We start from the raw sequence: 230,686 nt of genomic DNA on the forward strand, positions 1-230,686 counted from the left end.
CGCCCTTGCCGCGCTCGAACAACTCCGCGAGCTCCTCGCACCGCTTGAAGTCGCGGCTGACGGCGCACGCACGGTAGGTGAACTCCGCCACGGCTTCCGGTCCTTGCGGTTCAAAGCCGTCTTCATCGACACAGCCCATCGCGAGCGAGCAGGCTCCCCGGCCGGCGCGGCACTCGGCCTGGGAGAACCTGCAGAGTTTGCGGCCGAGCTCCTTCGTGTAGCTCTTCCGCTCGGCCGGCGTCCTGTCCGACCAGGGGTAGCGAAGCACGGGCCAGCACGCGCCCATCTCGCCCGCGCCGCACATCGTGCGGAGCGTCATCGCCAAGGTCTCCGCGCGGGCTTTGTCTCCGCTCCGCTGGGCCACTTCCATCAGCGTCGAGCACGCGGCGATGTGGGACGCCGCGCAGGCGTCCTCCGCGGTCTTCTGTGCAGTCTTGCCCACGGTGCCCTGAAAAATGCTCAGCTCCTCCGGATGACGGAGCACATCCAGGGCGAGGGCCAGGCAGCCCTGCTGTTCGCCGTGATCACAGGCCATCTTGTGGTGAACAGCCTCCACCAGCTTTGCCGTCGCTTTGATCGGCCAGTCGTGAACATGGTAGTACTCCACGGCGAACTGCATGCACGCATTGGTGTTCTTGCCTTTGCATGCTTTCGTATAGAGATCATCCGCGCGCGACGCATCCTCCGCCACGCCGAAGCCGTGGAGGAATAGCCAGCCCGCAGCGCGGCAACCCTCCATGTCCCCCCGCTCGCAGCGCAGAAGGTCCGCCGAGGGATCCTCCGCCGGCGGCAAGGAGAAGAGCACGATGTCCGGACCCTTCGCCGGCTCGAGCGGCGCAGCGCTCTGGGCCGGCGGCGGCAGCGCGACGACCTGCCGCGCCCCGGGGTCCCTCGACGGCGCGCTCGATGCGCCGCATCCGGTCAGCAGCACCGAGAGAGCCGCCGCGACGAAGGCCGAACCGTCAGGCAGACGCTTGAGCATCGCCGTCTCCTGTGAGCGAGGGCGCCCCGTCCAGGAACATCGAGGGCGTGAGCGCGTCGATTCGCTCCCTGGCCGCTGCCCCGGTGCCGAACCTTGGATGCCAATAGATGCCATTCCAGGCGGTCTCCTTGAGCTTGTTCTCGATCGCCTTGGGCCAGGCGGCGCTCTGTTCTGGCCCGCCTGAGCCACCTGACATGTACTTCCATCGGCATTGGAAGTGCGCCTTGCCCGCGTAGTCCGCTTGCTGCCGCCCGCTGTTCGTGAGCACCACGGCGGGGAAGTAGTGCTTGTACAATATCAGGTTTGCAGGATCGCCGAGCTGATTCTTGTACTTGGGTGCGACTTCAGACATGAACATGCTCAGCGTCATCTCGCGCCCGCCGTGTGCCCACATCGACCGGGCGAGGACCCCGTGCGGCATGAAGAAGATGACCCACGGCTGCAGGTTCGTGAAGCCGGGGGTGTTCCTGATCCCCCAGAGCATCTGCGCGATGGTGTAGTTCTGCTCCAGGGAGCCGCCGTACATGCGTGCGAGCCGGCTCACGTAGAGCACGTCGTCCGGTATCATCACCGCCTTGCTGGGCCGCAGCGTCAGGACAAGGCGGAACAGGCCGATCGGACGCGCCTTCTTGATGAAGGCGGCCATCTCGCCGAGATCTTCGGGAGGAGGCGGCGTGACGCCCATGCCGCAGAAGCCGAGCATCTGCCCTGGGCCGACCTTGTTCTGTGCGCCTCCGTCGACGATGCCGACCTGCATGAACTCGACGAGCGCTCCCCGCCCCGGGCTCTCCCGGCTCTCCCCCTTGATCTTCGCCCAGAAATTGGAGCCGTTGCCGGTGTCCATGAGCTGCACGAGCGGTTTGTCCTTGTGCACCCGGAGCACGTAGTGGATATGCGAACCGTCGAGCTGCTTCTTGAGATCGATGACGATGGCCTTCGTTCTGGTGTCGAGCGCCAGCGCCTTCTGATGCTCCCATTCGGCGAGGCCTTTGTTCAGCTTCTCTTGCATCTGAGCGCGCTTTTGCTCCGCAAGCACCGTCTGTCCAGCTTTCTCGAGGATCCGGATGTCCCTGAGAAGCCCGGGATCTTCCTTCGGCCTGGCGAGATCCAGCTCTTGCTGGTAGTCGGGGGCGACCCTGTCTTTCTGCGAATATGCGCTCTCGACCTGCTGTGCTCCGGGCGTCTTGCGTGCTGCGAAGTGCTTCAGGAGGATCTTTTCACGAATGCATTCATCCTCGTACCTGCTCAGATAGAGCGTGACCTTCTGAGCTCCGGCGTCGGGATCGAACACGAAGATGGTCCCTGGAGCGAGCGGCGGCGAGAGCTGCCTGGCGCGCTCGACCGTGAGCAGGTCCTCGTATGCGACGGGCGGAGACGATGCTCCTGCATCCGGCCCCGCGCTCGCCTTGTCCGTAGCAGCGGAATGGAGGGTGTACCAGCGCCCGCCCTGCGGGGGCGGCTCATCGGCGGGGCCCGCAGGCTTTCCTGAGAAGATGGCGAAGCTTCCGGTCGCGAACTGGGCTGCGTAGCCGATGCTGTCCAGGTGCTCGATGCGAAAGCCACGCGTCAGCGCTCCGTAGGTCGCAAGGTGCTGGCAGGCGACGACGATCGGCACGGCCGGATCATCGTTCTTCTGCTCTTTCCAACGAGGCGCCATCGGGTCCTCGAGCAGCCTGCCGTCCTTCATCGGGCCCACGACCGGCGCCTCCTCGTCTTTGACCCGCAGCGAGTCGTCGGGGGGCGCTGAGCCGTCGGGGGGGCTCGATGCTTCTCCCTGCGGCTGAGCGGTCTCCAGGTCGTCGCGAATCGGTTCTGGTGTCAACCAGGACTCGATGTTGTAATGCCCATACGTGACCTTGTACCTCTTCGACTCCCGCGTGAGCGTGCTCCGGTACCGCCGCTGGATCCGGCTGAAGATGTACGTCTCCCAGTTCTCCGAAACGGGGAACCCCGCCACGCCCTTCCTCGTCCCCATGTCGTAGGAGCCTCCGAGGTTGCCATACGTGGCGCCGAAGAGGATCTCCGTGACCGCCTGGGCCCACTGCTCCTCCTTCGGGTCAGCGCACCAGTTCATCAGCGGCCCTGCCTGCGTGAGCCACACCTGATCCATCGGAAAGACGCGGATCCGCTGGTCGATCCACGCGAGGACATCGCCGATCGTCTCCGGCCGGGAGAGCGCGCCCTCCGGCACCTCGTGGCTCACCGGTCGTACCCCGTCGTCGCCGAACACGGTGCCGTCCGGCGCCCCCGCGGCCATGTCGTTGATCGCGACCGTCAGCCGCGGCGGCTCGTCCCCGTAGGGGTACGCCTCGGAGAGCTTCGTCAGGAAATCCCCAGCCGGCGCTTGCGCCGGCCCACCACCGCCCTGGTTCCCGTCGGCCATCTCGATCTCCTCAGCTGCCGTGTACGCGCGCGAGCTCGCCCGCCGTCTGCGCGTCGAGCTCCCCTGATTCTCCGAGCTCGTGGTCCTTCTGGAACCACGCGAGCGCCGCCCGGAACCCCTTGTCCGCCGGAGGATCCTCCTTGATCGCCCCCTCATAGTAGCCGAGGTTCTTCAGCCGTCGCAGCGCCCCTTCCACCGTCGTCGCCTCGGGCAGCGCGGCGACGCGCACGGTCCACTTCTTCCGTGGGCCCGTCGGGTACTTCCCTGGCCACATCGTGATCTCGACGAGCTCCGCCGTCTCCGGGATCTCCACCGCGATCGCCCCGTCCACGTCCGTCTCGCCCTCGAACAGCCGGCCCTCGGCGACGAGCTGGTAGCGCTTGCCCGCATACGGCTCGAGCTCCTCGTCCGTGAGCTGCACCTTGAACGGCTTCGTCTTCTCCTCGTCCTCGTCGCCGCCGAGCGGCGGTTCGTCGCGCGAGCAGTTCAGCTTCACCAGCTTGCCCCACAGCGCGGCGTCCTCGTCGAGCTCCAGGGCCGCGTCGGTGGAGAGCATGCGGATCTTCTTGGCGGCGAGCTCCGCCTCTTCCCCGAGCGACAGGGTCGGTCCCTTGCCCGCCAGCGAAAGCGCCTGCGTGCCGGCGATCTCCACCCGGCCGGCCATGATCCGGATCCCCTCCGGGCTGATCTCGAGGGAGCTCTCGCCCGCGGAGAGGGTGAGGCTCCCCTGCGTCATGAGGCGCAGCGACTTCGAGCCGCCGAGCACCAGCGAGCCCGAGACGTTGATCTGCGCCGCGCCCGCTTCGTCGCCCGTGCCGACATCGATGCTGTACTCGCCCGTGACGCGGAGGATGGACGGACCCTCGACGGTGAGCACCGAGCCGCCGAGGAGGCTCGTCTTGTCGATCCCCTCGACGCGCAGCGCGCGGCTCCCGAGCACGTGCTCCTCGCTCTCGCCGAAGACGCGGACGCTCCTCCGGCCCTCGACCTCGAGGTCGTCGTCGCGACGAACCTTCGTGAGCCGATCGCCCGTGTCGAGCGCGTCGCGGCTGGCCACCATGACGGAGCGGTCGCCGCCGACACCGACCCGCTGATCGGTCCCGACGCGGACGTCGAGCTCGCGCTCGGCGCGCAGGTGGACGAGCTCGCCGCCCTTCCGGTCCTCGAAGCTGAGCTCGTTGTGGCCGCCGCCGTTGGGGCTGCTCCGCGTCTTCACGCCGCTCCGGGTCCTGGCCTCCGGGAGCTGGAATGGCGCGCGGTTCACCGCGTTGGCGACACAGCCGGTGACGATCGGGCGATCGACATCGCCCCCGAGGAACGAGACGACCACCTCCATGCCGACGCGCGGGACGAACTGGGTGCCGAAGCCGCGCCCGGCCCAGAGCTCGGCGTGGCGGATCCAGCACGAGCTCCGGTCGTCCCCCTGACCCTCGCGATCCCAGTGAAACTGGACCTTGATGCGCCCGATGGCGTCAGTGTGCACCTCCTCGCCCGGCGGGCCCACGACGGTCGCGGTCTCGACGACCTGCTGGATGCGCCGCGGCGCGGGGCGCGGCCTTACGCAAACCGTGTCCGGCGCGCAGGCGAAGCGCGCGCGGTAGGTGGGCGAAGCGCCCGAGACCTGCGGCGCCTCGCCCTCGTGGTCGACGCGCGTCACGACCCAGCCCCGGTCGTACGCCGCCACGTCGTGCTCTTCCAGGAAGAAGCGGTGGCCGGGCACGAGCCGCCGGCAAGCGCTCTCCCCGCGGGCGACAACGGCCTTCCGGCGCAGCTGTTCCAGCCGGATTGCGGCGTCCTCGCGAGCGACCTCCACCTTCTCGTAGTCGCCATGGTGCTCGTAGTGCTCGTACCGGCCATCCTCCGCGCCGCCGTCGAGCTGCGCCGTCCTCGCCGACGAGGAGGGGTGGAACAGCGGACGTTCGAAGTCGTAGTCGCGGACGACGGCTGACGTCGGCCGGACGGAGCGCGCCGCGACGAACCGCTGGACGTGGTCCTCGCCGGGCGTGAGGGCGCCGGTCCCTGCCGGCGCGCTCCTGTGAAGGAGCCGCGGGGCGCCGGGGATCGGCGGATAGATGCTCGCGTCGTCGCCGATCACCATCCGCTCGGCGCCTTCGCCGGGGTCGTGCTCGAAGTAGTAGAAGAGCCCTTCCTCCGCGAGCAGGCGCGTCACGAAGTCGCGGTCGGTCTCGCGGTACTGCACGCAATAGGCGCGCTTCGGAGCGGCGCGGACCCGCGCGAAGCGGCGGGGGATGCGCCATTCCTCCAGGACGAGGTCGACGATCTCGTCGACGGTCCTGTCCTGGAAGATGCGGCTCGCGCGGCGCCTGCCGAGCAGCGACAGGCGCGAGGCGAGGCGGAGCCGGTACGCGCTCCGGCCGTCGTCGAGCGCGGCGCTCCACGCCACGTGGGTGCAGACGCCATGAAAGACGCGGAGCGGAGCGCCCTCGCCCTGCAGCGCGAGATGCATCGGCTGCTCGAGGATCTGCGGCTCGAAGGCCGCCGGATCGGCGAACGGCACGGCAACGTCGATGTCGACCCGGTAGCCGCGCGAGATGGACTCGCGACCGCGAAACGCGAGCACTGTGAGGTCTCGCGCTGCGAGAGAGCCAGCGCGAAGCTCGAAGGTGGATGGATGAGGCGCCCCGTTCGACATGGAGCGATCCCTATATCACGGCCGAGAGTCGTTCTCCCGGCTCTCAGCATCTTTCTCACGCGCCTGCCTCCGACGGCAGACCGCATCGGCGAAGGTGAGGGAAGAAACAAGTTCTCATTACGAGCGATTTGTTCTGGTCTCGACTGCAAAAAATCGCGGAGGATTCATCCCGTGCGGGGCCTTGCCCCTGCGCGGCGGCCCGCATCGCTTGCCCTGTAGGCAAAGAAGAATGACTCGCCGGCAAGCAACAGTTCCGGTGTGACGTCATCGGTGGGTTTCGGCTTGCACCTTATCGTGAACTCAAGAGGTGCTACGGTGAGACGAGAGTGGACCTCCGCAATGAGTAATAGAGGCTAAAAGGAGAACGGCGGAAGCCTCCGCCCGGCCTCCTCTCCCCCTCTCCTTGCACTTGGCGAGCGTGTCGCTGTACCTGACTCCTCCAGCCGAAGCACGCTCTCGAACGCGTCGTCCTCAACCGAGATCGGCTTCCAACACACGCGCTGATCGCCGGCCCCCGCCGTCGCCACAGCCACGATGACCGCACGGACGTATTGTCTTGGCAGCGTCGACCTTGCTCGACGGACACGCCGCCCTGCGATAGCAATTGAACTACCCCGGGGGATCACGTCGCCCGGGCGGCGCGACATGAGCGTGAGGGCGCGCACGCAGGGCACGGCTCTCGGGCACGAGGCCGCGCTCCGCGCGTGCGGGGGAGGTGAGAGCCTATGTTGAGCGGAGCCGATGTTTCGGTCCACCAGGGAAGTATCCAGTGGGACGCGTTCGCCTCACGGCTCGATTTCGTCTTCATCCGGGCGACGTTCGGGACGGAGGGGGTCGACAGGAAGTTCGCGACCAACCGGGCCGAGGCCGCGCGCTGCGGGCTCCTCCGGGGGTACTATCATTACGCGTTGCCGCGCCTCGACGCGGCCGAGCAGGCGGAGAAGCTCTGCAGCGTGGTCGGCGATCTTGAGCCCGGGGAGCTCGACATCGTGCTCGACCTCGAGGAGACGCAGCACGCGGGCAACAACGGCCATGTCTGGACGTCGCAGGACACCCTGGCTCTTCAGGTGTGGACCCGCCGCTTCGTCCAGGAGGTGAAGTCGCGCTACCCGGGCCGCTCGGTCATCCTCTATACCCGCCACGACTTCTGGCGCGATCACCTCGGCGGCAGCTCCGAGTTCGTCGACTGCCCGCTCTGGATCGCGAACTATACCTATGGCCTCGACTCGGTGCGGGCGAGGCCGCCGGCCAACCCGAAGGAATGGGCGGACTGGGCGCACAGGAAGCCGCTCAGGGCCTGGGACCCCTGGTCTGCGTGGTCGTTCTGGCAGATCACCGCCAAGGCCGTGATGCCGGGCGTCCGGACCAACACCGTGGACGCCAACCTGTTCAATGGAACGGTGAGCGATCTGCGGCGCCTCGCCCGGCTCGAGGCCGGGTCCGTGACGTCCGAGCCGCTGCCCACGGCCGACGCGCTCTGTCAGAAGCTGCTCTCGCAGGCGGATGACAGATACATCTTCGGGCACGAGGTGCGCCTGACCGATCCCAACCCCTCCGCGTTCGATTGCTCCGAGCTCATCGAGTGGGGCTGCGCCCAGCTCGCCGTCGAGCCTGCGATGCCTGACGGCTCCTGGATGCAGGCGCGCCACGTGAAGGCGGCGCGGCTGCTCATGCCGGTGGACACGGCGATCGCGACCCGCGGCGCCCTCCTGTTCCGCTTCTCGACAGACCCGTTCACGGGCGGGCGCCCCGAGCACGCCCACGTGGCCATGAGCCTGGGCGACGGCCGCACCATCGAGGCGCGCGACACCGCGCATGGCGTCGGCGTGTTCCCGGCGCTGGACCGCGGCTGGACGCACGCGGGCCGGATCCCGGGCCTCGACTACAGCGCCGCGCCGCCCGGCGGCGGGCTCGCGCGCGGCGCCAAGGGGCCCGAGGTGAAGGCCTGGCAACAGCACCTGTTGATGTGGCGCGCCGGGCTCCTGCCGCAGTCCGGCGCGGACGGCGACTTCGGCGAGGAGACCGAGGCGGCCACGCGGATCTTCCAGCAGGAGATGGGGTTGCCCGTGACCGGCGCGGTCGGGCCCGAGACGCGCGACGCCATGCAGCGCGCGCTGCCGCGCCCGCCCTGCGCGCTCGAGCTGCCGCGCGCGCTGGGCCGCGCGCTCCTGGGCATCGTCGGCCAGGGGGCGGCCGCGGGAGGCGCGGCGCGCGCAGCAGGGCCGCAGGCAGAGCTCCAGGGAGCGGCGAGCGGGTCGACGGCGATGGCGACCCCGGGCCACGACGCGGCCGGCGTTCGCAGCTACACGTTCGCGCAGAGCGGCTTCCGGTTCACGGTGACCGCCACCCCCGAGCCGGTCGCGGCGGCTCGGGCGAACGACGCCGGGGGCGCCGTGGCGTTCTTCGCGTCGAGCCAGGCGCAGCCCGGGTCCGCGCGTCTGGCGCCCGTGTTCGACGGGACGGGCCTCGACGGGCTGCCGCCGCGCGATCCGGGCGCGCTCACGGGCACGAGGTTCTACGAGCAGGTCCGGGGCCTGTCGCTCGCGGCGCGGGAGGAGCTCTTCCTCCAGGAGGTGCTGCGGGGGAACGTGCCCAGCTTCCTGCGCCGCTTCCATCGCGTCACTGTCGAGGCGCCCGACGGAAAGCGGGGCGTCGCGTACGTGTGCGCCGACTACCTGGCGATCGGCCCGGACACCGATTTCCTGCGCATGCCGCTCACCGGCGTCACCGCCCAGCGCGTCGCGGATGCGTGCGGCTGCGTGCTGCCGACGAAGAAGCTCGTGAAGGACATCTATGCCGCCTCGCGGAAGCAGACGGCCATCCCGTTCGATCCCGAGGACGGCACCAAGGTGGAGCGCTTTCGTGACCACCAGCTGGCCATCGAGCAGCACCGGGCCGGCGAGCTCGGCGAGCTGCTCGCTGGACACAAGAAGGACGTCGTGGTGACCAACCGGCTGCACCACCACGCGCGCCGGCTGGCGATCTTCGGCTTCTACAAGGCGGACGGCAAGCCGTGGCAGCCGCTGGACACGTCGCTCCGGCGGCGGCTGCCGCACGAGGACACCTACGCCGACTACAGCCACGGGGTGCGGCTGGTCGGCGGCCTGATGGCCCTCGGGTCGGATCAGCGCTGCGTGGCCGACGTCCTGCTCGACCCGGCGCTGTGCGGCCTCGTGAGCGACGAGGGGATCATCAGCGTTCCGAGGTACGAAGTGCACCCGCTCGGGTGACCGATGAGGTCGTTTTGCCGCGGCCGAGCCTCGGGGTGAGGGGAGGGATGAGGGGAGGGGTAGGGCTCGGCTACACTCCGCCGGTAGCAGGAGGAGACCCCGCGATGGAGCTGAGACGCACGAAGGCCATGGGCGATCACGGCAGCCTCATCGATGCGCTCGCGTCGGTCAGCGAGGCGGAGCTGCTCGACGCGATCGTCGCGCTCGCGAGGCCGCGGCACATGTTCCGCCAGCGCGCGGAGAACCGCCGCGCGGCGCAGTACGTCGCCGCCGCGCTGGAGGAGCGGGGCTACGCCGTCGAGATCGAGGGCGAGCTCGGGAACGTGGTCGCGACGCCCCGGGCCGCGGTCGATCGCCCGATGATCCTCGTCGGGGCGCACTACGACAGCGTGCCCGACACGCCCGGCGCCGACGACAACGCGAGCGGGATCGCCGCGATGCTCGCCTGCGCCAGGGCGCTCTCGCGCTTCGAGCCGGCCCAGCCGGTCGGCTTCGTGGCCTGGAACGGCGAGGAGGACGGGCTGCTCGGCAGCGTCGAGTTCGTGGCGCGCCATCGATCGCAGGGCGGGGCGCCGATCGCCGCCGTGCACGTGCTGGAGATGGTCGGCTACGCGAGCCACGAGCCGGGATCCCAGCGGATGCCGGTCCCAGTCGCCGGGGCGCCGGACGTCGGCGACTTCATCGGGCTGCTCACGAACCACCGGTCGAACCACCTCGTGGAGCTCGCCGCGAAGCAGGCAGAGGCGCTGGTGCCCGAGCTGCCGGTCGTGGGCCTCAAGGTCTACCTCGGCCTCGAGGAGTGGCTCCCGGTGCTCCACCGGAGCGATCACTCGCCGTTCTGGAAGGCGAAGATCCCTGCCATGCTCTGGACCGACACGGCGGAGTTCCGCAACCCGAACTACCACCGCCCGACGGACACCCCCGAGACGCTCGACTATGGCTTCATGCGCCGCGTGACGCAGCTCGTCCTCGCGACGGTGACGCGGCAGGTCCGGACCGGATAGAAGGAGAACCCGATGGTCATCGAACTGACCCCGAGCTTCGAGGTGATCGACGCGCGCTTCCGCAAGCTCGCGTTCCCGCACGTGCACGTCGAGGAGCTGTACACGGGCTGCCGCTGGGCGGAGGGGCCGGCGTGGTTCCCGGCGGGGCGCTACCTCGTCTGGTCGGACATCCCGAACGACCGCGTGATGCGCTGGGACGAGACCGACGGCTCGGTCTCGGTGTTCCGCCAGCCCGCGATGAACGCCAACGGCCACACGGTCGACCTGCAGGGCCGCCTCGTGTCCTGCGAGCACCGCGGCCGCTGCGTCTCGCGCACCGAGCACGACGGCTCGCGCACGGTGCTCGCGTCGCACTTCGAGGGCAAGCGGCTGAACTCGCCGAACGACGTGATCGTGAAGTCCGACGGCAGCGTCTGGTTCAGCGACCCGAGCTACGGCATCGACAGCGACTACGAAGGCGACGCGTCGCCGAGCGAGCAGGGCGCGCAGCGCGTCTACCGCCTCGACCCGGCCTCCGGTGCGCTGACGGTCGTCGCGGACGACTTCGTGCAGCCCAACGGCCTCGCCTTCTCGCCGGACGAGTCGCTGCTGTACATCGCCGACACCGGCGCGACCCACGTGAAGGACGGCCCGCACCACGTGCGCAAGTTCCGCGTCGACGCGAAGGGCACGCTGACCGGCGGCGAGGTGTTCGCGACCTGCCCCGTCGGCGTATACGACGGCTTCCGCGTCGACGTGCACGGCAACCTGTGGCTGTCGGCCGGCGACGGCGTGCACTGCCACGCGAGCGACGGCGCGCTCCTAGGAAAGGTGCTGATCCCGGAGGCGGTGTCCAACGTCTGCTTCGGCGGCGCCAAGCGCAACCGCCTGTTCATCTGCGGCACGACCTCGCTGTACGCGGTCTACCTGAACACCCGCGGCGCCGGGCGCTAGTCAGCGTCCCTCCTGATGCTGTCGGCCGTAGACCAGCAGCATGGCGATGATCACGGCGCCGTAGATGATCTGGCGGCCGGCCTCGGGCATCTGCAGCACGCTGAGCATGCTCTGGAGCAGCACGATCAGGATGGTGCCGAGGACGGTGCCGAGGTACGTCCCGCGCCCGCCCATGATGTTGGTCCCGCCGATCACCACCGCGGCGATGGCCGGCATGAGGTAATCGTTCCCCATGGCCTGGTAGGCCTTGTGCGAGAAACCGGCCAGCAGCATCCCGGTCATGGCGGAGCACACACCGCACATCACGAACGCGCCGATCAGCACCAGGTGGGTTCTGACGCCCGAGAGGTAGACGGCCTGCTCTTGGTTGCCCACGGCATAGATGTAGCGGCCGAGCGCGGTCCTCTTCAGCACGAAGGTGGCGACGCCGCCGACCAGGATCCAGACGAACAGCGAGTTCGGGATGGAGAGCGTCTTGCCCACGGCCAGGACCTCCATCCACGCCGGTGCCTCGCTGCGCGGAGCGAAGCCGCCCGTGTAGAGCACCATCAGCCCCTGAAGCACGGTGTTCGTGCCCAGCGTGAAGATCATCGAGGGCACGCGCAGGTAGGCGACGCCGAGACCGTTCAAGAGACCCGCGGCGGCGCCGACGGCCAGGCCGCAGGGCAACGCGGCCCAGCCGCCCATCCCCGCGGCCAGCATGGCGCTCGAGGTGAGCACCCACGGCAGCGAGAGATCGATGTGACCGAGCAGGATCACGATCATCATGCCCGTGGCGGCCACGCCCAGGAAGGCCGCGATCTGCAGCTGTTGCAGGATGTAGTACGGGCTCAGGAAGCTCAGCGTGCCCTGGGTGACCAGCGTGCCGATCGAGCCGCACACGAGCACGACGCCGATCGACAGCAGCGCGTACCAGGTCGGCTTGTCGATCTCGCCGAGTCGGCTCTTGAGGGAGAGGGGCTGTTGCATCGAGCTCACCTGAAGACGTGCAGCCGGTTCTTGACGCGGATGACCCAGAGCGCGCCGAGGCAGACGGCCGCGAGCAGGATGAGACCCTCGAACAACGGCTGGTAGAGCGGGTTGGCGAGGAGGCCGAGCGCCGAGCCCTCGTCGAAGACGCGGAAGTTGAAGGCGACGGAGCGGAGCACCAGCGCGCCGAAGAGCGATCCGATGGCGCCGCCGATCCCCCCGTACAGCGAGGTGCCCCCGATCACGACGCTGGCGATGGAGTTCAGCGTGTAGGAGCCGGCTTGTGGGATGTCGGCGTTGCCCGACGTCGTTTGCAGCGCGAGGTAGAGGCCGCCGACGCTGGCGAAGAACCCCGACAGCGTGTACGCGGCCAGCTTGACGCGCTTGATGCGGACGCCCGACATGTACGCCGCCTCCTGCGACGAGCCGACGGCGTAAGCGCCGAGGCCGTAGCGGGTGCGGCGGTAGTAGGTCCAGAGCAGCGCGAGCAGCGCCATCCAGATCGCGGGCGACGGGATCTGGCCGACGAAGCCCAGCGCGCCGTCGAGGGGGGCGGCGCCCGCGACCTGCAGCATCTCGTTGAGATCGAAGGTGGCCGCGAACGCCAGATCACCGTCGACCTGGCCGCCGGGCGTCGGTCTCAGGAACAGCGCGACGCCGAGGAAGATCGTGCCCGAGGCCAGCGTGGCGATGATCGGTTGCAGGCGGCCATAGACGACGAGGCAGCCGTTGAGCAGGCCCGCCGCCATGCCCACGGCCAGGCACAGCAGGATGCCCAGGAACATCGTGAGCGCGCTGCCCGCAAGGACGTGCGAGGCCACGCAGTTGACGAGCGTGATCACCGCGCCCACCGACAGATCCAGGCCGCCGGTCAGCACGGGGATCGTCTGGGCCATGGCCGCCGCCACCAGCACGAACGACTCGTTGGCGTTCTGCCCGACCAGCGGCGCGCTGAAGCCCTTGGGATGCGACAGCGAGTAGAGCCCGTAGAACAAGATGCACAGACCGACGGCCACGAGCAGGCCCTGGTTCTGGCGCAGGCGGAGCTTCCAGTCCTTCATCGTGCCTCCGATGGCGCGCGTTCGTCTCCGCGCTTCGCGGGCTCAGGCCCGCCGCGCAGACCGAGGGCCAGGTCCAGGATGTTCTTTTCGGTGATGTCGGGCCCCACGAGCTCGCCCTGCACGCGGTTCCGGTAAAGGATGAGCACGCGATCACAGCAGCCGATCAGCTCGTCGTAGTCCGTGCTGTAGAAGAGGATGGACGTGCCGGCGTCCGCCAGCTCGCGGAGCAGCTGGTAGATCTCCTGCTTCGTGCCGACGTCGATGCCGCGGGTGGGATCGTTGAGCATCAGCAGCCGCGGCTCCGTCATGAGCCACTTGGCCAGCACGACCTTCTGCTGGTTGCCCCCGGACAGCGACGACACCGGGTGGTCGGGCGAGCCGATCTTGATCTGGATGCGGCGCACCATCTCGTCGACGCGCGCGGCCTCGCGCCGGCGGTCGAGCACCACGCCGCTCGTGAACCTGTCGAGCGACGCCAGCGACAGGTTCGTGGCGATGGACATCGGCAACATCAGGCCTTCGGTCTTCCTGTCCTCGGGCACGAGGGCGATGCCGTGCGCGCGGTCCTTGGCCTGGCGCGGGCTCGTCAGCTTGACCGGCTTGCCGTCGATCTTGATCTCGCCGCGCACATCCCTGAGCACGCCGAACAAGCCGAGCAAGAGCTCGCGCTGGCCCTGGCCGTCGAGCCCGCCGATGCCGAGGATCTCGCCCTTGCCGAGCTTGAACGACACATCCTCGAGCTGCCGCTCCCAGCTCAGGCCGCTCACCTCGAGCAGCGTCGCCGGGAAGCTTCGGGCCGCCGGCTTCTGCGGGAAGACGTGGCCCATGTCACGGCCGATCATGAGCTCCACGATCTGGTCGTCGCTGCGCTGGCCCTTCGCGAAGGTCTCGATGTGCCGACCGTTGCGGAAGACCGACATCACGTCCGCGAGCTCCTTGATCTCGTGCATGCGGTGCGAGATGTAGAGCATGCCGACGCCTTGAGCCTTGAGCTCGGCCAGGAGCTCGTAGACCTTCTTGACGTCGGTGTTGGTCAGCGCGGAGGTGGCCTCGTCCAGGATCAGCAGCCGCGGGTCCTTGCCGAGCGCCTTCGCGATCTCGACCATCTGGCGGCGCGAGAGCGGCAGGTCGCTCACCCAGGCGTTCGGGTTCACGCCCTCGCAGCCGACGCGCGCCAGGAGCTCCTCCGCCCTGCGGACCTGCGCCTTGCGATCGAAGAGCCCCAGGCGGCTCGTCGGCATGGTGATGCCGATGTTCTCGGCCACGGTCAGCGTCGGCATCAGGGACAGCTCCTGAAAGACGCAGACGATGCCGGCGGCGTTCGCCTCGATCGGGTGGTCGAACCGGACCGGCTTGCCCTGGAGCAAGAGCTCCCCGGCGCTCGGCTTGACCACGCCGCCGATGATCTTGATGAGGGTGCTCTTGCCCGCGCCGTTCTCGCCGAGGATGGCGTGCACCTTCCCCGGCTCGCAGGCGAAGTCGACGCCGCTCAGGGCGGTGACCCCGCCATAGTGCTTGGAGACGGCCCGGAGCTCGAGAAGCGGAGGGCTCACCGGTTCGATCATGATGCTGGGGCGCTACTTCACGTCTACACGTCTAGTTGACGTCTACTTCACGTCGGATTCCGACTCGTTCATGATCTTCACGCCCGAGATGTTGACCCCGCAGGGCGGGAACTCGTTGGGCGTGAAGAAGTTGTCGGAGAGCTGGGAGAAGAAGCTCTCGCCGTCCTTCAGCGTCGTGTGATCGGCGGCGGGGATCGGCACGGAGATCATCTGCGGCATCACCTTGCCTTGCAGGCCCTCGAGCGCCGCCTTCATCGCGATGGCCGCGAGCCCCGGCGACTGGCCGAGCGACAGCCCCTTCATGCCCTTTTCGTGGTGCTTCGCGATCAGCTTGCGCACGCCGTTCTCGGCCTCCGTGGCGACCGGGATCGGCTTGTGTCCGGCGTCGAGCAGCGCGCGGACGGCGCCCGTCGAGCCGCCCTGCGCGAAGAGCGCGTCGAACTGGCGGTGCACGGCCAGCGCGTCGGCCACCGCCTTCTGCGCCTTGCCGTCGTCCCAGCTGCCCACCACCTCGACGATGGTGTAGCTCTTCCCCGGCGCTTCCATGACCTGGCGGAAGCCGAGGTGGCGGTCGCGATCGACGGAGTTGCCCTGCAGGCCGCGGACCTCGAGCACCTTGCCCTTCCCGCCGAGCTGCTTGTCGAGGAACTCGCCCCACTGGCGCCCCATCGCCAGCTGGTCCTCGTTGACCTGCATCACCTTGTCCGTGTCGAGCACGTTGTCGAACGGAACCAGGATGACGTCCTTCTTGTCAGCGAGCCGGATCACGCGATCGAAGCCGTCGGGGCTGACGGCGAGCGTGACGATGCCGTCGAAGCCCTGGTTGATGAAGTCCTCGATCGCGCCGAGCTGGGCCGCGACGTCGGTGCCTGTCGACACCACCTTGAACTCCTTGATCAGCGGCGCGATGGCCGGATCCTTGGCGAAGGCCTTGGCCGTCTTGACCATCTGGATGCGCCAGGCGTTCCCGACGTAGCCGTTGACGAGCGCGAGGCGGAACGGCGGCTTTCGCGCCGTCCACTGCAGATACTTGGTGTCCTGCTTCCACGGCGCGAAGCACTCGGGGTTATAGCCGGGCCCCGGCACGACCTTGGGCCCTTGCCCGCTCGGCGTCTGCGCGGCCGCGGCCGCGGCGCTCGGCGCCTGCGCGGCCGCGGCGCTGGCGGAGCCCCCTGCGGCCGGAGCGCTGTCGGGCTTGTCTTTGCAAGCAGACAGACCAGAGAGACCCCAGAGCCCGAGCGCACAGCTCAACACCGCCGCTGCGCGCCGCGCCGATCCACGTGACTTCAACTGGCCAATCGACATCGTGCCGCTACCTTTCGAGCAAAGAGACGTGGTCGGATGGAGACCTCTGCGGCCCATCCCACGTCGTCACGTTCTCGCCCTCACGAAAGACGAGGGCAATGTCTGCGTGCCGCCGTATCGCTCACGGCAAAAACACTGGGGTACAACGATTCGCATCTGGCGAGCGACGGTGTCGCGCGTCATCCCCGGGACACCACGCGGGTTTCGCGGGCGCCCTCACAATTCAATGACGTGATCGTCGACGCTCGTGGGGCCCACCACGAGAGATCTTCTGGTTTCGGGGCTTAGGAAATCCAAACGCGATCCGGAAGTCAAGCTTCTCGTTGTGATCGTTCACATCGTACAGCCACGCTGCACGCGCTGGCTGAATGATGGAACCTCACGTGATCCGCCTTTCCTCTGGAAAAATAACGCTACATCAAAAGCTCATGTGCCAGAGGAGCTCCGCTCCGCGGCGACGGCGCGACCGAGGAGCCCGATGATGCGCTCCGCATCATAGACGCAACCACCCCAGCTGCCGCCGCTGGCATCCTGAAGCGCAGCCCACAACCGCGTATCCGGGTTCACTCGGCCGTCCGGTTGAAGGGCTGGATTGGGCGAACGGGCGGCGAGACCGCCGTCCTCCACGCCCACGACGTCCACCGTCCCCTCCAGCCTGCGCGTGTCGATCCGCAGCCTGACGCGATCGCCGTCGCGCACGCGGCCGATCGGTCCACCCGCCCACGCCTCCGGGCTGACGTGGCCGATGCACGCCCCGGTGGAGACGCCGGAGAAACGACCGTCCGTGACCAGGGCGATACGGTGCCCGTCCTTCACGTGCTTGAGGGCAGAGGTGATCTGGTACGTCTCCGGCATCCCGATACCGGGACCGATGCCGATCAGCACCATCACGTCACCCGGTTGCACGGCGCCCGTCTTGATCGCCTCGATCGCCGCGTCCTCGCTGCCGAACACGCGCGCGGGCCCTTCGTGAAGATAAACGCCGTCCGGTCCGATCACCTGGGGAGCGATCGCGGTGCTCTTCACGAGCGCTCCCTCGGGCGTGAGGTTGCCGCGCAGGAAGGTCACCGTGCTGGTGAGGCCGCGCTCGCGTGCCTTTCCGGCGGACATGATCACGTCGTCCGGGTCGATGCCGTCCAGCTGCCGTAGCTTGTCGCGCAGGCGCCGGCGCCGTTCGCTGCGCTCCCACCACTCGAGGTTCTCGCCCAGGGTCAGGCCGCTGACGGTGCGCGCCCCGAGCCGCAGCAGGCCGAGCTCGCGCAGGTGGAGCATGACCTCCGGGACGCCTCCCGCGAGGAAGACCTGAACCGTGGCGTGGTGTTTCGGCCCGTTGGGCAGCACGTCCACGAGCCGCGGAACGAGGGCGTTGACGCGCGCCCAGTCGTCCACCGTGGGGCGCCGGAGCCCGGCCGCGTGGGCGATCGCCGGCACATGGAGCACCAGGTTGGTCGACCCGCCGACGGCGGCATGCAGCACCATGGCGTTGTGGACCGAGTCGTCGGTGACGATGTCCCGCGTTGTCACGCCGCGTCGCTCGAGGGCCATGAGCGCGTGCGCGGAGCGGCGGGCGAGGTCGCGCCAGATCTCGGCGCCCGACGGGCTGAGCGCGCCGTGCGGGAGGGCGAGGCCGAGCGCCTCCGCCACCACCTGGCTCGTCGCGGCCGTGCCCATGAACTGGCAGCCGCCGCCGGGGGAACCGCAGGCGCGGCAGCCCATCTCGGCGGCGTAATCGAGGCTCACCTCCCCGCGCGCATAACGCGCCGCGAGCGTCTGGACCTTGGCGGTGTCCTCGGCCTCCTCCGCGAGGAGCGTGACGCCTCCCGGCACGAGCACCGTGGGGAGGTCGGGGGTGCCGGCGAGCGCCATCAACATGGCCGGCAGGCCCTTGTCGCAGGTGGCGACGCCGAGCACGCCTCGGCGGGTGGGCAGCGAGCGTATCAGCCGTCGAAAGACGATGGCGGCGTCGTTGCGGTAAGCGAGGCTGTCGAGCATGCCGACGGTGCCATTGGTCCGCCCGTCGCACGGATCGCTGACATAGCCGGCGAACGGGATGGCCCCGCCGGCCGTGAAGGTGCGGGCTGCCTCCTCCATGAGCAGCCCCACCTCCCAGTGCCCCGTGTGGTACCCGAGCGCGATCGGCGTGCCGTCGGGCGCGCGGATCCCCCCCTGCGTGCTGAGCACGAGGAACTGCTTCCCGTTCAGGCGCGCAGGATCCCACCCCATCCCGGCATTCTGGGTCCAGCCGAACAGCTCGCCGCTCGACATGGCGCGCAGCTGCTCGGCCCCGAGCGGGAGGCGCCCCGACGGTCCGGGCGCGGTCGTGCGCAGGGTGTAGATCGCCTCGCTGCCGGACTCGAATACCGGGTCGTGGCTCATGTGCGGGGGGCGATGGGGTCGCGGGTGGCCCGGCCGTCGACGAGGCGCGATATTCCGAGCGGATTCTCGTCGCGCAGCTCCGCCGGGAGCAGCGCGGGTGGACACGACTGGTAGCAAACGGGGCGCGCGAAGCGGAGGATGGCCGCGGTGCCAACCGACGTGAAGCGCACGTCGCTGCTCGCTGGATACGGTCCACCGTGGTGCATGGCGGGCGACACCTCCACGCCGGTGGGGTAGCCGTCGAAGACGAGGCGGCCCGCGACCCGGCCGAGGACATCGACGAGGTCCTGGGCGGCGGCGAGGTCGTCGGCGGTCCCGTGAAGCGTGGCGGTGAGCTGGCCGTCGAGCGCGCCGAGGAGCTGGAGCAGCTCGCCCCGGCTCGAAGCGGTGACGAGCAGCGTGTACGGCCCGAAGATCTCGTGCGCGAGGTGCGGCTCCCGCGCGAAGTCGGCGGCGGAGACGCGAGCGACGCGCGCGCCGGCGTCGGTCAGCCACTCCACGCCTCTCAGCTCCCGCACGGAGCGGTCGAACGACGCCTGGATACCGGCGTGCAGCATCACACCGGGCGTGACGGCGCGGGCCCGGTCGGCGACCGACCGCGCGAACGCATCCCACTCGGGGGAGGCCAGCCCCAGGACGAGGCCGGGCTTGGTGCAGAACTGGCCGACGCCGAGCGTGCACGAGTTGATGAGCCCCTCGGCGATCGCGTCGCGGCGCTCGCGCAGCGCCCCGGGCAGCACGACAAGCGGGTTGATGCTGCTCATCTCGGCGAAGACGGGGATGGGCCGCGGGCGGGCCGCGGCGGCATCACAGAGGGCGCGGCCCGCGCGGGTGGACCCGGTGAAGCCCACCGCCTGGATGGCCTCGTGGCGTACCAGCGCGAGCGAGACCTCGGGCGAGGCGCCGTGCACCATGCCGAACACGCCCGCGGGCAGGCTCGCCTTCTGCACGGCGGAGCGCAGGGCCGAGGCCGCGAGCTCGGAGGTACCCGGGTGCGCCGGGTGGGCCTTGACCACGACCGGGTTGCCCGCGGCGATGGCAGAGGCGGTGTCGCCGCCGGCGACAGAGAACGCGAGGGGGAAATTGCTCGCGCCGAAGACGGCGACCGGACCGAGCGGCCGCAGCATGCGGCGCACATCGGGGCGCGGGAGCGGCTTGCGGTCCGGCAGCGCGGGATCGATCCGGGCATCGACCCAGGAGCCCTCGCGCGCGACGGCGGCGAAGAGGCGCAGCTGGCCGGTGGTGCGGGCGCGTTCACCTTCGAGGCGGGCGACGGGCAGCCCGGTCTCCCGGTGCGCGGTCTGGATCAGGGGGTCGCCGAGCGCCATGAGCTCGTCGGCGGCGGTCTCCAGGAGCCGGGCGCGCAGCTCCGGCGCGAGGCCGGCGAAGGCCGGCGCCGCAGCCGCGGCGGCGCGGGCGGCGGCGTCGATCTCGACGGCGGTGGCGTCACGGTAGGCGCCGAGTTTTTCCCCGGTCGCGGCGTTGTAGGCGAGAAATTCCATGGGGCGCCTCGTCAACCTCGAGATACCGGGTTCGTCAGCGTGCCGACGCCGTGGATCGTGATCTCCACGAGGTCGTCGGGCTCCAGGGTGAACGAGTCCGGCGGGACGATGCCGGTCCCGGTCATGAGGATGACGCCCGCGGGGAAGCTCAGCTCGCGCGTGAGGTAGGCGACGAGCTCCTCGGGCGAGCGCCGCATGCTCGCGGTCGAGGTCTTCCCCGTGAACACCGCCTCGCCCCGGCGCCGGATCGCGAGATCGATGGAGAGCGCGCGCAGGTTCAGCCCGGGCTCGTCCGCGAGCACGATGGCGGGGCCGAGCGCGCAGCAGCCGTCGTAGACCTTCGCCTGCGGCAGGTAGAGGGGGTTGTCGCCCTCGATGGAGCGCGACGAGACGTCGTTGCCGGCCGTGTAACCGACGATGTGGCCCGCCGCGGAAACCACGAGCGAGAGCTCCGGCTCGGGCACGTTCCAGCTCGAGTCGCGGCGGATGCGCACCGGCGCGCCCGGGCCGACGACCAGGCGGGGCGTCGCCTTGAAGAACAGCTCGGGGCGCTCGGCCTCGTACACGAGGTCGTAGAAGTCGCCGCCGCCGGCGCTCTCCTCTTTGCGCGCGGCGCGCGAGCGCTCGTAGGTGACGCCCGCCGCCCAGACCTCCTGCCCGTCGATCGGGGCGAGCAGCGGGACGTCGGGCGGGAGGGGGTGGGCCGCGGCGCGCGCGCGCGCGTCGCGCACCGCGCCGAGGGGATCCGGCAAGGCGAGCCACGAGGCGACGGACGCGAACGCCTCCGGGGACGCCGCCGTGAGGTCGTGGCGCGCGCCACGCTCGTCCTCGAGCCCGAGCCGAGGACCACCACCGCTCGCAAACCGAAACAGCTTCATGTTCGCACCTCCCTGCAGGGCCGCCCTGTCCATCGCGATGCCAGGAGCGCGCCGCCCTGCGCGTCCACCCACGCACTCTCGATGCAATCCTGGAATCGCGTCAACACTTCTCTCGTCGCTGCCTCGGCGGGAACGCCCCGGGGCACCGCGGGTGCCGTGTTGAAGGCCATCCCGCAGTCGCGCAGCGTCGACCGCATGATTCACCATTCGCCCGCTCTGTAAAGCCACTATCCGCTCCATGATGCGCCGCGTGGCGCAGCGCGTCCTAGCGACGGTGATGCGGCAGGCTCGCGCCGGCTGAGCCCGGGCCGTACGATCGGGCCGCTCGATGCGCTACGGCTCCTTGTTCATCGCGCTGAGCGCGTCGCTCCTGTGGCTCGCCGTCGTGGCCGGCGGCGCCGGGCTCGCCCTGCTCTGGCCGGCGCTGAGCTTCGCCCTCGTCGGCGCTGCCTACCTGGCGCGCCAGCCCGCCCTGCTAGGAAAGCGGGTCGACGGCACGCTGGCGTGGTGGGCCTGCCCGCTGTTCGCGCCGTACTTCTTGCTCACGTGGTCGATATGGCACGGCGAGCGCCTGCTCGGGCGTGAGGACTGCGCGAACGAGGTCGTGCCGGGGCTCTGGGTCGGTCGGCGCCCGTGCGGCCAGGAGCTACCGGAGGGCGTGCGGATGATCGTGGACCTCACGGCGGAGTTTCCCGCCGCCGCCGCGATGCGCCGCCATCCAGGTTACCTGTGCGTGCCGGTGCTCGACGGCACAGCTCCCGAAGCGGGCGCGCTGCGTGAGCTCATCCATCGACTGCACGGCAAGGAAGCGATCTACCTGCATTGCGCGTCCGGCCATGGTCGCTCGGCGACGATCGCGGCAGCCCTGCTGTTGAACCGGGGGCTCGCCGCGAACGTGAGCGAGGCGGAGGCCCAGCTCCGGCTCCGGCGGCCGGGGATCCGGCTGAACGCCGCGCAGCGGCGATCTCTGGACGGAATGCTGGCTCGACGTGAGGGCGGGTAACCCTGTTCGCAGGGTCGCCTCGCTCGGGGGAGCCCGGTGCACGCGAAGCGCTGCCGCGACGAAGACTCATGGAACGAGATGCCACGAGTCTTCGTCGTTGATGCAATCTGTTTGCATCAGCGGTGAGGCCGAAGTAATGGTGTTGCATCCAGCAGGTCAGGCGATCCGCCGCCGCTGCCGCGGAGCGCGACCTGACGCCGAACGGCGACAAGGAGGGCACCTCATGCGCGATGTCATCAAGCTCGTCTCGTCTGCGGGGACGGGTCACTGCTACTACACGACGAAGAACAAAAGGACGATGACGGAAAAGATGCAGATGAAGAAGTACGATCCGATCGCCCGCAAACATGTGATCTTCACGGAAGGGAAGATCTCGAAGGGAGGAGGCAAGTAATCGCGACTCCAGCGTTCGCGGTCGTGCAGCCAGCGTGGATGCGCTGCGCTGCATGACCGCGCCGCCGAGGCCGCGTCAGCCGGCCTGCAGGAGCGCCTCAGGCCCGCAGCTGCTCCGGCCCGGCCTCGCGCTCCTGTTCATCCGGCTCACTCGCGTCCTCCCACGCCGGGAAGGGATCCTCGAACCGGCTCCAGGTGGAAGGCCCCGCAGCCATCTCGTCCGGCGTGAGCAAGCAGGCGTCGAGCCCGTGCGTGAGCTCCTCTCGGACCATGTCGACGCCGATGAAGACGATCTCCTGTCGCCGGTCGCCCCAGACCGGATGCCACGCGGCGCACGGCCGGTCGTCCTCCGTTCGCTCCTCCTCCGGCAAGGCGGCGTACCAGAGCCCAGCCGCCTCGAACGAAGCGGCGCCGCCCGCCTGCGACCAGGCGCCTGTGATGTCCATGCGCGTCGCCAGCCAGAAGAACCCCTTGGAGCGGAGCACTCCATCCCAGGCGGCCGCCCCGTGGAGGAAGGCCCAGAGCCGCTCCGGGTGCATCGGGCGCTCCGCGGAGTAGACGAAGCTCTCGATCCCGTACTCCTCGGTCTCGGGGACGTGCTCCCCGCGCAGCTCCCGCATCCAGCCGGGCGAGCGCGCCGCCTCCTCGAAATCGAAGCGCCCGGTGCCGAGGATCTCGCGAGGATCGACCCGGCCGCGGCAAGCCCTGACGATCCGGGCGCCGGGGTTCAGATGCAGCAGCATCGCCGTGAGGCGCTCGACCTCGTCATCGCTCACGAGATCCGTCTTGTTGAGGACGAGCACGTTCGCGAACTCGATCTGCTCGACCAGCAGGTCCGCGACCGTGCGCTCGTCGTCGCCGTCCAGCGCGGCCTCGCGCGCGCGCAGGTCGTCGGCGCTCGTCCAGTCGGCGAGGAACCGCTGCGCGTCGACGACGGTGACCAGCGTGTCGAGCCGGGCGACCTCCGAGAGGCTCTTGCCCGTCGCCGGATCGTCGAAGGTGAACGTCTCGGCGACCGGGAGCGGCTCCGAGATGCCCGTCGACTCGATCAGCAGGTAGTCGAAGCGCCCCTCGGCCGCCAGGCGGGCCACCTCGACCAGAAGATCCTCCCGGAGCGTGCAGCAGATGCAGCCGTTCGACATCTCGACGAGCCGCTCCTCCACGCGGCGCAGCGCCGCGCGCCCGCCTCGTACGAGCGCGGCGTCGACGTTGACCTCGCTCATGTCGTTGACGATCACCGCGACGCGCAGCGAATCGCGGCTCGCGAGGACATGGTTCAGCAGCGTGGTCTTGCCGGCGCCCAGGAAGCCGGACAGCACGGTCACAGGAAGCTTTTGCGTCACGTCGAGATCCTCTCTCGCCAGCGCCGGCGCGCTCCAGCGCGGGCGGGTGCGCCTGCCGCACGCGCGGCGTGCGGTGAACGAGGTGCATCCGCGGCCGCGGCACGATCCGCAGGGCCCCGGTCTGGCGTGGGCTCGATGTAATGCAATCAAGATACATTTGCAATTAAATAGCTTCTGTTGCGCGGACCTACGCCGGACACCTCGCGCGCGCCGGCGCGCCACGGACCCGCGCGCCGAGGCCTCGGCGATCGCCGCGCCTGGCGTCGGTCGCCGCGCCCCCGCGGCTCAGGCCCGCTTACGGCTGTCGGGGCGCAGCACGCCCTGGAGGATCACGTCGACGACGTGAGCGAGCTGGGCCTCGTCCACGATCGTGCGATCCGCGAGCATCCGGTGCCGGAGGTAGGCCGCGAGCAGCTCGCACGGCAGCAGCGGATCCGCGCTCGGCGCGAGCTCGCCGCGCGCGACCGCGGCCTCGATGATGGCCCGCAGCCCCGCCTCCTGGACCGCGCGCAGCGAGCGGGCGATGGTCATGAGCTCCGAGTCGAGCCCCTCGGACAGGCACACGTGAAAGAGGCTCTGCCCCACCGGTGACGTCTGGATCTCGATGATCGCGCGCCCGAGCGCGACGAGGTCCCCGCGGAGCGAGCCCGTGTTCGGCGGGATGATCTTCTCGTCCGTGACCGACAGGAGCGCGGCCCGCACGAGATCCTCCTTCGTCGGCCAGCGCCGGTAGACGGTGGTCTTGTTGACCCCCGCGCGCGTGGCCACGTCCTCGATCCGGAGCGCGCGGTACCCCGCGCTGGCGAGCTCCTCCAGCGTGGCGGCGAGGATGCCCCGCACGACAGGCTCGCCGCGCACGAGCGCGCGCGCCTTCGCGGAGCCTCGCTTCGCCGTGCGCTTCGCCGTCGTCGCCTGCATCAACCGCCATTGAAGTTCCGCCGCGCCGCACACGCCAGCCCAATTTCACGGCGTGGCCGGCTATCGCACCCTTTCGTTGCGATCATCGCAACCAGCGGTTGCGGTCGGCTTCGGCCGTGTTATACCCATCGCAACTGTCGGTTGCGATCGCCTGGGCGCCAGCGCGCCCGAGCGGTGGGGCCGGAGGCTGGGCGACGGGGAACGAGAACGAGCGGACGGCGCAGCGCACCGGCGCGTGCGCCGCCGCGCGTGGCGCCGTGCTCCGCCGAGGGCCGTGCTCCGCCCGCATCAGGCCGCTCCGCGACCGACGCTGCCCCGAGGGACCCTTGAGCCACACAACGACGAAAGGCCGCGCCCGAAGCCTCCTCCTGCTCCTCGCGCTCGCCGCCGCAGCGGCGGGCTGCGGGACCAGGGCCAGCGCCTCCACCGCCGCCGAGACGAACGGGCCCAGGGTCCGCGTCGAGACCGCGGAGGTGCGCGAGCAGCCCATGCCGCGCAGCATCGCGCTCACCGGCACGCTGCGCGGGGATCGGGAGACCGATCTCGCCGCCAACGCGGCCGGCCGCGTGGTGGAGACGTTCGTCGAGCGCGGCGCCGAGGTGAAGAAGGGCGAATTGCTCGCGCGCCTCGACGTCCGCGCCGCCGCGCTCTCCGCCGCGGAGGCGCAGGCGAACGCCGCGCTGACCCGCGCCCAGGAAGAGACGGCGAAGCGCGAGTGCGAGCGCTACGGGGCGCTGCTCGAGAGCGGCGCGATCTCCCGGGTCGAGCACGACCGGATCGCCGACCAGTGCCGGAGCGCCCCGCTCTCGGTCGCGGCCGCCTCCGCCCGCGCCCGCGCCGCCGCGCAGGGCGTCGGCGACGGCCAGATCCGCGCGCCGTTCGACGGGGTGGTCGCCGAGCGCTTCGTCGACGTCGGCGAGTACGTCCGCCAGGACTCCCGGGTCGTCGCGCTCGTCTCGAAGGGCGCGCCGCGCCTCCGGTTCACCGTGCCCGAGGCGAGCCTCGCGGCCGTAAAGACAGGCGGCGCGCTGACGTTCACCGTGCCGGCGTACCCGGGGCGGTCGTTCGCGGGCACGGTGCGCTGGGTAGGCGCCGCGGTCCGCGAGACAACGCGCGATCTCGTCGCCGAGGCCGAGGTGCAGGACCCCGACGGCGCGCTGCGGCCGGGCATGTTCGCGTCCGTCGCGCTCGCCACGGCCGATACGCCGAGCCCGGTGGTGCCGAGATCCGCCCTCGTCCCGCGGGACGGGCGCGCGCACCTGTTCGCCGTCGTCGACCACCGGCTCGAGGAGCGCGTCGTGCAGACCGGCGTGGAGAAGGGCGACGCCGTGGCCGTCCTCCGCGGCGTCCGAGCAGGGGAAGCGATCGTCATCAACCCGTCCGAGGCGCTCCAGAACGGCCAAGCCGTGGAGTGAGGTCGTCATGCAGTGGCTCGCTCGCGTCTGCGTCAAGAGGCCCGTCTTCGCGTCGGTCCTCATGCTCGTCATCGTGGTCCTCGGCGTCGCCGGCTACACCCGGCTCGGCCTCGACCAGTTCCCCGACATCGACGTCCCGTACGTCGTCGTCACGACGCGCCTCGACGGCGCCGCGCCCGAGGAGGTCGAGGCCGAGATCTCCGACCGGATCGAGGGCGCGGTGAACACCATCAGCGGCATCGAGGAGCTGCGCTCGACGTCGACCCAGGGCGTGAGCCAGGTCGTGGTCGGCTTCGTGCTGGAGAAGGACGCCGACGTCGCGGCCCAGGAGGTGCGCGACAAGATAAGCGTCGTCCTGCCCAGCCTGCCGAAGGGCATCGATCCGCCGATCGTGAGCAGGATCGACCTTGGCGCGGCCCCGGTGCTGCTCGTCTCCGTGGCGTCGGATCAGCCGATCCGCGAGCTCAGCGAGATCGTCGACAAGCGGGTGCGCCGGCAGATCGAGAGCATCTCCGGCGTCGGCCAGGTCAGCCTGATCGGCGCGCAGAGCCGGCAGATCAACGTCTGGCTCGACCCGATCGCCCTGCGGGCGCAGGGGATCACCGCGGCCGAGGTGCAGCGGGCGATCGCGGCGCAGAACCTGATGACGCCGGGCGGCAGCGTCGAGACCGGCCCCGAGGACCTCACGCTCCGCGTGATGGGGCGCGTCGAGTCGCCCGAGGCCCTCGGCCGCATCGTCCTCCGGGAGCAGGACGGCCACGCCGTGCGCCTCTCGGACGTCGCCCGCGTCGAGGACGGCCGCGCGGAGGAGAAGACGTGGGCCCAGCTCGACGAGCGGCGCACCGTCCTCCTGTCGGTGGTCAAGCAGTCGGGCCAGAACACCGTGGCCGTCGTCGACGCCGTGAAGGCGCGCCTCGACGAGGTGCAGCGCTCGCTGCCCGAGGGGACGAAGATCGAGGTCGTGCGCGACGGCTCGCGCGTGATCCGCACGGGCATCGCCGCCGTGAAGGAGCACCTCGTCCTCGGCGCCCTCCTCGCCGCGGCGGTGGTGCTCCTCTTCCTCGGCAACGCCCGCAGCACGCTCATCGCGGCGCTCGCGATCCCGATCTCGGTCGTCGGCACGTTCGCGGTGATGTGGATCGCCGGGTTCACGCTGAATTTCCTCACGCTGCTCGCGCTGGCGCTCGCCGTGGGCATCGTCATCGACGACGCCATCGTCGTGCTCGAGAACATCGTCCGCTACATCGACGAGAAGGGCATGAAGCCGTTCCCGGCCGCCGTGCTCGCGACGAAGGAGATCGGCCTCGCGGTGCTCGCGACCACGCTGTCGCTCATGGCGGTCTTCATCCCTGTCGCGTTCATGCCCGGGATCGTGGGGCGCTTCCTCAAGAGCTTCGGCCTCACGATGGCGTTCGCGATCGGGGTCTCGCTGATCGTCAGCTTCTCCCTCACGCCGTCGCTCGCCGCGCGGTGGCTCTCGGGGCACGCGCGGCACGGCGCCCCCGCGAAGCCGTCGGTCCTCGAGCGCGCTGTCGACGTCTTCTACCGGCCGATCGAGCGCGCCTACATGGCCGCGCTCTCGTGGGTGATGAAGCGCCGCTGGGTGATCGTCGTCGCCTCGGCGGTCGCGCTCGGCTCGTGCGCGCCCATCGCGAAGACGCTGCCCGCCGGCTTCCTCCCGGAGGACGATCAGGCGCAGTTCGAGATCAACATGCGCGCGCCCGAGGGGACGAGCCTCACCTCGACCCGCCTCATCGCCGAGCGGATCGCCGGCGACGTGCGCCGGCTCCCGGGCGTCACCCGGACGCTCCTGACCGTGGGGGAGGGCGAGCAGCAGGCCGCGAACGTCGCCAAGGTCTACGTGATGCTCGTCGACCCGGAGCAGCGCGCGCTCGGGCAGCTCGCGATCATGCAGCGGGTGCGCGAGGAGATCCTCGCGAAGCTGCCGAACGAGCTGCGCGTCACGGCCGGCGAGGTGCAGGCGGTCTCGTCCGGCGGCCAGTCGTCGGCGAGGATCCAGGTGGCGATCCAGGGGCCGGATCTCGACAGGCTGGGCGAGTACGCGGCGCGCATCACCGAGGAGCTGCGGAAGGTCCCCGGCGCCGTGGACGTCGACAACAGCCTGGTCGTGGGCAAGCCCGAGCTCCGCGCGACCATCGATCGCGATCGCGCCGCGGATCTCGGCGTCCAGGTGGCCGACGTGGCCGGCGCGCTCCAGCTCTTCGTCGGCGGGCTCAAGGTGTCGACGTACTCGGAGGCGGGCGAGCAGTACGACGTCCGCGTGCGCGCGGACGCGAAGCACCGCGCCGACGCCGAGAGCCTCGCGTTCCTCACGGTGCCCTCGTCCAAGCACGGCGCCGTCCCGCTCCACAGCGTGGTCACGATGGAGCCCGACAGCGGCCCCTCGTCGATCGGCCGCCTCGGCCGGCGCCGGCAGATCACGATCAGCGCGAACGCCGCTCCCGGCGTCGGGGACTCGGCGGTGCAGGCGGCGCTCGACAGGATCGTCGCCGAGCAGCGGATGCCGGCGGGCTACTCCGCGCAGCCGGTGGGCAGCTCGAAGAACACGGCGAGCACGGCGGCGAGCTTCGTCGTCGTCATCGGGCTCGCGTTCGTGTTCATGTACCTCATCCTCGCGGCGCAGTTCGAGTCGTGGCTCCACCCGATCACGATCCTGCTCTCGCTGCCGCTCACGGTGCCGTTCGCGCTGCTGTCGCTCAAGCTCTTTGGCCAGTCGCTGAACCTCTTCTCGGGGCTCGGGCTGCTCGTCCTCTTCGGCGTGGTGAAGAAGAACGCGATCCTCCAGATCGATCACACGAACCACCTGCGCGCGGAGGGGATGCCGCGGCTCCAGGCGATCCTGCAGGCGAACAAGGACCGGCTCCGCCCGATCCTCATGACGACGATCGCCTTCGTGGCCGGCATGATCCCGCTCGTGCTCTCGCACGGGGTCGGCTCGGGCCAGAACCGGACGACGGGGGCCATCGTGCTCGGCGGCCAGTCGCTCTCCCTCGTCCTCACGCTGCTCGCGGTGCCGGTGGCGTACTCGCTCTTCGACGACGCGGCCGAGTGGATCCGCCGCCGCCGGCGCAGGGCGGCGGAGGACAAGGGCGAGGCCGAGCTGGACGCGCTGCTCGGCGGGCCGGAAGCGAGCGCGCCGGCGGGGGGAGAGTAATTGAGCAGGGGCGTAGGAGCGTAGGAGCGCAGGGGCGCAGGGGCGCAGGGGGCCGCGCGGCCGAGGCCCTCACGGCCGCGCGCGCGGCGCGTGACTGGCCGCCTCAGAGGATCGGATCGATGCGGTAGACCCGGCTCGTCAGCATGTCGACGAGGTAGATCTTGCCGTCCGGCCCGAAGGTGATCCCCGCGAGCGAGCCCGCGGGCAGGCCCGTGTCCAGGGTGCGGACCACCTGCCCCGCCGTGTCGAAGGCGTAGATCCGGCTGGTCGCGTGATCCGTGACGTAGACGAGGCCCTCGTGGACCTCGAGGCCGCTCGGGGCCTCGAGCGTCCCCGGGGGGACGAACTCGGTGAGCGTGGCGCCGTCCATGTACCTGCGCACCTTGACCGGCTCTTGCCCGTCGAAGCTCGCGCCGGGCACGCCGCTCGTCGGATCCAGCTTGAGCAGCCGCTTGTGGCCCGTGTCGGCGACGTAGAGGCGCTCTTCCTTGGCGCTGTAGAAGATATGGCTCGACGTGGCCTCGACCCCGAGCACCTCCCCGGCGGCATAGCGGTAGATCTCGCCGTCGGCGTGGTCGTCGTGGCCGGGGCCGTGATCGTGCGCGAAGTCGTACCGGTCGAGCGCCTTGTCGTTGCCGTTGAAGACCCAGTAGACGTTGGCCTGCTCGTGCGCGATGCCCTTGCAGAAGGAGCTCGAGTGGAGCATGTCGAGGTGCGACCCGAGGCCGTCGGGCGTCTCCGTGGCGAAGATCGAGAGATCCGAGGAGAAGAGCGACGGGCCCATGAAGTAGTTGCCGCCGTTGTCGTTGTCGCCGCAGACCCCGAACGTGCCTGCGTGGCCGAAGGCGATCGCGGGCGGCTGGTCCATGAAGTGCGCCGCGGCGGGGTCGCGGAGGCGGACCCACGAGCCGTCGGGCGCGCCGGGCTTCGTGATGATGATCACGCTGTCGTCCTTGCGGTTGACGACCCAGAGCTCCTCGGGCCGCTCCGGGTTGAAGGCGAGGTCGGTCGGCTCGCGCTGCCGGTTCGGCTCGAAGACGGACACGAGCGCGACCGAGGACGGACTGCCATCCTTCACGCCGATCGCAGATCCCGGCGGCAGCTCGACGCACGCGCCGAGCGCCTGGTCGCACAGCGGCGTGTCGGGCGTGGCGGCGCACTCCGGCGATGCACTGCAGCGCGGCGTGGACGACAGCGGGGCATCGGCGTCTGCCCCTGAGCAGGCCGGCAGGAGCCCCACGCTGGCCAGGACGAGCACCCTCTGAAGCGTCATTCAAGCCTCCCGGTGAAGAGGAGGACATTCTGACCCGACCGGTCACGCCGGCCATCGCTTTGTGCCGTGGCGCGGTGGCGGAGGGCGGCCCTCGTGGGTAGCCTGGTGCGTCATGAGCGAGAGCGAGCCAGAGCGACGCCCGGAGGGCGCGGAGCAGGCGAGGGGAGGCGCCGAGGACGCGCGGGCGGCGGGGGCGGTCGCGGCTCTCGTCGAGAGTCACCGCGAGTTTCTGCGCTTCCTGGAACGGAAGGTGGGCAATCGCGCCATCGCCGAGGACATCCTGCAGGACGCCTTCGTGCGGGGCATAGGGCGCATCGACAGCCTGCGCGACGAGGAGTCGGCCACGGCGTGGTTCTATCGGACGCTCCGGAACGCCGTGGTCGACCATTTCCGGCGAAAGGGCGCGTCGGAGCGGGCGATGGCCGCGCTGGCCGCCGAGCTCGACGAGGCGGCCCAGCCCGAGGTGGAGCACCGCGCGGTCTGCCAGTGCGTCCGGGCGCTGGCCGGCACGCTGAAGCCCGAGTACGCCGCCGCGATCCAGCGTGTGGAGGTCGACGGCCTCTCGGTGCAGGCCTTCGCCGAGGAGGCGTCGATCACCGCGAACAACGCGGCGGTGCGCCTCTTCCGCGCCCGCGAGGCCCTCCGCAAGCAGGTGGTCGCGTCGTGCGGGAGCTGCGCGGAGCACGGGTGCCTCGACTGCACGTGCGGCCCGGTGCCCGCGCCGCAGGCGAAGGGCGAGCCCGAGCCGAAGCGAGGCTGCGGGCACGGGAACGGCGGAGCGGGCTGACGGGTTACGGGTTACGGGTTACGGGGCGGGGGAGGGGAGCGGCCCGCATGGCGATCGTCGTCCACGTGTTCTCATCCGCGAGGTGTTCCCCATGATCGAGGTGCTGGCGCCGCGGCCGTTCGACGGATTGGCGGGTCCGAAGCTGTTCCTCGCCGGCTCCATCGACAACGGCCAGGCCGAGCTGTGGCAGGCGCGCGTCGCGGAAGAGCTCGCGGATCTCGAGGTGGTGATCCTCAACCCGAGGCGGGAGCGGTGGGAGCCGGGCTGGGCGCAGAGCCTCGAGAACCCGAGCTTCGTGGAGCAGGTGCAATGGGAGCTCCGCGGGCTCGAGGAGGCGGACGTCATCTTGATGTACTTCGCGCCGGGCTCGAAGGCGCCGATCAGCTTGCTGGAGCTCGGCCTGTTCGGCCGCTCCGGCAAGATGCATGTCGTCTGTCCGGAGGGGTTCTGGCGCAAGGGCAACGTCGATGTCGTGTGCGAGCGGTACGCGATCCCGCGCCATGCGAGCTTGACTGAGGGGCTGCGCGCGGTGCGAGGGGCGCTCGTGCGCAGCAGCGGTGGCTAGGTTCGCGTCGCCCAGCGATGGGCCGCTTCCGGAGCAAGCGCATCAGGCTTCTTCTCCCGGCATCCGGCTTCTTTCCGAGCTCGGCGATTCGCTGACGTCGTCGAGAATCTCGGATTTTAACGCCAAGGCGCAAAGGCGCCAAGGCGCAAAAAGGCGGAGAGAATGACCGAGAATGAGATAGCCAAGGTCGTCGTCGAGTGCAAGGCGGCGGCCGCCTACAACAGAGTGTTCGAGGCGCAGGCTCTCACCTGCCTGCGGCTCTCCAATCTCAAGCTCGCGATTGTCGTCAACTTCGGCGAAGCGAAGGTGAGGTAGGGCATCCATCGCGTCGTCAATGGATTGCAAGAATGACCTCCCTCTCTCTTGCTTTGTCGCGCCTTGGCGCCTTTGCGCCTTGGGTGCGCCGGTAAAACCGGCATCAGGAAGTAGGTGAGCATGCAGCAGTACAGAAGCAAGTCCTACCCCGGGAGGTGCCCACCCCCGGGAAGTCAACCTTGCGGCGGCGTGGGCGACCACGACGGCGAAGCGTAGGAAGACGAGCGGACGGGCCGGGCGATGGAGCCTCGAAAACAAATCAGTCAGTGGGAGCCGACGCGTTCCAAGACCGCGGAAGGCCACGGTGCAGCGGCCGCAAAGACAGCGGTGGGCGATGGCACTGCACTCCCCTCGGGGTCGGAGAGTTCGGCACGTCAGCACTTGCCTGATGAACGGGAACCGGGAGGCCTCGGAGGCGCCTCTTCGCCAGTGGTGGGCGGGAGGCAGGCGCGGGAAGGCGACAAGCCGCAAGCCGCAGGGGCGAAAGCCCCGGAGCCGCATGCCCCGATGGAGTCGGACGAGCCCATAGTACCGAAGAAGTCGGCGAACTCGCGGGTAACGCCCGAGGAGTCGATGGAGGGAAGGGGCGAGGCCAACGGGAATCTCGACCAGCGAAACGCGTCCCGGGCTCAGGATCGGCAAGACGCGCTCACGCACCTGGATCGAGTCGGAAAGCGAGCGACGAAGGAGAAAGGGACGCGGTTCGATAACCTGCTGAGCTACATCAAGGCGCCGCTGCTGAAGGAGGCGTACGAGCGCCTGCGGAAAGACGCGGCACCTGGCGTCGACGGTGAGACGTGGAGCAGCTACGGCGAGAGGCTGGACGCACGGCTGCTCGACCTTCAGGACCGCGTACAACGCGGAAGCTACCATCCGCAACCGGTACGGCGCGTGCACATCCCGAAAGGCGATGGCCGCACGAGGCCGCTCGGGATCCCCGCGCTGGAAGACAAGATCGTCCAGCTGGCGGCGCGGATGCTCCTGGAACCGATCTACGAGCGAAGCGAGTTCCTGGGGTTCTCGTACGGCTATCGGCCAGGCCGGTCGGCGCACGGGGCTCTGGACGCGCTGAGCGTAGCGATCGTCAGCAGAAAGACGAACTGGGTGCTCGACGCAGACATCCGGGCGTTCTTCGACACCATCGATCACGGGTGGATGCAGAAATTCGTCGAGCACCGGATCGTGGATCGACGCATGGTGCGGCTGCTGATGAAGTGGCTGCACGCGGGCGTCATGGAGGACGGCCAGCTCCACGACGTGGAGGAGGGAACGCCGCAGGGGGGGATCATCAGCCCCCTGCTGGCAAACATCTACCTCCACTTCGTGCTCGATCTGTGGGCGCATCGATGGCGGAAGCGGCACGCGCGCGGGGAGATGTACATCGTGCGCTACGCCGACGATGTCGTGATGACCTTCCAGTACGAGCGGGACGCACGGGCGATGCAGGAAGCGCTTGCGGAGCGCCTCGCTCAGTTCGGACTGGAGTTGCATTCTGAGAAGACGCGGGTGCTCCGGTTTGGGCGGTACGCATCGGAGCACTGCGGCAAGGAAGGACACGAGCGGCCAGAGACGTTTGATTTCCTCGGCTTTACGCACATCAGCGCGAAGCGCGTGGATGGACGTTTCGCGCTCGTGCGCCGGACCTCCCGGAAGAAGAGGGCAGCAAAGCTGCGGGATCTCCGTAGGAAAATGAGGCGCAAGGCGCACGACCCAGCCAGGGAGCAACACCGATGGCTGAGCGCCGTGCTCCGAGGGCACTACAACTACTACGGGGTACCTGGAAACGCGCGAGCCCTGGGCTCGTTTCGCCACCAAGTGCGCGAGGCGTGGCACAGGGGCATGCAACGTCGCAGCCAGCGGGCTCGTTGGACGAACGACCAACGGACCCGTTTCGACGAGCGTTTCCCGCTTCCTCCGCCGCGCATCACACACCCCTATCCCACCGTGCGCTTCTCATCCGTAGACCGGAGGTGGGAGCCCGGTGCGGGAAAACCGCACGCCGGGTTCTGTACGGGGGGCGGCCCGAAAGGGCCGTCCCTACCGTGACCGTTAAATTCTCCGGTCTCTCGCTGCGAGTAGACACGCCCATGCTCCGCCTCTGTGACCACGGTCCGGGAGCGGGCGACGCATCCCACGGATGCCCTCGATGCATCGTCCAGCCGTGCGATCCGGCAGGGCTCCCCGCGGATGCCCGCAAGTCGTTCTGCCCTTGCTCGCCCCATGCGCCCACAGATCCTGCGGAGGAGCCATGTAAACGAGTCGACTATCTCGTCCCATTGCGCCGCCCCTGCCCTGCGAACCGTGCCCTCGAGATCTCTCCCCCGAGCGACAGCTACAGGCAGGCCGCCGCCAGCGCCTGACCGAAGATCCTCGCCGCCTCGTCGATCTGCGCCGCCGTGATGACGAGCGGCGGCAGGAAGCGCACCACGCTGCCGTGGCGGCCGCCGAGCTCCACGATCATCCCCCGCCGCAGGCACTCGCGCTGCACGCGCCCGGCGAGGTCGCGGTGGGCAGGGCGCGCCCCGAGCGCGTCGGGCGCGGCCGACGCGTCCACGAGCTCCACGCCGACCATCAGGCCGCGCCCGCGCACGTCGCCGATGCACGCGTGCTCCTTGGCGAGCGCGGCGAGCTGCGCCGTGAGTCGCGCGCCGAGCTCCGCGGCCGCCGCGTCCAGGCGCTCCGCGCGCAGCACCGACATCGTGACCGAGCCCGCCGCCATCGCGAGCTGGTTGCCGCGGAACGTGCCGGCGTGGGCGCCCGGACGCCAGGTGTCGAAGCGCTCGTGATACACCACCACCGAGAGCGGCAGTCCGCCGCCGAGCGCCTTCGAGAGGACCAGCACGTCCGGCTCGATGCCGGCGTGCTCGAACGCGAACATGCGCCCGGTGCGGCCAAAGCCCGTCTGCACCTCGTCGAGGATCAGCGGGATATCATGGCGCGTCGCCAGCTCCCGCAGCCCCTTCAGCCAGGCGACCGGCGCCGGGATCATGCCCCCCTCGCCCTGCACCGCCTCGATGATGATGGCAGCGGGCTTGGGCACGCCGCCCTCCGGATCGGACAGCAGGTTGTCGATGTACGCGAGCGAGGCCGCGATGCCGGCGGCGCCGCCGAGCCCGAACGGGCAGCGGTACTCGTACGGATACGGCAGGAACTGCACACCGTTCAGGCTGGTGCCGAGCGCCGCCTTGGGCCCGAGATTGCCCATCAGGGTGAGCGCGCCCTGCGTCATGCCGTGGTACGCGCCCTGAAAGGCCAGCACCGTGCCGCGCCCGGTCGCGAGCTTGACCAGCTTCAGCGCGGCTTCCACGGCGTCCGCCCCCGTGGGGCCGCAGAACTGGATGCGCGCATGGCGGGCAAAGGCCGCAGGCAACACGCCGAGCACGTCCTGCGTGAAGCGATCTTTGACAGGTGTGGTGAGGTCCAGCGTGTGGAGCGGTAGACCGGAGTGCAGCGTCCGCACCAGGACGTCGGTGACCGCGGGGTGGTTGTGCCCGAGCGCCAGGGTGCCGGCCCCGGCCAGACAATCGAGGAACACGCGCCCCTCGACGTCTTCCACGTACACGCCCTGCGCGCGCGAGAGCGCCAGCGGCAGCCGCCGTGGGTACGAGCGGGCGTTCGACTCGCGCTGCCGCTGCCGCTCGAGCAAGGGGTGATCCCCGAGCTCGTACAGCGCGCGCCGCCGGTGGCGCTCGCCGAGCTCCGCGGCGAGGCCCGCGTGAAGGGGGGATCTGGAGGCCGCCGGCACCTGGTCCGACAAAGGCAAACTGGAAGCTGCGGATAGAGTCATGGTGTACTCCCTAGTGAGAGGGGTTGTTCCGCTCCGGGCGCTCCAGGGCGCGCTCATCGAGGTCCAGGACCTCCAGGGCCGCGCGCACGTGCACATGCACGTCGGGCCCCTGCACGGCGGCGATGTGATCGCCGGGAAGAATTGCCGAGCGCGCTGCTCCCGCCGTGTACTGCTGCCAGTCCATGGGCGGGCCGCCGTGGAGCTCGATCGTCTCGGTGCTCCACCACGCGTGGATCGGCGCGGCGACGGATCGCGACGGCAGATCCCTCGCGAGCAGGGCCGCGCCTCGGAGCAGCGCGTACCGGTGGTGATAGGCGGCGGGCGGGATGTCGCTCGACGCAAAGCCGCGGGTCTGCGCCCAGCGCACGGCCTCCGCCACGCGCTCGCCGTCGCTCAGCCCCTCGAGCCGCTCCCGCAGCGCGTCGAGCTCCGCCGGCGCGAGCGCGAGCAGCTCCGCGCTCCGGCCCTGATCGATGTACGCCGCCAGCTCCTCGACGACATCCGGCTCGCCCGCCGCGTAGAGCTGCGTGCGCGGCTGCGCGTCCAGCATGCCGAGGAAGGCGACCCGCTCGCCCTGCTCCTCCAGCGCCCGGGCGACGGCGAGCGCCAGCACGCCGCCCACGGACCACCCGAGGAGGCGGTACGGGCCGCGCGGCTGCCGCTCCCGGATCTCGCGCGACAGCCGCTCGACGATCCGAGGGAGCGAGAGCGCGGCGGCCTCACCCGCGAGCGACGGGCCCAGATCGAGCCCGAGCACCGGCTGCTCCTCGCTCATGGCCGCGGCGAGGCCGCGGTACGCCATGACGTGCAGGCCCGAGGGATCCACGCAGAAGAGCGGCGGGCGCGACCCGCCGGCGCGGAGCTCGACGACGCTCGACGCCGGACCCCCGGCGTCGAGGAGCCGGGCCAGCCCCGCCACGGTCGGCGCCTCGAAGATCGCCATCAACGACAGCGCGCCGCCGAGCGCCTGCTGGATCCGGTGCATCAGCGGGATCGCCATCAGCGAGTGCCCGCCGAGGTCGAAGAAGTTGTCCTCGACGCCGACCTGCGGGCGCCCCAGGACGTCGGCCCAGATCGCCGCGAGCGCCTCCTCGACCGGCGTCCGCGGCGCGACGTACTCGCGCCGCCGGCGCGCGGCAGGGCTGGGCAGCGCCTTGCGATCCACCTTCCCGTTCGCGGTGAGCGGCAGCGCGTGCAGCACCACGACGTCGCTCGGGTGCATGTACTCGGGTAGCCGGTCCTTGAGGAACCCGCGCAGCGCCGCCTCGTCGACCGCGCCTTCCCGGGGGACGACGTAGGCGACGATGCTCGGCCCGACCGCGCCGTCCTGGCGCGCGGCGACGACGACGGCCTGCCCGACCGCGGGGTGCTCGCGGACACGCGCCTCGATCTCCCCGAGCTCCACGCGGAAGCCGCGGATCTTCACCTGGTGATCGCGCCGGCCCATGAACTCGATGGCGCCGTCGGGCCGGTACCGCGCCCGATCGCCCGTCCGGTAGAGCCGCGCGCCCACGCCGAAGGGGTGCGGCACGAACCGCTCCGCGGTCAGATCCGGCTGGCCGAGGTAGCCGCGCGCGAGGCCGGCCCCGCCCAGGTACAGCTCGCCCACCGTGCCCGCGGGCGCCGGCTCCAGGCGCTCGTCGAGGACGTACGCCTCCGCGCTGGCGAGCGGACGGCCGATCGGCACCGACGCGCACCCGCGCCGGTCGCGCAGCGCGCGCAGCGGCAAGACCAGCGCGCCCACCGTCGTCTCGGTCGGCCCGTAGTGGTTCGCCACGGCGCAGCCGCTCGAGAGCGCCGCGATCCGCTCGACGAGCGCGAGCGGCAGCGCCTCTCCGCCGAGCACCAGGAGCCGCCGCGGCAGCACCGCCGCGCCCTCGCCCGTGTCGAGCAGCGCGCTCAGGTGCGACGGCACGATCTTCAGCACGTCGATCGGCCAGCGCCTGTAGTACTCCGAGAAGAGCCGGCCGTCGGTCGCCGTCTCGTAGCCGATCACGTGGAGGCACCCGCCCGAGGCGAGCGCGCCGAAGATGCTCGTGTTGCCGAGATCGGCGCTCAGCGTCGAGACGGTCGCGAAGTGCAGGCCGGCCTCGATGATCCCGAGCGCATCGCACACCGAGCGGGTGTAACTGGCGATGCCGCGGTGGGTGACGCCGACGCCCTTGGGCTCACCGGTCGAGCCCGACGTGAAGACGACGGACGCGAGATCGTCGGGCAGCACCGGCACGGCCGGGTCGCCTTCGGGCTCGCCGTCGAGCAGCGCCGCGTCGTCCAGGGAGAGGACGGCGCAATCGGTGTCCGACAGGTCCGGTAGCCGGGCGCGGACGGGCGCGTTCGTGAGCAGGACGGAGAAGCCCGGGCGCTGGATCTGCTGGGTGAGACGCTGCACCGGGGCGTGCGGGTCGAGCGGCACGTAGGCGCCGCCGGCCTTCAGGATGCCGAGGAGGCCCGCGATCATGTCCACGGATCGCTCGCCGCAGAGGCCGACAGGGCTGCCGCCGCCGACGCCGCGGCGGCGGAGGTGGTGGGCGAGCCGGTTGGCCTGCTGGTTGAGCTCGCGGTAGGTCAGCCGCCGGTCGCCCGCGACCACCGCCAGCGCGTCCGGCTGCCGCGCCGCGTGCTCCTCGAACGCCTCGTGCAGGCACCGCGGGGGCGCGGCGTCGTGCGCCGCCCCCCGGCCCTCGGAGAGCCGCCGCGCCCGCTCCGCGGGGCCGAGCAGGCCGAGGCGCGAGGTCGGCTCCGACCAGGCCTCGGCCGCGCTGCCGAGCAGCGCCCGGTACTGCTCGGCCATCGCGAGGACGCCCTCCGCCCCGCAGCGGCGCGCGTCGTGCCAGAGCGAGAGGCGCACGCGGCCCCGCCCGCGCTGGGCCGAGAGCGCGAGCTTGAGCCCGCCCGCGCCCGTGCACTGGCGCTCGACGTGCCACGCGACGCCGCCCGCCACCCTGGGCTCGGGGAGCGACGAGAACTCGAAGCCGACGGTGCTCCCGGGCCCCCCGCCGTCCGCCGGCAGGTCGGGGTTCCAGTGCTCCTCCTCCTCGGTCGCCTCCTCGACGCCGGCCTGCGCCCGGCGCACCAGCTCGGCGAACCGCTGCGCCTCGTCCACGCGGCACGGGACCGGGAGCCACTTGGCCACCGGGCCCATGACCTCCTGGACGTCCTCGAGCCGCCGCATGGCCGAGGCCACCGCGACGACGAGCTCCCGCGAGCCGGTGAGGCGCGCGAGGTGGAGCTGGAAGGCCGCGAGCAGGACCGACGAGAGCGAGGCCCCCTCGCCGCGGGCCAGCGACTCGAGCCGGCCGAGCAGCGCCGCGTCGACCTCGATCTCGACCACCTCGCCGGAGGCGCCGCCCTCCCCGGCGGCGCCCTCGAACGGGAGGACGACGGGCACCCCCGAGGGGGCCGGCGCGCTCTCCGCCGAGTCGACGAGCTCGTTCTGCCACTCGGCGAACTGGGCGTACTGCACGGGCTCCGCCCCGGCCTCCCGCCGATCGTCGGCGCCGGCGTAGGCCTCGGCCAGCTCGCGGAACAGGAGGTCCAGCGTCCACGCGTCGGCAGAGAGCGCGGGCGCCGCGACGAGCAGGTCGTGCAGCCGCTCGGCGCGGCGCACCAGCCACACGTGGAGCAGCGGCCCGCGCTCGAGGTCGACCTCGATCCGCGCGGCCTCGCGCCAGAGCGCCTCGACGTGCGCCTCCTGCTCGCCGGCCGCGCGGCCGCCCAGATCCACCCGGCGCCACGCGGGCGCCGCCCCGCTGACGGCCTGCAGCGGGAACTTGAGGCGCGGATCCCGGCGGAACGTCGTCCTCGGCATCTCGTGGCGCGCGACGACCTGGCCGAGGGCGCTGGCCAGCCGCGCGGCGTCGAGGTCTCCCTCCAGGCGGATCAACCCGCGCGCGAACACCGTGGTTCCGCTCCGGTGGAGCGCCCACAGGCGCCGCTGCTGCGGCGACAGGCGCACGCCCTGCACGCTCGGCCCGAGCTCGCTGACCTGCGTCGTCATGACGCCACCGCGCCATCCGACGTTCGCGACGCCCGCGACGCCTGCATCGCCCGCTCGGCCGTGATCATCTCGCCCATGGCCACCACGATCTTCCGCGGGCCCGAGAACGGATCGCGGCCGTGGGCCACGAGCATGTTGTCGAGCAGGATGATGTCGCCCTCCTGCCACGGGAACCGCACGGCGCAGCGCTCGTACGCCTCGCCGAGCGCGCGCGTCGTCTCGACCTCGATCGGCGCGCCGTCGCCGTAGGTCACGTTGCGCGGCAGCCACTGCTCGCCGACCATGGCCAGGAGCGACTCGCGCACCGGCGCCTCCAGGTACGCCGGGTGGTGCAGCTGGATCTGGTTGAAGAACACCTGCTCTCCCGTCTTCGGGTGCGAGAGCACAGCCGGCCCGCGCTGGCTGATCCGCAGCCGGCCGCCCGCGAGCCACTCGCACCGCATGCCGCCGGCGCGGCAGCGCTCCTCCACGACCGCGGGATCCGTGGTGTGGAAGAAGTCCTGCCAGCCCACGTCGAAGCCCGGCGTGAAATTCCGCACGTAGAGCAGCCCCGACCGCCGGAAGCGCTCGCGGACGTCGGGCGCGAGGGCCTCGTAGAGCCTCCGGCAGTCCACGATCGGCGTCGCGCCGCCCTCCGGCGCGGCCTGCACGCAGAAGAACCACTGCTTGAGCGGCCAGCGCGGCAGGTGCGAGCTCTCGTTGTGGAACAGGATGGCCTTGTCGGCCGGGTAGGGCGTCGAGCTGTAGATGTGCTGTCCGGTCTTCTCCCGGGGAAGATCGCCGTACTCGCCGAACAGCTCGCCGCAGATGGCCTGCGCGACCTGCTCGAACTCGGGGGCCGACTTGATCGGGAAGCCGCGGAACAGCACGGCCCCGTGCCGGAGCAGCTGCGCCTCGACGAACGCCCGCTCCTCGCGGGCCCAGGCCGCGAGATCCACGTCGGCCACCGCCGGCCTCACGACGAGCGGCAGCGGCCCGTCGCCCAGCGTGCTGGTCGCGACCAGCGCGCTCGGGCCCACGTCCACCTTGCGGGGGGTGATGCGCTTGAGGCTCCGGAGCCGGCCCTCGTCGCGCGCGCGTCCTTCCACGGTGCGTTCCTTCCTCTCCGCTGCCGCGAGCGCCGTCACGCGGCGGTCGGGGTCGTCCACGATGGCCCGCAGCACGGCCATGAAGTGGGCCGCCATCACCTCGATGGTGGGCGGCTCGAACAGATCGGCGCGGTACTTCCACGTGCACGCGAGCCCCTCGTCCGTCTCCTCGACGAACACGCCGAGGTCGAACCGCGACACCTCGCGGTCGAGATCCATGGCGCTGAAGCGCACGCCGGGCAGCGAGATCTCCGACGCCGGCACGTTCTGCAGGACGAACAGCGTCTGCACGAGGGGGTGGCGGCCGGGCTCGCGGGCCGGCCGCACGGCGTCGACCACCTGCTCGAACGGCAGATCCTGGTGCGCGTACGCGTCGAGCGTGACCTCCCGGACCCGCTGAAGGAGCTCCCGGAACGTGGGCAGGCCGCCGAGATCCGTGCGCAGGACGAGCAGGTTGACGAAGAACCCGATGAGCCCCTCGGTCTCCGCGCGGTTGCGGCCCGCGACGTCGGTCCCGACGAGGACGTCGCTCTGGCCCGTGCGCCCGAGGAGCACGACCTTGAACGCCGCGAGCAGCGTCATGAAGAGCGTGGCGCCCTCGCGCCGGCCGAGCGCGCGCAGCGCCTCGGAGAGCGCGCGGTCCACCGCGATCGTGCGGCGCCCGCCGCGGTAGGTCGACGCGGCGGACCGGGGATGATCCGGGCGCAGATCGAGCGCCGGCGGAGGCCCGGCGAGCCGCTCGCGCCAGGCGCCGAGCAGCGCCTCGCGGACCGGCCCTTGGATCCACTGCCGCTGCCAGACGGCGAAGTCCGCGTACTGGACCGGCAGCGGCCGGAGCGCCGGCGGCCGCCCGGCCCTCGCCGCGGCGTACAGCTCGGCCAGGTCCGCGACCAGCACGTTCATGGTCCAGCCGTCCGCCACGATGTGGTGGACGACGACGACCAGCACGAGCTCGTCGTGGCGCAGCTGGATCGCGGTCAGCCGCAGGAGCGGCCCGCGACCGAGATCGAAGGGCCGCTCCGCGCGGTCCGTCGCCAGGCGCTGGACCGCCGCGCCGCGCTCCGCCTCGGGCGTCGCCGACAGGTCCACCACCTCGAACCCCGGCGCGCCCTCGGGGGCGATCACCTGCACCGGCTCGCCCGAGACCACGCCGAACGTGGTCCTCAGCGACTCGTGGCGCCGGACGAGCGCCGCGAGGCTCTCCTGGAGCACCGCGAGGTCGAGCTCCCCCTCGACGCGCACGGCCGCGGTCATGTTGTACCCGGCGCTGTCGGGCTCGAGCTGGGCCAGGAACCACAGGCGCTGCTGCGCGAACGAGAGCGGCAGCGGCCCCTGCCGCGGCGCCGCGACGAGCGGCGGCGGCGCCCCGGCCGCGGGCGCGCCGCCGCCCGCATCGCGCCGTCGATCGACGTCGCGGGCGAGCTCGGCCACCGTGGGGTGGTCGAACACGCTCCGGAGCGGCAGCTCGACGCCGAGCGCCTTGCGCACGCGCGACACCACCTGCGTGGCCAGCAGCGAGTGCCCGCCGAGCTCGAAGAAGCCCGCGTGGACAGGCGCCCGCTCGATCCCCAGCACCTCCGCCCAGATGCCCGCGAGGGCCTCCTCGGTCGGCGTCGTCGGGGCGCCGGCCGTCGCGCCGTCCGGATCGGCCGCGGGCGCGTCCGGCGCCGGCAGCGCCTTGCGGTCCACCTTGCCGTTCGGGGTGAGCGGCAGCGCGGGCAGGGCGACGAAGACGGGCGGCACCATGTAGTCGGGCAGCGCCTCCTTCAGGAACTCGCGCAGGCGCTCGGGCGCAGGGGTCGCGCCGCCCTCGCCGACGACATAGGCCACGAGCCGCTTGCCCGAGGTGCGCTCCTCCCGGACCGTGACCACGGCCTCCCGGACCTCCGGGTGCCGCGCGAGGCGCGCCTCGATCTCCCCGAGCTCGATGCGGAAGCCGCGGATCTTCACCTGGTGATCCCGCCGCCCCGAGAACTCGAGGGTGCCGTCCGCGAGGCGCCGGCCGAGATCGCCGGTGCGGTACATGCGCGCGCCGGGCGCGCCGCCGAACGGGTCGGGCACGAAGACCTCCGCGGTCCGCGCGGGGTCGTTCAGGTAGCCGCGCCCCACGCCGATGCCAGCGACGCAGATCTCGCCGGTCACGCCGACGGGCGCGAGGTCGCCGCCCGTCACGACGTGGAGCCTCACGTTGGGCACGGGCCGGCCGATGGGCATGTGGACGACCTCGGGCCCCGGGGCCGCCGTGATCGTGTGCAGCGCCACGTCGTCGGCGCACTCGGCCGGGCCGTAGGCGTTCATCAGGGGGACGCCGGGGTACCGCGCGAACCACCGGCGGGAGAGGTCGGGCGTCAGCGCCTCACCGGTGGGCAGCATCCACCGGAGGCGCGGGAGGCGCGGCGCGTCGGCGTCCGCCGAGACGAGCTCCGCGAGCAGCGACGGGACCAGCTCGAGGACCGTGATCCCCTGCGCCTCGGCCTCCTCCAGCAGGCGCCGCGGATCGCCCACGATCTCCTCGGGGACGATGTGGACGCGGCCGCCGCAGAGCAGCGCCGAGAGGAGCTGCCAGACCGAGATGTCGAAGCACTGGGACGCGGTCTGGCCGATCACGTCCGAGGGGCCGAGCTCCAGCGCGGGGATCTTCCCCCGCACGTTGTTGAGCATCCCCGCGTGCTCGACCATCGCGCCCTTCGGCACGCCGGTCGATCCGCTCGTATAGATCACGTACGCGAGGTGGCCCGGGCCGGCGAGCCGCGGCGGGTCGCCTTCGGGCGCGGGCCCGTGCTGCGCGGCGAGGCGCTCGCGCGTCACGAACCGCGGCCGCGCCGGCTCCGGCAGGTGCGCGAGCGCCTTCCCGAGCCGCGGGACCCACGCCTCCGAGGTCACGACCACCGGCGCGCGGCTGGCCTCGACGACGCTGGCGATGCGCTGCTCCGGCTGGTGAGGATCGAGCGGGAGGTACGCGCCGCCGGCCTTGAGCACGCCGAGCACCGCGACGACCAGCTCGATGTCGCGCGACTCCAGCACGGCGACGATCGTGTCCGGGCCGACCCCCTGCGCCCGCAGCGCGTGGGCGACGTGGTTCGCGGCGCGGTTCAGGGCTGCATAGGTGATCCGGCGACCGCGGCACGTGACGGCGTCCGCGTCCGGCGTTTTGCGCGCCTGGGCCTCGAAGAGCGCCACATAGCCCGGCGCGGCGGGCTCCGCGCTCCCGGTGTCGTTCCACTCCAGGAGCAGCTGCCGGCGCTCGCGCTCGCTCAGGGGCGAGAGGTCGCCCAGCCGGGCCTCCGGACGACGGGCCATCTCCGAGAGCAGCTGGACCAGGTGGCCCAGCATCCGCTCGACCGCGTCGTGATCGAACAGGCGCCGGTCGTACGAGAGCCGGATCCCGAGCCCCGCGCTCGGGTAGGCCACGACCGTCATCGGGTAGTTCGTGTGGACGCGGTCCTGCTCGTAGGAGAGGTGGACGTCGCCCACCTGCTCCCCGAGGCGGGGGTCCTTCGGCGCGTTCTCGAAGACGACGAGGCTGCCGAACAGCGCCTGTCCCTTGGGGAGCTCGCTCCACCGCTGGATCTCGACGAGCGGCGGATGCTCGACCTCGCGGATACGGTAGTTGTGGGCCAGGAGCCCCTTGAGCCACGGCACGAGCGGCTGCTCGGGCGACACGCGGACCCGCAGCGGCAGGCTGTTGATGAAGAGGCCGACGATCGTCTCCACGCCGGGCAGATCGGTCGGGCGGCCCGCCACGGTCACGCCCAACACGACGTCGCGCCGGCCGCTGTAGCGGCTCAGGAGGAGCGCCCAGGCCCCTTGCACGAAGGTGTTGGGTGTCAGCCCGTGCTGGTGCGCGAGGCCGAGGAGCGTCTCGGTCAACGCCGGGGGCAGCTCGACGAACGCATCGCTGACCCCGGCCCCCGCGGGCGGCGCCGCTCCTTCGGAGAGGATCCGGTCCACGCCGAGGGGCGTCGGCTCCGTGAAGCCGCGGAGCTCCTCGCGCCAGAACCGTTCGGCCGCCGGGAGATCCTGCTGCGCGAGCCACGCGATGTAGTCGCGGTACGGGCGCGGCTCGGGCAGCTCCAGCGAGCGGCCCTCGCGGAGCGCCGCGTAGTACGAGAGGCACTCCATCATCAGCACGGAGAAGCACCAGTCGTCCGTGAGGATGTGGTGGAAGCTCCGGACGATGCGGTAGGCGTCGTCCCGCACGCGGATCAGCCGGATCCGCATGAGCGGCGCCCGGGTCATGTCGAGCCCCTCGGCGAGCTCGGCCTCGAGCGTCTCGGCGAGGCGCCTCTCCTGCTCGGCCTCGGTCTGGTCGCGCCAGTCGAGGAACCGGATGACGTCGGAGAGGTCGACCTCCCGGTGGACGATCTGGAGCGGTCGCTCGAGATCCTTCCAGACGAAGGACGTCCTCAGGATCGGGTGCCGCGCCGCCACCCGCCGCCAGGCCTCGACGACGAGGTCGGCATCGAGCGCGCCGTGCCACACGTAGTGCTGCTGCATCAGGTAGATGCCCGAGCCAGGGTTCAGCAGGGTGTGGAAGAGCATCCCCTCCTGCATCGGCGAGAGCGGGTAGACGTCATCGAGCCCCGACGGATCCGGCAGGTGGCGCGCGATCTCGTCGTCGGTGAGGCCGCTCAGCGAGAACCGGGACGGCGTCGCCTCGGGCCGATCTCCTTGCGGCGCTCCGGCCTGGTCTGGGGCTGCACCCGGGGCGACGGGGGCAGAGCCCGCGGCCGAGGCCGCCGCGGAGGAGACCGCGACCGCCGCGGCGGCGGCCACCGTCGGGTGGTCGAACAGGTCCTTCGGGCTCAGCTTGACGCCGCGCTGGTTGGCGCGCGCGATGACCTGGAGGCTCCGGATGGAGTCGCCGCCGAGGGCGAAGAAGTTGTCGTGGATGCCGACCCGCTCCACGCGCAGGATGTCGGCCCAGATCTGGGCGAGCGTGGCCTCGACCTCGTTCCGGGGCGCGACGAAGCCTCCGGCGTCCGGCGCGCCCGCCCGCTCGGGCTCCGGCAGCGCCGCGCGGTCGATCTTGCCGTTCGGGGTGAGCGGCAGCGCCGGCAGCGGCACGATCACGGCGGGCACCATGTAGTCGGGCAGCTGCTGGGCGAGCCGCGCGCGGAGCGCCGCCGCGTCGAGCGCCGCCTCGCGGGCCACCACGTAGGCCACGAGGCGCACGGCCCCGCCGCTGTCCCGCGCCGCCACGACCGCCTCGCGCACCTCGGGCTGCTCGCGCAGCCGCGCCTCGATCTCGCCCAGCTCCACGCGGTGGCCGCGCAGCTTGATCTGGTGATCGGTGCGCCCGAGGAACTCGATCGCCCCGTTCGCAAGGAGGCGCACCCGATCCCCGGTGCGGTACAGCCGACCCCCCGGGACGCCCCCGAACGGATCCGGGACGAAGCGCTCCGCCGTCAGCTCAGGGCGAGCGTGGTAGCCGCGCGTCACGCCAGCCCCGCCCAGGTAGAGCTCCCCGGGTACGCCCACCGGCACGGGCTCAAAATTTACACCAAGGACATACGCATGGGTGTTCGGTAGCGGCCGGCCGATGGGCACCGTCGCTCCGGAGCGGCCACGCGCTGGGTCGACCTGCCATGTGAGCGAGCCAACGGTCGTCTCGGTGGGGCCGTAGTGGTTCACCACGGTGCAGCCCGGCGCGAGCGTCCGGATCCGCTCGATGAGCTCCCAGCTCGAGGCCTCTCCGCCGACCACGAGGCAGCGCGTCGGCAGGACGCGCTCGGGGTGCGCCGCTTCGAGGAGCGCGGCGAGGTGGCTGGGGACGATCTTGAGGGCGTCGACCCCGTGGCGGCTCATGTACTCGGCGGTCGCGTCGGGATCGAAGATCCGCGCCTCGGACAGGACGTGCAGCGCGCGGCCCGAGCAGAGCGCGCCGAAGAGCGACGTGTGCCCGAGATCCGCGGCCACGGTCGAGACGAGCGCCATGCCGCCGCCCTCGGCGAGCGGCAGCCGCGCGAGCGCGCCGCGCACGTAGTTCACGAGGTGGCGGTGCTCGACGGCCACGCCCTTCGGGCGCCCCGTCGAGCCCGAGGTGTAGATGAGGTAGGCGATGTTCTCGGGCCGGGCCGTCGCGCCGAGCGGCGCGTCGGACTCGGCCGCGAGGGCGCCCGCGTCGCGGTCCAGGAAGAGCAGCGCGGGCCCCGGCTCGTCGAACGCGCCGGCCCATCGCTCCTGCGTGAGCACGACGCGCGCGCCGCTGTCCTCGACCACCGCGCGGAGCCGCTCGCGCGGGAACTTCGGATCGACGGGCACGTACGCGGCGCCGGCCTTGAGCACGCCGAGCAGCGCGAGGACCATCTCCGCCGAGCGCTCGATGCACAGGACGACCCGGTCCTCGGGCCCCACGCCGAGCGCCTGCAGCCTCCGCGCGAGCTGGTTCGTCCTCCGGTCGAGCTCCCCGTAGGTCAGCGCCGTCTCCTCGCAGACGACCGCGAGCGCGTCGGGCCGCGCGGCGGCGTGCGCCTCGAAGAGCTCGTGGACGCAGGCCGCCGGCGGGGAGGCCGTGGCCGTCGCGTTCAGGTCGGTGAGCAGGCGCCGCCGCTCGGCCGCGCCCACGAGGGGCAGCTCGGCCAGGCGGGCTTGCGGCCGCGCCGCCATCGCCTCGAGCAGCGCGCGGCACTGGCCGAGCAGGCTGGCCGCGGCCTCGTGCGTGAGGCGGCGGCGCTCGTACGAGAGGATGAGTCCGAGCTCGCTCGATGGCTCGACGATGAGCGACACCGGGTAGTTGTTGCGCCCGCCGGTGAGCAGGGCGTCGCCGACGCGCCCGCCGCCGGGCCGGGGCAGGGCGCGGACGCGCACGTCGCGCGCGTCGGATTGAGCATCGGGCACCTCCTCCTCGGGGTAGCTGTCGAACACCACCAGGCTGTCGAAGAGCGACCTCCCGCCCGGCACGTCGCTCCAGCGCTGGACGAGCGAGAGGGGAGCCCACTCGTGCTGGCGCAGCTCGCTGTTGCGGTCTTGCAGCCGTGAGAGCCAGGCGGCGAGCGGCTCGTGCTCGTCCACGCGGACCCGCACCGGCAGGGTGTTGATCAGCACGCCGACGATCGCCTCGGAGCCGGGGAGCTCCGGGGGACGGCCCGAGACCGTGGCGCCGAAGACCACGTCGGGCTCTCCGCTGTGCCGGGAGAGCAGGAGGGCCCACGCGCCCTGCACGAGGGTGTTCAGCGTGATGCGCATGCGGCGCGCGCAGGCCGCGAGCGCCTCCGTCTCGGCCCGCGAGAAGCGCAGCGCCTGCTCGGCGCAGGGGAACGCGTCGTCGCCCGCCGTGGCCTCCGCCGGGCCGGCCTCCATCGGGAGCGGCGTCGGCGTCCGGAAGCCGGCCAGCGCGCCGCGAAAGAACCGCTCGGCCGTGCCTTCGTCCTGGGCCTGCACCCAGCTCAGGTACTCCCGGTACGGGCGCGCCCGCGGCAGCTCGGGCACCGTGCTCCGCGCGAGCGCCTGGTAAACGAACAGCGCCTCTCTCAGCAAGAGGGCGAAGCTCCACCCGTCCAGCAAGAGGTGGTGATGGCTGTTGATGAAATAAAAGGCATTGTCCGCGGCCTGGACCACCGTGAGCCGCATGAGTGGGGCTTTCAGCAGGTCGAAGCCGGCGCGCCGGTCCGCGTCCATGAGCGCGGAGAGGGCCTCGTCGCGCTCGCCGGCCGCGAGCCCGCGGAGGTCGTGGCGCGCCACCGGGATCGTCACCCGCGGTCGGACGACCTGCACGGGCTTCGCGACGCCCTCCCAGACGAAGGCGGTGCGCAGGATGGGGTGCCGCTCCGCGAGCGCCTGCCAGGCGCGCTCGAAGGCGTCCAGATCGAGGCGCCCCTCCAGCAGGAAGGCCGTTTGGACGAAGTACGGGTCGGCGGACCGGTCCGAGACCGCGTGAAAGAGCAATCCCTGCTGGAGCGGGGAGAGGTAGTGAATCGACTCGATGTCTTTCTTCTTGTTCGTCATGGCGTCAGTCCAAGGCTTCCAGGATGGAGTCCAGCTCGTCCGACGCGAGCGTGACGTCGGTGAAGTCCGATGGCGTGTAGCCGCCGGCCTCGGGGGACAGGCAGTGCGCGATCAGCTCTCTCAGCGCGTCGCGCCACAGCGCGCTGACCGCCGCGACCGTCTCCTGCCGGTACCGCGCGGCGCTGTAACGGAAGGTCGCCTCGAGCCGGCCGTCGTACACGGCCGCGTCGATCTCGATCTCGTACGGGAGCGGGCTGCGCGGGTCGTGCTCGGCGCCGGGCGACTCCGCGGCCAGGGAGAACCGCGCGCCGGCGCCGACCACCTGATCCCACTGGCCCAGGTAGTTGAACGCGATGCCCGGCGTCGGCAGGCGGCGCAGCCGGTCGGCGATCGCCCCCGTGCCCAGCTCCCGCACCGCGCCGTAGGGGAGGCCGCGCCGCGGGACGCGGCGGAGCTGCTCCTTCACCGCCTTGAGCACGTCGCCCGGCGCCGCGTCCTTCGCGACCTCGAGCAGCACCGGGTAGGCGCTCGTGAACCAGCCGACGGTGCGCGACAGGTCCAGCTCTTCGCCGTCGAGCGCCTCGCGCCCGTGGCCTTCGACCTCGATCGCCGCCACGCCCTGCCCGGTCCACCGCGCGAGCGCGAGGGCCAGCCCGGCCAGCAAGACCTCGTCGACGCGCGTCCGGTACGCGTCCGACACGGCCTCCAGCAGCGACCGCGTCTCGGCCGCGCTCAGACCCGCCTTGACCGTGGCCATGGCCGTCTCCGCGCGATCTCCGGCCGGCGTGTCGACAGGCAGCGGCGCCGCCCGGTCCCAGGGAAGCCCGAGCCAGAAGGCCGCTTCTTCCTGGAGGGCGTCGCCCTGCGCCGCGGCCTCGAGGCGCTCCGCCCACCGCTTGAACGAGGTGGTCCGGTCGGGCAGCTGCGTCGGTGCCCCGCGGCGGGCCTGGTCGTAGGCGGTCTGGAGATCGTCGAGGAGGATCCGCCACGACACGCCGTCGACGACGAGGTGGTGCGCGGCCAGCAAGAGCCGCCCCGGCCGGCCGGCGCCGAGATCGAAGCCGACAACGCGGAGCACCGGCCCCGCCGTCAGGTCGAGGCTCGCCTGCCACCGGGACGCGTGCGCCTCGATCGCCCGCGGCAGGTCGGCCTCGGGCACCCTGGAGAGGTCTGCCCGGTGCGCGACCGCCTCGGGCTCGCCGGGCGCGTGCGTCTGGCGAAAGCCGCCTCCCTCCGGCACGTAGCGCAGCCGCAGGGCGTCGTGGTGGCGCAGGAGCGCCTGCACCGCCGCCTGCAGGGCCGGCCAGTCGAGGGGCTCGGCGACCGTGAGCAAGAGCGCCTGGTTCCAGTGATGGGGGTTCGGCAGATCGCGCGCGAAGAACCGCCGCTGGATCGGGATCAAGGGGACATCGCCCGTCGCCGGCTCCTCCCCGGCCGACACCGCGGCCGAGGCGACGCCCGCGGCGGCCGCGAGCTCCGCGAGGGTCTGGTGCTGGAACATCTGGCGCGCCGTCAGGCGGAGGCCCGCCTGCTTCGCGCGGGAGACGACCTGGAGGCTCAGGATCGAGTCGCCGCCCAGCTCGAAGAAGTTGTCGTCGCGGCCGACGCGCCCGCGGCCCAGCACCGCGGCCCAGATCTGCGCGAGCTCTGCCTCGATGTCGGTGGCCGGGGCGGCGTCCTGCGCCGCGCCCCGGGGCGCTCCTCCGGCGCCGAGCGACGGCGCCGCCGCGAGGGCCGCGTCCGCAGCCGTCGCCGCGAGGGCCGCGTCCGCAGGCAGCGCTGCCTCGGGCGGCTCGGGCAGCGCCGGGGCCGGCGCCTCGGGCAGCGGCAGCTCGCCGAGCCGCGCGGTCGGCCGCGCCACGATCGCCTCCAGCAGCGCGCGGAGGTCGCCTGCCATGCGGCGGATCGTGCGCTCCTCGAAGAGCTCCGTGCTGTACTCGAACGAGCCGCTCAGCCCCTCCGGCCCGGTCGCCATGTGGAGCGAGAGGTCGAACTGGGCGCTGCCCGGATCCACCTCGACGGGCCGGAGCTCGAGGTCGGCGAGCGGGAGCGCGCGCCGCGAGGCCTCCTGGAGCGAGAACATCACCTGGAACAGCGGGGTGCTCCCGAGATCTCGCGCCGGCCGGAGCGCCTTCACGAGCTGCTCGAACGGCAGGTCCTGGTGCGCCTGCGCGGCCAGCACCTCTTCCCGCGTCCGCGAGAGCAGATCCGTGAAGCGCGGGTCCCCCGCGAGGTCGGCCCGCAGCACGAGCGTGTTGACGAAGAGCCCGATGAGCCCCTCGACCTCGACGCGCGTGCGGCCCGCGATCGGCGTCCCGATGCACAGGTCCGTCTGTCCGCTCCGCTGCGCGACCAGCGCTTGGAACGCGGTAAGGAGCAGCATGTACGTGGTGACGCCCTGGCCGCGGGCGAGCGCGCCGAGCTCGGCGGAGAGCTCGCGCGGGAGCTCGAAGTTGTGGCGGGCGCCCCGGTACGACCGCGCGGCGGGGCGCGGCTTGTCGGTGGGCAGCCGCAGGACGGGCGGCTCTGCGGAGAGCCGCTGCCGGAAGTGCGCGAGCTGCTGGTCGAGCGCCGCCCCCGCGAGCCACGCGCGCTGCCAGCTGGCGTAGTCGCCGTACTGGATCGGGAGCGCCGGGAGCGCCGGGGCGCGCCCCTCCGCGTCGGCGGCGTAGAGCTCCGCCACCTCGCGGACGAGGACGTTCATCGACCACCCGTCCGACACGATGTGGTGGAGGACGACGAGCAGGAGGTGCTCGCGCTCGCCGAGCCGCAAGAGTGAGACCCGGAGCAGCGGCCCGCGGCGGAGGTCGAAGGGCCGGCTGGCCTGCTCCTCGAGCAGCCGCAGCGCCTCGGCCTCGCGCGTGTCCTCGGGCGCGGCGCGGAGGTCCCCGGTGGAGAGCGCCGCCGGCTGCTCGGCGTGGATGATCGCGACCGCGCGGCCGTCGCGCTCCTCGAACGTGGCGCGCAGGGACTCGTGGCGGCGGATCAGCGCGGCGAAGCTGCGCTCGAGGCGGGCGACGTCGAGCGGCCCGAGCAGGCGCACGGCCGCGGGGACGTTGTACGACGCTGCGGTCTCCTCGAGCTGCGAGAGGAACCACAGCCGCTCCTGCGCGAAAGAGAGCGGCGGCGGGCCGCTCCGCGGCTCGGCGAGGAGCGGCGGCGCCGGTGGGGCCAGCGGGCCGCGCCGCGCCGCCAGGGCGGCGCGCGCCTGGGCGGCTACCGTCGGCGTCTCGAACAGCGCGCGGAGCGGGAGCTCGACGTCGAGCACGCGGCGCACGCGCGAGAGGACCTGCGTCAGCAGCAGCGAGTGGCCGCCGAGGTCGAAGAACGAGTCCTCGACGGAGACCCGCTCCACGCCCAGCACCTCGGCCCAGATCCCGGCGAGCAGCTCCTCGGTCGCGGTGCGCGGCGCGATGTGGCTCCGCGCGTCGCCGGCCTCGGGGGCGGGTAGCTCGCGCCGGTCCACCTTGCCGTTCGGCGTGCGGGGGAGCGCCGGCAGGAACACGAAGGCCGGCGGCACCATGTACTCCGGCACGCGCTCCGCGAGCCATGCGCGCAGCGCCTCCGCGGCCGGCACCGGCTCCGAGGCGGCCGCGTAGGCGACGAGCCGCCGCACCCCCGGCCGGTCCTCGCGGACGAGCACCGCGGCCTCCTGCACGGCGGGGTGCTCGGCGAGCCGCGCCTCGATCTCGCCGAGCTCGATGCGGTAGCCGCGCAGCTTGACCTGGTGGTCCCGCCGGCCGACGAACTCGATCGTGCCGTCGTCGCGGTAGCGACCGAGATCTCCGGTCCGGTAGAGCCGACGCCCCGGCGCCGAGCTGAAGGGGTCGGGGAGGAACGCGGCGGCGGTCCGGTCCGGCTCACCCAGGTAGCCGCGCCCGACGCCGATGCCGCCCACGTAGAGCTCGCCGGTCACGCCGACCGGCGACGGGACGAGCAGGTGATCCAGCACGTAGAGCCTGAAGCCGTCCACCGGCCGCCCGATCGGGACCTGCGCCTCGTGTGCCGCGGGCGGCGCGGTGATCGCGTGCAGCGCCACGTCGTCCGAGCACTCCGCGGGCCCGTAGGCGTTCATGAGGGGCACCGCCGGGTAGCGGTCGAGCCATGCCCGGGCGAGCGCTGCAGGGAGCGCCTCGCCGGTCGGCAGGATCCAGCGCAGCCGCGCGAGGGCCGGCGGCGCGGCGTGCTCCAGGGCCGCGTCCAGCATGCCCTGGAGCACGGCGGGGACGAGCTCGGCGACGGCGATCCCCCGGCGCTCGACGTGCTCGATCAGGCGGGCCGGATCGCGCGTGATCTCGTCGGGCACGATGTCGACCGTGCCGCCGAAGAGCAGGGCGGTGAGGAACTGCCAGACCGAGATGTCGAAGCACGGCGAGGCCGTCTGCGCGATGACGTCGCCCGCTGCGAGGCCGAGCCGCGGGATCTTGCTCAGCATGTTGTTGAGCATCCCGCGCCGCTCGACCATCGCGCCCTTGGGCACCCCGGTGGAGCCGCTCGTGTAGATGACGTAGGCGAGGTGCCCCGGCCCGCCGCGCTCCTCCGGGTTCTCATCGGACGAGGCCTCGTCGAGGGCGCCCTCGATGGTCGCGATCGCCGGCCGGCGCGCCTCGGGCAGCAAAGCAATGGCTCTTTCCAAAGCCGCGCGGTGCCGATCGCGCGTCAGCACGACGCGGGGCTCGCTCGACGCGAGGATCTGCGCCGCGCGCTCGGCCGGGTAGGCGGGATCGATCGGCACGTACGCCCCGCCGGCCTTGAACACGGCGAGGATCATGGTGAGCAGCGGGATGCCCCGGTCGTCGAGCAGCGCGACCCGCTCTTCGGGGCCGACGCCGCGCGCGAGCAGCGCGTGTGCCGCGCGGTTGGCGTCGCGGTTCAGCGCGGCATAGGTCAGCCGCCGATCCGCGCAGGACACGGCGACGGCGTCGGGCGTCCGCGCGACCTGGGCGTGGAAGCGCGCGGCGTAGGACGAGAGATCTTCCTCGACCGCGGGCGTCGTGTTCCATGCGACGAGCGCCTGTTGCCGCTCGGCTGGCGTGAGGAGCGGCAGCTCGCCGAGGCGCGCATCGGGGCGCGCGGCCATGCCCTCGAGGAGGGCGCGCAGGTGCCCGAGCAGCCGCGCGGCGAGCTCGGGCCTGACGCGCGACCGGTCGTAGGAGAGCTTGAGGGGCTGCTCGGTCTCGGGCCACGACATGAGCGTGAGCGGGTAGTTCGTGTGGACGCGGTCGCGGACGTCCCCGACCCGGAAGACGATCCGCCCTTCGCGGAGCGCGGGGTCGACCGGCGCGTTCTCGAACACGAAGAGGCTCTGGAACAGCGGCTGTCCGCGCTCGATCTCGCTCCAGCGCTGGATGTCCACGAGCGGCGTGTGCTCGTGCTGCCGCAGCCCGAGGTTCTGATCGAGGAGCGCGGCGAGCCACGGCAAGAGCGGCTTGTCCGCGGGGACCGGGACGCGCAGCGGCAGCGTGTTGATGAAGAGGCCCAGGATGGACTCGACCCCTGGCAGCTCCGGGGGACGCCCGGCGACGGTGACGCCGAAGAGCACCTCGGGCTCGCCGCTGTAATGGCTGAGGAGCAGGGCCCAGGCGCCCTGCACGATCGTGTTGAGCGTGAGGCGATGGCGCTGGGCGAGCACGCGCAGCGCGGCCGTGGGCTCCGCGCCGAGCCGGACCGTGACCTCGTCGATCTCGGCATGATCCGCGGCCGCCGCGCCTTCGTAGCGCTCCTCGAACCCGAGCGGCGTCGGGGCCCCGAAGCCCTTGAGGGCGCCCCGCCAGAACGCCTCTGCGGCCTGGACGTCTCGCCGCCCGATCCAGTCGATATAATCGCGGTAGGGGCGCGGGGGCGGAGGGCGGGAAGCGTCGCCCCGGACCAGCGCCTCGTAGTGAGCGAGGAAGTCCATCATCAGGAGCGACGTGCACCACTCGTCGAGGAGGATGTGATGGAAGCTGTGAATGAGCTCGTGAGTCCGGTCGCCCAGCCGGACGAGGCGGAGGCGCATCACAGGCGCCTTGCCGAAGTCGAGCCCTCGGTCGAGCTCGTCGCGGAGCTCCTTGGAGATGCGCGCCTCCTGGGCTTCTCCGGAGAGGCCCCGGTAGTCGAGCACCTCGAACGGCAGCTCCACCGTCTTGTGGACGACCTGGAGCGGGCGCTTCTGGCTCCTCCAGACGAAGGAGGTGCGCAGGATCGCGTGCCGCGCCACCACCTCTCGCCAGCCCCGCTCGAACGCGTCGATCTGTAGATCGCCCTCGATGCGATAGCGGTTCTGCATGAGGTAGACGCCCGAGGACGGACGCAGGAGCGTGTGGAACAGCATCCCCTCCTGCATGGGCGAGAGGGGATAGACGCTTTCGATGTTGGCAGAGGGATCAGGCTTGGTAGACACGGTTCACCTTTGAAGCTCGTCCAGGAGAGCGCTCCACTCTTCCGCGGAGAGGCCGGCATCAGGGGCCTCGGGGGCGGGCGGCGGCGCGGGCGGCGCCTCGATCGGCTCGGGCGCCACGGTCAGCTGCGCCGCGGCCTCGGCCACGGTCGGGTGCTCGAAGAGCAGCTTGGGCGAGAGCCGCAGCCCCCGCTGGGCGGCGCGCGCGATGACCTGCAAGGTGACGATCGAGTCGCCGCCCAGCTCGAAGAAGTTGTCCTCGACGCCGACCTGCGGGCGGTGCAGCACCTCCGCCCAGACCTCCGCGAGGATCCGCTCCGCCTCGGTCCGGGGCGCGACGTAGGGACGATGGCCGAGCGCCGCCGCCTCGGGCGCTGGCAGGGCGCGGCGGTCGACCTTGCCATTCGGGGAGAGCGGCAGTCGCTCCAGGACGACGATCGGCGCAGGCACCATGTAGGCCGGGAGCGTCTCGCCGACCCACGCGCGCAGCGCCTCCGGCTCGGGCGCCGACCCGTCGCGTCCTGCCACATAAGCGACGAGGCGCTTTCCGCCGTGGGCCTCGTCGCGCGCGACGACGACGGCCTCCTGGACCTCCGGGTGCTGGAGCAGGCGCGCCTCGATCTCGCCGAGCTCGACGCGCAGGCCGCGGATCTTCACCTGGTGATCGAGGCGGCCGAGGAACTCGATGGCTCCGTCGGGCCTGTGGCGGGCCAGATCGCCAGTCCTGTAGAGCCGCCCGCCGGGCGCGGAGCCGAACGGATCGGGTACGAAGCGCTCCGCGGTGAGGGCGGGCCGCCGGTGATAGCCGCGGGCGAGGCCGACGCCGCCGATGTGGAGCTCTCCGGCGACGCCGACCGGCACGGGCTGTCCGTGGCGGTCGAGCAGGTAGATCTGGGTGTTGGCGATGGGATGTCCGATGGGCACCGAAGTCGAGGCGTCGCCTCGCGAGCAGGCCCAGGAGGTGACATCGATGGCTGCCTCGGTCGGCCCGTAGAGGTTGTGGAGCTCGGCGTGCTCGAGCCGCTCGAAGAGCCGGCGCGCGAGCTCGGCGGGCAGCGCCTCGCCGCTGCAGACGACGCGCCGTAGCGATCGGCACGACGACGCGCCGGGGGTCTCCAGGAAGGCCTGGAGCATGGGCGGGACGAAGTGGAGCGTGGTGACGCCGTGGCGGGTGATCAGCTCCACGAGCCGCTCGCCGTCGCGGTGGTCGCCGGGCCTGGCGACGACGAGGCCTGCGCCGGTCATCAAGGGCCAGAAGAACTCCCAGACGGAGACATCGAAGCTGAACGGGGTCTTCTGGAGCACGCGGTCTTCCGCGGTGAGCCCGTAGCGCTCCTGCATCCACTGAAGCCGGTTGAGCAGGCCACGGTGGCTGTTGCCGGCGCCCTTGGGCCGCCCTGTCGAGCCCGAGGTGTAGATGGTGTAAGCGAGGCTGTCCGGCGACACCGGCGTGGCGAGATTGCCAGTCGGCTCCCTGTCGATCTCGGCGCGATCGGCGTCCAGGCAGAGCACCTCGGCGCCGTGCGCGGGCAGGCGGGAGGCGACGGGCCACTGGCTCAGGAGCACCGGCGCTCCCGCGTCCTCGAGCATGAACGCGATGCGGTCCGCGGGGTACTCCGGGTCGATCGGCACGTACGCCCCGCCCGCCTTCAGGATGCCGAACAGCCCGACGACCATCTCGATCGAGCGCTCGGCCGCGATGGCCACGAGCACGTCCGGCCCCACCCCGCGCCGCCTGAGCGCGTGCGCGACCTGGTTGGCGCGGGCGTTGAGCTCTCGATAGCTCAGCCGCTTCTCGTCGAAGATCACCGCCACGGCGTCCGGCGTCCGCTCCGCCTGCGCCTCGAAGAGCTCGTGGACGCGCCGCCCGTCCGGATACACGCGCTCGGTCGCGTTCCACTCCGTCACGACACGCCGGGACTCCAGCTCGCCAGGGAGCGACAGCTCGCCGACGGGCGCCTCGGGGCGGCCGGTGAGCTGCCGGAGCGCCCCCTCCACGAGGCCGAGCAGGCGGGAAGCGGCCTCCTCGTCGAAGCGCCGCCGGTCATAGGACAGGCGGAGCTGGAGCTCGGCTCCCGGCAGCACGGCCAGCGTGAGCGGGTAGTTGGTCTGGTCCGCGAACGCGACCTCGCGGACGTCGAGCCCGGGCAATCCCTGCTGGGTCCGAGGATCGGTGGGATAGTTCTCGAAGACGAGCAAGCTCTCGAACAGCGGCTGTCCCGCCGGGATCGCGCTGTACGTCCGCGTCTGCGCGAGCGGCGTGTGCTCGTGGGCGCCGAGCTCGGTGATCGTCTCCTGGAGATCGCGCAGCCAGCTCGCGACCGTGGCGGCCCGTGGCACGGCCACGCGCAGGGGCAGCGTGTTGATGAAGAGCCCCGCCATGGCCTCGATCCCGGCCAGCGGGGCCGACCGCCCGGCCACCGTGATCCCGAAGAGCACGTCGTCGCTCCGGGCAGCCCGGCTGAGCAAGAGCGCCCAGGCGGCCTGGACGAGCGTGCTCGCCGTCACGCGGTGCTGCTGCGCGAAGCGCTGGAGCCGCGCCGTCGCCGACTCCGACAGCGCGACGATCTTCGCCCCGTACCCGCGCGCCCCGTCGGCCGACGCCTCGCGCGTCACGTTGTCGAGGGGCAGCGGCGTCGCCGCGCTGAAGCCCGAGAGCGCGCCTCGCCAGAACGGCTCCTCCGCGCTCGCGTCCCGCTCGCGCAGCCAGGCGATGTACTCGCGGTAGCGTCGGCGAGTCGACAGCGCGACCGGGCGGCCGCTGCGCAGGGCGTCGTACGCGACGAAGGCGTCCTGCAGCACGAGGGACGCCGCCCACCCGTCGAGGAGCAGGTGATGGTGGCTCCAGAGCACGTGGTACGCTTCGTCGCCGAGGCGCAGGAGCGAGACGCGCATCAGCGGGCCCCGCGCCAGATCGAAGCCCCTCGCGCGATCCGCGTCGATGCGGGCGGAAAGCCGCGCCCGCTGCTCCTCGGCACCGGCGCCGCGGAGGTCCTCGAGCTCGATCTCCACCGCCTCGACAGCGCCCCCGCGACGCACGACCTGGAGCGGCTCGTCGGCGCCTTCCCACACGAAGGTCGTGCGCAGGACGCCGTGGTGCTGGATCACGGCCTCCCAGGCCCTGCGGAACGCGTCGACGTCGAGCGCCCCCTCCAGCCTGCACGTCACCTGTTCGACGTAGACGCCGGAGCCGGGCTCCCACAGGCTGTGGAAGAGCAGCCCCTGCTGGAGCGGGCTCAGGGGATAGACGTCCTCGACGTCGCGGCCGGCTCCCAGCAGGCGGTCCAGCCGGGCCTGGTCGAGCCGCGCGAGGGGGAAGTCCGAGGGCGTAGTTCCGCCGCTGTCCGGAGCGAGGCAGTGCGCGACGAGGGCGCGCAGACGCGCCGTGAAGTCCTCGCTGAGCCGCGCCATCGTCTCGGGCCGGTACCGGGCGCCGCTGTAATTCCACATCACCCGGAGACGCCCGCCGACGATGGCCGCGTCGACCTCCAGCTCGTAGCCCCGCGGCGTGCGTGGATCTTGGCTGCGTCCAACGTCGCCTTCGGCGTGCGCGAACAGCGGGCTCGACGCGAAGAGGTCGTCCCACTGCCCGAGGTAGTTGAAGCTCAGCTGCGCCGCGGCCCGCTCCCGGAGCTGCGCCGCCCGCTCGTCCTCGCTCAGGTACCGGAGCATCCCGTACGAGGCGCCGCCTCGCGGGACCGCGCGGAGCTGCTCCTTCAGCGCCTTGAGCACGCCGTCAGGCGCCTCGCCGGCCGGGATCTTCAGCCGGACGGGGTTGATGCTCGTGAACCATCCGACGGTCCGGGAGACATCCACGTCGTCGAGCGCGTCGCGCCCGTGCCCCTCCAGGTCGATGAGCACGGCCGGATCGCCCGTCCACCGCGCCAGCGCCCCGGCGAACGCCGCGAGCAGGAGCTCGTCCACGCGCATCCGGTACGCAGGCGTCGCCTGCAGCAGCGCGCGTGTGTCCTCGGCGCCGAGGAACTGGGTCAGATAGAGGGTCTCCGCTTCGAGGGACGCGCCGGCCGGATCGTCCGCGGGCAGCGCCGCCGTGGGGCGGCTCGCGGCGAGCCACGCCTCTGCCTGTCGCGTCACGTCCTCGGACCGGGCGTGCGCGCACAGGCGTCGGGCCCACGCGCCGAAGGAGAGCGTCTCGTCCTGCAGCCGGATCGCCTCGCCCCCGTCGTGCTGCCGGTAGGCGGTCTGGAGATCCTCGATCAGGATCCGCCAGGAGACCGCGTCGACCACGAGGTGATGCGCGATGAGCAGGAGCCGGCCGGGGCGGTCCGGGCCCAGATCGAACAGGACCGCGCGAAGGAGCGGCCCCTCGGCCAGGTGGAGCCGCGCCTGGTGCTCGCCTGCGGCGCGGGCCAGCGCCGCGGGTTGCGCCTCGGCGGCGAGGTCCGACAGGTCGACCCGCGTGACCGCCGCGGCGGCCGTGGCGGTCGCGCGCTGGTGCCATCCGTCCGCCTCGCGTGTGAACCGCAGCCGCAGCGCGCTGTGATGGTCGGCCGTCGCCTGGACCGCGGCTGTGAGCGCCTCGACGGAGAGCCGCTGCCGCAGCTCGAGCAGCACCGTCTGGTTCCAGTGGTGCGGGCTCGGCCCGCCCAGATCGAAGAACCAGCGCTGGATCGGCGTGAGCGGCGCGTCGCCGGTGAGCTCCACCTCCGCGACCGGCGCTGACGCCGGCGCCGCCACCGCGGCCAGATCGGCGATCGTCTGGTGCTGGAAGATCTGCCGGGGCGTGAGCGAGAGGCCCGCGGCCCGCGCGCGGGAGACGACCTGCAGCGCGAGGATCGAGTCGCCGCCCAGCTCGAAGAAGTTCTCCTGGACCCCGACCGCTGGCCGCCCGAGGAGCTCCGCCCAGATCCCCGCGAGCGCCGCCTCGGCCTCCGTGCGCGGCGACAGGGCCTCGCTGCTCGGCTCGTCCGGCGCCGGCAGCGCGCGTCGATCGATCTTCCCGTAGGGCGTGTGCGGCAGCTCCTCCAGCACCACGAACGCCGAGGGCACCATGTAGTCCGGCACCTGCTCCTTGAGCGCGCGCCGCAGCGCCTCCGGCGCCACGTCCGTGCCGGCCGCGACATACGCCACGAGCCGCCGCTCCTCCGGCCGGTCCTGCCGCACGATCACGACCGCCTCGCGCACCCCGGGCTGCTCGCCGAGCCGCGCCTCGATCTCGCCGGGCTCGATCCGGAAGCCGCGAAGCTTCACCTGATGATCCACGCGGCCGGCGAACTCGAGCTGCCCGTCCGCCCGCCACCGCGCCCGATCGCCCGTCCGGTAGAGCCGCTCTCCCGGCTGCTCCGCGAACGGATCGGGGACGAAGCGCTCCGCCGTCAGATCCGGGCGCGCCCAGTACCCGCGCGCGAGCCCCTGGCCGCCGAGGTACAGCTCTCCGACGACGCCGGCCGGCACCGGCCGACCCGCGGGGTCGAGCACGTAGGCCCGCGTGTTCGCGATCGGCCGGCCGATGGGGACGGCCCACGCATCGCGCGGGTCCGCGGCGGCCGTCAGGTTGCTGACCGTCGCGGTCACGGTGGTCTCGGTCGGACCGTAGGCGTTCAAGAGGCGCACGCGCCCGGCCGCGGGCGACGCCCGCCACGCGCTCACGCGCTCGGGCAAGGCCGCCTCGCCGGTGATGACGATCTGCCGGAGGCACGCCGGCAGGGTCACGCCCTCGGCGAGCCCCGCGACGATGCGGTGCCAGTACATGGTCGGCAGCACCGCCGCGGTCACGCCCCACGCGCTGCACGCCGCGAGGAACCCGGCGACGGACTCGAGCATGGCGTCGGTGCGCAGCACGAGCGTCGCGCCTCGCGCGAGGCACGGGAAGATCTCCTCGGCGCTCGCGTCGAAGCTCAGCGACGCGAACTGCAGCACCCGGTCTCTCGAGGAGATCTCGTAGACCCCCGCCGCGACGTCGACGAAGCTCGCGATCGCCCGGTGCGGGACCACGACGCCCTTGGGCGCCCCCGTCGAGCCGGACGTGTAGAGGATGTAGGCCGCCTGCTCGGGCGCCGGCTCGGCCTCGACGTCGCGCGGTGCCGAGGGCTCGCTGCGCACGCACGTGAAGGAGGCGTCGAGATCGATCACGTCCACGCCGGCGGGCTGGCCGGCCGCCGCGTCGCCGTGGGCGATCACCACGCGGATCCCGGCGCCGGCGATCAGCGCGGCGAGCCGTTCCCGCGGCAGGTTGGGATCGAGCGGGACGTAGGCGCCGCCCGCCTTCAGCACGCCGAGCACGGCGGCGATCATCCCGATCGAGCGCGGAAGGCAGATGCCCACGCGGACCTCCGGCCCCACGCCTCGCCGCCGGAGGAGCCGCGCCAGCTGGTTGGCCCTCCGATCGAGCTCGCCGTACGTGATCTGCCGCTCCTCGTGGACGACGGCCGTCGCCTCGGGCGCGCTCGCTGCGTGCTCCTCGAACATCCGGTGCACGTCGCGCGGGGTCCGGCGGAGCGCCCCGGTCGTCCTCCACCCGAGCACCTGTCGTTGCTCCTCGGCCTGGAGCATCGGCAGCTCCGACAGGCGCGTCCCCGGGCTCGCCGCCGCGCCGGCGAACAAGCGCAGCAGGTGGTCCGCCATCCGCGCGATCGTGGCCTCGTCGAACAGGTCGGTGTCGTATTCGAGCGCGCCGGCCAGCCCGTCCTCGTCGGGCGCGATGTCGAGCGAGAGATCGAACTGGGCGCCGCCCACGTCCAGATCGAGGAGGCGCACCCCGAGTCCCGGGACCTGGAGCGGCTGCCGGAGCACCGGCTGGAGCGCGAACATCACCTGGCAGAGCGGCGCGTGGCTCAGGTCCCGGACCGGGCTCACGGCCTCCACGACCTGATCGAACGGCGCGTCCTGGTGCGCCTGCGCCTCGCGCACGGTCTCCGTGACCCGCGCGAGCAGCTGCGTGAACGGCGGATCCCCTTCGAGCGCGGTGCGGAGCACGACGGTGTTGGCGAAGCACCCGACGACCCCTTCGAGCTCGGCTCGGCTCCGGTTCGTCACCGGCGTGCCTACGCTGATATCGAACGTCCCCGCGTGGCGGGCGAGGAGGGCCTGAAACGCCGCCGTCAGCACCGAGAACAGGGTCGTCCCCTCGCGCCGCGCGAGGGCGCCGAGCGCCTCGGCGAGCGCGCTGGGCACGCGGAAGAAGTGCCGCGCGCCCCGGTACCGCTGGGTCGCCGGCCGCGGGCGATCCGTGGGCAGCTCCAGCACCCCCGGCTGTCCCGAGAGCCTCTTTGTCCAGTAGGCGAGCTGCGCCTCGAGCAATCCGCCCTCGACGCGCTGGCGCTGCCAGTGCGCGAAGTCCGCGTACTGGAGCGTCGGCTCGGCGAGCGGGGTGGGCCGGCCCGCGGCGAACGCCGTGTACAGCGCGGCGAACTCCCCGAGGACCAGGCTCGTGGACCACCCGTCGAAGACGATGTGGTGAACCACCCAGAGGAGGACGTGTTCTTCCGATCCGAGCCGCAGGAGCGTGAGCCGGAGCAGCGGGCCGTTCACCAGATCGAACGGCCGCCGCGTCTCGCGCTCGATCAGGCGCCGGACCTCGGCGTCGCGCTGCCCGGGCGGCAGGGCGCCGAGGTCCCGCCGCTCGATCTGCAGCGCTGCTTCCGGCTGGACGACCTGGGAGGGCTGGCCGTCGACGACGGCGAACGTCGTGCGCAGGATCTCGTGCCGGCGCACGATCTCGGAGAGGCACCGCTCCACCACGGCGACGTCGAGCGATCCGGTGAGTCGCACGGCCGTTGCCAGGTTGTACGAAGCGCTCTCCGGCTCGAGCTGGGCGAGAAACCACAGCCGCTCCTGGGCGGAGCTCATCGGAAAAACGAAGACATCCTCACGCATGAAAGAACCTCAGGAGGCTTTGGCCCGGTACGGCTCGGCCATGGCTACAAGCACCTTGCGCGGGCCGCGGAAGGGCGCGCGCCCGTGGGCGACCAGCATGTTGTCCGCGAGGAGCACGTCGCCCTCTTGCCAGGGGAACTCCACGGCGAGCTGCCTGTACACCTCGCGGATCTCGTCGAGCGCGGCGCTCTCGATGGGTGATCCGTCGCCGTAGAGGGCGTTGCGGGGCAGGTCTTCCTCGGCGAAGATCGAGAGGAGCGCCTCTCGCGCGGCCGGCTCCAGGTTGGAGACGTGGAACAGGTGAGCCTGGTTGAACCACACGTGCTCGCCGGTGCTCGGGTGGGTGGCCACGGCCTGGCACACCTGCCGTGTGCGCAGCTCGCCGTCGGGCTTCCACACGTACTCGATGCCTGCCGCCCGGCAGAAGCGCTCGACCTCGGCCCGGTCGCTCGTGCCGAAGACCTGCTGCCACGGCAGGTCCAGGCCGTTTCCGTAGTTGCGCACGTACATCACCCGCTTTGCCGCGAAGCGCTCCCGCAGCCGGGCAGGGATGCGCCGGAAGACCTCGCGGCTGTCCGCGAGCGGGGTGCTGCCCCCCTCGGGCGCGGCCTGCGCGCAGTGAAACCAGATCTTGAGAGGCCAATCGAGCGTGTACGACTGCTCGTTGTGAAGCGGGATGTGCTGGTGAGCGGGGTACTCCGTCGACGTGTAGATGCGGTCCTGCACGTGGGAGCGCGGCGTCGACCCGAACGTGTAGTCGAGGAGCTCCGGCGTCACGAGCCGGACGAAGGCGTGGAAGTCGGCGAGCGATCGGACCGGAAAGCCGCGGAACAGCACCGCTCCGTGCCGGGAGAGCTCCTCTTCCGCGCACGCCCGGATCTCCGCGGCGAGCGGCGAGACGTCGACGACATCGTCGACGTCGCCGCGCTCGACCGGGCTCGCGATGAGCGGCAGCGCGCCGCCGGGGAAGCAGGTCCGCGAGAGGCCCGCCGCCCTCCGGAGCGCGGCGCCCTCGGGCGCCTCTCGCGACGCCGCTGACGTAGCTGACGTAACTGACGTTGACGAAGCGCTCGAGTCGGTCACGACGACCGGCCCTCCTCCATCCGCTTGCGGAGGCTGAGCGGCCGCATGTCGGTCCAGACCTCCTTGATGTGCTCGAGGCACTCCGCCTTGGTGCCGGCCTTGCCCGCGTCGCGCCAGCCGACGGGGTTCTCCCGGTACTCGGGCCATATCGAGTACTGCTCCTCGTGGTTCACGACGACTTTGTAAACGGTGTTGTCTTCGTGCTCTTCGTTCGCCATTGGGCTCCTCCGTTCGAGATGCGTTGCGAGATGGGGTGGGGTGAAAGGCGTTATGGGCGCTCGGGGACGAGCGTGAGCGTGTGCGCGGCCGGGCCTGCCAGGAGCGGCAGCGGGCGCCCGTCGACCCAGGCGCGCTGCTGATCGCGGTAGTGGGGCGACAGCGGGTCGCCCGATTGCCCGGCCGGCATATGCAGGATTCCTTCCTGCTCGTGTCCCGGCGAGACCACGAGCCGCTCGCTCGCGGCGAGCGTGTCGCTCACCAGGCGCACGCAGACGTCGCACCCCGGCAGCGGCTCGTCGGGCATGTTGAGGCGCGCGGCGAGCTCCGGCGTCACGCCGAGCGGGTGCGCGATCTGCACCCGGCTCACCGCGCCCCATGCGATCTGGTCGACGGGCTGTCCGCCGTGTTCCTGCTTGACCGCGGTCATGGCCTTCTCCAGCGCCGCGAGGACGAAGGCGTCCCAGCCGCCCTCCGGCGCCGGCACGAGATCGGCTGAGCGCTCGTCGAGCGCGCGCTGCAAGGGCGTGTCGATGTCGGGCAGCTCGAGCTCCAGCGTCGGCTCCGCGGCGCGGCTCGCGCCGAGCCACGCGGCGAACACCTCGCGGGCCAGGACGCTGCGGAACCGATCGAGGAGCGGCAGGCCGACGCTCGACGCGTCCGCCCGGCCGTCCCATGCCGCCACCGCGCGCTGCGCCTCGGCGAGCGAAGGCCGCCTCGACACCGCCTCTCCGGTGAGCGCGCGCAGCGCGAGGTCGCGGTAGAAGCCGTAGAACTCGGCCCGCGTATCGAGCTGCAGCGAGAGCAGGTCCGCCTCGGTGACCTTCCGCGCCTCGCGCAGGCGCTCGGTGATGCGGTAGGCGCGGTAGCCGTTCGCGTAGTCCCGCCCGAGCGCCGGCGCGCCCCCGACGAGCGGCATGCGGTGGTTGGCGTTGACGACGAACCCCGACGGAGGATCCACGACGCGCGGCAGCGCGGCGGGGGGCAGGTAACCTTCCCAGCCCGCGCGTCCGTCCGCCCACGAGACGCTGACCGCGCCGTCGAAGCCTCGGCGCCGGGGCATGCGCCCGGTCACCGTCCACGCGACGCGGCCGCTCCGGTCGGCGAGCAGCACGTTGCACCCGGGCCCGCCGGCGGCGTTCATCACGAGGGTTGCCTCATCGACGCTCCGGGCCCGATCCATCTCGAGGAGACCGAGGTCGACCCCCTCGGGATCGAGCGCCGTCCAGCGGATCGCGACCTTCGCTCCCAGGAGCGGCCGCGGCGCGACGGGTCCCCAGATCGTCCTTTGGGCCGTGACGGTGACGTCGGGCTCGCCGCGGACCTTGATCGTCTCCTCTGCGACCTCGAACCGCTTCCACCCCGAGGGCGTCCGGTACTCGTCGGGGCGCGCGGGGTGGACCTCGAGCTGGACGAGATCCATCACGTCGCCGTCGAGGCTGGTCATCCCCCAGGCGACATGGCGGTTCGTCCCCACGATGACCAAGGGCACGCCGGGCAGCACGACGCCCGCGACCTCGCTGTCGCCATAACGGAGCTCCGCGCGATACCAGATGTTGGGAACGCCGAGCTCCAGGTGCATGTCGTTCGCGAGCAGGGCGCGGCCGTCGCTCGTCCTCTGGCCGGCCACCGCCCAGCCGTTCGAGCCGACCGGCGCCTCGCCGGAGGCCGCGCTGAGCACCCCGCCGTTCCACGCGTGCGCCCTCCGGCCCTGGGCCACCAGCGCCCGCAGCTCCTCGGCGGGCAGTGGCGGCGTCGCGGGCGCCGCCGCGCCGAGCAGCACCCTCGTGTAAGGATCGATGTCTTCGAGCAGGAAGGACGTCACGCCCTTCGGGAGGCTGCGCGAAAGGACGGTGCGCGTCCGCTCCAGATCCTCGCTGACGCTGAGCGCGTTGAACATCCCCAGCACGACGAGGACGCTGTCCTCCGGGCGCCACGGCTCGGGCCGATAGCCCAGCTTCTGGAACTCGACAGGCAGCGTCTCCGCGCTCCGGAGAACCGCATTGACGCCCTCGGTGTACGCGTCGAGCGCGGCGCGCTGGCGCTCCGGAAGGCGCGCAAGGATCGCCGACGCGGCATGCGGCACGCCGTACAGCCGCTGCCGGGTATCGGCCGCCAGCAGATCGCGCCCGAGGACTTCCGCGAGCCGCCCTCCGCTGCTCCGGCGGAGCAGGTCGAGCTGGAACAGCCGGTCGCGCGCCGTGACGACGCCGAGGGCCCGGAGGGCGTCCTGCCGCGAGGCGGCGCGGATCGTGGGGATCCCCAGGCGATCGGTCGTGACCGTCACCGCGCTCTCCAGGCCCGGCAGGGCCATCGCGCTGCCGGCGCGCGGCGCCGGGGCGCGGGCGCCGCCCTGGGGCCCGTCCGCGCAGCCGGCGATTGCCAGCGAGGCGAGCGCCGAGAGGAGGAGCGGGTGGACTCTGCGGCTCATATCTCCTGCTCCGCCGCCTTGAAGGCCTCGTGGCCGCGGACGCCGGCGTGCTCGTCCCGCGTCGATCGCCGATCCACGCCGCTCGCGGGCAGTTGCGTCAGCCGGCCGAAATCGAGCCGCAGGCAGCGATCCGCGAGCGCGAAGTACTGGTCGTCATGGGTGATGACGAGGGCGGTCTTGCCCCTCGCCCGGAGCTCCGGGAGGAGCTCCGTGTAGAAGATCTTCCGGAACTGCGGGTCCTGGTCGGACGCCCACTCGTCGAAGACGTAGAACGGCCGGTCTTCGAGGTAGGCGGTGACCAGGGCGAGGCGCTTGCGCTGCCCCTGCGACAGCCCGCTCACGCGGAGGGCGCCCTCCTCGACGTGCACCCGGCGATCGAGCTGCAGCCGCTCGATATAGCGCCGCGCGCGCTCGTCGAGATCGGGGCCGTTCAGGCCGAGCAGGTGCTCGAAGAGGTGGTATTCCCCGAAGATGACCGAGAAGAGCTGTCGATACTGGTCGCGGTTCGAGTCGTCGACGGGCACGCCATCGAGCCGTATCTCGCCGGACTCCGGCGCGTAGAGCCCGAGGAGCAGGAGGGACAGCGTCGTCTTGCCGCTGCCGTTGCCGCCCACGAGGAACACGAGCTCGCCGGGCTTGAAGGTCAGATCGATGGGCCCGAGCTGGAAGCTCCCTTCTTCCTTCTCGCGGTAATAACGGTGCGTGACGCCGGAGAGCGTGATGCGCTGCCATGCGCGCGCGCCCTCCGTGCCGCCTCCGCGCGGCGGCGCCTCGTGTGGCTCGGTCGCCGCCTCCGGCGTCAGCGCGAGCCCGAGCTCGCTCGCCTTTGCGAGCGCGACGCTGGCGCGCCCGACCGCCGGCAGGAACTCGACCGTCTGCGCGAACGGCGTCAGCAGGAAGAGCATCGCCAGCACCACGCCGGACACCGCCGGCGGCGTCAGCCCTGCCCAGCCCGGCAGGACGAACAGGGCGAGCCCGAGGACGGCGTAGAAGAGCAGCGTGCCCCAGCCCATCGCGATGGAGTACTCGGTGGTGCCCGCCACGAACTCCCGCCCGTAGGTCGTGACGCTGCCGCGGAGGACGTCGGACAGGAACGCGCGGCTGCGCCCGCGGTGCATCTTGAGCTCCTTGATCCCGCTCGTCAGCCCGCGGAAGTGCTGGAACAGGGCGTCGCTCGTCTCGCGGGCGCGCCTGAAGGCGCCGATCGCGCGCGTCTCGTGCGCCCGGAAGAGCACCGCGCCGACCGCCATGGCGCCCAGCACGGTCGCGAGCGCCCACCACGAGATCCGCCCGATATACGCCAGGCAGCCGAGGACGGTGGCCACGTTGACGCACAGCAGGGGCAGGTTGACGTACGCCTGCGTGATGACGGCCGGATCGTCGTTGAGCGCCGCCAGGAGCCGGTGGGGGCCGAGCTGCTCGATGTGGCGCAGCGGCGCCTCGAGGATGCGCTGGCTGAGCTGCATCCGGAGCTCCGCGATCATGGCCTGTCCCAGGTGGGTCAGGAGCACCTGGGACACGGCCCTGCTCAGCACGGCGAGGGCGGCGAGCCCCGCGAAGGCCCATGCGAGCCGCGCCGCGGGGCGGCCGTCCGCGGAGAGCGCCTCCTGGACGAGCGCGATGAGGCCGGCGCTCGAGAGCCCGCTGACCACGCCGGCGGCGATGGCGAGGACCAGGGGCCGGAGCGAGCGGCGCACGAGGAAGGCGAGCACCCTCATCGTCCCTTCTCCTTCGAGGGGGCCGGCTCGCCCTTCGGGGGGGCCGGCTCGCCGTCCTCTCGCGCCGGCGCGCGCGAGCTTCCGGCGCCGGGGAGTCGCCTCGCGGTCCGTGGCAGCGCGACCAGGGCCGGCTCGGGGCTCGCGGGCGCGTGTTGCCCTCGCGCCTTGTGGATGCGCTCCGCGAGCGCGGCCACGGTCGGCCGCTCGAAGAACTCACGGAGCGGCACCTCCACCTGGAACGTCTCCCGGACGCGGTTGAGGATCTGCAGGGCGAGGAGCGACTCGCCGCCGAGGGAGAAGAAGTCCTTCTTTGGGTCGATGGGATCGAGGCCGAATGCCCGCGCCCAGATTGCGGTCACCTGCGCTGTGATCGCCTCGGGTGAAAGGCTCTCTGCGCCGGCGGCCGCTGTCTCGTCGCGCCTGCGCGGCGCATCGCTGCCGGCGGTCGCCGCGGCGTCGCCGGCGCCGAGCCGCCGCGCCAGGGCGGCGCCCTCATCGTCCCTGGGCAGGCCGTGGAGCGGGCGGACCGAGACGATCACCTGCGGCAGGGCCGCCTGGCTCAGGACGCGGTGGAAGACCTGCTGGCCTTCTTCCGGGCTCATCCCGTCGAGGATCACGTCGTCGAGCCCGAGGGCCAGGAGGCGCGCCTCGGCGCGGGCCGCCATGCCGACGTTGCGCCAGCGATCGAGGTTGACGGCGACCGTGTACGGACCTCCCCTGCGCGCGCAGGCCTGCGCGTACGCGTCGAGGAACGCGTTGGCGGCCGCGTAGCCTGCGCGGGCGAGGCCGCCGCTCAGCGCGGTGATCGAGGAGCAGAGCAGGACGAAATCCGGCTCGTGGGCGCGGGCGATCTCGTCGATCGACAGCGCGCCGAGCGCCTTGGGGCCGAGCTCCGCGTCCAGCGCGTCCGCGGTCAGCCGGTCGATGAGCCCGCCAGCGGCGACCCCGGCCGCGTGGATCACGCCGTGCAGGGCGCCGAACCGGTCGAGCGCCTCCCGCGCGGCGGCGCGCATCTGCGAGGCGTCGGCGACGTCGGCGCGCAGCGCGACCACCTCGGCGCCGGCCTGCTCGAGCGAGAGGAGCCGTGCGCGTTGCTCGTCGGTCGGCGCGGAGCGACCCGTGAGGATGAGCCGCGCGCGCACCGTGCGGGCGAGGTGGTCCGCGAGCCGGAGGCCGATGCCTCCCAGCCCGCCGGTGATGAGGTAGACGCCGCGCTCTCGCAGCAAGGGGTGCGCCCCCTGGGCTGGCCTCAGCGCGACCGGTTCGACGGCGGGTGCCCAGCGGTGGTGGCCGCGGTAGGCGACGACGGTGTCGGCGGCGTCGGAGCGCGCCTCCGCGAGGATCCGCTCGACGACGCGATCGGCCTCGGAGGCGTCCGGGACGGGGGCCTCGAGGTCGATCACGCGGCAGCGCACGTGGGGGTACTCCAGCGGGACGCTCCTGCAGATGCCGAGTAGCGGGGCGTGCTCGGGGCGCAGGGATTCCCGGCCGGTCAGGTCGTGCAGGCCGCTGGCGAGGGCGACGAGGTGGGCGGCTCCGGGCTGCTGGCCCAGCGCCCGTGCCAGCCAGAGAAGGCTGGCGGAGCCGCGGCGCTGCGCTTCGCGGAACGCGCCCGGGTCGAGCTGCGTCTCTCGTGCGGCGTCGTGGTGGCCGCGCGGGTCGCCGAGGCTGAAGGCGTGCACGACGCGCGTGGGCGGCCCCGCGCTTGCGCCGAGGTCGCGGATGAGCGCGGCGTAGTCCTCGGGTTGGTCCAGGCGGAGCGTGAAGGAGCGCTCCGCGACGCGCTCGAAGCGCTCGCCGCTCCGGACACGGGTGACCTGCCGGCCGGCGCGCTCGAGCCGCTCCACGAGCCGGTGGCCAATCGCCTCCTCGTCCGTGAAGACGAGCCAGCGCGCCTCGTCGGCGTCCGCCGCGGGTGCGAGCGGTTCCAGGGGGGAGCGCTTCCACGACGGGACGTAGAAAAATCCATCCAGATCGGACGACGACGCTCGCACCGAGGTTGAGGTCGAGCAGCCGACCGAGGTTGAGGTCGCCTCCCTCGCGTCGGGCCGCTCCAGCCAGTACCGCTTTCGCTCGAACGGGGTCGCCGGCAGCGCGACGCGCCGCCGGTGTCGCCCCGCCTGCAGGCCTGCCCAGTCCACCGCAGCGCCGGCCGTCCAGACCTGCCCGACCGCGTCGAGCAGCGCCGCCCCCGCCGCGCCCTGGTTTCCAGGCTCGCGCCCCATGGGCATCGACGCGAGCGCCAGCGACTCCCCCGCGAGCTGCCGGCTCAGCGCCGTGAGCGTCTGCCCCGGCCCGACCTCCAGAAAGATCCGCTCCGACTGCTCCCGCAGCGTCTTCACGCCCTCAGCGAAGCGCACCGTGCTGCGGAGGTGCCGGACCCAGTACGCGGGGTCCTGCGCCTCGGCCGCGGTGATCCAGTTCCCGCTGACGTTCGAGATCCACGGGATGCGCGGCGTCCGCAGCGTGACCCTGCCCACCGCCTCACGGAACGCCGCGAGGGCGCCCTCCATCAGGTGCGAGTGGAACGCGCGCGCCGTGCGCAGCCGGCGCGCCTCGATCCCCCGGCCCGCGAGCTCCTGCTCGACCCGCTGGATCGCCGCCGCCCTTCCGGACAGCACGCACTGCCGCGGCCCGTTGACGGCGGCCAGCGCGACCTCGTCGCCGAGCCAGCCCGCGACGTCCGCCTCGGCCGCGGACACCGCGAGCATCGCCCCGTCCGGCGTCGCCTCCATCAGCCGCCCCCGCGCCGCCACCAGCGCCACGGCGTCCTCGAGCGACAGGCACCCCGCGAGGCAGGCGGCCACGTACTCGCCCACGCTGTGCCCGAGCATCGCGTCGGGCGTCACGCCCCAGGCCATCCACAGCCGGGCGAGCGCGTACTCCACGACGAACAGCGCCGGCTGCGTCATCGACGTCCGATCGAGCCGCCTCGCCGCGTCCTCGACGTCCGCGGGCGCCGGGAACAGCAGCGCCCGGAGGTCCGTGCCCAGGTGGCGCTGGAGCAGCGCAGCGCAGGCGTCGACCTCGGCCCGGAACACGGGCTCGGTCTCGTAGAGATCGCGGCCCATGTTGGGCCGCTGGGTGCCCTGCCCGGGGAACAGGAACGCGACCGGCCGCGGCCCGGCCGCGGGCCCGCCGGTGCGCACCGCGTCGCTGCGATCGCGCAGCGCGCGCGCCGCCTCCTCCCGCGAGCGGCACACCACGGCGCGGCGGTGGCCGAACGCCCGGCGCCCGAGCTGCTGCGTGAACGCCACGTCGCCGACCTCGAGATCGCCGTGGGTCTCCAGGTGCTCCGCGAGCGCGTCGCTCAGGCGCTCGAGCGACGCGCTCGACCGGGCCGACAGCACGAGCAGCTCGCACGGCCTGGGCGGGTCCGCCTCCGGCGCGGGCGGCGCCTCTTCGAGGACGACGTGCGCGTTCGTGCCGCCGATGCCGAAGGAGCTCACGCCGGCGCGGCGCGGCGCGCCGGGGGTCGACCAGGCCGCGAGCTCGGCGGCCACGCGGAAGGGGCTGTTCTCGAGGTCGAGCGCCGGGTTCGGCGCGCGGAAGTGCAGGCTCGGCGGGATGTTCCCGTGGGCCACGGCGAGCGCCGCCTTGATCAGCCCGGCGACCCCCGCGGCCGCGTCCAGGTGCCCGACGTTGGTCTTCACCGAGCCGATCGCGCAGAAGCCCTTCCGTTCGGTCGTCGCGCGGAACACCTGGGTCAGCGCGGCGATCTCGATCGGATCGCCGAGCGGCGTCCCGGTGCCGTGCGCCTCCACGTACGTGATGGAGTCCGCGTCCACGCCCGCGGCCGCGTGGGCCGCGCGGATCGCGCGCGCCTGGCCGTCGACGCGCGGCGCGGTGTACCCGACCTTGGCCCGGCCGTCGTTGTTGATGGCCGATCCCTTGATGACCGCGATGATCGCGTCCCGATCCGCGATGGCGTCGTCGAGCCGCTTCAGGAGGACCACGCCGACGCCGCTGCCGCCGACGGTGCCGCGGGCGCCTGCGTCGAACGCGCGGCAGTGCCCGTCGGGCGACGCGATCGCGCCTTCCTGGTAGAGGTACCCGCTCTTCTGCGGGACGCTCACGGAGGCGCCGCCTGCAAGCGCCAGATCGCACTCGCCGGTGAGCAGCCCCTGGCAGGCCAGGTGCACGGCGACGAGCGACGTGGAGCACGCCGTCTGCACGGCGATGCTCGGCCCTTCCAGGTTCAGCTTGTACGACACGCGGGTCGTGAGGAAGTCCTTGTCGAGCGCGAGGAGCGCCGCGACGTCCGCCGCCGATTGCAGGCGCGGCCCGTCCGGGAAGAGGTGGGCCAGGTACCCGCTCAGGCTCGATCCGGCGTACACGCCGACCGGGCCGCCCGCGCGCTCGGGATCGATCCCGGCGCTCTCGAACGCCTCCCACGCGCACTCCAGGAACAGCCGGTGCTGCGGATCCAGCGCCGCGGCCTCGCGCGGCGTGAACCCGAAGAGCTCCGCGTCGAACATCTCGATGTCGTCGAGCACCGCGCGCGCCCGCACGTACTCGGGCCGCGCGATCAGCGCGGGGTCCACGCCCGCGCCGCGGAGCTCCTCGTCGGTGAGGATCGCGACGGACTCGACGCCCGCGCAGAGGTTTCGCCAGAACGCCGTCACGTCCGGCGCGCCCGGGAAGCGCCCGGCCATGCCGATGATCGCGATGTCCAGGCCCGGGCGGGGCTCGCCGCTTGTCGGTGTGGTCATTTCTTGGTCTCCAGTCCGCCGCGCCGGCGCGCGAAGATCTCTCCGCGCCGCTGCTGCGCGGCCCTCGCCCGCTCGCCCTCCGGCGCTCCGCCCTGCGGCGCCGTCTCGGCGCCGGGATCCCGGCTCAACGCCGCCGCGAGCGAGGCGATGGTGGGGTGCTGGAACAGGACAAGCAGCCGCAGATCACGGTCCACCGTGTCGCGCAGCCGGCTGTGGACCTTGGCCAGCGAGAGCGAGTGTCCGCCCAGATCGAAGAAGTTGTCGTGAATGCCGACCTGCGGGACCGACAGCACCTCTCGCCAGAGCGCCGCGATGGTGCGCTCCAGGTCGGTTCGCGGCGGCGTCACGGCCCTGGCGGGCGCGTCGAGCTGCTCGGGCGCGGGCAGGGCGCGGCGGTCGACCTTGCCGTTGGGCGACAGCGGCAGCCCCTCGAGCACGACGATGGGCGCTGGCACCATGTAGGCCGGCAGGGCCTCGGCGAGCCAGGCGCGCAGCGCTCCGGGCTCCAGCTCCGCGCCGTCGCGGCCGGCGACGTAGGCGACGAGGCGCTTTCCGTCGTGGGCCTCGTCGCGGGCGAGGACGACGGCCTCGCCGACGCCGGGGTGCTGGAGCAGGCGCGCCTCGATCTCGCCGAGCTCGACGCGCAGGCCGCGGATCTTGACCTGGAAGTCGAGGCGGCCGAGGAACTCGATGGCTCCATCGGGCCTGCGGCGCGCCAGATCGCCAGTCCTGTACAGCCGCCCTCCCGGAGCGGAGCCGAACGGATCGGGCACGAAGCGCTCCGCGGTCAGGTCGGGCCGCCGGTGATAGCCGCGGGCGAGGCCGACGCCGCCGATGTGGAGCTCGCCGGCGACGCCGGCGGGCACGGGCTGGCCGTGGCGATCGAGCAGGTAGATCTGCGTGTTGGCGATGGGGTACCCGATGGGCACCGAGGCGGAGGTGTCCCCTCGCTGGCAGGCCCAGGACGTCACATCGATGGATGCCTCGGTCGGACCATAGAGGTTGTGCAGCTCTGCCTGCTCGAGCCGCTCGAAGCACCGCCGCGCGAGCTCCGCCGGCAGCGCCTCGCCGCTGCAGATGATCCGGCGCAGCGACCGGCACGAGGCCGCGCCCGGCGTCTCCAGGAAGGCCTGGAGCATGGGCGGGACGAAGTGCAGCGTGGTGACGCCGTGCCGCGTGATCAGCTCGACGAGCCGCTCGCCGTCGCGGTGGTCGCCGGGCCTGGCGACGACGAGGCCGGCGCCGATCATCAAGGGCCAGAAGAACTCCCAGACCGAGACATCGAAGCTGAAGGGTGTCTTCTGCAACACCCGGTCATCCGGGGTGAGGCCGTAACGCTCCTGCATCCATTGCAGGCGGTTGAGCAGGCCATGGTGGCTGTTGCCGGCGCCCTTGGGACGCCCGGTCGAGCCGGAGGTGTAGATCGTATAAGCGAGGTTGTCCGGCGACAGCGGGGTCGCGAGGTTGCCAGTCGGCTCCCTGTCGATCTCGGCGCGATCCGCGTCCAGGCACAGCACCTCAGCGCCGCGCGCCGGCAGGCGCGACGCCACGGGCCGCTGGCTCAGCAGGACCGGCGCTCCCGCGTCCTCGAGCATGAACGCGATGCGGTCCGCGGGATACTCCGGGTCGATGGGCACGTAGGCGCCGCCGGCCTTGAGGATGCCGAGCAGCCCGACGACGAGCTCGACGGAGCGCTCTGCCGCGATGGCCACGAGCACGTCCGGCCTCACGCCGCGCTTCCTGAGCGCGTGAGCCACCTGGTTGGCGCGCTCGTTGAGCTCTCGATAGCTCAGCCGCTCCTCATCGAAGATCACCGCCGCGGCGTCCGGCGCCCGCTCCGCCTGCGCCTCGAAGAGCTCGTGGACGCGCCGCTCGTCCGGAGTCGCGCGCTCGGTCGCGTTCCAGCCGGCGAGGACCTGCCTTCGCTCGGCCGCATCCATCATCGGCAGATCGGCCAGCCGGATCTCTGGAGCGGCGACGAAGCCCTCGAGGAGGGCGAGGAGGTGCCGTGTCATCCGCGCGACCGTCGCGCCGTCGAAGAGATCGGTGTTGTATTCCCAGGCGCCGCGCGCTCCCTGCCCGTTGGGGACCAGGTTGAGCGCCAGATCGAACTGGGCCGTCCCCGTGTCCACCCGCTGCACGCCGATCGAGAGGCCGGGGATCTCCGGCGCCTGCTCGGGCGCGGGATCCATGGTGATCATCACGTTGAACAGGGGTGTGTGGCTGAGGTTCCGCTCGAGGGACAGCGCCTCGAGGACGCGCTCGAACGGCACCTCCTGGTGCGCCTGCCCCTCGAGGATCGCCGCGCGGACGCGGGCGAGGAGCTCGGTGACGCTGGGATTCCCCGAGAGGTCGACGCGCAGCGCCAGGGTGTTGAGCAGGCACCCGACGACGCCCTCCAGCGCCGCCCGCGGCCGCGCGGTCACCGGCGTCCCGATGCAGACATCGCCCTGGCCCGTGTACCGGTGCAGCAGCGAGAAGAGCCCCGCCGCCACGATCGTGAACAGCGTGGCGCCCGTCCGCCGCCCGAGCGCGCTCAGCCGCGCCACGAGCTCCGGCGGCAGCGCGAGCTCCTCGCGCGCCCCTGCGTAGGTCTGGACCGCGGGCCGCGGCCGATCCGTCGGGAGCTCGAGGGGAGGCACAGGCCCCTTCAGCCGGTCGCGCCAGTACGAGAGCTCCCGTTCGCGCGCCGCCGCCTGCTCGTTCTGGCGCTGCCACAGCGCGTGATCCGCCTGCTGCAGCGCGAGCGGCGCGAGCGCCGGGGGCCGCCCCGCGGCGAAGGCGCCGTAGAGCAGCGAGAGCTCCCGCAGGAGCACGTTCATCGACCAGCCGTCCGCGATGAGGTGATGGCAAGTGACCGAGAGCACGTGCTCTCGCTCGCTCGCGCGGAGGAGCGTCCAGCGCACGGGCGGCGCCTCGGCGAGGTCGAACGCGCGCCGCGCCTCCTCGCGCAGGCGCGCTTGCAGCGCCGGCTCCCGGTCCTCCTCGGCGAGGGCGCTCAGGTCCTTGATTGGCAGCGCGACCGGCGCAGCCTGCGCGATCCTCTGGAGCGGCTGCCCCTCGACGGAGGGAAAGCTGGTGCGCAGCGCCTCGTGGCGGGCCGCGAGCGCCGTCACCGCCTGCTCCAGGGCGCTTGTATCGAGGGCTCCGGAGAGCCGCACCGCCGCCGCGATGTGGTAGACGGGCGCGCCTGCGACCAGCTGTTCGAGGAACCACAGGCGCTCTTGCACGAAGGACAGCGGCAGTCGCTCCGGCCGCTCCACCGGCGTCATCGGCGCGGCCCCACCCGCCGCGCCGCCCGCGGGCGCGCCGGCCTGCCTCGCCTCGATCCAGGCCGCGAGCGCCGCGACCGTCGTCGACTCGAAGAGCTGCGCCGCCCCCACGTCGATGCCGAGGGCCTCGCTCACCCGGCCGCTCACCTGCATGGCCCGCAGCGAATCGCCGCCCAGGCTCAGGAACTCCTCGCTGCGGCCGACCCGCCCGCGCCCCAGCACCTCGGCCCAGATGCCTGCCAGCGTGCTCTCCAGCGCCGTCTGCGGCGGCTCCGCGCTCTCGGCCTCGGCGCCCGCGCGCGGCGAGTGGTCGGCGCTCGCCGACTGCCACACCGCGTCCAGCTTCCCGTCCAGGAACCGGGCGCGGCACGCCCTCCGCTGCACCTTGCCGCTCGTGGTCCGCGGCAGGTTCCCCGGCTTGATGAGCACGACCGCGTGGACCGCGACCTCGTGCCGGTCGGCCACGGCGCGCTCGATCGCCGCCCCGAGCTCCGCCGGCTCCGACGCGGGCGCGCGCCGCCCGAGCTCCTGGACGATGACGATCCGCTCCTCGCCGTCGACGTCCACCGAGAACGCCGCGCCGCCGCCGGCGCGGAGGCCCGGGTGGCTCTCCTCCGAGGTGAGCTCGATGTCCTGCGGGTAAATGTTGCGCCCGCGGACGATGATCAGGTCCTTGAGCCGGCCCGTCACATACAGCTCGCCGCGCGAGGAGAACCCCAGATCGCCGGTCCGCAGGAACGGCCCTTCTCCCGTGGACAGCCGGGCCTCGAACGTCAGCGCCGTCTCCTCCGGCCGCTCCCAGTAGCCCTGGGCCACGCTCGCTCCGGCGACCCAGATCTCCCCGACGCGCTCGTCCTTGCAGGGCCTGAGCGTCTCTGGATCGACGATCCGCACCTCGTCGCCTGCGGGTGATCCCCCGCAGCCCACGAGGGAGACACCGTCCTCTGGCCTGCGCGGCTCGAACACCGCATCTCCCTGGGCCAGCCCCACGCGGTCGACGGCGCGCACGACGGGCGGCGCGTCGGCCGCTCCGCCGGTCACGAGCAGCGTCGCCTCGGCCAGCCCGTAGCAGGGATAGAACGCGTCGCGCCGGAACCCCGCAGGCGCGAACGCCTCGGCGAAGCGGTCGAGCGTCGCCGCCCGGATCGGCTCGGCCCCGTTGAAGGCCACCTTCCATGAGCCGAGATCGAGCCCTTCCCGCTGCTCCGGGGGGATCTTGCGGATGCACAGCTCGTAGGCGAAGTTCGGCCCGCCGCTCGTCGTGGCCCGGTAGCGAGAGATCGCCTCCAGCCAGCGCCGCGGCCTCATCAGGAAGTGCTCGGGCGCGAGCTGGATGCACGGCACGCCCACGTAGAGCGGCTGGAGGATGTTGCCGATGAGCCCCATGTCGTGGTGCGGCGGCAGCCACCCGACGATCACGCTCTCCGCGGTGTGCGCGAACGCGCGCTGGATCATGAGCTCGTTGCGCAGCAGGTTGCCGTGCGTGAGCACCACGCCCTTGGGCGTCCCGGTCGAGCCCGACGTGTACTGGAGGAACGCCACGGTCTCGGCGGTCACGCGCGGCGCTCGCCACGCGTCTTCCTGGCCGTCCCGGATCGTGTCGACGGCCATGCAGCGCAGGTGGCTCAGCTCGGCGAAGCTCGGGTCGTCGCGGAGCATCGTCACCGCGCCCAGGAACGCCTCGGTGGTGAGCACGACGCTCGGCCGGCAGTCGCGCACGATGGCCAGCACGCGCATCAGCCCGCTCTTGCGCTGCGGCAGAGGGACGGGCACCGCGACGAGCCCCGCGTAGAGGCAGCCGAAGAAAGCGGCGATGAAGTCGAGCCCCGGCGGCACCAGCAGGAGCGCGCGGTCACCCGCCTGCGCGCCGGCCTGGAGCTCCGCCGCGAGCGCGCGCGCCCGCCGATCGAGCTCGCCGTACGTCATCGCGCGGGCGTCCGCCTCCCCGTCGAGCAGGAAGGTGTAGGCGTGCCCGGCCGGGCGCTGCTCCGCGCTGCGCCTCAGCAGCGCGACCAGCGTCGCGGGCTCGGCCGCGCCGCGATCGCTGATCGCATGCCCATGGGATCGGTTCGACGTCATCGCCACCTCAGCTCCGATCGAAAAAGAAAGCCCGACGACGAGGCCGGTTCGCACCCCAAGGCTCTCGGGCTCCGCACCTCGCGATGCACTGCGCCGTGATCGATCGCGAGGCGCCAAGAAGCAGTTTACCTACATGTCGCAGATCCTGCGCCATGCGTGAAAATGAACATTACTTTCAATATCGTCTTGGTCGTCATGTGAATCACTTACCCGAGTCAGTCAAGGGAAATGAGCGGCATCGCTCAAAAGAGCTCCTGTCACGAACGAATGGCGCGGCGATGGCGGCGCGTCCGGGACCGGTGCGCAGCGCACGACGGAGACCTCGAATCCGTCCGCCGCCTGGGCCGCGGACGCTCATGACTCACGCCTTGGTCCAGGCAGCAGGAATGTCATTCAGGGCGCGATGCCCATCCATCCGACGGATGAGAGCATCGCAAAAATCCGCATCGGAGCTCGACGCCTCGACGGATCCGCGATCGACGCCGATCTGAAGTCGTGTGGGGCGATCCGATAGGCTTCATCCCTCGGTGTCGTACCCAAGACGCTGAAGGGTGGGATTCGCCTTGCGGCCGAGCGTGCTCAACAATGCCTTGGGCCACTTGCGCCATGGCTCTTCTGCGGCGAGGACCTTGCCCCCTGTGGCGAAGATCTTGTTGTCTCCCATGCCATGAAGCTGTTGCTTGCCCAATTTCTTGTTGACGAGCTCGTCTGTCCATGGCTCGTGCAAAAACTCGAACAGCTTCTTGCCCGTCGACAGCGGATCCCTCGTGAACTCCTCGTATCGGACGAGGAAACATCGATCCGTGTTCCTCTCGTAGAAGTCCATCGTCGACTCATTGTTCGAGACCCATTCGTTGAGGTATGTTTCGACGTCCAGGCTCGTGCCGCCGTTCAGCGGCAATCCGTCGCGCATCGGGAATCTCGATGCGCACGAGTGCGCCACGCTGAACCCGTGTCGTACCGCGTAGATGAACTGAGCGCGGTAGTCGAATATCGCGTCCAGGAGATCCAGCTTGTGAGGGATGAACAGCTCCTTCGAGGCCCATCGCCGCTTGCCCTTGCTCGCCGCATACTCGCTGTAGATGGCGTCGACGAGGCGGCCCATTCTCAGAAGGAAATGCGTGAACGGCTCGTTGAGCAATTTCATCGCGCGATGGCCGGTGGTGAACAACCGGTCCATCGCGACGATCTCGCCCGCGACGAAGGCCTCCGGGACGGCTGACAGACCGTCCGCCGCGTTGAGCAGGTACGACAGCAGCGTCGTCCCAGACCTCCTATTTCCAACGATGAAGATTGGAGTGCAAGAGAACTCCTTGTCCGAATGGATGGGTTTTCGCACGATCTCCGCGTCCGGAGATCGGGCAAGACAGCTGTCTTTCTCCTCGTCGATAAAGAAGTACCTCAAGACGCCGGGTAATTGGCCTAAGACGTCGAGTTGACCTTGGGCCTCTTGACGAAGCGTCGCATCCCCGGATTTCTCCTTGACCCGAGAGGTGAACTCCGTGAGGCGCTCGATGACTTGTTGGAGCTCATTGATGTGCCGAAGATCCATGCGTTGCCCTGTGTTGTGGTCTTGTTTGCGGTTCGTTGCCTGCGTGAGCGCGTGCGTGTTGCCCCGCGTGCGATTCGCAGATTCGCTACCCGGCACCGCCGTCGGCGAACTGCGCGACGACGGCTTGCTCGCCGGGAGCTAGACGGCCCGCGTCGTGGAGTCCCCCGCGCCGCTGACGCCGTGGGCCGTCACGGTGCTGTATCACACATCGAAAATGAATATCGTTTTCAATTTCATGAAGGCCAATTACTTGCCGGCGCCGGTCCTGTCAAGGGGAACGTGCGTCCTGGGCGGGCGCCGAGCCCGCGGGCGTGTGCGGTGGGATTTCCCAGTCCCGAGCCGCGACGAACCTGCGGTGGTCGCGGTGGCGTCGGCGTCGCCGGGCGATCGCACGCAGCCGCCAGCATCGCCGCAGAGGTCCGATATTCCAGTAATGATGAAATGTTGCCTGTGGCAGCAAAAATTGGAAGCGGAATGAAATTGATTTCTGTTTTCATCTTGACTACTGGCAAACTCGTCCATGGACGTCAGCTCGGTTTCCCGGCCCCCGCGTCCCGAACCGCGGGCCAGGTCAAAGGTCGATGGGGTGGCGCGAGCTCCTTTTGCGCTTCGAGGCCCGCTCGTAGGGGTGTTGACCTTCCTGCTGCCCAGCGTGCAGGCGCCCGCGTACGCTCAGCCCGAGCGCGCCGCGGCTGATCGGGAGCCGACCGTGAGCGCGCCTGCCGCTGGCTCGCCGGGCGCCGATCGCTCACCGCCCGGCGCCGAAGGCCCCCGGCTCGAGCCGCCGCAGCTGCTCGAGCTCGCCGAGGCCGAGTACCCCCAGGAGGCCCGAGCGGCGCGACGGGAGGGCACGGTCGTGCTGAAGCTCCTGGTCGACGCGGCGGGGCGCGTGACCGAGGCCGAGGTCACGAGTCCAATCGGTGACGGGTTCGACGAGGCCGCCCGCGCCGCGCTGCTCCGGTCCCGCTTCACGCCGGCGCGTCGGGACGGCTCCCCGGTCGCTGCGCGGATCCTCTACAGCTACGAGTTCCGGCTCCCCGAGGAGCCGAAAGCCGAGCCCTCCCCGTCGGCTGGGGGAAGCGGGGTCGCGGCCACGGGCGCGGCAGCGACCACTCCCCCGCCGGCGAAGGGGTCCGACCCGGCGAACAACGCAGCGCCAGCCGAGGTGACCGTGCGCGGCGCCGCGATGGCCGAGCGCCTCCGGCAATCCGCGCAGGCGATCACGGTCATCGAGACCGAGGAGGCGCAGCGGAGGACCGCCGACCTGGGCGAGGTGCTCGCCCGCACCCAGGGCGTCGGCGTGAGGAAGAGCGCGGGGCTCGGCTCCTGGTCGCGCTTCTCGCTGAACGGCCTCACGGACGAACAGCTCCGCTTCTTCGTCGACGGCGTGCCGCTCGATCTCGCGGGGTACCCGTTCGGCGTCTCGAACGTGCCTGTGAACCTGGTCGAGCGCGTCGAGATCTACCGCGGCGTGGTCCCGGTGCGCTTCGGCGCCGACGCGCTGGGCGGGGCCGTCAACCTGGTCACGGATCGGGACGTCCGCGGCACCCATGGCGCAGCGTCGTACGAGATCGGCTCCTACGACACCCACCGGCTCACGCTCTCGGCGCGGCACCTGCACGAGCCGAGCGGCTTCTTCACCCGCGTGAGCGGCTTCTTCGATTACGCAAAGAACGACTATCCGGTGGATGTCCTGGCGGTGGACTTCAAGACCGGGCGCAAGGACACAGAGCCCACCCGCGTCCGCCGCTTTCACGACGCCTACCGGGCGGCGGGCGGGAGCGCCGAGGTCGGCTTCGTGAATCGGCCCTGGGCGCGGCGCCTGCTCCTGCGCGCCTTCGTCACCGATTACGACAAGGAACATCAGCACAAATTCGGCGTCATGGAGTTGCCCTATGGCGAGGTCACGAACGGCGAGACCGCGCCGGGCGCGACGCTCCAGTACGAGCAAGGGCTCGGCCGAGGCGTCGCCCTCGAAGCGCTCGTCGGGTACACGTACGGGCGCGCCACCTTCCTCGATGTCAGCGAGTGCAACTACGACTGGTTCGGTCGCTGCCGCAGCAAGCGCCCCAAGCCAGGCGAGGACGAGACGCCCCCCCGGGATCGGGTGTTCCGGGAGCACAGCGGCCTCGGCCGCCTGAACCTCCGTTACCGGCCCCACCCGGAGCACGCGCTGCAGCTCTCCGTGTCTCCGACGTTCATCACCCGCACGGCAGAAGAGCGCAGGCAGGACAACCCCCAGGCCCGCGAGCAGCTCAGGGGCACACACAGCCTGTTCACCTGGGTGCACGGCCTCGAGTATCAGCTCAACCTGCTCGACGATCGCCTGGAGAACAGCTGCTTCGTGAAAGACTACGTGCAGCTGCTCCGCATGAAGGGGCGCCTCCCGGGGCTCCACGGGTTCTTCGACCAGCGGGAGCGCGACACCCATCAACTCGGCTTCGGCGATGGCCTCCGCTATCGCTTCTTCGAGTGGCTCTACGCCAAGGCGTCGTACGAGTGGACGACGCGGCTCCCGCGGCCCGTCGAGGTGTTCGGCGACGGGGCGATGATCGTCGCCAACCTCGCGCTCAAGCCCGAGACGAGCCACAACGGGAACCTCGGCTTCACGATCGACGCGCGCGACACCGCGCCGGGCGCGTGGCGGCTCGACGCGAACGGCTTCGTCCGCGCGGTCGAGCGGCTCATCGTGCTGAACAACCGCACGGACTCGATCCAGTACATCCACGTCTCGGGGGCACGGTCGCTGGGCATCGAGGCCGCCGCCGGCTGGACGTCGCCGGGGGAGCACCTCGCCCTCGACGGCAACATCACCTATGAGGATTTTCGCAAGACGTCCGACGAAGGGAACTTTGCTCGCTCCCAGGGCGAACGGATGCCGAACCGGCCGTGGCTCTTCGCGAACGGCTCGGCGCGCGTGCAGCTCCAGGAGGTCGTCGCGCCGCGCGACGCGCTCTCGCTCACCTGGGATACGCGCTACGTGCACGAGTTCTACCTCGGCTTCGAGAACTGGGGGCAGGTCGAGTCCAAGGCCAAGGTGGACTCGCAGCTCCTGCACTCGCTCGCGCTCACCTACGTCGCGCGCGACGAGCCGCGCACGGTGAGCTTCACCATCGAGGCTCACAACATCACCAACGAGCGGGCCTCCGATTTCTACGGTGTCCAGCGACCCGGGCGGACGTTGTTCTCCAAGGCGACGCTGGAGATGTGATGACGACGATGTCGAGGTGAGCCGTCTCGCTCGCACGACAGAAGGAGGCACAGATGAGTGTGAATCAGCGGAAGCAGCGGTCATCGACCCGAACGAGCGCGACGGCCTTTGCTCTCGTGCTCCTGGCCGGCGTGCTCGGTAGCGGGTGCGGCGACGACGAGACGTCGAACCCCGCCGGCCCGAGCGGCAGCGGCGGGCAGGGCGGCGGCGGGCAGGGCGGCGGTGGCGGCGGGCAGGGCGGCGGCGGGCAGAACGGCGGCGACGCGTTCATCGTCGCCACGCGCGTCTGGGACGACACCGCGACCAACTCTTACTTTCACGTGCTGCCGTCGATCGATCCAGGAACGGAGGTCGACCCGTCCCAGGCGCTCGAGATCCCCGGATCGGCACGGCTGTTCGCGTTCGAGGGGCTGGGCTGGTTCGGCATCGGTGAGGCCCAGGCGCCGACGATCTCGCGTTACACGCTCGACGGCGGCACGCTCGTCAAGGGAGATTCGATCAGCTTCCAGCCCTTCGGCGTGAAGAGCCTCTGGCCCACGAATTACATCATTTCTTCGACGAAGGTCTATCATCCCGATCGCGCGGGCGAGCAGATCGTCGTGTGGAACCCCACGACGATGGAGGTCGAAGGGACGATTCCGCTGCCGGACACGCACCGCGAGGGCTATCTGGCGCTGTACGGATACGGGTCTGTCCTGCGCGGCAAGACGCTGCTCGTCTCGGTGGGGTGGGTCGACTGGACGACGACCGACACCATCCTCCCGGAGACCGGGCTCATCGCGATCGACACCGAGACGGACACCGTCGTGCGGTTCGACGTCGACGACCGGTGCGGCGGGATCACGCAGCCCATCGAGACGGCCTCTGGCGACGCCTACTTCGTGAGCTCGGCGCTCGCTGCGGCGACCTATCACCTCGATCGCCTGGAGACCGAGCCTTGCGCGCTGCGCATCCTGAAGGACGCGGACGCCTTCGATCCGGACTTCGCCTTGCACCTGAGCGAGCTGACGGACGGCGCGATCGCGGGCGATCCCATCCCTGCGGGCAGGGACGGCATCTTCCTCCGGGTGTTCGACGAGGAGCTCGCCACGATCGACGAGGAGACCAAGATGTCCGGGCTCACGGGCCAGCCGGCGTGGCACTGGTGGCGGTGGGACACCGCGGCGAACGAGGTCGAGGCGATCGCGGACCTGGCTCCCTCGCCCGCGAACGTCTCCTTCTTCGAGATCGACGGCAAGGTCTTCACGATCGATGAGGGGAGCGACTCCACGGAGAGCACGCTGATCGAGCTCACGGCCGAGGGCGGCCCGAAGCTCGGCCTGAAGACGCCGGGGTACCTGCACGGGTTGGCGAAGGTGAGATAAGCTCGCGCGGCGCGCGGCGCTCCGCGCGAGGGACAGGTTGACTCGCGATGGCCAAGAAGCTCTCCCGCCATGCCTTCACGACCTTCTGGGACGTGCACGCCTGGACAGGTGTGATCGGTGGGCTCTTGCTCTACGTGATGTTCCTGTCGGGGGGGATCACGCTCTTCCGGCGACAGCTCGCGGTGTGGGAGGAGCCCCTGACCCAACAGCGCTCCTCCGTCGAGCAGGTAGGGCTGCAGGCCACGCTCGATCAGGGGCTCGCCGCTGCGGGGACGACACCGGAGCAGCTCTGGTTCGACGTGCCGGAAGGCGGGCTGGGCGCCGCGCGGCTACTCTACTTCTCGCAGGGCAAGGCGGTCACGTCGTGGGTCCACGGGGGGCTCGTGCCCGAGCGAGAGCGGCTGTCCGATTTCCTCTACGACCTGCACTACCTCTGGCACCGAGCGACCGGCGAGTGGCTGTTCTATGTGGCCGGTCTCCTGTGCGTCGCGCTCCTGCTCGCGCTGGGGACCGGCGTTCTCATCCACCTGAAGGACATCGTCCGGCAGTTTCATCAGTTCCGGCCGGACAAGACGCGCCGTGTCCTGTGGTCGGACATGCACAAGGTGCTCGGCGTGATAGGCCTGCCGTTTCAGCTCCTGTACGCGTACACCGGCGCGTTCATCGTGTTCCTGGGGGTGCTCGTCGGGGTGTTCACGGGCCCCGTGTTCGGCGGCGACGCCGCGCGGGCGGACCTCTCCGCCTGGGGGGCGTCCTTCGCGGACGAGCCGGCGCAGGGGACGCCCGCTCGCGGCCTGACGCTGGACGAGCTCATGGCCCGCGCGCGCGCCGCGGAGCCCCGGCTCGTGCCCGAGAGATTGCGTATCTGGCACCTCGGCCTCGACAGCGGGACCGTCGATATCCGCGGCTCGCTCGAGGGCGTCCCGTTCACGCGTGGCAGCGTGCGCATGCGGCTGCGGGCGATCGACGGAGCGGTCCTATCGCTCGACGCGCCGGGCGCCGAGGGCGCGCGCAGCGACGTGTTTCGCTGGATCTATGGCCTCCACTACGCCGATTTCGGCGGCATTACGCTTCGCATCCTGTTCTTCGTGCTCGCCCTGGCGACGTGCGCGACGATCCTCACCGGCAACTGGATCTGGCTCGCTCGACGGGAGGCGCGGCAAGAGCGCCTCGGCAACCGCCTCCTCGCGCGGCTCACCGTGGGCTTCGGCGCGGGGACCGTCGTCGCGACCGCGGCGCTGTTCCTGGTGAGCCGGGCGTTCCCCTTCGACTGGGGCGCGCGCGCGGCGGCCGAGGAAATGACGTTCCTGGGGGTGCTCGTGCTCTGCATCGCCTGGGCGCTCGCCGCGCGTGACGGCGGGCGCCTCTGGTCGCGGCAACTCGGGCTCGCGGGGCTCTTGCTGCTGCCGGTCCCCGCGCTCGCGGCGCGCTGGTCGGGGGCGGGGCTCTTCGGCGCGGGGCCGAAGCTCGGAGCCGTCGTCGCCGTCGACGTCGCGCTCCTGCTGGCGGCCGCGGCGCTCTGCGCCTCTGCGTGGGCGCTTCGCCGGGCGACCTCGCGACCTGCGGCGCGGCTGCTGGTGACGCGCCACGCGCCGCAGCCTTCGTTGGCCCACGGCGGGGCAGGGCTCGTGGCCAGGCGGCAGACGGCGTCCCATGGTTGAGGCCGCATCGGTCCTCTCGGCGTATCTCGCGTTCGCGTTGCTCCACGGGGCGCGGCCGGAGCGCCTGCCGTTCGGCGTCGCGGCGCGGCTGCGCGCGAGGCGCGAATGGCGCGCCTCGGCCCGGGTCCTGGCCGCCGCCTTCTTCTCGCTGTCGGTGTGGCTGTGGAGCCGGGCCGAGGCCGGCGCGGCGGCGTTCCTCGTCCCCTTCGCGACGCTCCTCTGCGCCGCGAGCGCGTTCGTCCTGCTCGCGCCCGTCTGGCCGCGCGCCGTCTGGGGCCTCGCCCTCCTGTGTCCGCCGGCCATCGCCGCGCTCTCGCTCCTCGGAGCGCGCCATGGCTAGCCGACGCCTCGCCCACCTCGACTCCGCGCTGCGTGTGCTCGCGGCGCTGGTCGGGACTCTCCCGCTCGCCGTCCTGGCGAGCGTGTGTCTCGCGCGATTCGCGCCGCTCGCCGAGGAAACGCGGTCCGCGCTCGGCTTTTCGCTCGTGGTACCGCTCTGGCTCGCGGCGATGTGCTTCGCCTTCCTGGCCCGCAGCGCGGCCCGCGCGTGGGGGGTCTGCGCGGCGCTCGGCGCCGTGTTGCTCGCCCTCGCCTACGTGGTGCCGTGATGACGGGCGCGCGCCCCTGGCGACCGGAGCTGGCCCGGCGCCTCCGGCGCTCCTCGTCCGTTCGACGGTGATCGGCCGATCCGAGCGCCAAAGGACGAGCCTGGCGGGCCGCTTTCCGCGCCGTCCGTCCCGCCCACTCGGAATCCGTCGCCGCCGGCATCCCCCTGCACGATCTTTTGTGCACGGCGACAACCTCTTTGGTATGTTGCCGCTCCCTCGCCGCCGCGATGAGCGTCGGACGAGCCAGCGTTCTTTCTATCGTCATGCATCGAGGTCCGCGCTGCTCCTGCGCTGAGCACGGGGCGGGTGGACCATCCTGGGTACCAGGAGAGGTGGCCGAGTGGCTGAAGGCACACGCTTGCTAAGCGTGCGATCGGGAAACTGATCCGCGGGTTCGAATCCCGCCCTCTCCGCCGCGAGAACGCTCAGCGCTACGCCCATCGTGCGGCGGCCTGAGCTCCGCGAACACGCGAACACGCGAACAGACGAGCCCCGTGCGATACGGGCCGCGATCGAGCGCGCCGCTGCGCGCGAGCAACGCGTGGGTGGTCATCGCGCCGTCGCGGTCTCACGCGGCCTCATGCGGGACCGCGTGGCCCTCGCGGCCGCGGCGCTCAGGCCGCCCTGGTCCTCAGCACCCGCGACTGGAGGAACTGGTAGATCGTCTTGATCGCGTCGAACGAGCCGACCGCGCTCTCCTTGATCACCTCGTTCACCGTGCGCGAGCCGTTGACCGCGCCGAGCACGAGCTGCTCCATGCGCGTCAGCTTGCCGGAGCCCACGCTGTCGAGCGCGACCTGGTCGACGACCACCACCTGGTCGAAGTTGATCGTCCCCTCCATGAGCCGCCACTCGTCGACGCGCCGGAACCCCTCGAGGACCAGCGCGGACACCGGGAGGCCGAGGTGCGCCTGCTCGACCTCGGGGCGGAACGGCTCGCGCGTGAACGAGAAGCGCCCGTAGGGCCAGCGCAGCACCTCGTAGATGAGCTCGCTCGACTGCCGCTCCAGCACGGCGATGAGGTCGTCGTTCGTCGCGACGCCGGCCTCCACGAGCACCTGCCCGAGCAGGGCGTGCGGCCGCTTCGCGCGGAGCAGCGCCTCGAGCCGCTCCCGCGTCAGGAGCCCGCGCTCGATGAAGTAGCGCCCCAGCTTGAACTCGTCCGACGAGTTGCGCGCCTGCACCAGATCGATGAGCCCCTGGCGGAGCGAGATGGTGACCGACGCGCGGTTCGTGGTCACCCGCATCACGCCCGTCTGCCGCTGCATCTGGAGCAGCTGGAGGATCTCGGCGAGCGGGATCGCGGAGACGTCGCCGCTCATCACCTCCTTCGCGTCCGCGGGCGTATCGTCGAGGTCGCGGAGCGTCAGGGTCAGCTTGGAGACGACCTCGCTCGTCATCACGCGGGCGACCGCCTGCATCACCGCGGCCTCGTTGGTCCGCGCCTCGGGCGAGAGGCCCATGATCGCCGGCGTCATCACCGTCGACAGCTGCTGCGCGAACTCCGCGCCGGCGCGCTGGCGCATGTTCCTGGCGAGGAGGCTCGGCCGCACGCTCTCGGCGATCGTGTCCTCGTCGGGCATCTTCGCGCCCTCGGGCACGGGCCGCGCGCGCCCCTCCGCCGCCTTCGAGAGCGCGCCCTCGATCACGGCGACGAGCGCGCGCGCGTCGAACGGCTTGGTGATCGCGTCGACGGCGCCGGTCTGCTGGACGAACTGCCCCCTGAGCTTGTCGCCCTTGGCGCTCATCAGGACCACGGGCACGTTGCGGTGCGACGGGTTCGAGCGGAGCTCCCGGCAGAAGGCGTAGCCGTTCATCCTCGGCATCACGAAATCGAGGAGGACGAGATCGTACTTCGGCCCCTTCTTGACCAGCTCGATCCCCGCGAGCCCGTCGCGCGCCACGGTCGGGTCGAACCCATTGCGAGCGAGGATGGCGCTGACGACCTTCAGGATGGTCGGGCTGTCATCGACAACGAGGACTCGCGCCGGGGAGGCCATGGCGAAGGATACAGGCCCTACCCTACCAGAAGTGCGCGGCCTGCAAACATAAAGGCCAACGCGGACGGCCGCGCGCGGCGAGGCAGAGCACAGCGAGCGCGGTCGCGGCGGCGCGCGCGACCGGCGAGAGGCCCGCCGCGCCGCCGCCGCCGGAGGTGCATCATGCCATCCCGCGCGCGCCCCCCGACTGGCATCAGGCGCCGGCGCTGCCGGTGCCCGTCGCGCCTTGCCGGGTGTCCGCCCGGGGGTCCCCGGCCGCGACCGCCGTCTTCACGTGAAGCTCGGCGAGCTGCGCGGCGTCGACGATCACGGGCGCGCCCGTCATCTGATCCGTGCCCTGGTTGGTCTTCGGGAACGGGATGACGTCCCTGAGCGTCGGCGCGCCGCTGAGCAGCATCGCGAGCCGGTCCATGCCGAGCGCGATGCCGCCGTGCGGGGGCGCCCCGCTGCGGAGCGCGTCCAGGAGGAACCCGAACTTGTCGCGCGCGTCGTTCTCGTCGATGCCCAGCGTCTTGAAGACGCGCGCCTGCACCTCGGGATCGTGCAGCCGGATCGAGCCGCCGCCGATCTCGAACCCGTTCAGCACGAGATCGTAGCGGTAACACTCCACGCGCGCCGGATCGCTCTCGAGGAGCGGGACGTGCTCGTCGATCGGCCGCGTGAACGCGTGGTGCGCGGCGGCCCAGCGCCCCGTGTCCTCGTCGAACTCGAACAGAGGTGGGTTCGTCACCCAGAGGAACCTCCACTGGTCCCCATGCCCGTACTCCGGGATGAGCCCCATCTTCTTGGCGACGTCGATGCGGAGCTTCGCCATCACGGTGTGCACGACGGCTTCCTTGCCGAACTGGAAGCAGAGGACGTCGCCCGGCTTGGCGCCGAGCACCTCGTTCAGCTTCTGCCGGAGCTCCGGCGTGATCGACTTCGTGAGGGGCGATTGCGTCCACGAGCCGTCCTCGGCGAGCTTGGCGCGCGCGAGGCCGCGGAAGCCCTTCACGTCGCGGAGCCCGCGCTCGAGGTCCTCGGTCTGCTGGCGGGACAGGTTGGCGCTCGCCGGGATCACGAGCCCCTTCACGATCTCGGCGGGCAGGTCGCGCCGCAGCTTGCCCGACTTGAACTTCTCGGCGAGCTCGACCCAGAACGGCACCCCGCCGCCGTTGTGCTCGATGATGAGCTCCGTGAGATCGGTGTGCTCGATCCCGAAGCGGAGGTCGGGCTTGTCGTTGCCGAAGCGGCGCATCGACTCGGCGTACGGCATGCGCGGGAAGCGGCCCGTCGGGTAGAGCTCGGTGAGGTCCTTGCCGAGGGCGGCCTTGAACACCGCGAAGACGAGCCCCTCCATCAGCCCGAAGACGTCGTCCTGGTTCACGAACGACAGCTCGACGTCGATCTGGGTGAACTCCGGCTGCCGGTCGATGCGCAGGTCCTCGTCCCGGAAGCACTTCACGATCTGGAAGTAGCGGTCGAAGCCGGCGACCATGAAGAGCTGCTTGTAGAGCTGCGGGCTCTCGGCGAGCGCGTAGAACTTGCCGGCCGAGATCCTCGACGGGACGAGGAAGTTGCGCGCCCCGCCCGGCGTGTACTTCACGAGGAAGGGCGTCTCGAGCTCGAGGCAGCCCTTGTCCGACAGGTAATTCCGCGTCGTCCGGTTGATCTCGTGGCGCATCCGCAGCGCCCGCTGGAGCGGGGCGCGGCGCAGGTCGAGGTACCGGTGCTGCAGGCGGATCTCCTCGCGCGTCTCGATCTCGTCCGCGATCTCGAACGGCGGCGTCTCCGCCCTGTTGAAGATCGTCGCCTCGGCGACCCAGACCTCGATGGCCCCCGTGTCGATCTTGTCGTTCACGTTGCCTTCGCGGCTGACCACGACGCCCCGGACGCCGATGACCCACTCGGACCGGGCCTTCTCGGCGGCGGCGTGCGCGTCGACGAGGTCCTTCTCCTCCGCCTTCAGGCCGTGCTTCCTGATCGCCGCGAGGTAGCTGCGATCGAAGACGATCTGCGTCACGCCGGTGCGGTCGCGGAGGTCGATGAAGATGCAGCCGCCGTGATCGCGGCGCCGCGCGATCCAGCCGAACAGCACGACCTCCTTGCCAATGTCTGCCTGGCGCAGATCGCCGCAGCGGTGCGTCCTCTTGAGCTCATCGATGAAACGGGACACGAGCCGACCTCCGATTTTCCGTGGGAGGGGCGACTCTAGCCCAGGTCGCCGCTCACCGCCTCTCCGTATCCTCCGCGCCCCGCGCGCGGTTCGGCGGCGGATCGGCGCCGCGCGCGCCGCGCCGCCGCCGCCGAACCGCGCGCGGCGCCGGGGTGCGCCGGAACTTGGCCCGGCCGCGGCCGATCTGGCATGGCCGCTCGGTGGGCTCCGGAGAGAAACGCTGCTGGCTCGATCGGTCGCTCGCCTTGCTGTCGGCCGCGCTGCCCTTCGGGCTGTCGCTGGCCCGCGCCGCCTCTTCCGGGCAATGGCGGGAAGATCTCACGGCCGTCCGGGATCTCGGCCTCGTCGCGGTCGGCGTTGGCGGCGGCCTGTCGACGGCGCTCTCGCAGGCGCTGAGCCTGATCCCGCTGGGCTCCCGCACCTTCCGCACCGCCCTCGGATCGGCGCTCGCGCTCGCGCTCGCGTCGCGCCTGCTCTACGGGATGGTCCGCCGCCTCCTCCTGGAGTCCGCGCGGCCGGCGCCCCTCCCGGGGCTCTCGCTCTGGCGCAAGCTCCGTGGCGGCGCGGCCGAGCCGACCCCCGCCGGCGCGCGATCCACGCCCGCCGCGCCCGCCGCGCCGGACGCGCCCGGCGGCGCCGTGAGCCCGCGGCTCGCCTCGGTGCTCTCCGCGATCGCCGTCCTCACGGCGGCCCTGTCGCCGACCTGGCAGCGCGAGGCGACGGTCGGCGGCGGCGCCATGATCGCCACCTGCTGCGCGCTCGTGACGCTCGCGCTCGCGTCGACCTGCGCCGAGCAGGCGCGGCACGCCGGGCGCGCGTGGATCGCGCTCGGCGCGCTCCTCGGGGCCACGTTCGCCGAGAGCCCCCCCGCCGGCCTCGCCGCTCTTGCGGCGTCGTACGCGATGTTCCTCGCGCGCGGCGGCGCCCAGCGCGCGGGCGGGCGCCCCGAGGAGGCCTCGGCCGGCGGCCCGCCCCGGCGCATGCTGGGCGCCGCCGCCGGCGCGGGGGCGCTCACGGCCGCGCTCCTGCTCGCGCCGCTCGTCCTCAGGCCGCTCGCGCCGCGCGCCTGGGCCGACATCGGCCGCGCGCTCACGGCCGGCAGCCTCGCCGCCCTCGACGTCGCGAGCGCCCGCACCACGGCGCTCGCCGCGTGGAGCCGCGAGATCGGCGTCGTCTCCCTGCTCGTCGCCGCGGCCGGGCTCTCGCTCTCGCTCCTGCGCCCGCGCGCGCGGTGGCTCGTCGCGCCCTTCCTCGTCCTGCTCGCGCTCGACACCCTCCTGCCCGCGCGGGCCGCCGGCGTGCTCTCCGCGGATCCGCTCACCCCCCTGCGCTCGCTCGCGGTCGCCGCGATCGCCGTCGGCTCGGCGCTCGGGGCGCACGCCGCGGTGCGGGCGCTGCTCCACACGCGCGTGCCGTTCTCGCGGAGCGGCGCGGCGCTGCTCGTCGTCTTCCAGCTGACGCTCGTCGCGCTGACGAGCGAGGAGGCAGGCTTCGCCGCCGATCGGAGCGAGCAGACGGCCGCCGAGGTCTGGACGGACGAGGCGTACGGCAGCCTCGATCCCGGGTCCGCGATCCTCGTGCGATCCCCGGCGATCACGTGGCGGGTGTGGGCGGCGCGGATCACGCGCGGCGAGCGGCCGGATGTCCTCGTGGTCCCGATCCCGCTGCTCGATCGCGGCCACGTCGCCGGGAGCCTGCTCGCCGACGAGCGCAAGCTCGCGCCGCTCCTGCGCGATTTCGCGCTCGCGGGCGAGCCCGGCGAGTTCGCCCTCTCCACGCTGGCCGACGTCCGGCCGCTCCACGTGGAGCTCGATCCGCGCTGGTCGAAGAAGCTGCTCGGCCACCTGAACGTCGCCGGCATCTGGCTCGAGTACGCCCCGCAGCCGCTCGGCGCCTCGGATCGCAAGCTGGCGACGGCGCAGTCGATCGTGCCGCTCCGGCGCGTGCTGGAGTCGCTCTCGATCGCCGCGGTGCCGGACACGTCGACCGCGGCCGTCCTCGCGTCCACGATGCGAAGCCAGTCGGACGTCGTGAGCCTGCTCGGCGAGCGCGTCGTGGCGCAGTCGTTCGTCGACCGGCTGGGCGAGCTCGCGCCCCAGGATCCGTTCATCTCCGGCGGCCCGAGCCGCCGCGCCGTCGCCGGCATCCGGCAGGCGTTCATCGCGAAGCGACCCTTGCGCCGCCGTTGATGCGGTCCGCGCGTCTTCCGCGCGCCTTCCCGGTTCCCGGCCGCGATCAGGACGACGCGGCCAGCGCGCTCTCGCCCGCGGCGCGCGCCCGCCGCTCCGCCCCGCGCAGCGCCTTGACCCGCCGCTCGAAGTCGCGGCTGTCGTCCTCCGAGAGCGTCGCCCCGCCGAAGCGGGCGCGCAGGTAGACCTGCGTGAGCGTCAGGATCTCGCGCGCCAGCGGGTGCTCCGCGACCTCCAGCGCCTCGGCGTGGCGCAGCGGCGGCAGGCTGGGTGGGCGCGGCACGCCCTGGACGAGCATGGCGGCCTCCAGGCTCTCGTAGAGCGCCGTCGCCAGGATCGCGCTCGGGGTGCGCCCGGCGTCCGCGCGGCGCTCCTCGCGCCCGCGGCGCGTGCGGCGGAGGCGCCAGTAGAGCACGCCGCCGCCCAGCGCGAGCGCGACGGCGGCGACGGCGAGGATCCGCGGCCGCGACAGCGAAAGATCGCTGCTCGATCCGGACCTCCGGTAGCGCGACGTCAGCGTCTGGAGCAGGCCCACCTGCTGGTTCAGGTCGTAGCCGACGACGTGCCTGTCCCAGCGCTGGCTCGTCGCCTCGATGAAATCGCGGAGGTACGCCCAGGCCCCGACCAGCTCGCTCTTCGGCGCCGCGTCGGCCGGCGGCGTCGGGTCGAACGTCATCCACCCCTCGCCGTCGAGGTACACCTCGACCCACGAGTGGGCGTCGCCCTGGCGCACCGCATAGAACCGGCCGAAGCGGTTGTAGGTGCCGCCGACGAAGCCGGTCACGTTGCGCGTCGGGACGTCCACCGCGCGCAGCAGGATGGCCATCGCGGTCGAGTAGAACTCGCAGTGCCCGCGCTTCGACTCGAACAGGAAGTGATCGAGCGGCTGCGGGTCCGCGCCCGACGGCGACGCAAGGTCGTACCGGTACTCCGTGCGCAGGTGCTCCTGGATCGCCCGCGCCCGATCGGCCGGACGATCCACGCCTTGCGTCCACTGTTGCGCGAGATCGACGACGCGCGACGGCAGATCCCTCGGGACCTCCAGGTAGCGCCTCCGCTCGGCGCCCGGGAGGCGCTGGAAGGTCGGCGCCCGCTTCCGCGACAGGAAGACGTCGTAGACCAGCCCGCGATCGTCCGTGGGCTGGTACCTGAGCTCCCCCTCCGGCCCGCGGTAGGCCATCGTGCTCGCGTCGATCCCGAGCTGCCCGCGGTGCTTGAGCCGGAGCCCCGTCGCGTTCGGCGGGAGGAAGATCACGGGCGGATCGATGGGCTCGAGATCGATGCGCATCACCGGGTCGAGCGCCGGGTCCGGGTACCGCTCGATCGGCACGAGCCCCCCGTCGCTCTCCGTGGGGCGCTTGAACGTCTCGCTCTGGGTCCAGGTGCGGCCGTCGTACGCGTCGAGCGCGGTGCCGCGCAGGTGCATGGTCAGGCGCGGGGGCGGCGGCTCCGGGAGCTCGGGGATCTCGACCCGCATCGCCAGCTTGGGGTCGCTGCGCAGCACGCCGACCGCGCCGAGGTCGACCTTGCCCGAGAAGCCGATCATCCGCCCGGTGTGGCCGCGGTTGAGCAGGAGCAGCGAGAGGCCGACGCGCGGGAAGATCACGAACAGCAGCGCGGTGAAGGCGAAGATCGGGACCGAGAGCAGGCAGGTGACGGCCAGGAACGAGCGCCCCACGACCCGCCTCGATCGCAGGATGCGCGGCACGTCCACGGGCAGCCCCGTCCGGTCGCGCGCCCCCTGCCGGTAGTTGCCCTCGACCTCGCGCCGCAGGTGGCTGAGCACGAGCGCGCCTGGCGCGACGACGAGCACCCCCAGGAAGCACAGCCCGTAGCCGATGCCGCCGCCGAGGACGGTCCCGGCGATGAGGTGCAGCAGCGCGAGCACGATGACCTGCTGGTCGTGCGCCGCCCCTTTGCGCGTCGCGAGCCGGATGATCTGCAGCGCGGCGGCGAACTCCACGAGCACGTCGAGCACGCTCGCGTCGGTGGCGACGATGCGGACCACCTGGACGGCGATGACGGCCAGCAGGATGCCCGTGTCGAGGTGGCGGAGCGCCGGGTGCCGCTGCCACGACTCGCGCACGACGAGCGCGAGCCCGAGGCAGATGAGGAGCGCCCAGCTCACGTAGCGGTTGAACTGCCCGCTCGCGACGAGGGCGATGACGCCGAGCGCCGCGAGCGCGTCGGTCATCACCCGGTGCACCATCCCGAACCTCATGACGCGCCCCTCGGCGCGCCGGCGCGGCGCTCACCGCTGCTCGGGCTCGGGCTCGGGCTCGATCCCTGGCGCAGCGGCGCGCGGGCGTTGCGCTCGGGCGCCCGGCCGTCGTCGACCGCGTCGAGCAGCGCCAGGAAGCGGAGGATCGCGTCGGAGCCGATGTTGCGATCGCCGCGCACCCGCTCGCCCAGCGTCGTCGCGACGACCACGGCGTCGCCGCGCTTGATGTGGGCGACGGCGCGCGACGCCGCCTCGCGGATCCTGCGCTCGAAGGTCGGCGCGAACGCGTCGCCCTCCCCGGCGGGGCGCACCGTGTCGACGACGATCTGCACGTCCGGCCGCGTCTCGCGGGTGCGCTCGCGCAGCACCAGCTGATCGCGCATCGTGCTCTTCTTCCAGTAGATGTCGCGCGGATCGTCCCCCTCGCGCATCGGCCGGAGGCCGAAGGTCTCGTCGCCGCCCCCGCGCCCGCTGAGGCTCGCGCCGCCCTCGCGCCGGCCCGCGTCCTCGACGGGGAGCCGGACCGGATCGACCGCGGGGTAGATGATGAGGTCGCCCTCGGCCTCGACCTCCCTCGATTTCTCGAACAGCCCGAAGGGAAAGCGGGTCGCGATGCGGAACCCTGTGTGCCTGTCGCGGCCGCGCCTCGCCGGCGTCCGCCGGTACGCGGCCACCTGCGCGCTGGAGGGGCTGATCTTCAGGAAGAAGCAGCGCTTGTCGGCCGGCTGGCCGGCGCGCAGATCCTCGACCTCGATCGCGTACGACGGCACGCGCTTCTTGTGGTTGTAGACCTCGATCTCGACGAGGTGAGCCCGGCCCACCTGGGCGCGGGCCGGGAGCCGCCGGGTCACCGTGAGGTGCTGCAGCGACAGGTCGCTCATCACGCCGGAGACGACGATCAGCGACAGCAGCATCCCGAGCAGCAGGTAGAGGAGATTGTTGCCCGTGTTGATCGCCGCGAAGCCGACGCCCAGCGTGATACCGAGGTAGTACTTTCCTTCCCGGGTGAACTTGAGCTTCCGGGGCGGCCTCAGGAAGAGCAGGACCCACGTCCACAACGACGCCTTGTCCCCGCGCGGGGGCAGCAGCGGGCGCTGCTCGACGAGCGGCCTGTCACGCCTCGGCTTGCTCGGCCGGACGGCGCTCCGCCCCGCTGCGCCGGCGCGCTCGGCGCCGCGGGAGCTGCCGCTGAGAGATCCCCGCTCCCTGTCCTCTGCGCCCATCGCCCACCCCTCAGAGGGGGACCGGCACCCGCGCCACGAGGTCGCGCACCGCCGCCTCGCACTCGTCGCGGGTCGGCATGTAGCCCTCCGCGTGGGCCGAGAGCCGGACCCGGTGCGCCAGCACGGCCACCGCAAGGTTGTGGATGTCGTCCGCGATACAGTACGAGCGTCCGTAGAGGACCGCGCGCCCCCGGGCCGCGCGCGCCAGGTTCATGCCGGCGCGCGGCGATGCGCCCAGCGAGAGGGTCGGGCTCGACCGCGTGGCCGTGAGCACCGCCTGCAGGTAGGTCGCGAGCGACGAGTCGAGCTCGACGCGATCGACCTCGCGCTGCAGGGCGACGAGCTGGGCCGGATCGATGATCTGCGGCACGTTCCGCGCCCGGTCGGGCTCGCCGCCCTGGAGGAGCAGCCGCATCTCGACCTGCGGCGGCGGGTACCCGATCCGGATCCGCACCATGAACCGGTCGAGCTGCGACTCCGGCAGCGGGAACGTGCCCGCGAAATCCTGCGGGTTCTGGGTCGCGAGCACGAAGAAGGGGTACGGCAGCGGCGTCGCCGTCCCCTCGATGGACACCTGCCCCTCGTTCATCGCCTCGAGCAGCGCCGACTGGGTCCGGGGGCTCGCCCGGTTGATCTCGTCGGCGAGCAGCACATTCGCGAAGATCGGCCCCTGCCGGAAGACGAATTGCCCGAGCCGCTGGTCGAAGACGCTGACCCCGAGCACGTCGCTCGGCAGCAGATCGCTTGTGAACTGAACGCGACGGAGCTCGCCCCCCACGGCCTTGGCCAGCGCTCGGGCCAGCGTCGTCTTGCCGACGCCGGGGACGTCCTCGATGAGGACATGGCCCCGGGCGAGCAGCGCGATGAGCGCCAGCTCGACCGCCTCTGGCTTCCCTTCGAGGGCCTGCTCGACGGCAGAGCGAAGCTTCAGGAGAATAGGCGAAGCTTCACGCGCGACCGAGAGCGCTGATGTCATCGGGGGCGATGGTAGCACGAGGTCACGGCGCGCCTGCGGGGATGCGCATTTTGCGTTCCACGAGCCGGGCTGGCGGGTGCGAACCCGGATTCGCGACCTCACCGCGAGGCCGCCGGACCGGGTGCGCTGCGCCACGTTCTTCCCGGTTCGTGGCCTGGAGGGGCATCGGCGCTGCCGCTGGCGCTCGGTTTCGTCGGTTTCGTCGGTCTCGGGCGCCGCGCCCCCTGTGCTTTTAACTTGCCGCGGAATGGCCGGGGCCAGGGCGCCCGAGTATGCTCCGCGCGCCGTGACCGCCTCGGGGCCCCTTTTTCGCAACAGTGCCGCAGGCTTCCCTGATCAGGAGGCGCCCGGCGCCGAGGCTCGCCCGGATGCGGGCGCGCCGGACGCGCCGGCGCCTGCCGAGCAGGGCGGCTCGCCCGCTCCGGTGAGCTCCGTCCCCGCCGGCAAGCCTCCGTCGTCGCCTCCGCGGAGCGCCGGCGCGCCGAGCTCCGGTCCGCCGGAGAGCGGGCCCCCCTCGGGCGGCTTGATAGCGCAGCCGCCCCTGTTGCCCGACTCGCCGAGGGGGACGCTGCTCTGGCGTGTGCGCGGGATGATCCGCGCGATGCGGCCCCACCAGTGGGTGAAGAACCTCTTCGTCCTCGCCCCCGTGGTGTTCGCCAAGCACCTGACCCACCCCTCGATCATCATGAGCGCGATCGGGGCCTTCGCGATCTTCTGCCTGCTCGCCGGCGCCGTCTACATCCTGAACGACATCGTCGACGTCGAGGCCGATCGGGTCCACCCGGTCAAGCGCTTCCGGCCGATCGCCTCGGGCCGCGTGCCCATCCCGGTCGCCAAGGCGATGGCGGTCGGCCTCGCGGTCATCGCGCTCGGCGCGAGCCTGCTCGGCCCGCCGCTCTTCGCGGTCGTCGCCGCCAGCTACTACGTCCTCAACGTCGCCTACTCGTTCCGGCTCAAGAAGATCGCCTACCTCGACGTCGGCTGCATCGCGATCTTCTTCGTGCTGCGCGTGCTCGCAGGCGGCTTCGCGACGAGGACGCCGCTCTCCGGCTTCATGATCGCCTGCACCGCGCTGCTCGCGCTCTTCCTCGGCTTCGGCAAGCGTCGCCACGAGCTCGCCTCCGTCAACGCCTCGAAGCAGCGCGCGGCGCTCGACGGCTACTCGCCTGCCGCCCTGACGGCGGCGCTCGCCGTGACGGGCCTCGCCACCTTCGCCACCTACCTGGCGTACACGCTCGACCACGACACGCAGCGGTTCTTCCAGAACCCGTACCTCTGGCTCACGGCGATCCACCCGCTCTTCGGCGGGATCCGGTTTCTCCAGCTCGTGGCCGGCAGCGCGAGGTCGGAGAGCCCCACCCAGGAGATCCTCCGGGACACGCCCTTCGTGCTGAACGTCGTCATGTGGTCGGCCGAGGTGCTGGTGATCGTGTACCGCCTGAGGCCGTCCTGATGCTCGGCGCCGGACCGGAGCTCGCCCGGCCGGGGGCGGCCCCTGCCGGCGACAAGCCCACTGCGAAGAGCGATGCGCTGACCGATCTCGCGCTGACGATGCCGATCTTCGTCCTCTATCACCTCGGCGTCGCCTTCCTCCCCATCCGCAACGCGGCGGATCCGGTCACCGCCGAGCTCCGCGCGCTGGCCAAGCACAGCCTCCCGCTCTACGCGGGCCTCACCGTCGCCGTCGGGGCCGCGTTCGTCCTCGTCCTTTCCATCCTCGGCCGAGGCCACGCCCTCCAGACGAGGCGCTTCGCGCTGCTCGCCGTCGAGGGCGCGCTCTACGCCATCCTGATGCGCTTCGCCGGCGCCTATGTGGTCGGCTCCCTCCGGCTCGGGCCGCCCGCCGCGTCGAACGACATCTTCACCGGGGTCGTGATGTCGCTCGGCGCGGGCTTCTACGAGGAGATCGCCTTCCGCGCCGGCCTCTACGGGCTGGGCGCGCTCGGGATCAAGTTCTTCTTCGGCAAGGGGGTCCAGGGGGTGGTCCTGATGGTCGGCTGGGCGGTCGTGGCCGCCGCCGTCTTCTCCGGCTGGCACTATGTCGGGTCGCTGGGCGATCCCTGGAACCTCCCCTCCTTCGTGTTCCGCATGGTGTGCGGGCTCGTTCTGACGGCGATCTACGTCTTCCGCGGCTTCGCGCCGGCCGTCTGGACCCACGCGCTCTACGACGTCTGGGTCCTCGTGCTCCGCTGAGCCCGAGGCCGCCCCGAGCGCGGGGGCGAGGCGCGCGCCGGGCGCGGGAACGAGGCTCATCGCGATCCGCTGCCATTTGGCGCTATGCTTCGCGCCTCGACGCATGCGGCTACCTCCCTTCCCGAAGCTCGCGCTCAAGCTGGTCCGGACGATCCCCTCGCTCGACGGCCCTGGTTTCCTCAACGTGCGACGCCAGGTGTTCCGCGTCGAGTTCCCGGACGGCTCGCTGAGCGACCCGTTCACCTACGACAGCGTCGATCGCGGGCGCCTCGACGCGGTGGTGATCGCCCCGCACTACCGCGGCGCGGACGGGCGCCGTCGCGTCTTCCTCCGCTCGGCGTTCCGGCCTCCGGCCGCGACCCGCCCGCCCGAGGCGTGGCCCATCCCCGAGGCGCCGACGCTCGGCGCGATCTGGGAGCTGCCCGCCGGGCTCGTCGAGCTCGACGAGCGGAGCCCGGAGGGCCTGAAGCGCTCCGCCGCGCGCGAGCTGCTCGAGGAGGTCGGCTTCGACGTGCCTCCGTCGGACCTCCACCCGCTCGGCCCGTCGACGTTCCCGGCGCCGGGCATGGTGGGCGAGCGGCACTTCTTCTTTCATGTCGAGGTCGACCCGGCTCGCCAGGGGACGCCGCTCGAGGACGGCTCTCCCCTCGAGCGGTTCGCGGCCATCGCGGCGGTCCCGCTCGACGAGGCGATCGAGCTCACCCGGCGCGGCGTGATCGAGGACGCGAAGACCGAGGTGGCGCTCCGGCGCCTCGCGGAGCTCTGATGGCGGAACGATCCCCCGCGCCCGCGCCGCGGCGTCCGCCCCGCGTCGCGCTCGTCGTGAAGCGCTCCGCCTGGAAGATCTACCGCGAGGAGCGGAAGGACCCGCGCATCACGCGGCTCATCGAGGCCGGCGACTCCGCGGTCGCGCGCCTCAAGGCGTCGCACGACGCGCACGAGCAGACCGTGCGCGAGGTCAAGGCGGCGCTCGACGACCTCGGGGTCCAGATCGATGTCGTCGCCAGCGCGGCGCAGTCCTTCGACGCGGGCGAGCTCGACCTCGTGATCACGGTCGGCGGCGACGGGACGCTCCTCAGCGCGTCCCACAACGTCGGCGACGTGCCGATCCTCGGCATCAACAGCGCGCCGGGCCACTCCGTCGGCTTCTTCTGCGGTGCGACGAGCCGCGACGCGGCCGACGCGATCGCGGGGGCGCTGAGCGGCTCGCTCCGCAGCACCGTGCTCACCCGCATGCAGGTCACGGTGAACGACAAGCTCGCCACGGGGCGCGTCCTGAACGACGCGCTCTTCTGCCACGTCTCCCCCGCGGCCACGTCGCGCTACGTGCTCCGGCTCGGCCGGGCCGAGGAGGAGCAGAAGTCGAGCGGCTTCTGGATCGGTCCCGCGGCCGGGTCCACGGCCGCGCAGCGCTCCGCGGGCGGGCGCGTCCTGCCGCTCACGTCGAAGCGGCTCCAGCTCGTCGTCCGCGAGCCCTACACCCCCCACGGCGAGGAGTACCGCCTCCGTCACGCCCTGATCCAGCCGGGCGCCTCGCTCGTCGTGCGCAGCAAGACGCACGACGCGAAGCTCTTCTTCGACGGGCCGATCCACTCGGTCAGCGTCGGCTTCGGCGACGTCATCGAGTTCACGCAGGCGCCCCAGTCGCTGACGATCCTCGGCCTCTCCGCCAAGAGGAAGTGGGGCGCGGGCTCGGCGGTGAGCCGCCGCTAGGCCGCCCGGGCGACCAGGATCGCCTTCAACGGAAGGGGTTCGGGCGATCTCCTACGTCGAGCGCCCGGCATGCGACCTCCCTCGCGGCGGGCGCGTGAGGCCTGAAGAAGGGTCGATTTGGGCTGCTTTCCTGCGGTTTTGACGGCCCGCGCCAGGGCCCCCCGGCCGCCCTCCCGGCGGAGCGGCGCGCCCCCCGGGGCATGAAACCCCTTCTTTTGTAGCTCCGATCGACGATTCGACACTGGATCTGCGGCGGCCGTTGTGGTTCCTTTGGCCCGCAAGAGGGCACAAACCTCAGGAGGAATGAACATGGCGGCCAAGAAGGCGGATGGGAAGAAGAGCACGTCGCTCAGCAAGAGCGCGCTGATCAACGCGGTGGTCGAGGCCAACGAGAACGAGATCTCGCGCAAGCAGGTCAAGGCGATCCTCGAGTCGCTGACCGACATCGCGTACAAGGAGCTCAAGAAGAACGGCATCTTCACGATGCCCGGCTTCGCGAAGTTCCGCGTCGTCAAGAAGCCCGCGACCAAGGCGCGCGAGGGGGTCAACCCCTTCACGAAGCAGCCGATGACGTTCGCGGCCAAGCCGGCCAGCAAGTCGGTCCGCGCCCGCCCCATCAAGGCGATCAAGGACTCGCTCTCCTGAGCCTGCTCGGCTCGCGGGAGGGCTCCGCCGCGCGGCGGAGGCCCGCGGCGGCCCCCTCGCCGGGATTCACCGATCGCCGGAGGGCGAGGGCGAGCACCGCTGGCCCCGCGCGGCCCCTGCGGTAGCATGGTGCGGCTGCTTTGCCGCACATGACGCTCGCCGTCCGACTCTTCCGCGCGCTGCTCGCGTTCTCGGTCATCCTGACGAGCTACCTCATTCAGCTGGGGCTCGTGCGGGTGTTCGCGAGGCGCCTCGGGCGCGGCTCGCCCGCGGGTGAGCCGCCTCGCTGGCTCGTCGCGCGCCGCGACCGCGTCGATCAGAACAACGCCCGGCGCCTGCTGCGCGCCATGCTCCAGCTGCGGGGCGTCTTCATCAAGCTCGGCCAGGTGCTGTCCATCATGGGCGGCTTCTTGCCTCGTGCTTACGGCAAGGAGCTCGAGCAGCTCCAGGACCAGGTGCCGCCGCACCCGTTCAGCGATCTCGAGGCCGCGCTGCGCGCGAGCTTCGGCCGCTCCGCGGGCGAGCTGTTCGCGTCGATCGAGCGCGCGCCGCTCGCGGCCGCGTCGCTGGGGCAGGTCCACGTCGCGCGCCTCCGCGACGGCCGCAAGGTCGCGGTCAAGTTCCTCTACCCCGGCATCCGCGGGATCATCGCCGTCGACCTGCGCGTCCTGCGCCTCGCGATCCTCGTCTACAAGCGGTTCGTCCCGGTGGGGCACATCGAGCGAGTGCACGAGTCGCTGGTCGATCTGCTCCGCCGGGAGACCGACTACCTGCACGAGGCCGCGTGCATGGAGCGGATGGCGCAGAACTTCGAGGGGGACGCGGGCATCGCGTTCCCGGAGGTCATCCACGAGCTCACGACGCGCGACGTGCTCACGATGACCTTCATGGAAGGAATCAAGATCACCCGCCTCGACGCGCTCCGGAGCGCGGGCGTCGATCCCTCCGACGTGGCGCTCCGGCTCGTGCAGGCCTTCTACAAGATGCTCTTCGCGGATCGCTTCTTCCACGCCGATCCGCACCCGGGGAACTTCCTTGTCGCCGCGCGGCCCACGGAGGAGGGCGGCGGCTTTCGCCTCGTCGTCCTCGACTTCGGCGCCAGCTGCGAGGCCCAGGACGAGCTCATCGACGGGCTGCTCGACATCCTGAAGGGCATCTTCGCGCAGGACGACGCGGCTGTCGTGCGCGGCTTCCGGAGGATGGGCTTCGTCGCGCCCGGGGGCAACGACGCGCTCCTCGAGAGGACCGTGAAGACCTACTTCGCGAAGCTGCTCAAGATCCGGGATCGCACGCCGGCGGCGCTGATGCGCGCCCGCCCCGAGCAGCTGGAGCGGCTCGCGGACCCCGAGCTGGAGCGCGGTGAGCTCCAGGAGCTGATGCGGTCGTTCGAGTACCCGGAGGACTGGTTCTATGTCGAGCGCGCTTGCGTGCTCCTCTTCTGGCTGGCCGCCCAGATCGATCCCCACCTCGATACGATGGCGGCCGGCTTCCCGTACCTGATGCCGTTGATGGCGCAGCGCGAGGCCAAGGCCGGCTCCGGCTCCGGCGGCTCGGACCCGGCGCCGCGTCGCTCGCCTGCGGAGTGAGCCGAGGGCCATCACCGCGCTCAACACGCGTTTCGCGCGCGTTTCGCGGGTGTTTCGTTTGCGCTCTTCGCCCGTGCGCTACCGTGTTGGGAGCGGGCTGAAGCGCGGGCCGGGGCGGGTGAGCCCGAGCTGCGCGAGGAAGGGCGCATAACTCGAGTCCCGATCAGCCATGATCTCCGCGAGCCTCATCTTGACTGCGGCGATCCCTGCCCCTTCAAGGCGTCGGTAATTGTCCTCGGCGGGGTCGACCGCAGGCTCGACGCCTGCCCCCGCGAGGACGGTCCCAGTATGGTTCAGCCCCTCTGGAATCGTTTGTACAAACGGATCTGGCGCGTGTCGGAGGAGACCGACGAGCCGGTGCGAGTTCGTCTCGTCCCCCGCCATCTCGGGGTGGAACGCGGCCAGCACCGGCGCGGGGCTCAAGCGCCGCCGCAGCTGTTCACCCAGGCGCGACGCGAAGCGCTCGAACTGGGGCGACGGAGCATGGATGCACGGGAAAACCAGGTGCACCACGGCGGAGTCGGCCTCCTCCATGACCGCCAGCGCCGTCTCCAGGACGGGCTCGCGATCGAGCAGGACGTAAAAGCGTCCGAATCCGGTTGCGGCGTCGCGCATGAACGGGCAGAGCCGGTAGCGAGCGACAACCTCGTCGGCGTAACGCCCGTGGACTCGCCGCACCTCGGCCGCAAACCGAGGCGCCTCCGGGTGGTGGGCCAGCTCCCCCCGCACGACCGGCTCGCTCAAGTGCATCACCTCATTTTCTCGGGGAAGCATTCTTCCCTCGGCCCGTGATAGCTTACGCCGCGCTGCGGCGGAAGGAGGAGGCGTGCAGGAGACCGCGAAGTTAACGCTGAAGAAGAACGGTGGGGAGCAGACGATCGAGTTGCCTGTCATCACGGGCACCGAGGGGGAGAAGGCGATCGACGTCGCGTCCCTTCGTTCGAAGACCGGGTACGTGTGCATCGACCCGGCCTTCGTCAATACGGCCTCGACCACGAGCTCCATCACGTTCCTCGATGGGGAGAAGGGCATCCTCCGCTACCGCGGCATCCCGATCGAGCAGCTCGGCGAGAAGTCGACCTTCGTGGAGACCTCGTACCTCCTGATCTACGGCAAGCTGCCGAGCAAGAGCGAGCTGTCCCGGTTCTCCACGCTGCTCACCCGGCACTCGCTGATCCACGAGGACATGAAGCGCTTCTTCGACGGCTACCCGTCGACGGCGCACCCCATGGCGATCCTGTCCGCGATGGTGCTCTCCCTGTCGAGCTACTACCCGGAAGCGATCGACGTGAAGAACACCGAGCACCTCGACATCACCATCGCGAGGCTGCTCTCCAAGGTGCGCACCATCGCGGCGTTCTCGTACAAGAAGTCGATCGGCCAGCCGTTCGTCTACCCGCACAACTCGCTCTCGTACTGTGCGAACTTCCTCAACATGATGTTCTCGGTCCCGGCGGAGCCGTACGAGATCGACGAGGACATCGTGAAGGTGCTGAACCTGCTCCTGATCCTGCACGCCGATCACGAGCAGAACTGCTCGACGTCGACGGTGCGCCTCGTCGGGAGCTCGAAGGCGAACCTCTTCGCCTCGGTCGCCGCCGGCATCTGCGCGCTCTGGGGCCCGCTCCACGGCGGCGCGAACCAGGAGGTCGTGACGATGCTCGAGGCCATCCGCGCGGACGGCGGCGACGTCTCGAAGTTCGTCAAGCTCGCGAAGGACAAGACCTCGAACTTCCGCCTGATGGGCTTCGGCCACCGCGTGTACAAGAACTACGATCCGCGCGCCGTCCTCATCAAGGCGGCCGCCGACAAGATCCTGGCGAAGCTCGGCATCAAGGATCCGCTGCTCGACATCGCGCAGCGCCTCGAGGAGACCGCGCTGAAGGATCCGTACTTCGTCGAGCGGAAGCTCTACCCGAACGTCGACTTCTACAGCGGCATCATCTACCGAGCGCTCGGCTTCCCCACGAACATGTTCACCGTCATGTTCGCGCTCGGGCGCCTCCCCGGCTGGATCGCCCACTGGAAGGAGATGAACGACGACCCGACCGGCAAGATCGGCCGTCCGCGGCAGATCTACACCGGCGAGAACGCCGTCGACTACACGCCGCTCGACGAGCGCGAGTGACCGCGGCGGGGCCCAGCGGCCCCGCCGGCACCTTCCACCGACGATCCCTTCCACCTGACGAGCGCGCCCCTGGCGGCGCGCTCGCGGCCCCTCAGCGGCTGAACACCAGCAGGACGACGATCATCGCCACGATGACGCCCGTGATGAGCGAGGCGCCGCCGACGAGCAGGAGCAGCTTGCCCGTCGACAGCTGCGAGAGCGACGCGCCGGCGCGGGAGCGCGCTGACGGGTCGTCGTCGAGCGTTCGCTCCGGTCGGCTCATCGAGTGCGAATGGCGAGGGGCCGCGGCCGGCTCCACCACGGTCGGCTGCGGGCGCGCGCTCGGCGATCCGCCGCCGTGCAGCGGAGGCGCCGGCTGAGAGATCGGCTGGCCCGCGCGGATCCGCCCCTCGATGACGGCCTGCGCGTAGGGAGGCAGCGCGCCTGCGCGTACAGCGCGGACGTCCGCGCGCATGGTCTCGGCGTTCGGGTAGCGATGGAACTTGATGAACGCCAGCGAGCGATCGACCACGGCCGCGACGGAGGGCGAGATTCCGGGCGCGATCGACGCGAGCGGCGGCGCGGCCTCGGTCGCGGCGGCGATGACCTCCATGGCCTCTGTCACCTCACCGTGCACCTGGCGGCCCGCGAGCAGCCGGAACATCGTCGCTCCGAGCCCGAAGAGGTCGGTGCGCCCGTCGATGTCGTGGATGAGCCCCGTCGCTTGCTCCGGCGCCATGTACGTCGCCGTGCCCATGATCATGCCCGTCTTGGTCGCGGTCTTCTCCGGCAGGCCGGTGAGCCCGTCGACGACGCGCGCGATGCCGAAGTCGAGCATGCGCACGCGCCCGTCATTGCCAAGGTGGATGTTCTCGGGCTTGAGATCGCGGTGCACGACGCCGCGCGCGTGCGCGATCGCCAGCGTCTCGAGCACCTGGTCCGCGAGCGCGAGCACCTCGCCGGCCGGCATCGTCCCGGTGCGCGCCATCCGATCGAAGAGCGTCTCTCCCTGGAGCGCCTCCATCGTCAGGTAGGCGAGGCCCTCCTGCGTCTCGCCGGAGGCGAGCACGCGCACCACGCCGGGCACCGCGTCCGCCCCGCCCAGCGTGTTGCCGATGAACCCCTCGCGCAGGAAGCGCTTCCGCACCTCCGTGATCGCGTTGAGCTCCGGGTGCAGCACCTTGAGCGCGACCTGAGAGCCGTCCGCCGCGCGCCCGAGCAGCACGCTCCCCATACCGCCGGTGCCGAGCACGCGCTCGATCCACCACGTCCCGGCGAACGTCTTGCCGACCCAGTGCTCCGCGTCGTCGTCGTACACGAGAGGCGCCCTCTTTCGACCAGCGGCCATCCGAGGAGAGAGATCTCAGCGGCGAAGCCACTGGTAGGCCGCTCCGCTGCGGGCGCGCAAGCTAATTGATGGAGGTCGTGCCGAAACGGGGGTCGTCGTCAAGCCGCTCGGCCGCTGCCTTGAGCCCGGAGGCGACGCCCCGGAACGCGTCCGCTGGCATGCGAAGCGTCACGCCAGGGCCGATGAGTGTCACGTGCACGGTGCCACACCCGCACCGGGTGATGCGCGTCGCCTCGTTCGAGGCGAGCTCGGTGTGTGGACCGCATTTCTTGGGCGCCGCCATGGTTGAACCTCTCCCACATCCTAGCAGCGCCGGCCAGCGCTCGGCCACGACGCCCCGGAGCCCGACGGAACCCTGCCCGCCGCGTGACACGAATGCCCTGAAATTGTGCAGCCGTGTATATCTCTTCTCCTCATCGCTACGCGATTGCCTGGAGGGACTCATGGCGGTTCGATGCCTGACGCTTGGTTTGCTTCCCGTCGTGCTGGGGGCCGTGGCCTGCGTTGACGGGGGCGGGGGTGGGGGTGGGGGCGAGGCGCCCGCGCCGGTCGACGAGTCGCTGCTCGATGTGCCGCCGGTCGGCCAGGGCTTCCAGATGCAGACCGAGGAGACCGAGGTGCCGGCGGGGGTCGAGCAGCAAGACTGCTACTTCTTCAAGGTCAGCGAGCTCGCCGCGTCGAACGGGCTGGACCCGGCCGCGCCCGTGAACCTCCACCGCGTGCAGATCGCGCAGCGCGACGGCTCGCACCACATGAACATCTTCCGCGTGAAGACCGTGAAGGGGCTGGGGCCGGAGGGCGGGCTAATCCAGAAGAACCAGAACGGGGTCGGGGAGTGCTTCAAGAGCCCCAACTGGGCGGACTGGCCGCTCATCGCGAACTCGCAGCAGAACGGCCAGGTCGACTGGGAGTTCCCCGAGGGCGTCGCGAACGTCCTCGCGCCCGACGAGTGGCTGATGCTGCAGACGCATTACGTGAATGCGACGTCGCAGAAGACCCCCGAGGCGGTCGGCCGCGTCCGGGTGAACTTCTGGGCGCTGCCCGCCGCCGAGGTCAAGGCCGAGATGGGCACCGTCTTCGCGACCAAGCAGTCGATCCGTGTCTGTCAGTCGAACCCGACGCCCACGTTCGAGGGCTCGTGCCAGATCAACAGCCCCTCTCCCGTGAGGATCATCGGCGCCAACGGCCATTTCCACAGCCGAGGCACGCGGTTCGATATGTATGCATGGGACGGCAAGACCATCGGCACGCCTCCGGCCGCGGAGCGCTTCTACACATCGAACGCGTGGGACGACCCGCCGATGCTCATCTCGCCGGAGCTCGACAGGGAGCTCCCGACGAACGGCGGCGTCTGGTACGGATGCACCTACGAGTGGCAGCAGCCGGACCCGTCCGTAGGGTGCAAGGGCCTCGACGAGTACGACGTGTCCAAGAACGGGACCGCCGACGAGTCGCTCGATTGCTGCTACACGTTCGGGCCGATCGTCGAGAAGAACGAGCACTGCAACATCTTCGTCTATTACTATCCGAAGCAGGACGACGTGTTCTGCAACTGAGCCCTCCATGGCGGCGCGCCGGCAGGACCTCTCCAGGCGGGTCTTCACTCCCATGCGCACCTGCTTTCACTCCATGGCTGTGGCGGCGCTCGGCGCGGTCGCCCTCACCGGCTGCCCCGGCGATCCTGCGAGGCCGCCCGAGCAGGAGCCGCCGGCGTGGCGCGTGCTGCTCGACGAGGGCGATCTCGACCGCGCGGTCCTCTCGATCTGGGGGACGGCGCCCGACGACGTGTTCGCCGTCGGGGGGCCGCTCGGCAACACGGGCCTCCAGGCGCTCGCGCTGCACTACGACGGCGCGAGGTGGCGCGAGCTCCCGGCGGGCGGGGAGACGACCTTCTGGTGGGTGGCCGGCTCCGGTCCGCAGGACGTCTGGATGGTCGGCGAGCGCGGTCGCGCCGCGCGGTGGGACGGCGCGACGTTCACCGAGCACGCGACGGGGACGGAGGCGACGCTGTGGGGCGTGATCGCGTTTTCACCCGACGATGCCTGGGCGGTCGGCGGCATGCCCGGCAGCGGCGCGGACGCGGAGAAGGACATCGTCCTCCGCTGGGACGGCAGCGCATGGTCGCGAGAGCCGCTGCCGGCGGCGACCGGCCGGGCGCTCTACAAGGTGTGGGGCGAATCGTCCGAGGATCTCTACGCCGTGGGCGAGTTCGGCGTGATCTGGCACCGCTCGGGCTCGACCTGGGAAGTGCAATCCGATCCGCCGATCGCGCAGGGCACCCTGTTCACGGCCGCCGGCTGCAGCCGTGAAGAGGTATACGCGGTCGGCGGGAGAGACGTGCTCCGCTCGGACGGCGCGTCGTGGCGCAGGCTCGAGATAGAGCTCACGAACGACGTGAACGGCGTCGCGTGCGGCCGCCCCGGGGAGGTCGCGATCGTCGGGTATGGAGGGCTCAAGCAGCGCCTCGTCGACGGGGCCTGGATCGATGAGTTCACCGAGGAGCCCTACGCCGATCTCCACGCTGTCTGGGCCGACGGGCAAGGGGCCTTCTGGGCCGTCGGCGGGGACTTCCTTAGCCAGCCAACTCCCGGCAGAGCCCGCAAGGGCGTGGTGGCGCGCTACGGAACAGGGCAAATCGCCGACACTGTGAGCCGCTGATCACCCCGTCGCAGGTATCCTCACCTGCTCGGACATGCCCTTGGTGTGGCATGGCGCATCATGGGACCGTGAACTCGGAGATACGCTGTGGCCGAGCGGTCACGACCAGCGAGACTTTTTTCTTGGGAAATGCTTCAAAGGGTGGCGCTGGTCGTCCGATTGCAACACCTGCGGAGACCACACGCGGATCCCGCGCTCTGAACCCAGGAGAATTGGCATGCGACGGACCATTGCTCAGCTTTTTGTGAGTGCGTTTACTTTTGCGATCCCTCTGGCCATCGCCTCGTCGGCGTCGGCGGCGCCCGGCCCGGAGGCATGTGGAAATATCCAGCTAGCAGCGAGCGCAAACTGCGAGTTCCGCACCTCGGGCGGCTGCGAGGTGAGCTGCAAGCCGGTCAACCTCACGGCGGCGTGCGCCGGGAAATGCGAGGGCCAGTGCAACGCCAGCGCGAGCGCCGACTGCAACGTCGACTGCTCCGCGGATTGCTCTGCCAAGTGCAATGTCAATCCCGGGAGCTTCGACTGCAGGGCGAGCTGCTCGGCGAGCTGCTCGGCGGATTGCAGCGGCAAGTGTTCGGCGAGCGCCAGCCCCGGCCAGTCGCAGGCGGAGTGCGAGGGCGCCTGCAAGGCGAGCTGCGACGGCGAGTGCAGCGCGAGCTGCGAGGTGACGCCGCCGAGCGCGGATTGCCAGGCAAAATGCGACGCGAGCTGCGAGGGCGAGTGCAAGGCGGAGGCGAACTTCGACTGCGACGTCGACTGCAATGCGGAGTGCACGGTCGATCTCCAGGGCGGATGTGAGACGAAGTGCTCCGAGCCGGAAGGCGCCCTGTTCTGCAACGGTCAGTATGTCGACGTCGTCGGGAGCCTGGAGGACTGCCTCGATTACCTGAGCACGCTCGAGATCGAGGTGAACGCCCACGCCGAGGCCGAGGCCAGCGTCTCCTGCGCCGCCGCGCCGGGGTCCTCCTCCGCGCCGTTCGCGGGCACGGGGCTCGCGGCGCTCGTCGCCGGCGTGGGCGTGGCCGCCGCGCGCCGCCGCAAGCGGTCCTGAGCGAGGTCCGACGTTCCTGACGGCGCGCGCCGGAGGCGGATCCGGCGCGCGCCGGCTGCGCCCCCTCGCGTCCTGAACGAATCCTCCAGGCCGGGTCGCCCCGCGCGGCCCGGCCCGGCTCTCTCCGGCACCGTAGTAGATTCGCGCGCACCCTGATGACCCTGCTCCGTCGTTCGAAGCCGCGCTGGGCGCTCGCCCTGGCGCTGCTCGCAGGCTGCGAGGCCCGCACGCCGCCCGCGCCGCACCCGGCGGCGCCCGCGACCTCGGGCGCGCCGGCCGTCGCCAGCGCGAGCGCCGGGGCGTCGGCCGCGAGCGCCGCGGCGGCGCCCACGGCCGACGCCCCGGCGCCGGAGCCGATGCCGCCGGTGCCGCCGATCGCGCTCGCCTCGGGCGGCCCGCGGGCGGTGCGCGGCGACGCCGGGCTCGTGACCTCGGTCGAGGAGCACGCGACGCGCGCGGGCGCGGACGTGCTGCGGCGCGGCGGCAACGCGGTCGACGCAGCGGTCGCCGTGGCGTTCGCGCTGGCGGTGACCCACCCGAGCGCGGGCAACATCGGCGGCGGCGGCTTCATGCTGGTCCGCCTCGCGAACGGCGAGACGCAGGCGATCGACTTCCGAGAGGCCGCGCCCGCGTCGGTGACCACCGAGTCGAACATGGCGATGCTGCGCGCCGGCGGACACGGCTATGCATCCGCCGGCGTCCCGGGCTCGGTCGCCGGCCTCGCCCTGGCCCACGAGCGGTTCGGCTCCCGCCCGTTCGCCGAGCTCCTGGCCCCGGCGATCTCCCTCGCGCGCAAGGGGCACCGCCTCGGCGCGCGGCAGGCGCTGACGCTGCGCTGGGCGTGGCCGCGGCTGAAGGCCGATCGGGCCGCGAGCGCCATCTGGGGGCGGGGCAAGGCGCCGGTCGCCCAGGGCGAGCTGGTGCGGCAGCTCGATCTCGCCCGCACCCTCGAGACGCTCGCCGCGGAGGGGCCGCGCGCTTTCTACGAGGGCGCCATCGCCCGGCAGATCGCCGGCGCGATGCGCGAGCGCGGCGGCCACATCAGCGAGAGCGACCTGCGCGCCTACCAGGCGAAGTGGCGCGCGCCCCTCCGGTTCTCGTACCGCGGCTTCACCGTCGACACGATGCCGCCCCCCTCGATGGGCGGCGTCGCGCTCGCGGAGATGATGCTCACGCTCGAGCGGCTCAAGGCGCACGAGGCGCCCGCCGACTCGGGGCTGTCGCTGCACCTGTTCGTCGAGGCGGCGAAGCGGGCGTACGCCGATCGGCGCAAGGTGAGCGCCGACCCCGATTTCGTGGCGCCCGAGACGGCGCAGCTGCTCGCGCAGCTCCTCGACGGGGCCTACCTGATGCGCCGCAGGCCGCCCGTCGACCCGGAGCGGGCCACGCCGGCGGGCGACATCGCGGCGCCGCCGGGCGCCGTCGCGCTGGAGTCCCCGCAGACGACGCACTTCTCGGTGATCGACGCGCAGGGCAACGCGGTCTCGTGCACGACCACCCTGTCGGCGAGCTTCGGCGCGAGGATCGTGATCCCCGGCACGGGCATCCTGCTCGCCAACGCGATGGGCGCGTTCTCCGAGACGGGGATCAACGCGGTGGCGCCGGGCAAACGCATGGCGAGCTCGATGACCCCCACCCTCGTGAGCCGCGACGGCAAGGTTGCGCTCGTCCTCGGATCTCCCGGCGGCGACACGATCCCGAACACCGTCGCGCAGGTCCTCCGCAACCTGGTTGATCACGGGATGACCATCGACGAGGCGGTCCGCCACGCGCGCGTCCACCACCAGTGGATGCCGGATCGCGTGCGCGTCGAGCGGCTGACGCCTCCGCCGCAGGCCGCCCTCGACGACCTCGCGCGGCGAGGGCACGTCCTCGTGATGGACCCGATGCCGATCGGCGACGCGAACAACCTCCTCGTCGACGCGGCCGGCGTCGCGTGGGGCTACGCGGACACGCGGGAAGGGGGCAAGGCCGAGGGCGTCAGCGCGCCGGACAAGCTCGACCCGGCGGCGCAGGCCGACGCGCAGTCGTCGAGCGCGCGGTAGCCCGCGCGCGGGCATCGAGCGGGTAGTGCTCACATTTGCCTGGAGAGAGCTCACATGAAGGCGAGAAGGCGGGAAGATCATTCAGGTTTTCTTCCCGCCTTCCCGCCTTCATGTTGAAATTTGAGCACTACCCCGCCGCGCGCCTCCGCGTCAGCGCCGTCAGCGCAGCCTGGGGTCGTAGTTGGCCGCGTCGGCGTCGTCGTCCTCCTTGGGGCGCACGACGACGACCGGGCACGGCGCATTCCGCGCGATCCGGTCGGCCGTCGAGCCGCCGAAGAGCCGCTGCAGGGGTGACTGCGGGTGCGTGGCCACGACGATGAGATCGGCGCTGAGCTCCCGGGCGAGCGAGACGATGGCCCGGTCCGGCCGGCCCGTGCGGAAGTGCATCGCCATCAGCCGGGCCTGGCCGTCCGCGAACCGGTGCTGGAGCACGCGGAGCGACGGCGGCGACGACGCGCCCGGCGTCGTCACGTCGCGCACTGCAGGGGCGACCTGCCGCGGGCCGATGACCACCGCGTGGATCTCCGTCTCGCCGCGGAGCGCCGCCAGATCGAAGGCGAAGCGCCACGCCCGCCCGCCCGGCTCGGACAGGTCCATCGCGACCACCACGATGTACGACTTCACCCGGCGACCCCCGCGCACGCTCGCGCGGGTCTCGCTCACGGGCGCCGGCTCGTTCACGACAGCCGGCGCGCTCGCAGCGGCGGCCGCGCCGCCAGCGCGCCCCGCCGGCTCGCGGCGCCCAGGCTCGGCCCGCGGGGGGAGCGGCGCCTGGCTGACAGCGTCCGGCTCGCTCGCCCCTGCGGGCAGCGTCTCTGGCGGCGCGTCGCCCGCCGCGTGGGGCGTGCGGGCGAACGACCTGCCCTGATCGGCGCGCGCAGGCGCCGGTGCTTCGGTTGGCATCGCGCCAACGTTTGCCGCGCGCCGCGCGTCCGCAAGCGCCCCGCCCGACGGCACGGGCGCGCGCGGCGTGGCCCCCCGCGCGGGCGAGCAGCGCGAGCCGGCCCTCGCGCGCCCGGACCTCCCGGGGCCACTCCATCCTTGACGCACCCTCCAGACCTTCGCAGCGTCCCGCCCATGATCCCCCGCTACACTCCCGCTGAATTCGAAGAGCTCTGGTCGCCCGCCACCCGATTCTCGACCTGGCTCGAGGTGGAGCTCGCCGCCTGCGAGGCGATGGAGGCCGAAGGGCTCGTGCCCGCCGGCATCGCGAAGGGGATCCGCGCGAAGCAGCTGACGCTCGATCCCGAGCGGATCGAGTCGATCGAGCGCACGGTCAAGCACGACGTCATCGCCTTCCTGACGCACGTCGAGGAGCTCGCGGGCGAGGGCGCGCGGTGGCTGCACCGGGGGATGACCTCGAGCGACGTGCTCGACACGAGCCTCGCGGTGCTGCTCGTCCGCGCGACGGACCTGCTCTCGGCGCGGCTCGACAAGCTCTGCAGCGCGCTCGCGCGGCGCGCGGACGAGCACCGGCGCACCCCGATGATCGGCAGGAGCCACGGCATCGCCGCCGAGCCGATCACGTTCGGCCTGGCGATCGCCGGCCACCTCGCGGAGATGAAGCGCGGCAGGGCGCGCCTGCTCGCGGCGCGCCAGGCGATCGCGGTGGGGAAGATCGCGGGCGCGGTCGGGACGTACGCGCACCTGTCGCCGCGCATCGAGGAGCGCGCGCTCGCCGCCCTGGGCCTGCGCCCCGAGACGGTCTCGACGCAGGTCGTCGCGCGCGACCGCCACGCCGAGCTCTTCACCGCGCTCTCGCTCATCGCGGCGGGCATCGAGCGGCTCGCGACCAACGTGCGGCACTGGCAGCGCACCGAGGTCCGCGAGGCGGAGGAGCGCTTCACCGTGGGCCAGAAGGGATCGAGCGCGATGCCCCACAAGCGCAACCCCATCCTCAGCGAGAACCTGTGCGGCCTCGCGCGCATCGTGCGCGCGGCCGTGATCCCGGCGCTCGAGAACGTGCCGCTGTGGCACGAGCGCGACATCTCGCACTCGTCGGTCGAGCGGATGATCGCGCCCGACGCGACCTCGACGCTCGGGTTCATGCTCGACCGCGCCGCCGGGCTCGTGGAGGGGCTGGTCGTCTACCCGGAGAAGCTGCGCCAGAACCTCGACAGCACGGGCGAGCTCTTCTTCAGCGAAGCGGTGCTCCTGGCGCTCGTCCAGAAGGGCAGGCCGCGGCAGGCGGCCTACGAGCTGGTGCAGCGCTGCGCGATGCGCGCGATCGCGGGCGAGGGGCGCTTCCGCGACAACCTCGCCGCCGACGCCGACGTCGCGGCGCTGCTCGCCCCGGACGAAATCGCGCGCTGCTTCGACCTCGACCACGCGCTCTCGCACGTGGACACGATCATCGATCGCGCGCTCCGCGACTGACCTGCGGCGTTGACCTGCGCGGGCCGGTTTGACAGGCTCGCCCCGTCATGGCCGCACCCACACCTGTCCGCTCGCGCTGGCGCCGGCTCGCGGTGCTCGCGCCGCTCGCGGCGCTCGCCGCCTGCAGCGGGAGCGCCTCGGCGCCGCCTCCGTCTCTCGGCGCGGCGCCTCCTCAGGCCGTGGCGAGCGCCGAGCCCGCGCGGCCGGCGGAAGCGCCGCGCGAGCCGTTCACCGCGCTGCGCGATCGGATCCTGCGCGAGTGGGTCGCGGACGAGCCGGCCTTCGCGCGCTCGCGCGGGCTGCACGAGCAGGACGGCAAGGTCTCCGACTACGGCGCCGCGGCGATAGAGCGGCGGCTCGCGCGCCTCGAGCGCGACCGCGCGGCGCTCGCCGCCGTCGACGCCGCGGCGCTCTCCCCGGACGAGGCGCTCGACCGCGCGCTGCTCCTCCAGCAGATCGACCTCAAGATCTTCACCGGGAGGGACATCGAGGAGTGGCGCCGGCGGCCGCAGTTCTATGGCGATCTGTTCGGCGTGAACCACTACCTCGATCGCGCGTACGCGCCGCTGTCCGAGCGCGCGCGGCGCCTCCTCGAGCACGAGAAGGCGGCGCTGGCCCAGGCGCCGCGCGTCCTCGAGAACCTCGTGAGCCCGATGCCGAAGCCGGTGATCGAGGTCGCCGTGAAGATCTTCCGGGGCTACGCCGAGTACCTGCGCGGCGACGTCGTCACGCTGCTCAAGGGCGTGGGCGACCCCGCGTTCCAGGCCGATTTCGAGAAGACGAACGCCGCGCTCGCCGACGCGGCGGAGAAGCTCGCCGAGCACCTCGCGAAGGTCGAGCTGCCGAAGGGCGACGCGAGCCATGTGCTCGGGGAGGCGCGGTACCGGAAGCTCCTCCTCGCGCAGGAGGGGCTCGCGATGCCGCTCGCCGAGTTCAAGAAGATGGGCGAGGACGACCTCGCGGCGAACAAGGCGGCGTACCAGGAGCTCGCCAGGAAGGTGAAGACCTCCCGGCCGAAGGCGGAGCAGCTCCTCGCCGAGGCGACGCGGATGATGGAGTCGGCGCGCAAGTTCCTCGTCGACAAGGAGATCGTGAGCCTCCCGTCCGACGAGCGGGCGATCGTGAAGGAGACGCCGCCCTACATGCGCTGGAACGCCGCCTTCCTCGACGCGCCGGGGCCGTTCGAGCGGAAGGGGCTCGAGGCGTTCTACTACATCACGAAGCCGGACCCCTCGTGGCCCCGGAAGGAGCAGGAGGAGTACGTGATGCCGCGGGGCACGCTGCTCTCGACGACCGTGCACGAGGTCTACCCGGGGCACTTCGTCCAGGGCCTGTGGGGGAACCGGGCGCCGACGGAGACGCAGAAGATGTTCGGGAGCTACTCGTTCGTGGAGGGCTGGGCCCACTACGTCGAGCAGATGATGATCGAGCAGGGGTTCGGCAAGGAGGACCCGCAGAGCCGCCTCGGCCAGCTCGCGGACGCGCTGCTGCGCAACTGCCGGGTGGTCGTGTCGCTCGGGGTGCACGCGGAGGGCATGGGCCTCGACGAGGCCGAGCGCCGCTTCGTCGACGACTGCTTCCAGGACCGCGCGACGGCGCGGGAGCAGGCGGTGCGCGCGACCTTCGACCCCGGCTACTTCGCCTACACGCTCGGCAAGCTCCAGATCCTGAAGCTCCGCGAGGAGGCGAAGGCGACCCTGGGCCCGGCGTTCTCGCTGCGCCGCTTCCACGACGCGCTCCTCTCGCACGGCTCGCCGCCGCTGCCGCTCGTCCGCGAGCGCGTGCTCGCCGAGATCGAGGCGCCGGCGAGGCCCTCGACGAACTAGCGCGCCGCGGAAGCCGTCATTTTCTTCCTGTTCCAGAGGAGTCAGCGATCGCTCGGTCGGAGCGGAACGTCGACCGGTGGCGATGCCACGCACCCGCGGGACCAGGCTCGCCCGAAGCGAAGGCCTGAGGCGGGTATACTTGTCGTGTACGAACGCGCTACCGATCGGAAGAGCCCGCTGGAGCACGCATGATCAACCACCTGACCGTCTCGAACTACCGGAGCCTCGGCGAGAACGTCCGGATCCATTTCGGAAAGCTCACCGTGCTGGTCGGACCGAACGGATCCGGGAAGAGCAACGTCATGGACGCGTTGCGCTTCGTCGCGGATGCGATGCACATGGGCCTCTCGGGAGCGATCACCATGCGCCACGGGATCGGGGCGGTCCGTCGCTGGAGCGGCGGGCACCCGTTCAACGTTGTCCTCCGCGTGGGCCTCACGCTCCCGTCTGGATACGCTGAGTACGGCTTCGAGCTAACCGGATCGAGCGCCGAGGAGTACGAGGTCAAGTCGGAGGACGCGGAGGTCATCCGCAGCGACGAACGCTTCCGTTTCCGGGTCAGCGGCGGCAAGTGGCAGGACGGGCCGGAGGGGCTCCGGCCGCCGCTCGACAAGAAGAACCTGGCGTTGCAGCTGATCGGAGGCGACGAGCGCTTCGAGGAGCTCGTCCACGCGCTCCAGAACATCGCCGTGTACGCCATCTTCCCCGACACGCTGCGAGCTCCGCAGAAGTACAGCCCCAGCAAGCCGATGAGCCGACACGGCGACAACTGGGTCTCCGTCCTGAAGGACCAACCCGCCGCCACATGGAAGCCGGAGCTCATCGCGGCGCTCCACAAGCTCACCGGCGACACGCTCGACATCAAGGTGGCGCAGGCCGCAAGCTACCTTGTCGTCCAGTTCCAGCACGTCTCGCCGAACAAGAAGCCCAAGTGGTTCGATGCCACGCAGGAGTCGGACGGGACGCTGCGCGTCGCGGGCATCATCACGGCGCTCCTCCAGGAGCCGTCCGTGCCGGTGATCGGCGTGGAAGAGCCCGAACTCACCGTGCACCCGGGCGCCATCCCGCTCCTCTACGATCACCTGAAGCAGGCGACGAAGCGGAGCCAGGTCATCGTGACCACGCACAGCCCGGAGCTCCTCGACCTCGTCGATCCCGAAGAGGTGCGCGTGGTGATGCGCGCCGAGGGGGAGACGGTGGTCGCGCCCATGCGCGCGAGCCAGCGGGAGGTGGTCAAGAGCGGGCTCATGACCCTCGGCGAGGTCATGCGCATGGAAGGGCTGCAGCAGGAGCTGCCCTTCGCGGCCGCGGAATGAAGCGATGAAGGGCTACATCCTCGTTGAGGGAGAAGGCGAGCTGGGAGCCGCGGAGAACCTGATCACGCGGCTCTGGCAAGAAGCCGGTCACTGGCAGCCCTGGGCGCGCGCCATCACGTGCAAGAACACGCACCAGCGCAGGGGGATCGAGAAGGGGATTGGCCTCGTTCGCGCCAAGGGGGACGCTGGTGCTCTGCTCATCCTTCGAGATGAAGACGACGCCTGTCCCAGAGAACGAGGGCCGCAGTTAGCTTCGTGGGCGCGCGAGCTCGATCCGCCCTTCCCCGTGGCGGTCGTGCTGATGCACCGCGAGTACGAGGTGCTCTTCTTGCCCTGCGTGGATCTCATGGCTGGTCGCGCCCTCATCGGCCCGGACGGCCAGGAGCGACCAGGCCTCGTGCCGGGAACGCGCTGGGAGCACGGCGACAGCTGGGAGAGGACGCGCGACATCAAGGGGTGGCTCAGCGCTCACTTCCCGCCCGGACGCGTCTACAAACCCACGTTCGATCAATGGCCCATGACGCGGATGATCGACGTGCCGACGCTACGGGCCGCCGGGGTGCCGTGCTTCGGAACGCTGGAGCGAGCGCTCGCCTTCCTCGCCTCCTCGTTCGGACAAGCAGGCGTTTACCCGCCGCCCGGCGGCTGACCGCACGGCGCACGCCGCGGGCGCGGCGCGCCCCGCTCGGCTCACCGGCGGCTCACGCCCAGCGCGCCGGCCGCGCCTTCAGCGTGCGCAACTCCATCGCGTCGCACCACGCCTCGAAGCGGTCGCGCGGCACGCCGCGGAAGCGCAGGTCGTCGAGGCCCTCCGCGAGCGGCACGTCGGTCCGGAGCGTCGCCAGCGTCCGGTAGAGCAGCGCGTCCTCCCGGTGCTCGATCAGCGCGCGCGCGACCCGATCCGCGCCGCGCACCGCCACCGACCACGCGGCCGGGTCGTCCGGGATCTGCTCGATGTGGCCGTAGGCGCCGAGCAGCGCGGCCGCCGTCCGCTCGCCGATGCCCGCCAGGCCAGGGATGCCGTCGGCGTCGTCCCCCGTGAGCGCGAGGAAGTCCGGGATGCTCGCCGGCGCCACGCCCCGCGCGGCGCGCATCGCCGCCTCGTCGATGACCTTCTCCTTCCGGCGGTCGACCTGCACGACCCGATCGCCGGCAAGGCACTGCCCGAAGTCCTTGTCCGGGCTGAGGATGCGCACCTGCTCCACCGCGCCCCGGAACCGCGCCGCCGCCGTCGCGAGCGCGTCGTCCGCCTCGAACGCGTCCATCGACCAGACGACGATCCCGAGCGCGCGCACCGCCTCCTCGACCGGATCGAACTGCCGGCGGAGCGCGGGATCCATCCCCTCGTCGCTTTTGTAACCGTCGAACAGGTCGTTCCTGAACGAGCGGATCGGGTTGTCGAAGGCGACGGCGAGATGCGTGACCTCCTCGTCCGCGTGGTGCAGGAGCGCGAGGAGCGAGGCGACGACGCCCACCGTCGCCTTCGCGTCCCAGCCGCCGGGCGCGCGGTGATCGGGCCGCTTGGAGTAGTGGGCGCGGAAGAGCTCGTAGGTGCCGTCGAGGAGGTGCAGCCGCACGGTGGCTCCTCCCGCGGGCGCGCTAGACCGTCACGTCGGCCATGAAGATCGGCGGGGTGTGCAGGGCCAGGATCTCCGGCGCGGGCGGGGCCGACTGCTTCGCCATCCGCAGCGCCTCGTCCATCGTGCGCGCCGTCTCCCAGCCGAGCAGCTGCGGGATGTACTCGTTGTCGGCGCCGACCACGATCATCCGGCCGATGTGCTGCCGCCCCGCCTCGCCCCAGTACCACATGAAGAACGGGTGGGTCGGGTGGTACGCGTGCCCGAAGCGGTACATCTCGATGTACGCGGGGTTCTCGGAGAACTTCTTCTCGTACCGCTTGTGCAGCTCCATCGCGTCCCGCGTCTCCGGCAGGAGCCGGTGCACGAACTCGATGTACGGGGCGTGGTGCTCGTTGTCGAACAGGTCGGTGCAGGGGTGGAGGATGATCATCGTCCCCCCCTTCTTGAGCATCGGCGCGCCGCGGTAGAGGTTGAACAGGTAGCCGTTCGCCATCACCTGCACGAGCAGCGGGTTCAGGAACGAGTTCACGTTGTACGGGCTGATGTACGGGATGCCCGTGATCAGGATGTCGGCCTGGCCCGAGACCGGGACGAGGTACTGGTCGAAGCTGCGCTTCAGCGTGTGCTCGTGGACGGCCTCGGTCTCGCCGGCGAACACCCCGGTCACCCCGAACGGCGAGGGGACGCGCTGAAAGATCGCCTGGCGCGCGGGCTGCGGCACCTTGGAGAGCGTGAAGCGGAGGGCGCGCAGCGCGCTCTTCTCGCCCGCGCTCAGGTCGTCCTCGTTCTTCGCGAGGAACTCGAGCGGGCGATCGAACATGCGATTGTTGATCGTCGTCTCGATCGTGAAGACGTTGAGCTTCTTGTTGGCCAGCCGGCCCATGCGCTCGACGCTCGTGTGCAGCGCGGAGCTCTTCGGATCCATGTACGAGTAGCAGTCGCGCATCACCCGCGGGTTGTGGTGCGCGCGCAGGCTCCGGTACCCGCACAGGCCGACGGCGACCGACTTGTGCCCGCCGTCCATCGGCACGAGGTTGAGGTTCACGTAGATCACGAGGTCGCTGTCGACCGCGCGCTTGTTGAGCTCGACCTCCTCGCCGACGTCGGTCGTGCCGAGGTACTTCATGTTGGCGGCGTTCTCGGCGTCGTGGTTGTAGAGCCGCTTCGGCCAGTAGGCGTTGAAGATCCGGTCGCCGACGATGTGGCGGACCTCCCAGTCCTTCATCCGCCGGTGGACGCTCGTGGCGATGATGATCTCCACGTCGTCGACGCCGTAGTCGGCGAGCAGGTCGAGCACGATCGTGAGCACCCGCTCGCGGATGTCGGGGCGCTTCATCTGCGGCAGCGGCAGCGAGATGTCGTCCACCGCGATCGTGACCTTCATCCCCGGGCGGAGCTTCGCGTAGAGCGGCTCCGAGTTGTACGGGTGGTTGATCGCGTAGCGGATCGCGGCGTCGACGTCCTTCAGCGGCTCGATGGGCGGCTTCGCGTAGAGCACCCGGGTGCCGGTGGGCAGGTCGACCTCGACCAGCTGGTCGCCTGAGAAGAGCACCCGGGGGGCGCTGCGGCTGTCTAGCGTGACGACGCAAGGATGGCTCATGGGACCTTCAGAGCAGGGGGTGCGACGTGTTGGGCTGGATGGTGGCCTCCCGCCGCCGGCGGGGAGGCAGGGGTCATGCGGCGAGGTGGAGGATCGGCCAGTGGTACGCCTGCGCCAGCATCTTGAGCTTGCGGTCCGGGTTCACCGCCGCCGGGTAGCCGACGACCGAGAGCATCGGGACGTCCGAGTAGCTGTCCGAGTAGGCGAAGCACTCGTCGAGGTCGTGCCCGTTCGCGTGGGCGTGCTCGCGGATGAGCCGCGCCTTCTCGGGCCCGGCCACCACCGGGCGCAGGAGCTTGCCCGTCGCGAACCGATCCTTCACCTCGAGGCGGTTCGCGATGATGCCCGTCGCGCCGAGGTGTTCGGCGAGCAGCTGCATCAGGAAATCCAGCGCGCCGGAGATGAGGATGACGTCGTGCCCCTTGTCGAGGCTGCACTTCACGAGGTCCCGCGCCTTGGCGTAGATCGCCGGCTTGAGCACCTTCGCGAACGCCTCCTCCGCGAGCGCCACGAGGCGATCCTCGGAGACGCCCTCGAACGAGCTGAAGAGCAGCTCGTTGAAGAGGCGTCGATCCTGGAGCTCCGCCATCGCCATCCACGGCGCCTTCACGAGGGCACGGCCGAGCTTCGCGAGGCTGTGCATCGGCGTTGGCTGGTTCAGCATGTAGAACACCGTCGGGTGCACGAGGTTCGTCGTGACCAGGGTGCCGTCTACGTCGAAGTAGCTCGCCGGCATGCGGGGCAAATCTCCCTGCATGCCCTTTGAGTCAAGATCGAGCTGCCGCGAATCGGTGTTCGCAGGCGATCGTCACGCCGCGTCGAGGTGCCACGCCGCGTCGATGGGCTCGTGCAGGTCGTCGCGCCGTCACGCGGCGAACAGGCGCTCGTACCGGTCGTCGAGGTCGACGCCGCCGTCGGTGTCTCCCCGGTCCACCGGGTTGATGCCGCAGTACTCGACGCTCGCCAGGTGGCGCCAGCGCCCGGCGCGCTCGGGCTCGTCGGGCAGCACCGGCGTCGTGCAGGGGAAGCAGCCGATGGTGCGGAAGCCCATCCCGTGCAGCGGGTTCTCGAGCGCGTCGTTGTGGGCGGCGAAGTACGCGTCGAGCTCCTCGCCGGTCAGCGACGCGAAGGGGTGGACGCGGAGCGTGTTGTTCGCGGGGTCGAGGCCGAACGGCGCGACCTTGGCGCGGGCGCCGCCCTCGCCCCGCCGCAGCGCCGCGACGAGCGCGTCGTAGCGGCCCCGGATGGCGCTCAGCGGGGCCGATTTGCGGAGGTCGCAGCAGCGCTCCTGGCCCTCCTTCGAGAGGTAGAGCAGCCCTTCCTCGCGCGTCTGCTGCGCGAAGCTGCGCTCGGGCGACAGCGTGACGACGCGCAGGTTCGGGTGGGTCCGCGCGAGCTCGTCGCGCGTGGCGAGCGTCTCGGCGTGGAGCACGCCGGTGTCGACGAAGACCACGTCGAAGGAGAGCCCGGCGCGGTCGGCCATGTGGCAGAGCGCGGTCCCGGCGCGCTGCATGCTGCTCATGATGGCCGCGCGCGGGCCGAAGGACTCGCGGACGAAGCGGAGGAGCTCGACGGGTGACGCGCCCTGGAAGCGTCGGTTCAGCGGTTCGAGGTGTCGCTCGGTGATGCGCATGAGCGATGCATAGCAGAGCCCGTTTCCTTGATCCGGGTTGCCTTCGCCTGAGCTTGCGCGTAACTCCGCTGGCGAGGAATGACCAGCGTCTATCAAGCCTCAAAAGCGGGCGGGCTCGGCCAGGACCTGCCGGAGCTCGAGCGCCGGCGCTTCCTGTTCGTGACCGGCAAGGGAGGGGTCGGGAAGACGACGATCTCCGGCGCCCTCGCCCTCGCCTTCGCCGCCCGCGGCAAGCGCGTCCTCGTCGCGATGTGCCACACGAAGGAGCGGCTCTCCGCCATCCTCGGCTCGAAGCCGATCGGCCCGGAGGTCATCCAGGTCGCCGAGCGCGTGTCGGCGGTGAACATCGCGCCGGACAGGGCCCTCCGGGAGTACGGCGAGATGGTCCTGAAGATGCGGGCCGCGGCCGATCTCGTCTTCGACAACAAGTACACGCGCACCTTCTTCCGCGCGGTGCCCGGGCTGTTCGAGTGGGCGATGCTCGGCAAGGCGTGGTTCCACACGACGGAGCTGCTCCCGGACGGCTCGAACCGCTTCGACGTGGTCCTGCTCGACGCGCCCGCGACGGGGCACGGGGTGGACATGCTGCGGGTGCCGAAGGTGATCCTCGACGTGGCGCCGCCGGGCATCCTGCGCCGGGACGCCGAGGCGGCGTGGGCGATGTTCAGGGATCCCGCGCGGAGCGGGGTCGTGGTCGTGACGCTCCCGGAGGAGATGCCGGCGACCGAGACCGTCGAGCTCGTGGCGGAGGTCCGGGGCGACCTTGGCCTGCCCGTCCACCGGGTGATCATCAACGGCGTGCTGCCTGCGCTGTTCTCGCCCGAGGAGCAGCGGGCCCTCCTTGTCGACCCGGCGCGCCTCGACATCCAGGCGCCGGCGCGCGCCGCGGACACCGTCGAGAGCGCCTTCGTGGCCGGCGCGCGGCGGGCGATGCGCGAGTCGGTGCAGCGCGAGAGCCTGGCCCGCCTGCGCCGCGATCTCGACCTGCCCACCGTGATGCTGCCGTTCCTCTTCGACGAGGCCTCGACGGTCGCCGGCACGCGGATGCTGGCCGAGCGGCTCTGAGCGGGGGCGGATGCCGGCGGCCCTGCTGCGAGCGAGCCCGCTGCTCCGCGACGGACGCGCGCTGCTCGACGCCGATCGCCTCGTCCACGCGGGGCTCGCCGACCGGCGCGCGAGCTTCGAGCTCGCCTTCGCCGCGATGCCGCCCCACACGGGCTTCCTCGTGGTCGCCGGCGTCGAGGCGGCGCTCGAGGCGCTCGCGGCGGACGGCGCGCGCTTCGACGCGGCGGCGGTCTCCGCGGCGCGCGCGGCGTGCGGCCTGAGCGACGCGCTCGAGGAGCGGCTCGCCGGCGCGACGCTGTCGGTCGACATCGACGCGATGCCCGACGGCACGATCGCCTTCCCGGGGACGCCCGTCGCCTCGGTGGAGGGGCCGTTCGTCGAGGCGCTGCTCGTGGGCGCGCTGCTCGCACCGGCGCTCCGCCGAGGCGCGGCCGCGGCGACGCGGGCCGCGCGGCTCCACATCGCGGCCGGCGGCGGCGACATCGTCGACGGGTCGTCGGCGAGCGTGCCGTTCGCCGACGAGGCGCTCGCGCTCGCCCGCGCGGCGCACGTGGGCGGCGCCGTTGCGACGACGAGCGCGCTCGCGGCCACGGCGCTCGGCATCCCGTTCCGCGGTGAGGCGGGGATCGACCTCGGCGAGCTCGCGCCGCCGCCGTCCCCGCTCGAGGGCAGCTGGCCCTGGTACGCCGATCGGATGGTCGACCTCGGGGGCGACGACGAGGAGGCGCTGCTCCTCGAGGCGAGGCGCGTGGGCGCGAGCGCGGGCGGCTGGGTCGCGTCGGGGCTCGGGGAGGCCGTCGAGGGGCTGCCGGCGGCGCGCTGCGAGCTCGTGGCGCTCGAGGAGGCGGGCGCGTGGGCGCTCCGGCAGGGCACGAGCGATCACGGGGACGTGATCGCGGGGCGGAAGATGGTGGCGCGCTACTACGACGAGGCGGGGCGCGCGGCCTTCGACGTGATCCACCTCGCGCACGAGCGGATGCTGGCGCCGCGCGCGCTCGGGGTCGCGAGGCTCGCCCCGCTCGCGCGCGCGGCGATGCGCGGCGGGCGCGCGCTCGAGTCGCCCGAGCCGGCGAGCGCCGGGCGCGAGCGCTCCCTGGCGGCGCGCCAGCTGCTGCCGGACGCGGTGGCGCTCCTGCGCGCGCCGGCGAGGTACCCGGTGCAGTTCTCGCCGGCGCTGATCGCGCTGCGGGAGCCGGAGCCGCCGGGGGTGCTGCGGTAGCTTCCTGGTGAGCTCGAGATCTCGCTGAACTTACCGGCCTGGCCGAGACTAGTCGGAGACCTTGATCAGCAGCTTTCCGATCTTGTTCGGCTGGAAGAGCATCGCGAGCGCATCCGGGGTGTTCTCGATCCCTTCCACCACGCGCTCGCGCCAGGTGATCCGGCCCTCCTTGATCCAGCCGTGGATCTTCTCGAAGGCCTCGGGGAAGCGCGCTTGATGATCGCTGACGACGAAGCCCTGCACCCGGAGACGCTGCATCAGGATGAGCGGGAAGCGCACAGGGCCCGGGCGGGGCTGTTTGTCGTTGTACGTCGCGATGAGGCCGCAGATCGTGACCCTGCCAAAGAGGTTCATCTTGTCGAGCACGGTGTCGAGGATGTCGCCGCCTGCGTTCTCGAAATCGATGTCGACACCCTTCGGACAGGCGCGGTCGAGCGCCGCCGCGACATCCTCGGTGCGGTAATTGATGCAGGCGTCGAAGCCGAGCTCCTCGGTCACATAGCGGCACCCGGCGTCGCTGCCGGCGATGCCCACCACGCGACAGCCCGCGATCTTGCCCATCTGGCCGACCAGGGAGCCCACGGAGCCGGCGGCGCCGGACACGACGATGGTCTCGCCGGGCCTCGGCTGCGCGATATCGAAGAGGCCGACGTAGGCGGTGAAGCCGCCGGTCACGTGAAGTGGGCAGAGGAAGGCGCCGAGCGGGAGGTCCAGCGCGGGCAAGCGCGTGAGGGCGAGGTCGCCGGGAGCCGCGACGTTGTAGTCCTGCCAGCCGAGGAGGCCGGAGACGAGGTCTCCTGCGCCATAGTCGGGGTGGCGTGATCGCTCGACGACGCCGACGCCGAGCGCGCGCATCACCTCGCCCTGGTTCACGGGCGGCATGTACTGCTTCGTGTCGCTCATCCAGATCCGGTTCGTCGGATCGACGGACAGGTAGCGCGTGCGGACGAGGACTTCGCCGTCGCCAGGCTCCCGGACCGGCGCCTCGCGGAGCTCGAAATGGCTGCGGTCCGGCGGGCCCTCGGGGCGCGCCTTCAGGACGTAGTGGCGGTTGGAGAGGGACGAGGTGCTCATGAAGCGAAGCTAGACGCCCGGGGGCCGCACCGGAAGGTGCAACCCGACGCTGTGGAAGAGGTGTCGGCCGAGGACGTGTGGGTGCTGGTGGCGAGTTGAACTCGCATACCAGCGGTTCAATCGATGTACTCCAGAGCGGATACCGGGCGCGTCATGCCCCCTTGCAGCGGCGAGGACAGGCGGCAGGGCCCCGGCGAGGGCGCCTCAAGCGCCGGCACGCACGCCGACCGTCATGGTCTGCGCGCCGAGCGGGAACCACGCGAGCCAGGGCTCGAGCGGACGCAAGGGCGCGAGCGGCCGCGGGAAGAACAGCACGTAGTCCTGCCGCACCGAGGCAAGCGCGCCAGCGAGCAGCGCGCGCACCTCGCGTGGCGGAAGCAGGATGGCGTCGTCGTCGAACGGACACAGGCGCACCGCCCGCCGCGTGAGCGGGTTGTATGGATTGTGCTCGAAGACGAACAGGCGCCCACCCGGCTTGAGCTTGGTCGCCACCGCCTGCACCAGCCTGGAGCGCTCGGGCGGCGGGACGTGGTGCAGCACGCCCGACAGCACGGCCGCGTCGAACCGCTCGCTCGGGATGGCGGCCTCCTCGCCGTACACGGTCGCGCTCGGAGCGTGCTCGCGCGCAAGCTTGGCGCTCTCCGCCGACGGGTCGAAGGCGCCGACGAAGGCGAAGCGACCGCAGAGCAAGCGCGTGAGGCTGCCGGTGCCGCAGCCGTAGTCGAGCACGCTGTGCGCGCTGGACACGCCGGCCCGCCCCAGGCACCCGAGCTTGTGCTCGGCGAAGTACTCGGGCCCTTCCCCGCTCAGGCGCACGCTCCGCTGGTGCGCCTCGCGGTAGGTGGGGGCGTAGTGATCGAACTTTTCGACTTCGGAGGCGCGATCGAGCGACACGCCGGCTACCGTAACATCCGGGCCGCCGCCCCGCAGCATCGCGGCAAGTGCTCGCGGCCCAGGTAGAGCCGGGAGAACGCCGCTGCGGCTCACATGTCGAGCAAGAGCTGCGTCAGGATGTAGTTCGTGACGAGCACGGTGACGCAGCTCTCGACGACCGCGCGCGTGGTCGCGACGCCGACGCCGCGCGCGCCGCCGGAGGCGTAGAAGCCGTGGCGGCACGAGACCGACGAGACGATGAAGCCGAAGACGCACGCCTTGATGAGCCCCATGGAGATGTCCTTGGGGAGGGCGAAGTCGCGGATGCTCTGGAAGAACGCGCCCGCGTCGCCGCCGAGCCAGAGCACGGCGACGAGGTACGAGCCGCACATGCCGACGCTCGTGTACAGGATGCAGAGCAGCGGCAGCATCACCGTCGCGGCGAACAGCCGGGGCGAGAGCAGGTACTGCACGGGGCTCACGCCCATCGTCGCGATCGCGTCGATCTGCTCGGTGACGCGCATGTTGCCGAGCTCCGCGGCCATCGCGCTGCCGGCGCGGGCGGTGACCATGATCGCGGAGAAGACCGGCGCGAGCTCGCGGGCCAGCGAGACCGCGACGAGGCCGCCGACGCGGCCCTCGGCGCTGAACGCGCGCAGCGCGTAGGACGTCTGCAGGGTGACGACCATGCCGCTGAAGACGCCGGTCAGGCCGACGATGAAGACCGACTGCGCGCCCATGAAGTCCATCGCCGCGAGGAACTGGGCGGGGCGGAACGGCGGGCGCACGAGCCAGACGATCGTCTGGAAGGTGAGCGTGACGATGTTGCCGATGTTGTCGAGGAACGCGAGGACCGGCTCCAGCGCCCTGTCGAGCAGCTGGCCGTGGCTGGTCTCAGCGCCTTCCTTCACGGTGCGCTCTTGTACCACGCAACGCCGCCGCGCACGGGGCCAGGCTCGCGACGACCCCGCGCGCCCGCTCGCCGGCGCTGCGGCGTGCGCTTCGCGCCGGCACGTGGATCGCGCCGCCGGTCGAGCCCGCCCGAGGGCGCAGCGATCCCCCGCTCGCCCTCGCCAGGCTCCGGCCGCTCGACGCGCTTCACGCAGCGCCCGGCCCGGCTCCGCGCGATCCGACGGAGCCGCGCCGCAGCTCGTCCTCCAGCGCCGCGAGCACCTCGCCGCTCCGCGCGCCGGTCGCCCTGATCTCGGCGGCGCGGCCGAGCGCGGCCGGGTCCTCGGGGGCGGCGAGGTGGATCAGGAGCGCGTCGCCCCCGAGCGCCTCGATGAACGGCTCGCCCCACTCCACGACGACGAGCGCGCCCTCCGCGCGGAGCTCGCGCAGCCCGAGCTGGGCGAGCTCCGCGGCCGCGCCGTCGCGCGCGCCCTCCGCGGAGGACGCGCCCCCGAGGCGGTAGGCGTCGGCGTGCGCGATGGGGACCCGGCCCTCGTGCTCGTGGACCAGCGTGAACGTCGGGCTGGTGATCGGGAGCGCCGGTGGGACGCCGAGCGCCCGGCAGAGGGCCCGGGCGAAGAACGTCTTCCCGGCGCCGAGATCGCCGGCGAGGACGACCAGATCGCCGCCCGCGAGGCGCGCGGCGAGCGCCCGTGCCAGGCGGATGGTGCTGCGGCGGCTCGGCAGCTCGATGCGCATGCGTCAGAACCGGGCCCCGGCGCCGAGCGTCGCGCCGACCAGCAACAGGGAGCCGTCCCCCGTGGGGACCCACCGGAGGTTGCCGAGCTGGGCCTCGAGCTGCACCGCGCGGCTCAGCGCGAGCGCGACGTCGAGCGACGCCCCGAGCACCGGGTGGACCTCGAGATCGCCGTGGTACGTCGTGAGATCAGGGCCCACGGCGCCGGGGGCGGACCTGAAGAACGCGCCCGCGCGGAGCGACGGGCCGAGGTGGAGCGGGAACGCGCGCCAGGCCCCGTCGTGCGGCGTCAGGCTGGGCGTCAGCAGCAGGCGCGCGCCGCCCTCGATCCAGCCGGCGAAGGGGCCGGCCAGGTTGCCGCCGCCGACGACGAACAGCTCGAGCCCGCGGTCGCCGGGCGCATAGGCCACGCGCGCCTCCCCGACCAGCGAGGCCGCGCTGCCGCTCGCGCCCGGCAGGCGCGCCGCCGCGACGGCCAGCCCGAGCGACGCGGACAGGGCGACCCGGCGCCCGCCCGAGTACGCCGGCCATACGCGCTCCTGCCCGAGGGGATACGCCATCAGCACCTCCTTCGCGGGCGGCGCGGGCGGCGGCGCGGGCACCGGGGGCAGCACGATCGCCCCTCCCGTGGACGGAGGCGGGGGCGCGCTCGCCGGAGCGGAGCGCGCGGCGCGCTCCCAGGGGAGCTCGCCGGCGCCGACGCCCTCCGGGCGGAGCAGGACGGCCAGCATCTCCTGCGTCTGCCGGGCCTCTTTACCCCGGTCGACCTCCCTGGCGACCGACTCGACCCGGCCCGTCGAGGCGAGGTACGCGGTGAGCTCGATCCGGGTGGTCGTGACCGCAGGATCGACGGTGCCGGTCAGGACCCAGTCCACGCCCGTCCGCGCGCTCACCGCGCGGTACTCGTCCGCGCTGTCGGCGACGCCGTCGGCGACGTCTTTGAGCGCGGCCGCGACCGCGCCGTCCGGCGCCGCGGTGTGGCCGAGGGCGGCGAGCCCGCGCGCGACCTCGGCCTGGGCGGCGCTCCGGGCGGCCTCATCGGTGCCCCCTCGCGCCGGCAGGAGCGCCACCCGATCGGCGAGCGCGGCAGGGGCGATCGCCAGGAGCGCGGCGGCGGCGGCACAGGAGAGGGCTCGGCGGATCATGCGGCGCCATGGTACGCCCGCCGGCAGGCCGGAGCAGCCCCGGGGCGACGCGCCGGCACGGTCTCCACGCGCGGCCTCGCGCGTCGTGCCGTGCGCTGACGGGGCGCCGGCCCGGTGAGCCGCGTCATTCACCGCGCTTTCGCCCCGCTCATCGCGCCTTCCCGCTCTCGCGGTAGCCGATCACCCGCGGCAGCACGCGCCGCCCGCCGAAGCCGTTCGCCGCCGTCGTCCAGAGCTCTGCCGTCGCGGTGCTCATGGCGCTCGCCGCGGCGAGGCGCCGCGCCTTCACCTCCGCCGGGTCCTCGGTGCCCGTCTTCGGCAGCCGCTGCACGCCGGCCCAGGCGAGCACGCCGGCGTCGCGCCCGAGCGCTGCCCAGAAGCTCGGCGGCGACGGATGGGTGGCGAGCCACGCCGCGAGCGCGGCCGCCGCGCCCGAGGCAGGCGCCGCCCTGGGATCGCCCGCGCCCGGCGGAGGCTGCGCGCCGGAGGGCGCCGCGAGGAGCGGGAAGAGCCCCGCCGTCGCGACGAGCGATCCCGGCGGCGGCGCGATGGCCGTCTCGAAGGCGAGCGCGATCGTCACCGAGCGGGGAGCCGCGCGGAGCGCCTGGTCCGCGCAGCGCGCGTCGCCGGCGAGGACCATCCCGCGGATGGCCGGCGGCCGGAGAGCGCGCGCGTCGAAGGTCCCGTCGCAGGGGAGCGCCAGCGCGATGCCATGCTCGGCCAGCGGCGCGGCCCCGGCGGCGCCCGCCGGTGCGGTCCCGGCAGCGCCCGCCGGCGCGGGGGCCGCGTCCTTCCGGACATCGGCATCGCCGCCCACGAGCGCCACCGGCTTCGCGCCCCGCTCCGCGAGCGCGGCGGCGAGCACCTCGATGCTCCTCGCGGGCTCCTCGCCCACGACGAAGACGAACGCGCCGTCCAGCGCCGCCGGCTCCGGCGGATGGACGAGCAGCACCGGGATCGCGTGCGTCCGCGCGAACTTCGCCGCCTCGGTCGCCTGCTCCCGATCGGAGCCGGCGATGAGCACCGCGGCGCCCTCGGCGGTGAGGCTGTTCAGCGCCTCGTCCACGCTGCCCTCGCCGCCGTCGTCGCGGCTCACGAGCCGCGCGTCCGAGCCCGGCCGGAGCAGCCCGAGCCCGTGCGCCACGCCGGCGGCGATCTCGACGCCCCGGCGGCGCGACGCGGCCGTGCGCGTCGACAGCAGCAGGCCGACCGTGGGCGGCTCGACGCGCGCGGCCCCCGCGCCGGCCGCGAGCTCGAAGATCGCGTCGCGCTGGGTGCCGAGCGCCGCGTCGGCCCGGTCGAGCAGCTCCTTCGCGAGCGCCACGTCGCGGCGCTCGCGGGCGACGATCGCGAGGCGCTCGGCGACCAGCGAGCGCAGGTCGACCTCCGGGCTCACGACCTCGCCGGTCGCCCGCCCGGCGCGGAGCGCCCGGACGAGGTGATCGATCGGCACCTCGCGCAGCTGCGCCCCGATCTGCGCCCGGACGGCGGCGCGCCGGTCGTCGTCGGCCTCGCGCAGCCAGACGCTCATCAGCTCGATCGCCTGCGTCCACGCGCCCGCCTCCATCGCGGCGGCGGTGACCTCCTCGTTGAGGAGCGCGCGCACGTACGCGTCGATCATCTTGCTCACCAGCGGGCGCAGCACCCCGAAGGCGGGCCTCGGCTTGCCGGCTCGCCGGAGCGCCGCGCCGCGGATCACGCGCGCGAGATCGCCGACCGCGCTCCGCCCCGCCGCCTCGACCTCGGCCGCGAGCGCCTCGGCGCGGGGCAGGTCCCCGCGCTCCAGGGCGATCCACGCGAGGTGGACGGTCGCGACGCGCGCGAGGTCGTCGGAGGCGTGGCGCCCCCGGAAGGCGAGGAGCTCCGGCTCGAGCGCGATGCGCTCGGCGCGCGCGCCGTTCGCGAAGCGCGAGAGGAGGGGGCGCAGCTCGGCCTGGGCCGCGGGCGACCCGGCCAGCGCCGGGCTCACCGGCGCTCCGCCGTCCTGCGCGCCGCAGCCGGCGCCGGCGGTCGCGGCGGCGAGCGCGAGCAGGGCCGCGGCCGCGATCGCGGCCACGCGGGCGTGACGTGGCCGACGTCGCCGGGCGGCGCATCTGCGCGGGCGAGCCGCCCCGCCGCCGCTCGACGCGCCAAAGGCAGCGGAAAACCGGCCGGAACTGTTGACTGCGTTCACCTTGACGTCACCCGGGGCATCCCATACACCCGCCGCGCCCGCCTTCCATCGAGGTCAGCGTGTCCGAGGCAACCCCCGCGAGATCGCTCTTTCACGAGAGCCGCCGGTCCTTTCTCCTGCGCAAGCTGCATTCTCTCACCGGCGCCCTCCCCGTGGGCGGTTTCCTGCTCTTCCACTTCTGGACGAACGCGAAGGCGCTCCAGGGGCAGGAGCGGTTCGACGCCGCCGTCGGCGAGATCTCGCACATGCCGTACCTGCCCGTGCTCGAGATCGGGCTCGTCGTGCTGCCGCTCGCGTTCCACGCCCTCTACGGGGTCAAGCTGGTGCTCGAGGGCAAGCCGAACGTCGGCAGCTACACGTTCTCGCGCAACTGGATGTACACGCTGCAGCGGGTCACGGGGGTGCTCGCCTTCGCGTTCATCGGCTTCCACCTCTGGTCGTACTGGGCGCAGAAGTGGCTGGGCCGGATGGCGCCCGAGGAGTTCTACCCGCGGCTGTGCGCCGACATGGCGTCGACCGTCGGCGGCGTCCCGGTGATCGCGCTCGTCTACCTCTTCGGCATCGCGGCGAGCGTGTTCCACTTCGCCAACGGCCTCTGGGGCTTCTGCTTCTCGTGGGGGATCACCGTGTCGCGCCGCGCGCAGCGGATGGCCGCGGTGGTCTTCGGCGCGGTGGGCCTCGTGGTCTTCCTGTTCGGCGCCAACACGGTGATCTATTTCGCCACCGGCGCGCCGTTCCCCGGGACGCCGGGCCCGTCCGCGGAGGGGGGCCGCACCTGCGCGGACATCGCGTCGTCCTCGACCGGTTCCACCGGCGCCCCCGCGCGCGCGGCTGTCGGCGCCGGCGTCGACGTGGGCGCGCCGGCCTCGCACTGACCATCGTATCGGCCGCGCCCTTCCGGGGAGCGGCGCGGGAGCATCGGGATCGAACATGGCCGCGAAGAGCACGACGAGGAGCGAGGGGGGGAAGGTTCGGCGCGTGATCGTCGTCGGGGGCGGGCTCGCCGGCCTGATGACGGTGATCAAGCTGTGCGAGGCGAAGGTCCCTGTCGACCTGATCTCCCTCGTGCCGGTGAAGCGCTCGCACTCGGTGTGCGCGCAGGGCGGCATCAACGCCTCGGTGAACACGAAGGGCGAGGGCGACAGCCCCCAGGTGCACCTCGAGGAGACGGCGTACGGCGGCGATTTCCTCGCGAACCAGCCGCCCGTCAAGGGGATGGCCGAGGCCGCGCCGGGCATCGTGAACATGCTCGATCGCATGGGCGTGCCGTTCAACCGGACGCCCGAGGGCCTGCTCGACTTCCGCCGCTTCGGCGGCACGCTCTACCACCGCACGGCGTTCGCCGGCGCCACGACGGGGCAGCAGCTGCTCTACGCGCTCGACGAGCAGGTGCGGCGGTACGAGCTCGCCGACGTGACCGACGAGCACGGCGTGGCGATCCCGGGCGAGAAGATGGTCCGGAAGTTCGAGTTCTGGGACTTCCTCGAGGCCATCCTCGACGACTCCGGCACGTGCGTGGGCTGCGTCGCGCAGGACCTGAAATCGATGCAGATCCGCGCCTTCACGGGCGACGCGGTCGTGCTCGCGACGGGCGGCTGCGGCATCGTCTTCGGCCGCTCCACGCTGAGCGTCATCTGCACGGGGACGGCGGCGTCGGCGGTCTACCAGCAGGGCGCGGTGTACGCGAACGGCGAGTTCATCCAGGTGCACCCGACGGCGATCCCGGGCGCCGACAAGCTGCGGCTCATCTCGGAGAGCGCGCGCGGCGAGGGCGGCCGCGTCTGGGTGCCGAAGGACAAGACCGACGCGCGGAGCCCGCGGGACATCCCCGAGAAGGAGCGCGACTACCTGCTCGAGCGGATGTACCCCGGCTACGGCAACCTCGTCCCCCGCGACATCGCCGCGCGCGCGATCTTCAAGACGTGCTTCCACGAGGGGCGCGGCATCTGGAGCGCCGCGACGGGCCGCAACGAGAACGAGGTCTACCTCGACCTGACCCACAAGGACGAGAAGTTCCTCCGGTCGAAGCTCGCGGGCATCCTCGAGATCTACGAGAAGTTCGCGGGCACCGACCCGTACAAGAACCCGATGAAGGTCTTCCCGGCGGTCCATTATTCGATGGGCGGCCTGTGGGTCGACTACGAGGCGGACGCGCGGGGCTCGCTCAAGGCCGGGTCGCCGCGCAACCACGCGACGAGCATCCCGGGCCTCTACGCGGTGGGCGAGGTGGACTACCAGTACCACGGGGCCAACCGGCTCGGCGCCAACTCGCTGCTCTCGTGCATCTACGCCGGCATGGTGTGCGGGCCGGCGGTGGCGACCTATCAGCGGAGCATCAAGCGGAGCGCGCTCGACCTGCCGCGCTCGATCTTCGACAAGGCCGAGAAGCGCGCGGAGTCGAGCTACCAGCGCATCCTGACGCAGAACCAGGACGCGAAGCAGCCGGAGAACGCGTACCGGCTGCACCAGGAGCTCGGCGAGACGATGCTGCGCGACTGCACGATCGAGCGCGACAACGCCACGCTCGACCGCGTGCTCGAGAAGCTCGGCGAGCTCGAGGAGCGTGCGGAGCGGATCAAGTGCACGGACACGGCCCCGCGGGTGAACCAGGGGGCGCAGTTCGTGCGCCACCTCGAGAACATGCTGGTGCTCGCGCGGGTCATCGCGCAGGGCGCGAGGAACCGCGACGAGTCGCGCGGGGCGCACTACAAGCCGGAGTTCCCGGCGCGGAACGACGCCGCGTGGATGCGCACGACGCTGGCGCGCCACGAGGAGAAGGGCGCGGTGAAGTTCGTCCGCGAGTTCGACTACGCGTGCGCCGGCCAGTCGATCCACGTGACGGACGCGGTGGACACGTCGCTCGTGACGCCGCGGGAGCGCAAGTACGAGCAGGCGGGCGCGGCGAGCGCGGCGAGCGCGCAAGCGACAGGGAAGCTGTCGCAGAAGAGCGTGTAGGATGGCCAAGGCGAGCGGAGACGAGGCGAACGGGGCGGCGGCGCCGGCGCAGCCGAAGGGCGAGGGCCGGCTTGTGCACCTGCGCGTGCGGCGGCAGGACACCGCGGATCGGACGGAGTCGCGGCGCTGGGAGGAGTTCAAGGTCCCCTACCTGCCGCAGATGAACGTGATCAGCGCGCTGCAGCAGGTCCAGAAGGATCCGCGGACCGTGGACGGCAAGGAGGTGGCTCCTGTCGTCTGGGAGGCGGTGTGTCTGGAGGAGGTGTGCGGCTCGTGCACGATGGTGATCAACGGTCGGGTCCGACAGGCCTGCTCGGCGCTCATCGACCAGATCGCGCCGAAGGGCGAGGTGATCACGCTGGAGCCGATGTCCAAGTTCCCGCTCGTGCGCGACCTGCTCGTCGACCGGAGCCGGATGTTCGAGGACATGAAGCGCGTGCGGGCGTGGATTGACATCGACGGCACGCACGAGCTCGGCCCGGGCCCGCGCGAGTCGCCGGAGCGGCAGCAGGAGCGATATCCGCTCTCCCGCTGCATGACGTGCGGCTGCTGCGTCGAGGCGTGCCCGCAGTACAGCGACGGGACGAAGTTCGTCGGCGCCTTCGCCATCAACCTTGTGCGGCTCTACAACATGCACCCTTCGGGGGCGATGCACGAGGGCGAGCGCCTCGAGTCGGTGATGAGCGAGGGTGGGATCACCGATTGCGGCAAGTCGCAGAACTGCGTCGAGGTGTGCCCGAAGGAGATCCCGCTCGTCGACTCGCTCGCGGCCGTCTCCCGCGACACGACGAAGCGGATGCTGTTCGGCTGGCTGCTGAAGTAGGAGGGGGGGGCGGTACGGCCATGCCCATCCCGAAGGATGTCTGGAGCCGAACCGGCCGAGATAGAATCCTCCCACCGTTCCTGAAGTCACCGACGCGACGCGACGGCCTTTCACCTTACCTCGCCACACCGGCCGAGCTCGTCGAGCGCTACGCGACGTCGAAGCAGCGCATCCGTATTCTTGAGGGTCTGCTCGAATACCGCTCCGAGCTTCGGCGGGTCGGCCTCGCCTCCGGGATTCAGTGGATTGACGGGAGCTTCGTGGAAAGCGTGGGCCGAGAGCCGAACGACGTGGACGTCGTGACCCTCGCTCCGTTGCCGTCGGCCTGGAGCCCCGGCGACGAGGCGCTGTTCGACGCAGAGAAAGCGAGGACGCGCTTCCTGTGCGACGCTTGGTTCGTGGATCTTGCCACCGCTGACCTTGCCGGCCTCATCTCCGAGGTGACGTACTGGTTCGGCCTGTTTTCGCACCAGAAGCAGAGCCGGCAGTGGAAAGGCATGATCCAGCTCGAGCTCGTCACGACCGACGCCGATGCCGCGGCGAAGGCGCGGCTCGCGACCCTGAAGGAGGAGAGCCATGAGCGTCGCGGATGACCTCGCCTATCTCCAGGCACAGCGGGCGTTCATTCAGGAGCGGCTGGATCGCCTTGGCCCGGAGAAGGGGCTCTTGGGGATCAACCTGGAGAGCCGTCTCCGCCGGCTCGATGAGGAGATCGCCGCGCATGAAACGATCGAGGCTCTCGACCGCCGCGCGAAGGCGACGCTCGTGTTCGGCGGGAAGCCAGTGGCCGACGCAGGCGCGATCGAGGCGACGTTCGGGGCGGACGCGCTCAAGGCTTTTCAACGACTCGTCTCGACCACGGCTTCGGCCCTCGACGGACGCGAGCTCAGCGTGCGCGGTCGCATTCCCGACGAGAAGAGCTACCGCCTCTTCGTCACGGGCACGTTCCCAGGCTCGTTCGGATTCGAGCTCGAGGAGGTTGTCTCAGAACCCGAGCAGCAGCCTGGCGTGCTCCGTGGAGCGGTGGACGAGGCGAGCCGCCTGCTCCAAGCGACGCAACTGGAGGAAGAGATCTACGCCGACGCGGTGGCACAGTCCAACCCTCGCGTGATGAACGCGCTCGCGAGCTTCCTCGGGCTCATGGAGAGCCGGGGGGCGACGCTGGTGCTCGCGGCCGGGGAGCGGGAGTGCCGGTTTGAGACGTCCGACATGGTGGCCGCGGCCGCAGAACGCGCGCGGAAGACGAGCATCAGCGAGTCCGAAGAACGGCTCACCGGCGTTCTCAGCGGCGTCTTCGCCGTGGGGCGGCAGTTCGAGTTTCAGAACGAGGAGGGCGGTGAGATTGTCCGCGGGCGCATCGCTCTCGACATCCCGGAGCCATCCTCGCTCAAGCCCTACCTCTGGGCTCGCTGTGTCGCGCACGTACGGATCGTAACGGTCGAGCGGCCGGGTAAGAAGCTCCCGACGTACTATCTCACGCGCGTCGAGCCGTTCGACGGGGATGAGGCGGAGCCAGCGCGGCGATAAGGCTTTAGGGAAACAGCGACCCCGTCCCGAGCCCGAGCCCGTTCCCGAGCCCCATCTGCAGCGCGTCCGGCGCGCGCGGCCGCGCCAGCTTGTCCATGCGCATCCCGAGGAGGTGCGTGATCAGCGTGCAGGCCTGGTGCGCCCGCGCCGTCGCCTCGCACCCCATCCAGGCGCCGAGCGACTCCCGCTCGCCGTCCTCGGCGTAGCGGATCACCGCGCCGCCCTCGGCGACCGTGATCCAGGCGTTCGCCTGGCGCGGCAGCGAGGCGTGCAGCACGCCGACCTGGCCCAGCGGATCGTCGTTCGGGCCCATGACCCGGCCGTCCGGCTCGAGCAGCGCCACCGGCTCGGCCTCCAGGCCGAACACGCGCCCGCCGCGATCGACGCTGAGCTGGTGCTCGCCGTTCACGAGGATCTTGCCGTCCGGCATGACGTCGATCGTGAGGTCGGCGAGCGCCCAGCGCGCGCGGGGGATGTCGAGCAGCGCGCCGCCGCGCACCCAGTTGGCGGGGGGCGTCGCGGCGCACGCCGCGAGCAGCGAGAGCGGTACGACGAGAGCGAGGCGTCGCATGCGCCGAGCATACCGCAAGGAGGCGCGGCGCGTGGGCCGGCGGGCCGGCAGCCCTGCTCGTTCTGGAGGATGGATGGAAGCGCGGCGCGTGGGCCGGCTGGCCAGGGCGGCCTTACACCTTCTCGGTCCCGGTCGTGCCGAGCAGCCCCGTCGGCTTCACAAGGAGCACCCCGATCAGCACCGCGAACACAAGGACGTCCTGCAAGCCGGAGTAGGGCGTGAGCTTCGTCATCTCTCCGATGACCCCGATCAACATGCCCCCGAGCATGGCGCCCGTGATGTTGCCGATGCCGCCGATGACCGCCGCCACGAACGCGCGGTTGCCGATCACGACGCCCATCGTGGGGTACACCTGCGACTGATCGAGGCAGTACAGCACCGCGCCCACCGCCGCGAGCATCGAGCCGGTGAGGAAGGTGAGCGCGATGATGCGGCTCGTGCGGACGCCCATCAGCCGGGCGGCCTCGACGTTCACGCTGAGCGCGCGCATCGCCTTGCCCGTCCAGGTGCGCCGCACGAGCAGCTCCAGGCCGATCATCACGAGGATCGAGGTGACGAAGATCACCTGGCGCGTGTTCTCGATCGGCAGGAGCTGCGGATAGCCGCGGTAGCGGGCGGTGAAGAGGAGCTGCGCCAGGTTCTGGAGGAGCACGCTCATCCCGAGCGCCGTGACCAGCGGCGTGATCCGGGTGTTCGCGAGGCCCCGCCCCCGTGAGCGGAGCGGCGCGTAAGCCACCTTCTCGACGAGGACCCCGAGGACGCCCGCGAAGGCCATCGCGCAGAGGGTGCCGGCCACGCCCGCGAACAGCGGCGCGCTGCTGCCACCGAACGCCGCGATCCCGAAGAGCCCGGCGAAGGCGCCCATCATGAAGATCTCGCTATGAGCGAAGTTGATGAGCTTGAGGATGCCGTAAACCATCGTGTAGCCGAGGGCGACCAGCGCGATCATCGACCCCTGGGCGAGCCCTGTGATCAGGGCATTCACGATCTTCTCCATGGAGACCTCTTTAACGCACGTTCCGCACGTTCCGCGCGCTCCTCACGTCCGAGCCAGCGCGCGCGAACGACCGCTATTACTTCGCAGCCTTCTCGTTGACCGTCGCGTAGTAGGTAAACTGCTTGTCCTTGATCCGGACGATCACGACCGGCTTGTCCGCGTTGCGCTCGGCATCGATGGTGATGACGCCCGTCGCGCCCTGGAACCCCTTGGTGTCCTGGATGGCCGCCCGGATGTCGTCCGGCGTCATCGCCTTGGCGCGTCCCATCGCGTCGGCCAGCAGCCTGGCCGCGTCATAGCCCTGCGCCGCGATGCTCGACGGCGTGCGCTTGTACCGGTCCTTGTACTTCTGCACGAAGGCCTGGGAGTTGGGCCAGGGGACGTCCGGCGCGTAGTGGTTCGTGAAGTACGCGCCGTCGAGCTCCTCCGCGGCGTCGCGCAGGAGCTCGTTCGCGTCCCACCCGTCGCTGCCGACGAACATGCTCCCTGGTACGCCCGCGGCCTTGGCCTGCCGCGCGACAGGGGCCATGCTCGTGTAATAGATCGGCGCGTAGATCATCTCGGGGTTCGCCGACTTGAGCTCGTTGATGTACGTCGTGAAGTTGGTCTCCTTCTTGAGGAAGCTCTTCTCCATGACGATCTCGCCGCCTAGGCGCTTCACCTCGTCGCGGAAAACCTTGGCGAGGCCCGACGAGTAGAGGTCGTCGGAGGCGAAGAAGAGCCCCACCTTCTTCTTGCCGAGCGTGTTCACGATGAACTGCGCGCCCATCTGGCCCTGCACGTCGTCGGTGAAGCAGGCGCGGAACACGAACGGGCCGACCTTCGTCACGTCCGGGTTCGTGGAGGACGGCGAGATCATCGGCACCTTCTTCTTGTTGGCGACGATGCCGCCGGCGCGCGACCGCGACGAGGCGACCTCGCCGAGGAGGGCCAGCACGTGATCCCGATCGATGAGCTGCAGGACCTTGTTGGTCGCCTCCTCGGGCTTCGACTTGTTGTCCTCGTAGAGGACGTGGATCGGCTTGCCCTTGACCCCACCGGCCTTGTTGATCTCGTCGATCGCGAGATCGATACCCTCCTTCGAGTCGACGCCGAACGCCGTCTCCTCGCCCGAGAGGCTGAAGTAAGCGCCGACCTTCCACTCGGCGTCGTCCTTGGCGTGCTCAGCCGCGTTGCCGGCCGGCGTCTCACTCTTCTTGTCGCAACCGAGCGTCATCGCGCTGAGCGCGAGCGCCCCGGCGATCATCTTCACCAAACCCCGTCGTCCGAGCATGTCGTCGTCCTCCCTGTCGCCGGGCTGCCTCGCGTGGGGTCGCCCGCGGTGGCCATGGCCGCCCACGGAGCGGCTCAGAGCGCGTGTACTCACCGCGTCTACCATTGTCTACGCGGCACGTCAGCACCGTCGGGCCGCGATGCGGTCGGCGCGGAGCATCTTAAGTGTTCGACTTTCCACGGATTCCGGCGACCGAGCCCGGCGTCGTGGCGCGCGGCGTCGGGCGCCGCGGCCAGCCAACGCGGCGCGCATGGCGGCTAGCCGATGCGGCGGCTGGTCAACGGGGTGCACATGGCGGCTGGCCGACGTGGCGGCTGATCAACGCGGCGGCTGGTCAACGGCGGCTAGCCGGTGCGGCGCGCATGGACGAAGTGCTCGACGTTCCCCTTCGGCCCGCGCACCGCGCTGTCGACCTGGCTGACGACCGAGAAGCCCGCGGCCTCGATGGCCTGGCGCCCGTCGGCGATCGCCGCGAGGCGGGTCGCCTCGTCGCGGATGACGCCGCGGCCGCGGGCGGCGGCCTCGCGGCCCGCCTCGAACTGCGGCTTGATCAGCGCCACGAGATCCCCCGAGGGGCGGAGCAGGCGGGCGATCGCGTCGATGAGGCGGGAGATGCTGATGAACGACGCGTCGACGACGACGAGATCGATGGGGACGTCGAAGTCCTCTCGCTGGAGCTCGCGGGCGTTGACCCGATCGCGCACCTCGACGCGCGCATCGGCGCGGAGCTTGGCGGCGAGCTGGCCGTAGCCGACGTCGACGGCGAAGACCCGCGCCGCGCCGCGCTGGAGCAGGCAGTCGGTGAAGCCGCCGGTCGAGGCGCCCACGTCGACGCACGTCTTCCCGGCGACGTCGAGGCCGTGCGCGGCGAAGGCCTCGAGCGCGTGCTCGAGCTTCTCGCCGCCGCGCGAGACGAACCGGGGGCCGGAGGCGACGTGGACCTCGGCGTCCTCCGGGAGCAGCGTGCCCGGCTTGTCGATGCGGCGCGGCCCCGAGGTGACCTTGCCGGCCATGATCAGCGCCTGCGCCTCGGTCCGCGAGCCGGCGAGCTTCCGGGCGACGAGCAGGGCGTCGGCGCGCACGCGGGTCATGGCGCCTCCGTTTTCGGCAGGGGCGCCGCGAGGCCTGCGCCGCCGGGGGAGGGAGGGACGGCCGCGTCGCCGGAGAGCGCCAGCGCGTCGCCGTGGAGCGCCCGCGCGACGGAAGCGAGGCCGTCGCCGATGCGGGGGCCCGGGCGCAGCACGACCTCGGTGTTCAGCGGGCGCAGGCGCCCCTCGCGCACGGCGCGCAGGGATCTCCAGCCGGGCGCGTCCCTGAGCTCCGCCAGCCTGGAGGCGCCCCGCATGTCGCCGTCGCTGGACGTGCCGTCGAGCAGGACATCGGGATCCAGCACGAGCAGCTGCTCGACGCTGATCGACGGGTAGGGGCCGCCGCGGGTGATCACGTTCTCTCCGCCGGCCAGACGGATGAGCTCATCGGGGAAGCTGCCGGGGCCCGCGACGAAGAGGGGCGAGGTATCGTAAAGCAGGGCGGCCCGGACGCGCGGGGCGCCTCTCGCGGCGACGGCCTGCTCGACCGCGCGGCGCCGGGCGCGGATCCGGCCGATCGCCTGCTCCGCGCCGGGCGCCGCGTCGAGCCGACGCCCGAGCTCCGTGAGCATGTCCTCGATCTGCGCGAGCGACTCGGTGTCGGGGAAGCAGGTCGCGATCCCGTGCGCGCGCAGCGACTCGTCGAGCGCGGGCCCCGCGGGGCCGCGGGCGCCGACCACGAGGGTCGGCGAGAGCGCGATGATCGCCTCGATGCTCGGGTCGGCGTAGCCGCCGACGCTCGGCAGGCCGAGCACCTCGGGCGGGTGGTCGCAGTAGCGGGACCGGCCGACGAGCGTCGCGCCGGCGCCGATCGCGCAGACCGCCTCCGTGGTGCTTGGCGACAGGGAGACGACGCGCGCTCCCGTCGCGCGCGCCGGGGCGGTGCGCTCGCACGCCGCGAGCCCGATCGCCGCGAGCCCGGCGAGCGCGGCCCGCCGCGAGAGCGCGCGGCCCGGCGCGGCAGCGCCCGGCAGGAGCGCAGGCCCCGCGGCGCCCGGCAGGAGCGCAGCGCCGGCGGCGCTCCGCGTGGAGGAGCGCCGCTCGTCAGCCAAGCCGCTCCCGGCTGCGCCGCCGTCGCAGGCTCGCGAGGGCGCCCAGGCTCGCCGCCCCGAGCACCCAGGGGACCGGCTGCGTCGGATCGGGCCGCGGGCTCGCGCTGCAGGACCCGCTCGACTCGTCGTCTGCGGGCGGCTCGGGGACCTCCGCGCAGAAGCCGGGCTCGCCGTTGCACCTGTAGCCGTCAGGGCACGCCGCGGCCGCGTTGCAGGGCCGCGTGCAGTAGCCGTCGAGGCACGCGTTCGCAGGGCACTGCTCCGGCTGTTCGCACGTCGCGCCGACCTCCGCCGAGTACGCGGGATCGGTGGGGTAGCCGGTCGCCCAGGGGGGCTCCTTGTATCCTCCGGCACGGGCGGCGCGCACGGTCGTCTCTTTAATCCATTCCGCCCAGCGGTACACGTAGCCGTAGATCGGATACTCGCAGCCCTCGGCCCCGCGCGAGGTCACGCCGATCACGCGGTGCATCAGATCGAGGCTGGGTCCGCCCGAGTCTCCCTCGCAGATGCCGGTGTCCCCGACCCACTCGGTCGCCTTCACCAGGGACGACGGGCAGCCGTCAGCCACGCAGTCGATGAACAGCCTGTCGCGGCGCCGCCGCAGGCCCGCGCCCGTGCTCGCGTCGTTCGTCGCCCCGAAGCCGACCGCGTAGTACTCCTCGCCCTCCACGAGGGGCACGTCGACGCGCGGCACGAGCGGCACCGCCTCGCTCTCCGGGATCGGCTCGTCCAGGATCAGGATCGCCTGATCGTTGCCGCAGAACGCGTCCGTCCCCTCGCCGGGGAGCAGCACGACCTCGCTGCCGCCGTAATAACGCGCGTACCTGCCGATCTCCGCGTCGGTCGTCACGAAGATCCTGCCCGCGAGGTGCGTGTCCGTGAACTTCGTGGATCGACAGGTGATCTGGCCGTCGCGCTCATTGGCCATGTCCGACACGCAATGACGGGCCGTGAGCACCACGTTCGGGGCGATCAAGCTGCCGGTGCAGATCGCGCCGATCTCGTCGTTGTAGATGCCCACGACAGCCCTGTCGCCGTCGTCGAGATATCCGTCCTGAATGGCATCCCGCGCCTCACCGATCTCGTCAGGAGGCGCCTCCAGCGCCGAGCTGCACGCTGTCGCAGCGAGTCCCAGGGGGAGAATCCAGGTGACTCTGGGCAAGCAAAACGGCATCGAAAGCCTCCAGATACTGCAATGTCTGCGCGCCGCGGGGTGCCGCAAGGAGCAAAAGATTCTAGAGGCGAAGCCGCGGTCGTGCACGCGCGCCGGGTGCGATGACCCACTCGGCGCGTTGCTCCCCCCACACAGTGGAGAGCTCTTGCAGGATCGTCCGGTGCGCCGCCGCCATGGCGGCGCCAGGGGCGCGGCGGCCGCTCCCCCCTGAAATTCCGCGGGAACGCGCGCGGCCCAGGTGTTGCGGGGCGGCGGGGCCGTGATCGATCCCGTCCTGCTCTTCGGCCTCGCGCTCGCCGCGGGCGCGCCGCTCGCCCTCTCTCCGCTGGCCACGGCGCTCGGCGCCGCGCTCGCCGCGGCGGCGCTCCGCCGCCGGGCCGGCCGCGCCGCGCTCGCCGCCGCCGGGGTGGCGCTCGTCGTGAGCGGCCTCCGCGCCCGCGCGCTGCTCGACGGCGCGGGCGCCGCCTACGATGGCGCCCTCGCGCTGCTGCAGCCGCCGGCGCGCTGCGAGGTGACGTGCGCCGTCGTCGGCTCGCCGGTCGTGGTCGGGGCGGCGCAGCAGCGCTCCGCCGGGGCGCGCGGCGTGGACGACGAGCCGCCGGCCTCGCGCATCGACGTGGAGCTCTCCGGCGGGACGTGCGGCGGGCGAGCGCTGCCGGGGCCGCTCCGGGCGCGCCTCTACGGCGCGCCGATGGACCTCGCCCGGGGCGACCGGCTCGAGGTCACCGTGGACCTCGCGCCGGTCCACCTGTTCCGGAACGAGGGGCTCCGGAACGCGACCGCCGCGATCGCGCGGAGCGGGATCGTCGCGAGCGGGACGATCGTCGAGGCGCGGCGGACGTCGGAGGGGCGCGCGATCGATGTGCGCGCGGCCGTCGATCGCGCGCGGGCCTTCGTGCGCGGCCGCATCGAGGCGACGTTCCACCCCGACGCGGTGGCGCTCGGGCGCGCGCTCGTGCTCGGCGAGACCGACCTCGCGCCCGAGGACCAGGAGGCGTTCCGCGAGAGCGGCCTCGCGCACCTGCTCGCGGTCTCGGGGACCCACCTCGTCCTCGCGGTGGCGGGCTTCGCCGCGGCGCTCCGCGCGATCCTCGTCCGCGTCGGGCCGATCGCCGCCCGGTGGGACGCGGGCCGGATCACGGCGGCGCTGTGCGTGCCGGCCGCGTGGCTGTACGCCGACTTCGCCGGCGGCGGCGGCTCGGCGATGCGCGCCGCGGCGATGCTCAGCTGCGCGATGGGCGCCCGCCTCCTCGGCCTCCGTCCGGTGGGCGTCCGCTGCTTCGCCCTGTCGCTCGCGGGCGCCGCCGCCGTGGATCCGCTCGTCGCGTGGGATCTCTCGTTCGGCCTGTCCGCGGCCGCCACCGCCGGGCTGCTCTGGCTGCAGCGGCCGCTCGCCGCGCTGCTCGTGCCCGGCGAGGGGGAGCGCGGCGACGGCGGCGCCGAGGGCGGGCCGGGCGCGTCGCCGCTACGGGAGCTCGCGCGCAAGGTCCTCGCGCCGCTCGCGACGACGCTCGCCGCCATGTTCGGGTGCGCGCCGCTGCTGCTCATGAACGGGGAGACGTTCCCGCTGCTCGGCGTGGCGGCGAACGTGGTCGCCGCGCCGATCGGCGAGCTGGCGGCGCTGCCGTTCTGCCTCGCGCACGCCGTGCTCTCGTGGGCGCCGCCGGTCGAGCGCGGGTGCGCGCTCGTCGGGTCCGGCGCGCTGCTCGCTGTCCGCGCCGTGGCCCGCGCCTCGGCGGACACCGGCGTGGTGCTGCGCCTGCCCGAGCCGTCGCCCGCCCAGCTGGCGGCGCTGGCCGCCGCGATCGCGCTCGCGTGGGCCGCGGAGCGCCGCGGCCGCCGGCTCGCCGCGCTCGCCGCCGGCGCTGGCGCGTGGCTGCTGCTCGAGGGCGTCGCCACGCGCGCGGGCGCGCCGCGCGGCGTGCTGCGCGTCAACGTCCTCGACGTGGGGCAGGGCGACGCCATCCTGATCGACCTCCCCGAGGGCGGCGCGATGCTCGTCGACGCGGGCGGCTTCGTGGGCAGCCCCGTCGACACGGGCGCGCGCGTGCTCCGACCGCTCCTGCGGTCGCGCCGCCGCGCGCGCCTCGACGCCGTCGTCCTCTCGCACCCGCACCCCGATCACTTCGGCGGACTGCCGGCCACCGTGGAGGGCGTCGAGGTCGGCGAGCTCTGGGACACCGGCCAGGGCGAGGCCGAGGGCGCGGGCCCGGTCTACCGGAAGCTCCTGGCCGACCTGCGCCGGCGGGGCGTGCCCATCGTGCGGCCCGATGCGCTCTGCGGCACGCCGCGGGTCCTCTCGGGGGCGACGATCGAGGTGCTCGCGCCGTGCCCGGAGCTCCACCCCGACCGGGGCGCCAACGACAACTCGTTCGTCGTGCGCATCACCTACGGGGCTCGATCCGCGCTGCTCGTGGGCGACGCGGAGCACGAGGCCGAGGACGCGCTCGTGGCGCGCTACGGCGCCGCGCTCCACGCCGATCTGCTCAAGGTGGGGCACCACGGCAGCCGGACGTCGACCGGCGCGGCGCTCCTCGCGGCCGTCGACCCCTCGATCGCCGCCGTGTCCTGCGGCGTCCGCAACCGCTTCGGGCACCCGAGCCCGGAGGTGCTCTCCCGCCTCTCGGCCGGCGGCGTCGCGATCGCGCGCACGGACCGCGGCGGCGCCCTGACCTGGGAGACCGACGGCGAGCGCGTCCTCTGGTCCCGCCCGGGCGAGCCGCCGCGCCCGGCCCCCGCTCCCCGCGACGGGAGGACCGCCGCCGGACACGTCCCGGAGAACGGTGCGCCGTGAACTGGAAAAAATCCCCGCTCCGGACGGCTGTCAGCTGGCCTCCCATCCTTGCGCCTGGACGGCCCCTGAGCGACGCTGGGTCGATGTCTCGAAGCGCGATGACGACCACGATCCGCCGCCGCCTGGCGGGCGAGATCGGTCGTATCGACAAGCAGGCGCCCTTCCGCGTCGCGCTGTCTTACCCCTCGCCGTACCGGGCTGGAATGAGCTCGCTTGGCTTCCTCCAGATCTACAAGACCATCCAGGCCGAGCCCGGGATGGCGTGCGAGCGGGCCTTCCTGCCGGACGACGAGGGCCAGGGCACGGACGGCCCCCCGATCACGTACGAGGGGCTCCGCCCCATCTCCGATTTCCCGGTCATCGCGCTCTCGGTGGCCTACGAGCTCGAGCTCGCCGGGGTCGTCCGCCTGCTCGAGCTGGCGGGGATACCGGCGCTCCGGGAGGAGCGCTCCTTCCGCGATCCGTTCGTCCTCGCGGGCGGTCCGCTCACGTTCTCGAACCCGCTGCCGCTCGCGGTGTTCGCCGACGCGATCATCATGGGCGAGGCCGACACCCTGGCCGTGGAGGTGCTCCGCGTGCTGCGGGACGCCTCGTCGCGGGAGGCGGCGCTCGACGCGCTGGCGGCCCTCCCCCACGTCTTCGTCCCCGCGCGCCACGGCGCGGAGATGCCCCCGGTCGCGCAGTGCGACAACGCGCTCCTTCCCGCCTGGTCGCCGATCCGCGCCGAGGAGACCGAGCTCTCGAACATGTTCCTCATCGAGGCGGAGCGGGGCTGCTCGCGCGGGTGCACCTACTGCGTGATGCGCCGCTCGACCAACGGCGGCATGCGCATCGTCCCGAAGGAGCGCCTCCTCGAGCTCATCCCCGAGGACGCGAGGCGCGTCGGCCTCGTCGGCGCCGCGGTCAGCGATCACCCGAAGATCGTCGAGGTGGTCCGGACGCTCGCCGAGCGGGGCTGCGAGGTCGGGCTGAGCAGCCTCCGGCCGGACCGGCTGACCGACGAGTTCGTCGGCGCGCTGCGGCTCGCGGGCTACAAGACGCTCACGACGGCGATGGACGGCACGAGCGAGCGGGTCCGCGAGACGCTCGAGCGGCGCGCCCGGCCCAGGCACCTCCAGCGGGCCGCGGAGCTCGCGCGGCAGCACGGGATGAATCGGCTCAAGCTGTACCTGATGGTGGGCGTCCCCGGCGAGACCGACGCCGACATCGACGAGTGCGTCGCGTTCGTCACGGAGCTGTCCCGGATCGTGCCGGTCGCGCTCGGGATCGCGCCGTTCTGCCCGAAGCGCAACACGCCGCTCCATGGCGCGCGCTTCGCCGGGATCGACGTCGTGAACAAGCGGCTCGACCGGCTCCGGCGCGGGCTGCGGGGCCGCGCGGACGTGCGGGCGACGAGCGCGCGCTGGGCGTGGGTCGAGGCGGTGCTCGCCGCGGGCGGCGAGGCCGAGGGGCACGCCGTGCTGCAGGCCGTGCACGCGGGCGGCTCGTTCCGGGACTACGAGCGCGCGTTCGACAAGATCAAGCGGCCGGAGCCGCCGCGCCGGCAAAGCCTGCCGCTTCTCGCGGCGGGGTGAGCGGGGCGGCAGCCCGGCCCGGAGGGTGCCACGTGACGATGAAGACGCTGACCCTCTTCACGCGCGAGCGCTGCCACCTCTGCGAGGAGGCCCACGCCGCGCTCGAGCGCGTGCGCGCCCGGCTGCCGTTCGAGCTCGCCGTCGTCGACCTCGACCGGGAGGCCGGCCCGGAGAAGCGAGCGCTGTACGACTGGGAGGTCCCCGTGGTGGAGCTCGATGGGCGGAAGATCATGAAGTACCGCGTCGACGAGCGGCGGCTCGAGCGGCTGCTCTCCGGCCCGGAGTGAAGCACCGCGTCGACGAGCGGGGGCGGGGCGTTTCGGCCCGCTTTCGCCCTGCGCCGCGCTACGCTATGCGAACCCCCGTGAAGTGGACGACCATCGCGCAGCTCGCCTTCATCCTCGTCGCTGCCGTCGCCGTCTACGGCTTCGTGCACGCCGCGCAGAATGACCAGCGCACCACCGGCTGCGAGGCCATCTGCGCCCTGCGCCCCGCGTACGCCGGCCGGAACCGGCTCGCGCCGGACTTCGAGCTGCCGGACATGAACGGCAAGCCCGTCCGGCTGTCGTCCTTCCGGGGCAAGACGGTCTTCCTGAACTTCTGGACCAAGACCTGCGCTCCGTGCCTGCAGGAGATGCCGGCGCTCGCGGAGCTCGGCCGGATCGCCCAGTCGCGCAAGGACATCGTCGTCCTCACGGTCTCGACCGACGAGGGGCCCGACGACGTGCGCGACGCGCTCAAGGTGGCCCTGAACGGAGACCCGCCGTTCCCGGTCCTCTTCGACCCGGAGTCCAAGGTCGTGATGGACCAGTACGGCACGCAGCTCTACCCGGAGACGTGGATCATCGACCCGAACGGGATCATCCGGGCCCGCTTCGACGGCGCGCGGGACTGGTCGAGCAGCCTGGCCATCGAGGTGGGCGAGATGGTCTCGCGCTGGGGCAGCTGCCCGGCCGATATCTACAAGAGCAAGCCGCGCGCCGGGGCCGTCGACGTCTGCACCGACGATTCCTGAGCGGACTTCCCGCGCCGGGGCGATCAGGCCAGGCATACGGGGAGTGGGGCGCGCTGGCCGCTTGGCGCACCCGCGAAAGATCGTTATGTGAGTCACCCATCATGACCGCCCGGAGGCCGACGTCGCCGACAGCGCACCCGCCGCAGCCGCCCGCAACCGGCGAGGGGGGCGACGGGAGCGCCTCGGACGAGCGGGTCGCGGCGGCGCGGCAGGCGCTGCTCGAGGGGGTCGGCGCCGAGATCGCCGCGTCGTTTCCCGGCATCACCCGGCTGGGTGGGCAGGTCGTGGCGGCGCTCTACCTGGCGGACGAGCCGCGCTCGATGGACGAGCTCAGCCAGGAGCTCGGCCGCTCCAAGAGCAACATCTTCGCCAACCTGCGCGGCCTCGAGGCGGCCGGGATCATCGAGCGCCGGCGGGAGTCGGGCGCGCGGCACGACTCGTTCGCGCTGCGCGGCAAGTACCCCGACGTGATCGTCGGCGCGTACCTCGGCCGCCTGCGCCGCGTGGTGCAGGACAAGCGCGCCCTCGCGCGGCGCGCGCTCTCGCTGCTCGGCGACGCGCAGGGCGCGGAGGCGGACGCGATGCGCTCGCGGCTCGACGACCTGTCGCGCAAGTACGACCTGTTCGCCGACCTGATGGAGCAGCTCCTGCCGTCGATCGACGGCCCGGTCGATCTGGAGCGGCTCATCGCGCAGGTGCCCGAGGCGATGGTCCGCTCGCTGAACGCGGCGGCCCGCGTCGCCTGGGCGGCGGGCGACGCGATCAGCCGCCTGAGCGGCCGAGCGGGGCGCAAGAAGTAGCGGCGGCCCGCGTCACCCGCGCGGCGGGCAGTCCCGCATCTCGATGAGGATGCCGGTCGACGTCTCGATCCGGTGCATCAGGTTCACCTCCCGCGCCACCGGGGACGGCGTGATCGGGTTGGGCGCGGCGCCCACGATCATCGGCCGGTCGGGGTCGCCGTCGACGAAGACCATCAGCACCTCGATGCCGGGCTTGAGCGGGAAGTGGATCCCGTAGTTCGGCCCGGCGTGCGGCTGGATCATCCGCACGAGCCGCGAGGGGAACGCGCGCGACGCGGGATCCCCCGCGTCGAAGTGGAAGCGCACCCGGTAGCGCCCCTGCTCGTCGATCGGCGAGACCTCCCCGATCTCGCCGTCCGGGAGCGGCTCCACCAGCGCCGTCACCACCCCGTGGATCTTCGGCCGCGGCGCCGTCCGCGGCGGGCGGTAGGCCTGCGCGGCGCGGACCAGGCGCGCGCGGTTGACGTACTCCTGCTCGCCGCCGGCCCCGCCCTCGATGGCCACGGGCTGCACAGCGCGGTGCTCGACCTCGACGGCCAGGAGCCGCTCGCCGTCGAGCCGCGGGTGGCCCTCGAGCGCGAAGACGGCCCCCGGGATCAGCCGGAGCTCGTCGCTCTGGCACTCGAAATAGCGGCTCGACGAGGCCCGCTCCTCCGCGCGGATCTGGGCCAGCTGCTGGCCCTCCTCCGGCGTCTTGTGGTGGGCGCCGTACTCGACGACGCCGCCCCCGAGGCCCGCCGGCGACTCGTGCGCCGCCGTCATGTCGAGCCTTGGCGTCCGGTAATTGTACTCCTGCATGACGTACGTCGCGGGGAAGGCCCTGGCCTGCTCCCTGAGCTCGAACATGTCGCGCCGCTCGCCCCGCGGCCGGAACACCACCGCGTCGCCCCCCGGCAGCGGCTGGAAGCCCGTCGGCTCGTCGGTGAACACCATCACGTCGCGGCCCGACTCGTGCTCGAAGAAGAACGAGATCCCGAGGTGCTCGGCGAGCCGTGAGATGAAGGCCAGATCCGTCTCCTTGTACTGGACGATCATCTCCCGCTGGGGGTGATCGCGGTAGAGGCGCATCACCACGTCCTCGGGCCCGAGCCCCACCATCGCGAGCTTGTGCTGGATGAGCTCTGGCACGCTGATGTCGAGGAAGACCTGCTGGAGCTCCACTAGCGTCGCGCGGAACGCCCGCGGCGCGAGCCGGAGCCGGTAGGAGCGGAAGGCGGTCTCCGTCTCGTGCCGGTCCTCCACCTCGGCGATCATGCCGTGAATGGTCCGCTCGTCCGCGCCCTGGACTTCGAACACGAGCGACGCCGCCGCCCCCAGCACCTGCTCGATCGAGAGCTCGGCGCCGTCGCTGCACACGACGTCGATGTCGTACGAGAAGAGCTGGCCGATGGCCTCTTTGCCGTGCACCCCGCGCACCCGGAGGAGGTCGCAGGAGAAATCGCTGGAGTCGAGCCGCAGGATCGGCGCCTGCCGTGCCCGGTCCCGGAGCGCGGCCTTCGGCTCTTGAAGCGCTTCCATCGGCGCCGCGCGCGCCGGGCGCGGCCCCGATTCCGCTGCGCCCGGCGCGCGGAACGGCAGGTGATCGGGCGCCCCTGGGCCGCCCTGGGACGGCGGGAGCTCCCGCGGCCCTCCGGCGCTCGCCCGCAGCGGCGATGGCGGCGCTTCCCGCGGCCCTCCGGCGCTCGCCCGCAGCGGCGATGGCGGCGCTGCCCGCGGCCCTCCGGCGCTCGCTCGCGCCGGCGCCTCGATGAGCTCTCGGTCGTCCGGAGACGGCGCTGGCGGGGCATCCTCCACCGGCCCGGCCGCCTCCTCCGGGCTCTCGGCGCACGCCGCGCGCGCGATCGGCTCGCTGCACGGGGGCTCTGCGCCGGGGGCCTCGCGGATGCGCGCGGCGGGGGGCTCCGCGGCCATCGTCACGGCGCTGGGCGCGCGGTGCGCTGTCGCGGCCGTGGGCTCCGCGCACGGCGGGGCGGCGGCGGGTGGGGACGGCTCGCTGCACCTCAGGGGTTCCGTCGGCTCTCGGTTCATCGTCGCGCCTCCTCCGCGGCTCGCCTGGTACTGTACCCGACGCGGAGGCACGCATGGGTACGCGCGAGGGTGAGGGTATCAACGGGAAATACCTCCTCATCGAGGTCCCGAATTTCAACGACGCGGCGTCCGACGCCGAGGCGATGGGCTCGTATCTGCGCCTCGGCGCGGTCAAGGACCCGAGCCTCGCCGCCAACCCGGGCGCGCCGAGGGCGACCGGCGAGGACCTCGCCGCCCGGGTCACCTCGTTCATCGACGACACCCGGAAGCGCGACGGCTGCCCCGATTTCCTCCCCGAGGCCGAGCGGCAGGCCGAGACCGCAAAGCTCCATACCAAGGGCGGCTGGCGCGACCACTCCGACGGCAACCGCATCACCACCACGCGCGGCGACAAGGTCGAGGTCATCAAGGGCAATTACCGCATGCTCGTCCTCGGCCGGCAGGAGGACACCGCCGGCTGGGACGTTTCCGGCGGCCATATCCAGGACGCCACCGATCTCTGGACCGCCGCCACCACCATCGAATGGGTCCAGAACTACAACGGCACCTGGAAGGTCACCGAGAAGACCGAGAAGGGCGACGTCGACACCACCTATCACGGCGACACGTTCGATCGCTTTTACGGCAACAAGCAAACCAGCATCACGGGCTCCGAGGCCCCCACGGCCGAGCGACCGAACCCCACCTGCCTGAGCTCCACCTGGGCGCAGCGGATCGAGTCGTACACCGGCTCGGCGGCCTGCCCTGTGCCGCTCATCTCCGATGAGACCTGGGCCGACCAGATCGCCAGCAAGACGACGGCGACCGCGATCAGCGACGAGACCACCGCGCAGACCATCTCCAGCACCACGAGCGCCACGTCGATCAGCGACGAGACCACAGCGAGCACCGTGTCCAGCACGACGACCGCCTCGCTCGTGTCGGATACCACCATCGGCGAGGTCCAGTCGGTGACGATCGGCAATACGAGCGACGTCACCATCGGCAATGCGGCGTCGATCACCGTCGGCGCCACCGAGGAGGTCACGATCGGCGGCCTTGTCGAGCTGACGATCGCGGCCATGCTCGAGGTCTCGCTCACGGCGGGCGTCTCGATCAACATGGGCCCCAAGGCCGAGCTCAACCTGACCAACCGGCAGGAGCTCTCCCAGTTCCGCACCAACGTGAAGAACATCTGCGCGAGCGTCTCGTCGGCCGAGTCGGTGAGCACCGGGGCGTACAACGTGATGTCCGGCGTCATCAACCTGTTCTGATGCAGACCCGGAACCTCACGCCCTTCCCCTTCGGCGCCAAGGTCTGCTCGCGCAGGCCGCCGCAGCCCGAGGTCGTCCTCGTCGTCCGCGGCCGGTTCTCGCTCCGCCTGGGCGAGCCGCTCGCGCCGCTGGAAGGGCAGCTCGCGCAGGGGGCGCTGACCGCCGAGACCTTCGAGGGGGGCGAGGGCGAGCGCGACGGCGAATGCACGTACCCCGGCGATTTCGCCGACTGGAAGCCGGCCGCGGATCTCCTGCTCCGCGGCGCCTGCCACCCGCCGCCGGGCGAGCCGCAGCGCGAGCACCCCGTGGGGTTCGCGGTCGGGAGCTGGTCGAAATCGCTGCTCGTTCCGGCGCCGCGCGAGGGCCGCCTGGTGCCCGCGCCCTTCGGGCCGATCCACCCGGACTCGCCCGAGCACCGCCGGATGCTCGGCAAGGAGTACGGCCCCTCGTACCGGAAGGCCCGCGCTCCGTGGTACGCCGAGGACTTCGACTGGGCCTATTTCCAGGCCGCTCCGCCGGATCAGCGCCTCGCCGGCCACCTGCGCGGCGACGAGGAGGTCACGCTCCTGAACCTCCACCCCGCCGCGCAGACCGCCTCGTTCCGCCTGCCGGGCCTCCGGATCCGCGCGGTCGTCGAGGACGCCCAGGGCCGCGTGCAGGACGCCCGCATGAGCCTCGACACCCTCTTCGTCGAGCCGGACGCGGGCCTCGTGACGCTGACCTGGCGCGGCCACGCCGAGGTGGCCGAGGACGATCTCGCCGACGTGCGCGCCGTCGTCATCGCCGCCGAGCCGCTCTCGGCTGCGCCGCTGCCGCTCGACCAGTATCGGGAGACGCTCGCCCAGCTCGCCCGCGATCCGCGCGGCCTCGAGGACCTCCCGCCGGAGGTGCGCGACGCCTACGACCTCGTCCGCGACGGCGCGCCGCGGCCGCCGACCGCGGACGAGGCGGATCCGGTGTCGAAGCTCCTCGCCGAGCGGCTCGGCGGCCTGCACGCGCCGGAGCAGGACCGCGTGCGGCAGCTCGTCGCGAAGCTCCGGGCCCTGCGCACCCCCGAGGGCGTCGACCTCGAGCGCACCATCGCGCAGGCGCTCGCGCGGCTCCCGGCGCAGCGGCAGGCCGCGTACCTCCCGGCCGCGCCCTCGGGCACGCCGCGCGTCCCCATGGGCGGCGCGCTCGACGCGCTCGTCGCGCGCGTCGAGGAGCTCCGGCGGGACGCGGCCGCGCGCGGGACGGCGCTCGTCGACGCGCGCGTCGAGCGCCTCGACGCGCTGCTCCGCGACGCCCGCCTTCGCGAGATCGTCCCCGGCTACCGGCTCCCCGGCGAGGCCGCGGCGCCGCCGCCCGAGCCCGGCCCCGGCGCCGACCTCTCGGGGCGCGATCTCTCCGGGCAGGACCTCTCGGGCCGGGACCTCTCCGGCGCGCTCCTCTCGGGCGCGCTCCTCTCGGGCGCGAACCTCTCGGGCGCGAACCTCTCGAACGCGGATCTCTCGCGGGCCGTGCTGTTCGAGGCGAACCTCGAGGGCGCCGCGCTCCCGGGCGCCGACCTCTCCCAGGCGAACCTCACGGGCGCGCGCGCCGCGGGCGCCGATCTGCGCGGCGCGACGCTCGACCAGGCCATCTTCACCCGCGCCGAGCTCACCCGCGCCCGCCTGGCGAGGGCGCGGGGGCGCGGCGCGCTGCTCGACGAGGCCGACCTCCGCGAGATCGACGGGGAGGAGCTCCACCTCGACGGCGCCGTCCTCCAGGGGGCGAAGCTCGATCGGGCCTGCTTGCGGGGCGCGGCGCTCGTCGGGTGCATGTGCGCCGGATCCTCCGCGACAGAGGCGGACCTCACGGGCGCGTCCCTGCCGCGCACGAGCTTCACCGACGCCGATCTCGAGCGCGCGACGCTCGTGGAAGCGCGCGGCGAGGGCGCGGCGCTGCTCCGGGCGAACCTCGACGGCGCCGACCTCCGGTATGCGTCCCTCCCGCGGGCGCACCTCTCGTGGGCCTCGGCCCGGGGCGCGCGCTTCGCGTGCGCGGTCCTGCGCGGGAGCCGCTTCTACCGCGCCTCGCTCGAGCGCGCCGACCTCGCGCAGGCCGACCTCTTCGGCGCCGACCTCTGCAAGGCGCGCCTCGACGGCGCCTCCTTCGCCGGGGCCAGCCTGTACGGCGCCCGCCTCGAGGGCGCGAGCGCCGCCGGCTGCGATTTCAAGGGGGCGAACCTGCGGCGCTCCAGCCTGGAGGGCACGTGAAGAACGTCGAGGAGCTCCTCGAGCGCATCCGCGCCGGCGCGCCGCTCCACGGCGCCCGCCTCGAGGGCATCGACCTCTCGGGCCGGGATCTCACGAACCTCGATCTCGCCCGCGTCAAGTTCCTCCGCACCAGCCTGCGCGGCGCGCGGCTCGCGGGCAGCGCGCTCTCGGGCGCGCACTTCGTCGAGTGCGACCTGCGCGACGCGGACCTCGCGGGCTGCGCGCTGGACGGCGCGCTCGTGCTCGGCTCGAACCTCGAGGGCGCGCGCCTCGCCGGCGCGACGCTCACCCGCGCGAAGCTGTCGTACCAGCGCCTCGCCCGCGCCGATCTCTCCGGCGCGACGCTCACCGAGGTCGAGGCGGTGGGCTCGGACTGGTCCGGCGCCCGGCTCGCGGGCGCGACGATCGAGGGCTCGCGCCTCGACCTCGCGAACCTCGAGGGCGCGGATCTCACGGAGGCCCGCGTCGCGCGCGCCTCGTTCACCCGTGCGAACCTCCGCCGCGCGCGCCTCGCCCGCGCTCGCGTCGAGGCCTGCGCCTTCGTGGGGGCCGATCTCGGCGGCGCGGACCTCGACGGCGCGGAGCTCGATCGCGCGGTCTTCGTCAAGGCGGACCTTCGCGGCGCCCGCTTCCCGAAGCGCATGCACGGCGTCGTCCTCGACGAGGCAAAGCTCGGCCGGCCCGAGCTCGCGGGCAAGGACCTCGCCGGGACCGACCTCTCGGGCGCGGATCTCTCCGGCCTCGACCTCACGGGCGCGGATCTCTCCCTCTGCTCGCTGCGCGGCGCCGACCTGCGCGGCGCGAGCCTCTGCGGCGCCCGCCTCGAGCGCTCGATCCTCTCGGACTGCGATCTCACGGGCGCGGACCTCCGGGGCGCGAGCCTCCTCGGCTGTGACCTCTCGCGCTCGATCCTCCGCGGCGTGGACCTCTCGGGCCGCGATCTGGAGTCGGTGATCCTCATCGAGGCCGATCTCGAGGGCGCCGATCTCACGGCCGCGCGCCTCATCCGCTGCATCCTCGACAGGGCGCGGCTCTCCCGCGCGAACCTCACGCGCGCGGTGCTCCAGCAGGCGCTCCTCCGCGGGGCCGCGCTGGAGGGCGCCGTGCTCGGCAAGACGATCTTCGACCGCGTCGATTTCACCGGCGTGGATCTGCGCGCCGTCTCGTTCGCCGGCCTCACGGTGCACCGCTGCGCCTTCATGGAGGCGAACCTCGAGCGGATGAGCCTCCGCGACTGCGATTTCATGGGCAGCGATTTCTCGAAGGCGAACCTGCGCGGCGCCGATTTCGAGGGATCCATCCTGACGCAGGCCAGGCTCCGCGAGGCCGCGCTGGACGGCGCGAGCCTGCCGAACGTCGCGGCGAAGGCCGCCTATTTCGGCGGCGCCTCGCTGCGCGGGGCGAAGCTCTCGCGGGCGATGCTCCGGTACGCCACCTTCACCCGGGCGGATCTCGACGGCGCGAACCTCGCCGCCGCGGATCTTCGGGACGCCATGCTCGATCATGCCGAGGCCCGCGGCGCGCTCTTCCTCTCGGCGCGCCTCGAGCGCGCCGACCTGTCGCACGCGCGGGTCGAGGAGGCCGACTTCAGCGAGGCCGATCTCGGCGGCGCCAACCTGCACGCCCTCCACGACAAGGGCGCGCGCTTCTCCGGCGCGAGGCTGCTCGGCGCGCGCCGGACGGACGTCGACCGGCTGGAAGCGGAGGCGTACACGCCCCCGCGTCGGCCCCGATAAGAGCGAAAGGAGCGGACGCGTGCTGCCTGCGAGCAACAACGGCGCCGGGATGAACATCGGGTTTCCGGACGTGTGCCTGACGCCGGTGGGGCCGGTGGTGGTGCCGATTCCGTACCCGAACTTCGCGCTCAACGCGATGGCGGTGAATTTCTCGGTGAAGGTGAAGGTGTCGATGATGAACGCGCTGAACCTCGGCACGACCATCCCGATGACCTTCGGGATGGAGCCCGGGGTGGCGCACCCGCTCTACATGGATTTCGGTGCGTATGTGGCGGGCAACTCCAAGGTGATCATCGAGGGGTTGCCGGCGATCAACCTCACCTGTCCCACGACCGGGAACGCCGGGAACAACGCGGTGGGCGCGGTGCTGGTGCCGAGCGCGGTGAACGTGTTCTACACGTGCGCGGCGGCGCCGGAGGAGGTGATTTCCGGCGCGGGGAACGTGGCGCACACGCTGCTGGGCGATGGGATCGGGGTGATCCGGATCCGGGCGTTCTCGCTGGAGGTGCCGGCGCTTGTGTACCGAGCGATACGGGCGCTCGAGGCGGAGGGGATGCGGGAGCTGGTCATCGATTTACGGGACAACCCGGGAGGCGAGTTGCGGGCGTTCGTGGAGCTCGCGGGGGATTTCCTGCCGGCGGGAAGCGTCGTGGCGACGGTGACGGACGGTGACGGGGACGAGGTAATCTATCGCTCGCGGCAAGAGGACCCGTATTCGGTGCCCGTGACGATCCTGGTGAACCGCGGGACGGCGTCGGCGGCGGAGCTGTTCGCGGGGTGCTTGAAGGCGCACGGGCGGGCGGCGATCGCGGGGGAGAGGACCTACGGAAAGGGAGTGGGGCAGGCGCTCTGCGCGGGCCAGCGGGGAGCGCGGATGATGACGGCGGTGCGGGTGACGCTGCCGGATGGGGCAGAGGTGCAGGGCGTGGGGGTCGGGCCGGGGGAGGGGTGATGTCGTGCCCAACTGGCTGAGGGCCCTCCTGTGCTGTGGCAATCCCAAGAAGCGGGCGGTCGCGTTCGGCGGTGATCCTCCGACCATCACGGCGTCGACCCATGGTCACGGGGCTTCGCTGCCAGCGATGAGCGACGGCGGACCGGAGCCCTCGGGCCCCAAGGCGCGCGCCCCCGCGCGGGCCGATGATCCGGGGAGCGCCATGACGCGCGCTTATCTCCGCGACGACGCCCGCCCCGCGATCTTCGAGTGCGGCGCCGCGGGCGATCGCCCGACGCAGGCGCGGGTGACGATGCTCCCGTTCACGCACCCCTACGACTGCAACGGCTCTGTGGAGGCGAGGCTCGCTCTGCTCGGGCAATGCCTCGACCGCACCGCCAAGCTCGGCGCAGGCGACGACGACGGGACGCTGCCGATACTCCTGGCCCCGGAGGCGTTTCTCTCGAACCAGGATGGCGGGGCGCTGACGGATGAGGAGCACCGGAGAGCATTCAAGCGCATCGCGCAGTACAGCAAGGAGCACCCCGGGGTGCTGATCATCCCCGGGACATGTTACTTCACGACCAAGAAGCAGGTGTTCAACGTCGTCCCCGTGTTCTACGGCGGCGAGCTGCAGTGCGTGTACTGCAAGCGATGGCCGGGCGGGAACGAGAGGATCGAGGGGCGCACCTGGGGAACGGTGTACCCCGACGCCTCCAGGGACACGAGGGCGCTCTTCCGGTTGCGCGGCCTCACCTTCGCGACCGAGGTGTGCAACGATTACCGGCGGAACCACGTCCTTCGATTCTACGATGAACACGTCAAGGACAGCGAAGAGTACGCCGATATGGAGGGCGTCGATGTCCACATCCTCCCCTCGCTCGGCGTGCTCCCCGAGACCGATTGGCTCAGCACCTACACCGACAGGGCGGAGGGCGCGACCAAGGATCAGCGGGTGATCAAGTTCACGCACTCCCGTGCTCGGAAGGGTGGGTATTTCCTCCACTGTGACGCAGGCGCCTCGGGCGAGGACCCTCCCGACGAGACGCAGATCAAGGACACGAAGTGCACCATCCACAGGCGCAAGGACGATGACGCGGATCACACGGGCTACGTAAAGATCGATGGGACCGTGCAGAGCGGGTCCGGGCTGATATCCTTCGGCCCCCTCCTTTTCCCCAGCTAGCTACCGGGATGCCTAATTCGCCTCCCCAGAAGAGGAAAGCGTCGAGCCCGACGCAGCGTGCCACTGCGGCTCGTGGCAAGCCACCGACCATCCCCTCATCGGGCGTAGGCAAGGAGCACGCCTCCGGCTTCGAATCTGGCGAGGAAGATCTCAGCGTCCCAGAGCCCGTCCCGGTGCGCGTCTCGGAGCCCGGACAGCGCGCGGCGATGAATTCGGCGCTCGTCGACCGCTACTACAGCTCGGACGATGAGCACGGCGGCGACTCCCCTGAAAGCGGCGCTGCTGAAATCCTGAAGCAGGCGCTCGAGGGGCACCTGGATCAGCTCCAGGGCGAGGGCGGCGAGGGCTATCTGGAAGAGAACTGGCAGCGAATATACCGCGACGTCGTGAATGCCGACGACCTCGGAGAGCTGTACGATCTCAAGTTCAGGACCATCGATCAGGTCCAAGAGCTTTGGGACAGCGGTTCCGACGTGGCCGATTTTCTCGCCGACCGGCGCATGGCGCTCGTGCTCGACGCCCTGCGCTCCGCGGAGCTCCCGCCACGCTCCGACCGAGGCAACCAGGCCCTGGCCGACCGGGCGGTGGCGCTCGGGGGACGCTTCACGTGGATTCACGGGGGGAAGATGGACTTCACGCGCTGGCTCCTCGACGACGACGCCATCGACGAAGCGTCCGCCCGGTTCAACTGCTTCGAGGCCGTCCTGTACGCGGCCGTGACAGGCAGTGTGATCGACAGGGAGCGGGTCGCCGCCATCTACAGGCGGTACGGCGGCAGCGAAGGGAATAGCCTCGGCGATGCGCTCTCCATACTGTTCGGGGAGGCGACGCCCCTCTACGACCTGGTTGAGCAGGGCCACCTGCCCGCGCCAGGAGACGTCCTCGTCTTCAGGGACGTGGAGACCCATGTAGCCCTGTCGCTCGGCGGGAACGCTGTCATCAGCCTCTGGGATCGGCCCAACGACACGTCGACCTACCAGCAAACAACGATCACCGCGCTGGTTGACGCCAGCGGGCTCTCGGCCTTGGATATCATGGTCATGTCAGGCGGCTTCACGCCCGTGTAGGCGAGGCGCTATCGTCCGGCCGCGAGGCTTTGATGGAGGACAGTCGATCGAGCAAAACGCGACCCGGGGCAGCGAACACGCCCACGAAGCGGGTCACCGGTCGCCAGACGGCGGCGACCGTCCCGAACAAGGCCGTCCCGAAGGTCGCTCCGAAGGCTGCACCGAAGGCCGTCCCGAAGGTCCCTTCGCCGGCCGCCGCGAGCGCTCCGCCGGGCGCCGGAACATCGCCCCCGAGGTCCGACGCGGCAGGCGACGGCACGGGAATGTCCGAGCAGGTCGCGGCGGCGCTGACGCAGCAGTACTGGAGCGAGTCGACGAGCACCACCTCAATGGCTCCTGAGCGCGATGAAGCGCCGCGCGCCTCGATCAGCGAGGGCGGGCCATCTGGCGCGACGGCGCCCTCTGAGCCTCCCCGGAGCACCATCAATCAGCCCCGCGGCGATATCAGCTGCTCCGTCTATGCACCCCTGTGTGCCTACCAGCTCCACACTGGGCAGCTGCCGAACGTGAGCGAAATCCTCAAGAAGATCGGGCATCGGCTCGGAGGAAACAGCGATCAGGCATTCAAGAACCTCTGCGGATACGGGCTCACGCGCGGTCAGGCCTACTCCGCGGGGTGGGGCGGCACGCTGGCGAAGGCGACCGAGAGGGGGTACCCCGTGGCGATCGGCGTCACGTGGAGCAACAGGGCTCGTTCCGGCAATCACTGGGTCTATTACGTTGGCGAGCACGGCGGGAAGCTGTATGCCCGGGATCAGCAGAACAATCACCATCTGATCACGATCGATCCAGCGAGCTGGACAGGCAGCGCTGAAGGCGGTTGGTCTTACAAGATCACGAACATCGGTGTGGGCTTTCCCAGCCAGGAAGCTGCAAGGGATTTCCTCAAGTCATGATCCGGCCGCGGCGCACCTCGGGGGGCTACCCCAGGTGGATCTCCTTCCCGTTGATCGTCATCGTCTCCTCGGTCAGCACCGTCGCGCTCTTCGCCTTCGTCGTCGCCGACCCGTCCACCACCGTGTGGCTCTCGCGCGCGTGCAGGCTGAACAGGTCCGTCACGCGCTGGACGAGCGACGCCGCCTTCTGCACGATCGACCCCGCGAACACCCGCACCTTGTCGCCGTGCAGGTCCACCTCCGGCCCCCGGAGCTCCACGCCCCGGTCCCCAGAGAGGCGCAGCGCGCCGCCCGCGGCCCGGACGTCGACGTCGCCCTGGAGCTCCAGCGTCACCTTGCCGGTCCCGTGCAGGACGCCGATGACATAGAGGCGCGCGCCTCGGCCGATCACGAGGAGCACGTCGCCCACCGCTGGCGCATACGGGAGCGCCAGCGCCATCGTCGCCTCTCCGCTCTCGCCGTCCGGCAGCTCGACCATCACCGCCTGGCCGCGGGCCTCCAGCACGTGCGCCGGCCCCAGGTACTCCTCGGCGCGCGCGGACGCGGCGCGCTCCCGAACCACGGCTCCCTCCGACATGGTGGTCCCTCCATCCTCGCTCCGGCTCAGTCCTTGCGGAAGCGCTTGTACAGGCTGCCAAGGAGATCGGGCCGCTCCCGCTTCGGCGCGGACGGCGCCGCGGTCGGCGCGCGTGGCTCGGGCGAACGCTCGACCTGCGGATCGCGCTCCGGCGCGGGCAGCGGCTCGGACGCGCGCGCGGGCGTGGGCGTGGCCACCGGCGCAGGCGCGGCGGCCTGCGTTGGCGCAGCTGCAGGCGTGGCGATCTCCACGGGCGCAGGCGGAGGCGTGATGTCTAGCGCGGGCGATGGTGCCGTCTGCGCGGGTGACGGTGCCGTTTGCGCGGGCGCGGGCGCAGGGTCTGCGCGTTGCGCAGGCGCGGCCTCCGGCTCGCGCAGATCGACCGTCCCTTCCAGCGGCGACGCGATCACCGGGACCGCCGACGCGCCGCCCGTCGCCCACGGCGCGCTCGGGCGCTCGCCGCCCTCCCGCTCGCCGCGCATCCCCGCGGGCGCGATCGGAAACGGCGCGCTCACCGCGTCGTCCTGGCGCGGGCCTCGGACCCTCACGAGCGGCGCGGCCTGCTCCTCGCGCGGCCTCCGCTCGCTCCCCGCCGGCGGCAGCGTGTCATCGAGCGGGAACGTGCCCTCCAGCGGGTGCGCCCCGCCGCGCGACGGCTCTCGCGCCGCCGCGACGCTCACCGGCGCGTCCACGACGTCGTCCTCGCCGAGCCGCACCGTGGAGCTCCAGTCCGTCCGCTTCGCGCTCTCCCCCGCCGCCGCGCCCGCCGCGCCCGCGGGCGCCTCGCTGAGGTCCGGCCACGGCACGGGCTCGTCCCCGACCTCCACGCCCACGGCGGCGCGCAGCGCCGGGAGCACCTCCTCCGAGGCCACCTGGAAGCTCCCGCGGAAGACCACCGCGCAGCGCTCGGCGTCGGGCTGCACGATCAGCGTGTCGCCCACGAGCGGCAGCCACCGCGCCGCGCCGTTCGGCAGGAGGATCGTCGCCAGCGCCCGCAGCGCCGGCAGCCGCGTCGCCAGCGCCGGGTGGTGCTGGCTCAGGCCCTCCATCACGATCTCCTCGCCGCCGAGCACCCGGTCGAACCGCTGGTCCACCGGCGCGGACTGGAAGTACGACCAGTCGAAATCGTCCGGGATCGACGCGATCCCCTCCAGCTCGGCGCGCGCGAGCCCGCGCAGCAGCCGCGCCCGGCTCGGCACGATCGGCGGGATCGGCCCGAGGCCGACCGGCGCGCGCCCCCCGCCCGGCGGCAGCAGGTTGGGCAGCGCGCCGCGGCCGCCCACGTGCTCGTCGACGCCGGCCCCGACGCCGAGCGGGTTCTCCGGCTCCCCGGGGCCGCCATAGGCGCGCTGGTACTCGATCGGCATCTTCACGAACGGCTCGGGCAGCGCCGCCGCCGCCGCGCCGCCCGCCCGATCGCCCATGACCTCGAGGCGCTTGTCCACCAGCGCCGCCCCCGCGCGCAGGATCGCGAGCCGCACCGCCATTCCCCGGACCGGCGCCCCGCCCGGCGCCCACGCGTGCCCGGTGAGCACCACCTCGGCGCGCGCCAGCCAGGGCGCGAGCTCGCTCGCCGCGAGCAGCGGCTTCATCGGGTTGCCCCGCGTGTAGACCTCGCTCCGCACCAGCTCCAGCGGCGCGATCCGCCGCGCCTCGCCGCCGGGGACCAGCGCGAAGGTCGCCTTGGCGACGAGGGTCACGTGGAGCTGGCCGCGGCTGCGCCACAGCGTCGCGCCCGCCGCGATCGGGCCGGCGCGGAGGACGTCGAGGGCAGGGCGCGCGGTGGTCATGGGCGAGGAGCGCCCGCGGGCCGCTCTAGTTCGTGTTGAGCTCGACGCGCAGGAGCTTGCGGCCGATGAAGAGGTAGTCGCCGTGAGCGAGCTCGCGCTCGCTCTTGATGCGCACGTAGGTCCCGTTGCGGCTGTTGAGATCGGTCAGCGTGAACTTGCCGTTGTGCTCCTCGAGGCGGCAGTGCGAGCCCGACATGTACAGGTCGACGGGGAAGTTCAGGTCGCCGCCCTCGCGCCCGATCTGCAGCGAGGTGCCGCGCGCGCAGACGGTCATGCCGACCGCGCCGCCCTGGAGCACCTGCGTCAGGCGGAACGGGCTCGGGTGCTTCGGCGAGGAGTAGAAGAAGGTCCCGTCCGGATCCTGGCCGTCGGAGGCGCGCGGCGTCGGATCGAGCCGGAAGAGCTGCTCGCCCGCGAGGAACGTGTCGCCCGGCGTGATGTCGATCGTGCCGCGCACGCGGATGTACACGCCGTTCAGCGAGCCCTCGTCGCGCACCACCAGCTTGCCGTCGCGGTAGAAGAAGTTCGCGTGCTTCGGCGAGACGAACGGGTCGTCCGGGAAGACGAGCTGCCCGTTGCGGCCGACGATGTGCTGCTCCGCCTTGAGGTGGAACGAGAGGCCGTCCATGCCCTCGCCGCGGATGAGGATCAGCTTCGCCTTCGCCGGGTTCTGCATGTCCCCGAAGAACAGCGTCTGCGCGTTGAGGATCTCGGGCGGGACCGCCGTTCCGCACCTCCCACAGAACTTGTGGCCCGAGGGGACACCGCTCGAGCAGGAACGGCAGACGTAGTTACGGGCTTGCTCCATCAGCTCCTCCTGGGAGAGTTCGGCGAAATCGCTCTTGGACGAGGTGGTCTTGGGGCCCCGGCCCTGACCGCGCGCGCTCGTCGGGTCGAGCCGGGCGCTCGCGCTGCCGGCCGCGGGCGTCGGGGAGCGCCGGGCCGGCGTGGTCGTCGAGCTCGCCCGGCGCGTCGTGAACAGGGCCAAGTCGTTCGCGCACTCAGGGCAACGCGCGGTGCCCATCGGGCTCCACAGGTCGCACTGGCCACAGACGATGCCAATCTCGTTCTGCTCGGTGTGCAAACGTCTCCTCGGTGCATTGGAGGACCGCGGATCGCGGTTCTCCGACCCGCGCCAGTGGAAGGCCGCCGTGGCGGACCTCCGACCGATGAAGCGAGCCAGGACGGGGAACCCGGGCCGCTGCTCGCGCGGGGTCCCTGACCCGGGTGGAGAGAAACACGGTTCTAGACGTCGATGAGCGGAGGGGTCAAGCTCGAGGTGACGCTGGCGGGCCGACGGCCGGCCCTGCTCAGCGCACGAAGGTGAAGCGGCGCCGGTCGTCGCTCCAGCCGGCGCCTCCCCAGAGCCGGAAGACGATCCGCTGGTTGCACGCGGCGCGCGGCTGCAGCCCGAAGTCGCGCGAGTCGTCGTGGTAGCTCCGGTTGTCGCTCAGCAGGAAGACCGTGTCGGGCCGCACCTCGACGTGGCGGCGGCGCTCGAGCGGGGGCCTGCGCCCCGTCGCCCGGGGGTGGAGGCCGGGGCCCATCATCACCATGTCGCACGAGAGCTGCACCGGGTTGCCCGTGGCCGGGTCGGTGATGCTCACCTTCGGCTCGGCGCACGCCGTCTCGGCGTCGTAGCTCTGCCCGTTCACGAGGAGGACGGCGTGGTCGACCTCGACCTTGTCGCCCGGCAAGCCCGCGATCCGGCCGACGATGTGGCTGCCGGGGGCCTCGGGATCCGGGCACCGCACCAGCTCGCCGAAGCCGGGCGTGCCCCGCGTCAGCACGACGACCGCGTCGCCCGGGGCGAGGCTCGGCGCGAGCGCGGCGCCGAGCATCGGGTCGTTCGGCACCACCCAGACGTCGAGGACGAGCGCGCGGAGCACGACGCCGAGCAACAGCAGGGTCCCCACGATCCAGAGCAGCCCGTTGAACAGCTTCCGCATGCCGCAGCGCAGCCTAGCGCAGCTCCGGCCGCGGGCGGCGGGCAAGCGAAGCTCGCCGACGCCGCCGCGCCGTCAACGCAGGCACCCCCGGTACGGCGGCAGCTCGCTCGGGCTCGCGCCCGCCGCGATCTCGCGGGCGGCGGAGAAGAGCTCGGGCCACACGTCGAGGCGGCTGAAATACGAGGTCCCGGTCGTGCGCTCGTCGCCGTCCATCACGCTCGACGAGATCACGCCGACGACGTCGCCCCCCCGATCGCTGCGCGCCGGCCCCCCCGAGTCGCCGGGGCAGATCGAGGCGGTCGCGACGAAGTCCCCGGGGCTCACGGCGTCGATCGTGCCGCCCAGCCGCGGCGCGAGGTGGATCGGATCGCGCGAGAGCGCGCAGCGGCCGAAGCCGTAGGGCGTCACCTGCTCCTTCGAGGCCGGCTCGGCCTCGATCCGCGGCGGGAGGGTCGGGATCCCGACGAGGCGCCGCGACAGCACGAGGATGGCGATGTCGCCCTCGCCCGACGTGTACCCGCAGTCCGGCGACACCACCGCGCGGACCTTCACGTCGCCCCACGGCAGGTGGTCGCCCCCGAGCTCGATCAAGATCGCCTCGGGATCCTGATCGCGGCGCAGCGTCCTGCCGTTGTCGTCCCGCGCCGCGACGCAGTGGTGCGCGGTGAGCACCAGGTCCTCGGTGATGAGCGTCCCCGTGCACGTCACGTCGGTGACGATCCGGACGATCGCGTCCTCGTTCGTCGCCAGCTCGAACGGCGGCCGCAGCTCGAACGGGCGCTGCTCCATGCCCGGCTTCGCCGCGGGGATCGGCAGCCCCGCGTTGGTGATCGGCCGCGCACAGCCCGCGGCGACGGTGAGGGCGAGCGCGGCCGCAACGGCGGCGCCGCGTCGGTACAACCCTGTCCATGCGGTCGCCAGGGCGCCCAGCGTGCGAGCTTGCGGCTGTTCCACCTGAGGGAGACCCTCCCAAGCGCAACCGGTTGTTCTCTCGGACAGCGCCCCCGGTACGAACGCGCCGAGCAAAGCCAAAGACTACGGCATAAGGCGGTGACCGTCATTCGACAACGACAGGGTTTCCAAGCTTGGATACGGCCTCGACGATCGCAGATCACGTTGCGCGTCTCGCCATCTCGCCGTCTAGCCGCCTCGCCGTCTCGTTTGTAGCTGCTCTGTACATTTACGCCTGCGCTTACGTTCGCGCGTGCGTCGATGTTCCCCGCGCCGCGCTAGCGCACCGCGACGAGGCGCACCTGGCTCGCGCTGCGCGAGTAGGCGTCGAGCGCGGCGCGGGCGGCGGCCGCGTCGACCTGCGGATCCTCGACGCCCGCGGCGACGAGCTGCTCGAGGAAGGCGCGCTGGTGCTCGGACTTCGCCGCGAGCCACGCGGGGCAGGCGCCTGCCGCGCAGGCCGCCGACGCCTGCTCGGACGCGGCGAGGGCGTCCTGGACGCGGCCTCGGCGGAGGAGCGCCCGCGCCGAGAGGAGCGCCGCCTCCGGGAGGGCGCGCACCTCGCCGGGCGCCGCGTCGAGGGCCGAGGAGGCGAGTCCGGGCTGATCGCGCTCCAGGTAGGCCGCGGCGAGCGCGGTGACGCTGGCCGGCGTCCTGCCCTCGGCGTAGCGGGCCTCGAGCGCCGCGAGCTCGTCGGCCCCCGCCGCGGCGCGCGACGGCAGGAGCTGCGACGCCCGGACGCTCGGCCCGAGCCCGATCGTCCAGACGACCCCCGCGAGAACCAAGCCGTTCGCGACGAACAACCCGAAGCGCATCACCCGACCTCCAGGAACCGGCAGGGACCCCCGGCCGTCGGCGGCGGCCGGCGGTGACGGGCAGTCGCGTGCGGTCAACATGCGGTAAACCCAAGCGACAGCGGGGCGGCGCGAAGGTTCCCGCGAAGCGCGAGCGGCGCGCAATCAGGGGTTGGCCCGATGTTGGCCCGATGGCTGGCCATGGGCCGGGTGGTCGGCGCACCTACGTACCTCCCCACCCGGCCGGGGCCGCGGGGCTACTCGCTCGGGAGCACCACCAGGTCGTCGCGGTGGACGACGACGTCGTCATCGCCGGCCTCCTCGCGCTTCTTCCGCGCGGTGCGCGCGGCGTCGCTCGCGGACATCCGCGCGAGCCCGCGCGCGATCTCGGCGCCGTCCGGGTCGACGACGGCCACGGCGTCGCCGGGGAGGAAGGTGCCGCGCACGCCGAGGACGCCGACGGCGAGGATGCTCCGGTTCTTCGAGCCGATCGCCTCGGCGGCGCCCCGGTCGACGAGGATGGCGCCGCGCGGGCGCAGCGTGTACGCGATCCAGTGCTTGCGCGCGCTGAGCCGCTGCGGGACGGCGGCGAAGAGGGTGCCGACGTCCTCGCCCGAGACGATGCGCGTGATGATGCCCGCCTCGCGGGCGGCGCCGATGACCACGTGCGAGCCCGCGAGCGTCGCGCGCCGGGCGGCCTCCACCTTGCTGGCCATGCCGCCGGTGCCGACGCCGGAGGTCGACGCGCCAGCGAGGTGCCGCGCCTCGCGGGCGACGCTGCGCACGAACGGCACCCGGCGCCCGTCGGCGTCGAGCAGGCCCTCGACGTCCGAGAGGAGGATGAGGAGATCGGCCTCGCAGAGCGGGGTCACCATCGCCGCGAGCTGGTCGTTGTCGCCGAACTTGATCTCCTCGACGGCGACGGCGTCGTTCTCGTTGATGATCGGGATGGCGCCCGCCTCGAGCAGCGCGGCCAGCGCGTTCCTTGCGTTGTTGGTGCGCGTGCGGTCCGCGAGGTCGGCGTGCGTGAGGAGCACCTGCGCGACGAGCAGGCCGACCTTGCCGAAGGCCTCCTCGTAGCGCTGCATCAGCACGCTCTGGCCGGCGGCGGCGGCGGCCTGGAGCCAGGCCATGTCCTTCGGGCGCGACTTCAGCCCGAGCTTCGCCACGCCGAGCGCGATGGCGCCGCTCGACACGATGACGAGGCTCCGGCCGGAGCGGCCGCGGAGCGCGGCCACCTCGGCGGCGAGCCGGTCCCAGGCGTCGCCGGAGAGGCTCTTCGAGCCGATCTTGACGATGATGCGGCGGCAGCGCCGGAGCGCGGCGCGCGCGGCCTGCGGATCGAGCTCCGGCGCGGCGTCGGCCGCGGCGCGGCCCGCGGCGCCGCCCTTCGTGGCGGTGCGGTCCTCGGTGTCAGTCATGGGGGATGCCGGCGGCGGCGATCTCGTCGAACGCCGCGTCGAGGCGGCGCTCGATGTACTCGGGGACGGAGGCGCCCGCGAGCAGGAAGGCGTCGATCCAGCGCGTGAACTCGTCGCGCAGGTCCTCCGTGCCGTTCGGCAGGACGGTGAAGCTCGCCTGGAGGGAGGGGGACAGCGCGCGGCGCACGGCGCGATCGACGGCGTCGCGGACCCAGCGCGCCTCCTCGGCGTGGACGCGCACGGCGGTGCTCCGGCGGAAGCGCGTGATGTAGCGGTCGAGGAGGTGGCCGAGGGCGTAGACCTCCAGGCCGCGCGCGGCCGCCGCGAGGGCCAGGGCCGGGTTGAGCCGCCGGAGGACCTCCTTCGTGACGAGCTGCGCGGCCTTGCGGAGCGGGGTCTGCTCCGAGCCGGGCTCGATGAGGAGCGCGCGCGCGTCGGTGGTGAGGCTGAGGCCGTGGCGGGCGACGGTGTCTTGCACGATGGCCCCGCGGATGCGCAGCAGCATCCGCGCGGGCAGCACCGGGACCGGGATCCACGAGGCGCCCACCGCGAAGGCGGTGAGCACGGCGAGTCGACCTCCGGGAGGCGGGCCGCCCGGGGTGACCTGAGCGGCGGTCGGCTTGTTCGCGGCGGGTTCGGATGACATCGCGCCCACGGTACTACGGCGGGCGGCAGGTCAGAAGAGGGGGGTGAGCTCGACGATCGCGGCGCGGCAGCGCGTCGCGGCGAGGACGACGTCGCGGGTGGTCGCGCCCTCGGGCAGCGCGGCGGCGAAGCGCACCGGCCCGCCCCGCAGCGCGATCCCCCGGGCGGCGAGCTCCTCGCGGAGGAGCTCCGCGTTGGTGCGGACGGTGAGGGCGTAGAGGCGGCTCCCGGCGGCGATCTCCGCGAACGTGCCCGAGAAGGCGAGCTCGCCGCCCGCGAGCACGAGGACGTCGGTGGCGCCGCGGACCAGGGCGCCCCGCGGGCCCTCGACGTCGAGCCGCGCGGCCGTGAGCAGCGCGCCGCGGCCCTCGGTGGCGCCCGCGAGCGCAGCCAGGACGAAGGCGGCCGCGGCGCCGTCGAGGCCGACGAGCGGATCCTCGGCGATCAGCACGTCGGGCGCGGTCACGATGGCCTGGGCGAGGACGAGCGCGCGGCGCTCGGGCAGCGCGAGCGCGCTCAGCGCGCGCTTCCGCGAGGCCGCGAGGCCGACCCGGGCCAGGGCGGGGGCCACCATCTCGGCCGCCGCGCGCGGCGAGGCCCCCGCGAGGCGCGCGCCCCAGCCGACGTAGGCGTCCGCTGTCCACGCGAGCGGCAGCGGCGGATCGAGCGGCGCCGCCCCGCTCGCCGCGCGGTGCGCGGAGCGCGCCACGTCGCGGCCCGCGACCTCGAGGCGCCCGGCGACGACGCGCGCCTCCCCGGGCGCCCCGCCGCGCGCGTCGTCCGCCGCGCCGGCCTGCGTCGGCCTCCGGAGGGCCGAGAACGGGACGCCGGTGAGCGCCGCGAAGAGCGCGCCCGCGTCGCCGGCGCAGAGCACGCGCTCGCCGCGCGTCGCCGCGGTGAGCGCGTCGATGGCGACGACGTCGTCCACGGCGATGCGCGCCGCGCGGGCGTGGAGCAGCGGCGGCGCGGCGGGCCCGGCCTGCTCCGCGGGCTCGGCGGTCGTGGGCGACGCGGGCTCGAGCTCCTCCATGGGCTCAGCGTTCCTTCGACGCAGGCGACGCCGGCGGCGCGGATCCTCCGGGCTCGTCCTCGCGGGCCGTCGTCGGGACGCCGAACGAGATCTCGCCGGCGAACTCGCTGCGCGCGAGCGGCCTGTCCGCGCCGAACACGAAGAACGGCGAGAGGGCGCGCGCCGCGTCGAGCATCACGGGCGGGATGGTCGCCCTCGCCAGCTCGCCCTGGGCCTGCGCCGAGAAGCCGACAAGGCTGAGGGCGTAGCCGAGGAGCGACGTGTCCTCCTCGGGGAGCGACTGGATGGGCGCGTCGTCGGGCAGCTGGCCCAGCCGGCGCGCCTCATCGATCGCCTGCCGGAGCCCGCCGAGGCGATCGATGAGCCGGCGATCGAGGGCCTGGGCGCCGGTCCACACCTGCCCGCGCCCGAGCGCGTCGACCTCCTCGGCCTTCATGTGGCGGTTCTCGACGATGCGGGCGACGAACCGATCGTAGAACTGCTTCACCTTGACGCCGAGCTGCTCGCGCTCGTCGTCGGTGTACGGCCTGTAGAGCGACTCGGCGTCGGCGCGGGGCGACGAGCGGAACGTCTCGATGCTGACGCCGAGCTTCTGCAGGAGCCCCGTGACGTCGGCCTTCCCGTAGAAGACGCCGATGGATCCGGTGATCGACGAGCGGCTCGCGAAGATCGGGGCGCCGGCGACGGATGCGTAGTAGCCGCCGCTCGCGGCCGACGAGCCCATCGAGACGATGAGCGGCTTCACGCGCGCGGTGAGGATCGCCTCGCGCAGGATGACGTCCGCCGCGAGCGTCGAGCCGCCGCCGGTCTCGACCCGGAGCACGACGGCGCGGACGCTGCGGTCTTCCCGCGCACGGCGCAGCGCGCCCGCGACGGTGTACGAGCCCGCGAGCTTGACGCCGACGAACGGGATCGACCGGCTCTCGCCGTCGATCATGTCGCCGTCGAGGTAGACGAGCGCGACCTTGGGCGAGCGGCCCCAGCGCTCGGGCGCCTCGTCGCCCGGGTCGTCGTCGACGACGCGGGAGGCGCGCCCCATCACCTCGTCGACGACGCGGCCGAGCTCGTCGTCGTAGGCGAGCTGGTCGACGAGGCCGCTCTGCCGCGCCTCCTGGGCGAGGAACGGCCCGCGCGCGATCCGCCGCTTGAGCTCCTCGACGGGGATGCGGCGCCCGGCGCTCACCTCGGCGAGGAAGGCGCCGCTCAGCTGATCGAGCAGCGCCTGGTGGTCGTCCTTGCCGACCTGGGTGCTGGTCTCGCGCGCGAACTGCTCGGCGGCGAGCTTGTGCGAGCCGATGCGGACGATGTCGGCCTGCACGCCGAGCTTCTTCAGGAGGCCGCCGAAGTAGAAGTAGCTCGACGACATGCCGGCGAAGCGCAGCCCGCCCGCGGGGTTCATGGCGATGGCGTCGGCGCTCGAGCACACGTGGAGCGAGCGCCCGCCGGCGTCCTCGAGGTGGCAGAGGACCTTCTTGCCGTGGCTCCTCAGGTTGCGGATCGCGTCGGAGACCTCCTCGGCGTGGGCGAGCGAGCTGGCGGGCTCCGCGCGGAGCACGAGCGCGACGCCGGAGACCTCCGGGTCCTCGGCGAGGCGCCAGAGCCGCTGGAGGAGCCGCGTGTGCCTGCGCACGCCCGGGGTCGAGTCGAGGCGGACGCGGACGACGCGCGCGGGCAGCTGGACGCCCCGCTCGGAGAAGCTGCGGAGCGCGACGCCGGCGTAGAAGCCGGTGCCGCTCTTCGTGATGGCGTTGCCGAAGACGCCGCCGGCGGAGACCTGCAGCTCGTCGACGTTGACGTCGAGGCCGGCCATGGCGGCGATCTTCGGGCCGCCGTCGGCCGTGAGGTCGCGCAGCGCCACGTCGCCCCGGAGCGTGCCCACGTAGGGCACGCGCAGGCCGAGGGTCGCCCGGGGCGTCCAGGTGCCGCTCTCGTCGGGGTCGCTGTTCTCGACGTAGGAGGTCTCGAGCCCGATCTCGAGCGCGCGCCTGCCGCCCGCGGGCCGCACGGCGACGCCGAAGTCGTAGCTGCGCTCGATGGCCTCGCGGAGGCGGTTCTCGGGGCGGTTCCAGTCGCGCGCGACGGCCGAGAGCGAGAGCCAGGTGGAGGGCCGGAGGGTGACGCCGCTCGTGAGCGAGAAGTACCCGTCGAGCGCGGGCGCGTCGGAGCTGCCCCAGCCGAGCGTCGTGCCGAAGGCGAAGGTGGGGCCTGTGTCGAGGGCGAGCCCCCAGCGGACCCAGCGCGACGGGCTGTCGAACGGCGCCGGCGCGGCGTCGGGCGGGTCGATGAAGTCGAACCGCAGGCCGGTCGACACGTACCAGAGCGGCACGCCGAGCGCGATCGAGTGGCCACGCGCGGGCAGCGGCGAGGCGGAGCCCGTGTGGACCCAGGTCCACCGGAGCTCGTGGCCCGGGAGGAAGGAGAGGTTCGCGGGGTTCACCGCGATGGCCGAGGTGTCGTCGCTGCTGGCGACGGGCTTGCCGGGATCGGGGAGCGGCTGCGAGGGGCCGTCGGCCGGCGCGGCGTGCGCGGCGGTCGCGCCCGCGAGCGCGCAGAGGCCCGCGCACAGGCCGAGCAGCGCGGCGGCGACGCCGGCGGAGCGAGCGGCGCTGGCCGGGCGAGCGGCGCTGGCGGGGTGCGTGATGCTGGCGAGCCGCCCCAGCCGGGCGGGGCGCGGGGAGCGGGCGGGGCTTTGGGGGCGGGGTAGGTTGTTCATGCGCGGAGGAGCTCCCTGAGCGTATCTGCTTCCGCGTCGTACGTCCGCTGGACCTCGGCGAGGGCGAGGCGCTCGACGAGCGGGCCGAGCAGGTTCAGCCGGATCTGGATGTCGCCATCGACCCGGCGGCGGGTGCGGCCCTGTGGCAGGCGCTCGAGCCGGTACGTCCCCGCCGAGCGGAAGTAGCTGCGCCATTGCTCCTTCGGGCTGACCTGCCACGTGGAGGCGTGGTCCGAGAGGCGGTACGTCGAGCGCTCCTCCCAGGACATGGCGTCCTTCGCCACGGGGTAGCTCCGGAAGATCGGCAGCGGCGCGCTCGCCTGAAAGCGCAGGACGCGGAGCAGCTCCCCGTCGCGGAGCGCGTGCTCGACGGTCACGACGCTCTCGAGGGAGGCGACCCGCGTGGCGAGCCGAGGCCCGAGGTCCGGCGAGAGCACGGCGAGCTCCACGGCGTCGAGCGGCGCGTCGAGCTCGTGCGAGATGGTGAAGTGCACGCGGCCTTGTAACACGCGGTGAATGCGGGTCGCGGGCAGGTCAGAGCGCGGCGGATGCGAGCACGAAAGTGTCGGGCGCCTGACGCGATGGAGGCTGCGAACGATCTGGCGAGAGGATCGGGCGCGGGCGTGGGAGGATCGTGCGCAGGCGTGGGAGGATCGGGCGCGGGAGGATCGGGCTGTGCGGGGGCCGGTTATGCTTCCAGGGCCGGTTCCGGGACGGTGACGGTTTACGGCCGGCGTCCTGCTGGATTACCTGGCCTCAAGTGACGTGAATCCGGGCGTGTCCTTCACGGTGCGTGTCAGGGACATGGGCTCCCTCCTGGTTGAGAGGTACCGGGGGATGGTCTCGTATCGAGAGTGTCTGTCAAGGAGCGCGCCGTGACGTCGAGCCGGTGCCCGGCGTGAATGCCGGCCGAGCGGACGCATCGAAGCAGCCGTATGCATTGCTTCGATGACCCCACGTCGGCCGTGCGACCGTCTGCATCTCCCACCGGCGGCCCGTCACGTGGCGGTGCGCGGCGCCCGCCCCGCTCCCGCGAGCCCGAGGCGCGCGCGCTGCGGCGGCCCTGCGCCGCGCCGGCTCACCGCCGCGGCGCGGGGCCCTGGACCGCGCTCCGGCTCTGCCTCGTGGCGTTCACCGCCGTGTTTTCCGCCGGTTGCGCGAGCGGCATGCAGGACGAGCTCGACCCCGCCGAGGCCGAGCTGCGCGCCCTCTTCCCGGAGCAGGCCGGGCTGGTGCTCGCCGCCGGCGGCGCCCTGGCGCGCGGCGAGCGCGGCTATTCCGTGACGGCGGCGCGCGGCGAGGCCGCGCGGGGCAGCGGGTCGTCGTCGCTGGGGCTCGTCGTCCACCTGCCCGAGCACGGGAGCGATGAGATCCGGATCGAGCTGCCGGACGGCTTTCGCGTGCGCGTGCGCGAGCGCAGGGGGCTCGGCGCCGGGCGGCTCGTGGGGACTCAGGAGATCGCCGGCGGGGATGCCGTCGCCTATGCGCATGAAGGTGGGTATTCCTTCTGGACGGCGGCGCACGGGGGATACGAAGAGTGGCTCCTCCTCCGGCCGGGCACCTTCCGGCCGGACGCGCCGGTCGCCGCGTGGTCCGTTCAGGGCGCGACGCTGCGGCGGCGCGGCGCGGCGATCGAGCTCGCCGACGAGGCCGGCGTCGCGCGCCTCGCCGTGACGGCGCCGTCGGCCTTCGCGCGCGGGGGCCGAAAGGTCTCGACGCGCCTCGACGCCGAGGGCTCGACGCTCTCGCTCTGGGTCGACGCCCCGCCCGAGGAGGCCGTACTCGTGGACCCGCTGTGGGTGGCGACCGGGAGGATGATCACGGCGCGCGCCGAGCACACGGCGACCTCGCTGGACGACGGCAGGGTCCTCATCGCGGGGGGGTTCCTGGGCTTGGACGAGGGGATCTTTTGCGATCCGAAGTACCCGACGACGCCGCTTGGCAGCGCGGAGATCTACGATCCCGCGACGGGCGCGTTCCTGGCGGCCGCGCCGATGGCTGCTGTGCGCGGCGGTCACACCGCGACACGCCTCGCGGACGGGAGGGTGCTGGTCATCGGCGGAGAGGCCGGGGGCCCGGGCGTCGAGATCTACGCTCCCGCGCTCGATGCATGGCTTCCGGCCTCGTCGCCGTCGATGACGAGGGCGAGCCACACGGCCACGCTGCTCGACGACGGGCGGGTCCTCCTCGCCGGCGGAGGGGCCGGGTCCACGGCGACGGAGAGCACCGAGATCTACGACCCGGCGACCGACGCGTGGGCCCCAGGACCCCCCATGCAGGGTGTCCGCGCCGGTCACCAGGCCACCCGGCTGCTCGATGGACGCGTGCTCGTCACGGGCGGCACGTCCGGGCCGGCCGCGGGCGCCGTCGAGATCTTCGACCCGCTGACGGCGACCTGGTCGGCTGCGGCGCCGCTCGACCGCATTCGCTGGCTGACGGCGACGCTGCTCCTCGACGGACGCGTGCTCGTCACGGGCCTCGCAGGCGCCGCCGAGGTCTACGATCCTGCTGCGGATGCGTGGACCGCGGCGCCGGGCAAGTGGGGCGACACGCCCGCGACGGGCTCGTGGGATGACGGGACCTACGTGGCCGGGCTCGGCGTGCTCGGCGAGGCGGCCGCGCGGCTCCCCGACGGCCAGGTCATGATCAGCGGAGGCATCGAGGAGATCTTCTACGCGTACCCCTGGGGAGGGACCAGCTGCAGTTTGCTCTATCTTTTGCACGCCCACGACACCTACGATCGAGTCCAGCTCTACGATCCGGTCACGGACGCGTGGTCGCCGGGCGGCAAGATCCCAACTGGGCGAGGCTATCACTCCGCCACGTCGCTCGATGACGGCGGAGTCCTCGTGGCGGGTGGGTACAGGGGGCTCTGGTCGCCGCGCGAGGGCGTCAGCACAGACAGCGCCGTCGTGTATGTCAGCGATGCCTTGACGAACGGCGCGCCCTGCTCGACCGCCACGCGATGCGCGACCGGGATCTGCGTGGACGGCGTGTGCTGCGCGTCGGCGTGCAGCAATGGTGAGTGCAGCGCCTGCTCCATCGCGGCGGGGGGCACGGTGGACGGGGTGTGCACGCCTGCCCACGGCGTCCCGTGTGACGACGGCGACGCGTGCACGCTCGGCGATTCCTGCGACGCTGGAGTGTGCGCCGGAGCTCCATCGAGCAGCGCGGAGTGCGGCGCTGGAGAGGGGGGTGCCGGCGGTGGCGAGGGCGGTGCCGGCGGTGGCGAGGGAGGCGCTAGCGCCAGCAATGGCGGCGCTAACGCTGGTGCAGGAGGCGCTGGCGAGGGAGGCGCCGGCGGTGGCGAGGGAGGTGCTGGCGCCGGCAATGGCGGCGCTGGTGCTGGAGCAGGAGGCGCTGGCGAGGGAGGCGCCGGCGGTGGTGAGGGAGGCGCTGGCGCCGGCAATGGCGGCGCTGGTGCTGGAGCAGGAGGCGCTGGCGCTGGAGGTGGTGGCGCTGGAGCAGGAGGCGCTGGCAACGGCGGCGCCGGCGGCGGCGAGGGAGGCGCCGGCGCTGGAGACACCGGCAATGGCGGCCCCGGCGCAGGAGGCGCTGGCGCCGGCAATGGTGGCGCCAACGCTGGCGCAGGAGGCGCTGATGCTGGCGAGGGGGGCGCCGGAACCGGCAACGGCGGAGCTGTCACGAGCGCGGGGAGCGCCGGCGCGAGCGACGTGAATCCCGCCACGACCCCGCCCTCCAGCAGCGGCTGCAGCGCGTCCGGCTCGGGCTCCAGCTGGCAGCCTGCCGCCGCCGGGCTCGCGCTGCTCCTCGGCGCGCGCCGCAGGCGGGCTCGCCGAGCGCCACCCCCTCGCGCCGCCGCATAGAAGCTCTCCACGAGGGGCTCGCTCCGCTCGTGCGCCCGGCATGATCGCCCGCCGGGCGCTTTTGCTCAGAACAACTCGATGTCATCGAGGTTCACGCCATCCTTGAACGTAGTGCACGCTGATTCCAGGAGGCGCTTCATGAAGACCAACTCGGGACGCACTGTTTTCCCTGCGGGTTCCCTCGTCGCGCTCGCGATGATTGCGGGCTGTGGCAAAGTCACGGTCGAACTGCCGGGCTCTGTCGATGTCGAACCGCCTGGCTCCGAGGATGTCGAGCCACCGAGTCCTGAAGACGTCGAGCCACCGGGTCCTGAAGATGTCGAGCCACCGGATCCTGAAGATGTCGACTCCTCGGGCTCTGTGAACAGCGAACCACCGGACCCTGTGGAGAGCGAGCCCGAGAGCTGCGTTGAAGGTATGGAGGTATCGTTCTTTGCGCCCTCGGGAATGGACGCCGACTGTCTTCTTCCGGTCGATGGGGAACGGCTCATCGCGGTTGGAGCACCAGCGAACGGGGGGGTCGCGGAGCTCGACGAGGCGGGCCACGTGGTGTGGAGCTCGATCCCCCTGCCCGGCGGATTTCTGAAGACCGGCGCCAAGACCGAGGACGGGGGCCTCATGGTCGCGGGCCAGGTGGGTGATCCGACGTCTCCGTCCCGCACGGGGTTGTGGCTCGGTCGGCTCGACGGAGCCGGTCAGCTGCTGGCGAGCCGGCAGCTCGGACCATCGGCCTTCAGCGCGCACGTCGACATCGATCTGCTCCGGCACCCGACCGGGGGATACGTGCTCTCCACCCACGACACCGAGGCCGAGGGCGCGGCGCCTCGACTGCGCCTGGTGCGGCTGGACGACGCTGGCGAGATCGTCCACGAACGGTTCATGTCGATCGCTCCCGGGTCCGCGATCACGCAGTCCTGGAGTCGGGGCGCGGCCGCGCTGCTGCCCGGAGGTGACGTGGTTCAGCTGACCGCGCACGCCGGTTACCTGCGCGTCGTCCGCAGCACCGAGCAGACGGCGCCGGTGTTCGACCGTGTGCTGGAGGAGGTCGGCGGAGCGTGGCCACAGGACATCGCGGCCCTCCCCGATGGCCGTATCGCGATCGCCGCGATCAGCGTCGGTAAGAGTCATGTCCTCCTGCTGGATGCCGAGGGAGCGGTGATCTGGGCCAGAACCTATCACCCTGAGCTCGACACCGAGCTTCACGCCATCTCGCACGATCCGAGCACGGGGCTCTTGCACCTCGGCGGGGCGACGCGCGGAACGGACGGAGGAACGCAGCGGATCTGGCTGCTCTCCGTCGACACCGGCGGGGAGCTGCGCTGGGAGTACGAAGGTGATGTCGGCACGCCGAGCCGGATCAATGGAATCACATCGCTCCCCGGCGGTGGGTTCGTGGCAGCTGGATTCCACGATTTCGTCTATGCGGTGGTCCGCCCGAAGACGTGTCCGTGAGCGGCGGCCGGGTCGACACATCGACAAATTGTCGAGAGAGCGCACCATCGGCGGAGCGTCGAACCTGGGACAGGGGCGCTCGCGGCGCGCATCGATCCGCGCCGCGAGGGGGCGCGGCGACCCGGCTCCGGTGCCTCGAATTGTTTCGCTTTTCTTTCCCCCTCCCGACAGTCAGGCTTTCCTGCGCTTGCAGCCGGCTCGCGGCGGCGCGATCGGTGGCAGGTGCGGAACGGCGCCTGGCGCGGCGTGAGAGGAGGAGCAGATGGCGGATTCGTCGATGGAGGCTCGGGTCACCGAGGTGGCTGATGGCATTTACCAGCTCCACACCCCGGTGGGGACTGGCAAGGCTGGGTTCTCGTTCAACCAGTACCTCCTGGTCGACGACGCGCCGCTGCTCTTCCACACCGGCTCGCGCCGCCTCTTCCCGGCGGTGCGCGCGGCGATAGCGCGGGTGATGCCGGTCGAGCGGCTGCGCTACGTGGCGTTCTCCCACTGCGAGTCGGACGAGTGCGGCGCCATGAACGAACTGCTCGATGCCGCGCCCCAGGCGGTGCCGGTGTGCGGGCGGATCGCCGCGATGGTCGACGCGGACATGTTCGACCGCGCGCCACGGGCGCTCCAGGAGGGCGAGGTCCTCGAGCTGGGCGAGCGCCGGGTGCGCTGGCTCGACGCGCCCCACCTGCCGCACGGCTGGGAGTGCGGCTACCTGTTCGAGGAGTCCACCGCCACGCTGCTCTGCGGCGATCTCTTCACGCAGCCCGGCGCCGACCACACCGCGCTCACGCGCGACGACATCCTCGCGCCGAGCGAGGCCATGCGCCGGTCGATGGATTACTATGCGCACGGCCGCGATGCGCCCCAGCTCCTCGAGAAGCTCGCCGCCACGTCCCCCCGCATGGTCGCCTGCATGCATGGCCGGGCGTACGAGGGGGACGGGGCCGCGCTGCTGCGCGAGCTCGCTCGCGCGCTCGCCCTCACGGCGTGAGCAGCGCTCGCCGGCGCGCGCCGATGCTCCCATGCGGCCTTCCGCTGAGCGCCTTTCGCTGACGGTGTGGATCAGGGGACGTCCGTCGGGTCCCAGCTTGCGCGGAAGCCGACATCGAGCCCGTCGAGCGTGCGCATCGTGTCGGCGTCGAGCGCGAAGTCGAAGATCGCGCCGTTCTCGGCGATACGCGCGGGGGTGACCGACTTCGGCAGAACGATCAAGCTGTGCTGCACGGCCCAGCGCAGCATCACTTGCGCTGGTGTGCGCCCGGCCTTTGTCGCCGCGGAGACGATGTCTCTGTGCCCGAGCTTCACGCCCTGCGTGAGCGGGCTGTACGCCTGCACGAGGATCCGGTGCTTTGCGCAGAACGCGCGCAGCTCGCCCTGCCCGAGGAACGGGCTGAGCTCGACCTGGTTGATCGCCGGCACCACCGCGCTCTCGCCGAGGAGCTCCTCGAGGTGCCGCACGGTGTAGTTGCTGACGCCGATCGACCTCGCGAGGCCTTGCTTCTGCGCGTCGACGAGCGCGCGCCAGGTGTCGCTGCGCTTGCCGGTGACGGGAAAGTGAATGAGCACGAGATCGTAGGCGTCGAGCGTGGCTTCCTTGAGCGAGCGCTCGAGCGAACGCAGCGTCGTGTCACGACCCTGGTTGAAATTCGCGATCTTCGTCGTGATGAACACCGCGTCGCGCGCGAGGCCGCTCTTGCGCAACGCGCTGCCGACGTCCGCCTCGTTGCCATAGTACTGGGCGGTGTCGACGTGGCGATAGCCGAGGCGCAGCGCCTCGAGGACGGCGCCCTCGGTCTCTCCGCCGGGCGCCGATTGATACACCCCGAGCCCGAGCTGCGGAATGTGGCGACCGTCGATCATCTGCAGGCGTGGTGATTCGATCATTGGCGGGCCCCCTGGTTTCGTTCATCGCTCGGCATGGCCGAGCGCGAGAGTGTGCTGGCGAAGTCGAGACGCTAGTGACGGTGAAGGCCGACGGCAAGAGCAAGAAAACTCCGTGGCGACGGTGCGACGGCCTCTATCCGTCGGATCACCTCCCCGTCACCGCAAGGCTGCGCCTTCAGCCCTGAATGCACAGCGTGTCCGGGGAGGTCGGGGCGAACCCGCGATGGGTGGACGACGCGAGTGCAGCGAGACCACATAAAATAAACACCGGCAGATCTGTTGAGCGATCCGATGCAACCGTCGCAGGCTGAATGGCAGAGCAAGTGGGTTGATCCCCTTCACGTGACGACGCGACGAGGATGACGAGCGAATGTCACATCCGCGGGGTATCCAGGGGCTCACGCGGCGCCTGGCTGCAAATCCCGGCCTCCTCGTCTCGACAGCCCAGCGCGGCAGTGCTACCCATCCCACGTGTCCGGCGCTGAGGGGGAGGACATGTCATTACATCATGGCCTGTCGCCGATGCACGCAGGAAAGGATCGCCGTATGCGCATCAATCGAATCCGAGGTCTGCGGGCGGCTCAGCTTGCGTTCGCGTCCGCGTCTGCGGGAGCAGCCTTCTGCTTCGCAGCATGCTCGGCCGACACGAGCCCCACGGCCGAAGACATGGGCGAGCAGGACCAGAATCTTGCAGCCTGTTCGTATGCGGTCACGACGAACGCGTACGAAGGAGCCCCGGAGTACTGGGGGACGATCAAGATCAAGAACACGGGCGCGAGCGCGCTGAAGAGGCCGACTGTCGCCTTCGACGTGCCGGGCGGTGTCACGTGCGATCATCACGAGCCGGGCTGGACCCACACACAAGCCGGCTCCCGATGCACCTATTCGAGGACATCGAACGTGTCCATCGCCCGCGGCGCGTCATTCACGCTCAATTTTTCCACGGACTCGGTGTCCTCGTTCACCCCGTCCCGAGTCGAGCTCCGCGACACCAGCTGCTCCAGCGGCGGTAGCACGACGGGCGGCGCCAGCACCACGGGCACGGGCGGCGGCAGCACGACGGGCGGCGGCAGCACGACAGGCACGGGCGGCGCCAGCACCACGGGCACGGGCGGTGGCAGCACCACGGGCGGCGCCAGCACCACGGGCACGGGCGGCAGCAGCACGACGGGTGGCGGCGGCACCACGGGGGGCGGCGGTAGCGGCGGCTCGGGCGTGGTGTGGCAGACGGCCAGCCTGACGGAATTCGAGTCTTACCCCGACCCCGGCAGCGAGGAGTGCATCGAGTACAACGGGTGCACGTGGGCCGGTCAGTTCGCGGCGCTCGACGGAAAGCAGCCGGAGAGCTGGGTCAGAGAGAACAACATCGCCGCGGTGCACTCGAAGGATTTCGAGAGGTACAAGCTCAAGACCCTGCGCCTTCGAAAGAATGGCAAGGAGATCGACGTCAAGGTATACGACATGTGCTCCGACTCCGATTGCAGCGGGTGCTGCACGCGGAACGCGCAGCCGTCGGGGTACCTGATCGATATCGAGAAATACACCGCTCAGCGGTTCGGGGTCTCGGCGTCTGGACAGGTCGAGTGGAGGTGCCTCGACTGCAATTGACGGCCGCCTCGTCAGGCCGGTGGCTCGGTCACCCGCCGAGCGCCTTGTCGATCGCCTGCGTGAGCTTCGGGTCGTCCGGCGCCACGGACGACTCGAACCGCGCGATCACCGACCCGTCCTTGCCGATCAGGAACTTGGTGAAGTTCCACTTCACCTCACCGGCAGGCGCGGCTTGCGTGAGGAAGGCATAGAGGGGGTGCTTGCTGCCCCCCTTGACCGGGATCTTCGAGAACATGGGAAAGCTGACGCCGAACTTCGTGGAGCAGAAGGCGGCGATCTCGGCGTCGGTCCCCGGCTCCTGCGCGCCGAAATCGTTCGACGGGAAGCCGAGGACGGCGAAGCCGCGATCCTTGAGCCGATCATGGAGCTCCTCGAGCCCCGCGTACTGCGGCGTGTAGCCGCATTCCGATGCGGTGTTCACCACGAGCAGCACCTTGCCTCGGTAGTCACCGAGGGAGCGGTCCTGTCCGTCGATGGTCTTCATGGTGAAGTCGTAGAGCGACATGGCCTTTCCTTCCTGAGCAGCGCCGGGCGTGTGCTCCGGCGAGGTGCGCTCGGCATCCCTCCCACAACCCGACACACAGGCGAGGGCGAGCGAGCTGATCAGGGCGAGTCCACACCGGAGCACGCGCGGCGAGCGTTCCATGGCGGTAGGGATAGACGCCCGTCCGGGCCGCGTCGAGCAGGAACGCGCTCCGCGTCAAGGCGACGCGGACGATCACGACGTCCGTCACGGGGACCTCGGGTGTGGCTGGTGTGGGGCGAACTCCTCCTTCGCGAAAGCGGCTGCGGCGTCGGCGGCGACTGGTCTCGCCACCGTCTGAACGGGGAGATGCAGCCGACCGTGCGCGCCGACCATCGCGGCCTCCCGGAGTCGCCGCTCGATGTGCTCGTGGAGCCCGCGCGCCACGACACAGACCTGGATGCCATCCTGGCGGGTCTCGCGACCGCTGGAGCGATCCTCGGCGATCGGATACCCGCTGCAGCTCCCGAAGTACTTGCACCGGGAGCAATTGAGCTCCATCCGCTCCTCGGCGGCGCGGCAGGATCGCTCCATGCGCTCCCCGGCCATGATGGCCGTGAGCGGGGTCGTGAAGAGGTTGCCGAGGCTGAAGGCGGGATCCCCGTAGGGGTCGCCGAGGCTGTAACACTCCCCATCCGTATTCACCAGAATTGTGGGAGTCCAGGCGCGCTTGTCGAAGTACCTCGGCGGTGCGCCAGCGAGGTGGTCGACAACCACCCGGATGGCCTCGTCGACAGGCTCCACCTGGAGGTGTCCGTCGCTCTGCAACCAGCGGTCTGCGACAGCGCAGAGGGCTCCCAGGATGTCACCGGTGTCGAGGTCGAAGTCGGCATTCTGCTCTGCAGTGGCGCCGTCGAACATCGGGAGCAGCCGAAAGGGAATACGGGATTGCTCGAAGAAGCGGCAGATCGTGTCTACATGCTTCACGTTGCGCCTCGAGAGCACCGTGATGCAGCTGAACGCGATCCTCTCACGGCGGAGTACGTCCATGTGCTCCAGGACGCGGTCCTGCTGATCGCGGCCAGCGATATTCACGCGCAGCCCCCCGAACACGTCGATGGAGACGCCTACGCTGTCGAAGCCGTCTCGCAGGAGGCGAAGGCGCGCGTCGTCGAGCACCGTGAGGTTGGTCTGGACGATGTTCGTCCTACCCAGCCCATCGCCGAGCACGGCCTCCTGATCAGAGAACGTGCTCCAGTAGAAGGCCGGATCGATCAGCAGCGGCTCTCCGCCATGCCAGATGAACCGGACGTCCGTGCGTCTCCCATCTCGCCCATCGATCGTCGTGTAGTAATCGCGGATGTGGCGGTAAACCTGTCGTAGTTGCTCGAGGCGCATCGACTCCTTGTTCCCGAGCTCCTCCATCTCGTAGCAGTACCTGCACCGCAGGTTGCAGAGCTTGGAGGTCTTCACGACGAACTGGACGAAGCGATCGGGCGGGCGTTCCATGATGGCGCGACGTGCTCCGAGGGCTCGAGGTGAGCCGCCTTCACGCCCCGGCACAAACCGAATTTCGGTCTGTCCGTGGGCTCTAGATTTACCCATTATATATTTTTGCGAGCAAGGTGGCGAAAGTGCCGTCGGAAGTGCTTTCCTGCCGATTGCTCGTGAGCCTTCTCGTTGGCTTTGAGCATTCTCTAAATGCGCATTCTCCAGACATCAGCCACGACGGCAGCTCGGGTGTTGGTGCATCCGAGATGGCTGCGATCCGGCCTGCTGCAGCGGATGAGACATTGACGGGTTCTGCAGCACTGACGCTCGCCGGAGGCACGGCTATGACGCTCGATACGGCGATTGACGCCGCGGTCAAGCGCGGAAGGTATCGGTATGCGTCGTGTTTCATGATTTTGTCGTTGGCTTTATTTCGCATTCACGCGAATCGCGCGATCGCCGTGGAGGCGTGCTCGCGAAGTGGCAGCCCGCGTGGAGGACCTGATCAAAGTCCGTGCCGGTTGCTCTCGCCCAGCGGTCTGCCGCGACGCTCGACGCCGGAGCGTGCCGCGCCGCCTGTTACGCAGGGCTGCCGGTCACCTGCCACCTACCGCAGAATCGGTATGCAAGCGGTCTCACGAAGGTGAAGGCGAGCGCGTGAGCCCACCCCGCACATGCACCCGCTTTGCTCGCCAGCGGCCAAGCTCGTCGGCCGGCGGCGGGACGGCACGGTCGCCCGGCCCAGCGGCAGTTCGAATTCGTCGCGCTGGAGTCGAGCCCGCACACTGGTTAGCAAGAAATACTCTTGTTCGGCTTTCGCCCGCTGGCAGAGAGGGCGTGGCGGGCAGCCGTGGAGAGCCTGACCCAGCGGTCGTCCTCCGCGCCCACCGCTTGTCCGTGTGATCCATGCCTTGTGGCGTCTGGGGAAGGACCATCGCCCTGGCGCAGCCTGCGGCGGCACCTTGACTCGCGGTACCGCGCTACCAGGCCCGTCCGGTACCATGCGCGGCGCTCTGTACCGTGCGCGGCGCTCCGTGGCGACCCGGTTCACGGGCGGTACCTCGACGTTGGACGGTGGGCCGGGATTACCCCATGAACGGCGCGGAAGAAAAGCTGAGCGCCCGAGCATCGGGCCGGCCACCTCATCGAGCTCATTCAGCGGGCTCGGCCGTTCGGATCGCCGCGTGGCTCGAGTGATGCGGACGTTGGTCCGACGCTGGCGCGCGACGACAGCGACCGGAGAGGCTGGAATGAACCGGGAACTTCTCGCTCCTAGGACAGTGTTGCAGGACCGCTACGAGCTCGTTGCTTTGCTCCGGGAGACCAGCCTCGTTGTGACGTACAAAGGGCGGCAGATCGACGGCGGCCGGCCGATCGTCCTCAAGCTCGTTCGCCTGGTCCCGTACGGAGGCTCCGCGGACATGGTGCGTCGCTACGGCACGCGCTTTTTGCGGGAGATGCACGTCTGCGCGCGTCTCCAGCATCCCAGCATCGCTCGGCCCATCGACTTCGGGCGGGCGGACGAAGGGCATCTGTACGCCGTCTTCGAGTTTGTGCCTGGGCAGAGCCTGGCCGAGCTGTTGCTGGAGCGAGGCGCGCTTGATCCGCCGGAGGCGCGGCAGCTGATGCTCCGGGTCCTCGACGCGCTCGACTGCGCGCACAGGCAGGGCATCGTTCACGGGGATCTTCGGCCGACCCACGTGATGGTGGTGTCCGCGGGGGCGCCGGGTGACGCGCTGGTGCTCGACTTCGGCTTCAACGCGGTCGCAGCGAGAGCGCGCGCGGCCAATGACGGCGCGCTCGCCCGGAGCAGCGAGGAGCTCCGGGGCTGGCAGGACTACGCGGCTCCGGAGCAGCTCCGAGGCTTCCCGCCGACAGGGCGCTCGGACCTGTTCGCCTGGGGCCTCGTGTTCCTTGAGTGTCTTACCGGCCGACGTAGCGGCCCCGGCGACTCGCCAGGTACAGGGATTGTTCTCCGGGATGGCCGCGAGCTGGCGCGGTTTCCTGATGCATTGCTCGACCACCCGCTCGGCGCGATCCTGAGGCGCGCCACGGTTGAGGATATGGCAAGGCGAGAGGTCACGGCCGACGGCCTCTTGCGCGAACTCGACACCTGCGAAGTGGATGGGTTGCGCAGGGAAGACCTGATCAACTCAGGCGCGCCGAGCGGCGCAGGGGTGAGGGGAGAGGAGGGCCGAGGCGTGCAGCAAGAGGGCAATTCGGGCGTCGGGCCTCCGGAGCCGCAGCACCCGAGGTGCTCAGGCTCGGCTGCATTTTCCATCGAAGATCCAGCACACACCTTCATGGTGACCCGCACCACTCTCGTCGACCCGATGGCCGACGATCCAGCGCCTGGCGCCAGGACCGGTCCCCTGAAGGCCACGGCCGCGACGGTGGAGTCCATCGTGGATGCGGTGCCCGTGGCTGTCGGCAGCAGGATCAAGCATTATGAAATCATCCGCAAGCTGGGCCAAGGCGGTATGGGCGTCGTGTTCCTCGCTCGCGACACCAGGCTTGGCCGCCTGGTCGCAATCAAGGTACTTCTCAAGCTCAGCGGGGGCGGGATCAAGCGATTTCTCGCCGAGGCGCGAGCTACGGCGCGCTGCCGGCACGAGGGCATCGTGGTCATCCACGAGGTGGATGAGATTCTGGGATTTCCCTACATTGTGCTGGAGTACGTCAAGGGACCCACCCTACGCGAGTGGATGAAGCAGCGCCGGCACCCCAGCACGCCCGATCTGTCCGGTGTCCACACGTCGCTCGCTCCAATGCCGCCTGCTGGCGTGGCCGAGCTCACGATACCTGTTGTTCGCGCGCTGGTCTGTGCGCACGAGCTCGGGATCGTGCACCGCGATCTCAAGCCGGAAAACATCCTCCTGGATGACACCGGATGCATCAAGGTGTTGGATTTCGGCATCGCCAAGCAAATCGACCCCAGAACCGTGGCGACGATCACAGAGGAGCAGGCGGTGCCGGCCCGACGCGGACGTCAGCCTCGGCAGACTTCGATCCTCGGTACGCCTCAGTACATGTCACCCGAGCAGCTCCTGGGTGGGGACGTCGATCATCGCACCGACCTCTGGGCCGTGGGTATCATCCTGCACGAGCTCCTCACAGGGAAGCACCCGCTAGACCCATTTTCGCTCGCACGGCTCGCGGACATTGTGAACTTCGATGTTCCCATGCCCAGCGTGAGAGAGAGCCACCCGGAGATGGGCGCGCTGCTCGACCGTTGCTTGAAAAAGCGCAGGAACGAGCGGATCGGCTCGGCAAAGGAGCTGCTCGCTGAGCTGGAGGCGCTCCTGCCGAGCCGAAGGGCGCTCGCGCTCGGTGAGAACGAGAGCCCGTTCGCCGGCCTGTTCGCCTTCCAGGAGGCGGACGCCGCGCGCTTCTTCGGCCGTGATCGCGATATCGCGGCGATGATGGCGCGCCTGCGCAATCAGCAGCTCGTGGCCGTCGCCGGGCCCTCCGGCGCTGGCAAATCGTCATTCGTGCGCGCGGGCGTGATTCCTGCGTTGAAGCGCTGCGGGGACAGCTGGGAAGCGTTCACACTGCGACCAGGCCGCCGCCCGCTGTCCGCGCTCGCCGACGTGCTCGTACAGGCCGGCGACACGGCGAACGCAGTGGACGAGCCCGAGCTCGACCACGATCGGCTCGCCGCCACGATGTGCAGCCAGCCGGGCTATCTGGGCGCGGCGCTGCGCGCGCGCTGTCGTCGCGAGGGGCTGAGGCATCGCGTCCTGCTCTTCGTCGATCAGTTCGAGGAGCTCTACACGCTCGGCGCCGCGCCCGAGGACCGGGCCGCGTTCGTCGCCTGTCTGGAAGGGGCCGCCGACGATGCCTCGTCGCCCGTGCGCGTCCTGCTCGCGATCCGCTCGGACTTCCTCGATCGCATGGCCGAGGACCGCCAGTTCATCAAGGACTTGACCCGCGGGCTCTGGTTCCTTCCACCGATGGGGCGCGAGGGGCTGCGCGACGCCTTGACGCGGCCGCTCGAGGCCGCCGGGTATCGCTTCGAGAAGGTGGAGATGGTCGAGGACATGCTCCGCTCGCTGGAGAGCACGCCGAGCCCCTTGCCGCTCTTGCAGTTTGCAGCCACGAAGCTGTGGGAGGCGCGGGAGCACGAGAGCCGGCTCCTCACGCAGGATAGCTACCATCGGCTCGGTGGCGTACCCGGTGCCCTGTCCGCCCATGCGGATGCGGTGTTCGCGGCGCTGCCGGTGCGCGAGCAGCGGCTGGCTCGGGCGGTGTTCTTGCGCCTGGTCACGCCCGAGCGCACGCGCGCGCTGGTGAGCCTGGACGAGCTCTGCGAGCTCGTGCAGGACAGCGAAGGCAATGCCTCCAAGGCGATCGCGGCGGTGGTCCAGCACCTGGCCGACGCGCGGCTTCTGCTCATCGAGACCGGCGGGGAGCGCGAGGGCACGACCGTGGAGCTGGTCCACGAATCCTTGATCAACCGATGGGGGAAGCTCGGGCAGTGGCTCGCCGATAGCCAGCAAGACGCACGGGTGCTGGCCCGGTTGCGGGCCGCGGCCGATCAGTGGGAGACAAACGGGCAAGCGGAGGGGCTGCTCTGGCGTGGTCGTGCGGCGGAGGACGCCCGAGCGTGGTACGAGCGGCGCCGCGCTGCGCAGGGCGCCGACTGGCGCATCGGGATCGGCAAGCGGGAAGAGCGATATCTCCTGGCCGTCGTGGCGCTCTGCGAGCGCGCGCGCCGCCTGCGCTGGCGGCTCGCGACGGGCGCGCTCACCGCGCTCGCCGTGATCGCGGTCATGATCTCGTACCTGGCCGTTCGCGCCGAGCAACAGGCCACGCGCGCCGATCAGGAAGCGGATCATGCGCGGGCCGAGGCGCTGCAAGCGCGCAACGCCACCCGGATGGCCACAGCACGTGAGCTGCAGGCCGATCCCACGAGCGTGCTCGCGATCTTGCGCGAGCTCGAGCCGCCCGACATGCCGCGAGAGTGGGCCGTCCTCGCACACTGGGCGTTACACAGCCGGATCGCTCGCGTGGTACTCATCCATGCGGATGCGGTCCTGTTCGCGGGCTTCAGCCCCGACGGCAAGCGCATTGTCACGGGGTCGTATGACAAGACCGTGCGGGTGTGGAACGCCGACGGCTCGGGCGAGCCCCTGGTCCTTCGCGGTCACGAGGATCCGGTCCAGTCGGCCGCGTTCAGCCCCGACGGCAAGCGCATTGTCACCGGGTCGCAGGACAAGACCGTGCGGGTGTGGAACGCTGACGGCTCGGGCGAGCCCCTGGTCCTTCGCGGTCACGAGGATCGGGTCTATTCGGCCGCGTTCAGCCCCGATGGCAAGCGCATCGTCACCGGGTCATGGGACAAGACCGCGCGGGTGTGGAACGCCGACGGCTCGGGCGAACCCCTGGTTCTTCGCGGTCACGAGGGTTGGCTCCAGTCGGTGGCGTTCAGCCCCGATGGCAAGCGCATCGTCACGGGGTCGGCTGACAAGACCGTGCGGGTGTGGAACGCCGACGGCTCGAGCGAGCCGCTGGTCCTTCGCGGTCACGAGGGTCGGGTCTCTTCGGCAGCGTTCAGCCCCGATGGCAAGCGCATCGTCACCGGGTCATGGGACAAGACCGCTCGGGTGTGGAACGCCGACGGCTCGGGCAAACCCTTGGTTCTTCGCGGTCACGAGGATTGGGTCCAGTCGGCAGCGTTCAGCCCCGATGGCAAGCGCATCGTCACCGGGTCATGGGACAAGACCGCTCGGGTGTGGAACGCCGACGGCTCGGGCGAGCCCCTCGTCCTTGGTGGCCACGAGGATACCGTCTTTTCGGCGGTGTTCGATGAACACGGCAAGCGCGTTGTCACCGGGTCGCATGACAAGACGGCGCGGGTGTGGAACACCGACGGCTCGGACGAGCCCCTGGTCCTTCGTAGCCACAAGGCGTTGGTCTGGGGGGTGGCGTTCAGCCCTGACGGCGGGCGCATTGTCTCCGCGTCCGAGGACAAGACGGCGCGGGTGTGGAACACCGACGGCTCGGGCGAGCCCCTGGTTCTTCGCGGTCACCAAGGTGGGGTCTATTCTGCGGCGTTCAGCCCTGACGGCAGGCGCATCGTCTCGGCGTCGGACGACGCGACCGCGCGGGTGTGGAACGCCGACGGAAAAGGCAAGCCCTTGGTTCTTCGTGGTCACGAGGGTTGGGTTTATTCTGCGGCGTTCAGCCCTGACAGCAGGCGCATTGTCTCCGGGTCGCAGGACAAGACGGCGCGGGTGTGGAACGCCGACGGAACAGGTGAGCCCTTGGTCCTTCGTGGTCACGACGAGCGGGTCTACTCGGTGGCGTTCAGCCCCGATGGCAGGCGCGTTGTCACCGGGTCGCAGGACAAGACGGCGCGGGTGTGGAACGCCGACGGAACAGGTGAGCCCTTGGTCCTTCGTGGTCACGGCGATCGGGTCTACTCGGTGGCGTTCAGCCCCGATGGCAAGCGCATCGTCACCGGCTCATGGGACAAGACGGCGCGGGTGTGGAACGCCGACGGAACAGGGGAGCCCTTGGTCCTCCGTGGTCACAAGCACTGGATCATAGCAGCCGCGTTCAGCCCCGATGGCAAGCGCATCGTCACCGGGTCGCAGGACCGGACCATGCGGGTGTGGAACGCCGACGGAGCAGGCGAGCCGCTCATCCTGCTCGGCGCCAATTCCGCGATCAACGGCGTGGCGTTCAGCGCCGATGGCGGGCGCATCGTCAGCGCGTCGGACGACGCAGGCGTACGCGTGTGGACCGATCTCGAGCCGCTCCGTGGCGTCGACGATCCCAAGCTGTGGACGGCGACCACCTATTGCATGCCCATCGAGGCGAGGACCGAGCTCCTTCGAATGCCCGAAGCCATGGCGCGCGCAGGTCGGGAAGCATGCCTGCGTCACGTCGAGGAGACACGCGCGGCTGCCCTGTGATCCCCGCCGGACCGGAGTCGACTGGTTCCAGGTCTCTCATGAGACGATGATGTACGTGCGAACCACGTCCCCAGCGACCGGCACGGCCTGGCCACGTAGCCATGTATACGGAGCGGCGGTGCGCGCGCAGCTGATCCCTCGATTCATTCCCGGGGGGCGAGGAGGCGGCGAGCCGCCGCCGCCGTCACTTCTTCGTCAGCGCGTTGTAGCTGGTGATGAGGTTGCGATAGTCGGGGATGTGGCTCGAGAACAGCGTCGCCAGTCCCTCGATGTCGTTGCGCCAGTCGCGGTGCAGCTCGCAGGCGACGCCGAACCACGTCATGAGCTGCGCCCCGGCTTGCGACATGCGATCCCAGGCGGAGTGCCGGGTGATCTCGTTGAACGTCCCGGACGCGTCCGTGACGACGAAGACCTGAAAGCCCTCCTCGATCGCCGACAGCGCGGGGAAGGCCACGCAGACCTCGGTCACGACGCCCGCGATGATGAGCTGCTGCTTGCCCGTGGCCTTGACGGCCTTGACGAAGTCCTCGTTGTCCCACGCGTTGATGTTGCCGGGGCGCGCGATGTACGGCGCGTCCGGGAACTGCTCCTTCAGCTCCGGCATGAGCGGGCCATTGGGGCCGGACTCGAAGCTGGTCGTGAGGATCGTCGGCAGCTTGAAGTACCTCGCTAGATCGGAGAGCGCGAGCACGTTGTTCTTGAACGTGTCCGGCTGGATGTCGCGCACGAGCGACAAAAGTCCCGCCTGATGATCGACCAGCAACACGGCGGCGTTGTTCCTGTCGAGTCGAACGTACGGCTTGGTCATGGGCTGTCTCCTCTTCTCTCGTCGTGGGTGATGCGTCTGTGTGGCTCGACGCCCGAGCATGGACGTCGTTCAATCGTCCAGGTGGCCGAACTTGCCGCTCGCGAAGTCGGCGAAGGCCTGCTGGATCTCTTGCGCGCTGTTCATGACGAACGGGCCGTACTGGACGATGGGCTCGTCGATCGGCTCGCCGCTCAGGACGAGCAGGTGGGCCTCCGATCCGGCCTCGATCAGCAAGCGCTCGCCGGCGTTCTCGAACACCGCGAGGTCGTGCGCCGCGGCATGCGCTCCGTTGACTGCAATGTCGCCTTTCATGACGAGCAGGCCCAGGTTATGGCGCGCCGGGAAGGTGAGCTCGACCCTGCCTCGCGCGTTCAAGCGGACGTCGAAGATATCGATCTTCGTGAAGGTCTGCGCGGGGCCCTTCACGCCCTGGTATTCGCCTGCGACGACCCGGACGGAGCCCGCATCCTCGGGGAGCGTCACGATGCCCATCCGATCGCTGGTGATGCTTTGATACCGAGGCGGCGACATCTTGTGCGCCTTGGGCAGATTCACCCAGAGCTGCGCCATCTGGAACGGGCCGCCGCGGCGCGCGTAGCTCTCTTCGTGGTACTCCTTGTGAAGGACCCCGGACGCCGCCGTCATCCATTGCACGTCGCCCGGACCGATCACGCCGCCGCCGCCCGCGCTGTCGTGGTGCGCGACGCTCCCTTGCCAGGCGAGCGTGACCGTCTCGAAGCCTCGGTGGGGATGCACGCCGACGCCCCGCGGCCTCGCCGCCGGCGAGTACTCGTACGTCGGGTGATAATCCAGCAACAGGAACGGATTCAGCTTTTGCGCAGCCTCCGGAATCGCCGAAAAGAACCCCGCGACCCGGAAGCCGTCGCCCACCCAGTGCAGGCCAGGGGCCCGGTAGATTCCCTCGATCGTTCGGAGCTCGGGCCGCGCTGCTCGGGTGGCGCTCGTCCGCGTCTGCATCGTATTCGTGGTGGTCATGGCTGTGTTCTCCTGACACGAGGAGGAATAGACATGCCGAGCCCGTAGAACAATGCGCAACAACTGGAAGAACTGTTCCGAAATTTGGAACAATTCTGTCACATGCTGGCGACCACGCTCGGCGTGGTGGACAACACGAGGCGCTGGCGGAGCAGGTCGAGGAACGCTACCACCTTCGGCGAGAGGTGCCGTGTGCTCGGATAGAGCGCGAACACGGGCACTTCGGGCGCCGACCAGGACGCGAGCACCGGCATGAGCCGTCCCGCGGCGAGGTCTTCCGCGCACAGGTACTCCGGCAGGAGGGCTACGCCGAAACCCGCGCGGGCGACCGAGCGAAGCATCTCGTAGTCGTTGACGACGAGCCGCGGGTGAACCGTGATCTCGGCGATCTTGGGCCCCGACCTGAGCTCCCAGGAGCTTCCCTCCGGCGCGAACACGATGCACGGGTGGCCGGCGAGCTCGGCAATGTCCTTCGGCTCGCCGAGCGCCCTCTTGACCTCGGGCGCAGCGACCAGACGGCGCCGCACGGCTCCGAGACGCCGGGCGACGAGGCTCGTGTCCGGCGTGGTGCCGGCCCGCAGCGCGAGGTCGAAGCGCTCCTCGACGACGTCGACCTTGCGGTCGGTGCAGACAAGGTCGACCTGGACGTCGGGGAAGAGACGCAGGTATTCGGCGAAGATCGGCCCGAGCACGGAGAACGCGAGCGGGGCCGTCACCCGCATGAGCCCACGGGGCGTCGACTGGAGCTGCGAGACCGCGAGCTCTGCCTCCTCGAGCGCGGCGACGATGCGAACGCAGTGCTCGTAGTAGACGCGACCGACGTCCGTGAGGCTCAAGGTTCGCGTGGTCCGCTGGAGCAGCCGCGCGCCGACGCGCGACTCGAGATCGGAGATCTTCCGGCTCACGGTCGACTTCGGCATCCCGACGGCGGTCGCCGCCGCCGTGAAGCTGCCTCCCTGAACGACCCTCGTGAAGAGGACGATTTCGTCGAGAGCGACGCTGGGCAAGCGAGGGTCCATGGGTGGGACAATTTACGCAAGAAGCGCGAATTGTGCCAAGGCAGCGCTGGGAGGCTCACACGCCGACGCGCTCGACGCGCACCCGCACGTCGGCGGCCGCCAGCGCCGCATCGCCGCCCGCCGTCCCTGCGCCGCGCTCCACCGAGCCGCCCGCGATCTCCGCGATGAGCAGCGGCCCCGTCGCCTTCACGATGCGGCGGGCCTGGTCCAGCACGCGCGCCCTCTCTTCCTCCGTCGCGCCGGCGAGGACACCGCTGAGGATGACCCCGCAGGCGCGGTTCGCCGGCAGCGCGGCGAGCCCGGCGACGGTCGTCGCGCGGGCCGCGAGGCCGCACACCTGCGCCACGTCGCGCGCGAGCAGCTCGGCCGCCTCGCCGACCACGACGACGCCGCCGTAGAGACCGCGCAAGGCGGGGGCGGCGACCGCCCTCACGCCGCGCACGAGCCGCGCGCGCGCCTCGATCGCGCCGGGCGAGCAGTCCGGCAGGCGCTCCGCCGCCGGCGCGTCCGGGGCAGCCGCCATGACGGCCGGCGAGAGCGCCGCCCGGATCGCGGCGAGCCGCGCCCGCCACCACTGCGCGCCATGCCCGATCTCCCGGGCGCGGCGCTCGCGCTCTTCCCGCCCTCGATGGACGTGGACATGAAACGCCTCCGTGGCGGCCTTCTGCGGCTGGCGCAGGGCGCGAACGCTCGTGAGCAGGCGCATCTCGATGAGGTCCGCGCGGCGCACGCCCTCCAGCAGATCGACGAAGGCTCCCTTCTCGGCGCCGCCGCCGATGAACCACTCGTCGAAGCCGCCGAGCGCATCGACGAGGCCTCGCCAGACGATGGGCAGCCCGTCGCGCACATCGCAGAGCGGCTCGGAGCCCGGGGCGCCGGGGCGGGGCCGATCGCCGTCGGCGCCGGGCACGCCGCCGTCGAGCGGCGTGGCCGAGAGGAGCGGGGCGAGCCCCTCGACCGCACCCGAGGCCGCCCAGGCGGCCGAGCGCTCGATCCACGCGGCCGGCGGCAATGCGACGCGGGCCAGCGCCGGCGTGAACACGGCCGGCACGCCGCGCGCGAGCGCCGCGTCGTGCTCCGAGAGCGCGTGCTCGATCGCCTCGGGCGGGAGCAGGACATCGGCGTCCAGAAACCAGATCAACGGCGCCCGGGCGGCGCGGAAGCCCGCGTTCCTGGCATGGCTGCAGTGCGGGAACTGCCCGCGCGGGCGCGGGCTGTCGACGATCTCGACCCGGAAGGGGTGAGAGCCCGGCTCCGCCGCGGCGCGGATGGCGCCGCCCGGGTCGCCGCCGTCGCACACAACCACGACCTCGAAGGACGACGGGGCGGCGGTCTGCGCGCGCAGCGCGAGCACGGCGCGCCGCAGGAGGGGCGCGGTCGACGCCTGGCACGGGATCACGAGGGCGATGCGCGCTGGAGCGGCGCTCGTCGCGCGAGCCTCCGCAGCCGGGCCGGGCGCGCCGGCCGCGTCGCCCGCGGCGCCGCCTCCGACGGCCGCGTCGCCCGCGGACGCGCCGCTTCCGCCCGCACCCGCCGCGGAGCCGCCCCTCAGCGCCGGCCGCTCGCCGAGCACCTCCCACAAGCTGGCGAGGCACCGCTCGCGCTCGCTCAGGTACGCGTCCCGCGCCGCTTCCTGGATGCGCCGGAGATCCGCCTCCGTGAACGCCATGCAGCGCTCGACCGCATCGCGCACGTCCTCCGGAGCCACCGCGTGGGTGCGCACGAGGCCCTGCGCGCCGTGCGGCGCGGCCGGCATGCGCAGCGCACAGCCGCCGATCTCGCTCATCGCCTCGGTGTCGGGCACGAGGACCGCGGCGCCGACCGACAGGCCCTCATGGAGCGCGTGGCCCCAGCCCTCGTAACGAGACGGACAGAGGTGGAATCGAGACGCGTTCTGATAGAAGCGAAGCCGCCGCTCGTCGACGCGCCCCGCGAACTCGACGTTCCGCGGCCTGAGCGGCCAGCCGAGCGAGGATACGACCGTCAGCGGATACGGGATGCGGTGGCGCTCCCAGGCCAGAAGCACGGAGTCCGTGCCCTTCGCGTCGGAGCCGCCAGGGACGTGCAGGAAGCGCCGCGCCCGAGGCACGGCCGGGTCCCAGCGGTCCTCCGAGAAGAAGCCGACGTGGCGGGCCCGCGGCGTGAGCGGGGCGAAGTGCGACAGCGCGTCCCGGGTCTTGCACAGGACGAGCTCGAAATCGTCGAGCGCGGACCGGGCCTCCGGCCGCCACCACTCGGCGTTCGGGATCAGCCAGCGGCGCGGCGCGCCCTCGGCGAGGCGCGGCTCGTAGACCTCGAGGAAGATGACGAGGTCGGCGCCCCCCACGCCTTCGGAACGCTGGAAGTGAACCCCGGTGACCCGGTGCCCCCAGCTCTCCAGGAGGCTGCCGAGAAGACGGTAGTCGCGCTCGAGCCCCTTGCCGTTGTCGATGTTGGTGACGATGTGGATCTGCATCGGAAGCAGCCAGGGTCACACCCAGCCCCTCAGCCCCGCGTGGTGCTCGCCGAGGATGCCGAGCATCTGGCGCACGCGGTGCACATACGTGAAGCTCGCCTTGACGCGCGCGTGCCCGGCCCGCCGGATCGCCTCGCGCTCGTCGTCGTGCTTCACATAATAATCGATGAGGCGCCGCAGGGCCGCGAAATCGCCGAATGGATAGAAGACCACGTGCTCGCGATCCCGGAACTCCTCCTCCAGGCCGAAGATGTAGGGGTGGATCATGAAGCCTCCCCGGCCGAGCGTCTCGTAGATGCGATCGGACCAGTAATGCGGGTGATCGAAGCCGACACACAGGCTGTCGCCCACGACGATCTTCGAGGAGGCGTACAGGCGGTTGAGGGCGTCGCCGCGCACGCAGCTCTCCGGTGAGCCGTGCTTCACGAAGCGGCGGCCGTACGTCTCCGACAGGAAATCCACGAGACGCCTCCGATAAGGCCACTCCGGATGATAATCGTACGAGCCCACGAAGCAGACGTCGGCCGCGACGCCGGGGTCGACCTCCGCGAGATAACACTCGGCGCCGTACACGCCGGGCTTGAGGTAATGGTGGCGTATCCCCTGCGCCCGGAAGAACGCCTCGCTCCCGCCGTCGGGCGTGAACACGTGCTGCGTGCGCCAGAAGGGGTCGAGCCGGAGATCGCGGCCACGCGAGAGGCCGGCGTACAGGTCGAGGTGGTACGAGGCCGTCGGGATGGGCAGCTGGGTGATCCAGCGCAGCGCGTCGCCGCGCAGGCCCCAGGTGCGGGTGTAGAGCAGCAGATCGACGTCGCGCGCCATGCCGTCGAGCTCGCCCAGGGTGAACGCGTTCTCCTGGGCCTGGACGACCTCGACGCCGAGCGCTCGCAGGCTCTCGCCGACGTGGTTCTCGGTCGAGAACGACGGGCCGAAATTGCCGATGTACAGGATGCGACGGCGCATGGGCGAGGGGGCCACGACGGCGGCGCCCGTCAGGGACGCGGGTCCAGCGGCCACGTGGCCACGAGCGCGCGTGCGTCGGGCGTGCGCGCCTTCGAGAGCACCGCGACCGTCACGGTGCGATCCGTGACCAGCACGCACGGCGCCGAGAACGTCGCTGGATCGGCGCCGCCAGCGTCCACGGGGAGCACGCGGAACGCGGCGCCCGGGGCCGGCCGGTGCGCGACGAGGAGATGGGCGGCGGACGTCGCGACGATCACGAGCCCGCCGCCCGCGCGGTCGGCGTCGATCTCGAAGACGCGGCGGTCGCCGAACGGCGCGTCCTCGGCGCCGGCAGCGCCGTACGCCGCATCGCGGGCCGAGACGCTCACGGTGCCGGGCAGCGCGGCGCCGCGCGAGGCGCCGGGGGCGACGCGCTTGCACACCGCCGTGGGGCCCGGCGACCCGGCGAGGACCACGACATCGATGCACTCGCCGATCGGGTGGTCCACCGGGGCGCCGCCGGCCGCCGCGGCCTCCAGCACGACCGCCGTCGCGTTGTCGACAACGGCGGACACGGCGCCCGGGGCGCCGGGGGAGGGCGCGGGGAGCGAGCCGGCGCCCGCGCCGCGCACGAACCGAGGCCCGCTGAAGCTCGCGAACGGCCGGTGCGCCGTGAGGGAGGTACGGACACCGGAGGCGCCGTCGAGCCGGACCAGCGCGTTCACCGCGCCGCCCGCGACCTCCACCACGAACGACAGCGCGCCGCCGTCCGCCGCCGCGTCCCAGCGGGGCAGCGCGGGCAAGAGCTGCGGGATCGTGGCGACGGCGCCCGACGGACCGCGGCCCGCGAGCGGCAAGGCCCAGACGTCGGTGCGGTGCGGCGGGGCCGCGCTGTGCGTCGACGACGCGAGCAGCACGGGCGCCCCGTCGAGCGCGACGAGGCGCAAGGCGTCCGCGAGCGGGGCGTCGGGCAGCGCGGCGGGAGAGAGCGCGAGAGACGGAGGGGGCGTTTCGTTCATGGGCGCAGATCCGGGGGCGGGGCGACACGCGGCGGCGGCGAGACAGACGAGGAGCGCGGGCGTGGGAGGCCCGCGGCGCGGCCTCCTGGGGGCGCTGGTCGAGCGGGGCGCGGCGGTCGAGAGGGGCGAGGGCATGCCGGTCGACCTCCGCGCCGCGCTAGATGCGGGCGTTCGTGCGCATGTTCCACAGCTGCACGAGGGCCTGCGGGTTCGACGATTTCGGATAGCCGGCGAGCGCGGCCGCGAACAGCCCGTCGATCGCGCCGGTCTCCCACGTGGCCGCGTCGGCGAACGGCCCGCCGCCATACGAGGGGTCGTAGAGCTGGCCGCCGTGCACGACGATGAAATGGTTGAAGAACGCGGGCGGGGGCTCGGGGTTCCGCTGGCCGGGGATCCCGGGCAGGTTGACGACGTCGGTCCACATGCGGTGGGTCCACGGGGCGGGCCGCGTGGCCGCGTTCCACTGCCAGTTCTTCACGAGGAACCCCTGGGATCCCGAGGTCCACGCCGCCACCGTGACGACGACCACCACCTTGTCGGCGCTGGTGATGCCGTGGACCTTGAGCATGTCGATGAAGAACTCGGCCCACGAGCCGCATTGCCCGCTGCCGTCGGCGCTCGCGAGGAGCAGGCGCGTGTTCGTGCACGTTGTCGTGTTCGGGTTCCAGTACGTGAGGCCCACGCCGTCGCGCTTGCGCGTGAGCGCCCGCGTCGCGAAGGGCGCGAAGCTCTGCGACACGACGCGCCCCTCGGTCGTCTCGCCCTGGGCCGCGCGGCACGAGATGTCCACGAGCGTCCAGTGGACCGTGCCGGCCGGCGCGCCGAGCACCGCGTAGACGAGGTGCGCCGTCGTGCCCGCGCCGACCCAGCCGGTGCCGACGGCGTTTGCCTCCCACGCGATCGTCAGCGGATCGTAGCAGGCGACCACGTTCGGCAGCGGCGCGCTGCTCGTCATCGAGGGCGTGGAGACGTCGACCGACCCGGGCGACACGCTGACCGTGCACGTCCATTCGAGCGTCACGCCGCCGGCCATGGCGCGGCCGCGCAGCTGCACGGACTCGGTCCCGCTGGGCGGCCGGAGCACGCGCAGCACCACGGCGAGCGGGACACGCGCGCCGCGGACGTAGCAGACCGGCGATTGATCCGCCGCCTGCCGGGTGCTCAGCCACTCGGGGGAGGCGAAGTTCCCGAGGGAGTCCCGCTCCACCGCGTGGTTCGCCGTGAAATCGACCTGGATCACGCCGACCAGCGCGTGGACGACGTCGGGCGCCTTCGGCGACGGCTGCACCGGCGGCGGCACCTCGAGCGGCCTGCGCGCCTCGGGGGCGCGCGGCGGCGGGCCGCGGAAGGCGAGGATGCACCCCGTCCGGAGCAGCTCGGCGACGCGCTCGCGGAGCAGGTCGAGCTCGCGCGCCGCGTCGAGCGACACGATGCCGGCGCCCGCGGCGCACAGCTCGCTCAGCAGATCGACGCGGTCGCGGTCCGGCTCGTCCGAAGGGAACCACGCGGGCACCTCGAGGGCGGCCAGGTGCGGCTCGATCGGCTCCGCGCCCTCGGGCAGGACCGCGCCGGCTGCGCGGACGAAGCCGACGTCTCCGTACGCATCGACGACCTGCCAGACGTTGCCCATGAATCCGCGCGATCCGCTGTCCGCTGTTCCCCCGGCGCCCGATCTGACTAGGCCCGCCCTCGCCGTGCGTCAACCGTTCGTCAAGCCGCGCGCCGGCATGTGCGCCGGCATGTCGCCGGCATGTGCGCGGCATGTCGACGACGTCGGCGCGCGTGAATGTGCCCACCCGGCCGGCGAGCGATGGTAGGCTCGACGGCTCGGGCTCCGGGACGTGCGAGGGCGAGGCGACCGATGGCGGACGGTGCGATCGAGTTTGATTTCGCTGTGGAAGGCGCGACCGATCCGTGGCGCGTCGCGCGGATCGAGGGCCATGAGGGCATATCGCGGCTGTTCCACTTCCGCGTGACCCTCGCGTCGACGGACGCCGCGCTGGCGTTCGACGGGCTGGTCGGGCAAACGTGCCTGCTCACGATCCGGACCGACGTGTCGACTCGGTACATCCACGGCATCGTCGCGCGCTTCGAGCAGCACGAGGAGGGGCGCGCGGTCACCACGTACCTGGCGACGGTCGTCCCGCGGGCGTGGCGCCTGCAGCACCGGCACGACTACCGCATCTTCCAGGAGGCGACGGCGCCGGAGATCATCGACAAGGTGCTCCGCGCGGCGGGCCTGTCCTCGGACGAGTTCCGCATCTCGACGACGATGACCCACGATCGGCGAGAGTACAGCGTGCAGTACGCCGAGACCGACTGGGCGTTCATCAGCCGCCTGATGGAAGAGACAGGCATGTTCTGCTTCTTCGAGCACGAGGCCGACAACCACGTGCTCGTCTTCGGCGACGCGCCGTTCGTCCACGAGCCCATCGACGGAGCGAGCGTCGTACCGTACCGGGCCGTCGGCGGGGCGCTCGCCGCGCGCGAGGCCGTCTCCCGCTTCTCGATGGCCGAGGAGGTCCGGCCCGGCAAGGTCACCGTCCGCGACTACAACTTCCAGAAGCCCAGCCTGAGCCTCGAGGGAGAGGCGGAGGCCGACCGCGACACCGATCTCGAGGTGTACGTGTATGCCACCGAGCACGATCTGCCCGAGGAGGGCACGCAGCTCGCGAAGCTCCGGCTCGAGCAGCTCCAGCTCGTGCGCCGCACCGCGGAGGGGCAGGGGAGCGTCATCCGGTTCATGCCCGGGGCCACCTTCACGCTCGAGGACCACGGCCGCGAGAGCTTCAACCGCGGATACCTGCTCACGCGCGTCGACCATTTCGGCTCGCGGGCCGTCGGGGGGGAGTCGCAGGAGACCGTCGTCGGGTACTCCAATCGATTCCAGTGCATCCCGGACGACGTGCCCTACCGCACGCCCGTGCAGACGCCCAAGCCGACGCCCCGCGGCATCCAGACGGCGATCGTCGTGGGCCCGGCGGGCGAGGAGATCCACACGGACATCTATGGCCGGGTGAAGGTGCAGTTCCACTGGGACCGGCAGGGGCGCCGCAACGAGCACAGCTCGTGCTGGATGCGGGTGAGCCAGATCTGGGCGGGCGCCGCGTGGGGCTCGATGTACATCCCGCGCATCGGCCACGAGGTCGTCATCGACTTCCTCGAGGGCGACCCGGATCGCCCGCTGATCGTCGGGCGCGTCTACCACGGCGCGAACGTGCCGCCCTACGCGCTGCCGGCCGAGAAGACGAAGAGCACCATCAAGTCGGACACCTCGCCGGGCGGCGGCGGCTCGAACGAGCTCAGGTTCGAGGACAGGAAAGGCGCGGAGGAGATCTACCTGCACGCGCAGAAGGACTGGAACATCGAGGTCGAGAACGACAAGACCCAGTCCGTCGGCCACGACGAGCGCCTGACCGTCGGCCACGACCGGAAGAAGCGCATCGACAACAGCCAGTGGGAGTCGATCGGCGCCTTCAAGACCACCGAGGTCGGCAAGGATCACAACGAGAAGATCGGCGCGAACCGCACGCTCGGCGTCGTGAAGAGCGAGAGCGTGGACATCGGTGAGGACGCGAGCCTGAAGATCGGGCAGGGCCGGAAGACCGACGTCGGGAAGGACGACATCGAGTCGGTGGGCGGCAAGCGCGAGCTCTCGGTGGGCGGCGAGGAGACCGTCAAGGTGGGTGATCGCGCGACGCTGGAGGTCGGCTCGAAGCGCAACACCACCGTGGGCAGCGACGACTCGCTGTCGGTCGCCGGCACCGAGACCCGGAACATCGACGTGGACGCGACCGAGTCCGTCGGCGCGAAGAAGACCGTCAAGGTCGGCGAGAAGTTCACGCTGGAGTGCGGGAGCGGCAAGATCATCGTCGACAGCTCCGGCAAGATCACGGTCGAGGGGTCGGACATCACCGTGAAGGGCTCGGGCACCGTCAAGGTCGAGGGCGCCAAGGTCGAGGTGAAGAGCGACGGCGACGTGAGCATCAAGGCGGGCTCGAACATCAAGCTCTCGGGGAGCGGGGTCGACATCAACTGAGCGGCGTCGCGCAGGATCGGAGCCGAGGCGGATGGTTCACGAGGTGGTGGCTGATCACGCGGAGATGGCGTCGTTCCTCTGGGAGCTCCGCGAGATGGCCGTGAGGTCGCACCACTACACGCTGGCCGATCTCGCGGAGCTCGAGGAGCGCGTCGAGGCCCACCTCGATGGGCTCCGGATCGCGGGGGAGCCCGGCTGGGAGCTGACGCTGGCCGCCCTCTCGACGAAGGATCCCGGCGCGTTCTTCGCGGCGGCCATCGCCGCGGTCGAGGCGCGCGACTACCCGGGCTTCGCGGCCGTGCTCGACGCGACGGAGGAGGCCGAGGAGCCCGCCGCCGGCGTCGCGGGCGCGCTCGCGTGGGCGTCGCCGGCCGACGCGTTCGCGATCGTGGCGCCGATGCTGTCGGGGGCGCAGCCGCCGGCGCTGCGCCGCCTGGCGCTGGCCGCGTGCGTGGCGCACCGCCGCGATCCCGGGCAATTCCTTGGCTACGCGCTCTGCGACGGCGACGCGGCGGTCCGCGCGCTGGCCTTCCGCGCGGCCGGCGCGCTGGGCCGCGCCGATCTGGCGGGCGAGCTCCGCGGGGCGTGGGGCTCGGACGACGAGGCCGAGCGCTTCTGGTCGGCGTGGGCCGGCGCGCTGCTCGGGGCGCGCGGCGCGGACGAGGCGCTGTGGAGCGTCGCCGGGCGGAGCGGCGCGTTCGCCGAGGAGGCGGCCGACTGCGCCGCCCGCGTGAGCCCGCCGGGCGAGGCCCGCCGCCGGATCGAGGCGCTGATGCGATCGCCCGGGCTCGGGCGGGTCTGCCTCGTCGCGGCGGGGGCGCTGGGCGATCCGGCGCTGCTGCCGTGGGTGCTCGACCGGCTGGACGTCGCGCCGCTCGCGCGGCTCGCCGGCGAGGCGCTCTCGCGCATCACCGGCGCGCCGATCGAGGGGGCGCTGCGCGGGGCCCCGGCGCCCGGCTTCGACGCGGGGCCGAGCGACGATCCGCGCGACACGAGCGTGAAGATGGATCCCGACACGCAGCTGCCGTGGCCGCACGGGGCGAACGCGCGAGCGCTCTGGGCGGCGCACCGCGGGCGCTTCGCGTCGGGGGTGCGCCACGTGGACGGCCGCCCGCTGGACGAGGGGGGGCTCGATCGCGTGCTCCGGCTCGGCGGCCAGCGGCGCCGCGCGGGCGCTGCGTTCGAGCGGGCGGCGCGCGCGCCCGGCCGCCCGCTGTTCGACGTGGCCGCGCGGGTCGAGCGGCAGAGGGCCGCGCTCGGGGCGTCGCCGTGAGCGCGCCGCCCGCGCCGCGCGCCCTCGGGCACGCCGCGGCCGCGGTGCGCCCCTTCCGCTCCCGGGGGCGGGTGATGCTCGCGGTGGTCGTCAAGGCGACCTTCCAGCTCGAGCACAAGCGCGCCATGTCGCCGCTGCCGCCCGCGCCGATCGTGGCGGCGGACGTGCGCGCGGCGCGCGCCGCGGCCGACCCGCGCGCCGCCATCTCGGCGGCCGCGGAGATGGCCCCGTTCCTTCCGCGCGCGGACATCCTCCTCGGCGGCCACGCCTGGGCCCGCGGGCGGAGCCCGGCGCCGCTCGTCCCCGTTCGCCTGCGGGTCGGCCTCGACGCGGCCGTCCTCCTCGACAAGGCCCTGCACGTCTACGGCGACCGCGGCGGCAACGGCCGCGGCGCCCCGCAGCCGTTCCTCGCCATGCCGCTCGGCTACGAGCGCGCCCTCGGCGGGGCGGCCGACCCCGACAACCCGGCCGGCGTCGATCCGCGCGCCGGCCGCGCGCCCAACATCATCGATCCCCGGCAACCGACGCGCGCCGCCGGCCTCGGGCCGATCGCGGCGCACTGGCCCGCGCGGCAGCGCCGGCTGGGCAACGCCGATCCGCGCGGCGTGCAGGCCCCGTGGCCCGTGGTCCCGGACGGCTTCGACTGGGCGTATTTCCAGGCGGCGCCGGTCGATCAGCAGACGCCGTACCTCCGGGGGAACGAGTGGATCCTGATCGAGGGGATGCACCCGGATCTCGACCGCATCGAGGCCTGGTTGCCGGGCCCCGTCGCCGAGGCGCGGGTCGCGTTCGGGGGGGCGGCGCAGCCGCAGGCGTTGCCGCTGGTCGCCGACATGCTCGTGATCGACGCCGATCGCTGGCTTTGCTCGCTCGTGTGGCGCGCCAGCGCGCTGCTGCCGGGCGAGGAGGCCCTCGCCAGCGTCCGGGTCACGGCCAGGGTCGCGCTCCCGGGCGAGGAGGTGCCGTGGGACGTCGCGGCCGCGCCGCCGGTCCGCGCGGAGCGGGCGCAGGCGCTGGCGGCGGCGAGCCCGCAGCGGGCGGCGCGCGGGGCGGTGGAGCATCCGCTGTCGGGGACGGTGGCGCTCGATCCGGAGGAGGCGCCGGCGGCGGCGAGCCCGCAGCGGGCGGGGCGCGGGGCGGCGGAGAATCCGCTTGCCGGGACCGTGGCGATCGATCCGGACGAAGGGCAGCCGAGCCTCGTCTTGCCGTTCCGGTCGCCCGCGGCCTCCGCGGGAGGACCGCGCCTCGAGAGGTCTGGCACGGCGGAGATGCCCGCCGCGGCGGGGACACCGCCCGCGGAGCCGCGGCGCGGCGGCCTGCCCTTCGTGGCGCCGGCGGCGGCCGGCGCACCTTCCGGGGCGCTGCCGTTCGCGCCCGCCCCGTCTTCCCCGGGCGCCCGCGATGGCGCGGCGGCGTGGGCGCTGCCGTTCGCCGCCCCCGCCGCGGCGCCGGTCCGAGCGCCTGCGGCGTCCGGCGTGCTGCCGTTCGTATCGCCGGCGGCAGCGTCCGGCGCGCTGCCGTTCGCGCCGGCGCCGTCCGCGCCCGTCCCGGCTGCTCCCCAGGCGCCGTCCGCGCACCCTCCCGCGCCGTCCGCGCCGGAGCGCTCCTCGCCGTGGGTGTCGGGCGCGGCGCCCCACGCCGCCTCCGAGCCGCGCTCGCCGTGGGTGTCGGGCGCGGCCGCGGCCCCGGCGCACGTCGCCTCGCCGCCGCCCGTCGCGCCGTCGTACGCGCTCGCCCAGCCGCGCATCGCGCCGTCGTACGCCCTGGGATCGCCGCCCGCCGCCGCACCCTGGCCCGCCGCGGCAGCAGCCGCCCCCGCGCGGCGCCCCGCGCGCCCGCGCCGGCAGCGCCTCACCCCGGACGCGCGCCCCTCGTCGGAGCCGCTCATCCCGCCGCGCAAGCGCCGCCCCGCGAAGGTCGCGGCCGACGGCCTCGGCGCCTCGTTCCTCCGCGCGGTGCCCGACGCCGCGCCCACGCCCACCTGAACATGGACCTCCGCAACCGAACCCCCTTCGTCGCCGAGCGCATCGTCCACGTCGACGCCGCCGGCGCCGAGGTGCTCGTCGTCCTCGTCAAGGCGACGCTCGCCATCCACGCCGGCGGCCGCCTCGCGCCCGCGGCCGAGCAGGTGCCGCTCCAGCACGCCGACGCCTTCCACGGCGAGCCGGGCCTCTCGAGCGTGCGCTACGAGAGCGATCTCGCGCCGCACAAGGTCGGCACGGACGTCGTGGTCCTCGGCCACGCGTACCCTCCCGGCCGCCGCGACGCCGAGGTCCAGGTCTCCGTGCGCGTCGGCCCGATCCGCACGACCCTCGCCGTCTTCGGCGACCGCACCTGGGCGCGCCCCGCGTCCCCCGCGCCCTTCGAGCGGATGCCGCTCGTGTACGAGCGCGCGTTCGGCGGGCGCGACGAGTCCGCCGAGTCCCCCGCCGACCACGAGGTCGAGCCGCGCAACCCCGTGGGACGCGGGTTCCGGGCGCGCCGCTCGCTCGTCGACCTCGCGCAGCTCGCCATGCCGAACCTCGAAGATCCAAGGAAGCCGCTCCGCTCGCCGGACGATCGCCCCGAGCCCGTCGGCCTCGGCTTCATCGGGCGCAGCTGGCAGCCGCGCCTGCGCTACGCCGCCACGGCGCCCGACCCCTCGGCGCCGCCTCCTGCCGGGTCGCCGCCCCCCGCCCCGTCGCCGTTCCTGCCTGCCGCCTTCGACCCGCGCTACCACCAGGGCGCGCACCCGCGCCTCGTGGCCACGCCGCACCTGCGCGGCGGCGAGCCGGTCGAGCTCGTGCACCTGAGCCCCCTCGGCCCGCAGCGCTTCTCGCTGCCCCGCGCGGCGCCTCGCGCCGTGGTCCTGATCGACTCCGAGCGCCGCCCGCTCCCGCTGGTCCTCGACACCGTGGTCCTCGAGCCCGACGACCTCCGCGCCGTGCTCGTGTACCGGGGCGCCATGCCCGTCGGTCGCGATCTCTTCCGCGTGCGCCGCATCGAGGTGGAGCCCGCGCCCGCATGAGCACCGGAGCCGTCATCACCGCCGCCGGCATGGTCACCGCCCTCGGCGACACCGCCGCGTCCACCACCGCCGCGGTCCGCGCCCGCCTCACGCGCTTCCGCGAGTGGCCGAGCTACCCCTGCCTGCCCGCCGACCCGCCCCGCCCGGAGGAGCCCTTCTCCGTGGTCGCGGCGTACACCGATCTCCCCCGCGCGCTCGACCTCCCGGTCCGCTTGCTCGCGCTGGCGCTCCAGGACCTCGCCACCTCCGGCGACCTCGCGCGCGCCGACCTGGAGGACGCCTCGTTCTTCCTCGCGCGCCCCTCGCCCGGCCCCGCCGCGCACCACCACGAGCTGCGCGACGCCTTCCGGGAGCGGCTCGCCGACGCCGCCGGGGTCGACGCCGTGACCCGCGGCCTCCTCGCCCCCGACGGGCACGCGGCGATGCTCCTCGGCCTGGCCCACGCGGCGCGCGCCGTCGAGGCCGACCCCGGCACGCCCTGGATCGTGGCCGGCGCCGACGCCCTGGTCGACGTGGGGCTGCTCGAGGCGCTCGACCGCGCGCGCCGCCTCAAGAGCCGCCGCAACCTCGACGGGTTCATCCCGGGCGAGGCCGCGGCGGCGCTGCTCGTCGAGCACCGCCGCCGCGCCGAGGCCCGCGGCGCCACCATCCTGGCCGAGATCGAGGGCTCGGGCGCCGCCGAGGAGCCCCACCTCATCGAGAGCGGCGATCCCCCCTCGGGCGAGGCCCTCGCCGCGGCGCTCGCCGCCGCGTGCGCCGCGGGCGGCCCGCCCGCGTGGGTCCTCTGCGATCTCAACGGCGAGAGCTACCGGGCCAAGGAGTGGGGGCTCGCGCGCGTCCGCGCGCCCGCGCTCCTCGGGGGCGTCCGGGCGCTGTGGCACCCCGCCGACGGCTACGGCGATGTCGGCGCCGCGACCGGCGGGTGCCTCGCGGCCGCGTGCGTGCGATCGTTCGAGCGCGGCGCGTCCCCCGAGGCGCGCGCCGCGCTCTTCGCGGGCTCCGGCGGCGGGACGCGCGCCGCCGTGTGCCTCGTCTCGGCTGCAGCGAAGAGGGCGTGAAGGAGGAGCGATATGCCTGTCACCGTAGGAGTCAACTCACGCACGGTCGTCCACGCCGCGAGCAATGGAATGACCATCGCTTTTCCGGACGTGTGCCTCACCCCCGCGCCGCCCGCCCCGCCGGTCCCCATCCCCTATCCCAACATCGCCATGTCGTCGGACGCCGCGAGCACCGCGAAGAACGTCAAGGCCGACGGCAACCCCCTCTGCCATCAGGACAGCAACTTCTCGCGCAGCAGCGGCGACGAGGCGGGCACGAACGGGGGCGTTGTCTCCGGCGTGAACATGAACAAGGCCGAGTTCATCAGCTACTCGTTCGACGTCAAGGTCGAGGGGAAAGGCTGCGCCCGCGCGCTCGATCTCATGCTCCACAACAGCAAGAACACCCCGCCCACGCCGGTCATCCAGCCGCCGCTCATCGTCATCGTCATGGAGGAGCCCCCGCCCGCGCCCGAGAACCCCAAGGACTGGGGCGTCGACAAGATCGAGGTGATCTGAGGGGGTGGCCGCGGAGCGCGCCTCGACCCGCGCCGCGCTGATGGACTGATGGACCGGACTCCCCGCTGATTCGTCCTGGAGCTCTCGCATGCCGACGATCAAGCAGTACGTGAACCTCCCTGTCGCCGTGACCGGCGTGAACGGCCCCGTGCGGCAGCTGCGCGTCACGCCCAACCAGGTGCCCAACGTCGCGCCCGGCGACCGCGTGGACTGGTGGATCGAGCCCGACCCGGGCAACGAGAACCTCGCATTCCAGTCGCTGACCGAGCGCACGAGGCTCGCGCACGGCGCGGCCCCGGGGGTGACGGTCGGGCTCGGGCACCACTTCGACAACACGCTCACGTTCACGCACATCGGCGGCGACAAGTACACGATCAAGGCGTCGCGCGACGGGCAGCGGGCGCAGTTCCTCGCCACCGACGAGTTCCAGACGTGGCGAAAGCTCTATTATACGGTCTGGTACTCCGGCGCGCAGACGCTCGCGACGTACAACAACATCGATCCGCGGTTCGTGGGCGAGTTCGCGCGGCACTTCATCGAGCTGGAGCGCAGGGCGGTCTTCCCGGCGCTCGCGACCGTGGACTCGGCCCGCGTCGACTTCCAGAGCCTGTCGCAGCAGGCGGTCAGCTCGCCGACCTTCGACTGGCCGTTCATGAACGGCGGCCCGAACGCGCTGCTCAACCTGCGCGTCGGCGGCGCGCCCCCCGGGGGAGGCACGCTGACCGACAAGCCGCTTCACATGGCCTTCCTGCTGGTGCCGAACTGCTATTACACGCAGCTGGAGCGGCGCGCGCTCCCCACGGCGAACAACGCGGTCGGGAACATCACCACGTTCCGCACCGTGTGGCGCGACCCCACGAACGGCAACAACTTCATGTGGACGGCGCAGGCGTCGTGGCCGGCGGCCGGCGCCACCGACGTGCGGGCGTACTTCACCTTCACGCCCGGGTCGCCGAACCGCGTGAACTGGAACCTCACCACGCTGCCGGGCCTCACGGCCCACCTCGCCACGCCGGGCAACACGTACAACCTCACGTTCTCGTTCATCTGGAAGAGCTCGATCAACGGCTACAGCTGGGGCAATTTCTGCGTCGTCGGGTGCACGGGCCCCGGCCGGAGCGAGACGGCGGTCCTCGGCACCTTCGTCCACGAGATGGGGCACGGTATCGGGCAGACTGTCCGGCAGGAGCCGCAGTACAGCGCGACCGGCGTGGCGCTCGCCACGCAGCTCGCCAACCCCACCTGGTACACCGACCAGTTCGGCGGGCAGGGCCCGCACTGCAACACGAACGCCGGCCTCACGCCGGACCCGTCCACCACGTCGGGACAGCGGTACGAGTGGTGGCCCGCGCTCGGTGGGCGACTCTGCACCATCTACCACGCCGGCCACAACAACCGCGACGACGGCGTCTTCTGCCCCGTGTGCGCCCCGCGCATCCGCCGCGTGCGCCTCGATACGCCGGCGCAGACCTCCCGCAGCTGGAACCACTTTGGCTGAACCTCGCGGGCGGGGCGGGGGCGCGCTGCTCTCGACCCCGCGTCGCGCCCACGTCGAGAGGACCCCATGGAGATCGAACCCCGGACACCCTTTGGCTTCGCCCCGCACGGGGGCTCGCCCGAGATCGCGGCCGGCAAGGAGGCCATCCGACTCGCGATCTCGCGGGTGTCCTTCGCGGCCGGCACGGTGGAGCTCGACGTCTCGGCCTCGTTCCTGTTCCCGGACGCCGTCGCGAGCCGCTACCGTGACGTCGAGGAGTCGATGGTCCTCGTCGTCCACGACATCGAGCAGGCGGACGGCGGCGCCCTGCTCGCGCGCAACACGTTCATCGAGTTCCCGGCCGGCGAGCGCGACGGCCCGAACCAGCTCGCCGAGCCCGCGCTGCCGATGCCGGGCCGCGGCAGCCTGGCGTCCGAGGGGTACCAGGGCGCCTGGCTCAACGTCACCGTCGCCTTCCCCTGCGCCGTGGCGGTGCCCCGGTACCGGCCGAGCGTCTATGTGTACCTCGTCCTCGAGAACTACGTGTCGAACGTGATAGGCATCGATCTCGTCGACAAGAAGGCCATCGAATTCTGACCGGCGGTGAACCCATGCTCGTCCGATCCGTCTCTTTCGGCCTGACAGCGGAGACGCCCGCGACCTCCGGCGCGGGCGTCGTCCTCGCCGAGCCGGGCCCGCCCACCGTCGAGGGCGGCGCCCTCGTCCACGTCGTCCACGGCAGCTCGCGTGTGCCCGCCGTCGATATCGAGGTCGAGCGCGCCGAGGTGCTCCGCGGCGTCTTTCTCACGCTGATCTACGCCCCCGCGCAGGGCGGCGTCACCGTGCCTCTGCTCGGGCCGAGGCTTGTCTTCCCCGACGACATCGACGACGTGGGCGCGGACCTCGTGGGCAGCTTCCGGTGCGAGATCGTCCTGGCACCCCGGGTCGGGGCGTTCTATCTGCACGCGGCGTATCGCCAGTACGTCTCCAACGTGGTTCGCCTCATGGCCCCGCCCGGTGCCCGATGACGCCTGTTTATTCCGTTATCGTCGTCACGTGGAATAACCTCCAGTACACGGCGCGATGTGTGGACGCGCTCCTCCGCACGCTCCCCTCGGACGCGGAGGTGATCTTCGTCGACAACGGCTCGGAGGACGGCACCCCCGCTTACCTCACCGACGTCGCGCGCCGGCTCGGGGACGCCGCCAAGACGATCTTCCTGGACGAGAACCTCGGCCTGGCCGGCGGCGCGAACCGGGGACTCGAGGTCGCGGCCGGGGAGTACCTGGTGCTGCTCGACAACGATGTCGTGGTGACCCCGAGGTGGCTGGAGGGGCTGCGGGAGTGCATGGAGGAGGCGCCGCGGGCCGTGCCCGGCGCGCGGCGCGTCGGGCTCGTCGGGCCCGTGACGAACAGCGCGCGCGGCCCGCAGAAGGTGCAGAACCCGCCGCCGTTCCAGCCGGAGGCGCTGAACGAGCTCGCGGCCGAGCACCGCGAGGCGTTCCGCCGGCGGTGGGCGCCGTCGTTCGCCCTCTCGACCTTCTGCCTGATGATGCGCCGCGAGGTGTACGCCGAGATCGGCGGGCTCGACGAGCGCTTCTTCCCGGTGGGCCACGAGGGCGCCGACCTCGCCTTGCGGGCGCAGGAGCGCGGCTTCGAGTGCATGATCGCGAGCGACGTGTACGTGCACCACGAGGGGAGCGCCACGCTGAGCAAGGCGTTCCCGGGCGCGCAGGGCGGCCTCGGGGGCGCGGACCTCTTCTTCGAGAAGTGGCGCGCCCGCCGGGCCGGGAAGACGCGGCTCGTGGCCGCGTACCGCGTGAGGGACGCGGAGGCGACGCTGCGCGAGAGCCTCGACGCGACGGCGCGGTTCGCCGACGCGATCGTCGTGCTCGACGACGGATCGACGGACGGGACGGGGGCGATCGCCCGGTCGCACCCCGCCGTGGCCAGGTACGAGCGGACGGAGCTGCCGTCGGGCGTGGATGGACGGCGCGATCGCGACCGCGCCCTGCAGATGGCGGCGGAGCTCTCCCCGGACTGGATCCTCGCGGTCGACGCCGACGAGGTGTTCGAGATGGACCGCGCGCGCGCCGAGCGCCTCATGCAGCTCGCCGATCCGCACATCAAGGCGCTCGGCTTCCACTGGTACACGTTCTGGGAGCCGACGCGCACGTACTTCCGGGCGGACGGCGCGCTCGGGGCCATGTCGGGGTACCGCATGTACCGGAACGAGCCGGGCCTGCGCGTCGCCCGCGGGGCCGAGGGCGGCGTGCCCGGCGGCGGCATCCCCGAGATGCCGGACGGGTGCGCGCGCTTCACCGACGTCCGCGTGCGGCGGCTCGGCTACGACACCGAGGCGTCGCGGCAGGCGCGGCTCGCGCTGCACGGGCGGCCGGACCCGTACACGCCGCCGCGCGCGGGTGTGCCGCCGGAGCTGGCCGATCTCGCGAGCAACACGGTGACGCTGCGCAGGTATGCGCCCGCGTCCGGCGTATCGCTCTGCATCATCGCGAGGAACGAGGCGGAGCGGCTGGAGCGGTTCCTCGCGTTTCTGGAGCCGTTCGTCGACGAGATCTGCATCGTCGACAATGGCAGTGACGACGGGACGGTCGAGATCGCGCGGAGGTTCACCGACCGGGTGCGCGTCCACCGGACGGACCGGCTGGACCTGGCCGAGGTGCGCAACGTGGGCCTGGAGATGGCCACGCGGCCCTGGATATTGAGCCTCGACCCGGACGAGGAGCTCGCGCACTGGGATCTGCCGCGCGTCGTGCGGCTCATGGACGACCTCGACGTCCACGCCTATTCCTTCGAGATCGCCAATCATCAGAAGGACGGCCCGCCCGTCATGACGATCGCCGTGCGGCTGTTCCGCAACGACGCGCGGATCCGGTACGGGCGCGCCGTGCACGAGACGGTGCAGCCGAGCCTCGACCGGCACCCGGAGCTCGTCGTCCGCGCGGCCGGCGTGGAGATCCAGCACTACGGCTTCCTGAAGGACGACGGCGTCATGGAAGAGAAGCTGTCGCGCTACCTCGAGGCGAACCAGCGCATGCGCGAGGAGGATCCGGCGGATCCGATGCCCTGGTACAACGAGGGGCTCCACCTCCTGAACGACGGCCGCGACGACGAGGCGATCGCCTTCCTGGAGAGGGCCATGGTGCTCGGCCAGCGCTTCCTCTCGCCGCGATCGAGCCTGGCGCAGATCTACCAGCACCGGGCGCTCGCGCTGTGGCAGAGCATGGTCGCCGAGCTCCCGCCGGGGCACCCCGTGCGGCCGACGGCGGAGGAGAGCGCCGCGGTGCTGGGCCGCATCACGCCGGCGCGGATGCTGGTGGGGCAGGCGCGCAGGCGCAGGCTCCAGGGGCCGTCGCATGGCGAGTGAGGGGCGGCGCGCGTTCATCGCGCAGGTCACCGCGGGGGCCGGCCTCGTGGCGCTCGGCGGGTGCGGCGGCGCGCCCGGGGCGGCGGGCGCGCCTGCGGGGGCGAAGGGCGCGGCTGCGGCGGGGAAGGCCGCGCCACCGGCACCGGCCGTGGCGGGCGCGGCGCCCGTCATCGAGGCCACGCTGCGGGGCGGCGTGCTCGCGCTCCGCTATCGCTATCCGAGCTCCATCGGCGAGCGGCTCGCCGCCGCCCCGTGGGCCGCCACGATCGTGGTCGCCGTCCACCCCGCGTCGGCGTCCCCCGCCTGCCGGAGCCTCGTGAGCGGGGCGCTCCGCACGGAGACTCCCGTGCTGGATCAAGGGATGTTCCGCGCGGCGGCCGAGGTCGATCTGGCGGACTTCTTCGGCCTGAAGGCGCCGTTCGTGCGTTATGTGCACGCGTCGTTTCTTCACCTACGGTCCGACGTGCTGCGCGTCGCGGCCGGGTGAGCCACGAGGGGGCTCACGCCGTGAGAAGCGGCGCGAGCGCCAAGAACGAACGGAGCATGCTTCGCATCGCCGAGCGCTTTGCCCGGCGGGGGCCAATGCGCAACGGAATGCCTGAGCAGCGCCGCTGAACACAGGGCTCCTTCGCCACGGTCGTCGTGCAACCCTACCGCGACCGAGCGTCCATCCCCGAGAATGCCTTGAGCCTGAGCGTGCTTCGTCGAGCTTGAGCTCCCGACCGTGACGCCCTCAGAGACTCTGCTAGGGTTGCACCATGAACCATTGTCGAGGGGGACTGGGCCTCTGGTTCTCTGCGCAGACGGGCTCCAGAGCGCCCTTGGCGGTAGTTTGCGCCATGGCTTCAGCGCTCGGGTGTCAAACAGGCGGCGCCGACGAAACCTCGGGAGGGGCGCCGGGGAGCGGGGGGCACGCGGCAGGCGAGGCGGGTGTCGGCGGCGCGGGTGTCGGTGGACAGGGCGGAGAAGGTTCGTCCGGAGGCTTCGGAGGGCAAGCGGGGACGGGCGGAGCGCGACCGGTTCCTGGGCCCGGCGAATGTGTGGAGGTGGCGAGGCTCACGAGGAGTCCGGAGCTTTCTGGGGAAGTCCGTCGGATGCAGGACGGATTTGTTATATTTACCGAGCTCGTTGCGACAGCTGAAACCAGAAATTGGCTCATCGGCAATGAGCGCGATGAATGGCAATCGGTGCCTGTTTCGCTCGGCCCAAATATCTCCTACGAGCTCATGCCCACTCCGATCGCGGTTGGAACAGCGGCGGAGCCTCGGGCCATCCGGATGACCATCGGCGCGGGGTACGCTGGCTTCACAAACCACTTCTTCTCGCAAGTCCTCGACGAGAGCGGCGAGCTCTTGGGGGAGCCCACGTCCGTCCTCGAGATCTTCGACAGGATCACATCGACCAACGTATCGGCTGGGTCCCTTGATGGGGAGCGCGCCGCCGTCGGCAATGCGCATAGCGGGGTGTGGGATCCCCGGATTGTCCTGCTCGACAGGGACGGGAAGCCGGTGAGCGACGAAATCCACCTGCTCGATACGGGCGACAGCCCGCTCTACCGATGTTTCGCCCTCACGGGCACGGCCCATGGCGTGGTCGCGACGATCATCGATGGGGACACGGGCGAGCTCCGGCTGATCGAGCTCGATGCCGAGGGCGAGGTTGTCCAGGAGGCGACGCTGGAGGGGAGCGACGACATCCTCTGCCCCAGGGTTTCGGTGGACCCGAGCGGCGTTTTCGTGAGCTTTGGGCTCGACGCTCCGTCCTTCTCCCGGGGAAGCGCGCGGGACGTCTACCGCGCGAGCGGTGGCGCGCTCGATCTCGTTGCCATGCTCCCCGAGCCTCCCGAGGACGTGTCGTACGGATGGGCGCTCGGCGGCGATGTTCCGTTGGTTTCGGCCCATAGCCAGACGGGGGTCCGCTTCGCGGCGTGGCGCGGCACGGAGCTCTTGCCGCTCGAGGGAGATTTCACGGGTAGGCTGGTTCCTTCAGCCGATGGGCGCCTTTTCGTCGTGGACGCGTCCCGTGAGGATCCGGTGATTGTCGAGGTCTCCTGCGCGCCGAGCGCCCCGTGAAGTCCATCCCTCCGCCTTCTTCGCCGTCCTCGCCGAGCTGCGCGGACATAGGCTGGCTTGGCGATCAGGACTCGCATACCACGCAAACCGAACTCATTGACTCCACGGAGGGCCTCCCGGAAGCGTGGGCGCGCACGTGGTGTGGACAGGCAGGCCCTACGACAGCGAACCGAAGAACTCCCGCAGATCGGCGGCCAGCGCCATGGGCGTCTCCGTCGCCAGGAAATGCCCGCCGCGCGCCAGCTCGGTCCAGCGCACGACGTGGTGGTCGCGCTCGGCCAGCCGGCGCACCGCCACGTCCTGCGTCAGCGACACGGCCACGGCCGTGGGCACCGTGCCGCGCGGCTTGGGCGCCCAGCCGGACGGGTCGTTGAAGGCTTCATAGTACAGGTTGGCCGAGGGGCCGCTGGTGCCGGTGAACCAGTACAGGCTCACGTTGTCCAGCAGCGCGTCCAGGCCCACCGCGTCCTCCGGCAGCGCGGCCGCGGGATCGGTCCATTCCTTGAACTTCTCGACGATCCAGGCCAGCTGGCCCACCGGCGAATCATGCAGCCCGTAGCTGAGCGTCTGCGGCCGCGTGCCCTGGATGTGCGCGAATCCCATCATCCGGTCGCGGAAGTTCTGCAGCCGTTCCAGGCGCTGCTGCTCCGAGGCCGTCAGGCCTTCCAGCTCGGCGGGGTCGCCGGAGGGAAATGTCACCAGCGCATTGCAGTGCACGCCTCTGACATGCTCGCTGTCGATGCGGCCCAGCTCCGCCGCGATGAACGCGCCCACGTCGCCGCCTTGCACGCCGTAGCGTGAGTAGCCCAGGCGCTGCATCAGCGCCGCCAGCGCACGGGCACAGCGGCCATGGTTCCAGCCGGCGTCGGCCAGCGGCATCGAGAACCCGTGACCCGGGATCGACGGGATCACCAGGTGGAACGCCTGCGAGGGGTCACCGCCGTGGCGGCGCGGGTCGGACAGCGCGTCCACCACGCGGTCGAACTCGGCAAAGCTGCCGGGCCAGCCGTGCAGCAAGAGCAGCGGCTGCGCGTCCGGCTCGGGCGAGCGCAGATGCACGAAGTGGATCGTCTGCCCATCGATCCGGGTGGTGAACTGCGGGCGGCTGTTCAGGTGGGCCTCGCAGCGTCGCCAGTCGTACTGGCACTGCCAGTGCCCGGCCAGCCGCTGCAGGTAGGCCACCGGCACGCCCCTCACCCAGTCGCCGCCCGGCAGCTGCGCCGGCCAGCGCGTGCGCGCCAGGCGTTCGCGCAGGTCGTCGATGTCGGCTTGCGGAATGTCGATGCGGAAGGGGTGGATATCGGAGTCGCAGTGCATGGGGGCCCTCGGGTTGGTCGAGTTTGCCGGTGCGAGCCAGCGACGGGACCGTATCCACCGGGGTGGGCCCGGTCTTGGAAGAAAACGACAGGCTCAGGCCTCGCCGGACCGCCTGGGCCCTCAGCGCTTGGGCCCGGGCCGGGCCGCAGCCCGCACCACTTCGCCGGGCGTCCTGCCCATGATCCGCTTCAGCGAATTGCCGAGGTGCGCCTGGTCGGCGTAGCCGCAGGCGAGAGCCACATCGGCGGGCGCATCGCCATGCATCAGCTGTTCTAGCGCCGCCTGCGCGCGGTGGATCTGCGACAGCTGCTTCGCCGTGAGACCGGTGGCGCTCAGGAACCGGCGCTGCACCGAGCGCAGGCTGGTGCCGGCGGGATCGCCTTGCAGTACGCGGAACACCACCGGGTCCGCCACCAGCAGGCCGGCCCTGATGAGGCGTGCCACCAGATCGTCGGCGTTCTCGAGGTCGGGCACCTCGAAGGCGTGCGGCCCCAGCAGGAACGAGCGCGAATTCGCCAGCGGGCGCAGCACGCCCTGGTCCAGCATGCCTGTCGCCGGCACCCCCGGCATGAACACGCCTGGCCGGAACGCGATGCTCAGGTACTCGTCGCCGGTCTCGTAGCCCAGCGCCACCGGGTGTGTGATCAGACCGGTATGCAGCACCTGCAGCCGGCCGCGGCGCTTCATGAACACGAGGTCCCAGCAGCCGTCGGGCAGGGACTGGTCGTGCGCGTCGTCGCCATAGGCGACGTGCGTGATCCGCTGCACCAGCGCATGGTCGCTGCCGCGGATGGAGCGCGTCGTCCTCATGGGCAGCTTCCCTTCGTCATGCTGCGCAGTATGGCCGACCCGCGCCGCAAGGCGAATTCCCACGCCGGGCGCGGGCGGCTGCGGTCCACCGCGAGTCCGGGTGGATCGCAGTCGCCCCTCTCCACCTAACGGGCGTCGCTCAGCCGTGAGGAGGCCTGTCGTCGCCGGAGGGCGAACGCGGCGAGGACCGCCGTCAGGAGGCCAAGGGTGTGATTCCCGCCGGCGCCCGCGGCGCGGCAGCCGCAGCCCTCGCCGTCACTGGAGGCGTCACCACCCCCGCCGGCCGCGCCGGTGCCGCTGCCTGCGCCCGTGCCGCCTGCGCCGCCCGCGTCACCCCCGCCCGCGGATCCGGCGCCGCTGCCCATCCCACCCGCGGATCCGGTGCCGCCGCCCATCCCGCCCGAGCCGGCGGCGCCGCCGCCCGCGCCCCCGTCGCCGGAGGGCCCCGGCGGCGGCACTGTCGCGCAGTCGCCGAGCGAATGCTCGAGCGCGCCGAGCGTGAAGCTCCCGCTGCCCGGCCGCCCGCGCGCGCAGTAGTCGTCGGTCACCGCGGTCTCGGCGGGCGCTTCGCCGACGAGCGACGCCACATCCCCTTTGAGGCGCAGGTCGCCCACACTCGGATCTTCGTACCAGGTCTGGAACGTCGCGAGTCCCACCTCGGCCAGGTTGTCACTCTCCTGGTGCGTGGCCCCGTCGCGGTCGCGGATCTTGCCCGTGAGCACGTTGCCGCGCGCGACGCCGCTGGTCGTCGCGAAGCGGAAGTCGATCCCGCTCGTCGCGATCAGCGTATTGAAAAGAAGCCGCGTGTCCGTCGCGCGGTTCAAATAGATCCCGACGTCCGAGCAGCTCGCGATGATGTTGTTCCGCATCGTCCCGCCGGTGTGCTCGACCTCGCAGGGCACGTCGGGGTCGTAGGCCGGGGCGCAGTACTCCGCCCCCGTGCCGCCGCCGCCGAACGACAGCCCGATGCGCGCCCCGTCCGGCGAGCCGGCGGTGGTGCAGACGACGAGGTTGCGCTCGAAGAGCCCGTCCGAGCCGCCGCTCTTCATGAACGCCGCGTAGCTCACGGTGTCGCCGCCGTCTTTCTGGAAGTCGTGCAGGTAGCTGTCGCGCACGGTCCAGCGCTTGCCGCCGTCGATGTTGATCTTGGTGACGGGCCTGCTGGTCCTGCGCGGGTGGGTGTCGAACAGCTCCGATCGCTCGATCAGCCCGTCGTCGGGGGCCGTCCAGACGCCGTCCACCTGCGCGGCGTTGATCTTGAGCTGGGCGTTGAAGTCCCGCACCTTCGAGCGGCGGAGGGTGAAGCGGCTGGCAGCGCCGAACACGTGGAAGGCATGCTCGCAGTCCGAGTCGTCGGCGCAGACGCCGCGGACATCGAGATCTTCGAAGTGCCAGTTCGGGCCGCTGACCTTGAAGCCTTCGAGGCCCGACAGCTCGACGATCGCGCCGAGCGGCTCGGCGGCGCGCACGACGATCGGCGCGGCCTCGGTGCCTGCGGCCGCGCAGGAGACGCCGTCGAAGGCGTAGGTGCCCGAGGCGAGGACGATCTCGTCGCCCGCCTTGGCCGCGCCGATCGCGGCGACGAGCTCGTCGGTGGTGCCGACCGGCACGACGGCCGCCGCGGCGGGGGCGGCGACGAGGAGGGAGGTGAGCAGGGCGAGGGGAGCGACGGGCGCGCGGCGTAGCGACATGGCCGCAAGAATGCGCGGGTGCGCTCGTCCGTCAAGACGGCGCGTGCAACGTGTGACGGCCGCGCTCACGCGCGCGGGGCGAGCACCTGAAAGCGCCGTCCGCTGGATAACACGTACGGGTCCTCGCCGGTTGCGAGCACGTCGTGCCGCTGGCTCAGCTGATGACCTGGCTGGCAGCAGGCGAGCGTGTACGCGACGTTCCAGCGCAGCCGGGCGAGGACATCGTCGATGGGGACGTGGGCGTGCACGAACGTGACGAGCACGGGCATGTCGGGCAACGCGTTGAGCCGTTCGATCGCTGCGAAGACGTCCGCGCGTTGCCAGGCGAAGCGGCGGATGCCGAATCGGGTGCGCCAGGCCTCGACCAGCGGCTCGTTGAGCACCGGATCGACGCTGACGTTCTCAGCCTCCGTCTTCAGCGCGAACAACGCCCCGGTGCGGGCGTGGGCGCCGTCGCCGACGTGGATGACCCGACACGGCGCGCCGGACATGAAGGGCCGCAGGTGCTCGAGCGCCGAATAGCTCTCGGTCATTTCCTTGGCGGGGCGCGTGGCTTTGGCGAAGAGCGGCCACAGGGCTTCGAAAGACCCTCGACGCATCAGGCGATCCAGGTAGTCGCTGCTCGCTGAGCCAGCGTCCGTGTGCGGATTCACGGCGGTCGTTCTATCACCGGGCGCCGGCGCGCGTGGCCCAAAGCGCCAGCTCGACCGCTCGCTCGATCCTTTGCCTGCCTTTTGGTTTTCGGAGGTTCCATGTCCTCTCGTTCCCGCCCGCTCCCGCCCGCTCCCGCCCGCTCCCGCCCGCTCCCGCCCGCGCTCGCCGCCCTCGGGGTCGCCGCCCTCTCAGCTCCCGCGCGCCGAGGCCGACGCCGCCTGGGACGAGACGTGGGCGGCGGCGCGGCGCGACGGGGACCGGATGCTCGTCGCCGCGTGAGCGGCCTCGCTACGCCGAAGCGAGCGCCTTGATGTCGGCGACCTCGAGCACCTGCCTCGGCGCCCCGCTCGTCACGGAACGCACCATCGCGCGCTCCACTTCTTCGAGCTTCAGGGCCGGGAGCACGAGCTTCATGAGCGGGACGAGCGGAAGCAGGAAGCGGTAGACTCGCTTCAGGTTCTTCTGTCCCGGCACCGGCGTCATCAAGCCCGGCCGGAAGTTGTAAACGCCGCGAAAGGGCAGGCGCATCAGCGCGTTCTCGGCTTTGCCCTTCACGCGCGCCCACATCACCCGGCCCTGCTCGCTCGAGTCGGTGTGCGCACCCGAGACGTGCGTGAGCACCATGCCGGGATTGAGGCGCGCGAGCGCCGTCGCGAAGGCGAGCACCGTGTCGTACGTGATCGCCGTGTACTCCGCCTCGCTCATGCCAACCGAGCTCACGCCGGCGCAGTAGAAGCACGCGTCGTAGCCCGAGAGCCGCGCTTCGAAGGCGCCGAGCTCGCGAAAGTCGGGGATCAAGCACTCCTCGAGCTTCGGGTGCGCGTGCCCCGACGGCCGGCGTGCCACCGACAGGACCCGCTCGACCGTGGGATCCGCGAGACAGGCGAGCATCACGCCTTCGCCGACCATGCCGGTCGTTCCGGTAACGATGACCTTCATGGTCGCCATGTTCGACCCGAAGCGCCGACCGTGCAAACCCTGGAACGAGCGAGCGTCCTCTTTCTTTCACCTGGATGGCGGCAGCCGGATCTCGATCCGATTCGTGTAGCTGCCGGCGGCGTGACCCACGCTGTCCCAGCCGCGCCCCACGCTCGTCCCGGCCAACGTGAGCGTGAGGTAGGCCGCGGACGAAGGGTCGTTCGAGGCGAGCCCGAACTCGAACGCATTCTGCGGCAGGCCCCAGCCGGCGGTGGGCGAGAGCTCCGTCGAGAGCTGCCGTGACCAGTCGGCGAAGACGATCGTCGCGAGCTCGCGAGGTGGCGATTCTCCCTTCTCGACGAGCACGACGCTCAGGGGTTCGCCGCGGGCGAGCCGGCCTTCGCCGAGCGTCGTGAACGGCCCCTTCTCGGCATCGCTCGCCTGAACGACGAGGAACGTGCCGCCGGCGTCGAGGTACGCGAAGCGCGCGGGCGCGCCGAACGGATAGTCGAAGTGGATCACCTCGACAACGACCTCGGGGCAAGGCGAGAACCGCAAGCCGAGCCGGCGATGGCCGGTGATCGAGACGCGCGTGAAGGAGTTCAGGTGCGAGAACACGGGCGCCTGAAGCGCGGTTCGTGCGTCGATGGCGGCAGATTGATCCGAAGTGGCCCTCACGCGCAGGCTCCCCTCGTCCGCGTAGTCCACCGCGAGCTCGCGATCGGCGCGCTCGAGACCACGAACGGGCGAGTCGCCGCGCCATTGGAGGGGCGCGAACACCGTCCAGAAACGATCCGGCGAGCGCGAAATGAACTCGAGCCGCGGCTCGACGACGATGCCCACCGCACCCGCCTGCACCGAAACCTCACCCGAGCTCGGTACCACCCGAAGCCACGGAGCCACGTCGAACGAAGCGGGCCCAGCGAGTGCTCGCGTCCAACGATCGCCGCCGAGCTCGACTTCGGGCGCAGCAAACGGAGCTGTCGAGGGCTCCGGCGCACGCTGCGCAGCCACGAACCCCGCACCGAAAACGACACCGGGCAGCGCAGCGAGCCAGGTCAGCCGCGGCGGGACCCCGAACCGCCACCACGCCATCGCGAGGCCCAGCAACAAGACCACCCCCAGACAACCTGCGCCGAACGCGACCGTCCCGCCGCTCTCCGGGAACATGGTCCCCGCAGCGAGAGCGACCCCGAGCCACGCCGCCGGAAAGAGCAACAGCGACACACGCGCACCCGTCGACCGTCGCGCGGCCAGGACACCGACGGCGATCACGCTCCCGACCGCGACCGCCGGCAGAGCGCGGTTCGCGAAGAAACGCGCGTGAAGGAGGGGAAAACCGCCGGCAAGCAGCTCCCACGCCGCGACCGCGGCGGCAGCATGCGCGAGCAACGCCAGCGACCAGAACACCCCGACGAGCGCCGCCGAAGCCGCTCTGGAGCGGCCAGCTGCTCCGCGATCAGGAGAACGTCGTTCTTTCAGAAGCCAGCTGCTCCTTGGATCATGCCATGTGCTCGATGCCAGCGGGCATGTTGACCCAAGAGTGCATGCGCTCCTCGTAGACCGAGAACGTTGGGGCTGGAAACTCAGGATCGGCGAATGCGCCAACGGGTATTGCCACGAGCTCTGGATGACCTTCGAGGGTGTAGTAGACGGTGGCACCGCAGCGAGGACAGAATCTGAAAATGCTTCTTGTGCCTTCGTCTCCGACGCGGACGAACTCGACGCTCTCGCCGACGATGCTGACTGCTTCGCTTGAGAAGCGAGCCTGAGCACCGAAGGCGCTGCCGGTACGGCGCTGGCACGCTAGACAGTGGCACACCGAAACGCGAACCGGCTCGCGAGCAGTTCTCGCTTGTAGCTGGCCGCAGCTGCAGGATGCTATTCGAGGTGTCATGGGCAGTGAAGTGGTTTCCATTGCGCCGCCTAACTATCAGTCGATTGGTCAACCGAAACCGCCGGACCAGGTCCGTCTAGCTCGTCGCCTTTTGTAACCTCCCGCCACGGAAAGTCTCACGGATCGGCTCTGCGCCGCAAGGCTCAAATGCTGTCCCGCGCCATAGGGTAGACCCGTCTAACACCGGCGGCAGTCGCTGCCTTTCCAGGGGGCCGGGGGCGCGTGGAGGGGGGCGGCGGACGCGCTCCTACGCCGAAGATCCCGCTTGTGAGGTACCATGGCGTGATCGCGCCTCGCTCGTCGTGGCGCTCTCTCGTGACGCCCAAACCCCCGGCCCAGCTTGCCAATCAGCGGCATGACCACAATCTGGGCCCCTTCCCTCCCGTGAGCGCTCGCCCGCTCTCTTTTTGGACACGCTACACAGTCACGCCCCGGACGAGAACCGTGTTTCACGATGCCGGCCAGGGCGCGTGCCGGATCCAGCGCTATTTCAGCAGGTTGTTCGCTTCGAGGCTTCGGAGCGAGTTCGAGAGGCTGACCAGGCTGTTGTAGTTCGAGGTCATGCTCTCGCTGATCGAGTCGAGCTGCTCTTCCTTTTCCTTGCCCTCGATGCCGCGCTTCAGCTTCTTCGCCTCGGCGAAGAAGCGGTCGGCGGCGTCCGCGTAGGCCTTGAACGTCGCCTGCGGCGTGCCCTTCCCCTTGGTGAAGGCCTGGAGCTCGTTGTACGCGGTTTCGACCGTCGGATAGAGCGCCAGGAAGCCGTCACGCTTCACGCTCACGAGCTGGTTCGCCTGATGATTGAAGTAGCGAAACTGGTAGCTGTACGTGTTCTTGTCGGTGTGTTCCTTGAGCTCCTCCTCGGCCTGCTTGCGCGCGATCTCGGAAAGCGCCGTTTCGAACTTGTTGATGTCCTCGCGAAACGCAGCGGCCTCCTGCAGGAACTGGGTGTGCAGCGTCTTGCCCTTGGCGCCCTTGTCGTCCTTGAAGTCCTCGGCCTGGAAGTAGCCGTGCACGGACTTGTAGGTGACGGCCACCTTCTCGATGTCCGTGACCGTCGCGCTCGCGAGCGGTTCCAGGTGCTTGAGTGAATCGGGCGCGATCTTCGCGGCCGCCGCGAACTCCTTCTTCGCTTCGGCGATCTTGCCCTCGGCCGACGTGTGCTCGGGGAACAGGTGATGCTTCTTGCCTTCCACCGGCCCACTCTCCGGGAACTCCCGGTAGTAGTTCTTGATCATGTCCTGCGGGTCGCCGATCAGCGCGTTGAAGCCAGTCGCGTAGTGACCCATCGCCTCTACCGCCGTGGAGCTCTTCGCTGGATCGTTCGAGTTCCCCTGCACGGCGTCGGTGGCCATGCCCGCGATCTTCTTGCAGGCGGGAGCGCCCGCCGTCACGAGCACCAGCGCCAACACCCTGTACAAAGCACGCATCGCTGCTCTCACCCTTTTTTCCGTGGTTTTCTGCCCATCGGAGAGCCGCCTATCGTACGAAGTCGATAGACAGGTCTTCCTGCTCGAGCCACATTACCTCGAAAGTCGTCCGCGTTTACACACCTTTCGCGAGCGCCGCTCGGCACATCAACCTCCCTTCCCACCCGTGAACGGCAGCACCCGCACGCGACGCAACGTGGGGACCGATGGCGTTCGGGTTCGACGCCGCGTAGCTGAGCACCCGACCCGCCCCCGTCATGGCGAGCGCACGCCGCCGTCGTCGAGGCACGGCTGCGCCCGGAGCACGCCGCCCCAGCCCTGCGACGGGGCAAGCGGGGGTCTGATGGGCCAAAAACGGCTCGCCAGGCGCCGTCCCCGCGCGGCTTGACACCGACGCGCTAGCGCGCCCCACGCGCGGCACCCACGCGCGCAATCGTGCCCATCCACCCGATCACCGAGAGCGCCGCGAGCTTCTGAAGCGCTGGCAAAAAGACGTGGCAGCCCGGCACCGCGATCGCATACGCGTAGTACGCGGCGTCCGCGCTGCCGAGCGCGAGCGAAAGCGCACCGAGCCACGCCGAAAAGCGCAACGGTGACGAGCGGCTCTCGCCCGCATTGCCCCGTGCAAACGCGCCGGTCACGCCCAGGAGCGTCGCCAGCAGCCCGGGGATCGTCGCGACGAACACCGACACTGCGTGGAGCAGCGGCGAGACCACGGACGGCAGCCACGCGATCAGGTTCGTGCCGGCGGCGGAGAGCAGTCCGAACACGCGAACCGTGTCGCCGAGCCGGCCGCCGAGCAGGGCGCCGTGAACCCACCAGAACGGGACGAGCGCGAGGGAAAAGCAGACGAACGAGGCCTGCGCGAGCGAGCGCGCGCGCGCGTTGTCCACCCCGCGCAGGGTCACGGGCTGCGTGAGGTCGCAGAAGAAGTTGCCCCAGAAATCGTAGCCGGGCGCGTTCGCGTCGCAGAAGGTGCCGCCCGGATACGCGGCCGCGGCGAGCGCGGTGAGGACGAGAAACGCGGAGACCCCGACCAGGATCAGAGCGGGTGCGACGCGGGTAGGCTGCCCCACGCGCGCGAGAATAACACGAGGGCCGATGCGTTCCGGGTCATGCTCGAAGCTCGGGCGCGCCCGGGCCGCTTCACCATGGTGGTTCGCGTCACGCGCGTCACGAGGTACGAGTGCGCGGAACGAGTGCGCGGAGCCTGGTCGCGCGCGATCGCATTCGCTACGAGCGCTCTCACGACGCGCTCGTGGCGCGCGTTCAGCTTCGAATAAAGAGTCTGCACGAAGTGACCCATCTGTTCAGATTGCACGAGGTCATCTCTTCTGCTTGGGCGGCCGTATGGCCTCCGGGCGGCGCATGTGTCGCGTCCGTGTGGGTCGAGCAATGCCAGCGTGCGCCATACTGAGGCGCGAGCCTGACAACGCTGTCATGGTGTTTGCCGCCGGAGCGTAGATGGCCGCGGTTTGAGCTGTGTGGCCCGCGCGATCCGGCGCGATCGGACCAGCGGCGCTCGGGTGCGGCGCGGCGTCCGGATGGCATTGCGCGCACGGCACCCATGTTGCTCGGCGGGCCGTCCCGAGCGCGGTGCGGTCGCATCGCGGAGGAGGGTGCCAGTGCGAACCGTTCCCGCGTCCCTATCTCTCTGTCTTTACGCTGTATCGGGGGTCCTCCTTGGCGGCGCCGGGCTCGTCGCCTGCAGCCAGGGTTTCTCCCCGGAGCCGCCCTTCGACAACGGCGCCGTCAGCGGCACCGGCAGCACCGGCACCGGCAGCACCGGCGCTGTCAGCGGCACCGGCAGCACCGGCACCGGCAGCACCGGCGTCGGCAGCGGCTCCGGCGGCGGTGCGGGTGCCGCCGATGGAGCCCAGGCCGAGCCGCCCCCGGCGCCGTCGGACGAGGACGCCGGCGCGGCCCCGGCGTTCACCTGCGAGGGGCTCGACTCGAGCCAGCCCGTGGTCCTGTACCTGTCGGCCGACGACTCCAATTCGATGAGCTCGCCGGTGCACGTGCGCGAGCTGCTCCGCTCGGGCAGCGCGCCGGAGCCGTGGCAGGTGCGCACGTACGAGTTCCTCAATTACTACCGCATCCATTACGCGCCGCCGGACGAGGGCGAGCTCCGCGTCGAGCCCCAGATCGAGCCCGGTGAGGAGGCGGGGACCTACGCCCTTCAGATCGGCGTTCGCTCCTACGATCCGCCGAGCCCGCGCCGCCCCATTGCGGTCACGTTTGTCCTCGACACCTCCGGATCGATGGACGGTGAGCCGATGGCGCGCGAGAAGGCCACGGTACGCGCCGTCGCCGCGAGCCTCTCCGAGGGCGACGTCGTCAACATGGTCACCTGGAACACCCAGAACTCGGTGATCTTGAGCGGCCACGTGGTGGACGGTCCGGACGACCCGGCGCTGCTCGCGGCGGCCGACGAGCTCTCCGCCAGCGGCGGCACCGATCTCGAGAGCGGCCTCCGGGTCGGGTATCGGCTCGCCCAGGAGCACTTCGAGGAAGGCCGGATCAACCGGGTGATCCTCGTCAGCGACGGCGGCGCCAACGTGGGAGTCACCTCCGAGGAGCTCATCGCGCTGCACGCCGAGGACGCCGACCAGGAGGCGATCTACCTTGTGGGCGTCGGGACGGGCCCGGCGTTCGGCTACAACGATGTGCTCATGGACGTCGTGACCGACAAGGGGCGCGGCGCCTATGTCTATCTCGATGACGAGGACGAGGCGTTCCACATGTTCCGGGATCGCTTCGCGGAGGTGATGGAGGTGGCCGCCCGCGGCGTCCAGGTGGAGCTCACCATGCCGTGGTACTTCAAGATGGAGAAGTTCTACGGCGAGGAGTACTCGACGAACCCCGAGGAGGTCGAGCCGCAGCACCTCGCGCCGGGCGACGCGATGATCTTCAGCCAGCTCGTGCGGGGGTGCGATCCGGGCGTGATCAACGACGAGGATACCCTCACCGTGCGCGCGCGCTGGCAGACGCCGCTCACCCATGAGGCGAAAGAGGCGAGCCGCGAGGCGACCCTCGCGGAGCTCGCCGCCGGGAGCAAGGAGCAGCTCGTCAAGGGCAAGGCCATCGTGGCCTACGCCGAGGCGCTCAAGGCGAGCACGAGCGAGGCGCTGCACGCCGCGCGCGAGCAGGTGATCGCGGCGAACCCGGGAGGCGATCCGGAGCTCGACGAGATCGCGGAGCTGATCCCGCTCCACCCGCTCTACTGAGAGATCTGCGCGGGCTCTGAAGAGACAGAGAGCTTGAACCGCCAATGCGCCGAGGACGCTCGACGTGGGGTCGACCCTGGTTGGTTCAGCCCGAAGCCTCCAGCAACGCCGCGTCGTGCGCCTCGGCGCCGGGCCCGAGCGGCTGGCCGTAGGAGAACTCGATGTAGTTGCCGTCCGGGTCCTTGAGCGCGCAGAAATAAGCCACCGGATAGGGCAGCTCCTTGGGCGGCCAGACGAGGTGGGCTCCGCCGCGGCGCGCGATCTCGTCGACCGCGGCGCGGCTCTCGAGCGCAAACCCGAAATGGCTCATGTCCTCCGGCGCCTGCGGCGCGCGCTGGCCGCCCTCGATCATCACCAGGACGAACGTCCGCTCCTTCCCTTCCTCGGCGAGCCAGGCGACCCGCGTGCCGGCGTCGCTGCGCTCGTGAACCACCTTGAGCCCGCAGAACTCGCGATAAAAGGCGATCGTCGCGTCGAGGTTGCCTACGTGGAGCGCGACGTGGGTCATCATCGGTTTCATCGTAAACTCCCCTTCTTTTCTCCCCGGCAGCGTAGCAGACGAGCAGGCGCGGGAGGCGATCGCGGACGAGGCGCGGCTCACGCCGCGGCCCGCGAGCCACCACGACGCAGCGCCGCTCCTCATCCTCGCCGCGGACGAAGCGCCCGGGCTAGCGCTGCGATCCCGCGGGCGCGCCAGCGATAGGCCGTGCTGACCGGCGCGTCCTGCTGCTCAGCGGCCTCCTCCATCGACATCTCGAACATGTCGTGAGCCGCGATCACCGCGCCCTCGTGTTCGGGCAGCTGGTGCAAGGCCTCGAGGAAGGCCTGGCGCATCTCCTCGCGCTCGATGGTCTGATCGGGAGTCGGCGCCTCGTGCGCCGCGTGCGGCGGGGCCGCAACGAGCTCCTCGCGGTGCACCCGGGCACTCTCGAGGTGATGGCGGACGCGGTGATAGGCCAGCGCCCGCAGCCAGACACGAAGCGCCTCCGCGGGCTGCACGTCCGGGTCGGGGCGATAGCGGTCCTCCTCCGAAGCCTCCCACGCTGCGAGGAGGACGTCTTGCGCGAGGTCTTTGACGTCCTCGCGTGTCGCCCGGGTACCTCGAAGGTAACGCGCGACGAGGGCGCGGACGAGGCCCACCTGCGCGGCGAGTTCGGCAGACGCAAGACGCCTTGCCGCAAAGTCCCGCCCCGCGCGGTAGATGGCCGCGAGCGCGAAGAGGACGAGATGGCACAGCGCTAGGTCGAATCCCGAGACCGCCATATGCTCGCCACGTGGACCGCGATGAGGGCCATGAACATCACGATGAGGATCTGCTGGGCTCTCTGCCAGGTCAGGAAGATGTTGCCGCGGTAGGGCCCACCCGTGACCATCGCGAGCTCGACAGAGACGATGATGCCGGTCGCAACCGCCTTGAGCGACAGCGGCTCACGCGACCGAAACCAGACCAGGAGACATCCGAGCGACGCGCACATCGCCGCGAGCTCGACGGCCAGATAGAGACGCTGGAGGTCTGCGCCGCGCGGGTAGGTCGCCACCATGAAGGCCATGGCGGCTGCGTAGGCGATCAGGACGCCCCAGGGCCGGCGCTTCGTGAAGACCCAGATCGCGAGCGCGGCGACGCCGGCGGGCCAGGCGATGAAAAGAGCGCCGTCGATATCGACCGCCACGCGTTCCCAACCGATGAACGGGATGGCCGCTGGATCAAGGCCCTGCGCCCGGATGGCGTCGCGCGCCGGTGCGATGACGAGCTCCCGCAGCGCGCGCCGGCCGAGGTTCGCGAGCAGGTAGAGAGTCAGGAGCCAGGCGATCGGCCGGTGATCGGGCTTCCGATGCGCGATAGCCCACGCGAGCGCGGCCGCCCCCGCGGTCGCCGCATAGGCCAGGAGCACCAGGTTCATGGCCCAACCACCCGCCCCGCCGCCGGCGAAGGGCCGGACATGGGGAGCAACATGCGGGCGACGCTACTTGGCCAGGCCAACGAGGCCAAAAACCCGGGGCAGATCAGCGGGAGGCGGCGAAGGGTGAGCGACTCAGGCGGGCGCCGGAGCAGCCGGCGGAGAGGTGCGTCAGGAGCGCGGGCGCCGGTGGCTTCGCACGATGCCCAGCCCGAAGCCGAACACGGCGAGGAACTGCGCGAACCAATGGGAAACGATGTGGGGATCCGGCGGTTCGATGGAGAGCATGGCCGGGAGGGTACCAGGGCTGGCCCGCGGACGTCGTCCGCTTTCTCGGCCCGGCGGGTCGACCTGTGCCACGCGCGCACGCGCGCGAGGCGACGCCGCTGTGTCAAGCGGAAGATCGTGCCCGAGCGACGACCTTCGCTGCACGTTCACCTCAACGGCATCGCGACCGCCGACCGGACGAGCAGCGCGCGGAGGCTACCCGGGCTGCCGGCGGATGGGTGACGATTTTGTGAGAGGGGATCGGGGGTATCCGTAAGAGGCGCCAGGGCGGGCGCCAGCGGAGCACGGGTGCGCTGCACGGCCAGCGCCACCGCGACGGAGCCGAAGAGCCGGCCATCGCCCAGAAGTTCGCCTGCTGATTCCCGCAGCTGCCGATCTAGGCCGCGCAACCGGACACGTCGGAGGAGCTCCGCCGTCCCTGGTGAGGGGGCACAGTGCTCGCGCGCCGAAAGGCGCTGCGCCCCGCTGCGCGGGCGCCTGCGGCGGCCTGGATCCGCGCTCCGCGCGGTGCCCCTGCACGGTAGCGTGGGCGACGGCGGAGGGGCGCTCCGCTGAGGGCTCGGGTTCGGGGCAGGAGGGAGGGCAACACGAGGTCGGCTGCCGTGAAAAGCTGTCGTGCAGGCGATCTCAGGTAACGGCAGGATGGCGCTTTCCCTCCGTCGAGGGGAACCTTGGGTTTGGCAGACAAGGACCCAGAAAGGAGAGCGCCGCTGAAGAGAACCATCGGATTGGACGTGCATGCCACCAGGGTCGCGCGAGGCTCGTGCGGTACTGCACCCGCCCGGCCTTCGCGCTCGATCGAATCGAGCTCCTGCCCGATGGGCGCATAGCGTACTTGCTGAAGACACCTCGGCGGGGACGCACTCACCGCGTCATGAGTCCAATGCGCAACACTGGAAATCTACTTGCATGGCACTACTTTTTTGCTTCCATCAGGCATCGTTGCTGTACATGTTTCCAGATTATCGTTTGCTGTTGGGAAAGGGAAGGTGGAGGGGATCGTAAGAGGCATCACAGGAATCCTCGCATCAGTTTGCTTCGCCCTACCGGATACCGGAGTGATGCGTACGGTCGGGGCGGGGCTGCTCGATTTCCGCACCGCGGATACTGCTCCTGCGTCGAGGACCGGTTGCGCAGGCGCGGCGGCGTCCGACAACGCGCCAGCATCTGGCAGCATCTCCGCTTCGCGCGCGGACGCCTGCGCCGAGGCCAGCGCGATCGCCTCCGGTTCGACCATCAGGCTCGGATCGGTAGACTCGGCTTGCGAAAGGCCTGACGGCGGCAGGCTCGGGTCGCCTGCGTCACTTATGAAGTTGCCGCGGCCCACGCGAAGCGCGGCGGCCAGAGCGCCAGCTGCCAGCACCGATATTGCGCCGACATACCAGCCCCAATGGAGGAGACCCCTCCGCTTGGTA

The 230,686-nt window shown here is 71.6% G+C and carries 154 protein-coding genes and 1 tRNA gene (2 of these 155 cut by a window edge); 70 read left to right on the plus strand and 85 right to left on the minus strand.

Features of this window, described 5'->3' with window-relative positions; all coding sequences use genetic code 11:
* The 3 genes in view from WMF46_RS43945 to tssI (WMF46_RS43955) are tightly spaced (at most 10 nt apart) and all read right to left on the minus strand, a layout consistent with a single transcriptional unit that may run on beyond the window.
* A protein-coding gene (locus WMF46_RS43945; RefSeq protein ID WP_437982677.1) for a hypothetical protein crosses the window boundary here: on the minus strand, positions 1-982 show its 5' portion. It extends 353 nt beyond the left edge of the window; only the first 982 of its 1,335 coding nucleotides appear in the window; it begins with the start codon at positions 980-982; its stop codon lies beyond the left edge, outside the window.
* Positions 963-3,365: a hypothetical protein gene (locus WMF46_RS43950; RefSeq protein ID WP_437982678.1), complete on the minus strand. Its 2,403-nt coding sequence runs from the start codon at positions 3,363-3,365 to the stop codon at positions 963-965. The genes WMF46_RS43945 and WMF46_RS43950 overlap by 20 nt, the downstream gene beginning before the upstream one ends.
* A 10-nt stretch (positions 3,366-3,375) precedes the next feature.
* Entirely contained in the window at positions 3,376-6,018 is a 2,643-nt protein-coding gene (tssI, locus tag WMF46_RS43955) for a type VI secretion system tip protein TssI/VgrG (RefSeq protein ID WP_437982679.1), read from the minus strand.
* A 725-nt stretch (positions 6,019-6,743) separates the two neighbouring features.
* On the opposite strand from tssI (WMF46_RS43955), the gene WMF46_RS43960 reads away from it, so the two are divergent.
* From WMF46_RS43960 to WMF46_RS43970, 3 genes are all read left to right on the plus strand, one after another.
* A complete protein-coding gene (locus tag WMF46_RS43960; protein ID WP_437982680.1) occupies positions 6,744-9,248 on the plus strand; it encodes a GH25 family lysozyme in 2,505 nt (834 codons plus the stop codon).
* A 104-nt stretch (positions 9,249-9,352) separates the two neighbouring features.
* Entirely contained in the window at positions 9,353-10,252 is a 900-nt protein-coding gene (locus WMF46_RS43965) for a M20/M25/M40 family metallo-hydrolase (protein WP_437982681.1), read from the plus strand.
* A 12-nt stretch (positions 10,253-10,264) separates the two neighbouring features.
* Positions 10,265-11,185, plus strand: a complete 921-nt coding sequence (locus WMF46_RS43970; RefSeq protein WP_437982682.1) for an SMP-30/gluconolactonase/LRE family protein — start codon at positions 10,265-10,267, stop codon at positions 11,183-11,185.
* Here the strand turns inward: WMF46_RS43970 and WMF46_RS43975 are convergent, their stop codons facing one another.
* The 7 genes from WMF46_RS43975 to WMF46_RS44005 form a co-directional block, all read right to left on the minus strand.
* Positions 11,186-12,154: an ABC transporter permease gene (locus WMF46_RS43975; RefSeq protein ID WP_437546952.1), complete on the minus strand. Its 969-nt coding sequence runs from the start codon at positions 12,152-12,154 to the stop codon at positions 11,186-11,188.
* 5 nt (positions 12,155-12,159) lie between these two features.
* Complete coding sequence (locus tag WMF46_RS43980) at positions 12,160-13,215, minus strand: ABC transporter permease (protein WP_437982683.1); 1,056 nt, start codon at positions 13,213-13,215, stop codon at positions 12,160-12,162.
* A complete protein-coding gene (locus WMF46_RS43985) occupies positions 13,212-14,780 on the minus strand; it encodes a sugar ABC transporter ATP-binding protein (protein WP_437982684.1) in 1,569 nt (522 codons plus the stop codon). Before WMF46_RS43985 ends, WMF46_RS43980 begins: the two co-directional genes overlap by 4 nt.
* Positions 14,781-14,822: 42 nt before the next feature.
* Positions 14,823-16,070, minus strand: coding sequence for a sugar ABC transporter substrate-binding protein (locus tag WMF46_RS43990; protein WP_437982685.1), 1,248 nt, complete (start codon positions 16,068-16,070; stop codon positions 14,823-14,825).
* Between the two features lie 441 nt (positions 16,071-16,511).
* Complete coding sequence (locus WMF46_RS43995; protein ID WP_437982686.1) at positions 16,512-18,461, minus strand: YjhG/YagF family D-xylonate dehydratase; 1,950 nt, start codon at positions 18,459-18,461, stop codon at positions 16,512-16,514.
* Entirely contained in the window at positions 18,458-19,963 is a 1,506-nt protein-coding gene (locus WMF46_RS44000) for an aldehyde dehydrogenase (NADP(+)) (RefSeq protein WP_437982687.1), read from the minus strand. The genes WMF46_RS43995 and WMF46_RS44000 overlap by 4 nt, the downstream gene beginning before the upstream one ends.
* 11 nt (positions 19,964-19,974) lie before the next feature.
* Positions 19,975-20,841 carry a fumarylacetoacetate hydrolase family protein gene (locus WMF46_RS44005; RefSeq protein WP_437982688.1) on the minus strand — a complete coding sequence of 289 codons (867 nt, stop codon included), beginning with the start codon at positions 20,839-20,841 and terminating at the stop codon, positions 19,975-19,977.
* 328 nt (positions 20,842-21,169) lie between these two features.
* On the opposite strand from WMF46_RS44005, the gene WMF46_RS44010 reads away from it, so the two are divergent.
* Together WMF46_RS44010 and rpmG are read left to right on the plus strand one after the other, a co-directional pair.
* On the plus strand, positions 21,170-21,844 hold the full coding sequence (locus WMF46_RS44010) for a phosphatase domain-containing protein (RefSeq protein WP_437982689.1): 675 nt from the start codon (positions 21,170-21,172) through the stop codon (positions 21,842-21,844).
* A 223-nt stretch (positions 21,845-22,067) separates the two neighbouring features.
* Complete coding sequence (gene rpmG / locus WMF46_RS44015; protein ID WP_012240854.1) at positions 22,068-22,238, plus strand: 50S ribosomal protein L33; 171 nt, start codon at positions 22,068-22,070, stop codon at positions 22,236-22,238.
* Positions 22,239-22,335: 97 nt separating this feature from the next.
* On the opposite strand, the gene zigA is transcribed toward rpmG, so the two are convergent.
* Complete coding sequence (gene zigA, locus WMF46_RS44020; protein ID WP_437982690.1) at positions 22,336-23,580, minus strand: zinc metallochaperone GTPase ZigA; 1,245 nt, start codon at positions 23,578-23,580, stop codon at positions 22,336-22,338.
* 285 nt (positions 23,581-23,865) lie between these two features.
* Positions 23,866-24,498: a TetR/AcrR family transcriptional regulator gene (locus WMF46_RS44025; protein WP_437982691.1), complete on the minus strand. Its 633-nt coding sequence runs from the start codon at positions 24,496-24,498 to the stop codon at positions 23,866-23,868.
* A gap of 326 nt (positions 24,499-24,824) precedes the next feature.
* Here WMF46_RS44025 and WMF46_RS44030 point away from each other — a divergent pair, with 326 nt between their 5' ends.
* Complete coding sequence (locus tag WMF46_RS44030; RefSeq protein WP_437982692.1) at positions 24,825-25,913, plus strand: efflux RND transporter periplasmic adaptor subunit; 1,089 nt, start codon at positions 24,825-24,827, stop codon at positions 25,911-25,913.
* Positions 25,914-25,920: 7 nt separating this feature from the next.
* Positions 25,921-29,088 (plus strand): efflux RND transporter permease subunit, encoded by a 3,168-nt coding sequence (locus WMF46_RS44035; protein WP_437982693.1) that lies wholly within the window; start codon positions 25,921-25,923, stop codon positions 29,086-29,088.
* A 103-nt stretch (positions 29,089-29,191) separates the two neighbouring features.
* Here WMF46_RS44035 and WMF46_RS44040 read toward each other — a convergent pair whose 3' ends face one another.
* Complete coding sequence (locus tag WMF46_RS44040) at positions 29,192-30,361, minus strand: hypothetical protein (RefSeq protein WP_437982694.1); 1,170 nt, start codon at positions 30,359-30,361, stop codon at positions 29,192-29,194.
* 112 nt (positions 30,362-30,473) lie between these two features.
* Between WMF46_RS44040 and WMF46_RS44045 the strand changes: the two genes are divergently transcribed.
* The 4 genes from WMF46_RS44045 to ltrA all read left to right on the plus strand — a co-directional run bounded on the left by WMF46_RS44045 (position 30,474) and on the right by ltrA (position 34,074).
* Positions 30,474-31,148: an RNA polymerase sigma factor gene (locus WMF46_RS44045; RefSeq protein WP_437982695.1), complete on the plus strand. Its 675-nt coding sequence runs from the start codon at positions 30,474-30,476 to the stop codon at positions 31,146-31,148.
* A 91-nt stretch (positions 31,149-31,239) separates the two neighbouring features.
* Positions 31,240-31,713: a nucleoside 2-deoxyribosyltransferase domain-containing protein gene (locus tag WMF46_RS44050; protein ID WP_437982696.1), complete on the plus strand. Its 474-nt coding sequence runs from the start codon at positions 31,240-31,242 to the stop codon at positions 31,711-31,713.
* Positions 31,714-31,875: 162 nt separating this feature from the next.
* Positions 31,876-32,028: a GxxExxY protein gene (locus WMF46_RS44055; RefSeq protein ID WP_437982697.1), complete on the plus strand. Its 153-nt coding sequence runs from the start codon at positions 31,876-31,878 to the stop codon at positions 32,026-32,028.
* Positions 32,029-32,535: 507 nt separating this feature from the next.
* Positions 32,536-34,074 carry a group II intron reverse transcriptase/maturase gene (ltrA, locus tag WMF46_RS44060; protein WP_437979957.1) on the plus strand — a complete coding sequence of 513 codons (1,539 nt, stop codon included), beginning with the start codon at positions 32,536-32,538 and terminating at the stop codon, positions 34,072-34,074.
* A 286-nt stretch (positions 34,075-34,360) separates the two neighbouring features.
* On the opposite strand, the gene WMF46_RS44065 is transcribed toward ltrA, so the two are convergent.
* The 12 genes from WMF46_RS44065 to WMF46_RS44120 all read right to left on the minus strand — a co-directional run bounded on the left by WMF46_RS44065 (position 34,361) and on the right by WMF46_RS44120 (position 80,125).
* Positions 34,361-35,815 (minus strand): diaminobutyrate--2-oxoglutarate transaminase, encoded by a 1,455-nt coding sequence (locus WMF46_RS44065; RefSeq protein ID WP_437982698.1) that lies wholly within the window; start codon positions 35,813-35,815, stop codon positions 34,361-34,363.
* Between the two features lie 10 nt (positions 35,816-35,825).
* On the minus strand, positions 35,826-39,812 hold the full coding sequence (locus tag WMF46_RS44070; RefSeq protein ID WP_437982699.1) for a non-ribosomal peptide synthetase: 3,987 nt from the start codon (positions 39,810-39,812) through the stop codon (positions 35,826-35,828).
* Positions 39,809-48,847 (minus strand): amino acid adenylation domain-containing protein, encoded by a 9,039-nt coding sequence (locus WMF46_RS44075; protein WP_437982700.1) that lies wholly within the window; start codon positions 48,845-48,847, stop codon positions 39,809-39,811. Before WMF46_RS44075 ends, WMF46_RS44070 begins: the two co-directional genes overlap by 4 nt.
* A 4-nt stretch (positions 48,848-48,851) precedes the next feature.
* Complete coding sequence (locus WMF46_RS44080) at positions 48,852-55,229, minus strand: amino acid adenylation domain-containing protein (RefSeq protein WP_437982701.1); 6,378 nt, start codon at positions 55,227-55,229, stop codon at positions 48,852-48,854.
* A gap of 3 nt (positions 55,230-55,232) precedes the next feature.
* Positions 55,233-63,035: an amino acid adenylation domain-containing protein gene (locus WMF46_RS44085; protein ID WP_437982702.1), complete on the minus strand. Its 7,803-nt coding sequence runs from the start codon at positions 63,033-63,035 to the stop codon at positions 55,233-55,235.
* 36 nt (positions 63,036-63,071) lie between these two features.
* The gene (locus tag WMF46_RS44090; protein ID WP_437982703.1) at positions 63,072-64,145 is read right to left on the minus strand and encodes a TauD/TfdA family dioxygenase; all 1,074 of its coding nucleotides are present in this window, start codon (positions 64,143-64,145) and stop codon (positions 63,072-63,074) included.
* Positions 64,142-64,363, minus strand: a complete 222-nt coding sequence (locus WMF46_RS44095; RefSeq protein WP_437982704.1) for an MbtH family protein — start codon at positions 64,361-64,363, stop codon at positions 64,142-64,144. The genes WMF46_RS44090 and WMF46_RS44095 overlap by 4 nt, the downstream gene beginning before the upstream one ends.
* A 50-nt stretch (positions 64,364-64,413) precedes the next feature.
* Positions 64,414-66,792, minus strand: coding sequence for a penicillin acylase family protein (locus WMF46_RS44100; protein ID WP_437982705.1), 2,379 nt, complete (start codon positions 66,790-66,792; stop codon positions 64,414-64,416).
* Entirely contained in the window at positions 66,789-68,510 is a 1,722-nt protein-coding gene (locus WMF46_RS44105; protein ID WP_437982706.1) for a cyclic peptide export ABC transporter, read from the minus strand. The genes WMF46_RS44100 and WMF46_RS44105 overlap by 4 nt, the downstream gene beginning before the upstream one ends.
* Entirely contained in the window at positions 68,507-73,222 is a 4,716-nt protein-coding gene (locus tag WMF46_RS44110) for a type I polyketide synthase (protein WP_437982707.1), read from the minus strand. The genes WMF46_RS44105 and WMF46_RS44110 overlap by 4 nt, the downstream gene beginning before the upstream one ends.
* Positions 73,219-78,573 (minus strand): amino acid adenylation domain-containing protein, encoded by a 5,355-nt coding sequence (locus WMF46_RS44115; RefSeq protein ID WP_437982708.1) that lies wholly within the window; start codon positions 78,571-78,573, stop codon positions 73,219-73,221. Before WMF46_RS44115 ends, WMF46_RS44110 begins: the two co-directional genes overlap by 4 nt.
* 517 nt (positions 78,574-79,090) lie before the next feature.
* Positions 79,091-80,125 carry a sulfotransferase family protein gene (locus WMF46_RS44120; protein WP_437982709.1) on the minus strand — a complete coding sequence of 345 codons (1,035 nt, stop codon included), beginning with the start codon at positions 80,123-80,125 and terminating at the stop codon, positions 79,091-79,093.
* 628 nt (positions 80,126-80,753) lie between these two features.
* Between WMF46_RS44120 and mxcH the strand changes: the two genes are divergently transcribed.
* From mxcH to WMF46_RS44150, 6 genes are all read left to right on the plus strand, one after another.
* Positions 80,754-83,336 carry a TonB-dependent siderophore myxochelin receptor MxcH gene (gene mxcH / locus WMF46_RS44125; protein ID WP_437982710.1) on the plus strand — a complete coding sequence of 861 codons (2,583 nt, stop codon included), beginning with the start codon at positions 80,754-80,756 and terminating at the stop codon, positions 83,334-83,336.
* A gap of 53 nt (positions 83,337-83,389) precedes the next feature.
* Positions 83,390-84,700: a hypothetical protein gene (locus tag WMF46_RS44130; RefSeq protein WP_437982711.1), complete on the plus strand. Its 1,311-nt coding sequence runs from the start codon at positions 83,390-83,392 to the stop codon at positions 84,698-84,700.
* A gap of 47 nt (positions 84,701-84,747) precedes the next feature.
* Complete coding sequence (locus WMF46_RS44135) at positions 84,748-86,361, plus strand: PepSY-associated TM helix domain-containing protein (protein ID WP_437982712.1); 1,614 nt, start codon at positions 84,748-84,750, stop codon at positions 86,359-86,361.
* Positions 86,354-86,701, plus strand: coding sequence for a hypothetical protein (locus tag WMF46_RS44140; RefSeq protein WP_437982713.1), 348 nt, complete (start codon positions 86,354-86,356; stop codon positions 86,699-86,701). Before WMF46_RS44135 ends, WMF46_RS44140 begins: the two co-directional genes overlap by 8 nt.
* Complete coding sequence (locus WMF46_RS44145; protein WP_437982714.1) at positions 86,694-86,969, plus strand: hypothetical protein; 276 nt, start codon at positions 86,694-86,696, stop codon at positions 86,967-86,969. The genes WMF46_RS44140 and WMF46_RS44145 overlap by 8 nt, the downstream gene beginning before the upstream one ends.
* A gap of 326 nt (positions 86,970-87,295) precedes the next feature.
* Positions 87,296-87,382: transfer RNA gene (locus tag WMF46_RS44150), tRNA-Ser, on the plus strand.
* Between the two features lie 201 nt (positions 87,383-87,583).
* Here WMF46_RS44150 and WMF46_RS44155 read toward each other — a convergent pair.
* On the minus strand, positions 87,584-88,969 hold the full coding sequence (locus WMF46_RS44155) for a DUF4388 domain-containing protein (protein WP_437905396.1): 1,386 nt from the start codon (positions 88,967-88,969) through the stop codon (positions 87,584-87,586).
* Between the two features lie 193 nt (positions 88,970-89,162).
* Positions 89,163-91,124 carry an aspartate--tRNA ligase gene (gene aspS / locus WMF46_RS44160; RefSeq protein WP_437982715.1) on the minus strand — a complete coding sequence of 654 codons (1,962 nt, stop codon included), beginning with the start codon at positions 91,122-91,124 and terminating at the stop codon, positions 89,163-89,165.
* Positions 91,125-91,324: 200 nt separating this feature from the next.
* Between aspS and WMF46_RS44165 the strand changes: the two genes are divergently transcribed.
* Complete coding sequence (locus tag WMF46_RS44165; RefSeq protein WP_437982716.1) at positions 91,325-93,313, plus strand: hypothetical protein; 1,989 nt, start codon at positions 91,325-91,327, stop codon at positions 93,311-93,313.
* Positions 93,314-93,359: 46 nt separating this feature from the next.
* Here the strand turns inward: WMF46_RS44165 and WMF46_RS44170 are convergent, their stop codons facing one another.
* From WMF46_RS44170 to WMF46_RS44180, 3 genes are read right to left on the minus strand one after another with little or no spacing between them, the layout of a single operon-like run.
* The gene (locus WMF46_RS44170) at positions 93,360-95,534 is read right to left on the minus strand and encodes a transglutaminaseTgpA domain-containing protein (protein ID WP_437982717.1); all 2,175 of its coding nucleotides are present in this window, start codon (positions 95,532-95,534) and stop codon (positions 93,360-93,362) included.
* Complete coding sequence (locus tag WMF46_RS44175; RefSeq protein WP_437982718.1) at positions 95,531-96,757, minus strand: DUF58 domain-containing protein; 1,227 nt, start codon at positions 96,755-96,757, stop codon at positions 95,531-95,533. The genes WMF46_RS44170 and WMF46_RS44175 overlap by 4 nt, the downstream gene beginning before the upstream one ends.
* A gap of 10 nt (positions 96,758-96,767) precedes the next feature.
* Positions 96,768-97,733, minus strand: a complete 966-nt coding sequence (locus WMF46_RS44180; RefSeq protein ID WP_437982719.1) for an AAA family ATPase — start codon at positions 97,731-97,733, stop codon at positions 96,768-96,770.
* 424 nt (positions 97,734-98,157) lie between these two features.
* Between WMF46_RS44180 and WMF46_RS44185 the strand changes: the two genes are divergently transcribed.
* The 6 genes from WMF46_RS44185 (at position 98,158) to WMF46_RS44210 (ending at position 103,870) form a co-directional block, all read left to right on the plus strand.
* The gene (locus WMF46_RS44185; RefSeq protein WP_437982720.1) at positions 98,158-99,186 is read left to right on the plus strand and encodes a decaprenyl-phosphate phosphoribosyltransferase; all 1,029 of its coding nucleotides are present in this window, start codon (positions 98,158-98,160) and stop codon (positions 99,184-99,186) included.
* Positions 99,186-99,926, plus strand: coding sequence for a CPBP family glutamic-type intramembrane protease (locus WMF46_RS44190; protein WP_437547035.1), 741 nt, complete (start codon positions 99,186-99,188; stop codon positions 99,924-99,926). The genes WMF46_RS44185 and WMF46_RS44190 overlap by 1 nt, the downstream gene beginning before the upstream one ends.
* A 103-nt stretch (positions 99,927-100,029) precedes the next feature.
* On the plus strand, positions 100,030-100,692 hold the full coding sequence (locus WMF46_RS44195) for an NUDIX hydrolase (RefSeq protein ID WP_437547037.1): 663 nt from the start codon (positions 100,030-100,032) through the stop codon (positions 100,690-100,692).
* The gene (locus tag WMF46_RS44200; RefSeq protein WP_437975249.1) at positions 100,692-101,639 is read left to right on the plus strand and encodes an NAD(+)/NADH kinase; all 948 of its coding nucleotides are present in this window, start codon (positions 100,692-100,694) and stop codon (positions 101,637-101,639) included. Before WMF46_RS44195 ends, WMF46_RS44200 begins: the two co-directional genes overlap by 1 nt.
* Positions 101,640-101,948: 309 nt before the next feature.
* A complete protein-coding gene (locus WMF46_RS44205) occupies positions 101,949-102,284 on the plus strand; it encodes an HU family DNA-binding protein (protein WP_437982721.1) in 336 nt (111 codons plus the stop codon).
* 149 nt (positions 102,285-102,433) lie between these two features.
* Positions 102,434-103,870 (plus strand): ABC1 kinase family protein, encoded by a 1,437-nt coding sequence (locus tag WMF46_RS44210; protein WP_437982722.1) that lies wholly within the window; start codon positions 102,434-102,436, stop codon positions 103,868-103,870.
* A gap of 78 nt (positions 103,871-103,948) precedes the next feature.
* Here the strand turns inward: WMF46_RS44210 and WMF46_RS44215 are convergent, their stop codons facing one another.
* The gene (locus tag WMF46_RS44215; protein WP_437713092.1) at positions 103,949-104,620 is read right to left on the minus strand and encodes a hypothetical protein; all 672 of its coding nucleotides are present in this window, start codon (positions 104,618-104,620) and stop codon (positions 103,949-103,951) included.
* Between the two features lie 76 nt (positions 104,621-104,696).
* Here WMF46_RS44215 and WMF46_RS44220 point away from each other — a divergent pair, with 76 nt between their 5' ends.
* Positions 104,697-105,998 (plus strand): citrate synthase, encoded by a 1,302-nt coding sequence (locus WMF46_RS44220; RefSeq protein ID WP_437296081.1) that lies wholly within the window; start codon positions 104,697-104,699, stop codon positions 105,996-105,998.
* Between the two features lie 91 nt (positions 105,999-106,089).
* Here WMF46_RS44220 and WMF46_RS44225 read toward each other — a convergent pair whose 3' ends face one another.
* The gene (locus tag WMF46_RS44225; protein ID WP_437982723.1) at positions 106,090-107,295 is read right to left on the minus strand and encodes a serine/threonine-protein kinase; all 1,206 of its coding nucleotides are present in this window, start codon (positions 107,293-107,295) and stop codon (positions 106,090-106,092) included.
* Between the two features lie 91 nt (positions 107,296-107,386).
* On the minus strand, positions 107,387-107,608 hold the full coding sequence (locus tag WMF46_RS44230; RefSeq protein ID WP_437982724.1) for a hypothetical protein: 222 nt from the start codon (positions 107,606-107,608) through the stop codon (positions 107,387-107,389).
* A 160-nt stretch (positions 107,609-107,768) separates the two neighbouring features.
* Between WMF46_RS44230 and WMF46_RS44235 the strand changes: the two genes are divergently transcribed.
* From WMF46_RS44235 to ggt, 4 genes are all read left to right on the plus strand, one after another.
* Positions 107,769-108,881 (plus strand): hypothetical protein, encoded by a 1,113-nt coding sequence (locus tag WMF46_RS44235; RefSeq protein ID WP_437982725.1) that lies wholly within the window; start codon positions 107,769-107,771, stop codon positions 108,879-108,881.
* Between the two features lie 7 nt (positions 108,882-108,888).
* Positions 108,889-109,983 carry a WD40/YVTN/BNR-like repeat-containing protein gene (locus WMF46_RS44240; protein WP_437982726.1) on the plus strand — a complete coding sequence of 365 codons (1,095 nt, stop codon included), beginning with the start codon at positions 108,889-108,891 and terminating at the stop codon, positions 109,981-109,983.
* A 244-nt stretch (positions 109,984-110,227) separates the two neighbouring features.
* The gene (locus tag WMF46_RS44245; RefSeq protein ID WP_437982727.1) at positions 110,228-111,034 is read left to right on the plus strand and encodes a hypothetical protein; all 807 of its coding nucleotides are present in this window, start codon (positions 110,228-110,230) and stop codon (positions 111,032-111,034) included.
* Between the two features lie 155 nt (positions 111,035-111,189).
* Complete coding sequence (ggt, locus tag WMF46_RS44250; protein ID WP_437982728.1) at positions 111,190-113,079, plus strand: gamma-glutamyltransferase; 1,890 nt, start codon at positions 111,190-111,192, stop codon at positions 113,077-113,079.
* Between the two features lie 159 nt (positions 113,080-113,238).
* On the opposite strand, the gene WMF46_RS44255 is transcribed toward ggt, so the two are convergent.
* Positions 113,239-113,982: a universal stress protein gene (locus WMF46_RS44255; protein WP_437982729.1), complete on the minus strand. Its 744-nt coding sequence runs from the start codon at positions 113,980-113,982 to the stop codon at positions 113,239-113,241.
* A gap of 174 nt (positions 113,983-114,156) precedes the next feature.
* On the opposite strand from WMF46_RS44255, the gene purB reads away from it, so the two are divergent.
* From purB to WMF46_RS44275, 4 genes are all read left to right on the plus strand, one after another.
* Positions 114,157-115,455 (plus strand): adenylosuccinate lyase, encoded by a 1,299-nt coding sequence (gene purB, locus WMF46_RS44260; RefSeq protein ID WP_437905409.1) that lies wholly within the window; start codon positions 114,157-114,159, stop codon positions 115,453-115,455.
* A 47-nt stretch (positions 115,456-115,502) separates the two neighbouring features.
* The gene (locus WMF46_RS44265; protein ID WP_437982730.1) at positions 115,503-117,281 is read left to right on the plus strand and encodes a DUF885 domain-containing protein; all 1,779 of its coding nucleotides are present in this window, start codon (positions 115,503-115,505) and stop codon (positions 117,279-117,281) included.
* Positions 117,282-117,469: 188 nt separating this feature from the next.
* The gene (locus WMF46_RS44270) at positions 117,470-118,597 is read left to right on the plus strand and encodes an AAA family ATPase (protein ID WP_437982731.1); all 1,128 of its coding nucleotides are present in this window, start codon (positions 117,470-117,472) and stop codon (positions 118,595-118,597) included.
* A 4-nt stretch (positions 118,598-118,601) separates the two neighbouring features.
* Complete coding sequence (locus WMF46_RS44275; RefSeq protein WP_437982732.1) at positions 118,602-119,246, plus strand: DUF4276 family protein; 645 nt, start codon at positions 118,602-118,604, stop codon at positions 119,244-119,246.
* Positions 119,247-119,298: 52 nt separating this feature from the next.
* On the opposite strand, the gene WMF46_RS44280 is transcribed toward WMF46_RS44275, so the two are convergent.
* The 4 genes from WMF46_RS44280 to WMF46_RS44295 all read right to left on the minus strand — a co-directional run bounded on the left by WMF46_RS44280 (position 119,299) and on the right by WMF46_RS44295 (position 123,410).
* On the minus strand, positions 119,299-120,174 hold the full coding sequence (locus WMF46_RS44280) for a 5'-3' exonuclease (RefSeq protein WP_437982733.1): 876 nt from the start codon (positions 120,172-120,174) through the stop codon (positions 119,299-119,301).
* Positions 120,175-120,196: 22 nt separating this feature from the next.
* Positions 120,197-121,777 carry a lactate racemase domain-containing protein gene (locus WMF46_RS44285; RefSeq protein ID WP_437982734.1) on the minus strand — a complete coding sequence of 527 codons (1,581 nt, stop codon included), beginning with the start codon at positions 121,775-121,777 and terminating at the stop codon, positions 120,197-120,199.
* Positions 121,778-121,850: 73 nt separating this feature from the next.
* Positions 121,851-122,513: an HAD family hydrolase gene (locus WMF46_RS44290; RefSeq protein WP_437982735.1), complete on the minus strand. Its 663-nt coding sequence runs from the start codon at positions 122,511-122,513 to the stop codon at positions 121,851-121,853.
* A gap of 129 nt (positions 122,514-122,642) precedes the next feature.
* Positions 122,643-123,410: a phosphoadenylyl-sulfate reductase gene (locus WMF46_RS44295; protein WP_437982736.1), complete on the minus strand. Its 768-nt coding sequence runs from the start codon at positions 123,408-123,410 to the stop codon at positions 122,643-122,645.
* A gap of 78 nt (positions 123,411-123,488) precedes the next feature.
* Here WMF46_RS44295 and WMF46_RS44300 point away from each other — a divergent pair, with 78 nt between their 5' ends.
* Entirely contained in the window at positions 123,489-124,475 is a 987-nt protein-coding gene (locus tag WMF46_RS44300; RefSeq protein WP_437854553.1) for an ArsA family ATPase, read from the plus strand.
* A gap of 10 nt (positions 124,476-124,485) precedes the next feature.
* Positions 124,486-125,694, plus strand: a complete 1,209-nt coding sequence (locus WMF46_RS44305) for a hypothetical protein (RefSeq protein WP_437982737.1) — start codon at positions 124,486-124,488, stop codon at positions 125,692-125,694.
* Positions 125,695-125,742: 48 nt separating this feature from the next.
* On the opposite strand, the gene WMF46_RS44310 is transcribed toward WMF46_RS44305, so the two are convergent.
* The 6 genes from WMF46_RS44310 to WMF46_RS44335 form a co-directional block, all read right to left on the minus strand.
* Positions 125,743-126,768, minus strand: a complete 1,026-nt coding sequence (locus WMF46_RS44310; RefSeq protein WP_437982738.1) for an NADP-dependent oxidoreductase — start codon at positions 126,766-126,768, stop codon at positions 125,743-125,745.
* A 204-nt stretch (positions 126,769-126,972) separates the two neighbouring features.
* On the minus strand, positions 126,973-127,662 hold the full coding sequence (locus tag WMF46_RS44315; protein WP_437982739.1) for a class I SAM-dependent methyltransferase: 690 nt from the start codon (positions 127,660-127,662) through the stop codon (positions 126,973-126,975).
* A gap of 89 nt (positions 127,663-127,751) precedes the next feature.
* Positions 127,752-128,552: an MlaE family ABC transporter permease gene (locus WMF46_RS44320; protein ID WP_437982740.1), complete on the minus strand. Its 801-nt coding sequence runs from the start codon at positions 128,550-128,552 to the stop codon at positions 127,752-127,754.
* A gap of 187 nt (positions 128,553-128,739) precedes the next feature.
* Positions 128,740-129,291, minus strand: coding sequence for a tRNA (adenosine(37)-N6)-threonylcarbamoyltransferase complex ATPase subunit type 1 TsaE (gene tsaE, locus WMF46_RS44325; protein ID WP_437982741.1), 552 nt, complete (start codon positions 129,289-129,291; stop codon positions 128,740-128,742).
* 3 nt (positions 129,292-129,294) lie between these two features.
* Positions 129,295-130,434, minus strand: coding sequence for a hypothetical protein (locus WMF46_RS44330; RefSeq protein WP_437982742.1), 1,140 nt, complete (start codon positions 130,432-130,434; stop codon positions 129,295-129,297).
* Positions 130,435-130,582: 148 nt separating this feature from the next.
* Positions 130,583-132,490: a hypothetical protein gene (locus tag WMF46_RS44335; RefSeq protein ID WP_437982743.1), complete on the minus strand. Its 1,908-nt coding sequence runs from the start codon at positions 132,488-132,490 to the stop codon at positions 130,583-130,585.
* A 176-nt stretch (positions 132,491-132,666) separates the two neighbouring features.
* Here WMF46_RS44335 and WMF46_RS44340 point away from each other — a divergent pair, with 176 nt between their 5' ends.
* From WMF46_RS44340 to WMF46_RS44360, 5 genes are read left to right on the plus strand one after another with little or no spacing between them, the layout of a single operon-like run.
* Positions 132,667-133,482 carry a succinate dehydrogenase gene (locus WMF46_RS44340; protein WP_437982744.1) on the plus strand — a complete coding sequence of 272 codons (816 nt, stop codon included), beginning with the start codon at positions 132,667-132,669 and terminating at the stop codon, positions 133,480-133,482.
* Between the two features lie 55 nt (positions 133,483-133,537).
* Positions 133,538-135,562 carry a succinate dehydrogenase flavoprotein subunit gene (gene sdhA, locus WMF46_RS44345; protein ID WP_437982745.1) on the plus strand — a complete coding sequence of 675 codons (2,025 nt, stop codon included), beginning with the start codon at positions 133,538-133,540 and terminating at the stop codon, positions 135,560-135,562.
* Between the two features lies 1 nt (position 135,563).
* A complete protein-coding gene (sdhB, locus tag WMF46_RS44350) occupies positions 135,564-136,385 on the plus strand; it encodes a succinate dehydrogenase iron-sulfur subunit (protein ID WP_437982746.1) in 822 nt (273 codons plus the stop codon).
* 20 nt (positions 136,386-136,405) lie between these two features.
* Positions 136,406-136,978 carry a DUF6932 family protein gene (locus tag WMF46_RS44355; protein WP_437982747.1) on the plus strand — a complete coding sequence of 191 codons (573 nt, stop codon included), beginning with the start codon at positions 136,406-136,408 and terminating at the stop codon, positions 136,976-136,978.
* Positions 136,962-137,912 carry a hypothetical protein gene (locus tag WMF46_RS44360; RefSeq protein ID WP_437982748.1) on the plus strand — a complete coding sequence of 317 codons (951 nt, stop codon included), beginning with the start codon at positions 136,962-136,964 and terminating at the stop codon, positions 137,910-137,912. The genes WMF46_RS44355 and WMF46_RS44360 overlap by 17 nt, the downstream gene beginning before the upstream one ends.
* Before the next feature lie 4 nt (positions 137,913-137,916).
* Here the strand turns inward: WMF46_RS44360 and WMF46_RS44365 are convergent, their stop codons facing one another.
* From WMF46_RS44365 to WMF46_RS44390, 6 genes are all read right to left on the minus strand, one after another.
* A complete protein-coding gene (locus WMF46_RS44365) occupies positions 137,917-138,483 on the minus strand; it encodes a hypothetical protein (RefSeq protein ID WP_437547091.1) in 567 nt (188 codons plus the stop codon).
* Between the two features lie 112 nt (positions 138,484-138,595).
* Positions 138,596-139,480 carry a branched-chain amino acid ABC transporter permease gene (locus WMF46_RS44370; protein ID WP_437982749.1) on the minus strand — a complete coding sequence of 295 codons (885 nt, stop codon included), beginning with the start codon at positions 139,478-139,480 and terminating at the stop codon, positions 138,596-138,598.
* 76 nt (positions 139,481-139,556) lie between these two features.
* Positions 139,557-140,753, minus strand: a complete 1,197-nt coding sequence (locus WMF46_RS44375) for an ABC transporter substrate-binding protein (protein WP_437982750.1) — start codon at positions 140,751-140,753, stop codon at positions 139,557-139,559.
* A 344-nt stretch (positions 140,754-141,097) separates the two neighbouring features.
* A complete protein-coding gene (locus tag WMF46_RS44380; protein ID WP_437982751.1) occupies positions 141,098-141,844 on the minus strand; it encodes a TlyA family RNA methyltransferase in 747 nt (248 codons plus the stop codon).
* Positions 141,841-142,893, minus strand: coding sequence for an ABC transporter substrate-binding protein (locus tag WMF46_RS44385; RefSeq protein WP_437982752.1), 1,053 nt, complete (start codon positions 142,891-142,893; stop codon positions 141,841-141,843). The genes WMF46_RS44380 and WMF46_RS44385 overlap by 4 nt, the downstream gene beginning before the upstream one ends.
* Entirely contained in the window at positions 142,886-144,055 is a 1,170-nt protein-coding gene (locus WMF46_RS44390; protein ID WP_437982753.1) for a trypsin-like serine peptidase, read from the minus strand. Before WMF46_RS44390 ends, WMF46_RS44385 begins: the two co-directional genes overlap by 8 nt.
* A 271-nt stretch (positions 144,056-144,326) precedes the next feature.
* Here WMF46_RS44390 and WMF46_RS44395 point away from each other — a divergent pair, with 271 nt between their 5' ends.
* The 5 genes from WMF46_RS44395 to WMF46_RS44415 all read left to right on the plus strand — a co-directional run bounded on the left by WMF46_RS44395 (position 144,327) and on the right by WMF46_RS44415 (position 150,250).
* Positions 144,327-146,861 carry a DNA internalization-related competence protein ComEC/Rec2 gene (locus WMF46_RS44395; RefSeq protein ID WP_437982754.1) on the plus strand — a complete coding sequence of 845 codons (2,535 nt, stop codon included), beginning with the start codon at positions 144,327-144,329 and terminating at the stop codon, positions 146,859-146,861.
* Positions 146,862-146,944: 83 nt separating this feature from the next.
* Positions 146,945-148,435 carry a B12-binding domain-containing radical SAM protein gene (locus WMF46_RS44400; RefSeq protein WP_437982755.1) on the plus strand — a complete coding sequence of 497 codons (1,491 nt, stop codon included), beginning with the start codon at positions 146,945-146,947 and terminating at the stop codon, positions 148,433-148,435.
* 38 nt (positions 148,436-148,473) lie between these two features.
* Positions 148,474-148,722, plus strand: a complete 249-nt coding sequence (locus tag WMF46_RS44405) for a glutaredoxin family protein (protein WP_272101817.1) — start codon at positions 148,474-148,476, stop codon at positions 148,720-148,722.
* Between the two features lie 77 nt (positions 148,723-148,799).
* Positions 148,800-149,450, plus strand: coding sequence for a TlpA family protein disulfide reductase (locus WMF46_RS44410; RefSeq protein WP_437982756.1), 651 nt, complete (start codon positions 148,800-148,802; stop codon positions 149,448-149,450).
* A gap of 101 nt (positions 149,451-149,551) precedes the next feature.
* On the plus strand, positions 149,552-150,250 hold the full coding sequence (locus WMF46_RS44415; protein WP_012240929.1) for a GbsR/MarR family transcriptional regulator: 699 nt from the start codon (positions 149,552-149,554) through the stop codon (positions 150,248-150,250).
* A gap of 12 nt (positions 150,251-150,262) precedes the next feature.
* Here WMF46_RS44415 and tssI (WMF46_RS44420) read toward each other — a convergent pair whose 3' ends face one another.
* The gene (gene tssI / locus WMF46_RS44420) at positions 150,263-152,278 is read right to left on the minus strand and encodes a type VI secretion system tip protein TssI/VgrG (protein ID WP_437982757.1); all 2,016 of its coding nucleotides are present in this window, start codon (positions 152,276-152,278) and stop codon (positions 150,263-150,265) included.
* Positions 152,279-152,331: 53 nt separating this feature from the next.
* Between tssI (WMF46_RS44420) and WMF46_RS44425 the strand changes: the two genes are divergently transcribed.
* From WMF46_RS44425 to WMF46_RS44455, 7 genes are all read left to right on the plus strand, one after another.
* Positions 152,332-153,531: a hypothetical protein gene (locus WMF46_RS44425; RefSeq protein ID WP_437982758.1), complete on the plus strand. Its 1,200-nt coding sequence runs from the start codon at positions 152,332-152,334 to the stop codon at positions 153,529-153,531.
* On the plus strand, positions 153,531-155,768 hold the full coding sequence (locus WMF46_RS44430) for a pentapeptide repeat-containing protein (RefSeq protein WP_437982759.1): 2,238 nt from the start codon (positions 153,531-153,533) through the stop codon (positions 155,766-155,768). Before WMF46_RS44425 ends, WMF46_RS44430 begins: the two co-directional genes overlap by 1 nt.
* Entirely contained in the window at positions 155,765-157,504 is a 1,740-nt protein-coding gene (locus WMF46_RS44435; protein ID WP_437982760.1) for a pentapeptide repeat-containing protein, read from the plus strand. The genes WMF46_RS44430 and WMF46_RS44435 overlap by 4 nt, the downstream gene beginning before the upstream one ends.
* Positions 157,505-157,523: 19 nt before the next feature.
* Positions 157,524-158,456, plus strand: a complete 933-nt coding sequence (locus tag WMF46_RS44440) for a S41 family peptidase (protein ID WP_437982761.1) — start codon at positions 157,524-157,526, stop codon at positions 158,454-158,456.
* A 4-nt stretch (positions 158,457-158,460) separates the two neighbouring features.
* Positions 158,461-159,621 (plus strand): hypothetical protein, encoded by a 1,161-nt coding sequence (locus tag WMF46_RS44445; protein ID WP_437982762.1) that lies wholly within the window; start codon positions 158,461-158,463, stop codon positions 159,619-159,621.
* A 206-nt stretch (positions 159,622-159,827) separates the two neighbouring features.
* Positions 159,828-160,688 (plus strand): hypothetical protein, encoded by an 861-nt coding sequence (locus tag WMF46_RS44450; RefSeq protein WP_437982763.1) that lies wholly within the window; start codon positions 159,828-159,830, stop codon positions 160,686-160,688.
* 263 nt (positions 160,689-160,951) lie between these two features.
* Positions 160,952-161,584 (plus strand): hypothetical protein, encoded by a 633-nt coding sequence (locus tag WMF46_RS44455; protein ID WP_437982764.1) that lies wholly within the window; start codon positions 160,952-160,954, stop codon positions 161,582-161,584.
* Positions 161,585-161,609: 25 nt separating this feature from the next.
* Here the strand turns inward: WMF46_RS44455 and WMF46_RS44460 are convergent, their stop codons facing one another.
* The 11 genes from WMF46_RS44460 to WMF46_RS44510 form a co-directional block, all read right to left on the minus strand.
* Entirely contained in the window at positions 161,610-162,161 is a 552-nt protein-coding gene (locus WMF46_RS44460; protein ID WP_437982765.1) for a DUF3540 domain-containing protein, read from the minus strand.
* Between the two features lie 26 nt (positions 162,162-162,187).
* Positions 162,188-163,951, minus strand: a complete 1,764-nt coding sequence (locus tag WMF46_RS44465) for a DUF2169 family type VI secretion system accessory protein (RefSeq protein WP_437982766.1) — start codon at positions 163,949-163,951, stop codon at positions 162,188-162,190.
* A 25-nt stretch (positions 163,952-163,976) separates the two neighbouring features.
* Complete coding sequence (locus WMF46_RS44470) at positions 163,977-165,035, minus strand: FHA domain-containing protein (protein WP_437982767.1); 1,059 nt, start codon at positions 165,033-165,035, stop codon at positions 163,977-163,979.
* Between the two features lie 226 nt (positions 165,036-165,261).
* Positions 165,262-165,900, minus strand: a complete 639-nt coding sequence (lepB, locus tag WMF46_RS44475; protein ID WP_437982768.1) for a signal peptidase I — start codon at positions 165,898-165,900, stop codon at positions 165,262-165,264.
* A 72-nt stretch (positions 165,901-165,972) separates the two neighbouring features.
* Positions 165,973-166,854 carry a trypsin-like serine peptidase gene (locus WMF46_RS44480; RefSeq protein ID WP_437982769.1) on the minus strand — a complete coding sequence of 294 codons (882 nt, stop codon included), beginning with the start codon at positions 166,852-166,854 and terminating at the stop codon, positions 165,973-165,975.
* A 275-nt stretch (positions 166,855-167,129) separates the two neighbouring features.
* Positions 167,130-167,747 (minus strand): hypothetical protein, encoded by a 618-nt coding sequence (locus WMF46_RS44485; protein ID WP_437982770.1) that lies wholly within the window; start codon positions 167,745-167,747, stop codon positions 167,130-167,132.
* Positions 167,748-167,902: 155 nt separating this feature from the next.
* Positions 167,903-169,066 carry a glutamate 5-kinase gene (gene proB / locus WMF46_RS44490; protein WP_437547147.1) on the minus strand — a complete coding sequence of 388 codons (1,164 nt, stop codon included), beginning with the start codon at positions 169,064-169,066 and terminating at the stop codon, positions 167,903-167,905.
* The gene (locus tag WMF46_RS44495; RefSeq protein WP_437713142.1) at positions 169,059-169,712 is read right to left on the minus strand and encodes a hypothetical protein; all 654 of its coding nucleotides are present in this window, start codon (positions 169,710-169,712) and stop codon (positions 169,059-169,061) included. The genes proB and WMF46_RS44495 overlap by 8 nt, the downstream gene beginning before the upstream one ends.
* Positions 169,713-169,742: 30 nt before the next feature.
* A complete protein-coding gene (locus tag WMF46_RS44500; RefSeq protein ID WP_437982771.1) occupies positions 169,743-170,741 on the minus strand; it encodes an ABC transporter ATP-binding protein in 999 nt (332 codons plus the stop codon).
* 4 nt (positions 170,742-170,745) lie between these two features.
* Positions 170,746-173,454, minus strand: a complete 2,709-nt coding sequence (sppA, locus tag WMF46_RS44505) for a signal peptide peptidase SppA (protein WP_437982772.1) — start codon at positions 173,452-173,454, stop codon at positions 170,746-170,748.
* Positions 173,451-173,948, minus strand: coding sequence for a DUF2505 domain-containing protein (locus tag WMF46_RS44510; protein ID WP_437982773.1), 498 nt, complete (start codon positions 173,946-173,948; stop codon positions 173,451-173,453). The genes sppA and WMF46_RS44510 overlap by 4 nt, the downstream gene beginning before the upstream one ends.
* Positions 173,949-174,620: 672 nt before the next feature.
* On the opposite strand from WMF46_RS44510, the gene WMF46_RS44515 reads away from it, so the two are divergent.
* The 3 genes from WMF46_RS44515 to WMF46_RS44525 all read left to right on the plus strand — a co-directional run bounded on the left by WMF46_RS44515 (position 174,621) and on the right by WMF46_RS44525 (position 179,718).
* Complete coding sequence (locus tag WMF46_RS44515) at positions 174,621-177,281, plus strand: Kelch repeat-containing protein (protein WP_437982774.1); 2,661 nt, start codon at positions 174,621-174,623, stop codon at positions 177,279-177,281.
* Between the two features lie 417 nt (positions 177,282-177,698).
* The gene (locus WMF46_RS44520) at positions 177,699-178,733 is read left to right on the plus strand and encodes a hypothetical protein (RefSeq protein ID WP_437982775.1); all 1,035 of its coding nucleotides are present in this window, start codon (positions 177,699-177,701) and stop codon (positions 178,731-178,733) included.
* 262 nt (positions 178,734-178,995) lie between these two features.
* Entirely contained in the window at positions 178,996-179,718 is a 723-nt protein-coding gene (locus tag WMF46_RS44525) for an MBL fold metallo-hydrolase (protein WP_437982776.1), read from the plus strand.
* A 71-nt stretch (positions 179,719-179,789) separates the two neighbouring features.
* Here the strand turns inward: WMF46_RS44525 and WMF46_RS44530 are convergent, their stop codons facing one another.
* Positions 179,790-180,611 (minus strand): aldo/keto reductase, encoded by an 822-nt coding sequence (locus tag WMF46_RS44530; protein WP_437982777.1) that lies wholly within the window; start codon positions 180,609-180,611, stop codon positions 179,790-179,792.
* Positions 180,612-181,157: 546 nt separating this feature from the next.
* Here WMF46_RS44530 and WMF46_RS44535 point away from each other — a divergent pair.
* On the plus strand, positions 181,158-182,219 hold the full coding sequence (locus tag WMF46_RS44535) for a hypothetical protein (RefSeq protein ID WP_437982778.1): 1,062 nt from the start codon (positions 181,158-181,160) through the stop codon (positions 182,217-182,219).
* Between the two features lie 28 nt (positions 182,220-182,247).
* Here WMF46_RS44535 and WMF46_RS44540 read toward each other — a convergent pair whose 3' ends face one another.
* Entirely contained in the window at positions 182,248-182,724 is a 477-nt protein-coding gene (locus WMF46_RS44540) for a glutathione peroxidase (protein WP_437982779.1), read from the minus strand.
* 225 nt (positions 182,725-182,949) lie between these two features.
* Positions 182,950-184,191 carry a radical SAM protein gene (locus tag WMF46_RS44545; RefSeq protein WP_437982780.1) on the minus strand — a complete coding sequence of 414 codons (1,242 nt, stop codon included), beginning with the start codon at positions 184,189-184,191 and terminating at the stop codon, positions 182,950-182,952.
* Positions 184,192-185,456: 1,265 nt separating this feature from the next.
* On the opposite strand from WMF46_RS44545, the gene WMF46_RS44550 reads away from it, so the two are divergent.
* On the plus strand, positions 185,457-191,093 hold the full coding sequence (locus WMF46_RS44550; protein ID WP_437982781.1) for an nSTAND1 domain-containing NTPase: 5,637 nt from the start codon (positions 185,457-185,459) through the stop codon (positions 191,091-191,093).
* 184 nt (positions 191,094-191,277) lie between these two features.
* On the opposite strand, the gene ycaC is transcribed toward WMF46_RS44550, so the two are convergent.
* The 7 genes from ycaC to WMF46_RS44585 all read right to left on the minus strand — a co-directional run bounded on the left by ycaC (position 191,278) and on the right by WMF46_RS44585 (position 199,962).
* Complete coding sequence (gene ycaC, locus WMF46_RS44555; protein WP_437982782.1) at positions 191,278-191,901, minus strand: isochorismate family cysteine hydrolase YcaC; 624 nt, start codon at positions 191,899-191,901, stop codon at positions 191,278-191,280.
* A 69-nt stretch (positions 191,902-191,970) separates the two neighbouring features.
* Entirely contained in the window at positions 191,971-192,897 is a 927-nt protein-coding gene (locus WMF46_RS44560) for a pirin family protein (RefSeq protein ID WP_437982783.1), read from the minus strand.
* Positions 192,898-192,995: 98 nt separating this feature from the next.
* Positions 192,996-193,904 carry a LysR family transcriptional regulator gene (locus WMF46_RS44565; RefSeq protein ID WP_437982784.1) on the minus strand — a complete coding sequence of 303 codons (909 nt, stop codon included), beginning with the start codon at positions 193,902-193,904 and terminating at the stop codon, positions 192,996-192,998.
* 67 nt (positions 193,905-193,971) lie between these two features.
* Positions 193,972-196,371 carry a glycosyltransferase gene (locus WMF46_RS44570; protein ID WP_437982785.1) on the minus strand — a complete coding sequence of 800 codons (2,400 nt, stop codon included), beginning with the start codon at positions 196,369-196,371 and terminating at the stop codon, positions 193,972-193,974.
* Between the two features lie 15 nt (positions 196,372-196,386).
* Complete coding sequence (locus tag WMF46_RS44575) at positions 196,387-197,334, minus strand: glycosyltransferase family protein (protein WP_437975283.1); 948 nt, start codon at positions 197,332-197,334, stop codon at positions 196,387-196,389.
* Between the two features lie 29 nt (positions 197,335-197,363).
* A complete protein-coding gene (locus WMF46_RS44580; RefSeq protein WP_437982786.1) occupies positions 197,364-198,332 on the minus strand; it encodes a hypothetical protein in 969 nt (322 codons plus the stop codon).
* A 157-nt stretch (positions 198,333-198,489) separates the two neighbouring features.
* Positions 198,490-199,962 (minus strand): hypothetical protein, encoded by a 1,473-nt coding sequence (locus tag WMF46_RS44585; protein ID WP_437982787.1) that lies wholly within the window; start codon positions 199,960-199,962, stop codon positions 198,490-198,492.
* 231 nt (positions 199,963-200,193) lie between these two features.
* Between WMF46_RS44585 and WMF46_RS44590 the strand changes: the two genes are divergently transcribed.
* The 12 genes from WMF46_RS44590 (at position 200,194) to WMF46_RS44645 (ending at position 215,144) form a co-directional block, all read left to right on the plus strand.
* The gene (locus WMF46_RS44590) at positions 200,194-202,371 is read left to right on the plus strand and encodes a type VI secretion system Vgr family protein (RefSeq protein ID WP_437982788.1); all 2,178 of its coding nucleotides are present in this window, start codon (positions 200,194-200,196) and stop codon (positions 202,369-202,371) included.
* A 43-nt stretch (positions 202,372-202,414) separates the two neighbouring features.
* Entirely contained in the window at positions 202,415-203,644 is a 1,230-nt protein-coding gene (locus WMF46_RS44595; protein WP_437982789.1) for a TIGR02270 family protein, read from the plus strand.
* On the plus strand, positions 203,641-205,629 hold the full coding sequence (locus tag WMF46_RS44600) for a DUF2169 domain-containing protein (protein WP_437982790.1): 1,989 nt from the start codon (positions 203,641-203,643) through the stop codon (positions 205,627-205,629). Before WMF46_RS44595 ends, WMF46_RS44600 begins: the two co-directional genes overlap by 4 nt.
* Before the next feature lie 2 nt (positions 205,630-205,631).
* Positions 205,632-206,651, plus strand: coding sequence for a DUF2169 family type VI secretion system accessory protein (locus WMF46_RS44605; RefSeq protein ID WP_437982791.1), 1,020 nt, complete (start codon positions 205,632-205,634; stop codon positions 206,649-206,651).
* Positions 206,648-207,709 carry a hypothetical protein gene (locus WMF46_RS44610; RefSeq protein ID WP_437982792.1) on the plus strand — a complete coding sequence of 354 codons (1,062 nt, stop codon included), beginning with the start codon at positions 206,648-206,650 and terminating at the stop codon, positions 207,707-207,709. Before WMF46_RS44605 ends, WMF46_RS44610 begins: the two co-directional genes overlap by 4 nt.
* Positions 207,710-207,721: 12 nt before the next feature.
* A complete protein-coding gene (locus WMF46_RS44615; RefSeq protein ID WP_437982793.1) occupies positions 207,722-208,207 on the plus strand; it encodes a DUF4150 domain-containing protein in 486 nt (161 codons plus the stop codon).
* 88 nt (positions 208,208-208,295) lie between these two features.
* Positions 208,296-209,705: a hypothetical protein gene (locus WMF46_RS44620; protein WP_437982794.1), complete on the plus strand. Its 1,410-nt coding sequence runs from the start codon at positions 208,296-208,298 to the stop codon at positions 209,703-209,705.
* 66 nt (positions 209,706-209,771) lie between these two features.
* Positions 209,772-210,281 carry a hypothetical protein gene (locus WMF46_RS44625; RefSeq protein ID WP_012240970.1) on the plus strand — a complete coding sequence of 170 codons (510 nt, stop codon included), beginning with the start codon at positions 209,772-209,774 and terminating at the stop codon, positions 210,279-210,281.
* Positions 210,282-210,295: 14 nt separating this feature from the next.
* Entirely contained in the window at positions 210,296-210,712 is a 417-nt protein-coding gene (locus tag WMF46_RS44630) for a hypothetical protein (protein WP_437763236.1), read from the plus strand.
* Positions 210,709-213,072 (plus strand): glycosyltransferase, encoded by a 2,364-nt coding sequence (locus WMF46_RS44635; RefSeq protein WP_437982795.1) that lies wholly within the window; start codon positions 210,709-210,711, stop codon positions 213,070-213,072. Before WMF46_RS44630 ends, WMF46_RS44635 begins: the two co-directional genes overlap by 4 nt.
* The gene (locus WMF46_RS44640; protein WP_437982796.1) at positions 213,062-213,559 is read left to right on the plus strand and encodes a hypothetical protein; all 498 of its coding nucleotides are present in this window, start codon (positions 213,062-213,064) and stop codon (positions 213,557-213,559) included. The genes WMF46_RS44635 and WMF46_RS44640 overlap by 11 nt, the downstream gene beginning before the upstream one ends.
* Positions 213,560-214,118: 559 nt before the next feature.
* On the plus strand, positions 214,119-215,144 hold the full coding sequence (locus tag WMF46_RS44645; RefSeq protein WP_437982797.1) for a hypothetical protein: 1,026 nt from the start codon (positions 214,119-214,121) through the stop codon (positions 215,142-215,144).
* 156 nt (positions 215,145-215,300) lie between these two features.
* On the opposite strand, the gene WMF46_RS44650 is transcribed toward WMF46_RS44645, so the two are convergent.
* From WMF46_RS44650 to WMF46_RS44690, 9 genes are all read right to left on the minus strand, one after another.
* Positions 215,301-216,461 carry an epoxide hydrolase family protein gene (locus tag WMF46_RS44650; protein WP_437982798.1) on the minus strand — a complete coding sequence of 387 codons (1,161 nt, stop codon included), beginning with the start codon at positions 216,459-216,461 and terminating at the stop codon, positions 215,301-215,303.
* A 120-nt stretch (positions 216,462-216,581) separates the two neighbouring features.
* Entirely contained in the window at positions 216,582-217,271 is a 690-nt protein-coding gene (locus WMF46_RS44655) for a helix-turn-helix domain-containing protein (protein ID WP_437982799.1), read from the minus strand.
* 125 nt (positions 217,272-217,396) lie between these two features.
* Complete coding sequence (locus tag WMF46_RS44660) at positions 217,397-218,962, minus strand: MYXO-CTERM sorting domain-containing protein (protein WP_437982800.1); 1,566 nt, start codon at positions 218,960-218,962, stop codon at positions 217,397-217,399.
* A gap of 65 nt (positions 218,963-219,027) precedes the next feature.
* Positions 219,028-219,453, minus strand: a complete 426-nt coding sequence (locus WMF46_RS44665) for a hypothetical protein (protein WP_437982801.1) — start codon at positions 219,451-219,453, stop codon at positions 219,028-219,030.
* Positions 219,454-219,904: 451 nt separating this feature from the next.
* Positions 219,905-220,555, minus strand: a complete 651-nt coding sequence (locus WMF46_RS44670) for an NAD-dependent epimerase/dehydratase family protein (RefSeq protein ID WP_437982802.1) — start codon at positions 220,553-220,555, stop codon at positions 219,905-219,907.
* 66 nt (positions 220,556-220,621) lie between these two features.
* Positions 220,622-221,392 carry a hypothetical protein gene (locus tag WMF46_RS44675; RefSeq protein WP_437982803.1) on the minus strand — a complete coding sequence of 257 codons (771 nt, stop codon included), beginning with the start codon at positions 221,390-221,392 and terminating at the stop codon, positions 220,622-220,624.
* A 643-nt stretch (positions 221,393-222,035) separates the two neighbouring features.
* Entirely contained in the window at positions 222,036-222,431 is a 396-nt protein-coding gene (locus tag WMF46_RS44680; RefSeq protein WP_437988006.1) for a GFA family protein, read from the minus strand.
* Positions 222,432-222,916: 485 nt separating this feature from the next.
* Positions 222,917-223,858: a DUF3829 domain-containing protein gene (locus WMF46_RS44685; RefSeq protein WP_437982804.1), complete on the minus strand. Its 942-nt coding sequence runs from the start codon at positions 223,856-223,858 to the stop codon at positions 222,917-222,919.
* A 398-nt stretch (positions 223,859-224,256) separates the two neighbouring features.
* Complete coding sequence (locus WMF46_RS44690; RefSeq protein WP_437982805.1) at positions 224,257-224,934, minus strand: hypothetical protein; 678 nt, start codon at positions 224,932-224,934, stop codon at positions 224,257-224,259.
* A gap of 549 nt (positions 224,935-225,483) precedes the next feature.
* Here WMF46_RS44690 and WMF46_RS44695 point away from each other — a divergent pair.
* A complete protein-coding gene (locus WMF46_RS44695) occupies positions 225,484-227,085 on the plus strand; it encodes a vWA domain-containing protein (protein WP_437982806.1) in 1,602 nt (533 codons plus the stop codon).
* 85 nt (positions 227,086-227,170) lie between these two features.
* On the opposite strand, the gene WMF46_RS44700 is transcribed toward WMF46_RS44695, so the two are convergent.
* From WMF46_RS44700 to WMF46_RS44715, 4 genes are all read right to left on the minus strand, one after another.
* Entirely contained in the window at positions 227,171-227,605 is a 435-nt protein-coding gene (locus tag WMF46_RS44700; RefSeq protein ID WP_437982807.1) for a VOC family protein, read from the minus strand.
* Between the two features lie 119 nt (positions 227,606-227,724).
* Positions 227,725-228,348, minus strand: coding sequence for an RNA polymerase sigma factor (locus WMF46_RS44705; protein ID WP_437982808.1), 624 nt, complete (start codon positions 228,346-228,348; stop codon positions 227,725-227,727).
* Positions 228,324-228,986: a hypothetical protein gene (locus tag WMF46_RS44710; protein WP_437982809.1), complete on the minus strand. Its 663-nt coding sequence runs from the start codon at positions 228,984-228,986 to the stop codon at positions 228,324-228,326. Before WMF46_RS44710 ends, WMF46_RS44705 begins: the two co-directional genes overlap by 25 nt.
* Before the next feature lie 1,186 nt (positions 228,987-230,172).
* A protein-coding gene (locus tag WMF46_RS44715) for a protein kinase domain-containing protein (RefSeq protein WP_437982810.1) crosses the window boundary here: on the minus strand, positions 230,173-230,686 show its end. The gene runs 1,541 nt beyond the window's last position; the window shows 514 of its 2,055 coding nt (coding positions 1,542-2,055); its start codon lies beyond the right edge, outside the window; the stop codon is at positions 230,173-230,175.

Origin of the sequence: Sorangium sp. So ce117 (assembly GCF_051524395.1) — a bacterium.
Classification (GTDB): Bacteria; Myxococcota_A; Polyangia; order Polyangiales; family Polyangiaceae; genus Sorangium; species Sorangium cellulosum_B.

Bases quoted from the DNA above. Each gene is read 5' to 3' on its own strand.
- WMF46_RS44330 (WP_437982742.1), bottom strand. From the start codon at position 130,434: ATGATCCGCCGAGCCCTCTCCTGTGCCGCCGCCGCCGCGCTCCTGGCG.
- WMF46_RS43980 (WP_437982683.1), bottom strand. From the start codon at position 13,215: ATGAAGGACTGGAAGCTCCGCCTGCGCCAGAACCAGGGCCTGCTCGTG.
- WMF46_RS44530 (WP_437982777.1), bottom strand. From the start codon at position 180,611: ATGATCGAATCACCACGCCTGCAGATGATCGACGGTCGCCACATTCCG.
- WMF46_RS43985 (WP_437982684.1), bottom strand. From the start codon at position 14,780: ATGATCGAACCGGTGAGCCCTCCGCTTCTCGAGCTCCGGGCCGTCTCC.
- WMF46_RS44575 (WP_437975283.1), bottom strand. From the start codon at position 197,334: ATGCGCCGTCGCATCCTGTACATCGGCAATTTCGGCCCGTCGTTCTCG.
- WMF46_RS44240 (WP_437982726.1), top strand. From the start codon at position 108,889: ATGGCGGCGCGCCGGCAGGACCTCTCCAGGCGGGTCTTCACTCCCATG.
- WMF46_RS44310 (WP_437982738.1), bottom strand. From the start codon at position 126,768: ATGAGCACCTCGTCCCTCTCCAACCGCCACTACGTCCTGAAGGCGCGC.
- WMF46_RS44500 (WP_437982771.1), bottom strand. From the start codon at position 170,741: ATGGAGGAGCTCGAGCCCGCGTCGCCCACGACCGCCGAGCCCGCGGAG.
- sdhA (WP_437982745.1), top strand. From the start codon at position 133,538: ATGGCCGCGAAGAGCACGACGAGGAGCGAGGGGGGGAAGGTTCGGCGC.
- WMF46_RS44580 (WP_437982786.1), bottom strand. From the start codon at position 198,332: ATGAACGAAACGCCCCCTCCGTCTCTCGCGCTCTCTCCCGCCGCGCTG.
- WMF46_RS44620 (WP_437982794.1), top strand. From the start codon at position 208,296: ATGCCGACGATCAAGCAGTACGTGAACCTCCCTGTCGCCGTGACCGGC.
- WMF46_RS44300 (WP_437854553.1), top strand. From the start codon at position 123,489: ATGACCAGCGTCTATCAAGCCTCAAAAGCGGGCGGGCTCGGCCAGGAC.
- tsaE (WP_437982741.1), bottom strand. From the start codon at position 129,291: ATGCGCATCGAGCTGCCGAGCCGCCGCAGCACCATCCGCCTGGCACGG.
- WMF46_RS44590 (WP_437982788.1), top strand. From the start codon at position 200,194: ATGGCGGACGGTGCGATCGAGTTTGATTTCGCTGTGGAAGGCGCGACC.
- WMF46_RS44105 (WP_437982706.1), bottom strand. From the start codon at position 68,510: ATGAGGGTGCTCGCCTTCCTCGTGCGCCGCTCGCTCCGGCCCCTGGTC.
- ggt (WP_437982728.1), top strand. From the start codon at position 111,190: ATGACCCTGCTCCGTCGTTCGAAGCCGCGCTGGGCGCTCGCCCTGGCG.
- WMF46_RS44000 (WP_437982687.1), bottom strand. From the start codon at position 19,963: ATGGAATTTCTCGCCTACAACGCCGCGACCGGGGAAAAACTCGGCGCC.
- WMF46_RS44085 (WP_437982702.1), bottom strand. From the start codon at position 63,035: ATGAGCTCCGCCCAGGAGCGGCTGTGGTTTCTCGCCCAGCTCGAGCCG.
- WMF46_RS44365 (WP_437547091.1), bottom strand. From the start codon at position 138,483: ATGCGACGCCTCGCTCTCGTCGTACCGCTCTCGCTGCTCGCGGCGTGC.
- WMF46_RS44190 (WP_437547035.1), top strand. From the start codon at position 99,186: ATGCTCGGCGCCGGACCGGAGCTCGCCCGGCCGGGGGCGGCCCCTGCC.
- WMF46_RS43950 (WP_437982678.1), bottom strand. From the start codon at position 3,365: ATGGCCGACGGGAACCAGGGCGGTGGTGGGCCGGCGCAAGCGCCGGCT.
- WMF46_RS44680 (WP_437988006.1), bottom strand. From the start codon at position 222,431: ATGACACCTCGAATAGCATCCTGCAGCTGCGGCCAGCTACAAGCGAGA.
- ltrA (WP_437979957.1), top strand. From the start codon at position 32,536: ATGGAGTCGGACGAGCCCATAGTACCGAAGAAGTCGGCGAACTCGCGG.
- WMF46_RS44215 (WP_437713092.1), bottom strand. From the start codon at position 104,620: ATGCACTTGAGCGAGCCGGTCGTGCGGGGGGAGCTGGCCCACCACCCG.
- WMF46_RS44610 (WP_437982792.1), top strand. From the start codon at position 206,648: ATGAGCACCGGAGCCGTCATCACCGCCGCCGGCATGGTCACCGCCCTC.
- WMF46_RS44700 (WP_437982807.1), bottom strand. From the start codon at position 227,605: ATGAAACCGATGATGACCCACGTCGCGCTCCACGTAGGCAACCTCGAC.
- WMF46_RS44585 (WP_437982787.1), bottom strand. From the start codon at position 199,962: ATGGGCAACGTCTGGCAGGTCGTCGATGCGTACGGAGACGTCGGCTTC.
- WMF46_RS44660 (WP_437982800.1), bottom strand. From the start codon at position 218,962: ATGTCGCTACGCCGCGCGCCCGTCGCTCCCCTCGCCCTGCTCACCTCC.
- WMF46_RS44005 (WP_437982688.1), bottom strand. From the start codon at position 20,841: ATGAAGCTGTTTCGGTTTGCGAGCGGTGGTGGTCCTCGGCTCGGGCTC.
- WMF46_RS44460 (WP_437982765.1), bottom strand. From the start codon at position 162,161: ATGTCGGAGGGAGCCGTGGTTCGGGAGCGCGCCGCGTCCGCGCGCGCC.
- WMF46_RS44095 (WP_437982704.1), bottom strand. From the start codon at position 64,363: ATGGCGAACGAAGAGCACGAAGACAACACCGTTTACAAAGTCGTCGTG.
- WMF46_RS44495 (WP_437713142.1), bottom strand. From the start codon at position 169,712: ATGTCATCCGAACCCGCCGCGAACAAGCCGACCGCCGCTCAGGTCACC.
- WMF46_RS44195 (WP_437547037.1), top strand. From the start codon at position 100,030: ATGCGGCTACCTCCCTTCCCGAAGCTCGCGCTCAAGCTGGTCCGGACG.
- WMF46_RS44050 (WP_437982696.1), top strand. From the start codon at position 31,240: ATGATCGAGGTGCTGGCGCCGCGGCCGTTCGACGGATTGGCGGGTCCG.
- WMF46_RS44655 (WP_437982799.1), bottom strand. From the start codon at position 217,271: ATGAGGACGACGCGCTCCATCCGCGGCAGCGACCATGCGCTGGTGCAG.
- WMF46_RS44400 (WP_437982755.1), top strand. From the start codon at position 146,945: ATGTCTCGAAGCGCGATGACGACCACGATCCGCCGCCGCCTGGCGGGC.
- WMF46_RS44605 (WP_437982791.1), top strand. From the start codon at position 205,632: ATGGACCTCCGCAACCGAACCCCCTTCGTCGCCGAGCGCATCGTCCAC.
- WMF46_RS44035 (WP_437982693.1), top strand. From the start codon at position 25,921: ATGCAGTGGCTCGCTCGCGTCTGCGTCAAGAGGCCCGTCTTCGCGTCG.
- WMF46_RS44710 (WP_437982809.1), bottom strand. From the start codon at position 228,986: ATGAACCTGGTGCTCCTGGCCTATGCGGCGACCGCGGGGGCGGCCGCG.
- WMF46_RS44545 (WP_437982780.1), bottom strand. From the start codon at position 184,191: ATGGAACGCCCGCCCGATCGCTTCGTCCAGTTCGTCGTGAAGACCTCC.
- WMF46_RS44665 (WP_437982801.1), bottom strand. From the start codon at position 219,453: ATGTCCGGCGCGCCGTGTCGGGTCATCCACGTCGGCGACGGCGCCCAC.
- WMF46_RS44180 (WP_437982719.1), bottom strand. From the start codon at position 97,733: ATGACATCAGCGCTCTCGGTCGCGCGTGAAGCTTCGCCTATTCTCCTG.
- WMF46_RS44285 (WP_437982734.1), bottom strand. From the start codon at position 121,777: ATGAGCCATCCTTGCGTCGTCACGCTAGACAGCCGCAGCGCCCCCCGG.
- WMF46_RS44205 (WP_437982721.1), top strand. From the start codon at position 101,949: ATGGCGGCCAAGAAGGCGGATGGGAAGAAGAGCACGTCGCTCAGCAAG.
- WMF46_RS44140 (WP_437982713.1), top strand. From the start codon at position 86,354: ATGGTTGAGGCCGCATCGGTCCTCTCGGCGTATCTCGCGTTCGCGTTG.
- WMF46_RS44255 (WP_437982729.1), bottom strand. From the start codon at position 113,982: ATGCCAACCGAAGCACCGGCGCCTGCGCGCGCCGATCAGGGCAGGTCG.
- WMF46_RS43965 (WP_437982681.1), top strand. From the start codon at position 9,353: ATGGAGCTGAGACGCACGAAGGCCATGGGCGATCACGGCAGCCTCATC.
- WMF46_RS44685 (WP_437982804.1), bottom strand. From the start codon at position 223,858: ATGCGTGCTTTGTACAGGGTGTTGGCGCTGGTGCTCGTGACGGCGGGC.
- WMF46_RS44055 (WP_437982697.1), top strand. From the start codon at position 31,876: ATGACCGAGAATGAGATAGCCAAGGTCGTCGTCGAGTGCAAGGCGGCG.
- WMF46_RS44355 (WP_437982747.1), top strand. From the start codon at position 136,406: ATGCCCATCCCGAAGGATGTCTGGAGCCGAACCGGCCGAGATAGAATC.
- WMF46_RS44375 (WP_437982750.1), bottom strand. From the start codon at position 140,753: ATGCTCGGACGACGGGGTTTGGTGAAGATGATCGCCGGGGCGCTCGCG.
- WMF46_RS44450 (WP_437982763.1), top strand. From the start codon at position 159,828: ATGAATTCGGCGCTCGTCGACCGCTACTACAGCTCGGACGATGAGCAC.
- WMF46_RS44115 (WP_437982708.1), bottom strand. From the start codon at position 78,573: ATGACGTCGAACCGATCCCATGGGCATGCGATCAGCGATCGCGGCGCG.
- WMF46_RS44635 (WP_437982795.1), top strand. From the start codon at position 210,709: ATGACGCCTGTTTATTCCGTTATCGTCGTCACGTGGAATAACCTCCAG.
- tssI (WP_437982757.1), bottom strand. From the start codon at position 152,278: ATGAACCGAGAGCCGACGGAACCCCTGAGGTGCAGCGAGCCGTCCCCA.
- WMF46_RS44640 (WP_437982796.1), top strand. From the start codon at position 213,062: ATGGCGAGTGAGGGGCGGCGCGCGTTCATCGCGCAGGTCACCGCGGGG.
- WMF46_RS44535 (WP_437982778.1), top strand. From the start codon at position 181,158: ATGCGCATCAATCGAATCCGAGGTCTGCGGGCGGCTCAGCTTGCGTTC.
- WMF46_RS44010 (WP_437982689.1), top strand. From the start codon at position 21,170: ATGCGCTACGGCTCCTTGTTCATCGCGCTGAGCGCGTCGCTCCTGTGG.
- WMF46_RS44075 (WP_437982700.1), bottom strand. From the start codon at position 48,847: ATGACGAACAAGAAGAAAGACATCGAGTCGATTCACTACCTCTCCCCG.
- WMF46_RS44275 (WP_437982732.1), top strand. From the start codon at position 118,602: ATGAAGGGCTACATCCTCGTTGAGGGAGAAGGCGAGCTGGGAGCCGCG.
- WMF46_RS44525 (WP_437982776.1), top strand. From the start codon at position 178,996: ATGGCGGATTCGTCGATGGAGGCTCGGGTCACCGAGGTGGCTGATGGC.
- WMF46_RS44630 (WP_437763236.1), top strand. From the start codon at position 210,296: ATGCTCGTCCGATCCGTCTCTTTCGGCCTGACAGCGGAGACGCCCGCG.
- WMF46_RS44135 (WP_437982712.1), top strand. From the start codon at position 84,748: ATGGCCAAGAAGCTCTCCCGCCATGCCTTCACGACCTTCTGGGACGTG.
- WMF46_RS43995 (WP_437982686.1), bottom strand. From the start codon at position 18,461: ATGAGCCACGACCCGGTATTCGAGTCCGGCAGCGAGGCGATCTACACC.
- WMF46_RS44520 (WP_437982775.1), top strand. From the start codon at position 177,699: ATGGAGGTATCGTTCTTTGCGCCCTCGGGAATGGACGCCGACTGTCTT.
- WMF46_RS44670 (WP_437982802.1), bottom strand. From the start codon at position 220,555: ATGAAGGTCATCGTTACCGGAACGACCGGCATGGTCGGCGAAGGCGTG.
- WMF46_RS44515 (WP_437982774.1), top strand. From the start codon at position 174,621: ATGCAGGACGAGCTCGACCCCGCCGAGGCCGAGCTGCGCGCCCTCTTC.
- WMF46_RS44465 (WP_437982766.1), bottom strand. From the start codon at position 163,951: ATGACCACCGCGCGCCCTGCCCTCGACGTCCTCCGCGCCGGCCCGATC.
- rpmG (WP_012240854.1), top strand. From the start codon at position 22,068: ATGCGCGATGTCATCAAGCTCGTCTCGTCTGCGGGGACGGGTCACTGC.
- WMF46_RS44290 (WP_437982735.1), bottom strand. From the start codon at position 122,513: ATGCCGGCGAGCTACTTCGACGTAGACGGCACCCTGGTCACGACGAAC.
- WMF46_RS44100 (WP_437982705.1), bottom strand. From the start codon at position 66,792: ATGAGCCGCAGAGTCCACCCGCTCCTCCTCTCGGCGCTCGCCTCGCTG.
- WMF46_RS44650 (WP_437982798.1), bottom strand. From the start codon at position 216,461: ATGCACTGCGACTCCGATATCCACCCCTTCCGCATCGACATTCCGCAA.
- WMF46_RS44170 (WP_437982717.1), bottom strand. From the start codon at position 95,534: ATGAGGTTCGGGATGGTGCACCGGGTGATGACCGACGCGCTCGCGGCG.
- WMF46_RS44230 (WP_437982724.1), bottom strand. From the start codon at position 107,608: ATGGCGGCGCCCAAGAAATGCGGTCCACACACCGAGCTCGCCTCGAAC.
- WMF46_RS44120 (WP_437982709.1), bottom strand. From the start codon at position 80,125: ATGGATCTTCGGCACATCAATGAGCTCCAACAAGTCATCGAGCGCCTC.
- WMF46_RS43970 (WP_437982682.1), top strand. From the start codon at position 10,265: ATGGTCATCGAACTGACCCCGAGCTTCGAGGTGATCGACGCGCGCTTC.
- WMF46_RS43960 (WP_437982680.1), top strand. From the start codon at position 6,744: ATGTTGAGCGGAGCCGATGTTTCGGTCCACCAGGGAAGTATCCAGTGG.
- WMF46_RS43975 (WP_437546952.1), bottom strand. From the start codon at position 12,154: ATGCAACAGCCCCTCTCCCTCAAGAGCCGACTCGGCGAGATCGACAAG.
- WMF46_RS44210 (WP_437982722.1), top strand. From the start codon at position 102,434: ATGACGCTCGCCGTCCGACTCTTCCGCGCGCTGCTCGCGTTCTCGGTC.
- WMF46_RS44025 (WP_437982691.1), bottom strand. From the start codon at position 24,498: ATGCAGGCGACGACGGCGAAGCGCACGGCGAAGCGAGGCTCCGCGAAG.
- WMF46_RS44360 (WP_437982748.1), top strand. From the start codon at position 136,962: ATGAGCGTCGCGGATGACCTCGCCTATCTCCAGGCACAGCGGGCGTTC.
- WMF46_RS44380 (WP_437982751.1), bottom strand. From the start codon at position 141,844: ATGACCCGCGTGCGCGCCGACGCCCTGCTCGTCGCCCGGAAGCTCGCC.
- WMF46_RS44705 (WP_437982808.1), bottom strand. From the start codon at position 228,348: ATGGCGGTCTCGGGATTCGACCTAGCGCTGTGCCATCTCGTCCTCTTC.
- purB (WP_437905409.1), top strand. From the start codon at position 114,157: ATGATCCCCCGCTACACTCCCGCTGAATTCGAAGAGCTCTGGTCGCCC.
- WMF46_RS44040 (WP_437982694.1), bottom strand. From the start codon at position 30,361: ATGACGCTTCAGAGGGTGCTCGTCCTGGCCAGCGTGGGGCTCCTGCCG.
- WMF46_RS44560 (WP_437982783.1), bottom strand. From the start codon at position 192,897: ATGACCACCACGAATACGATGCAGACGCGGACGAGCGCCACCCGAGCA.
- WMF46_RS44235 (WP_437982725.1), top strand. From the start codon at position 107,769: ATGGCGGTTCGATGCCTGACGCTTGGTTTGCTTCCCGTCGTGCTGGGG.
- WMF46_RS44065 (WP_437982698.1), bottom strand. From the start codon at position 35,815: ATGACTCTATCCGCAGCTTCCAGTTTGCCTTTGTCGGACCAGGTGCCG.
- WMF46_RS44295 (WP_437982736.1), bottom strand. From the start codon at position 123,410: ATGCGCATCACCGAGCGACACCTCGAACCGCTGAACCGACGCTTCCAG.
- WMF46_RS44145 (WP_437982714.1), top strand. From the start codon at position 86,694: ATGGCTAGCCGACGCCTCGCCCACCTCGACTCCGCGCTGCGTGTGCTC.
- lepB (WP_437982768.1), bottom strand. From the start codon at position 165,900: ATGCGGAAGCTGTTCAACGGGCTGCTCTGGATCGTGGGGACCCTGCTG.
- proB (WP_437547147.1), bottom strand. From the start codon at position 169,066: ATGACTGACACCGAGGACCGCACCGCCACGAAGGGCGGCGCCGCGGGC.
- WMF46_RS44045 (WP_437982695.1), top strand. From the start codon at position 30,474: ATGAGCGAGAGCGAGCCAGAGCGACGCCCGGAGGGCGCGGAGCAGGCG.
- tssI (WP_437982679.1), bottom strand. From the start codon at position 6,018: ATGTCGAACGGGGCGCCTCATCCATCCACCTTCGAGCTTCGCGCTGGC.
- WMF46_RS44455 (WP_437982764.1), top strand. From the start codon at position 160,952: ATGTCCGAGCAGGTCGCGGCGGCGCTGACGCAGCAGTACTGGAGCGAG.
- WMF46_RS44425 (WP_437982758.1), top strand. From the start codon at position 152,332: ATGGGTACGCGCGAGGGTGAGGGTATCAACGGGAAATACCTCCTCATC.
- WMF46_RS44540 (WP_437982779.1), bottom strand. From the start codon at position 182,724: ATGTCGCTCTACGACTTCACCATGAAGACCATCGACGGACAGGACCGC.
- sdhB (WP_437982746.1), top strand. From the start codon at position 135,564: ATGGCCAAGGCGAGCGGAGACGAGGCGAACGGGGCGGCGGCGCCGGCG.
- WMF46_RS44570 (WP_437982785.1), bottom strand. From the start codon at position 196,371: ATGCAGATCCACATCGTCACCAACATCGACAACGGCAAGGGGCTCGAG.
- WMF46_RS44305 (WP_437982737.1), top strand. From the start codon at position 124,486: ATGCCGGCGGCCCTGCTGCGAGCGAGCCCGCTGCTCCGCGACGGACGC.
- ycaC (WP_437982782.1), bottom strand. From the start codon at position 191,901: ATGACCAAGCCGTACGTTCGACTCGACAGGAACAACGCCGCCGTGTTG.
- WMF46_RS44430 (WP_437982759.1), top strand. From the start codon at position 153,531: ATGCAGACCCGGAACCTCACGCCCTTCCCCTTCGGCGCCAAGGTCTGC.
- WMF46_RS44485 (WP_437982770.1), bottom strand. From the start codon at position 167,747: ATGTTGACCGCACGCGACTGCCCGTCACCGCCGGCCGCCGCCGACGGC.
- WMF46_RS44070 (WP_437982699.1), bottom strand. From the start codon at position 39,812: ATGACGACGCAGGTCAGCGAGCTCGGGCCGAGCGTGCAGGGCGTGCGC.
- WMF46_RS44200 (WP_437975249.1), top strand. From the start codon at position 100,692: ATGGCGGAACGATCCCCCGCGCCCGCGCCGCGGCGTCCGCCCCGCGTC.
- WMF46_RS44155 (WP_437905396.1), bottom strand. From the start codon at position 88,969: ATGGCCTCCCCGGCGCGAGTCCTCGTTGTCGATGACAGCCCGACCATC.
- WMF46_RS44130 (WP_437982711.1), top strand. From the start codon at position 83,390: ATGAGTGTGAATCAGCGGAAGCAGCGGTCATCGACCCGAACGAGCGCG.
- WMF46_RS44405 (WP_272101817.1), top strand. From the start codon at position 148,474: ATGAAGACGCTGACCCTCTTCACGCGCGAGCGCTGCCACCTCTGCGAG.
- WMF46_RS44615 (WP_437982793.1), top strand. From the start codon at position 207,722: ATGCCTGTCACCGTAGGAGTCAACTCACGCACGGTCGTCCACGCCGCG.
- WMF46_RS44370 (WP_437982749.1), bottom strand. From the start codon at position 139,480: ATGGAGAAGATCGTGAATGCCCTGATCACAGGGCTCGCCCAGGGGTCG.
- WMF46_RS44265 (WP_437982730.1), top strand. From the start codon at position 115,503: ATGGCCGCACCCACACCTGTCCGCTCGCGCTGGCGCCGGCTCGCGGTG.
- WMF46_RS44270 (WP_437982731.1), top strand. From the start codon at position 117,470: ATGATCAACCACCTGACCGTCTCGAACTACCGGAGCCTCGGCGAGAAC.
- WMF46_RS44415 (WP_012240929.1), top strand. From the start codon at position 149,552: ATGACCGCCCGGAGGCCGACGTCGCCGACAGCGCACCCGCCGCAGCCG.
- WMF46_RS44175 (WP_437982718.1), bottom strand. From the start codon at position 96,757: ATGGGCGCAGAGGACAGGGAGCGGGGATCTCTCAGCGGCAGCTCCCGC.
- WMF46_RS44625 (WP_012240970.1), top strand. From the start codon at position 209,772: ATGGAGATCGAACCCCGGACACCCTTTGGCTTCGCCCCGCACGGGGGC.
- sppA (WP_437982772.1), bottom strand. From the start codon at position 173,454: ATGAACAACCTACCCCGCCCCCAAAGCCCCGCCCGCTCCCCGCGCCCC.
- WMF46_RS44110 (WP_437982707.1), bottom strand. From the start codon at position 73,222: ATGACCACACCGACAAGCGGCGAGCCCCGCCCGGGCCTGGACATCGCG.